This window comes from Pseudoalteromonas sp. NJ631, assembly GCF_000276645.1.
GTDB lineage: Bacteria > Pseudomonadota > Gammaproteobacteria > Enterobacterales > Alteromonadaceae > Pseudoalteromonas > Pseudoalteromonas piscicida.
On record NZ_AKXJ01000002.1, the window covers coordinates 1 to 230,686 of the forward strand.

Consider the following 230,686-nt stretch of genomic DNA (forward strand, 5'->3'; position numbering starts at 1 on the left):
GCTCCTACTACCATATACACTGCATCGTAGGGGGTGGTTCACCCGCCGATGGTTTGCAATGAAGTTTCAGTAACAAACATGTATTCCAAAACCCGTTTCAACAATACAACGGTTTTTTCTGTTTGGGATTTAAAACCTTGCAAGCCAATTAACACATCGCGAGGTGAACTCGCGTCCACCATATACACATCGCTAAGGTTTGAAAAAACTCCAGGCGATAAAACGGCTTGTCTTATTACCTTGTTCCATCTCGATCACTTTCACTTGCTCGGCAGCGACCTGTTTAAGTTGTTGTTTAAGTGGTTTTACGTTGTTTTTATTCGAGATAAGGGAAGTAAACCAATAAACTTGCTCTTTGAAAGTGACGCTCTCAGAGATCATATCCAATATAAAGCGCTTTTCTCCACCTTCACACCATAACTCTTGAGCTTGGCCGCCAAAGTTTAGCGAGGCTTGTGGTGCTCGGTTAAGATTTTTCCACTTTCTTTGCGTGCCCTTGTTTGCATCTGCTTCACTGGCATGGAAGGGCGGGTTACACATTGAAAAATGATAAAACTGGTTTGCTTTTATTATCGTTTTAAAAAAGTGATTAGGCTGCTTTTGTTGCATCACTTTTACCGGCAACCTATTTAGTTCTGCGATGGTTTTGGCACACTTCACAGCAAGAGGATTGATATCAGAGGCAACAAAGCGCCAGTTATACTCTCTTGATCCTAAGATGGGATAGATCAAATTGGCACCAGTGCCAATATCTACGCCTTGCACCTTATCGGGCAAGTTACTTTCATCTAAGAGATCTTTCAGCGCATGGATATAGTCTGCTCTGCCCGGAACTGGAGGGCATAAAAACTGTGCGGGGATATCCCAAACTTGTATATCGTAGTCTGACTTAAGCAGTGCTTTATTCAACAGTTTTACGGCATCTGGATTAGTGAAGTCGATACTTTTTATGCCATCAGCTCGGTTGTAAGTAAAATTCTTTAAAGCTGGTTCAATCGCCATGAGCTTGTCTAGATCATAGCCTGAATTATGCTTGTTTCTTGGGTGCACAGGATTCTTCGAATAAATAAAAAGGATTATAACACTTTTAATCGAACGCTTAAGTCTTGAATACTGGCTTTATCTTAAAAGCATATCAACCTTTTATTTGCCCAGTTTAAAAGTTTACTTATCAATCAGTCAACTGGTACGATGAGGCTAGTGTTCAAAGAATAAAAACAAAGAAATGATAGAACAAAAATCACTATTAGTAGATATAGAAGATGGACATAAACTCCACCTCAGATATATAGCGAAACCGGGTAGTAGCGGCCCTGTTGTGTTTTTTATGCATGGTGCGGTTGAAAATGGCAAAATTTTTTATACTGAAAGCAATAAAGGGCTAGCGCCTTTTTTAGCTGAACACGGCTATCGCTGTTTTGTTGGTGATCTTCGTGGGCGAGGAGAGAGCATACCTAAAATCGACGCTGAAGCGGATTATGGCCAAACTGAATCAATCTTGCACGAAATCCCCGAAATGCTGAATTTTATCGAACGATATACCGGATCTAGAGCACAATATTGGATTGGACATTCTTGGGGAGGTGTATTGATGAATAGTGTTTTTGCACGCTTTCCTGAAGAAATTCAGCATGTTAATGCATGTGTCTATTTTGGCTCTAAACGTAGTTTACATAACAATCACCCGAGCAAATTACTTAAAGCAAACCTGCTGTGGTTTAACGTTGCGCACTATTATTCGAAAAAGCATGGATACTTACCTGCGAAAAGACTTGGTTGGGGGAGTGATGATGAGTCTTTAAAATCACATGCTCAAAGCGCTGACTGGGCACAGAAGCACCCATGGGTGGACTCCGATGACGGTTTTAATTATGCCGCAGTATTACAAGACATGACGTTACCTCCAATCTTGCACATTGCGGGCGTTAAAGATAAAGCACTGGCACAACCTGTCGATATTCAAGCATTTATTCGTGAATCGGGAAAGGGGATACAAGAACTCAGAATTTATGGAAAAAAGCACGGCCATCGGCACAATTATGGGCACATAGACATGTTAACCCATAAACATGCACGTGATGATCAGTTTAAAGATTTGCTGGCGTGGTTTGATCGCTTTGCGGTTGAGCAATCATCTTCTCGATAAACGCTTCATAGCGCTGCCACTTTTCTAGTGGCAGCGTGCTGATTGGCTTTCTGACCTGCGCCTTACTTAGAGTATGTACCGGCTTTTTAGATTTGTGAAACTCCAAGCATTCTGGCTCGTATTTTTGATATAAAAAGCTTAAGCATTGTTTAATAGTCTTTTCAGGCTCTGCAATAAGTTGTTCGTAACTGAGCGTAAAAATATCTCTTTTCATAAATTGATTAAAATGTGACATCAAGTCGCTTTGCGCTTGCGCATACAAGGCAAATTCACTTAAGGAGCAAAAGTAGGGCTCGCTTTCGGCGAAATGATTACTATAGACAGACCAGGCTGTAGCATTGAGGTTACGAGTTAAATGAATAATTCGTGCCTCAGGGAAAAGTTTGTGGATTAACCCAAGATTTTGGAAATTAGCTGGAAGTTTATTGATCACCACTTCTTCCGGCACTCGATGCCGCTTTATCTCGTCGACATAGAGTATACGGCAATGGTCTAACATAGAGTTACTTAGTTGGTCTAAACAAGCTGGGAACTCTGCATTATTGCGTTTACTGAGGTAAGGGACAATTTTATCGCTGATCACGGTATTCTCGCCTAGTGTACCAACATGTGAATGTTGCACTAGCATTTGTTCTAGGAGAGTCGAACCAGTTCTTGGCAAACCAACAATAAAAACAGGCGTAAATGTTGTCTTAACCCTATCACTAGGTTTATCAAAAAACGCTTTGCCACAATGCAGCTTGATTGATTCAAAAAATGGCAGCATGTCTACAGTACGAAACTCGCTCATCAGCAGCTGTGTATCATTCGCTAAAGCATAGTTATCTTGAGCTGCATTAAAATTACCTAATTGTTCATGACACTTAGCAAGCGCATAGTGAACCACAGTTTTTAGTCTCGGTGATTCAAACTCATTTTCCAACTTTTCTAAAATCGCTAAGTATGCAGGTAATTCTTTGGCTGAGGACATCTGTACCAGTTCGTACAGCATAAATGCAGTCACTGTACTATGAGGACAATCTAACCCCGCTTTAAAGACATTTTTAGCTTGTTCAATAAAGCCATAGTCCAAATAGAATTGACCGAGTTGGTAATGGGCTTGGGCATTATGTTTTGCCACGCTTAAGGTGTATTCAAGTACGGTTTTTGCGTCAACCGGTGAACCTACGGCTAAAAACGCATCGGCCAATGCGAAGAGTGGCTCAAGCATTTTTGGTAAATGTTCGCATGCTCTTTTTAAATAGTAGATTGCGTTATCGTACTGCTCTAAACGCATGCAAATGCGGCCTAAACCAAATAGAGCAGGACCGTTGTTAGGTGACTGTTTAAGTACCGACTTGTACATAAACTCTGCTTCTCTAAGCTTGTTTTCGGCTAATAATTCGTTGGCTCGCTTTAATAACAACATGTTTGTATTCAAAATTAACTGCTTTGCTATATAGGATAAAAATAAAAAGGCGAAATAGCTAATGCTAGTTCGCCTTTGTTTCTGGGTTACAGTAAAAGTTAGAACGTATAGGTTGCTTTCACATAGTAGAAACCACCATTAATACCATATGGTGAAGTTTCATAGTATTTGCCACCCCAGTTGTTATTTGGGATACCTGTAGCGTCAAAGAAGTCTAGTTCTTCTGCATCTTGGTCAAAGATATTATTTGCACCAACAGACAGACTGATTGAATCTGTTGCAAAGTAGGTAAGCTCTGCATCAAATGTGATTGTCGCATCCGCTGTTTTTGCTGTTGCATCATAATCGACGTGAACGCCTTGGTATTCGCCAAAGTAGTTCATACGAACAAAGCCTGAGAAGTTATCCCATTGCTGAGCCCAAGTTAATGTGCCTCTGTGCTTCGGTAAGTCGTTTTCTAAACGAGATACCTTGAAGTCACCTGTGATAGCAGAGAAGCGGTCTACTTCAGTTTCATTCCAGTTGTATGCTGCACTGAATGTGGCATAGCCACCCAGCATATCCATAGAATAGTTACCAACTAAGTCGATACCTTGAGTCGTGGTATCGAAGTCGTTAGTGAAGAAGCTCACCTGCGCCAAGTTATCAACGTTAGGAACACCCGCCGCTTTAAGGGCTGCTTTGTCTGCATCACTTAAAACGATTTTTTCAGACTGGCTTAGACGGTCAGTTACTTCAATGTTGTAGTAATCTAACGTAATAAATAAGTCGCCAGAGCGATATACCGCACCTAGTGTATAACTTTCTGACTCTTCAGGAGTCAACTCAGTACCACCAAGCTGCTCTGAAACAGGGTTTGTTGGTGGTAATAGTGCTGAGTCTACAAGCACACCACTACTTAAGTTTGTCTGCACGTTAGACACGTTAGCTTGACCTACCGTTGGTGCTCGGAAACCGGTACTGATTGAGCCACGAACCGAGAAGTCTTCGGTAACATGATATTGACCTGTGATCTTAAAGTTTGTAGTCGAACCAAATGAATCGTAATCTTCGTAACGAAGTGCCCACCCCATCATAAAGTCTTCAGTAAATGGTGTTTCAATATCTACATAAGCGGCATAGTTACGACGAGTATATTCTCCTGCTGCAGAAGGTTTAAATCCAGGGAAACCATTTGAACCTATCCCAAAGCCTTGCTCAGTCAGCGGTCCTGCAATAAATGATGCTTCGTCACCTGAAAGTACTTCGAATGTTTCTTCATGCCACTCAAGACCTGCTGCAACGTTTACATCGTAAGCTAGGTCAAAATCGTAGCCTTTCGACACATCGAAATTAAAATTCTTTTCCAGTTGGATGTATTTACCAGGGCTGAAGTCCATTGGTGTATCAGCGCCAAGAGAGGCATTCACAGTATTAGTGATGAAATAACGTGATTCGTTACGGCCCACCGAGCCACTCAAATCCCAAAAACCGCCTTCAAGGAAACCATCTTTAAATTCCCCTTCAACACCAATAGTTAGAGAGGTATCAGTGATGTTACCACCAAAGTTTGGAGTAAAGCCGCCTGGTAAAATTTCATTAAAGGCAAAACAGTTTCTACCTAACTCTGTATCAGCCGCAATTAATTGATATGCCGGGATATTCGCTACATTTTTATCCGTTAGATTAACGACTGGACACTCAATGCCAACACCTACGCCATCTAGATCGCCTACGAGTAAGGTTTCGCCACCATCGTTAGAATAAACACCTGGACGGGTTTGAGGGTTTCGATAATAGAATCCGCCTTTAACGTCTCGCTCAGAGTAGTTACCAAACATATAGAATCGAGCATTGTCAGTGACGTCTACACCAATGTTACCAAAGATACTGATATCGTCTTTGATTTCTGGTGCACCCCAAATTTGTGCTGGGTCACCAACGCCTTCAACTCCGGCGCCAATGTATGCTGCTGCATCAGGACGTTGAACACTGCGGCTAGTCGCGTCCGCTTCTTTGTACTGAAAGCTTAAGTTAGCAAATCCATCATCCGTAAATGGCAGACCTACGTTACCTTCAATCACCGTCGTATCGCCGTCACCTTCGTAGTATTCGCCTTGACGAATAGAGAAAGAACCCCCTTCGCTTGCGTCTTTAAGTACAAAGTTCATTACACCTGCGATTGCATCTGAACCGTACTGTGCTGCTGCACCATCACGAAGTACTTCAACTTGTTTTAGTGCAATACTCGGGATCACTGAAATATCAGGGCCCTGTGCACCGTCGTTAATACCACCACCTAAAAAGGCAATCACCGATGAACGGTGGCGACGCTTACCGTTTAACAAAATCAGCGTACTATCCGCAGGCAATCCGCGTAAGTTAGCTGGCCTTACTAACGTTGCTGCATCACTGATTGGATTCGCGTGTACGTTCAAAGACGGTACCGATCCTTTCAGTAACTCGAGCATGTCAGAACCTGCCGCCTTTGACATATCTTCTGCACCGATGATGTCGATAGGTACCGGTGACTCGCCCACAGAGCGAGGCGCCGCTCGAGAACCTACAACGGCGATTTTTTCGACTTTTTCATCTGCTTTAGCTTTTGTTTGATTGGCTTCTTCAGCCATTACGGTAGTGGTAAGAAGTGAAGTAGTTGCTGCTGAAGCTAGCGCGAAGCGAATTGCACGGCGCAGCGTGTTACTTTTTAGTTTCATCCTGTTTCCCCAGTTGATTGTTGTTGTCATACCAATAAAAAAGGTCATTTATAATATTTTTACCTTTAATACACATATAATTTAATTTGCTATGTGTTGGCAAGCGCTTTTTTAAAATTAGCAGTGATTTCTGAAACTGCAACTTTCTTAATAACTTTTTGTTTAGGCTAAGAAGAATTACAAAATTTGCATGATAAGTTATTGTTGAAAATGAACTTTTGAGCACTTTAACTGCTTTTCTAGATAAACACCTAGCAGCTTAAAATTTGTTGTTACAAAATTTGGCTAGTTTACTGAAGTTTCATTATTCAGTTTTTGTAGATTAATTAAACAGTATTGGATGCTAGTCTTTGTGTGGGTGATTATTGTACAGTTTTGTGTGGTAATTAGGGTTGATTTTGTACTAGTCCATTGTTTTGCACACTTTACGTATAACTTTGCTCGCTAGAATAGGTAATTTGTACCAATGGCTAATAGCTAAAGTGCTAAAAATTTTGATAGACTCTGGACAACACTATCTTTGAGTTTATTAATGAAACTGATCAAAGTTGTCCATAAAGCACCGATGCGCGTTGCTCGGATCAGTAAACGCAGACAGCAAATAAGATTGCGCAGAGCAATGATTGCGCTCAAATGCGCACTAGAACAAGAGAAACAAGAAACGAAAGAAATGCTTGAGATATACAAGCGATATACTTTGGGGCGAGCGCATAAGGCTGAGCTAAAAACAGCAAACGCTCAACTAGTGGATATTCTCAAAGGTTTAGGACTGGGTGTGTTTGCAGTTTTACCTTTTGCCCCCATTACCATTCCGATAATCGTAAAGGTTGGTCAATTAGTGGGCGTGGATGTTTTGCCTAGCTCATTCAATTTGAAAAAAAAGCCAACAAAAACCAAGGAACAGTGAATTTTCTTTTTAGCCTTGGTAATCTAAGTACGAATATAATAAATTTGAGGCCTACATGAACAACCTACTCGTTCACTCTGCTATGGGTACACCCATTTCTATCTTCTCCGCTGCAGAATTAGCGTCATGGCAAGCGCAGCAGTCAAGTACGACGCAGCTTTTCGTAAAAACCGCACAACTTCAATCGCAAAAAAATATTCTTATTCCGAATGCTGATTCTGGAGAAGTTGAGCGAGTTATTGTTATTGCTGAAGACGATGATTTTTGGCTATTGGGCGATCTTGCAAAGCAATTACCAAAAGGCACTTATTTTATTGATATCGCTTCAGAGCAAGTTGAAAGCCACGCTATTGCGTTTTTACTGGGGGCGTATCAATTTTCTGCTTATAAAGAATTGCCAGCGATTGTCGCAAAGCTTGCTATCGAAGATGCAAAGGTATATGCCAAAGTAAAAGCGGCTGTCGAGTCTATTAATCTTGCAAGAGATCTTGTTAACACACCTGCTGCTGATATGATGCCTCAGCACATGGCTGAAGTAATGGAAGAACTCTCTGAGCAATATGGCGCATCATTTGAACAAATCATTGGTGATGAGTTGTTAGAGCAAAACTACCCAACGATCCACATGGTGGGCCGTGCGAGTGACAATGCTCCGCGTTTGCTTGATTTACGTTGGGGTGACGAAAACCACGCAAAACTTACTTTAGTTGGTAAAGGCGTATGTTTTGACTCTGGTGGTCTGGACTTAAAGCCAGCGTCTGGAATGCGTAATATGAAAAAAGACATGGGCGGAGCGGCTCATGTTATCGCGTTGGCTAATATGATTATGGCGGCTAAGCTGCCTGTTAGATTACGCGTACTTATCCCTGCGGTAGAAAATGCGGTGTCTCGCAATGCCTTTAGGCCAGGTGATGTGATCAAAACACGTAAAGGTATTACGGTTGAAATTGACAATACCGATGCCGAAGGACGCTTGGTTTTATGTGACGCATTGGCTGAAGCGCAAACAGAAGCGCCGGAGCTATTGATAGATTTTGCAACCTTGACTGGTGCGTGTCGCATTGCCCTTGGCACTGAACTTCCTGGTTTTTATTCTACAGATCAAGCGATTGCTTCTGAGCTAATGGAAATTGGTCTGGGTAATGCGGATCCTATCTGGCAACTACCTTTGTTTGATCAATATAAGGCGCTGTTCAAGAGCGATATCGCAGATATTGCTAACTGTGGTTCGACACCGTTTGGTGGCTCAATAACAGCGGCACTGTATCTAAAAGAATTTGTTGAGCCAGCTACGACACCTTGGCTACATTTTGATGTGATGGCTTGGAACGTAAGAGCATTACCGGGTAGACCTGTTGGTGGTGAAGCATTGGGTCTTAGAACTATGTTTAGTTATCTTGAGAAAAAGTTTAGCTAATCGCAGAGTTTGAAATCTACAAAAAGCCCAGCTATGTCAGCTGGGCTTTTTGTTTATCTAACAACATGATTTCACGGTAATTATACCAATTCACTTAGTTACGAGGTCTATTTTGAGGCAAGAAAATCTTGTCGATAGCCCGGAAAAAGTTTTGCTATTTAATTGTTTTAAAAGATAAATCTTTAACACAGCTAGCGTCAGATTTTATCTCTCAAATTGAGTAAGTATCAAGTCAAATTGGTATTAGTTTGGGATTAGTTTTACTGCTTTTCAGGAATGTTTTCTAAGATCCCTTTCATTTGCTGCCAATATAGGCCAACGCTTGAAATTTCTACTTTTTCCTCAGGAGAATGTGGAAATTTGATGGTTGGACCAAAAGAAATCATATCCATATTCGGGTAAGGTTCTTTGAACAAACCACATTCAAGACCAGCATGAATAACCATAATATGTGGCTTTTCACCGTAGATTGACTCATACATATCACGGAAAATAGCTAATACTTCTGAGCTTGGATCAGGTTTCCAGCCTGGATAAGCACCACTGAATTCAATGTCAGCTTTTGTCAGCTCAGCCAGTGAACACAACATACCCTCGACATCACTGCGACCAGAATCAATTAATGAACGGATCAAACATAGGACTTCTAAACTGTTATCTGTAGTAGAAATTACACCCATATTAAGTGAGGTTTCAACAACACCAGGTATATCGTCGCTCATGCGTACAACACCATTAGGGCAAGCATTGAGAAGCGCTAATACTTTACTTTTAGAAGCTTGGCTCATTGGCAATGTGGTGCTTGTTGAAGTGCTGAGTGCAAATGTGATCCCGGTTTCTATGGCACATAACTCTTGCTTAATGATGGTTTCATAAGTTTCAATCAGCGTTTGGAACTCGCTTATTTTCGCTTCATTAAAACTAATGACTGCGTATGCTTCGCGCGGAATTGCATTGCGCAGGGAGCCGCCTCTGATCTCGATAAGTCTTAGGTCAAAGTCTGCGATATGATGCTTTAAGAATCTTGCGAGCAATTTATTGGCGTTGGCGCGACCTGTGTGAATGTCGACACCAGAATGTCCGCCGCGTAAGCCTTTTAGAGACAGCTCAAAGATTTTATGGTGTTTAGGTAACGCTTCTCGCGAGAGTTGTAGAGTTAAGGATGCATCTACACCACCTGCGCAACCCATGTAGATCTCGCCTTCTTGCTCTGAATCGGTGTTAAGTAGGATTTCACCGTCTAACCAGCCGGATTGCAAACCAAACGCGCCGCTCATACCTGCTTCTTCATCAACGGTTAGTAATACTTCAAGTGGACCGTGCTTGATATCGTCAGCGTCTAAAACGGCTAAACATGAGGCCATGCCGATACCATTGTCTGCACCTAGCGTCGTGCCAGTTGCAGTTACCCAGCCATTATCAACATATGGCTTGATTGGATCAGTAACGAACTCGTGTGCTGTATCATCATTTTTTTGTGGCACCATATCAATGTGCGCTTGCAATACAACGGGCTTACGATTTTCCATGCCACTTGTCGCAGGTTTTTTGATGAACACATTACCAGTTTCATCACGACGTACGTCTAAATTTTTGCTTTTAGCCCAGTCAACAATAAAGCTTGCTAGTGCTTCTTCGTGTTTTGAAGGATGGGGAATGGCACAAATTTGGTCAAAAAACTTCCAAATTGCTTGTGGTTCTAATTGACTGATCTCGGTATGCGCTTTGAGCACAGTAAACTCCTTGGATGAGCGATAATAATATTGCAATATTACCACCCACCCAAGGGCAAAATCGAGCAATTAACCCTAAGTTTCAGTAACTAGAGAGAATAGGTTACTTATTGAGCTTGACTTGCGGCCACTGCTGGTGCAATCAATTCAAGGCCTGTTTTATCGCAATCAGGTAAACGTGCATCCGACACCGCAATTGGGGTCGTTCTTTCTCCCCATTTCAAATAGCTGGCAGCCCAGGTTAATCCTGCGCCAAATGCCGCCGACATAATATTAGCGTGTGGCTTAATAAGACCATTTTCGACAGCTTCACACAGTGCAATTGCAATTGTTGCAGCTGAGGTATTACCATACTTGTCGATATTAACCATGACTTTATCATCTGCAATTTCCAAGCGATTTTGGATAGCTTGAATGATACGAAGATTAGCTTGATGCGGGATAAGTACATCGATGTCTTCTAGTGATAGCTGTGCTTGGTTGAGTACATCATCACATGCTTCACTCATACCTTTTACAGCACGCTTAAAGATTTCACGTCCCTCAAAAGAGAGGTCAGAAGGTCCGGTGCTTGCACAGCGGTCCATATCAGTACCATAGTTTGGAATGTGTAATATACTTCTATCTGTGCTATCACAGCCAGTTTTGGTGCCTAATAACCCGGTTGGTTCGTCACTTGCTTCAAGCACGACAGCACCAGCACCGTCGCCAAATAATACTGCGCTGTCACGCTTTGCCCAGTTTACATACCAAGTCATACGCTCAGCTGCAACAACTACGGCTCTTTTAATCATACCGGCTTGGATCTGTGCGGTAGCATTTTGTAATGCATACAAAAAGCCTGAACAGGCTGCATTGGTATCACATGCTGCAGCACCAACAGCGCCAATATTTTTTTGTACTAAAGAAGCTGTATTTGCCACCATAGTTGACGGTGTACAGGTGGCAAGTAGCACAAGATCGATATCTTTACCTTCAAGCCCTGCACATGCCAAAGCGTGTTGACTGGCCACTGTTGCAAGCTCTGCAGTGCTAACATGGCTAACGCGTCTGGATTTGATACCTGTTCTCGTACTTATCCATTCATCATTTGTGTCAACGATAGTACTAATTTCATCATTACTGATGCTAGCTGGTGGAATACACTTTCCCCAGCCCGTAATTTTTGCATAAACCATAGTGTCTCTTAATCTAATCCGACCAGTTGGCCAATTTTTTATTTATACCAAATCCTTCACAGTATTGCCATAAAAGCGAAGCAGAGGTTCGTATTAACGCGATATAACTGACCTCGATCACACCTATTTTTGTTAGATTAGGTATAATTCTTTTATCTTAGCTTAGCTTCTTACATTTTCATGAAAATTGCGTTTTCTCCGAACTCTGCATTGGGCCAACTTTTGCTGTTGCGGTCAGTGGCAATCGTTATCCAAATTGTGATGCTAGCGATAGCGGCTGTCGTTTTTGGTAAACAATTTGATTTTGTTTCGGTAGTTGCAGTGGTAGCTGCGGAGTCGGTATTTCAGCTGTTAAGTATATACGCCTACCGTAACACAAAAGAAGCAGCGCCTATTGGCATGACAATGCAATTGTTGGCGGATATTTTGTTTCTTACTATTTTGTTGGACCTGACCGGCGGAGCAACCAATGCTTTCGTGTCCTTGTTGGTACTGCCAACGGTTATTGCAGCAGTAACGATCCCAACTATCAATATGTTGATGGTGTCGGCTGGGGCGATTGGCGCTTATCTTTATCTTTATATAAAAATGTCTCATGAACATGTCCACCACATGGACATGAGCACTCACTTGCTCGGGATGTTAGTAAACTTTACTTTCACTATCATAGTTGTTGTTACTGTGGTGAGCATATTGGTAAAGCAAAATCGAAAAAAAGAAAGGGCAATTGCTATGCTACGAGAGCAGCAACTTCAGCAAGAGCAATTAATTGCACTAGGTAGTGCGGCTGCACAAGCTACCCATCAACTCGCCACGCCAATCGCACATTTGGCGCTATTACACGAAGAGCTCGAGGAGTCGTATCCAAAAGAGGCATGTGTTCAAGAAATGTCAGAACCGCTTGGGAAATGTAAGGAGCAGCTTAATGTCTTTAGAGAATTTACTGAGTATTTAAAGTCAGCGTCTAAACAAATGATAACTGTAGAGCGTCTTGCAGAGCAGTTAAAAGAATTAACGAATTTACAATTTCCACAGCAGCATTTTAGATTCGATATCACGAATGTTCAGGGGGCACTGTGCGATGATCCTATGTTGATGCCTTCGATTTTAAATCTGATTAGTAACGGTGTGCGAGCAAATGAGCAAGCAAAACAGACTGACATCGATGTGACATTTACCTCAGAGTCGACTGAACATGTGATCACCATACTTGATAGAGGTGAGGGAATTGCAGAAGAAAGGCTAGCGCAGTTAGGGCACAATGTAGTGAATAGTGAATCAGGGCTTGGCATGGCGGTACTGCTGAGTCATGCGACAATTGAACGGCTTGGTGGACATCTGCTGATTGAAAGCGACCTTACTTATGGCACTAAATGTACAGTTAAACTACCAAAGGTGAGTGATGAAGTTACTGCTTGTTGAAGATGATCTGCCTTATGCGCAGACATTAATAAGGCGCTTGGAAAAACAAGGTTTTAGTGTTGAACATGTTACTTCCATTGAAGATATGCAGGTGGCGTGTAAACAAGAGGTTTTCGGCTACATATTATTGGATATGAAACTTGGCGAGGCCAACTCAATAAACTTCATAACACAAATCAAGCAGCTCAATGCAAATGCTCGCATTGTATTATTAACGGGTTATGCCAGCATTGCGACTGCGGTTGAGGCGATAAAATTGGGCGCTGACGACTACTTAACTAAACCTGCAAGTACCAGTTTGATAGTACAAACGCTATTGGGAGAGAAAGGCCAAGAAATTGTGGAAGAAGTCATGTCTCCAGAACGACTAGAGTGGGAACATATTCAGCAAGTTTTAAAGGCAAATGAAGGTAATATCTCTGAAACCGCGCGGCAACTTAACATGCACAGAAGAACGCTGCAGAGGAAATTACAAAAGAAACCTGTTTATAAGTAGGTTTTCACTTATACTCATTATTAAATAAAATGAAATATGCTGAGTTAGTCGATGATAATCTCATTTGAAGCATTAAACCTTTGGGCAATTATTCTCGCCGCTTTGTCTTCCTTTATGTTAGGCGGTATTTGGTATTCGCCTATGCTGTTTCAAAAAGCCTGGATGGAGGGATGTGGACTGACAGAGCTTGACCTACAAACGAGCGATCCCAAGATGACTTTTGGCGTCGCATTTTTGTTGTCTTTGTTATCCGCTGTGTTTATGGCGGTGATGCTTGATCTATCGCTCTCTTTGCTTGCAGCTACCGGAGTTGGGCTTGGTGTGGGAGTTTTTTTCGTCGCCTGTTCATTAGGAATAAGTTATATATTTGAGCAGCGTCCGATGAAACTGTTTTTAGTCAACGGTGGTTATCATGTGTTACAGTTTACGCTCATTGCATTTGTACTCAGGATTATGAGTTAATTCGGTATGGCAAAACCTAATAAAAAAGGCCCTGTTAGAACTGTTGATATTTATTGTGCAGGATGCCGCCAGCAGCTATTTAAGTATCGTAAGGGAGGCAAGGGCAGCCTAGTTAAATGTTTTAAAGAACGGATCACCCAAGACTTTACCACCAACCAAATAAACTGCCCTCATTGTGAGAAAGAGTTTGCCCGCGATACATTAGTGAGAGGTGCGCCAGCACTGAAAATAATTGGTGGCAAGGTCACCTTCAAGTAGTCATTACTTCAATTCTTATTGCTCACTTATTGTTGTTATCAGACAAATGTCCTGTCTTGAATTTTCCAATTTGTTACTATCTCGCCGTTTGGCTTTGCTGTTTCAACGAATGAAAATGACCCTTCCCATGGAACTGGGCCAGCCTATTGGGTCTTGCTAAATGGAAAAAACATGATCGATTTAATGTTCGATATCATCGGTATGACAGGCACTTTCTTGGTTGTTGGTGCATTCTTTATGCTACAGCTGGAAAAGGCATCTCCCGATAGTTTAACGTATAACTTAATGAATTTAAGTGGTGCGATCCTATTACTGATTAGTCTTTGTTATAACTTTAACCTTGCAAGTTTTGTGATTGAGCTATTTTGGATCGCAGCCTCTTTAATTGGATTATTTAAATATTTCAAAGCGAGAAAACTGGCATCTGCTTAGAGTCTAAAAGAAAAGGCTAATCAAAAACTTGCGTAGTAGCTAGGAGCAAGTATTATTAAGTTAATCATATGCTGCTACGTAGGTTAGAGTAATCTAACACTACGAGTGAAGTGTGGGAACATAGAGCTCGTATAATATGAAAAACTTAAGCGCTTTAATTAAAGTCACGCCATTATTAATTCCTTTTGCGGTAGTCGCTGAACCAGAAGCTACGGACTCCGACCTTTATCAGCTTTCATTTGAAGAGCTGTTGAATGTAAATGTCTCTATCGCAACCAAAACCGACGAAACGAGAGCATCGGTTCCCTCTAGTATTACTGTTTTTAATTCAGAACAAATAAATAGCCTAGGTGTCGACAATGTTTATGATTTAATGAACTTCGTACCTGGCTTTCAATCTACTCGAGGTGATTGGGTAGGCGCTGTGCCAAAAGAGCATACCCGCGGTGTGTACTTGGATACTGGGCACGTGTTAGTGATGATTGACGGTCAAAGGCTCAATGAGTCCTCATTTGGTAAAGCATCAGTCTACACACCCTACATTCCGATTGAAATTATCAATAAAGTTGAATTTATCCGAGGTCCCGGTTCCGCCCTCTATGGGAGTAACGCCTTTCTTGGCGTGATGAATATTATTACCAAAAAGCGTAATAATCAGTTTTCTGTTGGTTATGGTGAACACGGCAGTGCGCAAGCAGCGTTGAATCTTTCGAGGCAAGTGTCGGATGAAACACGGCTCTATGCCAATGTAGCATTTAATAAACGCTCAGGGGATAGCTATTTTGGAGGTGCTGTAAAAGACCCGTCAGAATCACTTTTTGTTGTATTTGGAGGTAGTCATCAAGCGTTAACATGGCAAGTAAGGTTTAACCGTACTCAACTTGATGAGTTTTTAAATCTTTCCCGTTACTCCCCTGAAAATGAGCATAAAAGTGAGAACTATGCAGCAACATTTGAATATCATTGGCAAGCTACTGAGCAACTGGAGTTAACGCATAAGTTAAGCTTTATTGAGCATAATATCGAAAGTGCAGGGCTTATCGTTACAGCAGCAGAAATTGGTATCACGCAAGGAGGAGACTTTTTAGTTGGCCCTGCTTGGCAATCCAGAGATTTAACTTATAACCTAGATGGTGGTTATAAACAAAACGACCGTTTACAGTGGAATTATGGCGCTGAGCTATCAAAAGAAGAACAAAGTAAAGCTGGCGTTAGAACCTCATATTACGATCAAAGTGCCGGTGATATCATCATCTACAACCACACTTATTTAGGTGGTATTCAAACCATATCTGATTACGCCCCTTTTTATCCGTTGCGACAAGACTTTGATTCATATGCTGGATACGTTCAAGCAAAGTATCGGTTTAGCGAGCAACTGAGTATGTTCGCGGGTGCACGATATGACGAAGTGAAAGACATAGATGATAAGTTATCGCCTAGGCTCGCGTTCGTTTACGGTTACGATGAGGCTAACACTTTTAAGTTGCAATATGGTGAGTCTTTTCGTACCCCTGTGAGCAACGAACTTAATTCAAACGATGATGTTACATCAGGTAATTCGGAGTTAACTTCAGAATATGTAAAAACCACAGAGCTTGTTTGGCACTATCAAGATGAGTCTAAACAGTTTGATGTAGTGTTATTTGATAATGAGCTGGAGGACTTCATTAATCTAGTACCAATAGATGATGAACAAGCAGAGTTTACATTTGATAACGTCTTTGAGACGAGCATGCAGGGTATTGAAGTTAATGCTAATTTTAATCTGAGCAGCACAACTTGGATACAAGGCGCATACACCCAGTTATTTGACGAGCCATTAAATGGCAGTTTTAAAAAGTTTGCTGCACTTGCCTTTACTCATAAAAGAGAGGCGGTAGAAGTAACTTTAAATGCAATTTGGCGAGACACAACATTTATACCTGCTCCCCCTGAGTCAATTGTCGATGATTTCGAGCAGTCAAGTTACTACCTCATCGGCGGCACCGTTTCTTTCAATTTGGATAATCACGCTAAAATTCAACTGAAAGCTGAAAATCTTTTTGATAAAAAATACACCGTATTTGATCCAAGATTGATTGACGGTCATGTGCCACAACAGGGCAGAAATATCATGATTCTGTTTGAATATCGCTTTGGACTTAAATGATAATTAAAACCACCATTTATGAACTAATGGTGGTTTTATTGCTTTCTTAGAAAGGATCAGGACATTTTCCTTTGCAAGGGTAGCCATTCCATCTGAGGATGATATTTCGCGATGTTGAGGATGAATAACCATCGTTATCACGAACTTTAGCCATTACATTGAAAGAGTCTCCATCTTGTCCAACAAGTTCAGTGGATGAACCACTCTGTTTTACGCCATTAACCCAAAGCTCCTGAGAACCAATCGAACCATCTTTATCTCTGGCAACGATATACACATGTCTATTAGCACTACCAGCTATTGCGCTATGCCAAATTTCGACCGACGGTTTATAGTCACACACAGTTTCATAAACGGCTTCCGAATGAGAAAAAGGAACATTATGTGCTGTACAAGATACTAAGTGAGTTTCTCGTAAGCGTGCGCCAGTAACTCCGGTAACCCACTGTTCTACTAATTCTTGTAGCTGAGCGCTATTTGAAGTTTGTAATGGTATATACTTGCGAATTGTAACAAAGTTATCATCCACGACATGACAACTTCCAATTCCAGAGGGACATGTGCTGTAGGCATATTCACCTACGCACGAAGCTTCACCTTCATAAAAGTTTTTAGTACCTGTTTGCTCGCTTCTGCAGTTAACCGGTTCATACTCTACGGCATTTGAGAGGCATGAAACACACATTAGAATTGAATAGATTATTACTTTCATACGTTTTCCTTGTTGTTTTTATATTGCATACAAAAGATACATTTTTGTTCATTAACTGTAAATGTTTGGTATTTTGATTTTTTTGGTTTTATAAAGAGGTGATCGAAATGGCTTTGGCTTATAAGTTAAAGAATAGGATAGACAAAATGTTTTCAACTGGAGACTTCTCATACCCTCTACTAGTAGGAGTTTCTGGCGTTCAGGGTTCTGGTAAATCAACACTCAGTTATTCTCTTTGTAAACAACTTAGGGAAGTTGGCATTGCCTGTAAGTGTGTGTCTTTTGATGATTTTTATTTAGACCCAGAAGAGCGGGCAGTGCTTGCTTCAAAGTTTCATCCGCTGTTTCAACAAAGAGGCTTGCCTGGTACTCATGATCTGCAACTATTACAAGGTGTTATAGACAGGTTTAAACGCGGCGAAGCATTAACTTTACCTGTATTTGATAAATCAATTGATAGGAAGTTGCCAAAATCAAAATGGCGAGAAGTTGAGGCGGGTTTACAGGTACTTATTATCGAGGGGTGGTGTATGGGAGTGGAGCCGCAGCCTAGCGATGAGTTAGCATCTCCCGTTAATCAATTTGAGCAAGAGTTTGATAAAGACGGTTCGTTTCGCTTACAAGTGAACCACATTTTATGTGAAGAGTATCAAGCTATTTTTTCACTATTAGATAGTCTCATTTATTTAAATGGAATGAGCTTCGACAGAGTATATCTGTGGCGCCTGCAACAAGAGCATATGCTCAAAGCATCGACTGGAAAGGGGATGAGTGATGAGCAAGTTAGACAATTCATTCAGCCATTTCAACGTCTTTCGGTATGGGGGATGCAAAGCTTACCAAACATCGCAGATATTGAAGTGTGTTTGGGTGAGGATAGAGAAGTTCTGCAAATAAACACTCAACTTGGTGAATAAACAAGCTGAGTGTAATTTTTGCTAAAGTTGATGATTTAGGCAGCTAGCTCTTCAACGCCAACGATTAACCAGGGTGCATCCCCCGTCGTTCTACGCTCTAAGTGCCATATTTCGTGGATAGGCTCTTCTTGCATGTCGCCCAGGTCACGATATTTACCAGTAAACTTAATGCTAACTTCCCAAACGTCAGGGTGTGTATCTGCACGGACTAACTCAGCGTCAACAAACATCACTTCAGTGTTAACGTCGCCTTGCTGCTCTCGTTCACGTTTGAACTCTTCAACCAACTCTGGGCTTAAGTATTCAGAAACTGTCGAAAAGTCATTGTTATTCCAAGCGGTTTGGATGGTTTGATAATGCTGTCTTGCGCCTTGTAAAAAGCCGTTGATATCAAAATCTCTAGGCAAATTCATAGGCACGCTACTTGCGCCAAAACCACCGCCAATTGGTCCTTGGCTTTGAAACTGCTGTGGTGGTGGCGTATTGTTGTAGCCACCCATGTGCGGCGCACCGGCATAACTTGGCTGCTGTTTTTTTGCAAGCATGCCTTTAACCAATTTGAAGATTAAAAAGGCAGCAGCAGCAAGCAAAATCATTTCAAGGAATTGAAATCCTTCAAAATCATCGCCAAGCATTGCGGCAATTAGACCACCGGCTAGTAATCCGCCAAGTACACCGGCCATAATGCCTTTTTTACTCGACTTAGGTGTCGTAGTCGATTTTGCATTTAATGCTTGTGTATCAGTTTGCTGCTTTTGTTGGGTTGTTTGTGTTTGCTGGGTTTTTCCTGAGCTCTTACTACCAAACTTCTTTCTCGCTTCAGCATTAAAACTAGCTGTAAATAAAAAAGAAACAAGGGAAAGTAACACAATGAAATGTTTCATAAAGTTCCTATATACCAAAATAACTGCCGCCATTGTAAAGAACTAACATGGCTATTTAAATAGGTATGTATCTCAATTAAATTTGTATTTTGAGAGGTTTAGTAAGGATATTGAGACACCGCCCCAAAGAGTGGGGCGGTGGCGTTATAACCAGCGTAGTGAGCTTGTCACTTCTGATTGGAAGGTTTCAATCGGCGTGCCTCGGTTTGCCACCAATATGGTGTTGGCTTTACCATCATGAGCAATCAAGCCCTCAAAGCGGCTATCACCAAAACTATCTTTGCCGTCAATCGTGCTTTGTTGACCAGCTGGCACGACAAAAACCGTGAGCGGACCAAACTCGGATTGCATAACCAAGTGAAGGCTTTTTTGGCCTTTAAAGTTACAAAATGTCGCGTAAACCACTTTACCCGGTAAGTTGTCGAACTTACCCCCAAACATCGCGAGCTTCTCGTTCACGGTTTGCAGTGACACTGTTTCTTGCTTTTGCAGTGCATTTTCTTCGTAATACACATGAGCAAGCGCATGTTCACCGGTATCGACAGGGTGTCCAAAACCACCAAAGTAAAAGACCACGGCGGCAAAAAATACACTGGCGGCAATCGCAAATGGTGCAGTAGCGCGTCTAAACCAAGACATTTTCACTACTTTGTGTTCTTCCGTTTCAAGCTCCTTTTGCTTTGCAATTATCTTATCAGCCAACCCCTCAGGCACATCAATATCGAGTGATTTTCCCAAGAAATCGTCGAAAGCTTGCATTTCTTCGACCAGTGCTTGCAACTCAGGTTGCTGTTCGGCCTGTTTCTTGACCTCTTCATCATGAGGATCAGCAACGAGGCGGCGTCGAAATTCGAGTTCATCCATCAGTTTGATGCCCCCTTTATTGGTTCATATTCAGTCGTTAAAGCGTCTTTTAGCTGGTTGCGAGCACGGTATAACCTTGTCATCACCGTGTTTTTATTCAGCTCAAGTATATCGGCGATTTCATCCCCAGAGCATCCCATCACCACTTGCAGTAGCAGTGGTTCACGATATTCTGGTGCTAAGTTGGCTATTTGTCGTTGCACAACGGTTTGCTCCATTGCATCATCCAAAGCCGAACTGGTATCGTCGACCAGCGTATCTTGTTCAACCTCCGCATAGTCAAATTGCTTGCGCTCAAAACGACGTGCATTCTCTCGTCTTAAAATAGTTAATAACCAAGGCTTTGCTGCATTTTCATCTTGTAATGAATCGAGTGCGCGCCAAGCCCGCAAAAAAGTTTCTTGTACTAAGTCTTCTGCTATTGTCGGATCGCCAGACAACCAATAAGCGAACTTATATAGCTCTTTATGGTACATCCGAACCAGTGACTCGTAGTGATGTTGTTTACTGGCCATATCTATGAGACCTATCTTTTTGCAGGTTTATTTCAACAAAAACGTATTTTATTTTAGTTGATTTTGGGAGTGTATCTCACACCAAGCATAATGGATCTGTTAATTATTTACTAACAAATCTAGTTCGTCTTGCAATAAAAAAGCGCCCTGAGGCGCTTATTGGTATAGATTGCCTAAATTTTGGCTTTTATTTGTGTGAACAGTGCTTTTTACACTGGTTTTAATTTCACCATATAGTTGAGCCAAGTCTACTTTTGCGCTATTGCCTCCATACAGCGAGCTTTGTAGCGTTTGTACTTGTGCTCGCAATGAGCTGGGCTGAAGTGCTAGCCATTGTGTCATGGTGATATTTTGTTGTTTGGTGTAGCGCAGTAGCGCTTGGTAAAAGCCCGCTGGGTTATCTTGCTTAACCGCTTCTTCAAACGAAATAAAAGGTGCTGGATTTTCATCAATGACCCTATTTACTACTGGGTTTGAGGCCGGTTTTGCTCTTAGACGCCATATTAGTAATGTTATTAGCCATAATGCGTATCCAAAAGCGGCGAGTCCCCACATCCACAGCGGGATAATTTGCTCTGTGATCACGTTGGTTTGTGTAGCAGTTGACGGACTTACGCTTGGACTTGAGAGCGGCTGCGGGATTGGAGCGGTCTGTGGTAAGGCTGGCTGATTTGGATCGTGAATTACGCTGACAGACTTACTTGGTAATGTCGCAAACTCTTCACGTTTAGTGATGGTGTTAAACCAAGGTAGTTTTACTTCGGGCAGAGTAAAATCACCGGCAAGTTGCGGTAGGTAAGCAAAAGAAATGGTTAACTGTGAGATGACTTTTCCATCTCGGGTAATTTGCTTACGTTCAGACGCGTCTGGATAAATTCTAAAGCCATTAACGTCTTCGAGCTGAATGTCAGGAAGCTGCTCTTTAGTAACACCTACTGCAGTGAGTGTTAGTGTTCGCGTGATGGGCGTCCCAACCATAAACTCGGTATCTTTGGGCTGCCATTCTTCAGAAAAATTCAAATATTCACTGGGTAGCCAGTTATCAGCAGCGTTAGCTGGGATTGGAGATACTGAAAAGTCAATGGTATTGCCAACCGCAGAAGTCGCCATTCTGCGATAGCCATCTCTGATCTGGCCGTTGAAGATCGGCGGCTCTATGCTGAAATCACCACTTTTTTGTGGTTGGATCATATATTCGCGAGTGAGCACCATGTAGCGTCGGCCGTCAATAACTTCGTATTCTTCATTGGCTTTGCCCAATTGTGTGAAATTAGCGCCATCTGAGATTGGGGCACTCAGTTGACCATCTAGTAGTTCTTTTCCTACATAGAGCTTAACAGTATAAAGCGCAGCCTGTTGAACATAGAGATTTTTTGTCTTGAGTTCGGTTTTTACGAATATATCTTCACTTTGCTGCTCATCATCACGAGCGACAACTTTTATTTCGATCGGCTGGGTCGTTTCACCATCTACTTCTAACGCAGGAATGGTGTAAGTACCCGGCGTGCGAGCAACGAGCTGCATTTGCCAGGTAGTGGAGCTTGAAACGCTACCATTAATGATACTGGTTCTTGAGCTGGTATTCACCGGGCTGGTGATAAAGTCGTTACTAAGCACGGAAACATCAGGAATGGTGCCTTTGACTTTGCCCTCAGCGATAATCGACAACGTGAAATATTCACCTGCGAGCACTGGGTTTTTGTCTACGCTGGCTGTGAGATTTTCCAATGCCAACGAGGCGTGGCTTAATATCAACAAAGACAGAAAAAATAGAATGCGTTTTACCATGATTTTTCAGCTCCTCTTGGTAGACGTCTTTGTTTGCGTTGTTGTGCTTCTAGTTGCATTTTATTTCTCAATAATATGGCCGGATCATCAGGTACTTTTCTAAGCAGTTGATTAAGCTGTTGCGCTTTCTCTATTTCTTCGGGGGTAAGTGGCCGACTATCTTGCATCATTGTAGCCTGTGCCTTTTCTTCATCCTGAGGTGATTGCTCTGGATCGGGCGTAGGTGCGGCTTGCGCTTGCTGTTGTTTTTGCTCTTGAGTTTGTTCGTCAGCTGCTTGCTGGTCTTGGCGGGCAGCATCTAGCTCTGGCTCGTTGTTGTTTTGTTTTGACCCACTTCCTGCTTGTGGATTCTGTTGCTCTTGCTGACCTTGTTGGTCTTGCTGACCTTGTTGGTCCTGCTGACCTTGTTGGTCTTGCTGACCTTGTTGGTCTTGCTGACCTTGTTGGTCTTGCTGACCTTGTTGGTCTTGCTGACCTTGTTGGTCTTGCTGACCTTGTTGGTCCTGCTGACCTTACCTTGTTGGTCTTGCTGACCTTGTTGGTCTTGCTGACCTTGTTGGTCTTGCTGACCTTGTTGGTCTTGCTGACCTTGTTGGTCTTGCTGCTCTTGCTGATCCTTTAACGCTTCGACTAACGCTTTATTATCCTTCGCTTGCGTAAACTCAGGATCTAAGGACAAGGCTTTTTCGTAGGCAGAAATTGCGTCGTCTAACTTACCAAGCCGTGCTAGCGCATTGCCTAAATTGTATTGGCCTTCTGCTGAGCTTGTTTGTTCGAGTGTTTCTACCGCTCCTTCGTAATCTCCAGCTTTATATAGGGCTGCACCTTTTAGTACCGGATTATCGGCAAGCGCTGCTTCATCGAACGCTTCATTTTGGTAGGCCTGTAGCGCGTTTTGGTCGCTATTTTTAAACCACTGTGTCCATTCATTCGCCAGCGCTTTTTGCTGCGGCAACATCGCAAAAACAACCAAAGCACTTAACATAACTGCGTGATTTCGAACCAATAGCAGTGCAAGTGGGATAAGTACAATCAGCAGATACATTCCCGCATCTACTCGCCACTTAGCACTTTCTAGGTCGCGTTTAAGCACCGATGTATTTGCACCCAAATTAGGCTTAAATGTCTCTATGTCACTGCTGTCAGCAGTATAGCTGGCAAATTTTCCACCTTTTACTCTAGCGAGTTTTTCAAGTCGAGTCGGGAATAACTTTGGCACGACTATCTGACCATATTGGTCTTTTAAAAAGCCGCCTTCAGGTAATTTGATTGGTGCGCCTTGCGCTGTACCTAAGGCATAGATACTTAAATTAAATGGGCTGTCAGAAAGAAGCTTTTGTACATCTTCTGCGTCTTCCTGTTCAAGTCCATCGGTTACCAAAATAATGTCACCATAGGTTGCACTTGCACCTGTTAACAGGCCAATGGCTTCTTCGATTCCTGCATACACGTTAGAGCCTTTTGAGGGCATGATCTCTGGACGAAGGCTCGGGATCAAGTTCTCAAGTGTGGTGACGTCCGTTGTGAGTGGCGATACAGTAAAAGCATCGCCTGCATAGGCAACTAAACCTGTTTCGCCTTCTTTAAATTGCTTTAGCATGTCTAAAGTTTTAAATCTCGCTTGCGTTAAGCGGTTTGGCGTGAGATCGGTTGAGTACATAGAATACGACATATCGAGCACTAACACTCTAGGTGCCTGAGTTTTAAAAACCGGTACTTCTTGTTTTTCGATACTTGGCCCTGCAACCGCAATAATGGCCAACAAAAAGAACACAATTCCAAGCCAAGAGTTACTTTGTTTTTGGTGTTTTTGACCATCGGCTCCCATCACCACCTTCATCAGGTGCGGTGCGATAAGTTGCGCTGATTTTTGATTAGACTTTTTAGACCATTGCAATGCACTGTATATCACCCAAGGAATGAGTAACCAAAGCAGGTGTGGGCGAATAAATTCAAATGCCATCATATATTTACCCTCTTAATTTTGTTCTTAATACGAGACTTAGCTGAGCTACAAAAAGCAAGCCGAGTATCGCGAGGAGAGGAATATAAAACAGTGAAATCTTAGGACGGAAAGTCTGTGTTTCATCACTTATCGGCTCTAGCTCATCGAGCATAGCGTAGATCTGTTGTAGGCCTTCCACGTCTTTTGCGCGAAAATATTGCCCACCAGTTTCTTTGGCGATATGTTGCAACGTTTTCTCGTCGATACTACTACCAGCCATAGAATTAAAACCAAATAAACCAAAACCGCGTCTACCATCAGAGCCAACACCAACGGTATAAATTTTTATGCCTTCTTCTCGGGCTAAGATCAGTGCTTCTTCTGGTTGAAGGTTGCCCGCGGTGTTTTGACCATCGGTCAGCAAAATCAAGATTTTGTTACTTTGTTCACGCTCACCAAAACGCTTTACCGACAAACCAATAGCATCACCAATCGCTGTGGCGCGTCCAACTAAACCAATTTGTGCCTCACTAAGCATTTGGCTAACCGTCGCTAAATCTCGGGTGAGTGGCGTTTGCAAAAACGCGGTGTCACCAAAAAGAATAAGTCCCAGACGATCTCCTTGGCGCGCTTCGATAAAGTCGCTAACAACAGCTTTGACGACAGACAATCTGTCTACTAAGCGACCTTGGTATTCCATATCTTGCTCTGTCATTGAAGCCGACAAGTCAACAGCAAGCATAATATCGCGTCCCTCGTTTGGCACAACGATTGGGTCGTCAAGCCAAGTCGGGTTTGCCGCTGCGGTTACCAGTAGTAGCCAGATGAGTGTTTCTACTAGGCTTACTTTTGCGCGTTTATTGAGTTGATTTGTGCTCGCGAGTTGTAACTTTGCGGCACTTGGCATACGAATATTGATGTTGGTCTGCGCGATACTCGGTTTAAACTTCGCAATTAGCCAAGGCAGAGGTAACAATAAAAAGGCAAGGGGCCAACTAAACTCAAACATCGAGGCGCTCCTTCACTTTGAAAGTATTAATCGCACGACATAGTTTATCGCTGAGTGCGGGGTCTTGAGTCGGCGCATATAACGAGTCGAGCTCTTGCTGAGTGAGTTCAACGCGTGTGAGTCTTGCTTGCAGCGATAACCATTCTTGGCCCGATCTACTCGCAGCGATATCACCGTAATAATGTTTTACTAAACGTTTGAGTATGGTGTGTAATTTTTGGGCATTATCCTGCGAATGACTCAGTTTTACGGCTTCCTTTTTTGCCTTTAAAAATTGCTGGCGACGATACAATAGCCAACACATAACCCCAAATATTGTGAGTAGAACACAAATGGCTCCCCACATTGGATAAGAAAGTGGCCACCAGCTCACGCTTTGAGGGATGACCACATCATTAAGCTGGTCGAGTGGATTGACTTGCATTTAACCCCTCATGATTTGTAATTCGATTGGTAATGACGCGTCGTACTTTTGTAACGACATACCAGAGCGCTTAAGTAGCGCTAATCTTCGATTGAAAAAGTCAGACGCATTTTGCGAGAATTTGTCTCTAAATTGCTTGTCCATCAAGGGCAATGTCCAGTTCTGTTCACCAGCTGAGACCTCAATCGCTTGACTGTATTCAGGTAGATGATGCTCAAAAGGATCGCTTACCATACAACCAATTACTTCGTTATGGCGAGTGGCACGCTCTAGCAATTTAAAGCTTTCATCATTCAACTCCGTAAAGTCCGAAATGAGATAAATCAGGCTGCCGGGTTTGGCTAGATGCACAAGTCGTTTTAAATTCTCATTGAAACGATCCCCCGAGGGTTGGGTCTCTTTTTGAATTAATGCTTGTTCGTGTAGGGCACAAAACTGATGAGCTAGCGCAAGCACTCCACGGTCGCGAGCAATCGGTTTTAGCTCGTGGTGATTGCTGTCATTAAATACCACACCACCAACACGATCGCCGCGTTGGCATGCAGCCCAAGACACCAAAATGCCTAAGTGTGCCGCAAGCACCGACTTAAGTAACAGCTTTGAACCAAATAGCATGCTTGAGGAAAAGTCACAAAATACAAAAACGGGACGTTCTTTCTCTTCTTGAAAGAGTTTCGTGTGTGCTTCACCGGTACGCGCGGTAACGCGCCAGTCAATCGCACGAATATCATCACCATATTGGTATTGTCTGACTTCAACGAACTCCATACCTCGACCTTTATGCGGTGCGAGGTATTGTCCTGATTGAGCACTTTTCACTTTTCCTCTCGGTTTGAGCGAAAGTAAATGCGCTTTGGACTTATAAAAAAGTAGCTCTTTCAGGCCGAGTTCGACACCATTACTGTGGCTTTCATTAAACCAGCTGGCTGAATTAAACTGCTTGATGTCGTTCATAGTATTATGGAACAGCAACCAATTCTAAAATCTTACTGATCACCTGATCTTTGGTGATCCCATCCGCCTGTGCTTCATAACTCAGCACGATACGGTGGCGTAGCACGTTATGCACCACAGCTTGAATATCTTCTGGTGTGACAAAGTCTCTGCCTTGTAGCCACGCATGAGCACGAGAACATTTATCAAGCGCAATTGTAGCTCGAGGGCTCGCACCATAATCAATCCAGCTTGCAAGCGTTGCATCAAAGCGTTGTGGCTGTCTGGTCGCAATAATCAATTGCACAAGATATTGCTCTAGTGGCTCAGCAAGATGCATGCTTAGTACGGTTTTACGGGCCTCAAATAGGGTTGCTTGACTAATCGGTGTGAAGGTTGCTTGGTACTCCTCCAACGCCTCGCCACGAGTGAGGCGCAAAATATCAACCTCGGTTTCTGCATCCGGATAATCGATATTTAGATGGAGTAAAAAGCGGTCAAGCTGCGCTTCAGGTAACGGATATGTACCTTCTTGCTCAAGCGGGTTTTGTGTTGCCATTACCATAAATAGCTCAGGTAACGGATACGTTGTTTTGCCAACGGTTATTTGGCGCTCAGCCATTGCTTCTAGTAGCGCTGATTGCACTTTGGCTGGGGCTCGGTTGATTTCGTCAGCCAAAATCAAATGATGAAAAAGCGGGCCTTTCTCAAATACAAATTCATTGGTTTGTTGGCGATAGATATCTGTACCAGTTACATCAGACGGCAATAAGTCTGGGGTAAATTGGACGCGTTGGAAGCTCCCTTCAATGCCTTTAGCCAGCGCATTTACTGCACGGGTCTTAGCAAGACCAGGGGGGCCTTCAACCAATAAATGACCATCTGCTAAAAGCGCGATAAGCAAGGATTCGGTCAGTGCACTTTGTCCTAAAATTTGGGTATCTAAATATTCTTTTAGTTGAGAAAACTCGTTTACTGCCATGAGACTGCCTTTTAAGCCGACAAAAATAAAAATAGTTATATGGACGCGGAATGAATAATCAAGTTGATTAGACCCATAATTTTAGAAAAGTTCATAAATTTTAAATAACAATTTCAAATACTTTGAGATTGCTTGAAAAAGCATCTAAAGTTGGTTTTCACGGTTTAAAAAGCAGCCATTTCGTGCTTTGCTATTGGCAACTTCGATTTGGTTGTTTAAAATCGGAGGAAATTAACAGGTCAGACCTGTCAGCGGGAGAGCAAAATTCATGTCTGAACAAAACATACTAAAAACATCAAAAGGCGACCGAATCGCTATCGTGAGCGGCCTGCGTACGCCATTCGCAAAGCAAGCTACCGCTTTTCACCACGTTCCAGCCCTAGATTTAGGCAAAATCGTCGTCAACGAAATGCTTGAGCGTTTGAACTTCGATCGTAAAGAAATCGACCAACTGGTATTCGGTCAAGTTGTACAAATGCCGGAAGCACCAAACATTGCGCGTGAAATCGTGCTTGGCACTGGCATGCCAGTTTCTGTTGACGCTTACTCTGTATCACGTGCATGCGCAACCAGTTTCCAAGCGATTGCTAACGTTGCAGAGAGCATTATTTCAGGCCAAGTGAGTGTGGGTGTTGCTGGTGGTGCGGATTCTTCATCAGTGCTACCGATTGGCGTGAGCAAAAAGCTTGCAGGTAGCCTTGTTGACTTGAACAAAGCACGTACACTTAAGCAGCGTTTACAGATTTTCTCAAAGCTAAGACTCAAAGACTTACTGCCAGTGCCACCGGCAGTTGCAGAATATTCTACTGGCTTATCAATGGGGCAAACCGCTGAGCAAATGGCTAAGACTCACGGGATCAGCCGTGCAGATCAAGATGCGATGGCGCACCGCTCACATACCTTAGCTGCAAAAGCATGGTCGGAAGGCTTATTAAATAATGAAGTGATGGCTGCCCATGTTGAGCCATACAAAAGCTTTATTGATAAAGATAATAACATCCGTGAAAACTCCTCATTGGAAAGCTACGCCAAGTTAAAGCCTGTATTTGACAGGCAGCACGGCTCAGTAACCGCAGCAAATGCAACGCCACTGACCGATGGTGCAGCGGCAGTATTAATGATGAGCGAAAGCAAAGCCAAAGCACTTGGCTACGACATCTTAGGTTATGTGCGTAGTTTCGCCTTCTCTGCAATCGGCGTACACGAAGATATGTTGATGGGTCCTGCACATTCAACGCCTGTAGCTCTTGACCGTGCGGGTGTTACCCTTGCTGATCTTGACCTGATAGAAATGCATGAAGCTTTCGCAGCACAAGCGCTGTCCAATATGAAAATGTTTGGCTCAGACAAATTCGCGCAAGAAAAACTTGGTCGCAGTAAAGCAATTGGCGAAATCGACATGGATAAGTTTAACGTGCTTGGTGGTTCACTTGCATATGGTCACCCATTCGCAGCAACCGGCGCACGCTTGATCACGCAAAGCCTACATGAGCTTAAGCGCCGCGGCGGTGGTCTTGCATTGACAACTGCCTGTGCTGCAGGTGGTCTTGGAGCAGCATTCGTATTGGAGAGCGCATAATGTCAGTATTTTCTTATGAATTAAACGACCATAAAGTCGCCATCGTCACCATCGACGTGCCGGGCGAAAAAATGAACACCTTACGTGATACATTTGCTGATGAATTATTAGAGATCATCGCAAAGAGTAAGCAAGACGATGTAACGGGTATGGTTTTTATCAGTGGTAAAGACGATAACTTTATCGCGGGTGCAGACATTAAAATGCTAGACAGCGCGAAAACCCGTGAAAATGCGTTAGCGATTTCGGAAATGTGTCATAAAACCTTCTTTAAATTGGCTGATTTACCATTCCCGACCGTTGCTGCGATCCACGGGGTAGCACTGGGTGGCGGCTTGGAGTTTGCGCTGGCGTGTGATTACCGTGTATGTACTGAAGACAGCAAGACTAAACTGGGCCTTCCAGAAGTACAGCTTGGTCTATTGCCTGGTGGTGGCGGTACACAGCGTCTACCGAAATTAGTTGGTATTCAAAAAGCACTTGAATGGATGCTAACTGGTAAACAAGTTCGACCTAAGCAAGCGAAAAAAGCGGGCCTGGTTGACGATTCTGTACCACACAGTATTTTACTCGACGTAGCGGTGAAGCTTGCAAGAAAAGGTAAGCCTAAGCCTCGCAAACCGAATTTAGACAAAATTAGCCAATTGCTAGAGTCTAACCCGTTCGGACGCAATATCATTTTCAAAAAAGCACAAGAAAATGTTGAGAAGAAAACGGGTGGTCACTATCCCGCGCCGCTCGCTATCATCAAAGCGGTACGTGCATCTGTAGAGCTGGACAAGCTTAAAGGTTATAAAACCGAAGCCGAGGGTTTTGCTGATTTAGTGATGTCTGAAGTATCACGCTCGCTACGTGGGATTTTCTTTGCGACAACGGAAATGAAAAAGGATTTCCAAGGTCAAGATCTTGCTCCTGTGAAGCGTGTTGCAGTGCTAGGTGGTGGCTTAATGGGCGCAGGTATTACCCATGTTAGTGCGGTTAAAGCAGGCACTCCGGTACGTATTAAAGATGTTGCGCATCAGGGCATTAGCAACGCATTAAATTACAGCTATAAGATCCTAACTCAACGCCAAAAGCGTCGTATTATTTCAAAGGCAGAGATGCAGTCAACTTTGAATATGATCACGGGGACAACAGATTACTCTGGTTTTAAACACACAGACATGGTGATCGAAGCCGTATTTGAAGACTTAGACCTTAAACAGTCGATGGTGGCGGATATTGAACGCGAATGTAGTGAGAGTACGATATTTGCAAGTAATACGTCATCATTACCAATCGGTCAAATCGCTGCAAAAGCGACGCGTCCTGAAAACGTAATTGGTTTGCATTATTTCTCGCCAGTAGAAAAAATGCCGCTGGTGGAGATCATTCCGCACGAAACTACTAGTGATGAGGTTATTGCGCGCACTGTGGCTTTTGCTCGTAAGCAGGGGAAAACCCCAATAGTAGTAAAAGATAAAGCTGGCTTTTACGTAAATCGTATTCTGGCACCTTATGTTAACGAAGCGGCAAATCTTTTGCTTGCTGGTGAACCGATAGAGAAAATCGATCAAGCTTTGGTTGAGTTTGGTTTCCCTGTTGGTCCCCTTGCGCTTCTTGATGAAGTAGGTGTAGACATTGGCTCTAAGATTGCGCCAATTTTAGAAAAAGAATTAGGTGCTCGCTTTAAGGCGCCGGATGCTTTTGCACGTATGATAGATAGCAAACGCCTAGGTCGCAAATCTGGTCGTGGTTTCTATACCTATGAAGGTAAAAAAGGCAAGCAAGTGGACGAGTCTGTTTATGAGTTACTCGGTGTCACGCCTTCTCCTAAATTGAATAAACAAGAAATTGCGAACCGCTGCGTTGCACAGATGCTCAATGAGGCTGCGCGCTGTCTTGATGAAGGTATTATCCGTAATGCAAGAGATGGTGATATCGGTGCTATTTTTGGCATTGGTTTCCCTCCATTCTTGGGCGGTCCATTTAGCTATATGGACAAAAAAGGCGCCAATAAGGTGTGTTCAGAGCTATCAACATACGCTGCTGACAACCCTGTATTTACACCTGCGGAGCCGCTACTTGCAATGGCCGAAGAAGGCAAAGCTTATTACGAGTAACGATACCAATTTATCTAATACTCGCTTAAAAATATCCTATCTGTAAGCCGCTGTAATGCGGCTTTTTTCGTTCTCTGGTCTAGACTTAATAGCTGTAATGGTATGTAACTTTTGTACCATCGACATGGATTCTACAGCACCTAGACGGTCTCTAATTTCTTCTTTCTACTGCGCTCTAGGATTTGCTGAATTTGGACAGCAGAGTATATGAATAAACGTATTTTTTTGCAGATCAGTGGCTTAGTTATTTTTACTATTTTGGTGAGTGGTGGCCTATTTTATTGGTCCACTTTGTTAAACCACTCCATTTCCTCATTTCATCAGTCATGGCAATCAGAAACTGAAGTTGCAATTAAGCGTGCTGAACTGCTAGCTGAGCTGGAGCGTAGCTTTGGTTATAACGGCTTTATTCATCACTTCAAAAATTATGTCCTACGCCAAGACGAGATTTATTACGAACAGGCTTTAGCTGATGTTGAAGCGACCAAAGCGACAATCTTAAAATTACAAAGTACGGCGCTAAGCAGCCAAGAGACAAAGGCATTAGCCGTTATTCAACACACCTTTGATGAATATACACAAATGCTTGCGCTTGCTAAGTCAAAATTCACATCGAGAAGATTGAGCTCTGAGGCTGTGGATCGTTTAGTGAAAGTAGATGACACGGACGCAGAAGCTGCATTTAATTATTTGCGTAAGTCAATTGGAGAGAAATTTGAGCTTGCAAAGCAAAACCAATCGGTAAAGCTTGCTCAAACCCAAGAATTGAGTAACACCGGTATATTGTTGCTGCTACCAATAGTCTTGTTGTTTGCTTGCTTGAACATCTTCACGCTCATTTTTGTGGTTAAACTTATCAACGAAAAGCGAAAGTTATTCAACTCTACTCCTGATGCTATTTTATATTGTGACAAAAATGGTCGGCTTAAAGAAGTCAATAAGGCCTGTACTGACTTATTTGGTTATCAGCCACAAGAATTATTAGGTATGCAGGTTGAAGACCTCATTCCAGAGCGGTATATAAGTAAACATGTCGCGGACAGAGAAAAGTTCCGAGGCACCTCTACGATGCGCAGAGTGACGTATGATGGCCTTAAAATTGTAGGACGGCACCGATCAGGTGCGGAGATCCCGGTGGATATCGCATTATCCACGGTGTCCGTCTCTAAAAATGATATTTTTATTGCGGTGATCCGAGATTTACGTCAAGAACAAGAATTGAAGAACCGGGCTGAACTGGATTTCTTAACCCAGGTTATGAATCGCAGAAAGATTGAAGCGCTGCTGAAAGAAGAAGTACAGCGGGCCATACGCTATCATCGAGCGCTATCGCTATTGGTAATCGACGTTGATCATTTTAAACAATTAAATGACACCGCAGGACATCAAGATGGTGATAATGCATTGAAGGAAGTTGGGCAATTCTTAAGAGAGCAGGCACGACCAAGCGACCATATTGGACGATGGGGTGGTGATGAATTTGTGATTATCTGCCCTGAAACTCGGCCTGATGCCGCGCTTAATTTCGCACAACGACTGGTACATGAATTTACCCGTTTCACCAGTTTTGGACTGACATTTAGCATTGGCGTGGCAGGATATGAGCTTATTGGTGAAAGCTTTAATCACAAACGATGTTTTGAAGAAGCTGACTTAGCCCTCTATGAGTCGAAAAAGTCAGGTCGAGATCGTGCTTCGCTTTATATCGCGCCACGCAGTTCTCTTGACAAAAAGGCATAGTCTAAAACGAGATCTTTTACTTTGGCCGTTAAAAACCTTACAATTTGCGCCCAGTTTAGACTTGTGGCGGATGTTGATGCATAAAATAGAAGACCTCATTGCTGTTTTTAATGGGTTATTCCTGCACACGCTTAACACGGAGCTGGTAGTGGGCGACGATGAACCTATCTATCTACCTGCAAATGAATCATACCCTCATCACCGCATTATTTTTGCTCATGGCTTCTATGCCAGTGCTTTGCATGAAGTTGCACATTGGCTCGTTGCGGGTGAGGCACGTCGGCAACTCGAAGATTACGGCTACTGGTATTGTCCCGATGGACGAGATAAAGCGCAGCAGCTCGAATTTGAAAAAGTGGAAGTGAAACCACAAGCGATTGAGTGGGCGTTAAGTGTCGCGGCTGGTTTTTCATTTAATGTTTCCGTTGATAACCTCAATGGTGAACAAACTTGCCGTTTCAGCTTTCAACAACGAGTACATCAGCAAGTGTTAGCTTTATTAGAAAATGGATTTAATACCAGAACGACTCAACTACTCAACGCATTAAGCAATTTTTATAATACACCTTGGCCGTTACGCCAGCAGCAATTTAACTGGGATATCCCGACAGAGCTAAGCATGGAGTTTGACGATGCAATTTAAGCTTGGACTTATCATCAATCCTTTAGCTGGGCTTGGTGGGAGCGTTGCACTAAAAGGTAGCGATGGTGCAGAAACAGCCCAACAAGCGTTGGCGTTAGGTGCTGAGCCTCGTGCTAATCAGCGAGCAAAAACGGCTTTAACACAACTGCTTCCACATCAACAAAACATCGAAATATTTACTGTTAACGGTGAGATGGGGGAGCGTACGGCAAAAGAGCTGGGTTTTAACACCCAAGTGATTTACCAAACTCAAAGCACGGCAACTCGTCCTGAAGATACCGAGACTGCTGCGCAAATGATGCAGCAGCTCGGTGTCGATTTGATTTTGTTTGCTGGTGGCGATGGCACTGCCCGTAACATTTGCCACGCAGTGGGTGATTCATGTCCTGTACTTGGGATCCCTGCTGGGTGCAAAATTCATAGCGGCGTATACGCGATAACGCCAAAAGCAGCAGGTAGAGTCGTTGAACTTTTGGTTACCGGAGAGCTCGTCTCTATTGGCGAAGCCGATGTGATGGACATTGATGAAGCTGCATTTCGTGAAGGGACTGTGCGCGCTAAGCGATTTGGTGAAATGCAAGTGCCGACCGAGCTGAGATATGTGCAAGCGGTGAAAAATGGTGGCAAAGAAAGCGATGAGCTGGTGTTGGCAGATATCGCCGCCTATGTGGTTGCTGAAATGGAAGAAGACGAAACCTACATTATGGGATCTGGTTCGACCGTTGCAGCAGTGATGGAAGAGATGGGACTTGATAATACACTTCTTGGTGTTGATGTGGTAAGGGACCAAGCGCTGATCGCGCAAGATCAAACCGCGCAGCAATTGTTGTCGCTTGCTGATGACAAAACAAAGCTAGTGATCACATTAATTGGTGGGCAAGGACACATTTTTGGCCGCGGTAATCAGCAGCTAAGCCCTAACCTCATCAAAAAAATCGGTAAAGATAATATTATCCTTATCGCCACAAAATCGAAATTAAAGGCCTTAAATGGTCGTCCTTTAATTGCTGATACCGGTGACGAACAACTTGATGAGTCCTTAGCTGGATTTATTAAAGTGATCACTGGATTCAATGACCATGTAATGTACGCCATAGGCCATCAAGAATAATTTAGGAATAAATATGTCTTTAGTAGAATATGTAGAGAAAGCGCAGCAGTTTTTTGATGAGCTTGTCGATAGAGCGAGCGATGATGAACTATTTGCTGGCGGCTATTTACGCGGCCACTTTGACTTAGCGGTAGGCTATGCGCAAGTAGAGGAAGCAGATCTTTCGATTGATGAGTTAAATGCCAAAGTTGAGAGCAGCTTGGTAAAAGCATACCGAAATGGAGAGCTAAATGACGATGATAAAGCGCACGTAGTTTCTATTTGGGAGCAGGTGCAAAATCTAAAATAAATGCACCTCGCTCGAGTGTAGCAGATGCTAGAAGTCTAATTTGCATCTGCTACTCAGCCTCTTTTAGCCTTACATCAAAAATCGCCAATATATGAATAACAGTGCAAAGCCCACTAAATAAGCCAGCCCCAGTCCCGTTAAAATCTTGGTGTACATGGGTTGACGGCGATAGATCTCACCTTTCACTAATCCTAAATTCATCCAAGCAAAGATGGGAGTAGTGACAAACGCTGAGCTCATGGCAAACATCAGCATGCTCTTTAAGTCGGCTTTAAAAAACAGCACTACGGCCATACCAAGCGCTGCTTGTAGCAATAGAATGAGCGTGTAACTCTTTTTCGTTGTGTTAGGGCGTAACAGCTGAAGCGATTCACTAAGCACTCGGGAGTAGCCGTCTAACACCGTGATCGTTGTGCCAAACATACATAAAAATGCGACGCCTGCAATTAGCCATCTGGCCCATTCGCCAATCGTATTGGCATACATATCAATGAGCTGCTGTGAGAAAGCAACACCTGCGAGTTCAACAGGCTTATCTTGACCATATTGCATGAGCATACCGAGCAAACAAAAAACGACCGCAAGACCCAGCGTAACAAAATATCCCACCTTGAAATCCAGTAGGATCTGGCTACTTGTTAGCGATTGTTTAGCCATCTTCGTTTTTAGCCAAGAGGAATTAATGGCAGAAATCTCGATTGGTGCAGGCATCCAACCCATTAAAGCAACTAAAAACCCCAGTAGTGCGATGTCGTAGGGGGAAACCGGATCAATGGGGGCTGGATGGGCAGGTCCATTATGAGCCGCAATGGCAAGCGCCATAACTGTGGAAATGGTCAAAATTATCATTACCCATTTGCTAGTCACATCAAGTATTTTGTAGTGTCCAACCAGTAAGATTGTCAAGCAGCTAGCCAAAAGTATAAAGCTTAACAATTCAATATTTATTGGAAATGGCAGCGAGTAGCTCAAGAGACTTGCGGTAAGTAATAGCACACCCGCGGTATTTACAATGGCTGCGAAAATATTGAGTAGCACAAAAACCTTAAATCCGAAGCGGTAATGTGCATGATAGCCTTCGACGACAGTGTGCTTAGAGTGACTTGTGTACTCTACTGCATATTTGAAAAAGGGATATTTGAGCAAATTAACAGCAACAATTAGCCAGATCAATTGACTACCAAATAGTGCCCCAGCCTGAGTTGACGAAACGAGATGTGAACCACCGATAGCAGCAGTTGCCATTAATATTCCAGGCCCAAAGATGGCAAACTTGCCTTTAAGAGATAGCAGCGCTGGCAATGTAAATTCCTTAAGTCATTGTTATTTTAATTTTGCTGCCAGTCTACGAAGTTTTAAGAATTGCCGCAATACTGTCGTTGAGTCGCATTTCAAAGATGGTGTTGAGTGTGAGGTAACTAGTTGCTTACTCCATCTTGCTCTAAAAAGTATTCATCTAGGTCTTCTTTGATGTCTTGGTAATCATCTTCATCTAAATTTAAAACCTTCAATACATCTGCTTTCATTAAGTGCCAATCAGGCGCGGCAACAAAACGTTTATTGATATGTACAAAATTTTCAGCCATTTTTAGAGCGGCGAAAGCTAATTTCTGCTCTTCGTCTTTACAGTTCCCCAAAAACTCAGGGTCATGATGGCATAAAATCATATGACAAATACTTTGTGGCAAATTCCAAGAAGCTGATAGGAAGTAGCCGATAATGGCGTGATTGGTCTCGTACTTTTCTTCTTCGTGCTCGACTAACAGCTTGTCATAATCTTTGTTAGCGGCAATGAGTGTTTCCATATAATCGGGGTAATTAACCGCCATGGCAGCAATTCCTGCGTCGTGAAATAATCCTAGCAAGTGCAAGTTTTCGATAGGAACACGCGATTTAAGTTTATTACCAATTACCATGATGCTATCTGCGATGTCTGAAGCGTTATCCCAAAACCGCTCCAAACTGATACAACATTTACGTTGGTCAAAGGTTTGTTTTAGCAAAAAGCCGGTTACAAGCTTACTGATAGAGTCTAGACCTAGAAAGACGACAGCCTGTTTTACATCAGTTACTGTTCTCGCTAAACCATATAATGGGGAGTTGATGACTTTTAACACAGCAGCAGAGGTACTGACATCATGAGCGATGATCGTAGCAACATCGTTCAGATCTGGATCTGCTGCAGCAAGTGCAGCTTGCAATTCGCTTATCAGCGCGGGCTTTGGTGGTAAATTAAAACCATGTTTGACGTCAGCTAACACTTTGTCGTCTAGATCTATCATCTAAAAATCCTTAATTTCAGACATATAAAAAGCATAGCGTAAATTCTTTATTGGACACCGACTTGAGACAAAAAAATGCCAAGTCGACTACTAATTCGGCAAAGTGTCTCGTCAATAGGCACGTTTTCTTGCTTAACATGTAAATATTAAGTTATGGTTAAGCAATTTTTTTCTTAGGGCAATGGTATGCACGAAACACAACAAGCGAACTCGCAAAATTCTGCGATCACCCGTTTTCTAAACGGGATAGAGCGGGTGGGGAATAAACTTCCTGATCCTGCAATCATTTTCTTATCAGCAATGTTGCTGATTTGGCTGCTATCTTGGTTATTTTCAGGCGTAGAATTTAGCGCTATTGATCCAAGAACCAATCAGGCGATTGTCGTTCACAATTTATTAGACCCAAATGCGCTTGCCGGATTTATGGCAACGATGGTAAAAACCTTCACGGGGTTTGCGCCATTAGGCGTGGTGCTAGTTGCTATGCTAGGTGTGGGTGTTGCTGAACATTCTGGCTATATTAATACTGGCCTTAAAATCATGCTTAAACGCACGCCTCAGGCACTACTAACTCCTTCTATTATTCTTATCGCAATTGTAAGTCACACGGCGACAGATGCTGGATACGTATTAGTTATTCCGCTTGCCGGTGTTATTTTCTATGCGATGGGAAGACATCCTCTTGCGGGTATTGCTGCGGCATTTGCTGGCGTAAGCGGCGGATTTAGCGCGAACTTTATTCCTTCAGGTATCGATCCGTTGCTACAAAGCTTTACCCAAAGTGCAGCGCAGATCATCGATCCAGAAATTGCGATTAACCCACTAAATAATTGGTTTTTCACTTCAGCATCGAGCTTATTCATTATTTTATTAGGTTGGTATATCACTGATAAAATTATAGAGCCAAGGCTAAAAGCGACAGAAATTGACGGCGATACAGAGAGCTTGCCTTCGTTTGATGAGATCACCAGTAAAGAAAAGAAAGGCTTTGTTGTAGCGTCCATGGTGATGTTAGCCGGTATCGCGTTATTGGTTTATGCATCAAGCGGTGAAGATTCAGCACTACGCAGCCCGTCGGGCGCTTTAACCGATTTTAGCGCGCCGTTAATGCAATCAATTGTGCCACTTATCTTCCTACTGTTTTGGATCCCAGGTGCGGTATACGGTTTCGTTGTCGGTACGTTTAAAACCTCAAAAGACATGATTGATGCCATGACTAAAGCTATGAATAGCATGTCTTACTATATTGTTATGGCGTTTTTCTGTGCACTTTTCATCAGTGCCTTCAGCCATTCAAATTTGGGTGCACTGCTTGCCATTGAAGGGGCTCAAGTATTAAAAGCATTGGCGCTGCCAAGCTATGTTACTGTGGTTGGTATTATCTTCTTGACCGCATTTGTAAACTTATTTGTGGGGTCAAGCTCTGCAAAGTGGGCGTTGCTGGGGCCGATTTTTGTTCCGATGTTAATGCAATTGGGCATTTCACCTGATTTAACACAAGCGGCTTATCGTGTTGGTGATTCTGGCTCAAATATAATCACTCCGCTTATGCCTTACTTCCCACTGGTTGTGGTTTACTGCCAGAAATACGTTAAGTCGACAGGAATAGGTACATTGATAGCGATGATGTTGCCTTACTCGATTGCCTTTTTGATTGGTTGGAGCATCTTCTTATTGATCTACTGGATGCTTGGTATTCCGCTAGGTCTACAAGCGAGTTATGCATATCCAGCTGGTATGTAATTTGAGGTTTAGTAAAAAAAAGCGCTGTTTGAAATGACAGCGCTTTTTATATTCTATTATTTTGTACAGCGCCTTACGTCGCTTTATTGATACCCAGCCAAGAAAATGAGCGATGTAAAAACGCCTCAGCGCCTGTTTCAATGCATTCACCATGGGCAATAACGATATATTGAGGTTGCCAAGCAGCCATCTTTGAAAAACAGGCTCGGGCCTGCTGCTTCCCAAACGCAAACGAAGTTCGCCAGTCTATGGGCGTTTTGCCGTTAGGGCTAATAATCCCGGTGATTTTCGCTAATACTTTTTTAAAACCGGAGAAGTGATTAGGGTGAAAGTTCTCGATAAGATCTGTCAAAATTAATGTACTGCTCTCTTTGTGGAAGAATACGACTTCTTCCATCACCGCGCTGCCTTTAAAAATGAGTTGCTCAATATCTCCTTGCCACTCGGGTTCTGCCATGTCGCCCAGTTGGCGCTGAAAAGTAAGATCTGGCCGTTTTTTGTCGACACCTGGAGAAGCAAACATTATCGCATGTGGGAACTTTTCCTGCCAATCTCCCATAAATAGGTGATGAAGTTTATTTGGAGAAATTAGATAGCTGACTTGCCCAAGTTGCGTCAATTCACTGAGCAGTTCATCCGTTAATTTTCCTGGAGAGTGCACCCATAATGCGCCAGAGGAAAGCTTTACTATGGTGCTTCTGGTAGTATATGGCATGCCAAAGAATGGGACCGCTGGGCCGTTGTGGATCCAAATGTTTTTACCAATTGCAATTAATTCGCTCATCTGATTTCCTTACTCTTGTTAGCGTGAATGACTATATCAGGGAATTTTTTTGTTTAAAATATAGCCTTATGCAAGTTTGTGTGAAATTTATTTAAATCCTTGTACTAGCTTACCTTATTATTAATCTTGGGCGCGTTGTTCAGTCCCATATCTCGCCATAAAAAGCGCAACGCTTTGCTCTACAATAAAGTCCGTATCCTCCGTATTTGTGAGTTCAAATCCATAAAGCCGTGGGTAAAAGATAAAAGACTTGAGTTGATATAAGAACTGTTGTGCTGCGAATGCCTGATGTTCGATATACAGTGCATTGTTAGCGACAGCATCGGCTAAAAACGTTTCTAAATAACGCATACAACCTACTTTACTGCTATTGAAATGCGCAGCCAATGTAGAGTCTTGCAACAACTCGATAAATGCCACGCGAGCCACTTTGATAAATGATTCAGAAGTGAGCAGGTTGACTTCTCGTAAAGCGATTTCTTGAAGTTGTTTTGCAATCGGGACATCGGGTCGATATTGATAAATATCACCTTGGTCAACTTGAAGCATCATGTGTTCAAGTACGTTATACAGTAGTAGCTCTTTGGTCTCAAAGTGATTATAGATCGTTCGTTTAGACACTTCAGCGTGCTTTGCGATGAGATCCATACTGGTATTTTGAGCACCGTGCTGAGCAAATAACTGTTGGGCAGCCTCTAGAATTTGCAGTCGCTTTCTTTCTGATTGTTTCATTTTCTCTATTACAGGCAAGGGAATATCTACAAATGGATACTCCGCATTTTAGCAAAACTAAAATAAATTACACTGCTTAGTTTACTTTCTATTTTCTATATGTAAACTACACTGTATAGTTTACTTTTGGTGGTTGTATGAAAAAGCGAACATGGTTTGGCTTGATTGTGGTCTTGCTGATAGGAGTAGGAGGAGTTATGGCTTCTAATTTAAATGCTACGGTAAATCAAAGTGGGTATTCATCAACTCAATATAGCGATGGTAAATTTCATAATACTCATGAAACGAATAAAACGAGCCTAGGTAAGACGCTGGAAATTTTTTGGCGCTTTTTTACCGAGCAAAAAGTCAATGCGGTGCCGAAGGTTGATATGCCAGTAAAAGTGCTCACTGAGGAGAATTTAAAGGCACTTTCTGATACGCACACTCACGTTATCAAACTGGGACATTCATCAGTACTTATTAAAGCGCAAGGGAAATATCTTCTGATTGACCCCGTTTTTGCTGAACGAGCATCACCATTTTCATTTATTGGTCCAAAGCGTTTTCATCAACCACCTATTACTATTGAATCATTGCCTCAAATTGATAAGGTGCTGATTTCACATAACCATTACGACCACCTAGACAAAGAAAGCGTAAAGCGATTAGCAGACAGAGTGGGGGTATTTTATGTACCTTTGGGTGTAGAAGGTGATTTGCAAAAGTGGGGAGTTCCCGCCGAGAAAATAAAGCAGTTTGACTGGTGGCAGTTTGAAGAAACCACTGAGTTAACACTCACCTTTACACCTACTCAGCATTTTTCTGGACGTGGACTTGGAGATGCAAATAAAACCCTTTGGGGAGCGTGGGCTATTCGCACAGCAGACAAAAATATCTTTTTTAGTGGAGACTCTGGTTATTTTGCTGGATTTAAGGAAATAGGTGAACGGCTTGGCCCGTTTGACCTAACCTTAGTAGAGACTGGCGCCTATGATAAAGATTGGTCTGATATTCACATGACGCCAGAGCAAAGCGTACAAGCTCATATAGATCTGCGAGGAACGCATATGATCCCCATTCATAATGCTACTTTTGACTTGGCTTTTCACTCTTGGTTTGATCCGCTCGTCAGAGTCAAAGTCGCAGCAGAGCAAAATCAAGTGGCACTGGTAACACCTGTTGTGGGTGAAGTTTTGACGCTATCAGAAACACTATCAACTAGCTGCTGGTGGGAAGCGTTGATGCCCTAATATCCATATCTTAGTAATTGAATAAGGGCTAACGTATGAGGCGGAAACCCTTATTTGGCTTGCTTGTGTTAAGCAATCAACAGCCTTAATGAGAAGGCCATAAGCAAAACAGCAAGTGCTTTTTCAACTAGGTTCATCTTGTTCAAGAACCAAGCGCGGGAAGATGGGGCTGAGAATAATAAGCTGACACAGATAAACCACAAGGCGTTAACACTGCACATCCAAGCGCCGTAAAAAAGTTGAATATGCAACGGAGTTCCTTGGCTGACGACATTGGTCACTACGGCTAAGAAAAACAGGGTTGCTTTTGGGTTAGTTGCATTAGTTAAAAAACCAAGACTAAAGGCTTTTTTGAGCGACTGTGAGCTTACATCAGCTTGGGCATTTTCTGCATTCAGTTGAATCGTTCCTGCACTTTTGAGTAATTGAATAGCGATGTATATAAGATACGCAGCGCCGATTAATTTAGCTACTTGTAAAACCCAAGGTGAGGCCTGCATCAGTGCGCCGACACCAAGTAAGGTATATAAGATATGAACACTAAGCCCAGTGCCAATCCCCAAGGCTGTCATTGCGCCATGTAGTCTGCCGTATTTTAAGCTTTGTCTGACCGTGATAACAAAGTCAGGGCCTGGCAAGATCACTGCAACAAAATGAATGATGGCTAATGATAAAAACTCTGGCCAATACTGCACCATAATAAGCTCCCAATATAATATTGAATAATTGAGAACATTGTATTTTCATTCTTCTGAGAAGATAATAATCTGAAAATAGAAATAACTTTTGCGTGGAGCGCACAAATGGGAGAGCTATGACGACCAGTAAACATATTGAACTCCTGCAAGAAATGTCGATTTTTGTTTCGGTAGTGAATACTGGAAGCTTCTCCAAAAGCGCTCGGCAATTAGGTGTCTCGCCGTCATCAGTGAGTCGTGCCATAAAACTACTTGAACAGCAATTGGGGGTGTGTTTACTTCAACGCACCACACGCAGCTTAAGATTGAGCGAAACAGGAAGGGCTGTGTATGAGCGCTGTACTCAGTTGGAACAAGCCGCCAAAGACGTTATCTCGCTTTGTGAAAGCTATCATCAAACGGCACAAGGAACAGTAAAAATCGCAGCGCCAAAAGCGGTCGCACATACACTAATTCACCCAAATGTGATGGCGTTTTTAGGCGAGTTTCCAAATATTGATGTTCATTTGATGCTAGACGACAACGCGTTGGATTTGATCCGTGATGAGATAGACATTCTATTTAAAATTACCAACGAGCCTCCACAAGGCTTAATAGGTAGAAGCGTAATGACGATAGAACATATAGTGGCGGCATCGCCAAAATATCTTGCGACCCACTCAATTCCTACTCACCCTAAAGAACTAGTACAGCACAGCTGTATTGCCTTGGGGGAAACGGATGCTGATGCTAAGTGGCGATTCAGAAAAGGCACACAAAAACTCACAACTCCAGTTAACGGGCGCTATAAAGCAAATCATACTCGAGTGAGGTTAGATGCTGCGCTGCAAGGGCTTGGGATCACAAGCTTACCTATGTTTGTAGCTAAAGATGCGTTAGCGTCAGGAGAGTTGATACAGGTATTACCTGAATGGCAATTTGAGACTCACTATTCAGGCGAGCTGTGGATGCTATACCCAGCAACTCGCCATATTCCTGCGAAGGTGAGTGTTTTTGCTGACTTTATTGTACAGCGACTTACCAGGGGTTGTTGAGTTTTACTGTATATTAAAACCCGCTCGGAATAATTACAGTGAAAAGCGATAACTTAATGTTGCGCTCGCTTGATATTGACTCATTACCTCATTGTCGAAGTGCCAGCTACAGGTATTTTGGGTTTCTGGGTCGACATCGCAAGTGACTTTAGAGTTGTTGTTGAGGATAGTTGCAATCCATCGTGCTTCAGCACCAAAATGAAAACCTGCGCCAAGGTTGTATTCAAAACCCGTGTATAACCCTGATGCAAAGAAAGTATCAGAGTCGATAAAATTAGGGTCAACAAAGGTCGCACCAAGCTGTAATCCGAGATAAACATCTAAGTTGTCTGTGAGAGGACGTACTACCGCGCTTTGAAATAGTAGGTATTCCATTTCCACTTTGTTTAGTGGGTAAGCAGTAAGCTGGGTCTCAGTTTTACCATAGTAAAATCCGTAACGGCCTTCTGATATATACTTGTCTAAGCTCACCCCAAAGTGCGAGTCGTCTTCTAATTCGTATGTTTGATGGCGAGAAGTTTCGATGTCACTGCTGTACGTTTTGCCACCATATATTGAAACACCAAAATCTCCGTAATCTGCGGCACTGACGTTGCTTGAAACAACTAACGCCAACATAGTCACCAATGAAGCTACTTTCATAAAGTTCATTTCCTTGAGTTGGAATAATTTTTTAGATTTGAGCCCTACTAGTATATCAATGATGAAAGAAAATAATAACGAGGTTGGTCTATTTACTTGCATTTCTTTGCTTAGATTTTTATTATTACTTCGCTTATTTGATTTGGAAAAGTACCTTGCAAGTATTCTTACGTTTACTTATCACATTGTTCGTGGTGGCTACACTTAGTGGTCAAAACGCGGCTGCCTCTATGGCAGCATGTGAAATGCATGGCGCTACCAGTCATCAAATGCTTCAAAGTGATTTGCAATCGGCTGACTCTCACCATCATGAAATGATGGTTGAGATGGATTGTTGTGACCCTCAAAACACAGCACAATGCAGCGATTGTACTTGCCCCACACATATGTGCTCCACAAATCTTGCAGCGTTTTCGCCAAGAGAGTGGGTAGCGCCTATTGTACTGAAAAACGATAAATTAAGTTTCACAAGTGGTCAGCTTAGCGACTACCCTCGCTCTCTTTATAAACCCCCAATACCAGCCTAACCTCAGGGCAGATCTGCCTTAATTTCAAAGATTTGTACGATTAATCGCCTTTTTGGCGTAGTTTTCAACGATTTTATTAATACCCGTTGTAGTAACGCAATAGGTATTACATGCGAGGTTAGCATGAAAAAGTTTTATTTAGTGGTGACGCTATGGCTAATGAGTGCCATGGCATACGGTAAATCCAATATAGAATTGGAAGTCTTTAAATCCCCAACCTGCGGCTGTTGTGAGCTGTGGTTAAATCATTTAACTGCACAAGGTATCGTGCACAAAGCCACCGATTTAAATTATCTTGGCTCACTTAAGAGTAAGTTTGGTATTAAGCAAAATTATCAATCTTGTCACACCGGGGTTTCTAAAAATGGCTTTATTTTTGAAGGGCATGTTCCTGCCAAGTTTATTAAACAGTTTTTGCAAAACGAAACGTTAACTCAAGACACACAAAATATCGGCTTAAGTGTGCCGGCTATGCCACTTGGATCGCCCGGTATGGAAGTTGGCGAGCGTTTTATGCCTTATCAAGTATTGCTACTTAAAAAAGATGGGAGCTATGAGGTTTTTGCTGAAATCGACAGCTATGAGGAGCAATTCTAATGACAATCAAAGTTTCCCTGTTTATCGCAACACTGATACTGCCACAGATAGCACAGGCCAATATTGCAACGTTAGAGCAAGCGATAGATGCCGCCATCAGCAACGATCCTTGGCTTAAATCTAGCCAATACAAGCGTTCTGCGATGCAATCTATGAGCCGCGAAGCGCTAAGCTACCCTGATCCTCAGGTGTCCATCGGTATGATGAATCTGCCTGTTGATAGTTGGGAGTTTAATCAAGAGGGGATGACTCAGCTTAAAGTTGGCGTGATGCAGATGTTACCGCGAGGAGATAGCCTCGAAATTAAGAGTCAGCAATTGGCACTTGACGCTAAAAAGCAACCGATTTTACAAGCGGATAGAAAAGCGCAAGTGCGCCGGGACGTTTCTCAGGTGTGGCTTGATATTGTACAAGCCAAAAAGACGTTGGAACTGATTGAACGCGATAGTGTGCTGTTCGACCAAATGGTAGAAATAGCCAATGCTAGCTACTCCAATGCGCTGGGTGCAACACGTCAGCAAGATGTGATCCGTGCTCAGCTTGAGGTGATGCAATTAGACGACAAGCGTTCCGCGGCTTATCAGCTGCTTAACACCGCTAAGGCAAAGCTTTCGCAATGGCTATTAAATGATGCATTCACTAATTCAAATGCACTGAGTGTCCTTGAACAAAACGAAGTGACACTGCCGTTGATCCGCTCAATTGCGCCAAAGTTGATGCAGCAACGTCCAGTTGATAGCCAAGCTGTAGTACAACATTTGACTCATCACCCGTTGGTTGTTGCCGCCGACGTTGATACATACCGTGCCAATCAAGGGGTAAAGTTAGCTGAGCAGGCATATAAACCACAGTTTTCCGTCAATGCGAGTTACGCATATCGGGATGATGCACCGGATCAGATGTCTCGCACTGACTTTTTCAGCGTTGGTGTGTCATTCGATGTTCCGTTATTCACAGATGGAAAACAAGACCAGCAAAAAGCGGCAGCGACTGCACAAGTTGAGGCGAGTAAAACCGACCGGTTGCTGGTGCTAAAGCAGCTGTTTTCAAACTTAAATGGAGAAATTCAAACTATCCAACGATTGCAAGAGAGGCAATCGCTATACGCAAAATCAATTGTGGCACAAAGCGCTGAACAGGCCGAAGCTGCGTTGACTGCTTATACCAATGATGATGGCGACTTTTCCGAGGTAGTGAGGGCGCGTATCGCGAAACTGAATGCGCAGTTATCAGCACTTTCCATTGATATTGCATTGTTAAAAGCGGTGGTACGCAGTAATTACTATTTGGCTCAAATTGAAGAGGGTGCAAGCCATGAATAACAACTTAAAAATGACGCTGGTTGCCGTCACTACATTAACGGTCGGCGTGCTAGTTGGGATGAACCTCTCTTCAAGTAACGAGCCTGCGGTAGCGCAAAACGCTGAGAAAGCGCCACTTTATTGGGTTGCGCCTATGGATCCGAACTATCGTCGTGATAAGCCAGGTAAGTCTCCGATGGGAATGGATCTTGTACCTGTGTACGAAGAAGAGTCTGCGAATGCAAAATTTGGTGAGGGGGTTGTGGAAATAGCGCCTCACGTTGAAAACAACCTGGGTGTTCGTACCGCGGTGGCCATGCGTCAAGCGATGTCTCACCAAATCCGTACCGTTGGGTATGTTCAGTACAACGAAGATAGCCTAGTTCACATTCACCCCCGAGTTGAGGGTTGGGTTGAAAAGCTCTATGTGAAAGCCGCAGGAGATCCAGTGAAGCAGGGTGAGCCTCTGTACACCTTATACTCGCCGCAATTGGTCAATGCGCAAGAAGAATATCTTATCGCTAGAAAGCGTAATAATCAGGCGCTGATAAACGCAGCGCACGAAAGGCTCAAGGCATTACACCTGAGTGATGATTTTATCGATACGCTTAAAAAAACGGGTGAAGTGCATCAAAGCATTACCTTTTATGCGCGTCAATCTGGGGTGTTGGATGGACTCCAGATCCGAGAAGGGTTTTACGTAAAACCAGGCACAACGCTCATGAGTATCGCCAAACTTGACGAAATTTGGGTCGAAGCTGACGTATTTGAACGTGATGCTATGTTGGTCGCTGAGGGACAAGCCGTTTCCATGAGGTTAGATTTTTTATCAGGTAGAACGTGGCGAGGGCAAGTCGATTACGTCTACCCTTCACTCAATGAAAAAACACGGACACTTAGAGTAAGGCTTAGATTTGACAACAGTGATGCGCTGTTAAAGCCGAATATGTTTGCGCAAGTGAACATTCATGCCGATTCTCGTGACGATGTATTGCAAGTGCCGAGTGAATCTGTGATCCGCACAGCCAAACAAAATCGTGTTGTCGTTGAAGTTGCACCCGGTAGCTTTAAATCGGTTGCCGTTGAACTGGGTCAAATTGGTGATGAAAACATTGAAATCCTCAATGGCCTTAACGAAGGAGACAAGATAGTTACGTCAGCCCAATTCTTGATTGATTCTCAATCGAGCATTACTTCTGACTTTATGCGTATGGCGCCAGTTGCAGAGGCTAAGTCAGTTTGGATTGAAGGAGACATTCAAAGCGTGAACTACCAAAGTCGAGTGGTGAATATCGCTCATCAACCCGTACCCGAGTGGGAATGGCCTGAAATGGTGATGGATTTTACAGTAGCTGACAGTGTCGATGTTGACGAATTAAACGCCGGACAGACTTTGCATTTTGAAGCCACGAAACAGGATGACGGTAGCGTATTACTGACTGGCATTCACATTATGTCTGAAGACAGTACGACCGAAAGTCCCTTACCCACAGCAACAGTGGGTGGCGTGATAAACGCTATCACCCCTGACATCCGAGTGCTTAATATTTCTCGCGACGCCATTGAAAAATGGGACCGTCCAGCTGCGACGATGGACTTTGTTGCAGCTGAGCACATTGATTTAAGCCAGCTTATGACAGGAATGAAGGTGACTTTCACCTTTGAAGTGGGTGACGAATTTGTGGTGACTGATATCAAACCTGTAGGTGAGATGTCGATGAATATGCACTCAGGCCACTAAGGAGCGTTTACAATGATCCAAGCAATAATTCGCTGGTCAGTATACAACCGTTTTTTTGTGGTACTGCTGACACTAATGCTAGTGGGGGCTGGGCTATTTACCCTTAAAAACACGCCTGTCGACGCTATTCCGGATTTGTCTGATGTACAAGTCATTGTTAAAACACCTTATCCAGGACAGGCACCACAAGTGGTGCAAGATCAGGTGACATTTCCACTGACCACGGCAATGCTCTCTGTGCCGGGCGCAAAAACCGTGCGAGGTTATTCCTTCTTTGGGGATTCCTATGTGTACGTTATTTTTGACGATAAAACGGATCTTTACTGGGCGCGCAGTCGGGTGCTCGAATATCTAAGTCAAGTCGCACCACAATTACCTGATGCGGCAAAACCGCAGTTGGGCCCTGATGCCACTGGGGTGGGTTGGGTGTATCTTTATGCATTAGTCGATAAAACCGGTAAACACGATATTAGCCAGCTACGCAGCCTACAAGATTGGTTTTTAAAGTTTGAGCTGCAATCGGTTGCCGGCGTGTCAGAAGTAGCGCCGATTGGCGGTATGGTGAAACAGTATCAAGTACAGGTTGATCCCAATAAACTGCGCGCGTACGGTATTCCACTTACGCATGTACAGCAGGCGTTGCAACGCGGTAACCAAGAATCGGGCGCATCTGTGATTGAGATGGCTGAAGCCGAATATATGGTGACAAGTACGGGATATATTCAAAGCGTTAAAGATATTGAGGCCATACCACTTGGGCAAGCTGTCAAAGGCACGCCATTAACGATAGCAGATGTTGCGTCTGTCAATATTGGACCGCAAATGCGGCGAGGCATTGCCGAGCTTAACGGCGAGGGAGAAGTTGTGGGCGGCGTTGTGGTCATGCGCTTTGGAGAAAACGCGCAAAAAACCATCGACGGCGTAAAGCAAAAACTTGCTGAGCTACAACAAGGCTTACCTGAAGGGGTGGAAGTGGTGACGGTTTATGATCGCTCCGAGCTTATCACCAAAGCCATTGATAATCTTTGGTCTAAACTGCTCGAAGAGCTGGTGGTGGTGGCCTTAGTGTGTGTGGTGTTCTTATTTCATATTCGCTCTTCCGTGGTTGCGGTGATCACTTTGCCACTTGGCATTTTGGTTGCTTTTATCGTGATGTACTTTCAAGGCGTGAATGCAAATATCATGTCCCTTGGTGGTATAGCCATAGCTATCGGGGCGATGACCGACGGTGCAATCGTAATGATTGAAAACATGCACAAACACATGGAAAAAACGCCATTCAATGATGAAAATCGCTGGGAAATCGTCGCGAAGTCGGCTTCTGAAGTAGGCCCTGCGCTGTTCTTTAGTTTGTTAATTATTACCGTAAGCTTCTTACCTGTGTTTATTCTTGAGGCGCAAGAAGGGCGTATGTTTGCTCCTCTGGCATACACTAAAACGTATGCGATGGCCGCATCTGCGGGGCTTGCCATTACGCTTATTCCTGTGCTGATGGGATACTTTATTCGCGGTAAAGTTGTGCCCGAACATAAAAACCCAATTAATCGTTTGTTGGTTGGCGCGTATACGCCGCTATTAAAGCAAGTATTACGCTTTCCCAAGTTGACGTTACTGGCCGCAGCAGCTACTACTGTCGTTGGCTTTTATCCAATGGATAAAATCGGCAGCGAGTTTATCCCGCCTTTGGATGAAGGGGATTTAATGTATATGCCGACTACATATCCAAGTATTTCGATTGGTAAAGCCAGAGAAATCTTACAGCAAACCGACAAGTTGATAGCGACGGTGCCTGAGGTAAAAAATGTCTTTGGTAAAATCGGTCGCGCGGAAACCGCAACCGATCCTGCCCCGTTGACGATGATTGAGACCTTTATTCAATTAAAACCTAAAGATCAGTGGCGTGAGGGAATGACCACTGAAAAGCTAAAAGCAGAACTCGATAAGCTAGTGCAGTTTCCGGGCCTAACCAATGCTTGGGTGATGCCCATCAAAACGCGTATTGATATGCTCGCGACGGGGATTAAAACGCCTGTCGGGATTAAAGTCGCAGGTCCAGATTTAGATACTATCCAAAAGATTGGTCAAGATCTTGAACGTATTCTGAGCAAGGTAGAGGGTACAGCGTCGGTCTATTCAGAGCGAGTAGCTGGGGGGCGTTATATTAAGGTCGATATTCAACGTGATAAAGCCGCGCGATTTGGGCTCAATATTGCTGATGTCCAGCAAGTGGTCGCAACTGCAATTGGTGGAATGGACGTCACGCAAACCATTGAAGGACAAGAGCGCTATCCGGTTAGTTTGCGCTATTCACAAGATTTACGAGATTCTCCCGAAGCGCTGCGGAAGCTTCCTATAGTCACCGCCGAGGGATTAAATATTGCCCTAGGTGATGTGGCAACTATCTATATTGAAAACGGGCCACCGGGCATTAAAAGCGAGAACGCTCGCATTAATGGTTGGACGTTTATCGATCTAGACGGTGTCGATGTTGGCAGCTATGTGGCAGCCGCTAAACAAGTACTGAGCGAACAGCTGGAGTTACCTGCAGGTTATTCCATCAGTTGGGCTGGTCAATACGAGTATATGGAGCGTGCTAAAGCTAAATTGACTTATGTGGTGCCGCTCACGCTTGGGATCATTATCGTTTTACTCTATTTGAACTTTAGAAGCTTTAGCGAAGTGGCAATCATCATGGCGACGTTACCTATGGCGATGATTGGTGGACTGTGGTTACTATACCTTGAGGGTTTTAACTTTTCGGTCGCGGTAGGCGTTGGTTTTATAGCGCTTGCAGGTGTTGCGGTTGAAATAGGCGTGATCATGCTCGTGTACCTCAACCAAGCCATTAGTGAGCTTAAAGATAAACCACACACATTGACAGTTGAGGCCATAAACAATGCCATTTTAGAAGGCGCGGGCAAGCGTATTCGTCCAGTCATGATGACGGTGGCAACGATTATTATCGGGTTATTGCCAATCCTTTATGGTTCGGGCACAGGTTCAGAGGTAATGAGCCGCATAGCCGCGCCTATGGTGGGCGGCATGGCAAGCGCACTATTACTCACCTTAGTGGTGTTACCCGTAGTATATATGTTGATGATCCGTTGGCGTGAGAAAGTTAATTAATCGATAGCGGAAAAAGTTTGCCTCAAGCGCAGTAATATTAAGCGCTTGAACGGCAAACTTTGGTTTGGTAGAACCCGATTACATCCAAAAATTGGTTAAAAGATTCTTAGGAGCCTAACTAATCCGAGAGCAGGTTAACAACGCTCCCTTGGCGCACTTATTGCTGTACTAGAATAGCCAATGCACCAAGGAGCGAGTATGTACATTCAAAATTCACCCTATTCACAAATGTATAGTTCGAATGATTTTTATAGTCGTAAGAACAATAATGTTGTGAGTGATCAAGATATTTCTAATTCGGCTGCAAAAAACTCGGAAACACCTTCGTTTATGGAAGCAGCAAAGGCCGTTCAAGAAAAAGCGCCGAACAACACAAAATCGACTTACCTTACCAAGCATTTTGAGCAAGCTGAAAAGCTAGCCCATGAATCTTTGGTAAGTTCAAGTCACAAAATAGGCAGCCGTGAATATAACATCGAGATGTATCGTGAAATGATGACGAACATTGTAGAGATGCCAATTGAAGTAGAAATTGCACCAGAAGAGATGAATCAAGCGCTGTTATTTAATCATCTGGGATTAGACTTTAAAGAGTATAAAACCGTTTCAGTGCGTTCAGAGTTGTTAACTATGCTTGAGCAAAAAGTTGAGCAGGACAGTACGCTAATTAGATCAGATAAAGCAAAACTAACCGCAATTATTACCGATACGCAAGATAGGCTAGAAGCTGCGCAAGCCGCGTTACTTGAAGGTGAAGACATTACCCAGCGACTGCAAGATAGCAAAAAGGCTATCTATCATTCTTATGAGCAGCTTAAACTTGGTAAGGTAAGTCAGCGAGACCTGATTTCGACTTTGTAGTTATTCTTGACCAAGGATGCTTTAACAAAGTGAAGAAAATGCATTTTGTAGTCTGAAATGATTGAGGCTTATGTTTTATTCTAAAAAGTACAATTTTTTGTTCTGCCACATTAGCCGCACTGGCGGTACGTCGTTATGTAGTGTTCTCAGGCAAACGGTGCCAGACCTAAGGATGATATGCAGCCAGCATGCATCGCTTCTAGAGGCTAGAGCGGCATTGCCGGAAGCGTTTGAGAGTACGTTTAAATTTGCTTTTGTACGTAACCCATGGGAAAGACTCGTTTCTTGGTATTCACTATTAGAGAAAGGTAAGAGTCTACACTCAGAAGTGGTATCTGAGAAACGTCATTATGATGAAAAAGAAAAGTTTGAACTATTTGTACAAGAAATGGTTACAGAGCAGCACAGCGGAATAGCGTGGAGTCAATGGTCCCAGTTATCCGACCATTTGGGAAATTCACTCGTCAATGAAATTTGCCGCTTTGAAAACTATCAAAAAGACAGTGAGCGAATTTTAAGGAAGTTGGGGAGCGAAGATTATTATTTGCCTTATTATAATCAAGCATCAAGTAGGCACTACCGTGATTACTACTCAGATTTAGCGTTAAAATTGGCCGAGGAGCTTTTCCTAGATGATATTTATCAATTTGGGTATAAATTTTGATAGTAGTCAGCCTTGTGAAAAACGGTAACTATCAAAACAAGAAGGAAGTTGGAATAAATATTTGTATAAATCACAACTTGTAACAATAATGTGTTAATTGTTACTTAAAAGAGCTTTTGAGTGTTTATATGGATATCACTGAGTTAGATAAAAAGGCATTTGTTGACGTATTTAACCTGCCAGAAAAAATCACCATAAAGACTGCCAGTACCGCAGATATAGAGGAAATGGCGTTTGTGACCAAAGTGAGTTGGCAAGCGGCTTTCAGTGGCTTTTTACCAGAGCAAGTGCTAGCAGGGGGAACTGTCGAATTTTTCGCAACCATTTGGTCTGATATCATTAAGCATTCTGCAACCCAAACGGCTTTGCTTGTGACTGATGGCAGGAAAATATTAGGCTGCGGTGCGGCGGGTAATTACCGTCGAATGTATAATCCGGTTAGCCAAAAAGTATCGAGAATAAATGCGGGTGAACTATATCGCGGTTATATTTTGCCAAGCCATCAGAACCGTGGATTAGGTCAAGCGCTGTTGAAGGCGCGTCTATTAAAGCTTTATGAGCAAGGTTGCCAAAGCGCGTATACCTGGATTTATGAGCAGAACAAACAAGCGAGACGCTTTTACGAAAAGCATGGAGCGGTAAACCTCGACCAAGCCCAAGGGATAACAATGAAGCGATTTAGGTTTGAAGAAGTGTGCTATGGCATTGAAGTAAATCGTGTTTTTGATTTTAGCTAAGGTGGAGTGAGAGAAAATTTCAAACACGGCATGGTCAGAGGTAATTGTCATCGATAAGCGGTGACAATTACTTCATGCAGACTAACGTAGGTCGGCGGGGGTAGGGTAGTCTGGATGCTCAACAATTTTCGGTGCCCAAGCTGCTGGGATCACGGCCTCTCGTTTCTGTTTGATACGCTCTACTAGCGTATTTAAATCATAATTGGGTTCACCATAAACAGCTAGCCACTTCTCAGGTACGTCTTCTGGGTCTGCAGCCTGAATAACGTGTGCCATCCATTGCTTTCTAAGCTCAGCCCATTCACTAGTTTGATTCTCATTGACACCCGCAAGCGGTCGAAGCTCTACATATATTGTCCTTCTCGGACCTTCACTGCGTTTGGGCTCAGAGCCATGTAAAACCATCATGTCTTGAACTAAAATATCTCCGGCTTTAGCTGGTTGTTGTACAACCCCAGGAATGTTCCAGCCATATTTGCTCGAGAGAGAATAAATATCCAAAAGTTGGTGTTGGGAATCTGGCAAATAGCGTAAGCACCCGTCATCTATATTCGCATCATCAAGATAGATACCGACATTTAAATAAGCAAAATTACGAGAATGAGGAGCATCTTGATGCCAGGCTATGTGAGGGTGGGGATGTGGATATTTGCAGACTAGGTCGCATTGCAATGGGACACAGCCTGCACCACAAAAGTGTTCACTGATCGCTAACATTGCTGGTGTTGCGAGTAGTTCGATAATTAACTCTGGCGCTTCAAAAAGCAAATCATTATAACGAAAGAGTTTTGGCTCACCTGATTCATTTGATAAATGGTATTGAATCGCGACTTTTCCGTCTTGCTGTGCTTGTTTTGCTTTACTCTCAAGCGCATTAGATAGCTGTTTCAGTTTTTCCAGCAGCGTGTCCGGTAAAGGTTGTTCAAATAAAACGAAGCCGTTGTTTTTGTATAAATCAAATTTGCTTTTGCTCACAATCGTCATGTGTGTACTTCCTAGTTATTTTGTTGCTTGTCAGACTTAAGTATTGTTGTTTGTCGAGTATATTCACTCGCCTGACAAATAGAGCCTGTCTCAGCTACAGCACTGACCATAGTGTCGTAAAATGCCAGTTAGAGCAATTACGGAGGGTTACATTGTGGATTTCGTTTATATTAACTCAACTTGAATAAACAGAAACTTCCATTGGCACCGCTTTGCATCCTCAAGTACAATTAGCGTTTTCGATTGCAACACACCGGAACCTTCCAATGGAAATCAAAGTAAATTACCTCGACAATCTCAGAATTGATGCCAAATTTGACGACTTTTCTGTCATTGCGGATCAGCCAATTCGCTATAAAGGCGATGGTTCAGCACCAAGTCCATTTGACTACTTTTTAGCTTCTTCAGCGCTTTGTGCTGCTTACTTTGTGAAGGTGTATTGTAATGCGCGTGACATTCCAACGGATGGAATTCGTGTGGCGCAAAACAACATCGTTGACCCTGAAAATCGTTATAACCAAATTTTTAAAATTCAGGTGGAGCTTCCAGAAAGCATTTCTGAAAAAGACCGCCAAGGTATCCTGCGCTCAATAGACCGCTGTACCGTTAAAAAAGTGATCCAAACAGGACCTGAATTCCAAGTGGAAGCGGTTGAAAGCCTTGAAGATGACTCTCAGGCGATGCTGATGGTTGATACCAGCGAAAGCGACAGCACTTTTATCCTAGGTAAAGATCTTCCGCTTGAACAGACGATTGCAAATATGACCAAAATCCTGTCGGATTTAGGCATGAAGATTGAAGTTGCGTCATGGCGTAATATCGTGCCACACGTTTGGTCTTTGCATATTCGTGATGCTGCTTCACCAATGTGTTTCACCAATGGTAAAGGGGCAACCAAAGAAAGCGCGCTTTGCTCGGCACTCGGTGAGTTTATTGAGCGTTTAAACTGTAACTTCTTTTATAATGATCAATTCTTTGGTGAAGAAATCGCAAATGCTGAATTTGTTCACTACCCGAACGAAAAGTGGTTTAAGCCTGAAGCTGATGATGCGCTTCCTACTGAGATTTTAGACGACTACACTCGTGAAATTTATGATCCAGAAGGTGAACTACGCGGTTCACATCTAATCGACACAAATTCAGGTAATGTAGCGCGCGGTATTTGTTCTATTCCGTATACTCGCCATTCTGATGGTGAAACTGTGTATTTTCCGTCAAATCTAATAGAAAACTTATTCCTAAGTAACGGTATGAGTGCCGGTAATAACCTGTTTGAAGCGAAGGTGCAGTGTTTATCTGAGATCTTTGAACGCGCGGTGAAGAAGCAAATCATCGAACAAGAAATCGTGCTCCCTGACGTGCCAGAGTCTGTACTTGCTAAATACCCAGGTATTGTTGAAGGGATCAAAGGGCTTGAAGAGCAGGGGTTCCCTGTGGTGGTCAAAGATGCGTCTCTTGGCGGTCAATTTCCTGTGATGTGTGTGACCTTGATGAACCCTAAAACAGGCGGCGTATTTGCCTCTTTTGGCGCGCATCCAAGTTTCGAAGTGGCACTTGAGCGCAGTTTAACCGAGTTGTTACAAGGTCGTAGTTTTGAAGGCTTAAACGACGTACCAAAACCTACGTTTAATAGCATGGCGGTATCTGAGCCGGAGAACTTTGTCGAGCATTTTATCGACTCAACGGGGGTGATCTCTTGGCGCTTCTTTAGTGCAAAGCATGACTACGATTTTGTTGAGTGGGATTTTACAGGCACTAATGAAGAAGAGTGCGATAAGTTATTTGGCATTTTGGAAGGGTTAGGTAAAGAAGCCTATATTGCGGAATTTACAGACTTAGGGATCGCTTGTCGTATTTTGGTTCCTGGCTTTTCTGAAGTGTACCCTGCTGAAGATCTGATTTGGGACAACACCAATAAAGCGTTGCAATACCGCGAAGATATTCTCAACATCCATTCTCTAGATGACGAAGCATTAGCTAACTTGGTTGAGCGCTTAGAGGACAGCCAGCTTGATAACTATATCGATATTATCACCCTAATTGGTGTTGAGTTTGACGAAAATACGGTGTGGGGTCAGCTTACAATTCTTGAGCTTAAGATTTTAATCTATCTAGCGCTTGGCGATATCGAAGCGGCCATTGAACTAGTTGAGACCTTCTTGCAGTTTAATGACAACACGGTTGAACGTGGCTTATTCTACCAAGCAATGCATGCCACACTTGAAATTGCATTGGATGACGAGCTAGAAATAGAAGATTACATCCACAACTTCACCCGTATGTTCTCGAAAGACGTGATGGATGCTGTTATTGGCTCAATTAATGGTGATGTGAAATTCTATGGTTTAACGCCAACTAACATGAAGTTGGAAGGTCTAGACAAGCACCTGCGTCTTATTGAAAGCTATAAGAAGCTTCATGCAGCAAGAGGGAAATTCGCTTTATAATTGAATGTTGTAAATTAGGGCGCAAAGCGCGCTCTAATTTACACATGATTGCAGGCCTAAGTAAGCTTTTGAGTAAACAGCTCTATTCGGCTCTTTAACCAGCTTAAAATCTACCCAAGTCCAAGCTAATTCAAATTTTGACGATGACCATTGTTGTATCAGTGACGACTTCTGTTGAGTAATTAGTCCCGATGATGCGAGCTTCTTACATAGTTTATTCGATAATTCGGCCTTGTTCTTTAGGAATGAAAACTTGTTGTTGAGCTCATCAAAATATACGGGGGAGCTGACCAATGCGAAATGGTCAAACAGTGTGTCTCCAATAGCTAAGTCAAAAAATAAGTAGGGGCTATCATTTATATCACGCCAAAACAGTAGCATCTTCTCGACTTCCTTTACATCTCCGGGAAAATGCACTTTTTCCAAGTATTTTATAACCTCATCCTGATGCATAGAAATATATAGTTTTGTTGTGGCGGGCTTACGTTGCTGCATAAATGAGATATGTATGATATGACCCGAAAGCGGTAAGTGTTTGAATAGTCTAGATAGCGTTAAACTCGCTTTTGAGTGATATTGTTGGCACAGACCCATAGAAAAAACATATGGTTTATAGTGGCTAAGCTGTGCATTTTTCTCTGCGAGTTGTTCCGGATAGCCAGATTCTAGACAGTAATGCACACCTGGAGCTGCGATGGTTTCTGGTTTGTTTCCCAGAATATTATCAAATTCAAGCCATAAAAATGGAGTAAATGCGTCAAGAGATTTCAATTTAGCGTAGGTGTTTCGTAAATTTTCTATTAAAGGAAGCCAGCGATTATCGAAAATGTTTGTACGTTTTTTAGGGGATTGGTGATCGATAGCGCAGAGTAAATCCAATCGACTAAATTCATGAGTAGCTAGATCTCTTATTTCTAAATAGTAGGATGAAAACAGCTGAGGAAAAAGGCTTGCAATTTCTTGCAAGCCTTCAGTTGTTTTTTTACCTAACAATTCGTGGAGAGATTCATCTAACACTCTGTTAAGTATAGTATTCACCGTATTACCAAATAATATTCGCGTTATCAGCTAAATTTTGCGAGATAATTTTAAGAGAGAATAATTCACGTACAAATTTCTCCTCATTACCTTTTATATCTCCAAACTGAGAGACCAACGAAAGTAGTTCATCTTTAACGTCTGCAGAGAGCTCTGCTTTGGTGTTGTTATACTCTACGCTGAAGTTTGATATATAGTCACTTGGAGATTGAATAAATTCACTGTGAGACGTTTCTTCATATGCTATCGAACGTAAGAAATTAAGTAACGCTACGACTTCAACTCCTTCGGTAATAGAAGCTTTACTGCTTGTTTTCTCACCCTCGAAGTGAGAAAGGTAGTCACTGATAAAATCTTCGTTGTTCAGTGCAGCAGAAAAGTTGCTTTTGATAAGTTGATTTTCTTCAGGTTGTTTGCAAAGTTTACTATTACCACCAATAGTTAAGCATTCTTCGGTGATATCTTTGTTGTCTACATAACCATTCAGTGATTTTATTGGGTTGTCCTGACTATTTAACCTGAAGTCTAAATCAATATTTAATCTGTTCAGATAGTCTATGAATGCATTGTTAGCCATTTTACTTTTCCTTAGGGTTTAATGTTATTTCTTTCATTGGTATACCAGGTATTCCACTGTTTATTAAAGTGAAATCTTTGAATCTTTCTGTCCATTTTATTTTATTCTTATTGTAATAATAATTTAGATTGTTATGGCAGCTCGCGCAATCAGACCCTTTATTTCTGATACTTTCAGAGACGGTCCACTGTGACGTGGGAATTTTACATTTGCTATTCACCTGAGCTAGAAAAGGCTCAAAAACCACACTTCTAACATTTTTGTCAAAGCGCTGGTATGACCCCGCGTTATCAATATGTGGATATTGTGAGCCAATCAGCTGGTAATGTTGTAATACAGAGTTTTGTTTTTTTAGTTTAGAGCGATACAGATCATTATATGTTGCAGCTAGAGTGGGGATCGGTTCATCTCGAATAAGAGGAGTCGGTCTATTGGCTGTATATATATTGGAACAGCTATATTCGTCCTGAGCAATGAAGCTATATTGAATCGTTTTTGGGGTTTCACTTTCAAGCGTATCAATCTGCTCAAATGTCAACCAAGTCCAGGTCGGTTTATCACCTACTAATAGGTTTGAACTGGTACCAACCCCGATATGCATGGCAATAAGACCGAGTGTTTGTTTTACTGCAAAACCATGTAACTTAATGTTTTCCATGGTGATGAATCTCAGTTTATCATCTTCATTTGTGAGTATGCGCCAACCCAGTTTTAACGCAATCTGAGGCTGTTTAGCGGATGTGTTACCTTGCCCACAACTGCCCCACCTAAATGCGAAACCCGCAAGGTCTTTGAGAGCAGGATTGTTATCAATTTCGTTTAGGTTTTCTTTGGTATCCCATAGTGCTTCCATCCATTTATCATTTACCCGCTTTTCAAAAAATACAGGGTTGTTATTTTTATCTCTCAGGCCCAGCATTTTGATTTCGTCGCCATCTAGCTTTAACGACATATCTAAGTCTAAACAACCAGAGTCACATTGCCAGCTATCTGCTGTGGTAATATTTTTTCGAGTATCTTTGCCTTCAACAGAAACGGGCGTGTTGAACTCCTTTAAATAGCCATTTGTGTAGTTGACTTCAGCAAGTGTTGCGGTATTAATCCAGTCAGCCCAAGCGGGTAGTGAAAGCTTACCGAATTGTTTTTGTTGGTTAATCGCAATAAAAGTTTGCCATGAGTATTCGTATAAATGCTCAGGTGTAAGCGTAAAATTGGCAATCGCATTGTTAGTGCTCAAATCACATGAAACGTCCGCAGGAAGCAAAGTTGTTGATGCACTTGCAACCCCTGAACAGCCCAATGCTACCAGTAAGCATGTTCTAGTTATCATTCTTAATTTCCTATTTTAAATACTTATTGATATATCCAAGTGCCCCTTGCAATTCAGCGACTTCTTTAGCACTTTTTAATTGTTCTTTACGAGCGGACTCTGTAGTACACAGCATACTTTTAAGTCGATAAGCTTCTGGTAAGTAAAACGTATCAAGTTTTTCATTTGCAATATTGATAGCAATATTTAACTGTTCTGAAGCCTCTTGAGTATCTTCTGCAAGCAGTAAGCATTCACCATACATTGTTCGTAGCCAAGCAACATGACCAATAGAGTCCGTTAACAGGTAAGCATCTAAACCAGAGCGAACGAGGGGAAGACCTTCAGATACATTATGATCAAGGCACATCAGCCAGCCTTTTATTACGTTACCAATGGATAACCAAAGCGCGAATCCATGCTTCTCAGAAAGTGAAAGGACCTTTTCAGCGTAATACTCGGCCAGATCGAGTCTTCTGGATATTACTCCAATGTAGGCATGACGGGCGTAAACGTGAACTTGATATGCGGGAATATCATCTAATTCGGTCAGTCTATCAGCTTTAATTCGCTGTTGGTCAGAAAGTTCGTAGTCACCCATAAGCCAAGAAACACCGGCATGAATTGGCAGTGAGGATATTGCACAGTCAAATGGAAATGGGTAGCTTTTGAAGTATTCGTGGTGCTCATCATAGTTATAAAGAGCTAATGCCTGAGTAAAGGTCTTGTCAGCCAATAGCAGATCCCCTTTAGCCCATTCGATCCCGCCTTTTAAATGAAGAGCTGCTATTTCCAAGGCTGCAGAATTTTGCTGCTTAGCCATTTCAAGTAGTTGCTGTATCGTGTTCAATCCTTCGATATGCTCGGCTTTAACGACTTGAATTAATGCAATACTCCAAAAAGCTGAATACAGCTCTGGGGGGTTGTTGAGCTCACTACACAGTGCTCGGGAACGGTCGATATGTGGTGTGATACTGCTGTTTGCATATCCCAAAGTGGTAGCCAAGTGTAGTGCTAGCGCATTTCTTATTAGAATTTCTGTGAGCTTGTTTTCGTAACTGCCTGTACATTGCGTGAGAGTATTAAGTGCGCAGTTGTAATGTTTTATTGCAGAATTTATATCTGCTAACTGTGTACTTTTTTCTGCAGCTTGTTTCCAAAGCAATGTTGCGTCAGTGTATTCAAGCGCTTTTTCGTGATGAGTTGCTCTTAATGTGTAATCTTCACTTTTGAATGAGTCTAGTGTTTGAGCAACCACTGAATGTAACAAACGTATACTGGTTTGATTAACACTTTCATAAGCCGCATCCCTCACCAGCGCATGCTTAAAGATATAGCTATCGTTATCAACACGACGTTGCTGCACAATAAGGTCGTTTGCTATCAGTTCATTTAAGTCGTTTTGGATCTGGTTCTCGCTTAAAGAAGATGCCGCAACGAGTAAATCATATTCAAACTCTCGGCCAATTGTGGCTGCTAGTTGCGCTGTTTCTTTGGCGTGACTAAGGCTATCTAGTTTTTGTTGTAATGACTCTCTTAAACTCGTAGGTACTTGGTCAAGTTTATCTGGTGCGAGGAAGTCAATCTCTCCGCCTTTATCTCCAACTAATGCCTTTTGTTTAAGCATGTTGACGAGTTCTTCAATAAATAGCGGGATCCCGTCTGTGCGACTGGTAAGCAACTTGAGAACTCGCTCTGACACTCGGCGGCCATCAAACAAGTTAATGATAAAATCTTCAGTGGCCTTCTCGGTTAGTTTTCTCAGGCAAACATCCACAAGGGTGAGGTCTTTCAACTGAGTTGGCACCGCTTGTCTTGAAGTGCTTAGTAAAACATCACCTGAAGCTAGCGCACCGACAAAGTGATGTAAAAACTCTAAGGTGGTGCTATCTGCCCAATGAATGTCTTCAATAATGTAAAGTTTAAACTTACTGAGCCCGTGACGGTTTGACAGTAACAATGCGCAAAGCCCTTTAAACAACACTTGCTTCTGCTCATCGGGAGAAAGTGTAGAAGGCGTAATTTCATCATCAAGTGAGATATTGAGCCAAACTAGCAACACAGGGATAGCCTGCGCTAAATCGAGTTCACCGTCCTTATTCGATAATACATAACTAAAAACGGTATTGGCTGAATGAGCGTCAAGCTGATCGGTGTTAAAGAGGTATTTGATCAACGTTAAAATTGGATACAAAGCATTATTTTGATGCTCTGGTAAACACTGGGCGACTAAATGCTGATATTGCGGTGCATTAGCACGAATTTCTTGCAGCAGCCGAGATTTACCTATGCCAGCTTCACCATGAATGTGCGCGATGCGGGTTGCACCTTCGACTTCATTATTAATGAGTGAAAGTGTCTGTTCAAGCTCAAGGTGACGACCAACAAGTTCATGATGGTTCTTTGTACCACGCATAAAGCCAAATGCTTCGATGCGACGTTCTCCTTGCAAGTTATAAACCGGCGTTAGTTCAAATAACGGGCCTATTTGAACTTGACCGTACAGATTGAATTCTGAAAAAGCATCAAGGAGTGAGCGTGACTCTGCACTACATAAGACTTGGCGCTCGCCGGCTTCACGGGAGAGTGCTGCTGCAATATTTGCGTGATGACCTTCAGGTACGGCATTGGCGTAGGTAATAAATACACCGGTATGAATACCAATGTGAGCATTAAGAGCGACTCTATGGGCTTCTTGCATTAGTGCGTTACGTTTGCCAAGTTCGCTTATCATTTCAAGTGCGGTACGGGCAGACAATCGCGCATCGTTATCGCTACTAACTGGGTAGCCAAAATAAAACAAGCTGGTATCGGCGAGGTTACCTACGTGATAAGCGCCGTAACGAGTCGCGATATCAATAAAGTGATTGCGTTGAGATTTATAAACCGTGTCTATGACATCGAAGTCTTTATCTTGATTGTCGAGTGCTTTAACACTTAATCTTACCGCAAGAACGGTGAGCTGCTTGCGCTCAGTAAGCGCCGTATATTCTTGAATGGCGCGATGATTAGGATCGTCATCACGGATCATTACTGTGGTTTCGTCGTAACCATGTTGAGCTTTAACATCATTTAGCACACCAACAAGGTTCGATACGTTCATTCGTGCAAGTTCAGAGAATGCCTCGGTTGCGGTGATCACGCGCTCCAACGCGCTTTTATTGAGTACGCGTCTGAGAAGCCCTGCAAGAGGGTGGCCAAGTAGGGCGCTTGGAATTGGAATATGTACATCGCTTAATTGTTTGTGATAAATCGAGGCGACACTTGTGCCAGTTACCGCAGGCACGCCGGTTAAACATTCTAAAAATACCAAACCCCAGACATAAAGGTCTGATTTAGCTGAGGCTGGCTCACCACGTAATTGTTCTGGTGCGCTGTAAGAAGGTGTGCCTAATGTTTCTTGTGTAAGCGTGATCGTTTCAAAGTCATGCTGGCGAGTTTCTTGTGCCAGCGTACCAATACCAAAATCAAGTATTTTGGCATAAGTTTTTGCACCAGACTGGCTAAGCATAATATTGGTTGGTTTTATGTCTCTGTGAATGATGCCTTGTTGATGGGCATGAATAAGTGCATCTAGCACCTGCAACATGATGTCGGTTGCATACACAGAATCAATCGCGCCATTTTGACTTAGATAGTCCCTTAATGTTTGTCCTTCCACATACTCGAAGACTCCAAACATTAAATTTTCATTTAATTGTCCTTTATCTAATAATCGTACGATATTTGGGTGGTTTAATTGACTACAAAGTAAGGTTTCACGATTGAAACGCTCGGCATATCTATGTTTTTTCGTCGCTTCTAGTTGTGGTTCTAACGCCAAAAATTTTAGTGCAACGATTTGCCCCGTGTTTATTTGGCGTGCTTTGAAAACTTTACCGAATCCACCTTCTCCAATTTTTTCAAGTAGTTGGTATTTGTCAGACTGGAAAACATCGACAATATGGCTATCCGAAAACTGTGTCAGAGACATATGATTACTAATTCTTATTTTTTGTTAATGGTATAGGGTAATTGGAATGTAAATACTTGTCTAGCATGAGAATTTTAATTGTTCTTAAAAACCAAACTGTTTAGGCTTACTTTTTATTCTCGAGATTTTCAAATTACTGATAATTAACGAATTTTATTTTTTTGGTACTCAGGTATAGTTGTGTGTAATGAGGTGTAATTGTCTACATCCTGGTAACCATATAGAATTTTCGAACTTGAATGCAGTAAATAACAATTTTTAAATAAGGAACTGCAACAATGGATAGAAGAGGATTTGTTAAAGTAGCCATGGCTGGTGTTTTTGGAATGGCGTTTGTGCCAGCTCTCACCTTTGCTGCTTATCGAGGAAGCATCACAGTTATCCCCAAATTGCCCTTAGAGCAATTTGATAGTTTAGGTATCTCTCGACCTAAGATTTCAATCCATAATCCACAGGGGGAGTTGGTAACTTTCGATGCCCAGCCTCTTATTATTCGACGTGGAGACAATCACTTATACATTTATTTTGAATTGTCCAGACAAATAGACATCTACACACTTGATGGTCATCGTGTAGATCACATCTCGTTACCAAATAATATCAATAGGGTTGTCGATTTTACTGTCGATGCCGAAAAACAATTAATTTATGTTGTGGGCAGGCAGTTATCAACCATAGATCAATTAAGCTTCGACGGCACGCATTTGATGACAATTGGTGAGCTCGCGTATGACGCTCCTAACAGAGTTAATGGGATTAAATCGTTGGAGTTGAATTCTAGTGGCAATATTGTTGTGCTCTGCGGTATGCGACAACAGCAGTTCGAATATACATCGAGTGGCGTGTTGATTAATGTTAGTCGTGTCGCTAACAATGTATTTTTATAAAAATAAGAGCTTACTGTAGGTGCCTATGTGAGTCTATCAGCCACAGATATAAAGAATAAAAGTTTGTAGGCTCGTAAAATATGTACTAAACCCTAGTAACGAAACAAACTTAGCTTTAAATGAAAAAGAGCCAAGTATCAGTAATACGAGGGGCTCTGTTAATGTTTTTATACTGTCCAAACGTCACCGGCTAGGAGCTTAATATGGAAAAATATACGTTTGAAAATTTAAAATCAATAGAAGGACAACCGCTAGAAATAAAGTCACCTGATTATCAGGCGAGTTTGCAAATTTCAGAAGTTACCTATTCCCCCACGAATAATGAACACTGGGAAGGGTATATAGTCTATTTAAAAAATACAGATACCAGCAACGTACCCGAACAGGGAAATTATATGGTAAGTCATCCTGAACTGGGCTCTGTGGAGTTATTTATGTGTCCCAATTCACCGAGTGAAATTGAAATTATTTTCTCACGTAAAAAAGTGCTTAACGAGCCGTAGAGTGGAGGTCTTATGACACCTTATTTTGGTATGATTCAACAATTTGCGTGTAATTTTGCTCCTGCGGATTACGCTTTCTGTAACGGCAGCTTGATGCAAATAAACCAGTTTCAAGCGTTGTATTCATTATTGGGAACTCAATTTGGTGGTGATGGTCGAACGAATTTTGCCCTCCCCAATCTATGTGGGAGAGTACCTATTCACCCGAACTACCAAGCTGGAGAACATCAGGGATCATTCGGTGGTTTGGAAAACGTTTTTATTACCAATGCGACAATGCCCGCTCATTCTCACAAAGTGAATGTTTCAAGTCTAAGCGGGACGCTGCGTAAACCAAATAATAACAAACAAGCAAAACCTGCTGTATTTGCTTCTGTAAATCCTGATGGTGCCGAAGCGTACACTAAAGCACATTCAAACCCATCTAGTTTGAAAGATACCAGCTTGCAAACATTGACAGCTAGCCCTGCATCGGGTGGGCAAGCCCATAATAATATGCAGCCTAGTTGCGTTATCAACTTTTGTATAGCGTTGGACGGGTTATACCCTCAGCGAAGCTAATAAGGAATAGTTTATGTCTAGTAGGTATTTATCAGAAATTATTATGTTTGCGGGCACGTTTGCTCCAATGCATTGGTCCTTTTGTGACGGCCAGCAGCTTGCAGTTTCGACAAATCAAGCTTTATATTCTTTATTGGGGACTACATTTGGCGGAGATGGGAGAGTTAGCTTTGCTCTACCAGAGATGAGGGGAAGAGCACCTGTAGGGCAAGGCTCTGGGCCTGGATTGACGCCTCGAGCTTTGGGTCAAAAATTTGGTACACAGTTCGAAACATTGACTGAATCCCAGATCCCATCCCATACCCACTCATTTAGGGCTAGTTCTGAACCTGCAAATTTAGGAGACCCATCTTTTGCTGTGCTTGGAGCAGCAGAGCAATTTGCGCCTGAAACGGAAAGTGGTTCGATAGTGCCCATGAGTGCTGCTGCTGTATCTTCAGTTGGTCAAAGTGATCGACATTTGAATGTCGCGCCAAGCTTAGCTGTCAATTTTGTTATTTGTATGGCCGGTGTATATCCCCCTAGAAGCTAAAAGGAAACGTTATGAGCGACTCGTTTTACGGTGAAATTTCAATGATGCCTTATACTTTCACGCCTGAACTTTGGGCTGCTTGTGAGGGGCAACTAATGCCAATTGGCCAAAATAGTGCGCTATTTTCACTTATTGGGAACATGTACGGGGGAGACGGCCGTGTCTCTTTCGCGATACCAAACTTGATAGGGCGCACGCCAATACATTCTGGACAAGGTCCAGGCTTAATGAATTGTCTGTTGTCTGAAGAGATAGGAATTAACGGTATCTCCTTAACACAAGACCAGATACCCTCGCATACTCATCAAATGATGGGGAGCACGAGTAATAATGTGGAGGCTACTATTCCGGATAATTTACCTGCTGCATTAATTAGCAATAACACCATATTTGATCATTTCGATTTAAACAGTGACGATAGCGAGCTAGATGATGAGAGTGTTGCAATTACCGGAGGTGGGCAAGCCCATGAAAATAGGCAACCTTGGCTTGCAATAAAGTTTTTCATTTGCCTTGATGGGATTTATCCGTCTCGTAGTTAACTCTTTTCCAAAGGTATCTACATAGGATACAATGTACTGTGTAGATACCTAAGGCTTTATTAAGAGTTAATTCCGTATTTTATTTTAGTTATTTAATGCTTTATGCGTTTTATATGGTTGTAATTGATGAGGTTATACTTATTTTTAATTTCTTTCCTTAATATTGCTTCTTCTTATGCGTTAAATTCTGTTGGGTGGCCAAAGAATCTAAATGTTAAATATGGTAATAGCTCAATTACTTTAGATTATCACTCTGATTTCAAAGAAGCTCCAGTGTACCATCATCCAAACTTAGATAATTTTGGCTTACTTATTGGTGAACGTATTTTAATAAAGCATAGTGTTGAAATAGATAAAATAAAAGAAATATCTTCCCTGTCTCACTTTAAGGTTTATAACTTTTTGGGTGAAGCTTGGAGCGTAGTATTTACAGATGGTGTAAATCATACGTTTGAGTTGTTGGAAAATTTAGCTCATGTAGACGGAATAATAGACTTTGAGCCAGACTTTTTGCAAGTTCGACTAGAACGAAAAAATAATGAGACTCCTGATATATGGAAAATTTACACTCATACACCAGTTCGAGAATCACTTTCAGTTAAGCGCTGGTTTGACAGAGCTGGAGAGGGGACTGTCGTTGCAATAATAGATAAAGCATTTACATTAGAAGACCCATTTCTGAGACGTACCCCTATTAAACTCCATTATAGTGTTGATGAGTTAAAGGCTCGATCCGATAATCCCCAGCAGCTAAAAAATCTAAAACAAGATGGCTTTCATGGTAATTCAGGTAGTGCTTTAATTTGGTCAACACATGAGCAATATCAAGGTTTAGCGCCTAAAGCGGATGCAGTATTAATCGCTAGAGAGTATAACTGGACATCCGATATTATCTTATCGTTTTTTTTGGCAAAAATGTCTGGATCGGATGTGATCTCTTGCCCTTGGACATTAATGTTTGTACCGGCCTCACTACAGCAGGTTTTGACTGATCTAGCAAAAAACGGTCGGCAAGGAAGAGGGACATTGGTGATTGTAGCAGCTGGTAACATACCTATGCAGTTAGATGGCGGTTTTATGTTAGCAAATCAAAGTCAAGTGATCGCCATTAATGCGATGCATGGCGAAAATTATGGGCCAGTAAAAGGGGAAAATATACTTATAGCATTGCCTGTTCCTTATACGGTTTATAATGAAAATCAGGCTGACTACAGCGCATTTTATACAGGGACATCTGCTGCTAGTGTTGCATTCACAGGAGTCTCCGCAGCGATTTTAAGTGCGTATCCTGAGTTAACAAGAGAGCAATTTATTAACTTTGTTAAGCGCAATAATAGTAAAAACCTAAATGTAAACGAGCTAATTAAGGTGATTATGGAGAGTCAAAAAAGTCGAATATTAAATGGATTCTAGCTTGATCTGACTTATTGATTACACCATGCATTATCTTGTTGTTTACTTCATATGCTATTTTTGGTGATAAATGGAAGCCTTTATCTTCCTCAATAAAAAGAACCTCTTTGTTTGTTATTATAGGGATATGAATTTTATGGGGGATATCAGCTGAAACATGTTGATCAATATGTAAATCTATATGGCTGTGTGGTAGTAGCTTTGCAAGCATAATTCGAGCAGTCCTGCCATTGTGATAATTGTAAACTTTAATTACATGATCAATTAATGGCTGTATAGTCATTTTCCAGTTTTCCCACTGATGGGTGTAATATGACTCTAGGTGATTGTCTAGATTTTTTGGGAATTGGAAAACAATGTGCTCTGTGCTATGAAAACATTGGAAATTGTTAGGTTTAGCGCTATTTATGCTGTCCCATTTTGTACTGCTTAGTTGTACTTTTTTATACAGTGGCTCAAAGATAGAGTCTGGAACAGTTGTTAATTGACGTATTTTTCCATCGAAATAACACATGGGCGTCCTGAATAAATAGTTAAAGTATCATAATTGAGAGAGAATGTGTTTTGAAAACTAATTTAGTATGCTCTTTCCCCAAATGCGGTAGAACCTGGGTCAGATTCATACTTGCTAATTATATTAATCAGTATGTAAAAGTACACAAGTCAATAGATTTTTTTAGCGTGTTCACCTTATGCCCCAATTATAACTTAGATCCCGAGAGAGGGCTCCCTGCATATGCTTTATCACAGCAAGACCCTTTCGTTACTTTTAGTCATGCAGTATCTCATAGCAAAGAAGCTGATAAGTTGCTTATTATCAAGCGCTGTCCATTAGACACTTTGGTTTCATATTACTTCCAGTTGTCTAGCCGTCACGGTAGAGATTTACCACCATTATCGGAGTTCACTGTAAACCAAAGTATTTTCACACTTATTGAGTTTTATAATGAACTTGCAGCAACACTCATCAATAACGACCCTAAACAGCTTAAGACGATAAACTATGAAAGTTTACATGGAAATACAATGGAAGTGATGAGCTCAGTGATTGAGTTTTTTGAACTTTCACTGGAAGTTGATAAGTTGACGCAAGCGATAGCCCACTCTGCGTTTGATTCGCTGAGGCGCTTAGAAATAGAAAAAGGATTTCCCAACCGACAAATTGTCATTGACCCTACTAATCCAAACTCCTTGCGAGCAAGGGAAGGTAAGGTTAATGGGCACACTCAACATTTTTCGAAACAACAAATTTATAAGATAAAAAATATACTAGAAAGTCGCCTAACATTGCCAGCAAAAATATTGTTAAGCGAATACTTTTAAGGGGAAGATTATGAATTTTAGCGAACTCGTATTACCAAAAGGGCTACATGTAAGAATGTCGAAGCCAAGCGATAGCGGATTTTTACAAAGAGTACACAATGAAAAGCGTGACGATTTACGCCTAGTAGAGGGCGAGCCAGACTTTATAGAGTCCTTAATTGAATTACAATTCAAAGCAATGAATCAAGGATATGGAGAGCAATTTCCGAATGCAATGTATTTTATCATTGAAAAGCAGAATGAACCGATTGGTCGGGCGGTAGTCGATTTTTCTGAGAATCAAGTGCATTTAGTAGACTTAGCTATTATTAAAAAGGCTAGAGGAAATGGGTTTGGGGAGGCTGTATTACGCTCATTTATGCACATAGCAGGTAAAATTGGTGCTTCAATGAGTTTGTGTGTGCTTTCTCATAATTTCGCAGCAAAACGTTTGTATCTTAGATTGGGGTTCAGAGTGACGAGCATAGAAGGCCCGTCGGAAAAGATGATGTGGTACCCGCAGGCAGCATCTAAAATCTATGTTTGACTATACTAAGAGGTCATAATCGAAATAAGCAAACAGTGCGGCATAAGGAGTGAACGCTTCGATAGCAAAAGCTAGCTGTGCTTCACTCAGGCTTTCCATTTGCTGATTGTTAAAGTTGACTAACGGAGATGTCCGACCCTTGACGTTATGTATTGTTGAGAAATCCACAGAATCAAGAGTTGGCTCAAACTCCGCCAACTGCTTCGAAATTATTGTAGGGTTATCACAAATAGCTTCATAGTGAATAAGCAAATATGGAGCAGCGCAAGACTCTATATTTTGTTTTTGTTGCATAAAACACCAAATAATGTGGTCGACAGCGAGTTGCTCAATATTGTAAAGGTCAGCTCGACCACGAATTATCGACTCAAAGGTTGCGATCGGGTTTCGAACTAAAAAAATGAACTTGGCGTTATCAAATTCTTCAATAAGCATATTCATGCGAGCGATATTGCATGGTGACTTTTCGATAAACAAGTTGGCACCATTTTGAGGCTGTGTAACACAATTACTCCACCCTTTTCTGATAGCTGGCCAGTTGTAACTTCGAGGATCAGTTAGGCGATTTAGTGTATTGAATTGGCTCCACACGTACATGCTAGCATCATGAGCAGGGTTTGGTCCGATAAACTCAGGCAGATATTGGCCCTCGGTTGGTAGGCTAAGTACATTTTTTCCTGCTGCTAATGTGTTAGACAATAGGGTCGAGCCTGAATTATTTGGACTTAAAATAAATAAGTGTGTAGTTGCCTGAGCAATGCGTTTTATCGGCCGAGCGTCAAAGATAAGGTGAATACGGTCTTCTTGTGAACTATTTAAAACTCCATGTAAAGCAAGATTATTAAGCTCATAAATAATGCCTGCTTTAAGGGAATACGTATTATCTTCTATGTAAAAGTCGACAAGGGAATTGGTTTTAAGTGGTACATGTACGCGGTGGTACCTGGCAAACATTGGATCTGAATCATAATGTTTTGAAATGCTGTTTCCCGCAGGTAAGCGCGCAAACATTATTTTCGATATATCCAACTTATGATAGCCATAGTACTGAGCAAATCTCGCAAAAATCGGTGCGAGCAGTGGCTGAAATACTTTAAGTAGTGGCTCATTTACCTCTGTATAAGAACCTGACTTAAAGAGTAAAACAATGCTATTTGTTTGCTTATGTACCTCATAAGAAGTTTGTCGATAAGTGTTTTCTTGCCAATGAGGCTCTGCCAAAGCATCGAGCACTGAACAAAGATTGCTGATATCTACATGCCCTACTGTGAGCAAGGGTTTTGTTAATCGCACATTGGCTCCTTAGACACTTGCCAAAACTTAACTTTTGATTCTTTAATGAGTTAAATACATTACCACCACAAAAATATGTTGCGAAAAGGAAGAAATCAGTAGCGGTAACTGTAACTATATTATACATTTTCATCTATCTTATTGATAAATATTAATGATCTAGATATGACGGCAGAGACTAAACTATCATTTGGCATCGAATATTGCGAACGTTTTCCTGCCTTATTACACGCAATGCGTTCTACTATTCTCGTATCAAGCCATAACTTAGATGGATTGCTGATTATCAGTTCGAACGATGGTTGTGAAATTCAGTTACAAGTGGTGAGAATGCCACGAGTGCTGGGCGTTGCTGTTAATGCTTCACAAACTAAAATGGCTTTTGCAGCCTATGCACAATTATTGCGATATGACAGAGTAATGAAGCCACATGAACACCCAGTTTTGCAGTCTTTAGAAACTAAGCATGACTCATTTTATTATCCAGTACAAACACACGTCACGGGCTTTTTAGATACTCATGATATTGCATTTGGAGGTTCCAATGATGGCGAATCCATATACCTAGTTAATACGCGTTTCAACTGTATCGCGACAATAGAAACTGGCAAACAGTTTAAGTCTGTTTGGCGACCCCCTTTTATTAGTAAATTAGTTGCGCAAGACCACTGCCACTTAAACGGAATGGCGATGAAAGGTGGCAAGCCTGAGTTTGTTTCATATTTTAGCGATTTAGATAGTAAGCTTAGTTGGCAGAGTGAAAGCAGTTTTACTGGGGGAATTATGCGTATTAGTGATGAGAAGGTAATTGCAAACGAGCTCAGTTTGCCACATAGCCCAAAATGGCATAATGATTCGTTGTATTTTTGTGAGTCAGGTACTGGAAGCGTTTGGTGTTGGGATGTACGCGGGCTCAAAAAAGTGATTGAAGTAAACGGATTTACAAGAGGGCTTACTTTGACTGGTAAGCTCGGTTTTGTTGGTCTCTCGAAAATACGCGGTGCACGAGACGGTAGTAAGCGTTTTAGTGATATGCCGTTACTGTCGAACACCGATGAGCTATCAAGCGGTATTGTGGCTTTTGATCTTAGAAGTGGAGAAGAAATCGCCACACTAAACTTTTCTGGAGTATTAGATCAAATTTACGATGTTACGATAATAAAAGGCGAACGGTTCCCTAAAATATTTGAGATGGACGAGAATGAAGTAAGTGAGATAATCGTCTATAGTTAAGTCAAAATTCAGTGCAACTCGTAAGGTTGCACCTTCTTCTTAATTTCGATACAAAATAAGAAATTCAGTGTAATTGCATGTAATTGAATAATTATATTGATCGGATTACAATTTTTAGTTGGTTATTTGAAAATATTTGGCATTTAGAAGCAAAACTGGAATGACGGCTTTGCTTTTCTTTCTGCGTGTTAGTTTATTTTTCAGTACTGCATTAATGCAGGGAGTTTTAGGGAACCAGTATGAATCGTTCGAGTTTTAATTTTTCGCAGATCACAACCGCGACTAGCCAAGTTTTACATTCTGATGATAGAAAAACTTGGAGAGAGAACAATCAACGCATCCTTCATTTAAATGGTTGTAAGGTACTTACATTTGCTTTAATGGGGTTTTCCGCGGGTTATAGTGTGACTAGCTCAGCGCAAACGTCTAGTTATCAACATCCTGAAAAAGCTTCCAGTGCGCAGATAGGTGAGCCTTTAGAGCCTTCGGTTGAGTTTGATCTCGATGATTTTTTGGCGGGCTCAAAAGCTAGAAACCGTCATAGCCCTGTATTAAAACAAGTGATGAAAGAGCTTGAGCTGTTTTCAAATAATCATAAGTCTTTTATCGGGGATAACGATACTAAAGGTAAAATCAATACCGCGGCTGACGGTGTATGTTATAGCGGTTTTTGCTATGGTGGTCCGAATGATAGACAGGCCTGCACAAGCGATACAGACTGTGCTTCAACACCACTCACGCCGGAGGTAAACGTAACAGGTAATGGTCAGACTATAGTCGACGGAGATGCGACACCCTCAACATCAGATCATACCGACTTCGGCACACATACCTCAGGTGATGCTAACTTAACCCGCACTTTCACTATTGGTAATTCAGGAACTGGGAGTTTGACGCTGAGCGGCTCACCTTTGGTCTCGATTTCTGGTTCTTCTGATTTTAGTGTGACTACGCAACCAGCTAGCAGCGTCTCATCAAGTGGTAGTACAACGTTTGTCGTAACATTAGATCCGTCGAGTGTCGGTGAACAGACCGCAACAGTTTCATTTAATAATAACGATTCAGACGAAAACCCTTATAACTTTCAAATTAAGGCGACGATAGAGGCGGCCAACACAGCGCCAGTGGTCGATTTAGATTCAACAAGTGGTAGTGATGACAGTAGCGCGTCTTTCTCAGAAGCGGGTGGGGCCGTTAGCATAGCTCCAAATGCGAGTGTGACTGAGTCTGATGGTGATACGATAAGCTCAGTACAGATTGAACTAACAAATACGCAGGGAGATACAGGAGAAGGACTATATGTTTCCGCTTCCGCTGTAGATACGTTAAAAGGTACATCAGGATCTTCAGCTTTTGAGGGAGCAAGTACGATTAGCATTTCGAGCCTTACAGCCTCAGCAGCAGAAGTGCAAACGTTCCTACAGGCGATCACTTACAACAACACCTCCAGTACGCCCAACGAAACCGCAAGAACTGTAACTGTTGTTATAAATGATGGCACAGATAATAGCACTTCTCGTACAGCTACTATTTCCGTAAGTAATGTTACTGCTGCGAGCAGTACCGCAGCCGGTTTTAATACAACAAACGGCACAAACTTATCTCCAGCAATCACCTTTACCAGTGACGATGAAACACTGACTATTGCTGACGCTAGCCATATAACGGGTTCAACTGCTGATGGGGGCGCAGGTACCGATACTTTACTTGTTGTGACAGGCTCTAATCTAGCTAACTTTACGTCACTAGCTAATTTCGAAACATTAACCCCAGACAATGACGGTTCTTTAACGCTGACCGAAACACAGCACGAAGCGTTTACCACTATCAATGGCTCAGGTACAAACCAATTTACCATATCTAGCGCTGATGGAGATCAAACCCTAACCGGTGATAGCGATATTGAAACCTATGTGTTAGGTGCTGCAATGAACTTTACCATGGGAGCAGCAGCACAAAATGTGACGGGTAGCAGCGGGGATGACACGGTTAATGTAACCGGGTTTACGCCGTCAGGTATGCTCGCAGCTGGCGCAGGCACAGATACTCTACAAGCAGATAATGGTGCAAACATCAGTGGCGCTACGCTCAGCGGTTTCGAATCACTGACCTTAAGTGATAATGCGTCAGTCACTATGACGGAAGCTCAGCATGACAGCTTCTCAACAATCACAGCAGCGGCAACCGAGACGATTACAATCAGTGATGTGAGTGATGGTTTAACGGGTAACAGTGCAATTGAAACTTATATACTTTCAGCGGCTAACACCTTTACGCTTGGCGCTGCTGGGCAAAGTGTAACAGGCAGTAGTGGTGACGACACCGTAAATGTTGGTACATTCACAGCTAATGGTACTCTAGCAGGAGGCAGTGGTACTGACACACTTTCAATTAGTGATGGGGGAAGTATATCTGGGGCGACAGTGAGTGGCTTTGAAAACCTTTCTGTAGCAACTGGTGGCTCTGCAACAGTTTCAGTATCTCAGTTGTCGTCATTTACTGGTACGGTTTCCGGCGGCGGCACTAATTCTCTAACTGTCTCTGGCAATGGTGATATTACAACGGTTTCTGCGCTTGAAAATTATACTTTATCCGATGATTCAACCAATTCAAGAACGGTGACCGTGAGCAGTGCGGGTCATTCTGTTACTGGTACTTCAACTTCAGATGCAATTACCTTCGATTTAGGTTCGCTTACCTATACTGGAACAATTACTGGCGAAAATACCACTGCCGATACTTTGTCGTTAAGTTCTGGTGCTGATATTACGGCAGCAAGTATAAACGCGGTCAGTAATTTAACGATAGCCTCCGGCGCGTCTGTTTCCATGACAGTAGCTCAACATGAAAGTTTTACTGGTAATATTTCAGCAGCTGGATCAGAAACTATCAATATCTCTGGTGATGGGGATATCACAACTTTCTCTTCGGTTGAAGTTTATAGTGTTGGTGACGATTCTAGCAATACTAGGACTATTACCATCAGTAACGGTACCACTGATGTTTCAGCAACTGCTAATGATGATGCTGTAACGTTTAATATAGGTGGTAGCTCCTACACTGGCGATTTAACTGGCGATCCAAATGTAGCAGACTCCGTTTTAGCCTCAGATGGTGCGGATGTGACTGGAGGTGGATTCTTCAATATAGGAAACCTCAGTCTATCTAGTGGAGCAACTGTTGCGATTGATACGGCCAATCTGAGTGATTTTGCAACAGCGATTTCAGGGGCGGGGGGCAGTGAGACATTAAAACTTATGGATGGTGGAGCATTTGACTTCTCAACCACCTCGGTTTCTGCTATTGAAGGCATTTCAATTGGCACAAATAGCGCGGCAACGATCACCCTTACAGACAACTTTAATGCTGACGGTCAATCGGTGTCGGTTGCAAATGGCAGCGGCAGTGCAATCACGTCTGACCTAGTCATAGACGCTTCTGCGTTTTCTAGTGATGTGTTAGAAATAACGGCAACAGATTTGGATGGTTCTGATACGATCACAGGTGGTAGTGGTGCAGACACTATACATCCCGGCGGCGGTACAGATACCATGACAGGTAACGATGGTAACGATAATTTTGTCGGTGAGCAAAGTGATTTAAATGGTGACACAATAGCCGATCTTAGCATCGGAGATAAGATAACAATTACAGGCGTCACAGGATTATCAACCAGCAATATTCGCTTTAATGGAACTAGTACGCTGGAGATAGATACTAATGCAACCGATTTTTCAGGCGTAGAAATATCACTATCGCTCACAAATTCACCTGGTAGTGATCTTGCATTCACGGTTGCTGATTCTGGCAGTGATACAGTGATCACCTTTGAAGCTGCGAATGATGAGCCTATCTTCAGTAGTTTAAATGGTGGTAATACCTTTACTGAAAATGGAACTTCGATTGCGATAGACAGTGATGTAACCATTGCAGATACTGAGCTTGACGCACTTAATGGCGGAAATGGTAACTATGATGGTGCGTCGCTAACGATCTCACGCTCAGGTGGCGCTAACAGTCAAGATATCTTTAGTAACACAGGATTGCTTGGTACGCTGACTCAGGGAGGCGCACTAAGTTACAATAGTACAGAAGTAGGTACAGTAACAACTAACTCTGCAGGCACACTGGTACTCACTTTCAACAGCAGTGCTACTTCTGCGCTAGTGGATAATGTGCTGCAATCAATTGGCTACGGTAACAGCTCTGAGGATCCAAGCTCATCTGTAACACTCAACTATACCTTTAATGATGGTACGGCAAACAGCACTGGTACAAATCAGGCCGCAGTTACTATTACTCCCGTAAATGATGCCCCTACCGATATTGCATTGACAGCAACAAGCATAGACCAATCGAGTACTGGAACTGCTGCGGACGTGGCGACAGCCAGCACCACAGATGTGGAAAGTGGTGACAGTCATACCTATAGCTTGGTTACGGCTGGCAGTAGTGATGGTGGTACATGTAGCGCAAATACGGGTAACGGCAGTTTCCAATTTTCAGGAGATACGTTACAAACGCAAGCATCAACATCTCCGGGTGACTATGTTATTTGTATTCAAACGAGTGATGGAACCGCAAGTTATCAAGAGTCATTCACGATAACAGTCAACGATGACGTGGCCCCAAATGCGCCATCGACACCAGACTTGGATGCGGCTTCAGACTCTGGGGCTTCAAGCTCAGACAACATTACCAATGACACCACTCCAACTTTCAGTGGTACTGCTGAGAGCGGGGCGACGGTTAAATTATATAGTAATCAAGTAGGTGGAGGCACCGCGGTCATTGGTACTGGCACAGCAACAGGTGGTAATTGGCAAATTACAACGGATCCGTTGACTGCAGGGTTATCACATTCGATTTTTGCGACTGCCACGGATACGAGCACGAACGTAAGTATTAGCTCTAGTTCTTTAAGCGTAACGATCGATAATACAGCCCCTACCGCGCCAAGCACGCCAGATCTGACCGCTGGGAGTGATACCGGCTCCTCAAATGCAGATAACATTACTAATGATACAACGCCCACATTCACAGGAAGTGCAACTACTGGCGATACAGTGACACTAATTTCTGATCTTGATGGCGTTGTTGGCTCAGCCACAGCTGCGGGAGGTGCATGGACTATTACTCCAAGTTCGGCGATGACTAGTGGTACGCACGCAATCACAGCGCGATCAGCGGACACCGCCGGTAATATTACCAATAGCAATAGCTTATCAATGGTCATTGATACGAGTGTTTCAGTGCCTAGCATTACGACTCCAATTGAGGGTGATGGTCAAATTAATGCGGCTGAAGACAATGATGTCTTGATTGCTGGCTCTGGTGCCGATGCTAACGTGACTGTTAGCGTGAGTATTACTGACGGTTCAGCAACGCTGAATCAAAATGTAACTTCCGATGGTAGCGGGAACTGGACTATCAGTGGCAGTGAGTTCAATGTTAGTGGATTTAGTAATGGCGAATTAACTGTATCGGCGACGCAAACAGATTCAGCTGGAAATATCTCTGGTGCAGCAAGTACGACTGTTACATTGGATAATACAGCACCTTCAGCACCGACAATTACGACACCAATTGAAGGTGATGGCCGAGTAAATGCGGCGGAAGATAATGATGTATTTATTGTAGGAACGGGCGCTGAAGCGGGTAATAGTGTAACCGTTACTATTCATGACGGTGCAAATAGTTTTAATCGAACGGTCACTGCGGACGGCTCAGGGGCCTGGACTATAAGTGGCTCGGAATTTGATGTCAGTACGTTTAACAATGGCACATTGACGGTCTCAGCTACTCAAAGTGACGCAGCAGGTAATACCTCAAGTGCAGCTAGCACCACAATCACATTGGATAACTCAGCACCTTCAGCACCTGCGATCACAACGCCTATAGAAGGCGATGATTTAATAAATGCATCAGAAGATAATGATGTTTTGATAGTAGGAACGGGAGCGGAAGCTGGAAATAGCGTAGTTGTCACTATCAATGATGGTGCGAATAGTTTGGATCGTACTGTCACTGCTGATAGTTCCGGCGGATGGACAATAAGTGGCTCAGAATTTGATGTTAGCACGTTTAACAATGGCACATTGACGGTAACGGCATCGCAAAGTGATGCTGCAGGCAATACCTCAAGCGCAGCGAGCACGACAGTCACGCTAGACAACTCCGCACCAAGTGGGATTTCAGCTGCGATTGACCAAGATTTAATCAATGCGGGTAATGAAACTGCATTTAGCTTCACATTAACGGGCTTGGAATCAGCGGGTAGTTTTACTTATGAAATCTCAGACGGTAGCAGTTCAGTAACTAGCTCAAGTGCAATATCTATAACGGGCACTACCCACCAAGAGACCGGAATTAATGTCACCTCATTAAACGAAGGAACATTGACGTTATCTGTTACTGTAACTGATAACGCTGGGAATGAATCGAGTGCGGTAACTGACACTGTCACTAAAAAGTATAACGTTGCACCAGTGCTTTCTGGCACACCAGCAACAAGTGTAAATGAAGACAGTGAATACGATTTTACGCCGACCTTGACTGATTCTGACACAAGCGATACACATACCTTTAGTATTACGAATAGGCCAAGTTGGGCAACGTTTGATCCTCAAACAGGTAAGCTCTCAGGTACTCCTGATGATTCTCACGTTGGCACCACTTCTAATATTGAAATTTCAGTAAGCGATGGTACGGATAGCGATACGCTTACCGCATTTAATATTGAAGTTGTTAATACCAATGATGCTCCAACGGGGCAAAATACTAGCTTCACTATAGATGAAGGCGCAACACTAACGCGGGACTTTAATAATGGCCTGCTGTCACTTGCGAGTGATGATGACCTTGATTCAAACGATAGCCTAACGATAGTGAAAGATACCGATCCGCAATACGGCACGTTAACGCTAAATACAGATGGCAGCTTTAGCTATGTTCATGGGGGCAGTGAGAATCATACCGATAGCTTTACCTATCATGTTGAAGACAGTGCGAATGCTAGTTCGCCTGTGTATACCGTGACAATCAACATGAATGCGGTTGAAGATGCACCAACGGCTGTGAACGATACGCTCACTACGCTTGAAGATGCTTCTAACTCGGTGAATGTGCTTACCAATGATAGTGACCCTGAAAACAACATGGTTGCTTCATCGGTTACGATTAAAACTCAGCCGACTAAGGGACAGCTAAGCGTTAATAATGGAGTAGTGACCTTTACACCAACAGCCAATGCGAATGGTTCGGATTCATTTACTTATACGGTTAAAGATTCGACTCAGGCTGAATCAAATGAGGCAACGGTTAGTATTACTATAACGCCGGTAAATGACTTACCAGTCGCGGCTAACTTTACACCGAATATCGATGAAGACACGCCAACATCAGCATTGGCGGTTAGGGCAAATGCAACGGATGTCGAAGATACCAACCCAACAGGGGCTATTGCGCTTGAGTCTCAGCCAAGTAAAGGCCAAGCAGCAATAGATCTTAATAATGGCACCATTACTTATACGCCAAATGCTAATGAGACGGGGAGTGATAGCTTTACTTACTCGATTCTTGACAGTGAAGGTGGTAAGTCAAATATTGCCACGATTTCCGTTAATATTGGTGCTGTAAACGACCGACCTGTGGCAGGAAATGACACGGTAACAACAAACGAAGATACTGCAACGACATTGGCAATTCTTGCAAATGACTCTGATATTGAAGATCAAGGTTTTGATGGTTCGGATATAGCACTTGAAGATAAAGGCGATGGTGCAGGAAACTACGACCTTGCTACCGTTACGGTTGGTTCGGATGGGGTGCTCGCGATCACACCAAAACAAGACCAAAATGGTACATTGACTTTCACTTACACTATCGAAGATAGTGAAGGGCTGCGCTCTGATCCTGCAACAGTTACAGTCAATATCACAGCCGTTAATGATGCGCCAGTTGCTGTTAACAACACCGCTCAATTACTTGAGGATGGCAACATTGAAATCAACGTATTGGGTAATGACACGGACGTAGATAGTCAGCTCAATGCCGCAAGTGTTGCAATTGTTAGTCAGCCTCAAGGCGGTTCACTGCAAATACTAACGACAGGTAGTATTGTTTATACGCCGAATGCTAATTTCTTCGGAAATGACAGCTTTACTTATACGGTACAAGATGCCGAAGGTTTAGTGTCGAATGCAGCAACAGTCAATATTACAGTGACATCAGTAAATGATGCGCCGTTTATTTCTGGAGTTCCAGCGACGTCTGTTAATGAAGATGTTGCATACAGCTTTACACCGACGGCATTGGATACTGATGGTGATAGTTTAATATTCAGTGTGGCGAACCTGCCAGTATGGGCAAGTTTCAACGATACAACAGGCGCGATTACTGGCACGCCAAGTGAAGGACAAGACGGTACTTATAGCGGCATCGTAATTACGGTGTCGGATGGTCAAGCTGACGCATCCTTGCCTGCGTTTAGCATAGTGGTGAATGCTGTAAATGACGCACCAATTATCTCGGGTACACCATCAACAAGTGTCAAACAAGACGAAGCATACAGCTTTACGCCGACAGCATCCGATGTGGATTCTCAAACATTGACGTTCTCTGTAACCAATTTACCAGCTTGGGCAAGCTTCGATACGTCCTCAGGTAATTTGGCGGGGACACCGACTAGAGATGACGTGGGCACTTACAGTAATATCATCGTGAGTGTCAGTGATGGTGCATTACAAGCAAGTTTACCGGCATTTGAAATTGACGTTGAGCCGGTTAACGCCGCGCCGGTAGCAAACAACATGCAAAGAACGGTGCTTGAAGATGGTACTACGAGCTTCTCGGCAGAGGTTAGTGATGCCGACGGTGATGCATTAACAATTGAGTTAGTGTCGCAGCCACAAAATGGTGTAGTTGAAATTCAAGGTACCGTGTTTAGCTATACACCATTGCCGAACTTTAATGGCTCTGATGTATTTACTTACACAGTGTCAGACGGTGAGTTTAAGTCAAATACGGCTTCAGTCGCGATGACAGTAACTTCCGTAAATGATGCACCTATTGCCGTTGATGACAGTTTCACCTTCGATGCTGTGGCTTCCAATCAGTATGTGCTTCCTGTGTTGAGCAATGACAGTGATCCTGATGGCGGACCGCTCAGAATTATTGGCGCTAAAGCCTCAATTGGTTCTGCGTTCATAGCCAATAACACCTTGACTTACCAAGCTGTGCAAAACTCACAAGTACCAATAGTCGTTACTTATTTGATTGAAGATGATAGTAAAGCGAGGGCAAAGGCAAATGCTAGTATCACGATTAATGGTACGGGCACGGGCAATGCGCCATCAATTACTGCACCGAGTGACTTAACCGTGAACGCAACAGGCCTATTCACCAAAGTGAATCTTGGAACTGCGGTTGCATCAGATAGCTCGGGGAACCCACTTCCGGTATCTTTAGTCAGAGGAATTCCTATCTTCGCGCCTGGTAAACACATTGTTTATTGGCAGGCAACGGATAATCAAGGGCAACAAGCCACTGCGAGCCAGAATCTTAACGTCAACCCTCTGGTGTCACTGCAAAAAGATAGTAGAGTTGCAGAAGATCGCAGTCACTCGATTAAGGTGTATCTAAATGGCCCTGCACCAAGTTACCCAGTAACCGTACCTTATACCGTTTCGGGTTCAGCGGATAGCAGTGATCATGACTTACAGTCGGGTGAAGTCGTAATAAACTCAGGCACGAGTGCTAGCATTAGCTTTAATATATTTGCTGATGGTATAAGCGAAGATAACGAAACCATTGTGATCTCCCTGAGTGACTCAGTAAACCGAGGCGCTAAATCTACTTCAACAGTAACCATTGTTGAGCAGAATGTGGCACCAAGTTTATCGGCCGTTGTGCAGCAAAGTGGTGAAGAGCGTAGCTTAATTACCGCCTCTAATGAAGTGGTTACCATAGAAGCTATAGTCGCTGATCCTAACCCGAATGATCTTGTGAGTGTCAGCTGGCAGCCGGATGCGGCGTTAGTCAATACATCGAATGATCCATTTATCTTTGAGTTTAACCCTGCCAATGTCGCTGCGGGTATTTATAAAGTAAGGATTACGGCTGAAGATAATGCGACGCCAAGTCTGTCAACATCTCGCAATGTCTTTGTAGAAATTGTAGATTCTTTAGCACCGTTGACCGGAGAGGATAGTGACGGTGACTTAATTCCGGATGATCAAGAAGGCTATGCCGATGAGGACGAAGACGGTATTCCTGATTTCATGGATGCGATCACTGATTGTAATGTGGTGCAAGAACAAGCGTTAGAATCTAGCCAGTTCTTAGTTGAAGGTGACCCAGGTGTATGTTTACGTAAAGGCGCTACCGTGCCACAAAATAATACGGGTGGTCTACAGCTGTTGGAATCAGAGCTGCCTTCAGATCCCAATGCCAATAATGCAGGTGGTTTGTTCGACTTTATTGCGACGGGGTTACCACAACCCGGTGATGTATATAGTATCGTGTTACCACAACGCAAACCTATCCCACTTAATGCGGTTTATCGCAAATTAATAGGTGGTGAGTGGCAAGACTTTGTGATTGGAGAAGGTAACGAGTTGCTCTCAACTCAAGGTGAGCCAGGTTTCTGTCCTCCTCCAGGAAGCAACGAATGGAGCGCAGGCCTTAGCGATGGTGATTGGTGTGTGCAACTACGTATTGTTGATGGGGGTCCAAATGATGATGATGGTATTGCCAATGGCAGTATTGTCGACCCAGGTGGAATTGCAGTACCAATCTCAAATAACGCACAACCTGTCGCTAACGCTGATAGTGTGACAATTGTCTCTGGTCAAACAGTTATAATTGATGTGCTCGAAAACGATACGGACAGTGACAATGATACACTTACCATAACGGGGGCGAGTGTCGATTTCGGTGTTGTTAGTATCGAAAATAATCAATTGAACTATACGCCTCCAGCTGCATTTATAGGCAATGCGACTATTCAATATAGTGTGACTGATGGACAGGGCGGGTCGAGCAATAGTACTGCGACAGTTTCTATTATCGCCAATCAACCACCGCAAGTGTCGAATGACACCGCAACCTCAAATGGTGCGCAAATCATTATCGATGTACTTGCAAATGATAGTGACCCTGAAGGCGGAATGTTAAGCATTGTTTCTGCAACGGCAAGCCAAGGTACAGTGGCCATTAACATAGATGGTACGCTGAGTTACACACCAAAAGTTGGGTTTGAAGGTGTTGATACAATTAACTATGTTGTTAAAGATGAGTTTGGAGCTATGGCTGAGGGCCAGGTAAGCGTCACGGTATCAGTTAAACAAGTTACATCTATAACCAATAAGTCCTCAGGGACTATGGGAGGCATGTTGTTACTATTAATCAGCGCGCTGGTACTGCGCCGTAAAAAATCACTTTTACCCGCTTTTGCATTGGTGAGTACGAGTTGTTTATTAAGCACACAAGCACAGGCGAGCAATTGGCAAGTAGAGGCAACACTCGGACAATCTACAGCAGATAGTGAAATTAACGCTTCAGACTTAAACATCGTCAACTTAGATGAAGACAGCAGTAGTTGGTCAATAGGGGCGTTTTATGAATTAGTCCCTAATTGGCAGGTAGGACTTCGCTATATTGACCTTGGTCAAGGAAGCGTGAAGTTTACCGGCTTAAGTGCGGATCCTGAGCAAAGCCAAATGGCTTTGGCGCGAGTTGCCCCGGTGTTGCCTGAAGGTCCTGCATTACAATTCAATTACTCAAAATCATTTGCAGATAAGTTTGTTGGTAAAATGTTCTTGGGTGCGTTTAATTGGGATTACAAGATTAACAGCGTTCGGGATGGTCGATTTTCCACTCGTTACGAAGACAACGGTACTAGCGGTTACATAGGAGGTGGTGTTCATTATCAACTCAGTGAAGCTTTGACATTAGGAGTTGATTTTAGCCACTACTTCATTTCTGCAAATGATGTAAACGACTTAGCACTGAATTTGAGCTATCGTTTTTAAGTTTAACTACAGTTTTAGCATTGCAAAGGCCTCAACTACATGTTGAGGCCTTTTTATATTGAACGCTACCCGTGCCAGTGTGTTTCATGATGGAGACATTTTGATGCGAGGCAAGCTTCGTCAATAACTTATTGGAAATCTTCATTTGCTTTGAATCGGAAAATACATATGAGGGATGGGATAAACATTAAAGAAAAAGCTCTCTTGCGAGAGCTTTGGGCTATGTTTACTCTTAATTAGTTTTTTAAAATAACTTTTAGAAGAGGGGGAAAGTTATTGAAATTAACTAGTTAAGAGTAATTTGGAACTTTTCAGATTGTTTTTCCTGAATGGCATTTATTCGACTGCCAGATTTAAATTTGGTATCGATAGCACCTTTTCGGGTACGGAACAATGTTACAGTCGTGTCGCATGGCTTTGTTTTATCCAGTGCGTCATCATCAAAGCCTGCAAATTCACTCAATAGAATTTTATATTGCCCACCAGACTCTAGTATTTCAGATTCGAAGCTTATAAAGCTTGAATCGCCAGTCGTCTTTGTACAAAACGATTTAAATTCGAGAAAAAGCTTGGTATTGATGTCTTTTTCCTCTCTCCACTCGACCAAAATGTCGTCATTATGGTTGAACCGTTCAGAAACTGGAGCGTAAAGTTTTATTGGTGCAGGAAGTTTCACTTTAGAGGTTAATTTTTCATTCTCTTTATCACGAATGAATTCAAGTGTTAGCTCAGAATTTTTTGCAGTTGCTGTAAAATAACCTTGATAATCGACATCGAATAGGTCGTTATCCTTTACCAATATCTTTCTTTCATTACCGAGTGTTGCTCTAACACTATCTCCATCAGAAAGAATGACGTTCGCACCAGAACTACTGTTTAAATTGAACTCAGTAACAACTCGGGAGCCTTCAGCATTTGAAGTAACACGAATATCCGCCCAAATCCCTTCTGTTTTTACTACATCTGATTGTGTTGATTCAGTTGAACAACCAATTATTGATACTAAAGCAATGCAGCTCGATAAAACGCTGGCTCGTTTCACGAATATTTCCTTTTCTTCAATATGTGCAAAAAGAGTGTAGCGCTATTTTAATGTTTCTAGAATAGGGTTTAACAAATTATAACAATTTGTGGTGATGTAAAGTAGAAAGGGAACCTCCATGTTCCTAGATAAAAACGCTGTCATATTATTGTGTAAATATGAAGAAACAATGGAGGTATCTGACTTAACTGGCGGTGTTTATTGAATATCAGATAGCTTAAGCATATTTGACATCACTTCTTTACCTTCCACATCTTTTAAGCCAATTGTGATTGTGGGATCTGGTTGAGACCAATCAATATCGATGAACCCATAGTTCACATCATGAGTAAACCCAGACACTCGGTGTTGATTTGGGCTGACTTGTTTCCACTCTTCTGTAAGCCCCGAGCTGGTGACTTCCCAAAAAGGGTAGTCCTGATGTACTACCTTCGAAATTTCACCCCAGTGTGTATCACCGCTAATCATGATAACGCCACCAAGTTTTTCGCGCGTGATGAAGTTCAGAAGGCGTGATCTATCAGTAGGGTAGTTGGCCCAAGCTTCCCACCCAGTAAATTCGGGTAATAATTGTAGACTAGAGGCGATAATTCGAATAGCGGCAGGTTTTTTTAACTCAGACTCAAGCCATTGCCACTGTTGCTCACCCAGCATACTCGTATTTGGAACCGGGCTATACGGTCCCCTATTTTTTGGCTTACGTTTGTTGTCGTAATCTGATTTTGATACTGACGTTAACGCCGGTCGGTTCCATCTCAAATCGGGCATAATGACGCGAATTAGCTGATTTCCTTGGCCGTATTCGTACGAGGTATAAATTCCGGAGTCTCTAGTGCGTCGCAAAGAGTTTGCAGGTTCATGCCAAAAGTCTAACATGATCTTTCGTGAGGCTTCTTTTTGAGAATATTCCAAACCTGCGTCATTTTCACCGTAGTCATGGTCGTCCCAAATGGCGATAACTTGAGATTGTTGCTGTAGTTCTTGTATACCTGCGTATGCGTTAAGCTTTTCATATTTCTTCTTAAGCACATCCATATCCGTGGTGTCACCATAGATGTTGTCTCCGAGAAAGATAAATAGCTCTGGTCTCTCTTTATTAATTGCCGCTAATATAGGCATAGGTTTATCTTGATGAGAACATGAGCCAAAGCGAATTGTTGACAAAGTGGCTTGCTCATTGGCATACACGTTCATTGCAACAAACGTTATTAAAGGAAATAGCATTAGGCGAGCGAAATGCTTGCGCTTAGCGAGTTTAGCTCGTTTTAGTTTGATCATTGCGCGATGCCTTCAAGCGGTGGTGCTATCTTGGGATTAAAGGTAGAAGGGTTTTGACCAAGTAATTGAAGCGCAGTCGCGGTAACTTGCGATAAGGTTTGCTCTTGCTTTGGGATCACTAATCCTTTGGCTTTTATCTTGGGTCCGATTGCTGCAAACCAAACTTGCTCAGAACCTACGATCCCCTCAGGCTGCTTCTCAAGCATGCTTGGGTAGTTCTTTTCAATCGCTGCTTTTGATGAGTGGTGTCTCCAATCCTCACGATCCATGCCTCGGCCGTGATCGGTAGTAATGAGTAGGTAGGTGTTGTTTTTGTATTGCGGAATTGCTTGTAAGGTTTGCCATAAGTCAGCCAATATTTTATCAGCACGGTGGATGCCTTTGATGTACTCGTCGTAGTTTCCAGCGTGCGCATAATCGTCTGGCTCGCCAAGTGCTAGCATCATCACTCTTGGTTTTTGGGTTTGCAGATAGGCTTTTGCATATTGATACGTAAAGGCATCTAGGCGCACTGAGGACCAAGGGCTCGGAACTTGCTCTTGTAATTCATTTAAAAATTGCAGCTTGGGATTAGTTGTGTGTTTTGCAATTTCAAATCCAGCGTTTATGTGCAATTTGCTCCTTTCACGATTAAAAATCGCAGGGAACACGTCCCAGCTACCAAACACGGCAAGATTTGGCTCGAAACTAGGCTGAGATTGCAGCCATTCTAGAAACGATATATTTGGGTTCGGGTTTTTGTCATTAGAGTCAATATTGGGATCGGCAATACCAGTAATTACTTCGTTGTAACCCGGGTATGAAAAATACCATGGATTGGAAACTCGCATTGTTGAGTTTTGTTTTCTATCGCCGAGAATGACGCCGTTTTCGACTACGTATTGCCATAAGAATGGCATTAGCTTTTCACGGCTTTGTTGAGCGTTGTGCCCTTGAAAAAGTGTATTTAGCGCTTTTGGATCGCTTGTTGATTCTTTATCGGTAACTAACTGATTATCCAATCCGTAGAACACTTCTTGCCATCTCACACCATCTATTGTAACCAGAATAAGGTTCGGATCACTTTGCTTTGCTTGAGTAAATACACTAAAAGTGAGTATGAATAACCACATTGCACGCTTCATTTTATCTCCCAATCCACATTAGGGCGTATCTGTGTAAAAAGGGCACTGAAGTGCCCTTATTTACTTGCTTTTATTATTAAAAAGTGAGCTTAAAGTTCACAGCAGCGGTGCGTGGAGCACCTATCCATGCAGATTGACCAGCAATACCACCCAAATAACTTTCATCAGTTAGGTTATTGATAGTTAATCTTAGTTCCATATTTTCAACACCAGATAGCGGTGAATCAATCGCAACACCGGCATAAAAATCTGAAGTCATATAGCTATCGACTCTTTGAGTATTCTTTGCATCCATGTAGCGTTCGCCCACCCATTTCGTTGAAAGACCCGCGAAATATGGTCCCTCAGCCCAATCAATAGAAATAACGGCTAAGTCTTCTGCGGAACCAAATACTGTGTTACCCGCCGGGAAGTCATTCAAACCACCCGTGTAGGTAGAGTCGTTATATGTATATGATGCATAAATACCCCAGCTGTTGGTTACATACCAAGTTGCAGAAGCTTCAAAACCGCTCGACTCGATACCGCCAACATTCACATAGGAACCATTAGTGCCAATCAGATAATCAATACCATCTGGTGAATCTGGAGCAATAAAACTAATTCGGTTATCAAACGTTACATCATAATAGGTCAGGCTGGCATTAAATTCGGTAGATGAATACCTAAAACCTAAATCAATGTTTTCAGCCGTTTCAGGTTCGATTTGTTCAAGTGCAGAGGCTTCGCGTTCTAATACGTTGTCTTTTATAGCTGCAAAGTTTTCGGCATAGCCTGCAAATAACTCTAGGCCTTCAATTGGCATAGGGGCGACGATCCCTGCGCTTAGTAATGCGTCAGAGTCTGAGTCTAGCGCCACTTTTTGACCGCTAAACTTGTCGAGACCTTCTAACTCGACCAAGAATTTCTTGGCGCCAACACGTAGTCGAGCCAGGCCAAAGTCTAATTCATCCTCAATGTAGAGCATGGTTGTATCGACATTAAACTCACGGCTATATTGGATCCAATATGGCGTATCATCAAAATTAGCTGAGACTCGAGCATCAATACGCTTGTGCCAATCTCGCCATTCTTCACGTTGGTAGTCTTCATACCAAAACCCTGCGCGAATGGTGCTATCCATATCGGCAATTTTGCCGTAAAAAGTAAAATCAGCATTGATCCCGAGACGGTCTTTACCGTAGTGCGTATGTCGATAAGAGCCTACCGGAATTGCGCCTGTACCATAACATGCCGGATCATACTCTTCGTCAGCACCACCGTAAGGGAAAGTCAGGCTTGAGGTACATTTTGCATTTGGTTTTAGTGCTTTACCTTCGCTATCAACGAAGTAAATGCGTCCGATAGGACTACCGCCAGTATAAGGCGCAGTACCTGTTACTTCTGAATGAGGCTGATTTAATCCGTCGTTGTTGATATCAACTAAATAGGGAGGAACCCAATCACCACGACCTTCATTGGTGTGATAATAGACATTACTCGTTAGTGCCCAATTAGTTTGTTCATAGGTTGCTTCTATGTAGCCGAAAATGTTTTCGCGGTGCGTACGCCAGCCATTGCGGTATACTTGGTCTATATGTGGAATACCGGTGATAGTATCCGTTAGTCTATCCCATGCTGGATCTGCTTCAAATTGTTCTTGGCTTACACGTTGGTAGTTTGCTTCAACCACATCGTCATAAGATGCATAAGCTTTTACCGTCAGCGGGCCTTTTTGGTGTTTTATTTTAGCGGCTAAATGGTCGCGTTCATTATTCGCGACTTGTTGGATCCAGTCTGAGTTACTTGAGCTAGAAACGCTGATCCAAGCATAGGTATTCTCAATTATTTCACCGGTTTCATAACGAGCGAAGTACTTTTGAGCTTCAAAGTCACCACTGGTGATAGAGAGCGTTAAGCCTTGTTTTTCAGTGGGGTCAATGGTTGTGAAGTTAAGTGTACCACCCAATGCCTCATTGGAGCGTGAGGCAATATCAGCGGTACCTTGAGATACTTGCACTGCACCCAAGTTTTCAGTATCAATGTAGCGGTTAGCTTTCGCACCACCACCATAGTTTGAGTTACCATTGGCAATGCCATCAACCGTAATACCGATTTGCTGCTCGTCTAAACTCAGCTGAAAGCCACGAATAGAAACAGTGGTTGACCAGTCGTCAGAACCAAAAGTATCCCCTTCGTTGATGAGTACACCAGGTAAATTATCAATAACAGCCAAAGCCGATGTCATAGCAGACTGTTGCTTGCTCATTTCGTCACTTGTTGCGTTATTTGCAAAGGAAACACTTTGTCCAACAACCATAACTTCTTCAATGACTTTATCGTCTTTAGTCTTGTCATCGTTAGCGTAGGCGTTAATTGCTAGGGTGGATAGTAGTGCGGTAGTGATCAGGTTTAGCTTGCGTTGCGTTTTCATAATTGTTCCAACTTCTAGGTTAATTGTGATCGCTGAAAGAGTCGGCGCAAGTATGGGGAGCTTTTATGACAATTCAGGCCATTTTTATTGAACGTTCAATTAATAAAAGTTTAAAGAATTAAGACACAGGGCATATTTGTATTTTATTCGTGGGACTTAAGATCTACATTTGAGAGTGACTCTGAATAGCAAGCAAAGGAAAATCGGAGTTATTCACAACGAATAACTCGAGGGTTGGTTGAGCACTAAATTAATTGGGCACTGGGAGCTGCCGAGTAAATCCAACAGGTTTTCCCCGAGCTTAGTGTTGCTGAAACACGTTGATAGTCATCCACTTCGTACCTATCTACATGAGCTAATTCAGCTTCAGTGATTAAAAATACAGTGCCCTCGACTTCATCCTCTACATTACCTGTCGCGATTAGAATGGGATGAATATCCTTTTGACTACTGATGATAACAGCAGGATCCGTTATTTTAACTTGGCCTACTTTAAATCCACAAAGTACCGCTTTCTCGCCTTCTAATCGTCTGCCGAATGTATCAAGTTGCACTTGCTCCTGTTGCAATGTGCCGTACGAAAATAATGCTTGTATCACTTAATTCTAACCCGTTGTTCTCCTGCGAGGTCTAAGTCTAAGCCGCGACATTTTCTCGGTCAATCAAGATCTTGCGGTCTACCCATATCGGACTGACTATAATCGCATACGCCCTTAGGATAAATTTGTTTAAGTGTGGTGAGTTGTGTTGAGATATCTACATCCCCGTAGACCCCTTGGGCACGCGCCTCTTCAATCGATATTTTATGACACTTAAAGATATCACCAGCCCAGTTTGCACCGGCTTGAATTCTGCTGGTAGAAAACATCGGATATCTCGCAGTACAGGTCCCTTGCGGCTGGTTATTCCAGATACCATTAAACACAGCTTTGCCGCTGGCGATGACTTTACCTTGTTCGTCGAAACACGTATCAGCAAGTGTCTTCGGTTTTGCGTCTGCAACGGATAAATTTGGCTGTGCTTTGAGGTTGAGTAACCATTCATCCATTTTTTCAAATGCGCGCTGAGTTGGATTAAACGCTTGATGTGCGACCCAAATCACTTGATTCTCTGGGTTTGAATCTGCGGCGGACATTCTCAATCGAGTATAAAATGAAGCAGACATATGATGCATATCTAGCTCATTCTCAAGATAATGTCTGGCGTCAATGATGGGAATATCAACTTTGCCAATAAATACCTGTCCAGAGCGATATGCTTTTTCCATCGCCGCGAGGCTACCGCTGTGCCTCGGTGCTATACCATTGTCATCTGGCGTGGTGATATTATGATTACCCCAAAGCGTTAGCCAAATAGGTACTTTATGGCCAAATGGCAATACAATTTCTTCTTGTTGCATCTGGTTTTGGGGCTTCCATCCACCTATTTTTTTGTTGATATCAATAAATTCAGCCATCGTGATCTGCTGAGCCTTTAATGCTTCAAGTCCGTATTGAACGCCTTCGTTATCCCAAGTGCTTAATCCTAAGCCTGATTGATCCGTGCCAAATACGTTGGCCATGTCCTGCCAGTAACTCCAGTTTGTTCTCTCAACTACCTCATCCTCAAAAAAGGCCCTTAAAAACCCTTGCCTTGGATTATTAATAAAAGTAGATAATCCAAAGTAGCCATTAATACATTCACTATTACCATCAGGAAAGGAGGGCACAAATCCTGACATTAATTGGTTGAGTGGTTGCAAAAAACCAGCCCTTTGCGGAAAGTCGTTAATTGCATTCATGCCTTCAATATGACGGCGGCGGGTCCAATCACGCCATGCTTTTCTGTCATTAGCTCTAAAAGTAAAGTAGTTATTTAGTAAATCACAATCTAACGCGTAAGTGGTTTGGGTGATCATATCAGGGTAACTATAAAGTGGGATAAGGCCATCTAAGATCCCTTGGCTATTTTGTGCAATCAAATATTGTGCGAGTCCACCGCCAGAGCCGCCAATTCCGACCGTATAGAGCGGCTCTCCGTACAAACTAGTAAATTGCTTTTTCACCCGTCTTGCCGTGTCTTCGGCTAATAACATGTTGTAGGTGTAGCTGGTTTTATTGCCACTTGAGCTTATAACTGCGTAGCCAAGCTTTAACTGCTCAAGCTGTCTATCTATCACACGCTCCGGTTTTTGCCTGCCTTGTCTAAAGCCAATCCCAGAACCACCATTAAATTGGTAGATAAGTCGGTTATTCCATTGAGACTTTGCCTGTCTATCACCCATTTCGTCAACTGTGATTGGCATTACTATGGTATAAATGAAGCGATTTATGGTGCCTTGCTCAACGCGTAACAGTAAGTTTGTGTCTATCGCTTTGCTTCCCTTGTCTAACTGCTTGATTTGATTGTCAGAAGTTATCGCAAAGTAGCGTAACCGCGTTTTTGCCATGCAATCTTTACTAAAACCAAGTACTTGGTTTGATTGCTCATCCATCACCGGCACTCCGAGTCCCGCGTGGTTATCTATCTCTGGCTGACCAAGGCCGGAGTCCTGAGTCATACAGTAAAAAGGATATTGGTTAGGGCCAGAGTATAGGTTGGTATTAGGACCAATATCTCCTATCGCAATCGGAAATACGAAGGTATCGACGGGCCTTGTAACTTTTGAAATATGCGGATAAAACTCAATGATAGGATTGCTTTCGCTGTTTGCTATTTTTTCTACACTGTATATTTCTTCTTGCTCACTCGTTAGCCAAAACCAATAACCACAAGCGCCAAGAACAATCAAAGATAATAATGCGGTGAGCCAAGAAAATAAGGACTTCATATGAGCTCCTTCGAGTGCGAGGCAAATGGATAAACGGATATTATAAGTGTAGAACTAGATCATCGCAGTGTGGTTATTTGTTTGTTATTTGAACATGAAATTATTGCGTTAGGAATTAAAAATCATCGCCTAAGTATTTAATCTCAATAGTTTTAATTGTTTTATCCGAAACCTTTTCTAAGAGCGATTCGATACGCTTCGCCATCGCTTGGTTAGCGATGTTGTATCCCATAAATTGCTGCTCAGCATGAAAAGGACGCGGTAGAAAAGTGACTTCGAGTTGATGGCGGCGGATCATCTCTAAAGCCCACACTTTATCGACTAAAATTGCATCAACTCTGTTGTTATTGAGTACGCTAAAAAACTTTTTGCCGTCGTCATGGTTTTGCTCATAAAACGAACGGCTGACAATGGCTGCGTTGATTTTTTTCAGCCCTTGTACAGCCGCTTCCGGGTAGCTGTAATCCTCTGAGATCATGACTCTTGGGGCGGCAAGTTGATAAAAGTCATCAGGGTTGCTGAAGCGACCTTGTTTTACCGCAAGAGAGAGCAGCCAAGTGGTGAATGACACATCAATGATTGGAAAGCCATCGGCCTCATCCACATGTAAAGTAAAATCAAAAGTACCATCGGCAACGCCTGCTAAACAGCGACGATAAGGAAGTTCATGAAATGTCACTCGATAGGGAGTGCCAATAAGTGCTGATTTAATTATATCAACCTCTATGCCCCGAACTTGTTTTTGCTCATTAACAAAGCTGTAAGGCCACCACCGCTCAAAGCAAATGTGTACCGCACGACTATCCGTTTTTGCCAGCGCGTTGGTACTAAGTAGGGCGAGTAGCAATAAGAGAACAATTTGCATCAGTGCGTTTATCCTAAATTACCTTCTCTAAGCGTAATGATAGATTGGAAAAAGGGCAACAAAAGAACATATTATGGGCGTTTCTAAGATAATTAGGCGCTTAATTTAGTGAGCTATTTTGAGGCGAAAAAATCTTGTCGATTACACCGCCACCACATCCTGCTCACGCCGAGGTATCGACGTCCATGTTGGTAAGGCGAAGATTTTTCTATTTATTTGTTATAAAAGAAATTTCTAATGCTGCTAGTGTCAGATTTGTACTTTCAAAAATTGAGCAGGTATTAAGACAAATTGTTATTAATACTTGTATATTTTTATGTAACCGTAACTCCGAAGTTCAGAAGCATCAATGATTGGCTTGCCAGATCATTGTCATTACCTAAGAAAACAATCCAAATAATCTTTCTAATAGAAATGATTATCATATGAGTTATTTTTTGTGTTGCTGAAATTTCAACGTTCGTTATAATCTTAACCAGCCCTTAATTTTATATTTTTATGTGAAACGGAGTTTTACTTTGCTAAGTGTGTCTTTTGTTGTTCTTTTAAGTGTTGCAATTATTCTGATTTATAGCACCAATAAAAATCAGCGCTTGCTGAAGCAACGTTTGCCAAATAGTGCCAGAATCGGCGGATATGTTTTATTAGCGAGCGGCGTGATTTTAGCATTGCAGCTTTTTTCAGGTGCGGCGGTCGTATTTAGTTGGCTTATCGGTGTCATGGTGCTTACTGCGCTTATTCCCTTCACCATCTTAATACTTTTTAGGAAATCACAATGAGCCGGTTGTCACAAGCTGAAAAGGTTCAACCCGATTGGTTAGGTAAAACGCTGGCAGGCATTATTTTAGGCTTAGCGTTGAGTTTTGGTCTAGTTGGCCTTTTCGCTTGGCTTGGTAGCGACGGCCTAACCCAAACGATAAGTGTCGAGAAGCACAGTTGGCGCACCCAGTTCAATATGTGGATGGTTTCACCTATTTGGCTGTTAATTTTAAGCTTTGTATTTATGTTTAAAAATTATAAACAAGCAGTACTTTGGTTGGGTGGGGCGAATATCGTTGTGTATGTATTATTGTATTTTGTAAGAGGGATGGCATGAAGATCCGCGCTGATATTTTAAGGATTTACCAGAGCGTTCATACTTGGACGGGGATCACCACAGGATTGCTGCTGTTTATCGGATTCTTTGCTGGTGCTATTACGATGTTTGCGAGCAGTATCGATAAATGGGCGACTCCCCCATCTCATCAATTGTCGCAAGTAGAAACTACCCAGTATGATGAGTTGCTCCGACGTGCTTTCGTACAATATCCAGAGTCACAAAACGGGATTAAAGTCAGTTTTGAGGAAGGACAATCTCCCATTACATGGTACCAACAAGGTAATGCGAGAGGGTTAAGCTTAGATAAGCAGCTATGGCATGGCACATTGAATGAGTCCGGTGAGCTTGAAGCCCATACCAGCTATATCAATGAGTTGTCGTCATTGGTTGATTACCTTCACCGCAGCGCAGGTATTGTAGGTGAAATCGGTCACGACCATGCTGGAGTTTATGTACTTGGAATAGCTGCAATCTTGTATTTTGTAGCACTGGTATCAGGGGTGATCTTCTTATTGCCAACCCTAGTGAAGAGCTTCTTTGCATTAAGAGACAAAAAAGGGGCTAGCCGTTTTTGGTTAGATACGCATAACTTAATTGGGATCACCAGCCTACCGTTTCATATTATTATCGCGATTACGGTGATTGTATTCGCATTTCATGATTTCTTATACGATGGTCTAGGCAAACTTTACGGTGATAAACCACTATTTGGGCGTGAAGCGCCGTCAGCGGTTGAGTTTAAAGTTGAGAACCTACCCAGCATTGAAGAAATCATGGAAAAGGCACATGCTTATGCACCTGAACATCAAATTAAAGAAATTACCCTCAGTCGCTTAAATAGCAAAGGACCTTCAGCTTCTATACAACTCGTAAGTGATGAGCACTTAATGCGCGGACCTAACACAGACTTTTTGTTTATGAATCCTTATACATTTGAGATTTCTACAAGCAGTGTCATGAACGGCGATCAAGGTATCTGGGGGGCGGTGGTTACCACGTTATTCGGTCTTCACTTTGGGAGTTACGGTGGTGAATTTGGACGCTGGGCTTATTTTATTATGGGGGTTTTAGGCGCAGTGCTGTTTTATACAGGTAACTTATTGTGGCTTGAGAAGCGCCGTAAGCAAAAACAGTCAAAGCAATCAAAATCAAGCCGAGTGATGGGTAAATTAACTATTGGCGTGGCAATGGGCTCATTATTGGGTGTAGCCGCGGCGTTTGCCGTAACAAAATGGACTGCGTTGACCACAATGAACATTAATGTTGTGTATATGTGGGTCTATTATCTGTGTTTTGGGTTTACCTTGATTGCGGCATTCGTTATCGGTATGAGTAAAACGGCAATTTGGTCACAAAGGGCGATTGCCATTTTGTGCTTCTCGTTGCCACTGACTTCAGTCATTGCTTTGGTAATCCCAAGTCTAGGTATTTGGCCTGCGACAGCTTGGTCCTCTATTGGTTTGGAGTTAACTGCTGTGCTCTTAGGTGTTATTTTTTGGCGAATGGCAGATAAGACAAAGCATAGAGCTTACTATGGCGAAGCCAATAGCATTTGGTTTATTGGTCAACATCAAAGCGAATGTGAATTACAAACGCAGTCAGCGTAGTAAAAATGTAAAAAGGGGCGAGTAGCTCCTTTTTACTTACAAAGTGTCATCTATTTTTTCAAATCTGTTATCCTATTCGCTTTGCAATTCTCTACGGAAAAATTATGGAGCTTACAGCCTGGTTAAGCCTTGCTGCTATTTGTGCTTTTGGTGCGATGTCACCAGGCCCAAGTTTAGCGGTTGTCTTGCGTTATAGCCTATTTCATAGTGCCAAACACGGTATTGTCGCAAGCCTTGCGCATGGTTTGGGAGTTGGAATTTATGCTAGCCTAGCAATCTTAGGGTTGTCAGGGCTTATTCATCAATTTCCGATTGTATACCAATTTTTGGTTTACGGTGGTGCCGCCTACTTGGCATGGATGGGGATAAAAATCCTAATGAGTAAGAGCCAAGGGTTGGCGGTGTCACAATCTCAAGCAGCAACGTCGTATGCCAAAGCAGCGCAGGATGGTTTTGCAATTGCATTTTTGAATCCGAAATTGGCTATTTTCTTCGTCGCACTCTTTTCGCAGTTTATCGACCCAGAAAAGATGAGTTTAACGGTAGGTTTTATCATGTGTATCACCGTGCTAACGATTGATGCGTTATGGTATTTTATTGTCTCAATTTTGAGTGCTTCAGCAAGAGACAAATTCGATTTAACGGCTAAGCGAGCTGTGATTGATAAAATACTGGGCTGTGCCTTTTTACTGCTCGCCATGCGAGTGATTTACCAATCCTTGTAGCCATTGTAAGCACTTCTTGGTCGGCGCTCTATCGTTGCGCCCATCAAGCTGAACTAATCTAACCCCTTGCGCTGAATGTAGTTATGAAGAATAAATGCTTTGAGTTTTTCGTTATCGGTTTTATTCATTGCAAAGGATACGGCGAGCTCAAGTGGGCTTGCCACTTTTATTGAGTGGACGTTTGCAAACAGTGGAATAGGGTCAGCAAGATATAATTTAGCGATCCGACTGATCACATTAATTTGGATTGCATTTGCTTGGTAGGGAAAAGTATTAATCAGTCCACCAGATTGGGATATGGAGACCATGTTAAACGGCATCATTTGAGGAGACAATCTAAATCTGACCGGCGTTGATGGGCAGGTACGCCAGCTACGTGGCGCACTAGAGTTAGCGGCTTCCACGATATTAGGTGCTTCTAAGTTGTTGTCTAAAATCTCCATCAATGCCGACAGGTCGCTAAGTGGAAACTCGACCTGCTCGTTGGCATTTTTGGCAACGAGACTAAACTGAGAACTATTTGAAATACTCGCAAGTAACTTTTTAATCTCACTGTGAGTTTGCTGTTTTTGATCCCTAGCTTCCGGCAATAGCGAGCCTGCAACGCGATTACCGGCTAGGGTTCGGTTAATGAATTGTAATTCTTCCTTCGTCAATTTCATGATTAAGCACATCCATTGGGTGGTTGATATTTATACAGCAAGGTTTATACCAAATTCCGCTTTCGTTGCTATTGCGGCGTTTCTTTTTTAAGTACGGGCTTTGCAATTTGTTCAGCAGTAGACTTGTTGCCATTTAGCCTTCAAATAGGGCAACCTAACGTACCTAAGCGGCAATGAATTGCCCATGAAGCTGTACGAGTTATTTAAGAAAATGAAATATTTCCGTGTTCAGTGGCTATTGATATCAATTCATCGGCTGATTGTTGAAAATATTTATTTGGAATAATGCTTGCAAAGGTCTAGCACCGAGATTGTTTTTTTTAGACTTGCCCAATGCCAACGTTTTTAACTGGACATCAAGTAGCGCTCATAGAGCCTACTGCACTGAACTTTTCACCTGTAGAGCGAGAGAAATTAGTAATCCCGAGCGCTCATAATCAGCTTACAGTAAATGACAATCACCATACTGCTGGTGGGGGACGTGCTCACACCTTTAAACAAAACTTTATGAATGCCATGAGCAATGGCTCGTCTAGCGAAACGTCGCAACATGACAAAAGTGAAGCGTTACTGCAGTTCCAATTTGCGGATCACGAAGTTCTATTCGATCTTACAAGCATCGCCTCTCATGATGAGGCTGCTTACGAAAAGCTCCGAGCGTTGCTGGCTGATATGATGACAGGGCCTGTAAAGGTTGATATCAGCAGTAAAGATCAAGCGCAGCAATTACTGTTTAAAAATTTAGAGCTAGATTTCTTAGCGTACAAGGAGCTCTCTGAGCGGCTGGAAATGTTGGCAAAGCTTGACCATGAAACTGAAAGTCAAAAAGCATTGGTGCAGCAAGATAGAGATCGCATTCGTGCGGTAATTGCAAGTTTACATGCACGTCTAGAAAAGGGCCAAGAGGCGTTACTTGGCGGAACAACATTAAAAGCGTTGGATGTAAATCGCAAAGATTTTGAGCTTGAATTAGATAGCCTATTTACCAGTGTTGGCTTTGATTCGGATATGCCAGTAACTGGCGCGACTTGATTGCCGTGATCATTATTGTTTGCTGGGATCTGCACTTTTTACTAGGTATAAAATGTAGTAGCCCATACCCGAATCTCACCGTTTAAAAAGAACGGGGCTAGACTTTACCTGACATGCGTTTTTAGCGAACAAAAGACGGTCGTCAACGTTACTTTTGTTCCACAAAGCGCACGTTCTATTAAGCTAACCCACTAAAAGCGAAGGCTAACACCGTGTGGGAGTCATTATGTCTATAACACAGAATCAACTCCTTGCTCAAAACGGTTAGTTGAACTATTATTTGTACGTTATTTTGTACCAATTGGAGTTCAATATGAGTCGTATTCATTTCGATCAAGATATTCAGCCGTTATCTGAATTTCGCTCAGGTGTGGCTTCTTACATCAAACAAATCAATGAGACTCGCCGTCCATTGGTCATTACACAACGTGGTAAAGGTGTAGCTGTTGTTCTCGATGTTGCAGAGTATGAAGCAATGCAAGAGAAAATCGAATTACTTGAAGAAATGCGCACAGCTGAAGCTCAATTAGCTTCAGGGCTTGGTGTTTCCAATGAAGATGCTCGTGCTCAAGCACTGGGGCGCATTAAGAAATGAAAGTAGTTTGGTCTCCATTAGCGCTTCAGAAGCTAGGCGATGCAACGGAATTTATTTCTTTGGATAATCCACCTGCGGCAGAAAAGTGGGTAAACGAAGTTTTTGACAAAACTGAACTACTTGGAAGTATGCCTGAAATGGGGCGTTTTGTTCCTGAAATGCCCAATACTAACTATCGTGAAATCATTTATGGTCACTATCGTATTATCTATAGCTTAAGCCATGAGATTCGCGTACTAACAGTTCGTAATTGTCGTCAAATGTTGTCAGAAGATGACGTGTAAAACTGTTTTATAATCGAGTAGCCGAGGGTATCTAGCCCCCACAACACCCTGCATACGGGTCCGCACAGGGCGTTTCATCTAACAGATTACCCAGTTGAGTAATGCACTTTTATCCATCCGTCTCTGAGTGAATATAGTCCCTCATTTTTCAGATAATTTAAGCTTAAAGCCTATTGAATACTGGGGGGGAACTGCGCCAAGACCCTTTACTTGTGAGGAAAATAAGGGAAAATAAGTGACATCCACCACTATTGATATTCAAGCTGGGGAAGTGAAGTAAAAAAGTATGTAAACACTCCAATAATTTTGGTCAAAAACGTTCATTAGATAGGCCAATTTTTAGCGCACAAGCGTATTTCTGCACTAAAACTGGGTCATCGAGCACGACAACGCGCTGTAAATACAGCAGTAAGAAAATTCTAGAATTGAGAATGTGAGTTTTACTAAGCCAGCAAGCGCTCGCAGTTTGTGAGGTTTGCCCGTCGTCGTTTTTGCAGTGTTTCGCAGTAAGCGGTTATTGTTCGCTCTCGGCCAACCGCGCCGTGAAATACCCGTGAAAATTGCGTGGTGAGTTTTATCCAATTCTCCGGTTCGATATTTAAACGAGTAAGAATGGGTTGAGACTCAAAGATATAGCCTCGCTTGTCGGCTCGAATGCACTGGCCTGTGAGTTCAACCAATTCGATATAGGATTTGAGCTCGAAAGGCAGTCCTTTCGGCATATGTTTTCTTGGGCTGCCAGCAAAGCGTAGTAGGCTTTTTGGCTGTTTACCTAATTTCGCATGGTCAATTCGCTTTTTGATGCTGGTGTAGTCTGAGGTTTCAGGCGTTGCGGCGATTTTGGCTCTAATAGGGTTTAGGTCTACATATGCTAAACACGCAACCAATGCTGCCTCATCCAGTAATGCTTGGGATTTGAATCGTCCTTCCCAAAATCTGCCTGTACAATTATCTTCTTTATTTGCTCGGCGGGCGATGTCTTCGTTAAGCACCCGCATAAACCAACTAATATCTGCGAGCCTTTCTCTGTACTCATCAACCAGCTCGTCGAATATCAATTGCTCCGATTCATTGAGAGCCTCACCTTCAATAAACTTTTGGCTTATCCAATTACCTTTAAACAGTTTGTGCCATCGTATGACAATCGCTTCATCCGACAGGCGCTCAGCCTTTCTATCATCAACATATAAAACAATGTGAGTGTGATTACTCATCACGGCATAAGCACAGATATCAATACAAAACACAGACCCCAACATCAGGAGCTTTTCTTCAACCCAATCACGGCGGTGTTCGTATGATTTGCCAGTAAATTTATCTTCACCACACAGAAAAGCACGCCTTACGCAACGGGAGATACAGTGGTAGTATTTGGTGTCGGTTAAACTGATTTGTCTTTTACGGGCAGTTGCCATAGTTTGGTTTCCTCAATCCTTTGAGTGCAGAATTAAAGCGTAGGCGGAATCTTAGGAAGGTGCAAATTAGTAGTGGGTGTCAGCGATTTATGCGTTATTAGTTAACCTGCTTAATTGCTCAGGCTAGCGGCCTTTGTACGCGTAAAAAATATAATTGCTTATTAAGGTAAATTTAGGTGTAATGAATACATAATGAGCGCTGAGCAATGCAGGGAAAGCTTACATAACACTAGCTAAACAGATTACACTAGCTAGGAAAGTGAGAGCCTCTAAAAAGCAAATTCCTATAGCATAAACAACACCAACTCTGTCACACCGAGCAGGTAGCAGCTCAGTCCAACAAGCGATTATGCAACACAAACTGCGTGTCGCATAAATACTAAAGTGTTAGGTGTTACAAGGTGAAGTCCGAGTTAGACGAAATCCCGTTTTATTATTTATTCTTAGATTCTGTTGAATCACATGATGGACAATTGACTATAACTTTAAGTCAAGCTGCGCTTTCGACTCAAAAAGAAGATTTAGAGATCGTTGAAGGAAGTAAAATCTCAAATTTACGAGCTATCGAAGTTCAAGATAAATCTCTCGGCTATTTTATCCAATTTGACGATGCACTTTATTATCAAGTCATAGGCGAAAGCGCTAATGATTTTAGCAAAGATGAAATCGCTGAAAACGGTAATATTATTACTTTTAAAAACTCTTCTTTACTTAATTACCTAAAAGAAAGTACATTTTTGTTTAACGTTACACCACAAGATGATCAAATCGTTCATTATTGTGTTCAAACTGCCGATGATTGGGTTCATGTACTTTCTAGAGAAAAACCAGCTATCATGCATCGTAACACCTAACAAGGCAATTATGCGTGGGACGTCTAAAGCTTGGCTAGCGCTCATTCTTCGCTAATTTTAGCTAAGCTTAATACGCCCCATATTGCGGCGTTAACTCTCTTAAAGGAGTAAGAATTGAAATTAATTTATTTGGATAACTATCGTGGGTTTAGCAATGAATTTATTCCGCTAAATTCAGTAAATTTCTTAGTTGGTGAGAACAGTACTGGAAAAACATCATTTTTATCTTCTTTAAAAGTGCTTGGCTCTCCTCGCTTTTGGTTTAGGCCTTCTTTTGATGACCCAGATCTTCACTTTTCATCGTTTTCTGAAATTGTTAGCAAGAAGTCTCTGAATAAAAAATATTTCACTGTTGGGTTTTATGATTCAAAGAGTGATAGTGAAGACGAAAAGGCAAATCTTAGGCTTATAACGTTTAAAAATGAAGAAGGTATCCCTGCAGTCTATAAATATAGTTTTTTAAGCCCAATCGGGCTTATATCAACGATTATTTCAGATAGCTCTCTGCGCTATAAAGTACAGGATATTGATGAGAATGACGTTGAATCATTGATTGATTATTGTATGGAAGAACATTTAGAAAGCCGACCAAAAGGATATAAGAAATTTTCAAAAGAAGGGTTTCCTAGACAGCTTTTCTTTGCAAATGCTTATCAATTTATAGTTGCCGATATGGCAGGAAAGGACTTACTGAAAGACAAGAAGAAGATCAGTTTCGAAATTGAAGTGAATGCACCTGAATGTCGTTGGATAGCTCCTATTAGAGCAAAGCCCGAGAAAATCTATACAAGCCAATCATCAGATTACTCTGCAGAAGGCAGTCATATCCCTGTAATTTTAAACAAAATACTAGGTAAAACTACCGAAAAGAATGACTCTAAAATGTTAAAAGCTATAAATGAGTTCGGTAAGAATAGCGGACTTTTTGATGCTGTTCGTGTGAAGCGATTTGGTAAAGAGGCGTCCTCACCATTCCAAGTGAATGTTGACTTGGGAGGTAGCGAGCTTCTAGTTTCTAATGTTGGTTATGGTGTTTCACAGGTATTGCCAATTGTTCTTGAGTCTCGCAGGAGAGCTGGGGCTAGCTACATTTCGATACAACAGCCGGAAGTTCACTTACATCCCAAAGCCCAAGCATCACTTGGAGATTTTATCTATGAATCGAAAAAGCTGACAGGCAACAATTTCGTTATTGAAACGCACAGTGATTACCTAATTGATCGATTTAGGTTGCGCACAAATAAAGAAGAATGCTTGGATGCTCAGGTACTGTTCTTCTCAAGAGGTGAGTCAGGCAATAAAGTATACAGTATTAAAATAAATCCAGATGGCAGCTACCCCGATGACCAGCCAAGTCAATTTAGAGAGTTTTTCCTAAATGAAGAGCTAGAGTTGATGAGGTTGTAAATATGTGTTTGGTTATTGATATGAATACTATTCCAACAGTATTTAACCCTGATTTGGATAATCATGAAAAATATAAGCCAGTTCTTGATTGGGTTATAAGTGGTAAAGGTAAAATGGTATGTGGTGGCTCTAAGTACTGGGAAGAATTCAAGCTAATAGGTAAATATATTCGTTTTTTTAATCAACTAAATAAAGCAGGAAAGGTTGTTAAGGTTGATGATGAAGCTGTTGATAAAAAAATGGAAGAATTAATGGGGCTTTGCAACGATGCTGACTTTGATGACCCCCATATAGTGGCACTTTTGATTGTCTCTGGCTGCAAAGTTATAAGTAGCGAAGATGCCCGCTCTTACCCTTACATAAAAAGAAAGGAGTGGTATCCAAAAGGACAGTATGTTCCTAAAATATATAAATCCTCATCCTTTAATAGTGCCTCATCGATTTTATGTGATGGGAATTTAGCTGATGTATGCTTGCCCTGTTTAAAGCTAAAAAAATCTGTTGCAGGTGACTTAATGCCGAGTTAACAAGTCAAAGCACTCGGACGCAGCAAAGCTGCGCTGGTGTTTGAAGCGTTAGGCCTTTTTATGGGGATATCTATGGAAAATGAATTTATTACTCTTGGTATTTGCCAAGAAAAATCTCGTCGCAAGTGTTTTAATCATTCCACGAAAAGCCTCGCAGAACTGAACAAGATTTTTGTCGAAGTATTCCATGTTGTGAGTGATACCTTGCATCCTATATGGAATAATTTCGAACTGATGACTACAACTGATTGGGATGGACCTGGCTATTTGATTTTAAATGGTTCTGGTAAACCTGGTGTTGATAATAGAGAAAAGTTTGAATCTATATTATCCATTTTTGCTCTAGGGCTGAGTCCTGTTAAAAAACTGATATTTGAAGGAGCGTATGTGCAATCATGTACTTTGTTGCGCTCAAATATAGAAATAATGGTTCAGCTTAAAAAAATTCTAGAAGATAAGTATGTAGAAAAGCAAACACCAAGGATTTCCAACTTAGATGAAAAGATGCGGAGAATTTACAGTGAATTGACGGGATTAGCTCATCTTTCGGATAGTAAATTTTTATCAAGCATCACTAAAGGGAGTTATTATTCTGGAGAGGCGTTGTTGACACCGCTACTAAGAGTCCTTACTCCCCAGTTCAATGAGGGATTAAGCAAGGCTTTATTTTCAATACATGTAGTGTGTTCTATAGAAATAATTTTATTGATTGACGAGTATTTAAATACCAATATTCCTGATAAGGCGATCAAAAGAAGTGTCGTAGAACGTTTGAAGGATCAAAGCGTAACAATATGGGATCAACATCTGAGTGACAAGGCCTAACAAAAGAATCAAGGTGATGCATTACACTCGGCAATTTTGGTGTGGAGTTCGGTGCGCTTGGTAAGCATACCGTTTGCACACCTTATTCTAGGTGTTAGCCGCCATTGCATTCAGCAGGTTTTAAATGAAAGTTGATTTAAGAAAGTCTCCGTTACAAATGTTTAGCCGCCAGTTAGTGAGGTTAAAGTACGTACAGCATATTCAAAATGATTTGAACATCGAAACAACACGCAAGTTTGACAGCAAAATTAGATATCTAAACCAAACTTACGTGTTTCATTTGGTTGCGTATTGGCAAGATTTTGTTGAGTCTCTCGTGCGTCGAAAATTTACGGACATCAAGTCCTATAGCGGGGCTTATCCTTTAGACGATTTACTTGCTCAGAATGTTGAAAATAAACTGAAAAGGTTTAACACTCCCAATACAAAAAATATTGACCAATTACTTAAAGATACTTTCGGATTAACGAAAGTTACGACTTGTTGGGATACTGAAGATTTTTCACGTGTTCAAGCAAAGGAAAGGCTTGATGGAATCTTATTATCTCGGCATCAAATTGCGCATAGAGGACTTACTTCAAGAGAATTAAGCTATGAATCGAACTTTGAAGACATGGAGTTCATTTTTGAGTTAGCTACTCTTCTTCAAAAAGCAGTTGATGATCATGCAGTTTAATAGTGTCGGCTAACAAATAGCTTGAAAGCGGATAAAATTGGAAACAATACAGACACCCAAAATTATCTATTCACCATAGTTACGGCAGCTTCGACTTAGAGTTACAAAAAAGTGTTCATCACTCATATCAAAAGTGTTTCTAAAATAAGCGAGTTATTAGCGTTTACGTATTTCTCGACGTCAAAATCAGCTTATCGCGCACGGCATGGGGGAGGCTACGGCTAGCGCAGCTTGAGGAGTTATTGCTAAAGCCTTTATTTGGTCCAGCCAGCAAACGTTCACAATTGCTAGGTTTGTGCGCCGTCGTTTTTTGAGTGTTTTACAATAAATGGTCAGTACTCGCTCTCGGCCATTCTTCAATGAATTTCTAAGTTATCCAGTTGCTTTTGAACAGCTTGTGCCAGCGTATCACAATGGCTTTATCAGATATGCGCTTAGCCTTTTTATCATCAACATGCAAAAACAAACTTGATAGATAAACAGGCTCTTGTGCTAAATAGCCTAAAGCTAAGTAAATTTTACGCAAATTATACGGCAACGGAATTTCGACAAGGATAGAATAAAGACATAGCGCAAGTTGGAGTCACTATGTTTTCCGAGAATGGATTTATTGCCAAGAACGAGTATCTCGTTAGTTTTCTGGTTTTGCTGTTAACCAGCGCCTTTGCTGTTGCCTTAGACTCGCTGTTGCATTCGGCGATCAGTGTATTGTTGGTATTGCAGTTGGGGGTTGTTGTTGTTTCGCTCATCGCAAAACGTTGGATGGCGCTGGGAGTGGCGATTGTTAGCAGTCTAGTGTTCAACTTTTTTATCACAGAGCCCAGATACACGCTTCATATGAATAACACCGAGGACGTGGTCAATTTAGTGGTATTTATCGTGGTGGCATTAGCTACCAGCTATTTATCGAGCTATATCAAAGAGCAAAAGCAGCAGCTTTTAGTTGCTAATGTACGCTCCAATATCTTGTTGTCGGTTTCTCATGATCTACGTACACCGCTCGCTGCGGTGATGGGCGCGCTCGAAACGCTAGAAACCTATCGTGATAAGTTAGACCAAGACGAGCAAAATGAGCTGTTGGGGTCGGCACGATCAGAAAGCCACCGTTTGTTTCGCTATATCGAAAATATTTTGCAAGCCACCAAGTTACAGCATCAAGGGGATGAGCTTTCGCTTTTGAAGCAACCTACGTCTATTGATGTCTTGATCGATAACGTGATTTTGCGGCTAGGCGCGCCATGCGTCTCGAGAATGCCACAGAATATGAGTCCAATTCTCACGATACAAGCTGCACTCATTGAACAAGCCCTGTTTAACTTAATTGAAAATGCAGTCACCTTTAGTCCCGATGGAGAGCGGGTTGAGATTTCCTTAGGAGAAACGCAGCAAGCGTTGTTGATATTTATTCAGGATAACGGCCCAGGGATCCCCGTTGCTCGGCAAAAGGAAGTCTTTACCGCCTTTAGCTCGTTTCGACAAAGCGCCAGCAAAGACGGTGGCAGTGGCTTAGGGCTGAGTGTGGCGAGAGGTATCATTCGTGCGCACGGCGGAGATATTCGCATTTTACCGACGACGCAAGGCTGCACAATGGAAGTTAGTTTGCCAAAAGAGGAGGCGCATTGATGACTCACACCATTTTATTGATTGACGATGAAGAAGAGATCCGTCGTTTTATCCGCTTAGCATTAAAAGCTGAAGGGCTGAATTATGTGGAAGCCAGCACCGGAAAGGAAGCCATGTCGGTGTTAAAAGGTGAGCTGCCAGACTTGGTAATCTTAGATCTTGGGCTACCAGATTTTGATGGATATAGCATTTTGAAGAAGATCCGAGAAACCAGCAAGCTACCTGTATTGATCTTAACTGCACGAGATCAAGAGGCTGAGAAGATTAAACTGCTGGAGGGCGGCGCAAACGACTACCTGACGAAGCCTTTTAGCATCAAAGAGCTGGTGGTCCGTGTCAAAGTGCTATTACGAGATTTAGTACCGAACAAACGCTTGCTCGCCATTGACTACGGCAAGTTGATGATAGATCTACAAAAGCATCAAGTCATTATGGATAACGCACCATTAGCACTATCGAAAAAGGAATTTGCACTACTTAGTATGCTTGCACAAAGAGCACAAGAATTAGTCAGTCAGCAAACCTTATTAAAGCAAATTTGGGGCGAAAGCCATGTGGAAGATAGTCACTATTTACGGATTGTGGTCAGCCAGTTACGTAAGAAACTCAGTGATGATGCTGCTACACCAAAAATCATAGAAACTGAGCCCGGGGTTGGTTATCGGTTTTTACTTTTACCGCTCAATAAGCATTTCTCATAACGGAGTATATAGAGGTTGTTATGGCACAATTTGTAGTAATTGGTTTAGGTCGATTTGGTTTTGCGGCTTGTTTGGAATTAAAGCGGCTTGGAAACAAAGTGATAGGAGTAGATAGTCGCGAACGTGTGGTGAACCAAGTTGTTGAGCATATTGATTATGCCACCTCTTTGGATGCGACCGATGAAACGGCATTACGTCAACTAGATATTACGAGAAGCAAAGCAGTGCTGGTCGCCATTGGTGAAAACCTAGAAGCGAGCATTTTATGTGTACTTTCGCTAAAGAACTTAGGCGTTGAGCAAATTTGGGTAAAGGCCAGCTCAGAAGCGCATCACACAATTTTATCTCGTTTAGGCGTAACACGTGTGATCCACCCAGAAGAAGAAATGGGGATCAAGGTTGCACAAACACTGAATTACCCTATGGTCAATCAATATATGCAGTTGGGGCACGGCTTTTACATGGTGGAAGTCATCGTGAATAAATTAAGCTGCGGGCAATCTTTGGCAACGCTATTAAAGCGTGCAAAGGGCGAAATCAAGGCTGTGTTAGTGCAGCGCGGCAAAGCGTGTTATAGCAATCCGGCAGAGTCATTTTTGATCAACGAAGATGATAAAGTGATCCTCAACGGTCAGTTAAAAGCGTTAAATTCTATCGCGCAAAAACTGGGGGCGTAATGAAAACATGGAGTCCCCACTATTACCCCTATCCAAATAGCAAGCCCAAAGCCCACAAAAAGCCGCTGAGGTTAAGCCCCCCAGCAGTTCTGTTTATAGGGTTTTGCGGGCTGATAGCTTTAGGTACTATGTTGCTGTTGCTACCGATAGCACACACCCAAGACATCAAAGTGATGCAAGCGTTATTTACTGCAACTTCCGCGGTAACGGTGACAGGACTTGCCGTATTGAGTACGCCAAATGATTTTACGACCTTTGGCCATCTCGTTATTGCCAGTCTTATTCAAATCGGTGGACTTGGTTTTATGACCATTACGGTTGTGGTGCTGCGGGGGATGGGGCAGCAAATGGACATTAGTAAACAACTAATCGTAAAAGAAAGCTTTGGTATTGCTCGATTTGATCAGTTGGTTGATACAGCCAAATGCGTGTTAGTTTATGCGCTGATCATCGAATCTATAGGGTTTACCATTTTGCTTGCCCATTGGTATCAAACGCTACCGCTTGGTGATGCGATAATGCAAAGCTTCTTCTACACTATTTCGGCTTTTAACAATGCCGGATTTGCATTGCATGATGACAGCCTAACCAGTTTTCGTGGTGATTGGGTCGTTAATCTTGTGATATCGGTGTTATTTGTGATTGGCGGACTTGGATTTGTGGTGTTGATGGATATAGTGAAAAGACGCCGTTGGAGCCGTTTTGGATCTGCCACTAAGTTAGTGTTGATTGCAACCGCGGTGTTAAATTTGCTGGCATTTAGCTTATTTTGGCTTTTTGAAGCACATAACCCAGAGACCCTTGGAAACTTGCCATTGTCCGAGCAAGTTATCACTGCCTGGATGCAAGCGGTGACGCCACGTACAGCGGGATTTAACAGTATCGACTTTGCGCTGGTGAATGACGAAAGTACCGTGCTGACCATTTGGTTAATGATAATAGGGGGCGGCTCTATGAGTACCGCCAGTGGTCTTAAAATAACCACAGTAGTGGTGCTATTAATGGCAACTTACGCTTATCTGAGACGCAGAGAGCAGGTCGCTATCGGACACAGACAGATCTCGCCTGAAACGGTGTTTAAGGCGCTTAGCCTCACCGTGGTGTACTTTTTTACCGTGATGCTCGCAACCCTTATTTTGACGATCACCGAGCAGGCAAATTTAACGGATATCACGTTTGAGGCGGTGTCGGCATTAGGCACGGTTGGCTTATCTCGAGGGATCACCGGCTCATTGTCTGAACCCGGTGAAGCGGTAATCATCTTTTTAATGCTGATTGGGCGCTTGGGGCCGTTAACCTTTCTATACTTGATCGCTCGCCCGAAACGGGAGAATTTAAAGTATGCAAAAGCGGAAATTCAGGTAGGATAAGCAAAAAAATAACGGAAATCATGATGAAGTATCCCAAACCGTTGAAAGCGGGCAGTAAAATTGCGGTCACGGCATTCTCAGCGGGCGTACCTGCTGCTATGCACGCGAGATTAGACAACGCTTTGGATTATCTCGCGCAACAAGGTTTTGAACTCGTGGTTGGTGAATGCCTGCGAGATAACCACAACTACGTTAGCGCAGATGTCAAAACCCGTGCTAATGAACTTATGGGATACTTACTCGATGACACAATAGACGCGATTATGCCGCCATGGGGCGGTGCAATTGCAATGGACTTGCTGACATTGCTTAATTGGGAAAAGTTGGCGCATGCGCAGCCAAAATGGCTCATCGGTTTCTCTGATGTCAGCACTTTACTGAGCGCAGTGACTTGCAAACTAGGCTGGGCAAGTGTGCATGCAACTAACCTTATGCAATTAAATGTCCATCAACAAGACGCGTTAACGGTTGGACTTTTTAACCATTTGAGGCGTGCGCCTAATGACTTTTTTACGCAATTTCCCTCCACTCATTTTGAAGCTGAGCCACTCAATTTTGTTGACTTTCCCGATGCTGGATTTAACTTATCCGCGAGCACTCAATGGCGTATTTTGGCCAATGGCAATCACCGGCAGCAGTTTGCTGGTCGATTATTAGGCGGCTGTTTGGATATTCACATGTTATTGGCTGGTACGGAATATTTTGATCTGGACGCTTTTTCACAGGCGCACCCTGATGAGTCGATTATCTTATATTTTGAAAATGGCGAAATGCCGCCAGCGGCATACTATCGTGCGCTGCAAAGTATTAAATTACGAGGTTGGTTTTCGAAAGTCGCTGGAGTTTTGATTGGTCGAAATCCAGAGCCGCTAGCAAAAGATAGCGACTGGACGCACGTAGATGCATTGCAAAACGTCTTTACTGGTTGCGATTTCCCTGTCCTATACGATGTGGATATAGGCCATCAAGCGCCGAATTTAACGCTGATTAACGGCGCTTATGCCGAAGTGACTGTTGGCGATACCTTTTCAATTACACAGACATTAATATGAATCTAGAATATAAAGTCGGCTCGATAGATGACCTCCTTGCGATAGAAAACCAAATTCCGGAGTTTGCCACGCCAAGAAAGGGTGAGGAAGTCGCAGACAAACTGCGAGATAAACAACATTTATTGCTGGTGGCGTACGCGCAAGGCAAACCCGTTGGGTATAAGCTAGGTCACGAACTGCCAAACAACGAGTTTTATAGCTGGTTAGGCGCGGTCATCCCCGAATATCGCGGCAAAGGTATTGCCAAGCAGTTGTTGGTGATGCAAGAAACTTGGTGTAAAGCGCAAGGCTATAGCGCCATTAGAGTAAAGTCGAGAAACCTATTCAAAAACATGCTATTGATGTTAATAAGCCGCGATTACCAGATTGTAAAATGTGAACAAATCCACGGCTCATCAGATTGCAAAATTCACTTTTATAAGCAATTACCAAAAGCCTAACATTTGATGTTAGGCTTTATTGTTATCAGATGAGCTGGTGGCGCTTCGTCGCCATATTCCCGCTAATATCGAGCCACTGACATTATGCCAAATAGAAAATAGGGTACCTGCTACGGCCGCCGCAGGAGTAAAAAACTTCATGGCAAGCGCAACAGCAAGCCCCGAGTTTTGCATGCCCACCTCAAAGGCCATGGTGCGACATACTTTTTCGTCAAAACCGAGCCGTTTTGGAATGAAATAGCCTAAAAGTAGCCCTGCGGTATTGTGCAGGATCACTGCAACCAGCATAACGAGCCCGATGCTTTCAAGTTTAGGTTGATTAAGAGCAACGATCACCGCAATGATAAAAACGATTGAAAGCATTGAAAGTAAAGGCAGTATCGGAGTTGTTTTGATAACAGAATGCGCCAGAGGCTTGGCAAGCAAGGTATTGAAAGCAACGCCCACAGCCACAGGAAATAGCACAATTTTTAGCAGGCTTATCAACATATCAGAAAACTGAATATCAACCACCTGGCCTATCATCAATGTGGTTAGTAGTGGCGTTAAGAACACGCCGAGTAAAGTACTAATCGCGGTCATAGAAATCGATAACGCGACATCTCCTTTGGCGAGATAACACAAAACGTTACTTGCTGTGCCGCCAGCAACCGTGCCCACTAAAATCATACCAATTAATAGGTCGTTTTCTAAGCTCATTGTGGTTGCAATCAAGTAGGCAACACTTGGCATCACTGTAAATTGAAGCAGCACGCTAATGCACATGGCTTTTTTGTTGTCGAGCACGCGTAAAAAGTCTTTTGTAGTGAGGGTTAAACCCATTGTCAGCATGATAAACATTAATAACGGAATAATACTGCCTTTAAACGCGCTAAATAGAGTCGGAAAAAGATAAGCGGTTACTGAGCAAATAATGGCCCAAAGAGGGAATAGTTGTACGATTCTTGTCATCATATTTTTTACTTTATTTTTCTCTAGATATTAACGAAATTTTCGTCAAACACCTAACTCCAGAGATCTGGCTCATGGGCGTTAATGGTTATCTTAAGCAAAACAGCTTGTTACATTTTACTAATTTTATAGTTGGGCCCGTTTGAGGGAATTAGGTATAGTCGTTACTACGAAAATGATAAGTAGAAAATAGGAATAAAAAATGAAGGAAGGTATGCTCAGTACCAAAATGGTTAAAGGTTGGAGGAGTTAATCTTATTCCATGGAAACAAAACTGCTAAAGATAAAATTAAACTTGAATGCTCGTCCTCAAGTGGATGAATTACTTGCTTATATGCAGGACAATATTGCGTTTCCGAGAGAAGAGATGCGACAGAAAGGCTACTTTTGGGATTCCGTATTTTTTACTGAAGAAGGCGGAAGTGAGTATCTCTATATCGTAGTAAAGTCTGAAGACTTTAGCTGTATTATGATGGATGAATCTGAGCTAATTTGTACACCTTTTCGTGAAGTGTATGAGCGCTTTAGAAAAACATGTTGGTCAACAGAGCCATATCAAGATATTGAAGCCTTGGCGTGTTTCAATTCACAAATGGAGTTTGACTCTGTCGAATCCGGTAAATAAGTCAAAGCGGCTATACTTTTACACCGCTTTTACTATAGAGCAATGCCGCAAAAATAATGACACTGCCAATACCAAGGCGAACGAGGTCAGCTTCTCGGTTCCAAATCAGCAAATTGACAATGATCCCAGCTGGGATCAGCACATTGTTCATTACCGCGAGCTCACCCACCGAGACGTGGGTCAGTCCTAAGTTCCAGACGTAATATCCTACACCTGAAGCAATCAAGCCTAAATAAATCAGTATTCCCCATTGTAGATTAGTACTTGGGAGTTGCTGGGGATTGCCGAATAACATAAACCCAATGGCGAGCACGAGGGACGCACCAATAAAGAAAAAACCGAAGCTTTGATGGTGTACCAACTGGTACTGGTTACTTAAGCGTTTGTAACTTACTTGACCTATGGCAAAGCAAAGGTTTGCGCCTTGTACCAGCAGTAAGCCAAAAAGGTAGTCGCTGGTAAGCTCAGTAAACCTGATAGTGATTGCACCAACAATAGCAATGAGTGCAGACAGCAAAAAGGTGGCATTAAATGAGCGGTTTAGTAAGTCATTGAGTGCAGTAATATAGATGGGTGTCATCACAGTGAATAGCAACACTTCAGGTACGCTTAGGTATAAAAAAGAATGATAGTAAAAGCCATACATCAGACCAATCTGCACTGCACCGATTGCCATCAGCTTGATTATCAACTCTTTATTTACCGAGTTCAATTTCAAAAATGGAATAAACACAATTGCTGCAAGCAAGGTTCTAGACAAAGCGCTAAACCAAGCATCGACTTGGCCTGCCAAATAGACTCCAATCAAAGAGAACGAGAACGCCCAAAGTAAAGTAACAATCCAAAGTAATGGCATAGACAATTTGTTGTAGTTTTTAATCTCGCGATTGTATCACGAGCGTAGCAGAAATAGACCATTCGAAAAAAGCGATGATAACAATCATTATAATGTGATTTTAATTTATGATTATTCACATAGAATGACCCGTGTATTCACACTTACATCCCTTCATTGTTTTACCCATGATGTGTTTGGCCGCCGCTGCGGCCTTTTTTATTTAGTCTATTATTTCGATAATTTCCATAGCTTGTCCCTTCACTGTTTATATCACTTCTCATGAACTTGACCGATTTAATGCATACTGAACTTTTTGTGAATTTTATGTTTTATATGAGTTAAAACAATTGAATTTTTTATTTTTATTGTGTAGTTTGATTTTTAACCAAGTTTTCTTGGTTGTTAACATAATAAATATAAGGAGAGCAAGATGAAACAAAAAATAGCTAAGATACTTGCAGCTATTGCATTAGTTGGTACCTGCGGTGCTGGCGCAACGGAGTTGAATTGCGACCTACAAGTGAAAAGAGGTGGTAACGTCATCGGTAACGGACAAACCTGCTTTGGTATGGACTTCTCATTTGGCAACTCGACAACAGGTAAGTTTTACTTAACGAATATCAGCAAACCAATTAATAAAGTGATTTGGAATGGTGATGCTAGCTGTTCTGGGGGGGTTGAATGTGGACTCACGGTTTATGCATATCAAACACATACAGCAACGGCGACTATTTTATACAAAGATGGCACATACGAAGAAACGAATGTATCACGTATCTCCTATGAAACTGGTCACTAAAAATTACTTAACTAATTATTAATTAAAGGAAATAATAATGAAATCAACATTAATTGCTTCAGTATTGGTTGTACTAGGTGGTCTGTCGTTTAGTTCTCAAGCTGCTGACTTAAGATGCTCTCTCAATGTTAAGTCGGGTGGTAATGTATCGGGTAATGGCACTAGCTATTGTTCAGGAATTGATTTTTCTTTCGGTAATTCAACTTCTGGTAAATTCTATATCGCAAATGCCACTAAAGCGATTAGCAAAGTAATTTGGAATGGTGATGCGAGTTGCAGCGGTGGTACAACGTGTAACATGACCATTCGTGCTTATCGTCAGTACAATGCGACTGCAACAATTCTTTATACTGATGGTACATACGAGACGACAAACTCTGCTCATATTGACTATGAAACAGGTTTCTAAGCCTCGATTTTTATAATAAAACAGCGGGAAAACCTTTTCCCGCTTTAGGTATTAACCCAACAAAGCCTCAGGGTTGAAGGAAGAAAACCGTTCAGACACATCTATAAGCGTTGGCATAAAGGGCATGACACCTTTGTGTTCACAGGTAAACGCACCGCATTTCACGGCAAAGCTAAGTGCCTTTTTTACGGTTGGGAAGTTTTGCGATAGTGTATCTTTTGAGATCCCATGTTGGCTGAGTTGAAATAGAAACCCTGCTATTAAGCTATCCCCAGCGCCGGTTGTATCAACCGCATCAATAGTAGGAGAGGCGACGGAATAAAAGTCGTTAGCTGTTAATACGCTGCAAGGGTTTGGCCCATCGCTTGAGATGACCGCTTGTACGCCGACACTAAGTAACCAATCTAAATAGCTAGCCTCCCTCATGTTCTTTTCTTCAGCGAGATATCTCAGCTCATCTTTACTCATTTTTAATATGTCGACATAGGGGTAGCAAGTCTCTATACGTTCGGATAAGCAAGATAAGTCCTGCCATAGATTCAAGCGCAGGTTAACATCAAATGAAATTAATTGATTATGAGCAGCAGCAGACTTTAATAACGCCATGGTGGTACTTGTAACTTCTGCATCGGTAAGCGTGTTTGAGCAAAAATGAAATATCCCGTGATCTGGCCATTGCAAATGCTCAAAATCTTTTGGGCGGATTGCGATATCTGCGGTATTGTCGCGGTAAAACGAAAAGCTCCGTTCTCCTTGAGCGTCTAAGTGGACGATGGCCAAGGCGGTTTGCGCTCCACTTATGGATACACAATATTCAGTTCCAACAGCATATAGTGCCAACGTTGATTTTAATTGCAGCGAAAAGGGATCTTCAGCGAAGCCTCCCACAAATCGAGCACTGCCACCAAGTTTAGCAAAGCCTACCGCCACATTCGCTGGAGCGCCGCCAGCAATAGGCTTAAGGCTACCGTCGCCCGTAGGTAACAAATCGATAAGCATCTCGCCAAAACATGTTAATTGCATAACTACTACCTCTAATTAGAAACGGTATTTTAAAGTGACAGACGTAGTTCTGCCGTTAATACTGCGAGCGCGAATAATATTGTTAGTTGGAATTACACCTTCCTCGGATTCTGTTAATCCAGAGGTATCAAAGAGGTTGTTTACGTTTAACGCGATATTGAAGCGTTCAGTCAGATCATAACTTGCAAACGCGTTGACCTGAGTGTAACCGTCAAATTTTAACTCGTTGTTGTCTTGTGCGTACGCGTCGGTGGTGCCGATGAGGCTTAAACCGATAGCACCTTGATCGAAGTTATATTTAGCCAATAGGGAATAAACAAAGTCAGCTTGCCGTCTTGGCGTGTTACCTTCGAGTTCGGGAGTGAGTGCATCTTTTGCGATTTCAGCATCGGTCCACGTCAAACTACCTCGTAAGTCGAAGGAGCCAATAAAATAGACACCTTCAAGTTCAATACCTTGTGCTTCGTATTGCCTGTCAAAGAACTTTTGGCTGGTTGCCTCAAAGTTTTGCTCTTCTGTTTCAGCGTAAAATAAAGTTGCAAATAGACGACCTTGTTCAAACTTTTGTTTGAGACCAAATTCGTATTGTGTCACTTCATCCACAGTATCTTCATCAGCTACACTGCCATCAATATTCACTTTACCGAACAATAGTCTATCTGCATTTGCACGACCGCCCTCACTGAATCTGCCGAATATGGCACTGTCTGAGGTCATCTGATAGTTTGCGCCGACAGAGTAACTTGTGTAGCTCCAATCGTAATTAACTACATTGGGGTTAGCGAGATCGATGGCTGCAGCTTGCTCCTCTGGCTTTGAAATAGTGCCATCACGGTTGATGTCTACACGAGAAGTTACAGCACCTGCAAATGTACCTGTCGCTTTACCTGAATCATGACGTACACTCGCATCAACTGAAATATCGCCGAGCTTTGTTGAAAAGGCGATATATGGGGCTCGAGTATCGTATTCAGTGTCGTAGTTGCGCTGACAGCAATTTCCCCAATAGGGCGTACCGTAGGCATATAATCCGTTTTCAGAGTATACAGTGCCGTCCGCAGCGGCAACGTTGACAAGCGCTGCGTTATCCCCTTTAACCTCGAGCAAGTATGAATTCCATAACCAAGACATATTGATATTTTGCGATGACATGAAGTAGCCGAAGGTGAGTGACGTGTCAGTACCAAATGATTTGGTGAGCTTTAGATCATTCATGATGTTGTCGAAATCATTCATTTCCACTTCAAAGGTATGAACGCGCATTAGTAGTGCTTGATTGAACGCTTGATCCGCTTTTGGTCCGTTGGCAAAGGTGAGTGTTGCACCTGTACCGGCTATGCTCTCTGCAATTGCTTGGCTATTAGCGACCTCAGCAGGGAAAGGCGACATAAATGTGCCTGAGATACTCGATTTTCTGGATCTGTTTTCGATTTGCCAGTCATTGCCTAGATCGAAATTTGCTTCAAAGCCGATACTATCAACAACAGGGTGCATTCCGTCTCGCATATCTCCTTGACGAATTTGATTATTACCACCTAAGCCTTGCGTGGCGGTGAAATAAACAGAGTGAGGGGTATCTGACAGTACATCAAAGCCGTCGATGGAGTCGCCATTAGAATACATTGGCATAGGAAGGTAGCCCGCTGTTTTATCATCAAGGTGTTTTACATATAAACGAACGTAGCCACTTTCAAATTCCTTGGTGATATTGGCTTTGAGTTGACCGCCTTTATTTGCGGTATAGCCGGTGTCACGCGGGCCTTCACCTTGTCGCACAAAGCCACCAATATGAAATTTTATGTCGTCACTTAGATAACTCCCGTACTCAAAGTCCGTTCTAAACTCGTCATAATCTAAACCAAACGTGGTGGCAACACTGCCTGACTCATTTTCACCCGTTTTTGAAATCAAGTTAATAATGCCTCCGGGAGCGTCGCTGGCGGCAGTCGAAGCCGAGCCACCTCTAATGGACTCGATTGACTCCACGGTATTATCAAGGCGCATAAAAATATCGGCGTTACCAAAAGCAATGTCACCAAATTGCAGAATCGGCAAGCCATCTTCTTGTAGCTGTAAAAATTTAGCGCCACCGGATGCAACAGGAAGACCACGTACAGCAATATTTGCATTACCTTCACCACCGGTTGATTCGGACCTTACACCTGGAATTAGTTTGAATGCTTCAGCGGTAGTTCTGGGGGTTGCAACAGAGATTTGCTCCAGCCCTATACTGCTAACAGAAACACTCGATTCCATAATGGTTGTTCGCTTTGGTACACCCGTTACGACTATTTTCTCGAAGCCATCGACAGGCTTTGTGTGTGCTTTTTCTTCAGCGGCCGCCGAGTGAGAGATTGCAAGCGTGAGTGCGCTGAGTGTAAATAGGGTGGTTTTGATTGTTGTCATCATTTGCCTCTTGTTATCGTTGTCAAACTCGTGCGGTCTATTAAAAATAAACTTAATCGATTAAGTTTATTTTTAGCACAATTTAATTTGGTTGCAATTAAAAATTAATCAATAATTCAAACAAAATTTTAATGCTTTGGTTTTTATGAATTTTAACCCGTGAAAAATTTGTGGTTGGAGGGGTTACACTCGCTGCAACTTAGCGTTTTTGCTCAATGGTAAGCGGGCAGGGTCCTTTAACCAGTTGTACAACATGGCCGCAAAGAGTAAAAATGCAAACCCAGTCGCAAGTACAAAGCCATAGCTAACATGGCCAAAGTAATCGCTCACCATGCCCATCAGAAGTGGTGCTAGCGCAGCAGAAAGCGCGGTGAAGAACAACATCACACCAGCAACAGAGCCATGCTGAGCTTTGTCAAAACAAGAGATCCCTTTTGAGTTTAATGTTGGGTAAATCATAGACATAAATAAACCACTTAGCGGGAGCGTATAGATAGCGGCATTAACACCATAAAGATAAGTTAAAAAATAGCATACAAATATAGCAAAGCTCAGCGTTAGCATTACGCTTTGCCAACGATACTTAGCGAGTAACCATACAGCCATAAAGCGACCTATTGCACGTAAAATAAAAAAGATGGTGAGCGCATAAGTTGCAAGCCAAGTTAAATCACCTTGGTAATCCTGTAATAAAGTGGGCATCCAGACATAAATTGCGACTTCAGTTGCAACGTAGAGTGCTATGGCGAGGGAAAAGCCAAGTGCATATTTGTTCTTGAGCATCGCTGCCGTGTGAGATAGGCCTGCATTGTTTTGTGCATGAGCGGTATTAAACTTGGGAAACTCAGTGTTTAAAGTCACGATACTGAGTATTAAGCATAGCCCACCAGCAAGCACATAAAGATAGGTCCAACTCACCCCCTGTATCAATAGATAACTGACAATTGCAGGGCCAATTATCGCGCCGATGGCAAAGAAGCCTTCGACTTTATTCATGGTTTGAGTATGTTCTTGTGCGCCGTCAGAAATGTCACCTAGAAGGGCGAGGGCACCTGTTTTAAATAGGCCAATGGCTAATCCAATAACACATAAAAGCATTAAAAACATGGTGAAAGTTTCACCCAGTGCGAACAGAAAACATGCGGATGAAAATAGTATAAGGCCGATTAACACCGTGAGCTTACGGCCTATTTTATCTGCCAAAAACCCTAAACATAAGCCGCTAAAGGCAATTAAAATCATTGGCGCATAGTGAAAGGCGCTGGCCTGGGTCATGCTAAGTTGATATTCGCTGATCAGTGTTGGAATGATCACGCCAACGGCGTCTGATGTCATCGCAAACATCAAAAACATCATATAAGTTAACCAGCGCAATGTGTTGAGCTGAGTGTGATTCGACTTGCTGCTCATTGTTCACCTCTTGAAGGGCTTTGTTATGTAGCTGGTCTACTTCTTTACATAAGACTGAGTGTAATACTAATCTGCATTAAGCGAATTATTTTTAGTAGAACGCTACGATAAAACTTGATTATTGTTTGTTCATGATTAAAGATATAACTTAATCGATTAAGTCTCAACTTTTTTAATGAGTAAATTATGAAAAACCAAGTTCAGTTGATCACGTATGCTGATCGCCTGTCTGGCGGCGGCCTTGCACAATTAAATACGTTACTAACGGGCCCGTTAGCTGGACTATTTGGTGGTGTCCACATTTTGCCTTTTTACTATCCAATTGATGGTAGTGACGCAGGTTTCGACCCGATTAATCATGCTAAAGTCGACGAACGATTGGGCGATTGGCAACATATTAAGTTGATTGCCAAGCACTGTGAGGTAATGGCGGATCTTATCGTTAACCATGTGTCAGGAGAGTCTGCGGAATTTGCAGATGTGTTGGCTCATGGCCAAAAGTCACCGTTTTGGTCGATGTTTTTAAAAGAGAAAGATGTCTTTCCTGATGGGATTACGCAAGCACAAGCGCAAGCAATTTATCGTCCGAGGCCAGGAAGTTGCTTTTCTAAAAAGGCGTTAGCGAGTGGCGAAGTTGTGGATTTTTGGACCACTTTTACTGATAACCAAATTGATATTAATGTTGAATCAGAAGCGGGGCGCGCTTATTTAGAAAAAGTCTTAACATTGTTTGCAGACAGTGGAGTGAAAATTATTCGACTAGATGCCGCAGGATATGCAATCAAACGCGCAAATACCAGCTGTTTTATGACTGATGAGGCCTTTGCTTTTATCAATCAATTATCTAAGCGCGCCAATGAGCTTGGCATGGAAACCATTGCCGAAATTCACAGTTATTACAAAACTCAAGTAGAGGTTGCCAGCAAAGTCGACCGTGTTTATGACTTTGCGCTCCCTCCGCTTATTTTACACAGTTTATTCAATAAAGATTTCTCGGCTTTAGCCAAGTGGTTGGATATTGCGCCGCGTAACTGTCTAACCGTGCTGGATACTCATGACGGAATTGGCATTATTGATGCCGGGCCTGAAGGGGATAAACCAGGGTTACTCGATGCTAATCAAATTGATGCTTTGGTTGAGCAAATCCATAGCAACAGTAAAGGCCAAAGTCGCAAGGCAACCGGCGCTGCAGCGAGCAATGTTGACTTGTATCAAGTCAATTGCAGTTATTATGAAGCCTTAGGGAAGCATGATTTTTATTATTTGGTAGCAAGAGCAATTCAGTTCTTTTGCCCTGGAGTACCACAAGTTTATTACGGTGGCCTATTGGCTATGGAAAATGACATGGTGCTCCTAGAAAAAAGTAATGTTGGACGCGATATCAACCGACCTTATTTGGATGTAGCGATGGTGGAAACCGCACTCGATAAACCTGTCGTGAAAGGTCTGCAAACACTAATTAAACTGCGTAATACTAGTTGTGCATTTGATGGCAATTTTGCATTAACATGCAAAGGCTCAGATCTGGTTATAACTTGGGAGGGCAATAATGCCCAAGCGGAGTTGCGAGTTGATCTCGCAAAAGATGAAGCCGTGATTAAGATTTCTGAAAACGCCATAGAACAGGACTATAACATTCAATCACTGCTTTCCTAACCATATCTAGGAACCAAAATTGCGCGTAGAAAGCTGGCTTTAAATACCTCAACATCGATTAAGTCAATTATTCTCGGTAGCGGCTCGCAATCTTAGGTGAGCTGCTATGTATAGATAAATATCAATAAAGCGTAATTGACATAGCGAATTAGCTATATAACAATAAAGTTATATAATTAATTTGTTATGCAATGATGAAGATACTTTTTCTTTGTTCTGGAAACTCAACGCGGTCAATTTTAGCGCAGGCGCTAGCTAACTTTCATGGTGGTTCGGATGTTCATGCTTATAGTGCAGGCACTAAGCCGAGCACTGTGAATGCGACTACGCTGTCAATGCTACGCCGTTTAGGGATTAATACGGACAATCTGTACAGTAAACACCTCAATGAGTATAAGGACGAACACTTTGATGTGGTGGTAACCTTATGCTCTGAAGTCCAATATGAATGCGAAGGTAAACTGCAAGGAGAACATGTCCTTGCGTGGGATATTGCGAGTCCAGCTGAGCGAAATCGCAATAATGCTTATGAGCAAACCTTGTTCGACATCAATGAACAAGTTATTTCCCTACTACGCGAAGGTAAGCCACAACATACGCTACTTACACCCTTGCAATTTTATAAATCCTTAGCGGATGAGATCCGCTTAAAAACGCTTGCCATGTTGATGGTGGAAGGTGAGCTATGTGTTTGCGAGCTAATGGCTGCGCTTGAACAAGATAGCCAACCCAAGGTGTCACGGCATTTGGCGCAGCTAAAGAAGGCTGGAATTCTATGTGATCGCAAGCAAAAACAATGGGTATTTTATTCTATAAATCCAACGCTACCGCCATGGATGAAGGCGGTGATAAACGCCACGGTTATGCATCAACCAGATTATATAAAAGCTGAGTTAGTGAGGCTAAATGCGATGGGCGAAAGGCCAACACGTATGGCAACTTGCTGTAACTAATAATTAGATTTTGGAGTTCTTATGACGATTAAAGTAGGGATCAATGGTTTTGGTCGAATGGGGCGTTTGGCGCTTCGCGCTAGCTTTGACTGGCCTGAAATCGAGTTTGTACAAATTAACGATCCTGCGGGCAATGCAGAAACCCTAGCACACTTGCTAGAGTTTGATTCTGTTCATGGTAAATGGCATCACAGTGTGTCTTTTCAAGGTGAACAGATCCAAATAGGTGAAACTGTGTTGTCGGTGACTCAAAACAAAGAAATTGCGCAAACCGACTGGTCTCAATGTGACGTCGTGATTGAAGCATCCGGCAAAATGAAAACCAAAGCTTTGCTGCAACAGTATTTAGATCAAGGCGTTAAGCGTGTTGTTGTTACGGCGCCGGTAAAAGAAGAAGGCGTATTGAATATTGTGATGGGAGTGAATGACCATCTATACGACGACATGCCCCACCAAATCGTTACAGCCGCTTCTTGTACCACAAACTGCTTAGCGCCAGTCGTAAAAGTATTGCAACAAAATATCGGCATAAAACATGGTTCGATGACAACTATTCATGACATCACCAATACGCAAACCATTTTGGATGCGCCACATAAGGATTTACGCCGCGCGCGGGCCTGTGGCATGAGTTTAATTCCGACAACAACGGGTTCAGCGACTGCTATTACCCATATCTTTCCAGAATTAAAAGGTAAGCTAAATGGTCACGCTGTTCGTGTTCCGTTAGCAAATGCTTCATTAACAGACTGCGTGTTCGAGGTCGAGCGGCCAACTACAGTGGAAGAGATTAACCACTGGATGGCGCAAGCTGCTGCTACTGAGCTTAAGGGTATTTTAGGTTATGAACCAAGACCATTAGTTTCTATTGACTATAAAACAGATCCTCGCTCTAGCATCGTCGATGCATTATCTACAATGGTAGTTAATGGTACTCAGGTTAAGTTGTACGTGTGGTACGACAATGAGTGGGGCTATGCAAATCGTACCGCGGAATTAGTACGTAAAGTCGGATTGTCGTTAGGCGAATAAAACACTATGCAGCTGCGCAATATACCCCAAGATATCAAGCAGTACCTCATTGTGACAGGCAACTATTGGGCGTTTACCTTAACGGATGGTGCGCTCAGAATGTTGGTGGTGCTTTATTTTCATCAATTGGGTTATAACCCGCTTGAAATTGCCATGCTATTTCTCTTTTATGAAATTTTTGGTGTTGTCACCAATTTAATTGGAGGATGGCTTGGCGCACGCATTGGCTTAAACCGCACCATGAATATTGGGTTAGGCATACAAATAGTGGCATTATTGATGTTGGTAGCACCAACGCACTGGCTCACCGTGCCTTATGTTATGGCAGCGCAGGCGCTCTCAGGTATTGCCAAAGATCTCAATAAAATGAGTGCCAAAAGTGCGATAAAGGCCATCGTAAAATCGGGTGAAGAAGGGACCTTGTTTAAGTGGGTAGCAATACTTACCGGCTCTAAAAATGCGCTAAAAGGCGTCGGATTTTTTCTTGGCGGGTTGTTGCTTACCTTACTTGGCTTTGCCGGCGCGATGTGGTTGATGGCAATCATGTTGCTATTAGTGTGGCTATTTAGCCTTATCAGCTTAAAAAGCGATTTAGGCAAGGCTAAAAGCAAACCCAAATTTAGCGATGTATTTTCAAAAAGCCGAGCAATTAATATGCTATCTGCCGCGCGATTGTTTTTATTTGCCGCACGGGATGTTTGGTTTGTGGTTGCGCTTCCTGTCTTTTTATCGCAGCAGTTCGGTTGGGATCATTGGTGGGTTGGTGGCTTTATGGCTACTTGGGTCATCGGTTATGGCATCGTGCAATCAACAACTCCTAGATTTATTAGTCGTGATACGTTTGCATCAACACCAAGTAAAGTCAGCGGATGGGCGTTGTATTTAGCGGCTATTCCGCTGTTGATTGCTATCTCACTTCAAGCGCAGCTCTGGACAAGCTTAGCCGTAGTAGGTGGACTTTTTCTCTTTGGTATTGTGTTTGCTATCAATTCATCTCTTCACAGCTATCTTATTGTGAGTTTGGCTGATAGTGATGGAGTGTCACTTGATGTGGGCTTCTATTATATGGCGAACGCTATCGGGCGATTACTCGGTACAGTACTGTCAGGTTGGATCTTTTTGGAGTATGGCTTAGCGGCTTGTTTAGTGGTATCAAGTGTGATGTTGTTGTTGGCAGGGAGCATTTCCTGCCGAATACCTAGGCGCGTCTAATTGATAGGGGGCAATTAACAGCTTTGCCCCATTTTTAAGGTATAGCCAAGCATTACTTTAGCATCGCTTTTATCCAAGAAGAGTTTGGCTGCTTCTCGGCCTTTTTCTTCACTATTTTGATGAATGGTAGTTAGGCTGGGGCTAAAGCGTAGCGCTTCATCAACGCCATCAAAACCAATGACTTTAAGCTCCTGCGGTATCTTTACACCAAGTTTTTTGGCTTCTCTTAACAGCGGTAGTGCAATTAAGTCACTCATACACAGTACGGTATTAGGCCTTGGTGAGAGGTTAAGTAGTTCTTTTGCGGCTATATTTGCAAACCTTTCGCTGCTTTCAGGAATATTCCACACTCTGTCTTCGCCAAGTGTTAACCCACGCTCTTCAATGGCTTTGAGATATCCGCTATAACGCTGATGCGCAATAGAGGTCTCTATGTCTGTTAGGTTCTGCTCGTATACGCGGCATAGCAAATCAGTGTCTAATAATCTCAAACCAAAAATAGCAACATCACTATTGTCGTTTAGTGCTTTACTCGCTACATCAAAGGCGGCTTGTTGGTTGTCGATATTAATACTGGCATGCGCGGGCAAATCAAAGTCAACTGTCACAACCTGTTTGCTAACATTCGCAAGATGCTCAATTAACTTGGGATTACGCGGGCGGCCATAACAAATTAAGCCGTCGACGAAATCGACAATGTCTCCGACATTATCTGCGGTGCCTGAGAACAGTAGTAGGTTAATATGCTGAGCTTCTAAAACGCTTGCAACTCCTCGCATAAAGCTACTTGCAACGGGATCTGATACCATATATTCAACGCTATCGGGTAGTACCAGCGCGACAATGTTAAACGAGCCCTTACGCAGCGATTGGGCTGCCTTGTTAGGTCCAAAATAACCCAATTCTTTACAGGCTTTTAAAATTTCTTCTCGTTTGGATTTAGAAAGTTGATCTGGTCTGTTAAAAGCATTCGATACAGTTGCATTTGACACGCCTAATTCCGCCGCAATGCTTTTGAGCGTCCATTTTTTTTTGTCGTTACTCATTGGCAGGACCCCTTAATACAGTCAGGCATATGGCAATGGTTTAGTTCATCTTAACTAGTAAACACCTTAAATAACAAGCAATAATAGATTATTGTCGCAATCTAGTTTAAAGAAAATAGTCAATGAGGTATGATGCGCCCATACTTTTATTGCAAATTGTTCTCATAATCAATGACATTAGATAAACTTTCCAAAAATAGCGCAGCGACCATCACTTCTCTTACCCATCCAGATACTGCGTTACTGAGTCGAATAATGGCACTTGGAATTATTCCTGGTGAGCAAATAGAAGTCATTAACGTCGCCCCACTTGGATGCCCGATGCAAGTGAAAATTGGCGACACCTTTGTGAGCGTGCGTAAGGCCGATGCACAGTTCGTTGAAATTGAAGTTTTATAAGTTATTAAGGGCTCACGTATGAAAATTGCGTTAGTGGGCAACCCGAACTGCGGGAAAACCACATTATTTAACCGCCTGACCGGCTCTAAACAAAAAGTAGGGAACTGGCCAGGGGTAACTGTCGAGAAAAAATTCGGCTATTTTGCTTTAGAAAACACAAACGTAGAATTGGTAGATTTGCCCGGGCTCTATAGCATGGAACAAATTGAGCCAAGTCAAGATGAACAAATCGCGTGTGACTTCCTAAAGCAAAATGAAGCTGATGTCATCATTAACATCGTGGATGCCGCTAACTTACAGCGAAATCTAGTATTAACTTCTCAGCTGAAAGAATTAGGCAAACCTATTCTCGTTGTTGCAAATATGGTTGATGTCGCAACACAGCGTGGGAGAAAGTTAGATTTAAAAAGACTCTCTGAACAGTTAGGGTTACCTGTAGTGCCATTCCACGGTGCTAAAGGTACAGGGCAAGAAGCGTTGTTGGAACAACTCGCACAGATCACTCGGTTTCCAAAAGCACCTGTGATGGAAAACACCGAAAGCACTAGCAGCGATCCACTCGAAAAAGCGGTTGCTCGTCACCGAGCAGTGAAAAAGTTGGCTGATGGCGTAAGTATCATTACGCCAAAACGTGCAGATACGACAGAAACGCTTGATAAAATTGTGCTCAACCGCTGGCTTGGCGTGCCTATTTTCTTAGCCATGATGTATTTAATGTTTACTATTGCGGTTAATGTTGGTGCTGTATTTATCGACTTTTTTGACATCGCCGTGGGTGCCTTACTCATCGATGGTGTCAAAATCTTGCTGGCAGATATTGGCGCACCTCAATGGCTGGGCGTGTTATTGGCTGATGGTTTTGGTGCGGGTATTCAATTAGTGGCGACCTTCATCCCTGTTATTGCGGTGCTGTATCTGTGCTTATCCATTTTGGAAGACAGTGGTTATCTTTCTCGGGCCGCGTTTGTTATTGACCGTTTGATGTCATCCATTGGTCTACCTGGCAATGCTTTTGTACCTTTGCTTGTTGGATTCGGCTGTAATGTACCTGCGGTTATGGCGTCAAGAACGATGGGTCGAGAGTCCGATAGATTACTGACGATTATTATGGCGCCATTTATGTCTTGCGGCGCACGTTTGACGGTATATGCGTTATTTGCTGCGGCTTTCTTTCCAACGAACGGAGCCAATGTTGTTTTTGGTCTGTATTTACTTGGCATAGTGGTTGCGGTAGGTTCTGGCTTTTTATTTAGAAAGCAAGTATTCAAAACGCAAAAATTACCCTCGTTTACCGAGATGCCAGCATATCATATGCCAATTTGGCGCAATATATTCATTACTACTTGGCAGCGCCTGAGCGGCTTTATCAAACGTGCTGGTAAAACAATTGTCATGGTGGTTATTTTACTCAGTGCATTAAACTCGATTGGTACCGACGGCTCGTTTGGCAATGAGAATACAGATAAGTCACTTTTGGCGAAGGCTGCACAAGTGGTCACGCCAATCTTCGAGCCAATTGGGTTAAAAGAGGAAAACTGGCCTGCTACGGTTGGTGTTGTGACTGGTATGTTTGCCAAAGAAGCTATTGTCGGTACTTTAGATGCGCTTTATACCGGTGTCGAAGAAGAAGGTGGAGAGTTTTCATTGTTGGTTTCGTTAAAAGAAGCGTTGATGACCATAGTAGACAATAGTAAAGATCTTATCGCAAACCTTGGTGATCCATTAGGACTTAACGAATTAGAGTCAGGCGCTGAAAGTGGCACTGCGCTACTTACTGCAATGGCCGCGAAATTTAATGGTCAAATCGGTGCATTTAGTTATCTTGTCTTTATCTTACTTTATACGCCTTGTGTAGCGGTATTAGGTGCAATTAAACGTGAATCTGGCGGTAAGTGGATGTGGCTTGTTATTGGCTGGACGACCTCAATTGCTTATATCATGGCGACTTTAGTTTACCAAGCTAGTCAGTTAAGCACCTCGCCAACGAGTGCCTCGCTTTGGATTATAGCGATGTTGTTGTTTGGATTTGCATGGTGGAAAGGGTTATCCAGACTGGGTAATAAACTTAACCAACCACCAACCTATCAGATAAATTTAGGTTAGTTATTCAAAAGCTTGGTTAATTACGGCGCTTAGAGCGCCGTTTTTTATGTTTTGGTATCAAGCAAAAAAAAGCAGTGTTAACTGAGTCAACACTGCCAACAACTCTAAATCAATCAAGGGGAGTCTTCGTTAAGGAGATTACGCCGCTTTATTGACGGAAGGGTGACGCAATAATGAAAGATTTATGACTGTGAAAATTTCACTTTGCTTCTAGCTTAAAATCACTTAATTTTTAGCTCTATTCTTGCTGTTAACCGGGACAATAATGATAACCACTGATACTCCTCTAATTTTACGCCATCTTGATACTATCCATGCGCTGATCTCTAATTCTTATTGGGCAAAACAAATGCCTAAAGTATTGCTAGAAAAAGCCATTCAAAATAGTCTGAGCTTCATGTATTTGGATGATAAAGGCGAGTTTCAGGGTTTTTGTCGCGTGATAACCGACTATGCCACCTTTGCCTATCTTGCCGACGTGATAGTTGAGGAAAGTGCCAGAGGTAAAGGGGTAGGCAAAGCGGTTGTTCAAGCCGTGGTTGACCATCCAGAGCTACAAGGCTTAAGGCGATTTATGCTGGCAACGTTTGATGCACATACTCTATATGAAAAATTCGGCTTTGCAGCGGTGCCAGATCCAAGTATTTTGATGCAGATCTGCCACCCCACTATATATTCGGATTTACAAGATTAATTGCGGGTTTTTAGTCACTTAGATTTTGTTTTTTAGAACGAAGACTGGATAAATGCACTTACCCTGAACATAATAAAGACGATAACAACAACAGGTATCTTTATTATGTTACTGCTCGCGACTATCTATTTGGCTGCTGCGATATTGGCGGTGCCAATCGCTAAACGGCTAGGGCTTGGCTCTGTGCTTGGATATTTATTAGCAGGGATTCTAATTGGTCCTCATCTTCTTCATCTTGTGGGGGAGCAAACTGACGTCATGCACTTTGCCGAGTTTGGCGTGGTGATGATGCTATTCTTAGTCGGGCTTGAGTTACAACCCAAAAGGCTCTGGACGATGCGCCGCTCTATAGTTGGTCTCGGTGGCTTACAAGTGGTTATAACAACGGCTGTACTCTATTTCGCGATTGATTTAGCGCTTGGCTTTTTGTGGCAGCAATCATTAGCCATCGCGTTAATGTTGGCACTGTCTTCTACCGCCATTGCACTGCAAACCTTAAATGAAAAAGGCTTGATTAAACAATCTGGCGGTCAAAATGCGTTTTCGGTGTTGTTATTTCAAGATATAGCCGTGATCCCCATTCTCGCGATTATGCCGTTGTTAGCATTTAGTGATTTGGCTGTGAGTGATGGCCACGGCAATTTGTTACACGCTTTTCCGACTTACCTCCAAGTGATTATCTCTGTTTTTGTGATTTTGGCTATCATCGCCGCTGGGCATTATGTCGCCGCGCCGTTATTTAGATATATTGCCAGCACTCGAATGCGCGAACTATTTACTGTAGTGGCGCTATTTATCGTTATCGCAACCGCGTTATTGATGCAAAGTATCGGTTTATCCCCTGCGCTTGGAACATTTCTCGCGGGTGTTGTTCTCGCGGAAAGTGAATTTCGCCATGAATTAGAAGCCGATATTGAACCGTTTAAAGGGTTACTACTCGGCCTCTTTTTCATGACAGTCGGCGCATCAATCGACTTTTCCTTATTGGCACAAAAATGGTCGTTTATTTTAGCGTCAGTGGTGCTATTAATGGGGTTAAAGGCGGCTATTTTATATTTGTTGGCAAAGGCGTTTTCATTACATAAGCGAGCGACATGGTTATTTACCGCAGCCCTGTGTCAAGGCGGGGAGTTTGCGTTTGTACTACTTTCTGTTACTGGCAGTTTAGCAATCTTAACTCCAGAGCAAGTCGCGTTAGTTACACTGGTTGTTGCGGTATCTATGCTCGGATCACCCCTCATTTTTATTCTTTATGACAAAATAGTTGAACGCCAAGCCAATACTACTCAAGAACAAGATAGCTTAGAGACGATGGAAGCGACACAAAACGTTATTGTGGTCGGCTACGGGCGTTTTGGCCAAGTGATAGGACGTTTGCTTCATGCGCAGGGTTATCATTTATCGATTTTGGATCACAGCCCAAGTCAAATTGAATTACTCCGTCGCTTTGGCAGTCAAGTGTTCTATGGCGATGGTGCACGATTAGATTTGCTCGAAGCCGCAGGGGCTCACGAAGCGCAAATGCTGGTCGTAGCGATTGATGAACCAGATAAAACCCTCGAAATCGTCAGGTTAGCGCAACAACACTTCCCTAATCTAAAACTTGTTGTCCGTGCGACCGACCGTCGTCATGCCTACCAACTAATAAAATTGGGTGTCACTGTCTTTGAGCGAGAAACTTTTGTCTCTGCTGTGAAGCTAGGTGAGCAGGCGCTTAAGTTATTGGGCCATAGTGAAGAAGATGTCGCACGAGCGGGTTACCTCTTTACCAAACACGATGTTGAATCTATGCACATGCTCGCCGATGTGTGGGGAGACGATGAAAGCTATGGTATTGCGATCCGTCAGCGTATGGCTGACCTCAAACAGGTACTTCAGGCGGACGAAAAAGCGCAAGAAGATCTTAATACCTGCCATGGTGAAAATTGTGAAGATAAACCACCAGCCATAGAACAATAACGTATAAATATTAGGTTAAATCAGTATGTTGAGAGTGACATTAGAACAGTGGCGGATGTTTAGAGCCGTTGTTGAATATGGTGGCTTTAATCAAGCTGCTAAAGAAGTACATAAAAGCCAGTCAAGTATCCACACTGCGGTCCATAAAATTGAGGAAGGCCTTGGTGTTAAGCTTTTTAGAGTCGAAGGGCGAAGAACCCTGTTAACCGAAGCGGGCGAAATGATGCTGCGCCGTGCCAATTATCTCTTGGAAGAAGCGGCAAAAGTGGAAGCGGTAGGGCAGACGCTGGGCGAGGGGGTCGAGAGTCAATTGCGTATAGCGGTCGATGAAATTTTCCCACAGCAGGTACTCTATAAGGTGCTAGAAAATACATCTGCACAATACCCTTTATTGCGTGTTGAGCTGGTTGAGTCAGTATTAACAGGCGCATCTGAACTTTTGCAAAATACTGACGTAGACATCGCTATCTCGCCGGTGACTTTACAAGACGGGTTCAGTGAAGAATTGTGCCAAATTGAGTTTGTTGCAGTGGCAAATCCCAATCACGCATTACATCAATTTGGTCGCGCGCTTACATTCGAAGACTTAAAATCCCATCGCCAAATCGTAGTGAGAGACTCTGCAATCTCGCGTAAAAAAGATGAAGGTTGGTTGGGGGCGCATCAACGTTGGACGGTGAGCCATATGACAACCTCGATAGATATGATAGCGCAAGGCTTAGGATTTGCTTGGTTACCTATTCCGGCTATCAAAACGCAACTAGATTCTGGCGTCTTGAAACCACTACCACTATCGCAACATAGTCAGCGTAAAGCACAGCTTCATCTTATTTTTAAAGATGGTGACAGGCTTGGGCCCGCAGCGCGCGCATTTATTGGTGAGTTAAGATATCGGTGCATGCAGCTGGAAGATTCTGTTGAGTAGAATGATTGATGTTAGATTATCAAATTTTATTCGTTTCAAACAGGTAATAGACTAAGGTCATCAACATGCGTTTGGAACGAAACATGCGATATATTCGAAAAGCACAGAATAGAGGTAAAGCAGATTTTGGTTGGTTGCAAAGCCAACATAGTTTCTCATTTGGTCGATATTATGATCCCGCCCACATGGGATTTGGTAATCTTAGGGTGATCAATGATGACACAGTGCTTGGTGGTCATGGCTTTGATACTCATGGTCACCGAGATATGGAAATTATTTCCTATGTCATTGACGGTGAATTAGCACATCAAGATAGTATGGGTAATCAGTTTACTTTGGCGGCAGGTGAAGTTCAGAGAATGAGCGCAGGCAGTGGCATTCTTCATTCAGAATATAATGCTTCAAAGACAGCGCCTGCACATTTTTTACAAATTTGGATAGAGCCAAAGTTTAAAGGCATAACGCCGAGTTATGAACAAATTCAAATTAAACAAAGTAGTGCACTTACGCCCATCGTTACGCCTACAGGCGCACAGGGTACTCTGAGTATCAATGCAGAAGCTGAAATACACCGCTTGCAGCTACATCAAGGTCAACAGATTGAGCTGAATGCGCACGCGCAAAAAGCCTATTTGCACATTGTTGGCGGCGAAGCGACGCTTGATGGTGAGGCATTTCAGCAAGGAGATGGTATCGGCCTGAATGCCGGTGACAACATGCAGGTTACGGCAGTAACAGATGTTGAAGCGCTGTGGTTTTTATTACTTAATTAATAAATTTAGCGCCTAAAATTAAAGGAATAGAAGAATGACAGAACCAATACAACTTGCAGTAATTGCCCTTGTCGTTCTGCTAAGTGGTATTTCAAAGTCTGGCTTTGCAGGCGCGTTAGGGGCGTTTTCTGTTCCAATTTTGATGATGGTGTTGAACCCAAGGGACGCCATTGCGTTGATGCTTCCGCTACTTATCGTCGCGGACGTTTTTAGCCTGAAGAGCTATTGGCGGTTATGGAATGTGCCAGAATTAAAGCGGTTATTGCCAGGTACACTAGTCGGGATAGCTTTAGCTACGCTTTTTCTTCAAGGCGTCAGTGAGTTTTGGCTGACGGTTGTGATTGCAGCGATGAGCATAATATTTGCGCTTAAAAGCTTACTGATTAAAAATACACCTGAAAGTGTTGGGCACTTAAGGTTACTGGCCGCGAGCACCTCTACCGCTGCTGGTATCTCCACGACCTTAATTCATGCTGGCGGCCCACCACTCATGGTGTATTTTAACGCTCGAAAATTGGAGCCAACGGCTTATATCGCGACGGTTGCGGTACTATTTGCGCTGATGAATGTGATTAAGTTGGCGACCTTCTCTGCAACTGGGTTGTTACAGTGGCAACATGTGCTGCTTGCTATTTGTTTTACACCTTTAGCGTTGCTAGGTAATAGACTCGGTGTGCACCTTGCAAAACGCTTACCTAAAAAGCAATTTTTGCTGGTGATGAACGGACTACTGCTCATGCTTGGACTGGTATTAATTGGTAAATTGTTGTGATGGTATCGGCTTACCAACATTCAGCAAAATAAATGCCCACAAGATGTTGTGGGCATAGAAAACTATAACTGCTCTTCCATCTCTTTTTGATACTCATCTGCAAGTTGCGACTTTTCACTTTTATCAAGTACCTTACCCGCACGCTGGAAAAACGCTTGCTCTTCGTCGGCCAAGTGATGCTCAACTTTGTCTTTGAGCTTTTTCAATTTAGTAAGCCAACTAGGGTCGGAAAACTCCGTATTATCCAGTGCCTCAATTAACTCATCAATTTCATGGTGCTCCGCGATACCGTGGCGAGAGTCTTCGATCGTCATATCGCTGTCCATGAGAGGGGCGTAAAAGTACCTTTCTTCTGCGATGGCATGCGCTTCTAGCGCGTCTTTCAACTCTTTATAGTATTTTTCGCGGACCTTTGAATCACCAGACGTGTCTGCCAACATATTCAATAGGGCGCGTTGATGATCGTGATCTTGCTTTATTGCATTAAAAATTTCCATGTAGGTTACCTCTTATTCTAGGGCCTGTTGACCTTTCAAGTTTGTTTTTGCAGCAGTTTGATTGGTATTTATACAAGGCAGAGCCTGCGTAGCATAGTTATTCTATGTAAGTTAGGCGATAACACAGTAGAAATTCCAATCAAGCGCTGCCCTTTGGGTTCCCCTGAGTGCGCTTTGTTCATTGTTGCTCAACTTTTGCCTAGATTACTAGGCGGCAAGTCGAGCGTCGCGATCAAAACACACTCAGGAGAACAAAAATCAAACAGCAAAGGTCAGCAGGCCCTAGTTTAAAACGTCTGCGTTGGTGCTGTTTTTAAAAAACGACATGAGTTTGCTGCGATGCGCCTCATTATTCGTTTTAATGATAAGCAGCCACTTGCCCTCTGCGATTTTATTCATCACCGCCTGATTAAACGCATCTTTGTCCGGACGCAAAGAAATAAGGCCTGAAGCAAATAGCCCTAAAAATAAGCCGGGGCTTAATAAAGCGATAAACGTTAAGTAAGGGTTAGCTTGTGTGAAAGCCGGTCCATAACTTACCAATAGCCCTGCGATGAGAAAGCCTAATATCACCCCCATGCTGCCAAGGTATAAATGCCAATTAAGCATGTTTCTGGCAAGACGGCTTTCGCTTTTAGGTTCAAGTCTTTTGTCGGCATCTTTGTCATACGGATTAACCAGTTGTAGATGCTCATGTTGAACAAGGTGGCTATTTAACAATTCATTTTGCAATTCTTCTGCGGCTGCTTTCCCTGTTAGAACGGCCCCAACTCTATGATCTGCGTAGGATAATATTTCAAAAGTATCCATTACTCCTCCTAATTTCGTTGCAGCTTGTAATTATTCAAACTGCAAGTGTTATACCGAGAGAGTAAGATTTCTAATGTATTGAATTTTATTAATAATTTTAAATTCTATATGTTGTTGGGTTGAACAAATGAAGCACAAACAAGAAAGAATTACCGAGTAGTTACTACATGTTTTGATACAACATAATGATTGTAAAGTTAGTTTAGGGAAGAAATTGGCATATTTACTCATATCGTATCAAAAAATTTACAAAGATGTGTTTTGTTACTTAATTCAAGATATTAAGCCTGGGTCTATTTTTTAAACAAATGCATGAAAGCATTGCATAAATATTTAAAGTAAATTAAATATTATTAAAATGTTAACTTTGGGGTTTATTTATTTGATTTGCTGCCTAGTCTAATAAGGCGTGGCAAAAGCTAATGGCTTGCCATGTCTTCTGCAGTTGAAGGAGAAAACAGTCACATTTCATCCAAGACTTCTTGTGAAGCAATGATGAAAAGGACAATAAAACAACAATACTAGGAGTGTAATTCGTGAAATTATCTACAGTAACTATGGCTACGGCGTGTGCGATTGCGTTTACTTCGCTCAGTGCTCAAGCTGCAACAAAACAATACCTAAACCAGCAAGCTGACATTAATACTATGCTTAAATCAGCCTCTCAAACTGTGTTGAGTACACAGCCAGAAGTGCTGATTGGCTTAGAAAATGCGAGCCAACTAAAGGAGCTTAAAAGCTTCAATAGTAAAAAAGGTGAAGTAACTAAGCGTTTTCAACAAATGTACCAAGGATTACCAGTGATTGGTGATTCGGTCATTTTAACGTTTGACGATGCCGGTGCGCTTAAAAAAGCTCACGGTGCGGCGGTTTATAACATCGCGGCTGACATCGGTTCGGTAAAACCCAAGCTAAATGCCAAAATGGCGTTGAGTCAGTTTGAAAAACAGTCGCTTAGTGCAGACAAAAAGCTTAAAAAACATAACGAAAAATCTCGCCTTGCGATCTGGCTTGATGGCAATTCAACGGCACGTTTAGTGTACGAAGTCACTTTTGTTACTTATGGTGATGAGCCTAAGCGTCCATATTTGATCATTGATGCAAACACAGGCGAAGTGTTAGAAAGCTTCAACAACTTGCAGCATGCAAATGCGACAGGCCCAGGTGGTAACCAAAAAACGGGTCGTTACCAGTATGGTACTGATTACGGTCATCTAGACGTAGCGCAGTCGGGTAATACTTGTACCATGACGAATGCGAACGTTAAGACAATTAACTTAAATCACGGTAGCAGCGGTTCGACTGCACATAGCTTTACGTGCCCAGAAAACACAGTTAAAGAAATTAACGGTGCATACTCACCGCTGAACGACGCACATTATTTTGGTAATGTTGTGTTTAACATGTACAACGATTGGCTAGGTACTGCGCCATTGTCGTTCCAGCTTAAAATGCGTGTGCATTATAGTAGTAATTATGAAAACGCGTTCTGGGATGGCAGCGCGATGACTTTTGGCGATGGTGCGAATACATTCTACCCGTTGGTAAGTCTTGATGTATCTGCTCACGAAGTGAGCCATGGTTTCACTGAGCAAAACTCAGGTCTGGTATACCGTTATAAGTCAGGTGGCTTGAACGAAGCGTTTTCTGATATGGCAGGTGAAGCCGCCGAATTCTTTATGAAAGGCAGCAATGACTGGTTAGTTGGCCAAGACATCTTCAAAGGCAGTGGCGCATTGCGTTATATGAATGACCCAACGCAAGACGGTCGCTCAATCGATCATCAGTCTAACTATACGTCTAGCATGGACGTTCACCACACTTCAGGGGTGTTCAATAAAGCCTTCTACAACCTAGCAACTACGGCAGGTTGGGATACGAAAAAAGCCTTTATCGTAATGGCAAAAGCTAACCAAATGTATTGGACCGCTAATACTGACTGGGACTTAGCTGGTAATGGCGTAATGGATGCGGCATGTGACCTAGGTTATGAACCAAGTGACGTACAAGCTGCGTTAGCAGCGGTTGGCGTTAACTCAAACTTAAGCACAGGTAGTAGCTGTGATACTAACCCACCACCTCCTCCTGGTGGCGATGAAGAGTTGACGAACGGTCAGCCTCGTACTGGGATCAGTGGCGCGGCAAAAGAGCAAATGTTTTTTACCCTTGATGTGCCAGCTGATGCGACTAGCCTAAACTTCACAACTTCTGGTGGTAGCGGTGATGCGGACCTTTATGTCAAGTATGGCTCTCGTCCGACACTAAACACTTATGACTGCAATAGCACAACGTCTACAAGCAACGAAAGCTGCGATATTAGTAACATTCAAGCTGGTAAGTACTACGTGATGGTCGAAGCGTGGAATCAGATTTCGGGCGTAACTTTGACTGGTACATACAGCTCAACGGGTGGAACTCAACCAATTGACCGCACTGAGTCAAATGTCAGTGTTGCATCTGGCAGCTGGACACGTTTCACGCAAGATCTAAACGCTAGCTACAGCAGCCTTGAAGTGAGCATCTCTGGTGGTTCAGGTGATGCGGATCTATACGTAAACTTTGGTTCTCAATCAACAACGTCGAGCTATCAGTGTCGCCCTTATAAAAACGGTAACAACGAGACTTGTACGATTGCAAACCCACAACAAGGTACTTGGTACATTGATTTACGTGGCTATAGCGCAGCTAGCGGTGTAACACTGAATATCAAAGCGAACTAAGTAACAGTTTAAAGGGAGCGCAAGCTCCCTTTCTTTATTAATAAATAAAATCATAAATTTACCTCATTTGAATAATCTTTTTATTTTGCTCAGCGCTTAAATCATGTTGTTATTCAAATGAGTTGAGGATACAACAATGAAATTAACTACACCTATGCTACTGAGCATTGCCTGTTTGAGTGGCTTTTCTGAAGCGTCTGAAGAGGTTTGGGTGACAATGGATGCGAAGTCTAGTCAGCATTTCCAAGTCCATAATTCTATTCGCGGTACTCATTTCGAGCAGCTTTCTTTACCAAACAGTGAAGTCAAAGCGTTAAAAGTACCTGCAAACTTACACTCACACCTGAGTGCATTTATGCACGACGAATATCACCGCTGTGGTGGTTTTGTCGCCCATGACTCCTTAGAGCAGGCGCAAAGCTATCTTGCACAATTAGAAAGCGTAAACCCAAGTGCGACACTAGTTAACTACAGCATTGATAACCCCACACGGGTTAACAGCTTAATTTCAAAAGTCAGTACAGTGAACTTGGACAGCAGCGTCAACTCGCTAACCAGTTTTTATAACCGCTATTATACCTCGCAAACAGGCATTGATGCTGCTGCATGGGTCAAGCAAACATGGAGTGATATTGCAGCAAGTCGATCAGATATTAGTGTTGAATATTTTAGCCATTCTTGGGCTCAATCTTCAGTGATTGTCACCATTCCAGGTAGTGAACTGAGTGATGAAATTGTTATTATCGGCGGACACCTTGATTCAATTAACCAATCTAACTCGAGTGGGCTTGCGCCGGGTGCGGATGATAATGCCTCTGGGATAGCTGTGCTTACCGAAGCGCTAAGCGCTATTGTTGAAGATGGTTATCAGCCTCAGAGGACAATCCAAATCATGGGCTTTGCGGCAGAAGAAGTTGGGCTTCGAGGTTCTAAAGCTATCGCGCAGTCGTACAGCTCTCAGGGAAAAAACGTAGTCGGTATGACACAATTTGATATGACTGGCCGCAATGGCAGTAGTGCGGATATTGTGATGATGACAGACTATACAAACAGCGCACAGAATCAGTTCTTAGGCCAATTAATAGAAACTTATTTGCCAAACCTAAGCTATGCTTATGACCAATGCGGTTATGGCTGCTCCGACCATGCATCTTGGTATCAGCAAGGGTTCCCAGCTTCTATGCCATTTGAATCAAGAATGTCTGAGATCAACAGAAAAATTCATACCACCAACGATACCGAATTTGATTCAACACATGCACAAAAATTTGCAAAACTCGCGCTGGCGTTTGTTGCTGAGCTTGGCAAAAATGCGGGTGATACACCTCCGCCACCGCCAAACAATGAGCTTGAAAATGGCGTGGCTAAAACGGGGATTTCTGGCGCTTCTAAAAGCCAACAGTTTTTCACCATGGAAGTACCACAAGGTGCAACTAATTTAAGTTTTACCACGTCAGGTGGTACTGGTGATGCCGATCTCTACGTTCGCTATGGCTCCAAACCTACTTTGAACACTCATGACTGCAAAAGCACTAACTCGTCTAGTAACGAGCAATGCAATATTTCCGCTGTGCAAACTGGCACGTATTACGTGATGGTAGAAGCATGGAACGCGATTTCGGGGGTCAGTTTGGTAGGGCAATACGATACCTCAAGTGGCAATACGCCTATTGACGAAACTATCAATAATATTTCTGTCGCCAGCGGACAGTGGCAGTATTTTAGTCAAGCACTAACCGCGGGATACCAAACCCTGACAATTACGACGTCGGGAGGCACGGGAGACGCGGATCTTTATGTTAATTTTGGCACGCAACCAAATACCAGCACCTACCAATGTCGTCCGTACAAAAATGGCAATAATGAGGTATGTACAATCTCCAACCCTCAGGCAGGCACTTGGCATATCGGCCTGCAAGGCTACCAAGCAGCGAGCAATGTAACGCTAAATATTAGCGCGAATTAATACGTCAACTAATACGCGTTTAAAATCAAGACCGGGGATATAATCTTGCTTATCTCCGGTCTTGGCGCTTAGTGATACATTGATTTAAAGAGATTTGATTTAATTGATATTCTGCTTCTGATAGACTCAATGAGTTCAATTAGGAGTTGCGTGTGTCACATAAGTTCTCAGTTAAGATATTAATTTATCTTTTATTATTATTTTGTGGGCTGTGGGCAAGCTATTTGTTCAATGTGGCACAGGATGAGGAAAATGTCCTTGGTCAGACTAAAACCAACCTAGAGAAGCTTAATAGTTATATCCAGACTGAATTTACTCGTTATCAAGCTATCCAAACACAATTGAGCTTAAGCAATTTGGTGCAATCAGGCTTACAGCAAGCAACCGCTATAAACTCCAATGAACTGGACAGATATCTACAGGACATTCAAATATCCAGTGGTGCGTCAGACGTTTACCTGCTAGACCTCAGTGGAACTGTGATTGCAAGTAGCAACTGGTATTTGCCGCATAGCTATAAAGGCAGTAACTTTGCCTTTCGCCCCTATTTTTACGAAACAATCGAGGGCAATGAGCATGTCTCTTTTGCGCTCGGTTTACGTTCCAAAACCCGTGGCTTCTATTTTGCTAAATCTGTCTACAAAGATGAATCGCTTGTAGGCGTGGTGGTGATGAAGGTTAACGCCAGTAAATTTGAATCAGATAAAGCCCAGCTTGATACGGGAACTGATAGCCATTTCTTAATTGTGGACGACAATCATATTGTGCTGGCATCTGATGTAGAGCAGTGGCGGTTAGCATCGTTAGGGGGATTGTCACCCGCCAAGCGAAAAGAAATTGAATCCTCAAGGCAGTTTGAAAGCGAACCCCTATTACCGATTGATTGGCGTGTACTTTCACCAACCAGAGTTAAAACTTCATCTCATGGCAGCGACGCGCTGATGCAAAAGAGGCCGCTTAATAAGCAATACACACTTTATTTGCTGCATGAAATTGCGCCGATAAAAGCGGCACAGTGGCCGCGGCTTGGGGTAACCGCATTGGTATTGATCATACTTTTTGTTGTTGTCGAGTACACGTTGAGTAAACTGACTGGGTACAGACAACTACTTTTCAGCCAACGGAGTCTAGAGGCTGAGGTTGAGAGCCGCAAGCAAGCGCTCGAACAGGCGCAAGATGCACTTATTCGCGCTGCCAAGTTGGCAACCATAGGGCAGCTCAGCGCCAGTATTAACCATGAAATCAATCAACCACTTAGTGCCATGAGTGCGTATGTTGCCAGTGCTAAACGGTTGGCTCAAAAGGGAGAAGTGAGCAAAGTAGTCGAAAACATGGTCCTGATCCAATCTTTGATCACTCGGGTGCATAAAATCGTGGCGCAGCTAAAGTCATTTAGTCAGCATCATGATAATAAGATGCTGGTGGCCAACCTTAAACACTCAGTAGATAACGCCTTAGTTATAGTTGGGCCTGAACTCAAACGCTACGGTGTAGCAATTCAAAGTGAGGGGCTTGCGTGCAATATCTGGGTTGACCCATTTAAGTTTGAGCAAGTTCTGGTAAATATTATTAGCAATGCGTGCCAAGCGATTGTTGAGCAAGATAATAAATGTATTTATATTCGCGCCGTGGAGCATGAAGGTAAGATCCAGCTGTCTATTATTGACTCGGGCGAAGGGATAAAGCAGCACGCTTTATCCAACATATTTGAACCGTTTTACACCACTAAATCAGGTAATGGTTTAGGCTTAGGGTTATCCATTTCAAAACAGATCATTGAATCGTTTCATGGCAAACTCAGTGCCCATAATCATCCGCAAGGTGGCGCCGAGTTTTTAATTAGCTTACACACAAAGAATCCACAACATGACTGAAGAGAAAACACTGTTAATCATCGATGATGAACAAAGTATACGAGATGCGCTAAAACAACTATTTGAAATAGAAGGGTACTCAGTGCAGTGTTTTTCCAGTGCAACGCCTGCATTAAAAAAGCTTTCTCGTCAGTTTAGCGGTGTTGTGCTTTGTGACATCAACATGCCCGAGATCAATGGCATTCAATTTTTAGAGCTGGTGATGCAGTTTGATTCTGAGTTACCTGTGGTATTTCTAACCGGCTTTGCGGATGTTGAAGTGGCGGTAAAAGCCATCCAAAAAGGGGCTTACGACTTTTTCGAAAAGCCCGTGTCAGAGCCGCTACTCGACTGTATAGAAAGAGCGCTTGATAAACGCCGGTTGGTGATGGAAAACCGAGAGCTAAAAGCGCAAGTCAAGAAAAAGTCTGCGCCGGGCGTACGGATCTTAGGTGAGACAAAACAAATGCAGCAAATGCTGTATTTGCTTGATGCTGTGATTGATACCCCTGCTGATGTACTAATTGAAGGTGAAACCGGTACGGGAAAAGAGTTGGTGGCACGATACTTACACGACCATAGCGAGCGCTCAAATCATAACTTCGTCGCTATCAATTGCGGTGCAATTCCAGAAGAACTGATTGAAAGTGAATTATTTGGTGCCAAAAGCGGTGCATTTACGGGAGCCAAAGAGTCTCGCGAGGGAAAATTTTCTTTTGCCCAAGGCGGTACGGTATTTTTGGATGAAATCGAAGCCATGTCTGCGGCTTTACAAGTGAAGCTGCTGCGCGTTTTAGAAGAAAGAAGTGTGACGCCTGTTGGCAGCAACACTGCAATAGCACTGGACATTAGGGTGGTTGCAGCGACCAAAGTGGATTTACAAACCTTAGTCGCGCAAGGTAAATTCCGCTCGGATTTATTTTATCGACTTAACCTCGTCAAAGTGATGATCCCATCACTTCGTTCCAGAAAAGCTGATATTCCGCTGCTATATAAACACTTTAGCTCCATTGCTGCTACTCGATTTCATAAACCTATGCAGCCAATTAGCCCTGAATTAGAGGCGCAGCTGTTGGCACAAGATTGGCCTGGGAACGTGCGAGAACTGAGAAACCACGCCGAGCGCCATATTTTGCTCGGTGGTGCGATGACTGCGAGTAACAACATCCAAAGCAATTTGTCTGATGAAACGTTGAGTTTGGCTGAGAAGGTGAGCTACTACGAGCAATCGCTAATTGAAGAAGCACTGGCCCAAAGCCAAGGCAGCATAAAAGATGCGATGAATTTGCTAAAAGTGCCGAGAAAAACCTTGTACGACAAGATGAGTAAGTATGGTTTAAATCGCACTATGTTCACCAATGATGATGGGTGAACATAGTGACACATTATAGATTTAAGTGTGTGGAAATCCGCACATTTTAGCTGCCATTAACCTTTGATTTTGATTTATCCATCTGATTTATATTAAAAAATAAACTCTGGTCTCAGAATTGCGTTGTCTTAATCGACAATAATCAAAAATGAGACAAGTTATGACAGCAAGTAAATCTTTAGTGGCGTTGGCAGTTGCCAGTGCAACGTTATCAGCCTCTGCGTTAGCCGCAGACTACAGCATTTATGGTAAAGCAGAAGTTCAAATTGCCAACACAGACAAAGGTGTAATGCGCTATACCAAAGAGGGCACACAAATTGACGCACCATTTTCGAGAATTGGTGTAAAAGGAGCCCACGGATTATCAAGCGATCTAAAACTCGTCTACAAATATGAAGTACAAGTTAAAGGTTTTGAACACGACGATACCACTGAGCCATTTTCAGCAAGGAACACCTATGTTGGCCTTGAAGGGAAATTTGGTACGGTTTTAGTGGGCAGAAACGACACACGTTTTAAGTTCAGTGAAGGTAAAATCGATCAATTTAACGAAACCCAAAGTGATATTGCCCAAGTGCTGGCAGGTCAAGATAGAGTTGGTGATTCAATTACCTATTCTTCACCTAAGTGGAATGACTTTTCTTTTTCTCTGACCTACACACCTAAAGACGACGCTAGCAACGATGAAGCCGGGTTTGCAGCAACCGCAATTTATGGTGACCGAGCATTAAAAAATAAAGATTACTATGTTGCCCTAAGTCATACCGACAGTATTGGTAATTTGGTTGCTACGCGCATCGCGTTGGCTTACAAGTGGCAAAAGTTACAACTTGGTGCCATCATCCAAGACAGTGAAAATCTAGCGAAAGACAAATCGGGTAATGGCTATGTGCTAAGCGCAAGTTACCAACTCGACGATAATTGGCGTCCGAAGCTACAGTTTGCCAAAGACTCAAGCGGATTACGCCACAGTGAAGATGCGACTCAGTGGACGCTAGGTACAGACTATATTTTCGATAAACAAACTAACTTGTATGTGATGGCAACGCAGCTCGACCTTGAAACACAAGACGATACTAGCATCGCTGTTGGCTTAAAATATAAGTTTTAAAGGTTCAAGATAATGACAGAAGAGAATAAAAAAACGATAAAAACGCAGCTGTTTCTGTGGCTTGGTCCCTTGGTAATGTTACTGATCTGTTTGGTTGAACCACCATCGGGTATGTCGGTTGAGGCTTGGAGAACCGCAGGCTTAGCGTTTTGGCTAGCTTCTTGGTGGATAACCGAAGCTGTGCCTATTCCGGCGGCTTCGTTATTACCCTTGGTTATTTCGCCTCTAGTCGGGATTGCATCTATTAAAGCGGTTGCTGCACCGTTTGCGCATCCTTTGATTTATCTATTTCTGGGTGGATTTTTGCTCTCAATCGCCATGGAAAGGTGGGGGCTGCATAAACGCATCGCGCTGAATACCATGTTGTTCGCAGGCACTAAACCGAGTATACAGATCTTAGCGATGATGGGCGTGACAGCATTTTTATCTATGTGGATGTCAAACACGGCAACGGCGGTCATGATGTTACCGATTGCACTTTCGGTTATTCACTTGGTAAAAGAGCAGGGTGGAGATAGCCATAGCTTTGCTAAAGCGCTATTACTTTCTATCGCTTATGGAGCCAGTATTGGAGGTATTGCAACTTTAATTGGTACGCCACCAAATGCGTTAATGGCTGCTTACTTATCCGACAGTTATCAAATTGAGATTGGTTTTGCCACTTGGATGATGATTGGTGTGCCTTTGTCTTTGGTAATGCTGGCATTTGCTTGGTTCTGGTTGACCAAAGTGACTTACAAGGTCGATAAAGAAGAAATTAATGTTGATACTAAGTCGTTATTTACTTCCCAATTAAAAGCACTCGGTGAAATGTCTCGTGCGGAGAAAGGAGTTTTTTCGGTATTTATTTTAGCGGCAGTATGCTGGATCTTTAGACCGCTAATTGGTGATGTTACGGGTCTTAAATTGTCAGATACTGGCATTGCAATTGCCGCAGCACTGTTACTATTTGTTCTTCCTGCCAAGTCGGGAAGTGACGAACGTATTTTAGATTGGGAAAGCGCAGCTAAGGTGCCTTGGGGTATTTTGCTATTATTTGGCGGTGGTTTATCACTAGCGGCACAGATCAAATCTTCAGGACTTGCCGATTACATTGCTAACTTACTTGCGGGCGCGGATGCCATGGGCTTAGTGCTTGGAGTACTAGTTGTTGCAGCACTTATTACGTTCTTAACGGAAATTACCAGCAATACCGCAACGGCTGCAGGCTTTTTACCTTTACTTGGTCCTGTCGCTGAATCAATCACGGGTTCTCCTTTAGCTTGGGTTATTCCTGCTGCAATCGCGGCCAGTTGCGCCTTTATGATGCCAGTTGCAACACCGCCAAATGCCATCGTATTTGGCTCGGGTGAGATCAAAATTAAAGACATGATCCGAGCAGGGTTTGTTTTGAACATAGTCGCGATAGGGTTAATTACAATTGTTACCTTGACTTTGGCAAGGAGCATACTAGGGTTTTAAAGTTGCCATTCTCCACAGGCTGTGTCCATCGAAAGGCAACTCGGTCATACGCAGCCTGCCTCCATAGTAATACCTAGTTTCTTGAAGATAGACCCGTTGTTTTTTCCTTGCTATATTCAAATTAGACATTAGCAGGACCTGATAATGATTGAAGATAATACCAGCACTTTAATAGCCACATTTACTCAGTTAAAAAGTCGCTTTAACCAAGATCCTTACCCCGCGCTTGAAAAGCGTTTACGTCTATTAACTGAAATAAAATCACGTATGTTGCAGCGGCAAGATCAATTAGTCGAGGCGGCAGATCGGGATTTTGGTACTCGGAGTCGATTCGATACCGTGATTGCAGACATCATGCCTTGCATCAATTCGATTGATTATATCGCGAAGCACCTGCGCAAATGGAGCAAAGTGCAGCATCGTTCACCCGGTGCGCAGTGGCTACCATCTAAGGCAAAAATTGAGATTGTGCCAAAAGGAGTCGTGGGCGTGATAGCCCCGTGGAATTATCCAATTCAGCTGGCGATTGTTCCCGTTATTACTGCCCTCGCTGCTGGAAACAAAGTTATGCTCAAGTTGAGCGAGTTCACTCCTAAGGTGAATGCGGTGATAAGAGCCATTTTTAAAGGGTTGAACAATGAAGTGTGCGTCATTGAAGGTGGACCTGATATTGCCTCGACTTTTACTGAGCAGCCATTCGATCACTTGCTATTTACAGGTTCAACAGCAGTTGGCAAAAAGGTGATGGCGGCTGCGGCTAAAAATCTCACGCCGGTCACCTTAGAGTTAGGGGGGAAATCACCGGTTATAGTGCTTGATGACGCTGATATCAGCGCCGCTGCGATGAGTGTGTTAATGGGGAAGCTCTCTAATTCAGGTCAAATCTGTGTTGCACCAGATTATGTGTTAGTGCACGAAGAAAAATACGATGCATTTATTGCTGAGCTGAAACAGCACTACGAAAAAACCTATAAAACAAAAGTTGGTGTAAAAAACCAAACTTCAATTATTAATGACAGGCAATTTCAGCGCTTAAACGACATTATTATTGATGCCAAAAATAAAGGCGCGAATGTGTGGCAAGCTGAGCCAGCACGCGACAATCGTCAGCTCCCTCTGCATATCATTACCCATGTCAACAAAAGCATGAGGGTGATGCAAGAGGAGTTATTTGGAACGATTTTGCCAATACTAAAAATTTCCAACTTAAATGATGCGATTAGCTATATTAGGGAGGACACCACACCGCTTGCAAGTTATTTGTTTACGCAATCTCAGGTTGCCATGAATAAAGTGTCAAAGGAGCTCGCAACGGGTACTTTAGCGATCAACGAAACCATAGTGCATGTGGTTGTTGAGTCTTTACCCTTTGGTGGCCTAGGTCACTCTGGCATGGGTCAATATCATGGCGAAGAAGGCTTTTATACCTTTAGCCACAAAAAGCCCATTCTCCAATCTAATAATACTAAATGGCGCAACAAGATGTTGCTTAGCCATTCAAAGCTACTTACAAAGCCGTTAGAGTGGCTCTTTATGAGGAAAAAATAACATCAAGCGTATCGGACAAGCATATTATAACTTGCTTGCGACGCAATCAGTCTATCAAGAATGAACGTGTGCCAGCGCATGCGTTGCTATTTATACACAAAAGTACAATCAAAGGATTGGAGACTATATGGATATTTTTACAGCGTTAAAAAACATGGAAGCATTAGCAAACGGTATTGATCCAACTTCAGGTGAAGTACTACCCGATACTTCTCCATACAATAGCCCTGAAGTTATAAGATCATTGTTTACAGTTATTGGGGCCTTAAAACAGCCAAAAAAAAGTAAAAAGTCAGTAGAGCAAAAACAGCAAGAGAACATTTCAAAAGGCCTTCCTAAGAATGCCGGGCTTCCTTGGACAGAGGAAGAGCGAGAAAGGTTAATCCATAGCTTTAATGCAAATATCTCTATAGGCGAGCTATCTAATATTCATGGTCGTACAAGCGGTGCTATCACCTCTGAGTTGAAAAAGCAGGGTTTAATTGAAGAAATTGAAGCTACCCGTATGTGATACCAATTTATCCTTATTTGCTCAGTTTGAAGGAGCGGAACTGATGCTAACTTTGCTAATAATTCTCATTTAGAACACTAAATAGAAACTTGTGCCTTGCCCACAGAATAAAGGTAACTCAGCATGAGCAGGACGTGGAAGCTGCGTCATTCCCAAAACTCTCAGGCCAGACAAGCAAGTAATTTAACGTCTTTTTGAAAATAATGAATTGACCCATTTCTTATCCAAATCACGGATTAAAAAAATAAACTTTATATTGACGGAAATCTAAGATGATAAAAACAACAGAACACAGTGATTTTTGGTTAGGTAGCTTTCCGTCAGAGAGGCGAGCTTGCGAGTATTTCGAAGAAATGTACAACGACGAAGATGAAGACCGAGAATACACGCCTCTATCCGAGTTCGCCAAAGATCAAGGGCAAAAGTGGTACGATCACGATTTCATTGAATACGGTTTTAACAATTCAGTGTCAAGTATCAAAGAATTAGTCGAAGGCTACTCTTATAGTGAGCAATATGCAGAGGAGCTTGAAAAGCGATGTGAAGAACGGAAGCTAGTTGGTGTAAATTTCTTTGTATTCATCACAGTTCGTGAGATAGCTAAACCTAAATCGGTTATAACAGATGAATTTAAATTACATTATGTTGGTAAAATTGAGTATCAAATTTGAGGTAACTTGCTCCCAGTAAGTTGATGAATAACGCAATTTACACGATGTTGCCTGCGCAATTCAGTGAGTACAGTATTAAAGCACAGGTTACTTTTTAGGAGCACACTTTGAGGTGGTTTACAGTGATTTTTTGAGTCGAAGGAGATAAATATTTGAGCAATTAAGACTCGTCGGTTGCGCTAAGTAGTTCATCTCCGTCTTGCTGTTGGGCTGCTATTTTCTCACGTTCTGCTTTTGAGATGTAGCGCGGTTTGTTGCTTTTGTGGAGTTTTGCATTAGCACGCTTGTCTTTTTTCTTTAAGGTTTCGTAAATCTTCTTTTTGCGGTTCATTTTCACAGCCCATTATGAATGAAGTGCTAGTTTACCTTAGTGTTAGCAGGTTCAACAATGATAAAAAGATAGGCTTTTTAATACTGATATCGAAGGAAATAAAAAATGGAATATACGTTAGTGAAAACCGCGACCTATAAAGGGTTAATCAAGGAGGTTAATGAACTAATAAAACAAGGCTGGATCCCTCAAGGAGGAGTCATGGAAGATCAAAATGGTAGGTGTTTACAGGCAATTATTAAAACCTGAACTTTCACGCCGAATTTTAGCTAATCCAAGGAGCAAACTGGCGCTAGTTGATTTAAAGATTTCTCAATGAGAACAATCAAATAGCAAAATTTTTTGTTAACTATCGACAAAATTGTTATAACTAAGGCCTCGGGTGAGGCCTTAGTTAATCAACACTTTTCTTAATCTAAGCTTAGATTATTTAGTACGTGTTTCTGCTACGTATTTACCGGCTTGAATTCGCTCATAAATACTATTAGCGAGTTCTTTTGCTTGTTCGATTTGTGAAGGAGAAAGCTGTTTCTCGTCGAGCACTCGGCTCTTTGTGGCTTCAGCATAACCATTAAACTCCGCTAACGTATTCCATACGTACGAGCGTTCAATATTTTTCTCGACTCCTAAGCCCTGAAAATACATGAGTGCTAAATTAAACATGGCTAAGGTGTAGTTGTTTGCGGCGGCTTTTTCATACCAGTTAAGTGCGTGGCGGTAACTTTGTGGTACACCGTCACCGTTTGCATACATCAGCGCTACGTTAAATTGAGCAGCTGGCATGTTTTTGTTTGCCGCTCTGGTCATTAGCTCAACATATTTAGAGCGGTCCTTTTTAACGCCGCGACCTTCGTCATACATGACGGCTAGCGCAAACATTGCGTCGGCTTCACCCAGTTTAACGGCTTGTTGAAATAACTCTGCCGCTTTACGTGGATTTTTGACGACACCGTAGCCGCCTTCATACATTACACCGAGTTGATAAATGCCCGGAGCGTAGTTCATTTCAGCTAAATAATTGAATTCTTGTAGTGCTTCTTCGAACCTGCCTGCATTGAGTGCATCTATGCCTTCTTCCAATCCAGCTGTTGCCAAAGGTGCTTGGCTTAATAGTGCAATGGCGATACATGCTTTTGAAATCCTGCCTAACATCATAGACCTCCTTAAGGTAGCTATGCTAACTATGTTGTTAGTTATTCTAATGCCAGAAACACAGATTTACAAAATACAAATCTAAAATGGCAGATACTGCGTTAATATAAGGTAATAAAAACAAAAATTGAGGCAATGGGATGAAGAAATTAATAGCACTGGCGCTATGTTTACTGTGTTTGGCTGGATGTAGTCAAAGATTGGCTTACAACAACCTAGGATGGTTAGCGAGTTATTATATTTCCGATTATGTTGAGCTGACGGATGAGCAAGAGGAAAAGTTGGAGGCTGATGTAGAATCTTTGGTTGCGTGGCATCGGCAGTCAGAACTACCAAAATACAAATCTCATATCCAATCACTGTTGAAGCACTGGCAAACCATGACAGAGAGTGACATGGTGCATATGGTGTATACTACAAGAAACTATTGGTATTCCGTCGTTGAAGCCGTATATCCCAAGTTAGAAACACACCTAAATTCGCTCAACCGTGAACAGCGAGAAATGCTGATAGCCAACATAGAAAAAGAAATGTTGGACGATGACTGGGAGGAAGGAGATCAATTTAACCGCTATGAGCGTTGGCTTGGTGATTTGAGTGACAAACAAAAGGAGCTTATTAACGAATATTATGAGCAAGGCGAGTTTGCGCGTCAGGTTTGGCGTGCACATGAACAAAGGCGATTTAGCCAGTTTAAACAAGCTATGTTACTGAGCGGCACTGAACAGGTTTCACCTGAGCTGTTGCAGCAAGCGATAGTTACTACACCCACAGCGCTGCCTGAGCGCATCCTAGATATTCAAGCAAGACGAATAAAAGAGTATGCAAGTCTCGCCGTTAAACTTAAAGACACCATGAGCGACAAACAAAGGAAACACTTTAAAGAAGAGCTCGAAGAGTTACTCGAGCTCTTGGAATCGTTGTAAAGATACCTAGCCAAGTAGCTTAATTCTGGTTGGCTTGTTTGGTTTTGCATACTCCAAACGATTAATACGTTTGGTACTGTGATAGCCGTCTAAACTGGAAATTGCAATACTATCTAGTGCCTCGATATCAATATAGCCGTCTTCGAGCAAAGCGCTTTCTTCAACGTGAAGCGTCTCAATTTCGCCTATTACCAGCTCGGTATCGTTGAGCTTGATGGTTTGGTGATCTTTGAGTGTAAGCCCGTATTTTAGTCTGCTTTCCTTGACGAAAGGAGCTGGAAAAGCATTTAAATACTCGGCGGTTAACCCCGTTTCCTCAAATTCAGATTGACTCTTTTCATATCTGGCTGAGGTTTGATGAGCTGCCATATAAATTTGAACATTGACTTGATTAATGGTGTATTTTTCAGTCGCTAAGATGTTTTCCAGTGTGTGCCTAGGTACGCTATGAGGCCTAAAAATCACACCTACGAGTGCCGGGTTGGCACCGAGGTGGAAAACGGAGCTGACGATAGACAAGTTTTCTTGACCTGTTTCGTCAACTGTTCCAATTAAGTTGGCGCTTTTGAAACCCGACAGCGAATTTATCATCAATGCGCGATAACGCTCGTCTAAGGTTTTAATATCGTCACTTGAGAAGTGTTTCATGATGTGTTCACCATTCAATTAATTTATTTTGCCAGTCAACATAGCTCACCGTACCATCGGGGTGGCTATTTGCGATGATCCCGCTAAGTTGATGTGCCACAAATTCCGGCGTAAAGAGTTTTTCGTCTGGGACATTGGCTTGAAAAGGTTTTGAAAGTGGCGTGTCGGTAGTGCCTGGATGGAACAAAATGAGCTTAATGTTTTTTGCTCGACGCGCAAGTTCGACCGCTGCCGTTTTAAACATCATATTAAGCGCAGACTTTGAACTGCGATAGCTGTACCAGCCGCCCATCTGGTTGTCACTGATACTTCCAACACGGGCAGAGAGTGCCGTGACTACGCATGGCTGCTTACCTTTTAAGGCTGGCAGTAAGGCTTGCAACCAAAGCATGGGGATCATGGTATTGATATTAAACAGCGCCATGCTGTATTCGAGATCAATGTCCTCAAGCTTTTTCTCTGGGAATTTATCAAACTCGTCATGGAGTAAGCCATTAAAAATAGTGACGCTCTTTACCGTTAAGCCCAACTCGAGAATACGGCTCGCAACTTGACGAATTTGTGCTTTAGAATAATCACACTGAAAATGCAGATTATTAGCTTGTTGAGCTGTTTTAGCTTGCCTAGACACCGAGATCACATTGACGTCGGGACTTTGTTCGGTTTGCGCTTTTACAAAGGCTTGGGCAATCTCTGAGCTCGCACCAATCACTATGATGGCGAGGTTAGTCACGATTGCAGTCTCCACTATTTTGCATACCGCATTGATTTGGGTACAGATGTTTAGAAATTTTCATTCTGTGCCTTGCAAAAAACAAGTAAACGCCGTCTGCAATTGTTCGGATGATGGGTAATCTCAATAATTTGATCCAGCGATGTTTGCCAACTTGACCCCAGGCCGCTGCGGTAACATCTAGTCCTACAATGAGCTTGCCTTGGCTATCATAACCGTGGAGTTTAGCCATAGCCGCTTCATGCTCTATCTCAGGAAACTCGGTAGAGAAGCGGTTATCGTGAATGTTCACTAAATCAATTTTATTGTGTTGATCGAAACGTTTAAGTTCATTCATTTCTCCTACACACAGCGGACAGTTACCATCGTAAAATACAATCATTCGCTCACTCGAATAATACTTATCTTTGTCATGTTATTACGTTAACGTCTTGAAAATAGATCGTTCGCAAATCAATTTATTCTCGGTATAGTGGAGTTCTAGTATCTTTTCATCAAGGAGATTGTATGACTGAGCAATACGCAAGCCTACGTAGTAATGTGAGCCTTTTGGGGCAGATGTTAGGGCAAATTATTCAACAAGCGCAGGGTCAAGAGACGCTAGACAAAGTTGAAGAAATTAGGCACCTTGCAAAATCCTCTAGAAGCGGTAATGATTCAGATAGGCAGGCGCTGATTGACACCTTACGTAGCCTAAGCGATGAAGCGCTACTTCCCGTTGCTCGCTCATTTAATCATTTCTTAAACCTGGCGAATGTCGCAGAACAATTCCACACCATTTCAAAGTCAGGCTCTCCAGACGGCGTGATGATCGAAGTAGATAAGGCGCTTGATGAATTGCAAAGTAAAGTCGATGCTGGCGCGCTGACACTCAATGAAGTAGCAGATGTAATAAGCAAACTAAAAATCGATTTGGTGCTAACTGCTCACCCAACGGAAGTAACACGCAGAACCATCATCAATAAACACGTCGAGCTGAGTGAGTGTTTAAAAGTGCTAGAGGTGACCTCAGGTGAGGACCCTGTCTACGATGAGGTCATTGACCGCATTGAGCAGTTGATCTCACAAGCGTGGCACACAAGCGATATTAGAGAAAAGCGACCTACGCCGCTGGATGAAGCAAAGTGGGGATTCGCGGTTATTGAAAATAGTCTTTGGGAAGCCGTGCCTAAGTTTGTTCGGTATTTCAACGCCCAAGTGAAAACGCGATTAAACTTACAACTACCAGCCAATTTTAGTCCTATCCAGCTCACTTCTTGGATGGGTGGCGATAGAGACGGCAACCCGTTTGTTACTTCTCATGTGACGCAATCTGTGCTTGATCACGGCCGCTGGATGGCGCTTGACTTATATCGTCGCGATCTAGAAATCTTGGGTGCAGAACTTTCTATGAGTAATGCATCTGAAAGCTTTATAGCGCGAGCGGACGGTAGCAATGAACCTTATCGCCATGTATTAAAGCAAGTACGCGCTGAGGTAGAAGAAACCATTGCAGCATTGGAATATAAAATCAAAGGCACGCCCTCGCATTATCAAGACAAGATTAAACAGGTATCACAGATAAGAGAGCCACTAGAGGCGTGTTATCGCTCGCTGGTTGATTGTCGCATGGCTAATATTGCCGACGGTTTGTTGTTGGATGTATTAAGGCGAATTGACTGTTTTGGTGTGTCTTTATGTAAGTTAGATATTCGCCAAGATTCCGCCAGACATACCGAAGTGTTTTCTGAATTAACGCGCTATTTGGGTCTTGGCGATTATGCCCAGTGGCAAGAAGCAGACAAGCAAGCTTTCTTGTTAACCGAGCTAAGCTCGAGACGACCGTTATTGCCGCGTCATTGGCAACCTTCTTCCAATGTTCAAGAGGTGCTAGAGACATTTGCAACTATTGCGGATCAAGACCAAAATGCACTTGGCATTTACATTATCTCAATGGCGCAAAGTGCCTCAGATATTCTCGCCGTACATTTATTACTCCAAGAAAGCGGATGTAAATTCAACTTACCGGTAGCCCCGCTATTTGAAACGCTGGATGATTTAAATAACGCACAATCAGTGATCAGCGGGTTATTTGAGAACACTTGGTATAAAGGCACGATTGGTGCCAAGCAATATGTCATGATCGGCTATTCCGACTCAGCAAAAGACGCAGGAATGATGGCGGCAGGATGGGCGCAGTATGATGCAATGGAAAAGCTGGTTAACCTTGCTGATGCGAAGGGCATCGAGCTGGTGCTTTTCCATGGCCGCGGAGGCACGATTGGTCGTGGAGGTGCGCCTGCAGCACAAGCGCTGAGATCTCAGCCTCCTGGGTCGCTAAAAAGTGGCTTGCGAGTAACCGAGCAAGGCGAAATGATCCGCTTTAAATTTGGTTTACCTAAAGTCGCGATGCAAAGTCTATCTATTTATACCAGTGCGATTTTACAAAGTAATTTGTTGCCGCCCCCTAGACCCGAACCTAAATGGGTAGAGGTAATGGAGACGATTAGTGAAGCTTCCTGTAAAAAGTATCGCAGTATTGTTCGAGAGAATCCTGAGTTTGTTCCTTACTTTAGAATGGCAACGCCAGAACAAGAGTTGTCTAAATTACCGCTAGGCTCGAGGCCTTCTAAACGTAATCCAAACGGCGGAGTAGAGAGTTTGAGGGCTATTCCTTGGATTTTCGCATGGAGTCAAAATCGCTTGATGTTGCCTGCTTGGCTGGGGGCAAAAGAAGGTCTTGAAGCTGCCGTAGAAACGTTTGGTAAAGACATGCTGCAAGAAATGAGCGCAAAGTGGCCATTTTTTAGAACCCGTTTAGAAATGCTCGAAATGGTATTCTGTAAAGCCGATCTCTGGCTCAGCGAGATGTATGATGCAAGTTTAGTTAGTGATGACTATATAGGCCTAGGGGATGAATTAAGAGACAACTTGCAGCAAGCCATCGAGCTTATTCGCGGCCTTGCGCCAGAGTCATCGTTGTTGTCACAGCAACCTTGGATCAAAGAATCAATCGGGCTGAGAAACCCGTATACCGATCCTCTAAACTTGTTACAAATAGAACTGTTAAAGCGTGTGCGCGAAGAAACCAATCACGATTTGGAACTGGCACTTATGATCACGATGACAGGGATTGCGGCGGGAATGCGCAATACGGGTTAGTGCAACAATTTGAATAATCTATTTTTGTAAAATTTTACATTTATAAGCATAACAGCCACAAAACCAATCCCAATGGATTGGTTTTTTTATTTTGGTTGGTTTTTTATTAGTATATTTATTGACAGTAATTCTCATTGATTTAAAATGCGCGGCTGGTTTAACCAGTCGTTTTATTTGTTTTATTCAAGAATTGTCGGTTGATGGGTCTACGATACATGCACAAAATTTCTACTAGCGTCACATTTGATGAGTGTAATGATCTGATTATGATGAAGGTCAGAGGCATTGCGAATGCAAACGATGTGGTCTCGGCATACGAGAAAGCCAATCTATATGCTAAAAAGCATAATAGTAGCAAAGTATTAGTGGATGTGAGTGAACTTGAACACCGCTTTGCTGCGATTGATATTGTGAACATAATGCCAAAAGTTGCGCACAATATCGGTAATTTACACATCGCGCGCGTCGTTGGTTTTGAAGGTTATATGCATGACCTTTTTCTACAAAAAATTAAGCGTTTTAATATCAGCGCTGAAAACTTTGAGTGTTTTAAATCTGCAAGAGAATGGTTGAGTCGGCTGTAACTCTTGCGTAAACTATCCTGCCATAGATAAACATGACAACAATATGGCAAAGATAGAACCATCAATAAAAAGTGCGTTAACGCAATACGCCATTGCCCATCGTGGAATATTTAATTATTCCCAGCTAGCACAATATCAAAACCGTTTTCAATTATCTCGATCTGAGCTTGAGGCTGCTTTACTTGACGTTGCGGCTGAGTTTGCTACGCCTCCTATTTCACAATTTTATGTTGGTGCCATTGCTTGGGATGATAAATCTCAACAAGCGTTTTTAGGCGCAAATTTAGAGTTCTCGCATCAGGCGCTTTCTTTGGTTGTTCATGCTGAGCAAGCGGCAATTAACAATGCGTGGTTAAATGGCGCAACTGAAATCTCTAAAATGACGATCAATGCCGCGCCTTGCGGATTTTGTCGCCAATTTATGAATGAACTAAGCACCGCAAAGGAGCTTGAAATTTTATTGCCGACAGGGAAAACCTCGTTGTGTGATTTGCTGCCGACTTCGTTTGGTCCGGACGATCTGGGCAACAGTGAAAAACTCTTTTCTCAAGCGCAACATCTTGCTGCTCATGAAACATCGCCTGCATCAATCAGTGCGGCGCTTTATCGGCATTATCTGCGCGCTTATTGCCCCTACACACACAATCAAAGTGCAGTGGAAATTAAACTAGACACTGGCGAGTGCTTTTATGGGCGCTATGCTGAAAATGCGGCTTATAATCCAAGCTTATCGCCATTACAAAGTGCACTAAGTCAATTAGCGATGTCGGGTAAAGTATTATCTGAGGTCAATGTCGTAGAGATCACTTTGCTAGAAAAACAGGGTTGTGCTAACCAGTTGCAAGTAAGCTTAGCAGTTTTAAAAGCATACAATGCTGAGCATTTGCTTACACATATAGAGATTGAGTAATCACTCAATCTCTACGCTTAGCGCTATTATTTCGAAAGTAATAGCTCAGCAGCTTTTAATACTGCAGTGACGGCTTTCTTTTCAACGGCTTGATGGTCGACATTGGGGATTTCTTGGCGTGTTCTGTTTACCAAGACGCCCGCAAGACAAGCTGCCTTCAATCCAAGTGCTGCACACATGGTAAATAATGTCGCAGATTCCATCTCATAGTTCATCACATTAAGCTTTTGCCATTCTGCACACGAACCTTGATACGCCTTTCTGACGTAGCCTGAGTATGTGTCGTAACGTTCTTGCCCAGGGTAGAAAGTATCGCTAGACGCAGTGATCCCAACGTGATGAGTAATGCCCAACGATTCACAGGCTTGTACCATCGCTGAAGTGGTGTGGAAATCAGAAACCGCAGGAAACTCGATAGGCGCAAAATGCTGGCTAGCGCCATCTAAACGCACTGATGCCGTGCTCACCAAAATATCACCTTCATTGATATGTGGTTGAATAGCGCCAGTCGTACCTATGCGTAAAAAGGTAGTGATACCAAGCTGTGCTAATTCTTCAACAGCGATTGACGTTGATGGGCCGCCTATACCTGTTGAACAAATTACCACAGGACTTTTATTTAAAAAGCCAAGGTAAATATGAAATTCGCGAGTTTGTGCTAAGCAGACTGGAGAGTCAAGATATTCGGAAATGCGTTTTGAGCGCTCGGGATCACCCGGAACAATTGCCAGTGAAGCGCCTTGTAGGTCGGCTTTCGTAAGACCTAAGTGAAATACCTTTTCCATAGTAAACCTTAGTTATAATTAAAGCGTAATGTTTATAGTTAATGCCTATCAAGTACAGGACAGATGTCCTATTTAAGCGTGGCATGTTTAAATTATACCAACCGTATTAAGTAAATGCGTTATTTTGAAGCAGGGAAATAGCATTAGTAGCCCCGCTCTTACATCCTGCTACCGCTAAGGTATCTAAATCCATTTAGGCAAGGCAAAAATTTTACTATTTAGTTGTTCTTAATGAAAAATTTCTAACGAAGCTTATATGATGTTTTTCCCTTCAAATTGGTTAGAGAATTAATGCAGCTGTTATTATAGCTCGGGATAGCTTGCAGGATTGTCGATGTTCCACTAAACCTTAACATGAGAGCAACAATGAGGAATGGTTATGCCTGCTACACATTCTATAAATAAAGATAACGAATTTGCGCGTTGCTTTGAGTGCAACAAAGTCCCAACCATGGCGCCGTTTCACTGGCTCGCATTAGCGTTTAAAGATATTGCAAATGCGCCATTACTTAGCCTAGTGTATGGACTTATTTTTACCCTTATACCTGCTTTTATCATGTGGTTAGTGTACCAATCAGGTACTCACTTGGTAATTCTGCCTGCCGCTGTCGCCTTTGCGCTTATCGGGCCTGCTTTTGCAGCTGGCTTGTATGATGTCGCGTGGGAGTTGGAAAAGGGCCATAAACCAACATTATCACACAGCCTTAAGTCAATGTTCCGTAATCCGGCTGGCGAGTGGGGGTTTGCGGTGTTACTGATGGTCATTATGATTGTTTGGATGCGCCTAGCTGCGCTTATCCATGCATTATATCCAAATGTTCCGAATCCAACGTTTGAACAACTTTCGGCATTTTTAGCACTCGGCTCGATAGTGGGGGGCATTTTATTGGTGTGTGTATTTGCGATCTCAGCGTTTACTCCACAAATAATGATGGAGCGTCGAGTGGATATTATGACTGCGGTAATAAGCTCAATGCATGCAGTGAAGGAAAATGTCGGCGCTATGGTGGTATGGTGTGGGATCTTAGTGCTTCTGGTGATGCTTGGGTTTGCAACTGGAACGGCTGGGTTTATCGTTATTATGCCGCTGCTAGCGTACGCAAGTTGGCATGGCTATATCGCTGTAATTAAAACAAAAGTGCCACGCCACTACGAATAACTAAACACCCTCTATGAATAAACAACCGCAGCATCAATGCGCATTGTCGGTACTGCGGTTGACTTCCTATTTGAACCTGTTATATGTGCTGCAACAACGACCTAATGAACAGTCAATGTCTTCCGAAAGCGAAGTTAGAGATTGAGAAAACCTTTTGATTTATAAGTTTTTTTATTTTTAATTTATCGCTTTTACTCATTATAAGCCAATCGTATTTTGAGTGTGACGCAAAATATAAAGCGCAATAGTGGAGATTTTTCTGGGTCGCATGATTATGCATATAAGAGGGGATAGCGATGTCTGAGAGCAAAAAACAATTCCATAAAAAACTTGAGCACTGTTTATGCCCACCGGGTGATGGTGTGTTTACAGTAAACACAGCGAAAGAAAGAAAAGACGCGCTAAGACAAAAGCTATATGGACAAACAGAGGGTGTCGATACGTTATGGAAAGCCTCACTGGAAAAATTGGGCGAAAGTGAACATAAAGCGGCAATTCTTGGGATCAGTTCAGATTGTGGCGGTGGTATTTTACGCGGCGCCAACTGGGGTCCACTATTTTTGCGTTCGACATTAATAGAGCAACAGCCGCAAACGAGCGCGTTTGACCTTGGCGATGTGCGTGTTATTCCACATTTACTACATGACAAATATTTAAACGAGAGCACGATCAGTAATTGTCAAAAGGCACTTTATGCTGACCCTGAGAGTGATTATTACGTCTCACCATTATCTATTACAGAAGATGTGTGTGATGGCTTTTACGAAAATTACCCAGATAAAGGTGTGTTTGGCATTGGTGGTGATCACTCAATCAGCTACCCGTTAACAAAAGCGTATCTTAAAGCAAAGCGTGCTCGTGGTGTAAAAACAGCGATTATCCATTTTGATGCTCACACGGATTTACTTGTTGAGCGCTTAGGTATCGATTTATGCTTTGGCTCTTGGTGTACGCATATCCTAGAGTTTTTACCTGCACCCCATCACTTAGTACAATTTGGGATCCGCTCGAGTGGCAAACCTAAGTCTCATTGGGAATCTACATTCGGCGTTAAGCAGCATTGGGCTCATGAGATCAGAGAGCGTGGTGCACAAGCGATTGTAGATGAAGTTATTGCACAGCTAAAGGCTGACGGTGTTGAAGAGCTTTATGTTAGCTTTGACATTGACGCACTTGATGAAGAGTTTGCTTCTGCAACGGGTACTCCAGAGGCAGGCGGTATGACTCCAGACGAAGCGATGTTAATTCTACAAGCGCTGCGTGGTGAGTTTAAAATCACAGGTGCAGACATGATGGAAATTGCCCCATTTACCGATAGCTCTCTTGTTGGACAAACGAGCTCAGAAACCACGCTTAAAGAAGGTGCTAAGCTGAGTGCATTTCTAATCGATGCTATCAACAATAGCTAAAGTAACTATTAACTCTGTGATAGGCGGGAGGATCCTTGTCTATCAATCATTCGCTTCGATAAATTAGCCATAACTCCCATCTACAAGAAGCCATTCTATCTCTTTAAAAATTGCTCAACCTTTAAGTTAAGACTATATTATTCAAGTAGCTATGGGGAGAGTTTCATGAAGGGTGCACGCTCTTTTGGTCTTTGTATTTTGCTGATGAGTTTCAGTGCGCTTGCCTATACGCTAAATATAGTCACTGAGAACTTTCCTGACTTCCAATACCTTAATGAAAAAGGAGAACTAATTGGGCGTTCAGCGGATAAAGTCAGGGCGGTGCTTGATGACTCTGGCATTGATTACACCATCAACGTACTTTCATGGCCTGCGGCCTATAATGCTGCATTAAGAAAAGAAGATACCTGTGTGTTTTCAACAGCCAGAAATACCATCCGCGAAAATGAGTTTACTTGGGTATTTCCAATTGATACGTTTTCCACCTCTTTTTATGCGCTACGTGAAAGCAAAATCAAGCTGAATAAATTAGAAGATGCGCAAGCTTATCGAACAGCGGTTATCCGAGACAATTTTAGCCACCAATTTTTAATGGAGCATGGTTTTCAAGAAGGAAAACAGCTGATCCTGATTAATTCTTTTGATAAGGTTTTTGAGCTACTCAAGACACGCAAAGACTTTGTTGATTTGGTGATATTAAGTGATGCCCAGTTTAGGTTTCGAAGTGCAAAAGAGCATACGGCTCAATTACTTGAGCCGGTATACACATTAGAGCAGTTTAATACATCACTTTATTTGGCTTGCAATAAAAATGTTCCCAAGCATATTCTTGAAAAGCTTAAGGACACCTACAACGCGCTTTATGCAGCCAAATAAGCTTAGAGAAAGCGGGTTATTTTTTTATATCTGGCCACTGAAAGCCGTGGAAGGTATCTAGATACAGTTGCTCCACTTTGGTTCTTGCCCAAGGTGTGCGACGCAAAAACTTGAGACTAGATTTAACGCTTGGGTTATCTTTGAAGCAGTTGATATCTACGGCGGCAGCCATTTCTTTCCAGCCTAGTTGTTGCTCAAGTTTTACAATGATCTCTTCTAACTTGATACCGTGAAGGGGGTTATTCGCTTGGGTTGTCATCTTTTACTTCTATATAACTTTAGATATTACGCCTAGTTTACCCTAATTTTATCCGAAATTTCAGGTCTAATTGGCGCACCAGACGCGTCAGCTTTTACCCACACAAGTTTGCCATTGTCTTCGTTGTACTTTTTCGTTGCACAGACAAACAGCATGTCAAACTGTAGCAATAGTGCGCCTTCGCTATATGACTTTCCTTCATACCAACAGACTTGCTTTGGTATTTCACCATATAACCTCAAATCAGTGGGCGTTGTAGCCAAAATAGGCAGTGAGATCAAATTAACAGCGATTAAACAAATTAAAAACTTCATCAAATTTGGTTTTTTGAACTAGAGTGTTAAATGACTATAGAAGAATAAGGAAAAATGACAATGGCATTAGACCAAAAATTGTTGGATGAGTTGACCTTACTAGCTAGATTTCCAAGACATAGTTTGCATCAGGGGATAAAAATTCATAGCAGTGCGCCTGAAGGTATACAAGGTGCAGCGATGCGACTATTTGAAAAAGGGGTCATTGACAGCCCAGATGGGGGTTATTTGACTGATCTTGGTCACGACCTTATTGGCCATTTTGATCATGTTTATAGCGCACTGAAATAACAAACGCTCGTTTGATTGAAAGAGTGATACGCTTAGCATATCACTCTTTTTAATTGGCTTATCGCTTACTTGCCTTATTGTGCGTCTAATTGATTGTCAGGCGCCGCATCAGAAAACGCATCAAGCGTATTACAATATTCGTACACTCGACTGATCTTAGGAAATGCAGTCATATCTACTTTAAAGCGCAGTGCATTAAATACTTGTGGTACTAAACAAACATCCGCGAGTGTGGGCTCCGTGCCAAAGCAAAATTGACCGTCGCCAATCATAGGCTCTAGCTTTTTAAAGCCTTCGATAACCCAGTGGCGATACCACTCATTTTTTTGTTCATCAGATGCGCCTAGCTCACTTGATAGATATTTAAGCACACGCAGGTTATCGATAGGGTGGATATCACAGGCTATGGCGTAGCAAAAGTTTCTTACCTGCGCTTTTTGCCAAGGATCTTGTGGTAGCAATGCTTGGCCAGTTTGGGTTTCTTCTAGCCACTCCAATATCGCTAAAGATTGTGCAAGAACGCCATGCTCAGTTTCCAGAGCCGGTAGTAACCCTTGACCGTTTTTACTTAAATATGCCTCGCCGCTTTGCTCCGATTTAAGCAAGTTTACTGGGACTAACTCGTGGTCTAATCCTTTAAGGTTTAAAGCAATACGCACACGATAGGCTGCAGATGAGCGAAAATAAGTATAGAGTTTCAACATAATCTTTATGCTCCTTTAAAGTACTTTTTAATGCCTTTCCAGCAATCAGCATAGTTAGGCTGACGCGCTTTGCCTTCTAAAGCATACTTAGTTGGAGAGATAATGTAACGTGACTCAAACATAAACGCGAGTGTGTTTTCATAGCGCTGTGGTGCAAGCTCTGCGTTGCTCGCCTTTTCAAATACATCAGCTTCTGGCCCATGAGGAGACATACAGTTGTGTAGACTCATACCACCTGGCACAAAACCATGTTCTTTGGCGTCGTATACCCCTTCGATTAAGCCCATAAACTCACTCATGATATTACGGTGATAATAAGGCGGACGGAATGTATTTTCTGCCACCATCCAGCGCGGTGGGAAGATCACAAAGTCTACGTTTGCAACACCAGGTGTGCCTGATGGAGAAGTAAGTACAGTAAAGATTGACGGATCTGGGTGGTCAAAGCTTACGGTGTTCATTACATTAAATCGCGCTAAATCATATTTGTATGGGGCGCTATTACCTGTCCATGCAACCACATCAAGCGGTGAGTGGCCAATCTCAGAGCGGAACAGATTACCATTAAACTTTGCAACGAGTTCAAAATCGCCTTCTTTGTCCTCAAAGGCGGCAACTGGGTATTGAAAGTCACGTTCGTTGGTATAGCCATTCGCACCAACAGGGCCTCGCTCAGGCAAAATATAAGGGTGTCCGTAGTTTTCACAAATATAACCACGCGCCGTATCGCTTAAAAGCTCTACACTGAATTTGATACCACGAGGGATAACGGCAATCTCACCTGGTTTAATTGCGAGTTTTCCGCACTCGGTGTGTAAAATGAGTTCACCTTGCTGTGGGACGAATAACAGCTCGCCATCCGCATTATAGAAATAACGACCTTCCATTGATGCGTTAGCAACATATACATGAATACCAATCCCGCTTTGGCCATTAGCACTGCCGTTAGCAGCCATCGTTACTAAGCCATCGATAAAATCTGTTTTTTCTTGTGGTATATCGATAGGGTTCCAGCGCAACATGGAAGGAGGGGTAACGGCTTCAGTTATTGGTGCTGTGCGCAATAGGCCATTATCCATAGCTTCATATTCACCTTGTAAAACAGAAGGGCGAATACGGTAGAACCAATTTCGACGATTATCAGCACGAGGCGCTGTAAAAGCGGTGGTGTTATATTGCTCTGCATAAAGATCGTATTTTACTTTTTGCGGTGAAAATTGACCAATCGGTAAAGCGCCCGGCAGTGCTTCACTTTCAAATTGATTACCAAATCCAGTTAAATATTGAAGTTCTTGGCTCATGTGTCTCGACTCCTTTGTGTTTTATAGTAAGATACTCTCATGTGAGAGTATTTTCAATATTTGTCATCTAGTCGCTCTGTAAAGTTATAGTGACAGTTGGGAGTGTAAAATAATGTCTAAAACTGATAAAAAACTGCTGAATATAAATGAATTTTTGCCGTATCAGCTCGTTTCACTGTCAACAAAAGTGAGCAATGACTTTGCACACGTCTATGAACAAAAGGGAGAGTTAACGCAGCCACAATGGCGGGTGTTATCACACGCAATACAGAAGGAGGGGATCACCGCTAAGCACATTTGCGAACTGGCAAGCATGGATAAATCAACCGTTTCAAGAGCAATTAAGCAGTTACAAGACCGAGAGTTGATTGAGATGTTAGTGAGTCCAAGTGATAAACGTGCAAAAACTATTGCAGTGACAGAACAAGGAAGAGTGCTTTATCAAATGTTAACGCCGCTTGCACTGGCATGGGAAACTGAGCTACTTAGTTGTTTTAGCGATGAGCAGAAAGAGAAGTTCGTACAACTACTGAAATTATTACAGTCTGCAGTAGATGAAAAAGAGCTTGCTCATTCGTTTAGAGCAAGCTCTATATAGTAAAGTACCGCTGAATGTTATCTCGTACGGTTTTGTGTACATGATATTATAGTCATATAGATCATGTAGAGCATGGATATTTCAAATGCGCTGCTTTTAAGTAAATGATTAGATAGAGAGATGATTAAATAATCAATACTTATACCCAGCATTGTGACTAGAAAGCCGATAAAAGCTTTACGTCTTAACATGATTTATCCCTTATCATATTGATAATCCATTCATTTTTACATTTAGTATGGTTTATTGATCAGAAACAATGACTTGTCCTGTTTCTATTATATTTAATATCAGGAATTTATAAAGGCTTAGTTGTGGTTAATAGGTGGAAAATAACCTTAAGCTGGATTAAATATAAAAAAGGCCAACTTTCGTTGGCCTTTGGGAGATTATCTAATTACGTGTTAGATATTAGAAGTTGTAACGTACGCCGATCTTGATACGGTAAGTTGAGTCTTCTGCTTCAAACTTACTCTTGTCAAATGTAGTTTCGCCGATGATGTATTTACCAGTTGCTGGGTCAATATCCATCTCTATTACATTGTTTGTACCAAAGTCTTGTCTATAAACCTTACCAGCTGAAGAATCAATCAGGTTAATAAGATTGTTAATTACGAAGTAAACCTCACCTTTATGATCTTTAGTAAATCCAGGCAATTCCTGAGAAATATACAGATCCATAGAGGTTGTCCAAGGTGACTTTCCAGCGCTACGGTCTACAAAACCACCCGCATAACCTGAGAGTCCAAGATCTTCGAAATGAGCTAATACTTCCGCTTCGGTTACACCTTCATAACGAAGTACATTAGGATCGTTGGCAGTTGGTACATAAGCTAGGTAGTTACCGCCGAACGTTGAACCAAAGCCTGAAGGTTGAATTAGGTCTTGATCAAAGTATTTACCGCCAGTAAGGTTCTGCCATTTAGTTAGGTGGCTATATGCTGAACCTGAACGACGCTCAAAGAATAGATTGAAATTCGTTTTATAGTTTTCAATAAATTCAGTTGAGTAGCCTAGATTAAATACAAAGCGGTGCTCAGTTTCATAGGTAGAAGTACCGACTTGTGTTTCTTGGTGGTCTAAGAAGTGACCGTATCGGTAGTTACTACGGGCAGTTGAGGAACCACCAGGGTTACCTTCAGTGATGTCTTGATGAGTATAAGACATATCAAACTTGAAGCCATTATCCCACGTTTTAGAAAGACCAGTACTTAGGATAATTGAACGACCGTTTTTATCTGCGTTCGTTAGCATAATCTCAAGTTCACGGGTATCGTAGAATGGTAATGCACCATCAGCAGTAGAACCTACTACATCGCCTTCTTGAAGAAGTGCTGCATTCACCCATTCAGCGGTATTTTCTTTATCTGTGAAGATAGCAGTCGTAGTCCACGCGAATCCGTCACCAAGGCCTGGGATGTCAAGTGTTACATCAGCATTTAGCATATATGTCCACTGCGATGGAATATCGAAGTTAGGATCGATAAAGTTAGAAACCGAACCGCGATTCGCATTGTTAATACCGTCGATAGCTTCTTGCGGAATAGTATTTAAGATACTAGCAGGTGCGGTAACTCCTCTAGCAGAGAAGTTTTGACGACTGAAACCATCGTTTGAGTAAGAGTTTGAGATCCAAACGTTAGGGTTACCACCAGCATAACGACCTACACTACCACGGATAGTTACGTCTTCGTTCATGTAGTATGTGAAGCCTGCACGAGGTAACCAAATGTCAGCGCCATCTAGATTATAAGTGTTATCAAAACCCGTTCTATCAAATACGTCTTGGTTGAACGCTGGTTTGTCGTCAGAACCTAGACGCTCGTAACGAAGACCAAAGCTAAATGCTAGTTCATCGCTGAAATCCCAACGGTCGTTCACGTATAGGGCAAGGTCTTTACGTTTAAATGCTGCTGCAACTGCATCTGGATTATTACCAATACCATTACTATATGAATATGTTGATAATTGACGTGTGGCAAAGTCCTCTAGGCTGTTAAATGTGATAACACCTTTAGAACCATCTAAATATAGGTTTTCAACGTCTAGAATGTCGTACTTAATACCGAACTCTAGTGTATGTTCGTCAAGTAGATAAGTACCGTCAAACTTGAATGTTGTGAGGTCGTTTTCTAGTGAATTTGAGTGGCGGCTAGCATCTGAACCGAAGTTAATTGTGCCTTTAGTACCATCTCCATCAACATCGATATTGTCAATTGTGATATCGCCTAGACCTAAAGCGCTGTCTAGTGAGATTTGACCGGTTTCAACAGACTTGCTCGTAATACTGATTTGCGTTGAGAAATCATCCGTCCAGTCAGAGTATAGTGTTGAGCTGAAGTTATTTAGTTTCTCTGACTTATTGTACCAATATGTGCTTAGGTGAAGCTCACTAGCCTTCTGAGTCATGTTGTTTGTGCGGTTACCTTCGTTAAACATATATACGAAGTTTGCACGGTGATAGTCGTTGATGTTCCAATCTAGTTTGATGATGTATTTTTCATCTTCTAGTTGTGGTTGTGCGTCTGCACTACCGATGTTGTCAACACCATATACTTCAGAAGCAATTTTGCGTACAGCTGCTAAATCGTTTTGTGTGATGTTAGTTTCGTTAGCGCCGATACCTGAACCTGCTGGACCCCACTCAATTGACTGAGGAGATTCATACTTTTCGTAAGCACCGAAGAAGAACAGTTTGTTTTCAATAAGAGGCGCACCGACTGAGAAGCCGTAGTTCTCTTCTTCAAACTCTAATGGAACTTCTTTACCTTCGTTTTTAGGCGTACCAGCCCAGCTGTCAGTCATTTTCTCATAGAAAACGCTACCAGTAATTTCGTTAGTACCAGACTTAAATACCGCGTCAACGTTACCACCAGTAAAGCCACTTGATTTAGCATTTGTTGGTGCTACTTGAACTGTTACTTGGTCAAGCGCGTCTAGAGGGAATGGGTTACGCTGTGTAGGGTAACCACCAGAGTTAAGGCCGAAGTCATCGTTTAGCGGAATACCATCAACAGTAATAGAGTTTGTACGCGGGTTTGAGCCTGCGATTGTCATAGCACTGTCGTTACCAGGTTGGATAACAACTAGCGGGTTATTTCTTACTACGTCTTTAATATCACGGTTGATACTAGGCGTGCTCTTGATTGCATCTGCACCGTAATAAGTGTCGTTTGCAGATGAGTTAAATAGTACTGGAGTACCAGTAACTACGATAGACTCCATTTGCAATTCGCTTAGCTGCTGGTCGATCTTTTGTGCTTCACCTAGTGATAGGTAAACGTTACGTAGCTCAGCGTCACGGAATTTGTTTGAGTCGATAGTGATGGTATATGGACCACCAACGCGAAGACCTGATGCGTTGTACGTACCAGTGTCATTCGTTGTAACAACGCGGCGTGTACCTGTCGGTTCGTGAACGATGATAATCTTAGTGTCTGCAGCTGGATTACCTTGAGGTCCTACAATCTGTCCTTTAATAGACGAAGATGTATCTGCCGCAACCGCCATGCCACTCATGCCTAAACTTGCAGCGATAGCAAGCGTAAGTGCATTTTTGCGAAGTTGGATTTTCATTATGTTGTTTCCCGTGTTAGTAGGTTATTTTAAACTAATGGTTAACTGTTATTTTATTTGCTGACTTCAATGATGAAACCAGCGGTTTAGAATTAGGATCATAAATTTGGTTTAATAGGCCAGCTAATCTAATGCCACCTTGTTGCAGCCTAAATTTAATTGTTGGCATATATTTATAAATGTAACCGTAACTTATTTCAGTTTCATTGCTGTTATAAACTTTTTCAGCAATATTATTTGACTCAAGCAACCAATCTGCTGGCGAGCTGTCTAAGTATTCAGCAATTATTTCATTATTTGTGGTTTGAATAAAACGTGTAAACTCGGTAAATGAAAGATTCTCATTTTCGATTAATTTGGTGTCCCAAGTGCTGTGTAAGTTTGAATCACTGCCAAAAAACTTTACTTTAATCATGTTACCGCCACGGTCTTTGCCGCGACCTGCGTGAAACGGTTGATGGCTGTCGCCTACAAGGTGAACTAGGAAACGAAATGCAAAACGCTTTTCATCAATTGATTTAGATTCTGATTTTAGCGTATTGATGGAATAGTAGATGCCATCTAGGATGTGTTTTACTTTCTCTTTGTCATTCAAATCAGCATGAACGTGCTCATGCATTGCTTTTGGGTTGTCGATGTTGATGTAATGCCACTTCGAAGATTGTTTACGCCAAAACGTGCTTGGATCCGAACGCATCTCATCAGCCCAAGTTGAAATTTCAGCCAGAGAGTCGCCCTCTAATAAAGGTTGAATCGCAACGCGAGTCTGCTCGGTTAAATGTGCCTCAGCCAATTCGCCAATGATCCTATGACCATTTTGACCCCAGGCGTGTGCACTTGACGTCGTGATAGTCATCCCTACAGCGAAAAGTAATGACAAGCTTTTACGTAACATTTGTATCTCTTGTAGAAAAGGGAACAATCTTCCCAACCGAAAAGTGAGGCCAATTGTCCGTATTTTTCAACAAAATAAAAGGACTCAATAAGATTCATAATTTCTTGTCAATAAAGTAATAAATTCATTTGGTTATGAGTTATTAGTAAAATTACCTATTGCAATGAGTAAAGAAAATTGATCTAATAGCGGTCAAGAAAGGATAGGTTATTCCAATTAGTGATACATAGTAACATTTTGACTAGTAAATCAACAATTGTATCTTTGTTGTTTGTAAGCGCATTATTGTGCTGGATTTTAGGGGCTCGATTAGTTTCGGTTAAGCCTCTCATTCTTGATCCTGTCGTCCAGTACTCAAATACCTGCAAAACGCGTTCAGTGTCCAATATCAACACGTTAAAAATACATGTTCCGATTAAAAGTCTCGCGTTAGACGTATTAGTTAGAGCGTGTGAAGATGAAGTGGTCACTAGGCAATATGGGCAGGTGAAAGTGTATTGGGGAGGAAGTCTCGCTGAGCAAATAGAGTTTCTTGCGAAGGGGATCGCCGATCTTATTTTAACGAAAGACAATATCATGTCGGCTTTGATGGCTGAATCAACGCATAGTTATAAGCCTGTTATCGGTTATCCAGCTTATTCCGCCTTTTTTATCTCAAACACAGAAAAACCTAAATTATCTAAATCGTATTTCTTAGATAAAAAAATAGGTTTGCTTGACTATCCAACAAGTCGCTCTGGCCACATATTACCAAAAAGTGCGTTTAAAGAGTTAGATATCGATATCAATGCGCTCGATATTACCTATTTAAGCTCGCATCAAGCGCTCCGCGATCGGTTAGCTGCTGGCGAGGTTGATATTATAGCTTCTTATTGGTCCGAAGAAGATGAGCCGCGGTTTTCGAAGAATTACATTACGCCAATTGCCAATAATGTTAGTGGCAGTAAATGGTATTTAAAAATGAACAACAATAACACTGATTTAGCTTGTGCAATGCAGGGAATTATTAACCAGGTGGCTCAATTAAGAACATCTAGTTACTTTGATAAGGTAGATAGACACTGGCAATGTGAAGCCTTACCTTATGGCTTTATCGGAGAAGAAGATGGAAATTAGTCAGCGCAATATATCCGTTTTTATTGCTTTGGCGTTATTGTTTAGCGGTATTTTCTACATTTCTCAAAGTATTGAAACTAAGCGGGTTTTGAAGCAACAAAAAGAAGCGGTTGCGCTTCGTGTTGCTATTGATATGAATCGTTTACCTGTCGCAGATCCTTTTTTACATTACGCAGGTAATGAAACTGAGTTAAGAGAATATATAAACTCACTCAATACTGTATTAGACGCTCAAGATGCCCGTTTAACTGTTCTTGATATTAATACGTCTGGAGCAGGACAGGGTGAAAAAAGTGAAGTGCTAACATTGTCTGCGCCGCACAGAAACTTCTATATTGCGGTCTCATTAGATGATACCAAACCAAAATCAGCCTATATTTTTCCACTGATTATGGCGTTTATCGGCGTTGCAGTGTTCAACTGGGTGAGAAGAAAAGGTATTGAGGCAAAGGTAAGTTCACACCAAGCGCTAGAAAAGTTACCGGAATTTAAGCTTGTTATTGATTTGTATTCAAAAACAGTAACGACAAATAGAAACAAACTAGTAAGTGTCCAGCTTGCCAACAAACCATTATGTTTCTATTTAGCGCTTGTTGAGTTTTGCGATGTAAATCCCGATACTGTTCTCAATCAAAACAAAGAGATGCCAAAGGAGTTGTTGGATCTCGCTGATAAATATTTTTACCGTTTAGTTGAGCTTGGGCATACCATTAGAAAACGACCCAACTTTACTAATAGTTTAGAAAAAACATTAAGTGAAATTAGAGCTGCACTGGATGAGGTATTAGACGCATTTCCTGAAAAAAAGGTGCTGTTTTATCCGCCGAAGGCACATGGAGAAGGGTCTCGTTCTAAACTACATAGTTACGGACTGAGTGGAGTGAAAAAGTCAGATATTGATATTATTGGTAAATAGAATGAATGCATATAAAGCGGTGCATCACACCGCTTTATATGAGGTGCCTTTTTTATAAATCCACGGCCTTTATAGGACTATTCTTTTGGAAGTAATCTTTGAGGACCTGTGCATCAGTTAGGTCGGTAGCGGTATATTCTGGAAGATGATTAATCTTTGGATAACCGTCACCACCAGATGCGTTATAACTATTCACACTCATGCGGTAGGTCTTACCGTCAGTCAATGACTCGCCTGCTATGCGAACATTGGTTACCTTATCGTTCTTGATATCAAACGTAATATGGTGGAACTGTAGGTAAGCACCAGAGTCTGGTGGGAACTTGGCGACAATGTTTAAGTAGTTAATTAGGTCGCTTGCTTTCCAGTCTATATAAGTAATGCGATTTTTAAATGGATGAACTTTCAGCACATCTTTGTAGCTGACATCACCTTGCTCTATGCTATCTCGGATCCCGCCGCCGCTGATAATGCCAAAGTCTGCTTCGACGGCTGCCATTTGCGCGTTAATGATAAGATCTGCGAGGTTGCTTTGCTTAAATCTAACTGTACTGCGACGGCCATCTAAGAAACTATCAACGTATCCCACTGCACCAGCTATTTGCGCTTGCCCTTTTTCTTGAAAAGGTGTTAAAAAAGCGAGCATTTGAGGATCTTCTTGAATAGTTTCACCAATCACAGAACCCGCTTTATTTTTTAAGTTCACTGGGATTAAGTTATAGCTAATCAAGGTTTTTGTATCACCATCAACCCTAAATACAGCTTTACCCACATACTTACCCCACTCATGTGCTTGCATAATCCAAACACCATTTTGATTATCAGGCTTACATGTTTTGCCAGGAGCAAAAGCGGTGTCCTCGTTACCATTTTCGTCTACACAGACAGGTTCTTGAGAATGTCCACCAACTATCAAATCAAGCATACCTTTGGGAAGTCGGCGCGCAAGCGTTACATCACCGGGTGCATTGATACCATGATTGGCACCGTGATAGTGACCCATATGTGTGACAGCAATCATTACATCTGGATGATATTTGGCTTTGATCTTAGGTACCCAGTTTTCTGTGGCTGCTAAAGGCTCAATAAAAGTAAGGCCATGAACATGTTTTGGATTGGCAATTTTAACGGTATCAATTGTCGTAAGTCCAAGGACTGCAATGGTCAATCCTGCACGTTCAATAATTGTATAAGGCTCGTATGCTGGCATTTGATTTGTATTATCAAGAATATTTGCTGACAGTACTGGGAAGCTTGCCCACTCAATTTGTTTCGCTAGTACATCTCGAGTGTTATCAAATTCATGGTTACCAATTGCCATGGCATCGTAACCGAGTTTACTCATTCCCTTAAAATCAGGTTCGGCAAACTGTAAATCAGATTCTGGTACACCCGTGTTTATATCGCCTCCAGAAAGCAATATAACGGCATGTCCAGCTTTCTCTGCATCACTCTTTAATTGGTCAATTAAGGTTTTTCTGGCTGCCATACCATATTCACCTTTTTCATTTTGCCAAAAACGACCATGATTATCGTTGGTGTGTAATACGGTTAGGTATTCTGCTTGTTGCGACTGCTTAGGAGAGGAAAAATGGCATGCTGATAATAGCAAAGCCGTTGAAAGAATAAGTAAGTTGCGCATAATTTAGAAGCTATTTGATAAATTATGCGCGTATTCTAGATCATTATAATTATTTTAATAGTGCTAACACTCAAAATTGCTATATTTTCTGGCGTTTTGTGCCACCGCAGATACTCTTCTGTCCAGTTCAAACTTTGCTAACTCGCATTTTGCATGGTCTGTTTCTATCATCCAGTTTAAAAAGCTAGCTGGCAGCGTGGAATATGGTTCTCCAGCATGAAGTCCAAAATCGCAGATATCATTATCCTGTTTCATCTATGTGCCCCTGTTGTTCTTTTTGCCATCGCCATGCTAACAAATTGGCTCAGAGATTAAAGAACAATTAGCTAAAACGGATGGCATTTTTATTATTTTTAGTTATATAAGTGTTAAAAGTAATGTGATCCACTGCAACACAATGAAGGCACACCCTGCAAGGTAGAGGCGAAAACGTGTTCGAATATGATTACTACCGATATGAACATAGGCATGTGCAATACGACTAATTACAAACAGTAGGGCGAAGATGCTGAACCACAACGTAACAAGTTTCATTGCGAGTGCGGCAAGAGAAACCACAAAAAACAACACGGGAATTTCGAACTGATTAGTAAAGTTTCTAGATGCCAGAATGACTTCCTCAGGCGCGTTGTCGAGCGCCATGGTTTTGAACTGATCAAACTGGATCTGTTTCTTTCGTGCAGCTTTAAATCGACGTTTCCCCATAATGACCATAATGAATAAGGTCAGTAGAGTTTGTAAAAATAGCGCGGCGAGCAGTAAATAAATGGATGTCGGCATAGGTTCCTCAGTTTACGAAGTGTTACAAAACAAAAAATTTCTATATTGCAAAAGCTTAGTCGAATGACGATGATAGTCTGGTTCCAAAAAGTAATTATCACAATAATGGATTGTTTTATGAAAAAGCTATTCGCAATTAGCACACTTACCTTAGCAGTTTTGACTGGATGTGGTACAACTTCTTCACTCAATCATTCAGACACGACTGAGAATCTTCTTTCAGAGCAACTGGTTGTAAGTCCTAATGATGATAGACAATATCAAACGTTAACTTTGGAAAATGGCATTGAAGTCATTTTGGTATCAGATCCTTCTGTATCGAAGTCAGCGGCAGCGCTGAGTGTTGGCGTTGGTCTACTACACGATCCTATGTCTCAGCAAGGGATGGCGCACTATCTTGAACATATGCTATTCCTTGGTACAGAAAAATATCCAGATAGCAAAGGTTATTCTGAGTTCATGACCAAAAACGGTGGGGCACACAATGCTTACACTTGGTTGGATATTACTAATTATATGTTCAAAGTGAACAACGATGCCTATGACGAGGCATTAGACAGATTTTCAGACTTCTTTAAATCTCCAAAGCTTTACCCTGAGTATACAGAAAAAGAAAAAAATGCAGTAAACGCAGAGTGGTCGATGCGTCGTGAAATGGACTTTTTTGGTCAATTTAAACTTGCACGAAACATGATGGGAGAGCATCCTGCTAACCGTTTTCTTATTGGTAACCTAGAAACGTTAGGTGATAAAGAAGGTAGCAAACTACATCAAGAGACCGTTGCTTTTTATGATAAGTACTACTCTGCGAACATCATGAAGTTAGCTATGATTTCTAACGAGCCGATTGAGCAGATGGTGGCAAAAGCGAAAAAGCATTTCACGACAATCAAGAATAAAAACATCGAGAAGCCAGAGGTTAAACAATCTCTTAACTTCGATAACGTTGGGAAAAAGCTGGTCCATTATAAACCAAATGAAGACGTTAAGACGCTACAGCTTGATTTCACTATCAAAAACAACGCAAGTGCGTTTGCGGTTAAACCGAACTATTTCATTACCTATCTTCTAAGTAATGAAATGGCGGGTAGCCCTGCTCAAGTACTAAAAGATAAAGGTTTAATCTCATCGTTAAGTGCATTTGCGACACCGAATAGTTATGGTAACTACGGCACATTACAGATTGATATTCAGTTAACCGATGAGGGCTTAAAGCAACGCGAGTTAATTACAGGTACGGTACTTGATTATATCGATATGATCCGTGATAAAGGAGTCGATAGCCGTTACTTCAAGGAAATCCAAACGTCGCTAAATAATCAATTTAGGTTTTTGGAAAAAGGCGATGAATTTGGTTACGTCAGTAACCTTGCGGATAGCATGCAGCATTACCCAATGAACCACGCTATCAATGCGAGCTACTACTATGCGCAGTTTGATGCTGATGCTGTTAATGCCGTCTTGAAGCAATTAACACCTGATCAAATGCGGGTATGGTATATCAGTAAAGATGAACCTACTGATGCAAAACTACACTTCTATGATGGTGAATATCAGATTGTAGACTTAAAGCGCAGCGATTTTGATAAATGGAAAGAAGAGGCAAATTTCGATTTAGCTCTTCCTAGTGTAAATACCTTGTTACCTGAAAACTTCGCACTGAAAACATCTGCGGATGATGCGAAAAAGGGTGTTCAGAAGGTTATTGATGCGGATGGCGTAACGGTTTGGCATGCTGCGAGTGAGCGTTTCTACCAACAGCCTAAAGGTAGTCTGAAAATTTACGTCAATAACCCAAGTGCATTAAAAGACATCAAAACTGAGGTTGCACTGTCGATTTGGGCTGATTTATACCGTTTGGATAAAGCAAAGTTAATGACGGAAGCGAGCATAGCGGGTATGCATCTTGGGCTGACTCCTGCAAATGGGATAATGCTAGATATTTCGGGTTTTACTGATAAGCAAGCTTTATTAATAAAGGATGCGCTCTCTGGTGTTCGTGTAGAAACGAATAAACGAGCATTTGATCAAGCCATTGATCGTTATGTACGTGGCATTAAAAACCAGGAGAAAGAATTCCCATTCAGACAAGCTTTCGGTGTTTATCAAAAACTTATCCGTTCAGGAAGTTATGATGATTCTGCATTGATATCAGCAGCTAAAGCTTTGACTCTGGCCGACTTAGATAAAGTGCAAAATCAAATTCTGACGAATAATCAAGTTCGTGTTTTTGCCTATGGCAACTACGATAAAGCCGATTTGCAAACAGTAAAAGAGACGCTCGACAATGCGCTGCCTAAACGCCAAAAAGTGACCAATTACGCACGTGCTAAATATTGGCAACCAGAGCAAAAGCAGACACTTGTATGGCAGCAAGACATTGATGTTGCTGATGTTGCTGTAATCGATTTTGCAGTGCACCCAATCAAAGGCTATGCGCAAAAAGCGGCGGCGATGGTGCTTCAAGGGCACTTAAGAACGGCGGCATTTGAACGTCTGAGAACCGAAGAGCAGCTAGCCTATGCGGTTGGTGCAACGAGTGTTGCTATTGACGAATATTCAGCGCTAGGTTTCTATATTCAAACACCAGTAAAAGATGCTAAAAGCATGCAAGCTCGTTTTGACGCGTATAAAGATGAATACGCTAAAGACTTAGCTGCGTTAGATGAGGCAACATTCGAGCAGTTAAAAAATGCAGTGTTAGTCTCATTAACCGAAGAGCCAAAAAACCTTTCTGAAGAACTACAACCGTTAATAGGCGATTGGTTCAAAGAAAATATGGCATTTGACTCCGAAGCTAAGTTAATCGCCGCAGTTAAAGCGGTCACATTAGAAGATATTAAAGCGTACTATCAGCAAACTGTAATGAACACCGATGCTGCTAGATTAAATATTCAATTACGTGGCGCTAAGTTCCAAGCTGAGCCGTTTGCAGATTTACCTAAGCAAACTAAGCTAGACTCAGTTGAGCAAATGTATAAAAACGTCAAGTTCCAACAGTAACCTGTCGGTATTTCAATAGTAATTAAAAGCTGGGCAAATTCGTTTCCCAGCTTTTTTATTCGCTTATGTAAATGCTAAAGTTCCTATGGAAGTTAATTATGATATTTTTGGAGGCAGAATGACGATTGCGACGGGAAAGCGGATCTTTTTAAGGAAAGCAACTCTAAATGATGCGGGCTTCTTACTCAGGCTTTTGAACCAGAAAAGCTTTATCGATAATATTCGGGATAAAGGCATAAAAACGCAACAACAAGCTGAGGAGCATATCGAGCAAGCTTACCTTATTCCCTATCAAATTGGTAAGCCAGCAGCTTACATTGTTGTAGAAGCAAGCAGCAATACTAGTATTGGGTTGTGTGGCTTATATCAAAGGCCTTTTTTTAATATTCCAGACTTAGGTTATGCGCTTTTAGATGAGTTTACCGGAAAAGGCTATGCGGCTGAGGCTGTTAGGTTACTTATGGAATATGCTAAATTAGAACAAAGCTACATCAAGTTAGGTGCTATTACATTAGAAAGTAACCGCAACAGCATTAACCTACTTAGCAAAGTGGGATTTAGTCGTATTGGTAAAATAATAATTGATAATGACTTAACACCTGTAGTGGTGTTTGAGTGCCAACTATAAATGCAGACTTATTTGTGCAGTTAGTTGGTTAAAGTTTTTTTGATGTGCAGATACAAGAGCACTAAAGCCATCCTGCTCAAGCGTTGCTTCAAATTGGAATGGTTGCACTTGAGTTAGTTGATAGCTCCCTTCTTTGTATTGGTAAAGATACCAAGTCCCACTCATCACAGCGCCTTTTTCAAAGTGCCCTGCAAACTCGTTAATTTCCACAACGAGGCGTTGATGTTCTTGCGTGTTGCGATAAAACTTATCGCTTTTAATTGCAGTGGTTTGGTTGGTTGCATTTAATGCGTTTACTAAGTTCCACGTCAGCATATCTGAAGGTGGCTGAGCCCAAAAATGAAAATTAGCGATATTTACTTTGTTCTCTGGTTGATATTGCACTAAAGCTTGCTGATCAAACAATTCAATTAACTGCACTTTATCAACCAAAAGAACGTGATTGAGCCCAACTTGCTTTTCGTCAGCGACACTCTTTGCTTCTAACTGATAATAACTAACCGGCTGAGATGGATTCGTTATACAGCCCGTTAAACAAAATAAAAGCAAAAATGTCGCTAAGCCAGTCTTCATTTATTTTTTCCTTGGGAGAGGATCTGTACCGCTCTCTTTATTAAAAATAAGCATATTAGGTTGCTCATTCAACCCTTTAGAAATAGGCTTTAAGCGATTTGACAAACTTTCAAGTTCTTCAAGGGTATTACTAAGTTGATCCATAACACCCGAACCTTTTTGGTACTGAGTCATGGTTTGCTCAAATTGCTTCAAGCTTGATGTGAGCTGGCTTAACGTATCTTTTAAGCTCGTTAAATTACCGCCAACCTTGTCTGTTATCTTGTTATTATTAATAGACTCTACGAGTTGATTCATTTCCATTGCTAGTAACCTGTGTTGCTGAAGGGCACCTTCTAGTTCCTTAACAGTTGTTTCAAGAGGTAACCCATTTAACTTGTTCAGTAAGCTTGTGACCTGTTCAGAAAGTGCTGTAATACCGCTCGGAACGCTGGGTAATACTGGATAAATAGTCGTTTTGTTTGAACTAACGACTTCTGCACTTGGATAAAAGTCTAACTCTATATATACCGCACCTGTTAACAAATTGCCACTTTTTAGTGACGCTCTAAGGCCACTACTAATCCATTTGTCTATATTTTCTGACCAATATGTTTGTGCAAGCTGCGCATCTTCGTAAATGCGGCCGTACTCAATTTTAACCAGTACAGGCACAGAAGTGTTATTTTGTTGAAAGTATAAAGGTCTATCGTCGCTAACACCAGTCGCAGGAACTTGTTCTATCGTGCCAATTCGCATACCTCGATATTCAATTGGTGCACCAGCTCGAAGTCCTCGAATTGATTGCTCAAACTCAATGAGATAGTAATCAAAGTGATCAAAACGTTGCTCTAAAGCCATTGCAAAGTTTTTGTGTAAGGCGTAGGTTTTGTTTTCGAGCGCTACTGTGCCGCTTGGCATAGTTGGTGGATAGTCAACAGAAATCCCACCCTTGATCATCTTTGCTAGCGATCCTGTTGACACTTCAACGCCTTCCGTTGATAGTTTAAAATCAATGCCTGAGCTAATCCAGAAAATAGCGTTGTCTGTGATAAGCGTATCGTATGGCGAATAGATAAAAATACCATATTCCATTTTTAAGCTTTCGACACTAAAGTGTGCAGACTCAACCTGACCCACTTTATAATTGCGGAAAAAAATACTGGAGCCAACGTCTAATACTTCAGCATCTGAAGCCACGAGTTGATAGCGCTTTCCTTGCACCTCTGAGCCAATTAATGCAGGTTCATCCATTAAGGTGAAGATGCTCGAACGTGTTTTTGCGTCACCAGGGGAGAGCTCTATATATACGCCAGAGAGTAGCGTATTCATGCCTGAGATGCCGGATTCATCAATTCTAGGTTTTACTACCCAAAACGTAGAATCTTCAGCCAATAAATCACGGTAGGGCTGTAAAATCCTAACTTTTGCAACCACTGCATTTTGTTCTAATTCAAGCTTTAATGACTCGACTAACCCGACCTTAACGCTTTTTACTCTTACTTCAGTTTTGCCGGCAATAATACCATCTGCGTCAGTCATTTTTATAAAAATAGTGTGGCCTTTATTTGCCTGATGTTGATATAACATCCAGCCTGTGATGAGCAACGCGATAATTGGAATAATCCATATCACTGAAAACGTTGGTTTGTCTTCTATATCAGCTTGAGTAGTCATTGATTATTTTTATCCCACAATAATCTTGGATCAAAACTATTAACGGCTGCGATTTGGCAAAGCACCATCAAAGTAAAAAACACGATACCAATTTCCGGTTCGACATTTAGCACCGTACCGAGCTGCACTAAAGACACTAAGATTATCACGACAAACACATCAATCATGGACCAGCGGCCAATAAATTCGAGCAAGCGGTACACTTTTGTTGCTGTAATAGGGTCTTTGGGTTTTTTAACTCGTACAAGTAAGTAACTCAATAGTAACGCTTTTGCGATAGGAATACATATACTTGCGAGAAAAATAAGTGTTGCTACGGGATAAGAACCGGCTTCCCAAAGCACTTGAACGCCTGAAAAAATCGTTGCAGGCGTATGGAGCCCGAGACTAATGGTATCCATGATGGGTAGAAAATTGGCAGGTATAAGTAGCACGACGCTGGTGAGCATCCAAGCTAAGCTTTTTTGCGTTGATTGGGACTTTCGGTATTTTAGTTTAGCGTAGCAGCGCTGACACTTTTCACCTTCACCCAAAAAGCCACAAACCTTGCAACGTTTTAGCGTAGAAGATAAATTCTTCGGTTCCACAAGGTGACGATTACATTGAGTCTGATTACGCCACATATACTCGTGATCGAAAAGTGAGAGCGCTTCAATAAAACACAAAACGAACAGAATATAGGCCCAAAACCCAAGGCCCATCTCTAATTCAGCGAAAGACATTAATTTAAAAGCGCTTACGAGCACGGCGACTAAAAATATATCCGTGAGATTAAGCGGTTTTAGTGCTGAAAGTAATTTGGCTAAATGCCGGGCATTGTGCGCGTTGATGATTTGCCAATACTCGGTGTGTGCAAGCAGTAGCAACGAGCATACTGCAACAGGCATAACTAAAATAGTGAAGGCAAATAATCCAGCAAGAAAATAGCTGTAATGTTCAGCTAACAATATGAGCGCTTGCCAGAGGCTCACAACTTGAGTGATACCGTGTTGCGTGTAGGAAATAAAGTCTGGAAATAAGCTTGCGAATAAAAATAGTAATGCAGAAAAGCTGAAGGCTTGTACTAATTGGTTTTGATGTCCTTGTACATGACACAACACGCATCGACAGTTTGGGCACACCGCACGCTTTTGGGACTCGATAGAGTCTATTTCAACAAGCGTATCGCATTCAGGGCAAGCTGTAATCACACAAAAATCCGTTGATTTCCTTTTATGCTAGTTTGCTTGATGCGCCCAAATTTATCAATGTTAATCAAATACTGCGACGGTCTGGCGGCTTAGGGCGAGCAGCTTGCCATCTTGTGACCAAATTTTAGCATCTTCAATACCATAACCATTTTGGCTATGGTGGGTCACGGCTTCAAAGCCCAGCCAAGAGTCTGAGTCGAGTGAAATATCACACAAAAATTCTATATACCAAGACATACTGCTGGCGGGGCTTGGCGCTTTACACATCTGGAGTAAGGTTGGCGGCCATGAATCAGCAAGAGCCAGTGTATGCAGTTCATTTACCGATGTAGTTTGTGCTTTAAATCGCATCCAACCACCTAGATTCGAAGATGGTGCACCTGAAAATGGTAAAGCTCCTTGCTGGGCATTGAGCGTGACATGCTGGAAAAATGCAGGCATCACACCTTCTTGGTATGGAAGAACTGCCTTTGGATTAACATCTGAAAGAGTAGGGCTATCGACATTTGTAACTTGGATAGCGGATGCTCTATCCTTGCCAAAGCACCCGATAGCAATAAGACAAACCTCGCCTGATTGGATCAGTTGAGTTTGCATTTGAGTTGCATTTTTGCCGCTACGCAAAATCGTTGTTGCAACGGTAAATGGTGCGCCTTCCAGCAGTGGTCCGACAAAATTTACGCTCACAGAGAGCAATCGACGAGGCTCTGTCAGTTGATGCTTCATGCTTTGCACTGCTATTGCTGCAGACAATCCGCCAAACGCAGTGCGGCCTTGACACCAACTTGCAGGAAACGTCATTTGTGTTTGCGCTTGCTGTAAATGCTCCGACTGAATAATTTCATCAAATGTCATGTTGTCATTTCTCATTATTTATTATGTTGCATTTAGCATAACTGGTCTAACCAGGTAATCAAGCGTCAATTACATCGTATTTTCTTCTTCACTTGTTTCAAAATAAGCAATTAAGGGTGTTTTTTTGACCGAAACGTTCGAAAAGCAAAAAAATTTCAATTTTTTTCATTTTTTTTTAGTTGTGACGCTTGAATTACAAATCGGTGACCTTATTTATCAAATCAACTAACTGAACAACGAATTTTGAAGTCGGAGATGATTCATGGGTAAAATTATTGGAATCGATTTAGGTACTACTAACTCTTGCGTAGCGGTACTTGATGGTGACAAGCCGCGCGTTATTGAAAATGCTGAGGGCGACCGCACAACTCCTTCTGTTATTGCATTTACAGATGATGGTGAAACACTAGTAGGTCAGCCAGCAAAACGCCAGGCAGTGACTAACCCTAAAAACACACTATACGCGATCAAGCGTCTAATTGGTCGTCGTTTTGAAGATGAAGAAGTACAGCGTGACCTTAGCATCATGCCTTTCAACATCGTAAAAGCGGACAACGGCGACGCTTGGGTTGAAGTGCGTGGTGAGAAAAGAGCTGCACCTCAGATCTCAGCTGAAGTTCTTAAGAAAATGAAGAAAACAGCTGAAGACTTTCTTGGTGAGCCAGTAACAGAAGCTGTTATCACAGTTCCTGCATATTTCAACGATTCACAGCGTCAAGCAACAAAAGATGCAGGTCGTATCGCAGGTCTTGAAGTTAAGCGTATTATCAATGAGCCAACAGCAGCAGCACTTGCTTACGGCATGGATAAGAAGCAAGGCGACAACGTTGTTGCAGTATACGACTTAGGTGGTGGTACATTCGATATCTCAATCATCGAGATTGATGAAGTTGAAGGCGAGCACACCTTTGAAGTACTAGCAACTAACGGTGACACTCACCTAGGTGGTGAAGACTTTGATAACCGCGTTATCAACTACCTAGTTGCAGAATTTAAGAAAGACCAAGGCATCGACCTAAAAACTGACCCGCTAGCGATGCAGCGCGTTAAGGAAGCGGCTGAGAAAGCGAAGATCGAACTGTCTTCAGCACAGCAAACTGAGGTAAATCTACCTTACGTTACTGCAGATGCAACAGGTCCAAAGCACATGAACGTTAAGCTAACTCGTGCAAAACTTGAGTCACTAGTTGAAGACTTAGTTGCGCAATCAATCGAGCCGCTAAAACGTGCACTTGCTGATGCAGACCTTTCTGTAAGCGACGTAAATGACATCATTCTAGTTGGTGGTCAAACACGTATGCCACTGGTACAAAAAACAGTAGCTGAATTCTTTGGCAAAGAGCCTCGTAAAGACGTAAACCCTGATGAAGCGGTAGCAGTTGGTGCTGCGGTTCAAGGTGGTGTACTTGCGGGTGACGTGAAAGACGTACTGCTACTTGACGTTTGTCCTCTGTCTCTAGGTATTGAGACTATGGGTCAAGTAATGACTGCGTTAATCGAGAAAAACACGACTATCCCTACTAAGAAGTCGCAAACTTTCTCAACAGCAGAAGACAATCAGTCTGCAGTAACAATTCACGTACTACAGGGTGAGCGTAAGCGTTCAAGCGATAACAAGTCTCTAGGTCAATTCAACCTAGAAGGTATTCGCCCAGCGCAGCGTGGTGTTCCACAAATCGAAGTTACTTTTGATGTGGATGCTGATGGTATCTTACACGTGTCTGCAAAAGACAAAGACACAGGTAAAGAGCAGAAGATCACAATCCAAGCTTCTTCAGGTCTAAGTGATGAAGAAGTAGAAGAAATGGTACGTGATGCAGAAGCAAATGCAGAAGAAGATAAAAAGTTTGAAGAGCTAGTTGGCGCTCGTAACCAAGCTGATGCACTTGTTCATGCTACACGCAAGCAAGTTGAAGAAGCAGGTGACGACCTTCCAGCTGACGACAAGACGGCAATTGAAGCTGCTCTTGGCGAGCTAGAAACAGCAATCAAGGGCGATAGCAAAGACGAAATCGATGCTAAGACACAAGCACTAGCAGAGAAATCGCAAAAGCTTATGGAAATCGCTCAAGCAAAAGCGCAAGCTCAACAAGCTGGCGGTGACGCAGGTGCCCAACAAGGTTCAGCGAAAAAAGACGACGATGTAGTTGACGCTGAATTTGAAGAAGTTAAAGACGACAAGTAATTGTAGGTCTTGAAGGAGGGCGCGCTGGCTGTATGGCTTGTCGCGCCCTACGTGTTTATAAATTAGACTGTTGTCTAGCATTAATTTGCAAGCGACAGGGCTCATCAGAGTCTGCAACGACATAAGTTGCCAAGAAAGAGTAGTGTGATAAAAATGTCTAAACCTGACTATTATGAAGTATTAGGTGTTGCAAGAGACGCCAGTGAACGTGACATTAAGAAGGCGTATAAACGTCTTGCAATGAAATATCACCCAGATCGTACTGCAGGTAACACCGAACTCGAAGCGAAATTCAAAGAAGTAAAAGAAGCTTACGAGATATTGACTGATAGTCAAAAACGCCAGATGTATGATCAATACGGCCATGCAGCTTTCGAACAAGGTGGTGGTGCTGGTCATGGTGGATTTGGCGGCGCTGGCGACTTCGGCGATATTTTTGGGGACGTATTCGGTGATATCTTTGGTGGCGGTGGTGGTCGTCGTCAATCAAGACAACAGCGTGGCGCGGATTTAAGATATAACTTAGAGTTAAGTCTTGAAGAAGCGGTACGTGGTAAGCAGGTTGATATCCAAGTACCAACTTGGGTGAGCTGTAAACCATGTGATGGTAGTGGTGCGAAAGCAGGTTCTAAGCCTAAAACTTGTACAACCTGTCATGGTGCAGGTCAAGTACAAATGCGCCAAGGCTTCTTTGCGGTACAGCAAACTTGTCCAACTTGTCAGGGCACAGGTCAGATCATTTCAGATCCGTGTAACAGCTGTCACGGACAAGGCCGTGTAGAGAAAACGAAGACACTTAACGTTAAGATCCCAGCAGGGGTTGATACGGGTGATAGAGTACGTTTGTCTGGCGAAGGTGAAGCGGGAGCGCATGGTGCTCCAGCTGGCGACCTGTACGTACAAGTGAGTGTAAAAGAGCACCCAATCTTCGTACGTGACGGCAACAACTTATACTGTGAAGTGCCAATTAGCTTCACAACGGCAGCACTCGGTGGTGAGATTGAAGTGCCGACCCTAGATGGCCGCGCAAAACTGAAGATTCCATCGGAAAGTCAAACGGGCAAAATGTTCCGTATGCGGGGTAAAGGCGTGAAGTCTGTGCGTAGCGGTGCGGTAGGCGACTTAATTTGTAAAGTTGTTCTTGAGACGCCAGTAAACTTAAACGAGCGTCAAAAAGAACTTCTGCAAGAGTTTGAAGAGTCTATGGGTGAAAACAACGGTAAGAACCGTCCTAAGGCACAAGGCTTTTTTGACGGCGTTAAGAAGTTCTTTGATGACTTAACTAAGTAACTTAAATTTATTTGAAAATGCCCGCTGCGATAGCGGGCATTTTTGTTTTGACGGATGATAGGTATTATCGCAAGGCGATAGCATAAGCGTTTGTTTCTTGGTATAACTGAAATCAACATCTGCTTAAAAGGAGTTTGTAATGACACCTGCAATTAACCTACTTAAAAAAGCTAAAGTGGCGTTCCAAGTGCTGCAATTTGAGCATGACCCTAACGATCACGACTTTGCCAATGAAGCGGCGAAAAAGCTAAATCTAGACCGAGAAAAAGTATTTAAAACCCTGCTGATTGACGTTGATGGTACATTGCATGTAGCCGTTTCTCCCGCCACGCAACAAGTGGATTTAAAAGCTTTTGCTAAAGCGTGTAAGGGGAAAAAAGCACAGCTTGCAGATCAACAGAACGCGCAAAAGGTAACCGGTTATTTAATTGGCGGTATAAGCCCGTTTGCGCAGAAAAAACAGTTGCCAACTTTACTTCACGAGAGTGCTTTAGCATATGAGCAAGTTTACGTTAGTGCAGGCAAACGGGGAGTTGAAGTCGTTGTTTCACCTGCTACGATAGAGCAGCTATGCAAAGCAAAAATCGCACTGTTTTAGTGGCAGTGCTTGTTTTAAAAACCAACTTGATTACAGATAAAATGTCAGTCTAGAACTGCTAAGGCTGTCAAACCTCCTCGCTCACTCCTATTTTCTCACTAAGAACAGTAATTTACTTTTTTCGACTTACAGCTGTAAGCCATTAATTTAGCAGTCATTTATATTAATCACTCGATAACTCGGTAAAAAAGCCGTTAAAAAATTAAGTAGAGTAATTGATCTAAACGATTTTTTATGCCGTAATGTAGGTATATCTATCTGGTCGGATGAGTTAATTATGAGCCTAAGAACGAATTTAAGAAAGATCCTCCCAAGCATTTCAATCACAGAACAAGAAGCATTAGATGCCGGTGATGTTTGGTTAGAAGGATCAATTTATCAAGGTAAGCCTGACTTTTCGGCGCTTCGTGCTGTACCCGAAGCTAAGCTAAGTGCAGAAGAGCAAGCCTTTTTAGAAGGTCCAGTTAAAGAATTAATGGGTATGATCGATGACTCGGAAATTCAAAATGGCAAACACCTGCCAGAGCATGTGCTTGAATTTTTGAAAAAAGAGAGATTTTTCTCCTTGATCATTCCAAAAGAATACGGCGGTCTAGAGTTTAGCCCTTACGCAAACTCAACGATTGTAGGTACTATTGCGACTAAATCCTCTGCGGTTGCGGTAACGGTGATGGTTCCTAATTCACTAGGCCCAGGTGAGTTATTGTTACATTATGGTACTAAAGAGCAGCAAGCGCACTACCTTCCTCGCTTAGCAAACGGTCGTGATATTCCGTGTTTCGCGTTAACAAGCCCTGAAGCCGGTTCAGACGCCGGTGGTATTCCGGACCAAGGTATTGTTAAAAAAGGCATGCATAACGGTGAAGAAGTACTTGGTCTTGAAGTAACATGGGACAAACGCTACATCACACTTGCGCCGATTGCGACAGTACTCGGTTTAGCCTTTAAAGTATTGGATCCTGAGGGATTACTAGGCGGTAAGAAAGAACTAGGGATCACCTGTGCGTTAATTCCACATGACCATCCGGGTGTGCAACTTGGAAACCGTCATGACCCTATGGGGATACGCTTTTATAATGGTACGACACGTGGTGAAAAAGTCTTTATCCCAATGGACTTTATCATCGGTGGTCAGAAGAATATTGGTCGCGGTTGGCAGATGTTGGTAAGCTGCTTAGGTGCTGGACGTGGTATTTCTTTACCAGCACTAGGTGTATCAACTAGTCAAGTCGCACTGAAATCGGCATCTGAATATGCAGCGGTACGTGAGCAGTTTGGTCTCTCGATCGGTCAGTTTGAAGGTATTCAAGAAAAGCTTGCTGATATTGCAGGTAAAGCTTACATGCAAGAGGCGATGCGGGTATTAACAACAGAAGGTTTAGGTATGGGCCTTAAGCCATCTGTAGTAACAGCAATTGCAAAATACCATATGACTGAAACAGGCCGTGACGTATTGGACTCTGCAATGGATATCCTTGCAGGTAAGGCTATTCAGAATGGTCCTCAGAATACCCTCGCAAGCGGTTATGTTGCACAGCCAATAGCGATTACCGTAGAAGGTGCAAACATTCTAACGCGTAACCTGATGATCTTTGGTCAAGGTGTAATGCGCTGTCACCCATATTTGCAGTCGATGGTTGAATCTATTCACAGCGAAGAGAAAGACGCCGACAGTAAATTCCGTGGTATTTTGACGAAAACAGTTAGCTATAGTGTTGCCAACAGCTTACGTGCTTTCAAATATGGTCTTATGCCATTCACTGCTGATGCAAAATCACCATTACCTGAAGTGCGTGCGTATGAAAAAGCCGCGCATAGATTAGCAGCTAAGCTTGCGGTATACGCAGACTTTTCATTGCTCGTACTAGGTGGAAAACTGAAACAAGCTGAGATGCTGTCAGCACGCCTTGGTGATGTAATGAGTCACTTGTATGCAGCGATGGCTTCAATCAAATACTACGAGCAAAAGGTAGCGGTAGCAGAGCGTGAGCAGGCAGCACCTTATTTCCATTATGCGACAAGGCATGCACTTGTTAGTGCAGAAGAAGCGCTACATAAGTTCTTAGACAACTTCCCGGCAAGTGGTACTCGTAAATTTATGCGTGTGATCACGATGCAGTTTAGTGGCAAACAAATGCCTAAAATTAATGATGATATGATCAGAGAATTAGCGGCCGCGGCGCAAATGGATACGCCAATCAAAGCGCAGCTTACTCATCTTGTGAAGCCTACCGCAGGTGATGGTCATGATATCAATGAACAAGCATATAAGGCTAAGATGGGTTGCCTTGACCTGCTTGCCAAAGTTAAGAAGGCAGTTCGCAAGCGCGAGATCCAACCAGGTGTTCGTTTCGAGCAAACTTTAGATAATGCGCTCGTTGGTAACCTTATCAACGAAGAAGAGTACGCAAAGCTGGTTGATTACAACCGCAAGCGTGAAAAAGCAATCCGAGTAGATGAGTTCGACTTCGATTTAAACTTGTTAGATGAACAAAGCGCGAAAGAAACAGTCAAGCAAGCCGTGAATGAGTAAGTTAAACAAATAACTTTTTTGTAAAAGTAAAAGCCCTTAACCAATTGGTTAAGGGCTTTTTCATGTTGGGTAAAGATAATAACACCAGCTATAATTATCGAGCACTGTAAAACGGTTTGCTTATTATACCAATTTGTTTTAATACTTGCTCAATTTGAAGGTGCATATCTGACGCTAACAGCGTTAAAAATTTCATATTTAGAACAACTAAATAGAAAAATTTTTGCCTGTTATTGACAAGACTTTCTCGCCTCAAAATAGGTCACTTAATTAAGCAAATTGGTATTCGTAATAGTAAGTAAAGGGTTGTACTGTGTTTCAGTAACCTGAGTTATACAATAAAAAGCTTGGCTGTTTATTGAACAATTCTCAGGTTGAATAACAAAAAGGTGTAACACAGTGAAAATAAGTATTCCGAACGATGTAATTTCTGCGCCTATGTCAACACAGCAAGAGCAACAATTATGGAGCGGTTGTGGTGATATGTTATTTATCAATCATGATGCTGGGAAGCTTGCAATTAAGCGCACTAAAGTGCCTAATGACATTGCACATCGGCGAATTGAACAATCTTCTGTAGCGCTTGCGCGTAAAGCTAAGTCTTATCAAGTAGAACGTCACTTTTACAAACATCATGCATGCGAGTTACTTTCACCTTGCAATACACCTAGCTATTTAGGAGAAGGGGTAAGTGAAGGGATGGACTACATCGTCTTTAGAGACTTTTCAACTCAAGGCTTTTCGCAAACTGCTAACCCGTCCGAGTCACAAATATTAGCGGTGATAGGGTGGTTAGCTAAATTCCATGCTCACTTTTTACAAAGCCCAGCAGAACATGTTTGGGAGCAAGGAAACTATTGGCATCTGGATACACGGCCAGATGAGCTTGAGCGAATGCAGCACAGTAGCATTAAACAAGCGGCACCACGATTACGAGATCGTATCAAAAATAGCCATTGGCATACTTGGATCCATGGCGACGCTAAGCTTGCTAACTTTGCCTTTAATGGCAACCAAGCTCTGGGATTCGATTTTCAGTATGTCGGAAAGGGTATTGGTGTGTCAGACTTAATGCTGTTTATTACGTCGGTACTAGACGAAAAGGAACAGCTCCTGCATGCCGATGAGTATCTCAAGTTGTATTTAGATATGTTGAGAATAGAATTATTGGGCAAAGCAGCCTCTATTGATATCGCTCAGATCCTTTCTGAGTGGGAGTCGTTGTGGCCTGTAGTGTGGGCTGACTTCTATCGCTTTCTATTGGGTTGGAAACCGGACCATGTAAAAATTAATGATTACATGAAATTTCAAACGGAAATCGCATTACAACAGGGATAATAAATGGTCATAGCCTTATTCAGTGCGTTAAATTGGGCTGTATTTGATTTTTTACGAAAAAGACTAGCGAGCCATTATTCAGCCGCGCAAATGTCGGTGATATTTAGTTTGCTAGTCTTACCTGCATACATAGGCTATTGGTTGGTTGTTGACAAACAGCTTCCAAGTTCTGCTTATCTAGCACCTGCGATAGCTAGCGGAATTTTGGCTGCAATTGGTAGCGTAAACTTTATTCAGGCCCTTGCGCTTGGGCGAATGGCGGTTATCCTGCCTCTTTTATCCATCACTCCAGCACTTGCAGGTGTGTTTGCTTGGTTGCTACTTGGGGAACCTTTAACCACACTGCAGTCAATACTAATCGCTGCGATTGTCTTAGCTTCGTTTTTATTGCAAGGAGGCAGGTTCTCTTTTCAAGAGCCTGGTGCAAAACAAGTTGCAATCACCTCTTTTTGCTGGGGGCTTTGTATCGTGTTCGATAAACAGGCTTTGCAACACAGCTCGCTCTCTTTTCATGCTGGGTTTCTAACCTTTATGGTATTTTTTGTTAATCTAATCTTGTTACGACCACAATTTAAAAATCAAAATTTCCGCGCACATTGGTTGCTCTGGGCTATTTCTGCAGTGGTATTCGCTGTCGCTGTTATCTTTCAAATGCTGGCGTTAACCGAAATTCAGCCGGGGCTTGTTGAAGGATTGAAAAGAGCCATTGGCATAGTCAGCGCGAGTATGCTTGGGATGTGGTTCTTTAAAGAGGCAATTTCAATAAAAGAATGGCTGATGATCTCTGTTATTTTGTGTTGTAGTGCAATGTTGGCATTAAATAGTGGCGCTTAAGCGCCACTTAAAATGACTAATTTGTATTACTTACATTGCGCGACTTTAGTCCAAACGTTTGAGTAGATCTCTGGGCTTGCGCCTTGTGACCAGTACGTAGCACGGTATTCAAAGCCTTTGAATGAAACCCGGTCGCCCGTATTGTAGAACTTAGTTGCACTCCATTCTTGGATACCATTACATCCAGCTGGTGCATCACTAACTGTAACTGCTAGTGTCTTAGAAGCAGTTCTGTTATTTGAAGCTGTCACAGTGAGTGTCACTTGATATGTGCCAGCACTCGCGTAGGTGTGTGCTGGATTGGTTTGTGAACTTGTTGCACCATCACCAAATTCCCACTGATAACTACCTGCTGTTGATTGGTTGTTAAATGTCGCAGTGAGACCGGATACGGTGAAGTTAAAGTTTGCATTGACTGCACCTGAAGTATCACAGCCATTATTTGTTAGATAATCAACCGCCGCTTTTGCTTGCACAATACCATAGCCGTAAGAAGTATCACGACCTGCTTGGCCTTTGTCTTTTGCTGTTGTATTCAATACTTGGCGAATTTGCTGAGCAGTACATTGCGGGAAGTGGCTCCACACTAAAGCTGCAACACCAGAAACATGCGGGGTTGCCATTGAAGTACCACTAATACTGCGATACGCGCCATTATTCCATGTTGAGTTTACACCAACCCCTGGACCTGCAATTTCTACTTGGCTGTTGTATTGAGAGAAAGAGGCTTTTGACTCAGAGCTATCGACCGCTGCCACAGATACCACTGCATTATACGATGCTGGGTAGCTCAACGAGCTATTACCCGCGTTGCCAGCGGCTGCGATATGTAGCATGCCACGCTGATAACTTTGTTCAAACGCATTACGCTCTGCTGTAGAGCTGCCGCTACCACCTAAACTCATGCTGGTTACATTGGCGCCTGCCTGCTCACACTGTTCAATTGCTTTAATGAGGTCGGAACCGTATGCCCAGCGGCCTTGGTCATTAAACACTTTAACAATATGAAGACCTAGTTGCCCTGATGGATTTACCCCGACCACACCTGTGCCGTTACCACCTAAAGCGGCTATTGTGCCGGCAACGTGTGTTCCGTGGCCGTTACCATCGTTACTCCACACACCTGTGTCGTAGTTACCATAGCCGTCATTACCAGTAACGCCTGTGCTAGGTAAGTCTTGGTGACCTAGCGTATAACCTGTATCCATAATACAGACTTTACGGTTGCCGCTGTAGCCGTCAGATACTTGGTTAGCTTGCACCATATTAATACCGTAAGGTGTGGTTTCAGCAAGTAAATCAATTGCCGAAGTTTCTACGCTTGGCAAATAACGTTTAGGGTCAATTTCTACTTGCGCAACATTGCCGCTTGCTTGTAGTTGTTGCATTTGCGCAGAAGAAACTTCGGCGACATATGCATTAATGCTTGGCAATGTGTTGACAGCCGCTGTACCTAAGGTGGAGTAGGCAGCTTCAGACAAAGCCTGCGCTTTAAACTGCGCCGCTTCTGCTTGATTTAAGCGCACTGGCAGCACATTTGGTGTTGCGCTGTCTTTTAACGTGACAATAACGCGCTGTGTATCTGCGTGAGCAACTGAAAGGCTTGCACAAACGCAGGCACTAAGGGTCGAAAGCTTAAGAAGTTTTACTACTGTATTACTGTTTTTCATATTTCACCTGTTTTACATGTTGTTTACGTTTGTTACTAAAACAGGTGTTGACATCGCTGTCAATGCGTAAAGATTAGACAGGTTTAAATTGCATTATCTTTCTGGGTTTTGTTTAATGCATTAATTAATCGTTCTTAAATTCTCAATTTTTTATATTATTATTGTGGTTATTTTTATTAAGTGAGTGAGTTAGTTCTGTAATGGTAAATTGCGCTGGATCGTTAATGTAACGTAAAAAGTCCAGGTGTTCAGGAAAGTTTCCATGTATGGCATGATACAAAGGTAAGTGAGCGTCATCCAGCGGTTCGAAAATAGATAAGGTCACGCTGTCTATCGGTGTGAAGTCTCTATGATATTGTGCTAATCGAGCTAAGGTATAGGCCCCAAGCAACACATGCCCTCCAATCGAAACATCTAACTTAGGCGCAATACCTTCATCCCAATTAATCCCACCTATGACGATCTTACGGTTTAACTCTTTAGCCGCGAGTAATGCGCCATAAGCAATAGGATCATTGGCAGCCCAAACAGTTGTGATTGCGGGATCTCGCTGTAACCACGCTTTAGTGAGGCGATAAGCTTCATTCTGAGACCATTGACAATTTGCCTCTGCAATTAATTCTAGCTCTGTATGGTGCTCAAGATAAGCGCGCATGCCTTTTTGTCGGTCTAATGCCGCAGTCGTCGCCACATCACCGAGCAAAGCTAATACATGCTGTGATGGATTAGAAGATCTAAGCGCTTTTCGCGCAAGTTGATGCATTAATTTAAAACCAGCTTGGAAATTGTCTGGCTCAATGGTGCCAATGAGTTGGTGTCCTGCCTTTAACAAAGCCACTTCCTCTGTTTTAGACGGTCCATTGAGCAAGAAAATAATCTTAATGTTGGTGGCTTTGGTGTTTAACAAATAGGGAACGACACTCGACTTTTCATTAACCAGCACAAGGTAATCAGCATCACTTTTCAAGGCTTGCTCTACGAGCGATTTCATCAAAATATGGTTGCGCTGCGCATAACTTATTTTAAGGGAAATATTCATGTTACTAGCGGCCGCAGTCATCACGTTGCTGACGTTATACCAAAAATCCCCTGTAGGATTTTTTGTTGCAAAGCCGGGGTTTACAAACTGAATGTTGAATCGTTGTGCAGATAGCACGGCCATCGGTGATAAAAATAAAAAGATGAACAACAATTTTCGGATCATAAGTCTCTACATTTTTGATATTCAAAAAGTGTGCTGCTAAATACGCTACAAGTATAGCTTACGCTAGAATCGTTGCGCTATCTGCCTGTTTTTTTGAATGTTATTCGGAATCAGCATATTTTTCATAGCATTGAATTTAGCTCATGCGTTAATTGCTTTATACTAGCGCGCAAAGAGTAAGGGGACTTTGATGAGAAAAATCGTATTTATATTCGTATTGTTGTTTTCGATGTCAGGGGGGGCGCATGAGTCAAGCGAACTGAATAAAACCATGAAGGAAATGGGTCATATTTATAAGCAGGCTATGAAAGCGCAATCTGCTCAAGAAATGCAGGCGCACTTAACCGAGCTGACTATACTCGTTAATGAAAGTAAGCAATTTCAGTTTAAGCAAGAGGTGTCTGCCGAGTCAGTTGAGGGCTTGAATAAAGTACTCGAAACCATTACTGAGGCGAGCCAAGAAGTAGACTCGGGAAGAGTTGAAAAAGCCCGTGAAATGCTATTAAAAATTGATGAGCTGAGAAAGCAATACCACAAACTACACGAGCCACCGGGCTTTTGGGAGTTACTATTTGGTAGCTAAGCTGAGATTCGAATAGTTAACTTATCCTATCGCTGTGGTTATTCCTTGTGCTATCACAGCGGCTTAGCTTATCGGTCTTGGCTTTAGTTGAACATGGCAAAAAGACTAGCGAGTCGTGGCTTGATCTTTCTGGCTCACTCGCTAGTTTTCCATCAGCTTCAAAAGCGGTGAAATAGCGATATCCTTTTTTGCACTTATTAGAAATTACATAAAAACCTGCTCAAAATAAGTTGCATTATTAATTGGAACGATCCAGTATGTTTGTTTTTAATCTGGGAAATTTCAATGAAAACCTCCTCATTAGCCAGTCTAATTTTACTTCCATTTTGTGGCTCCTCATTAGCGAATGCCAATGCGCTCTACGACATCACCGAGCGCGATGCATTCTCTGTAACGAGTGACGTAAAGGAGCAAATCCAAGGTGAGGGAATAGAGCAATTAGTTGATAGATCGTTAAAAAGCAAATTCTTATCTAAGCAATCTAGCGCTGAGATTGTATTTGATCTGAAAGACGTCAAAGCGCTTGGACAATATAGTCTCACCTCAGCCCAAGATGCACCCGCCCGAGACCCAAAGCATTGGACTGTTGCCGTATCTGTAGATGGTAAGGCATGGCAAGAGGCCGATAAACGCAACAATATCGTATTTTCAAGGCGGGGTGAAACACTCACTTTCGACCTAGCCAAAACAACGGATGCGAGGTACGTGCGCTTTACGATAGCACAAGAAGGTAAAACGCAGTGGGGCGACCGCTTTTTGCAAATCGCTGATTTGGCGCTCTACGCACAAACAAACTTACCACTGGCGAACTTTACTGCAGATAAAACCGTTGCCAAGCTTAATGAGCCAATTTCTCTGCAGTCGATATCTGCAAACTCACCTACAGCACTGAACTGGAAGGTTGAGGGCAAAGCGGCGCTGCCAACAACAAACAGTGTTGAAGTAGTTTATGACAAGCCAGGTAACTACAATGTTACTCTAATGACTAAAAATGCGCATGGCTCCGACCTTAAAACCCGTGCAAACTATCTAAAAATATACGATCCAACTCAACCATGGAAAGGCTTTGAGCCGCCAAAGGTCAAAGTGGTTATCGAAGATACTGAGTCGGCAGGGTCGAAACGCCTGCAAGCACTATTTCCTGATATAGCCAGTACGGTAGATGACGTAACTCGCCAACTGGCCCCTAGGTTGTACAAGCACTTTGCAGAGCTGCCAGAGTTTGAGCAAGTCACATTTAGGCTGAAGTGGATGGACACAATAGCGTATCGCTCTGGAGACGAAACGAATATGGAAATTGTGTTTAGCTCAAAGTACATCACCGAAAAACTCGCTGCACAACCAGATGAACAAGTGGAATACGAACTCCTTGGTGTGCTCTGGCACGAACTTACCCATGGATATCAGCTATTTCCAAAAGAAAGAAGTTATGCTGAACCCGATGTCCATGCATTTATTGAAGGAATGGCTGATCTCATTCGCATTCAAGCTGGGTTCCATAAAACCCGTTCACCTAAGCCGTCAGATTCTTGGGTTGGTGGATACACAAATACTGGGTTCTTTCTCGCATGGCTCGCTGAGTCTCATCCTGATTTTGCCTATCGTTTTAATCAAACTGCGGTAAAACTAGAAGATTGGTCATTCGAAGATGCAATAAAATCAGTTACTGGAGAGTCCCTTGATAAGCTTTGGTCTCGTTACCAAAGTGAGCTAAATACCAAGAAATTGCAATGAACTAGCAAGAACTAGGTTATTACAATTTGTCATCACTGTACTGTAAATGTACATAATTTGTTGACAGGTTTATTTTATTGCTCATAATTGGAACGTTCCTTTTTGTATTTCTGCCTAATGCTTTGTTGGTTTTGTTAAGGGAGAAATAGAATTTTAATAAGAAATTGGAACGTTCCTTTAAATTATGGGGGTCTTATGACAACAATAATGTATAAACATAGCCTGATCGCCGCTGCTGTTCTTGCAGCGGTAACAACTAACTCAGTAACAGCCGCAACAGATGAACAAGCAGAAGAAATAGAACGTGTTGAGGTAACAGGGTCTCGTATTAAGCGTATCGCCATTGAAGGTGTTACCAATGTTCAAAGTCTCTCTTCCGCTGATATGGTAAGAAGTGGCTTTAACACAGTGTATGACGCACTGAGTAGCATTTCAGCCGCCAGTGGTGCCGTACTCGGTGAAGTAGAAACTGGCTCCTATACACCTGGCGCCAAAGAGTTAAACCTATTAGGCGTTGGACCTGAATACACACTTATTCTCGTTAATGGCAAGCGCTTGGCCTATTACCCAATGCCTTATGGTGGCCAAACCAATTTTGTTAATCTCGATATGTTGCCAACGGCGATGGTTGAGCGCATCGATATTCAATCTGGCGGCGGCTCTGCAATCTATGGTTCAGACGCAATGGCTGGGGTAGTCAATATTATCACCAAAAAAGGTATGGACGAGCATGTCGTTGAAGCATTCTACGGCCAAGATACCTATGGTACAGGTGATAAAAAAGGCTTGTCGTTTGTTGGTGGTTTTGAACAAGACAACTTTACGTTTGACTACTCGCTAGAATACAAGACGGAAGAAGCGCTAACAGGTGCCGACAGACCTTTTCATGACAGCGTTTGGGATAATCCAGACCCAACAAACAAGCGAGAGCTTAATCGTTCAATTACCGTATGGGCTGAGAACACCGAGTTCAAAAATCAATATTCAGCGCAGTACTGTAATACAGATGATAATCCACACCCGACTGCGGTTCAGCACTTTATTAGCCGCAATGATTACGGCCTAAGCTGTGGGTGGGATGAAACCGGCAACAATTTGCTACGAAACCAAGTTGAAACCATGAGTTTGTATATCAACTCGGTGTACAGCATTAACGACGAACACAGCTTCTTTGTTAACGGATTTTATATCGATCAAGAAAAGAAAGGGGCACGAAATCCTTTCTTCTTTGCTCATGCAGAGTCAATTCACGGTTCCATGTTTTGGGATCCTGATATCAAAAATAAAGCTGGTGGCTACGGCGCTCCAGTTAAGTATATGTGGCGGATAGTGAATGATTCTGAATATACAAATGATGGCTTAGGTCGGGTATACGATGATAAATCTTATTCATTTAGTTTTGGTCTTGAAGGGGAAATAGCGGATTACTATTACTCCGTAGGCTTCAGCCGTTCACAATACGATTTCTCTGATAGGTACTTGCATCACACGGTTGAAGGAAATAACTGGCTAAAAGGCCCTAAGTTGGGAGAGGTTGATGGCATGCCAATCTACCGTCCAAATTACCAAGCTTTTTTTGCGCCTCTGACCCAAGACAATATGTATAACATGGCTGATTGGGCAACCTACGATGGCTTATCGTTCAATGAAACCCTAACTGCGGATCTGTCCGGGGATTTATTTGAATTGCCAGCTGGATTTGTGTCTTTTGCAGCATATATTGAGCTGATGAAAGAAGGGACGAGGGCGACACCTGATAGCAGAATACTAAATAAAGAATTTGTCGGTCTGACTGGTGTTATCACCGATGGGGAACGTAACCGTTATGCAGCGGCGACAGAATTTATGATCCCTATTACTGAACAGATCTCTAGTGAAATTGCGCTGCGTTATGACCACTATGATGATATTTCTGATGTTGGGGGGGCATTCACTTATCAAGTCGGTTTTAAATACTCTCCTACTGACGCGCTGATGCTAAGAAGTGCGTATGGAACAACGTTCCGAGGTCCTAGCATGAGCTCCGTATATCAAGGGTTTGCTGGTAACTTTGGACGAGGCTCGGACAGAGTGATTGCTGATGCTTGCCTACGCTTTCAAACCACAGGGGACCCCGCTCAATATAATGCTGATGCATTAACTATCAGCTGCGCAGACTTAGACACAACGAATATCAACGAGCCAAAGCTAGATGCTGATTTTGAGACAATCTCGGCAGGCGATCCAACCTTAAAAGAAGAATCTGGTCATTCATTAACCTTTGGTCTGGTGTATGAGTATTCCCCTGAGCTGTCATTCAATGTTGATGTTTATGACATTGTCCTTAAAGACAAAATTACTCGACTTGGGTCTGGCGAAATTCTTGATAATGTCTGGAAGTGTGAAAACGGCTTAATTGATTCGTCTTCTGCTAAATGCGCCAATATGCAAGACAGAGTACAGCGTTTTGACCAAGATGGTCTGGCAACCGACTGGTTAGGGAACACGAAAAAAGGATTACCGTACACCGCAGCAATTATCAGAGAAGGTTATATAAACGCCGCGGAAAGACAACATGGCGGCGTCAATTTTGGTGTGAAAGGTACGTTTGAGTCAGAACTTGGCGAGTTTATTTATAAGCTTGATTACAGCCATGTTTTAAAGAAAAAAGAAAAGCTTCGTCCCGAAGATCCGCTTGAAGATGTGTTAGACAGTCAAGATAACTATAACTTCAAAGATATGGCATCGTTTAACCTGACTTGGCAGTTGGAAAAGACCGCAATTTCATGGCAGGTAAATTATAAAGGAAAAAATTGGAACGGTGCGGATTTTGGTCAAAGAGAAAAGTTACCTGCATGGATAAAGCATAATCTAACCATTGGTCATTACATTAATGACAACACGCGAGTGATGTTTACGGTACAAAACTTATTAAATGCAATGCCGCCTCAGGACGACTCGTTTAGAAGTTACCCATTCTATAAAGCGGGTAATTATGACACGAACGGTCGCGAATTCTTACTAAAAGTTAACTACCAGTTTTAATAATAAAGGGTAACGAAATGAGAAAATTAATGCTATCAGCGGTGGCAATGGCCGTCGCTGCGACACTAATAGGCTGTAATGATGGTTCTGAATTTGTTGAACGTGATAAGCCCGAACAAACTCAATCATCCGGGCAGCCCGACACTGGCGCATTGCGTAATATCACTTCAGATACTGGGGTTGAGATTGAGGCTATTTTAGCGGATGGTGTACAGGCCTCGCCTGCAGGTGAAAGTGTCGACAAACTTATCGACGCTAACACGAGCACAAAATTCCTCGCTTTTGCGCCAAACGTCACTGTAGTGTTTAAAGCCGCGACAGAGGTTGAACTTAGAGAATATAGCTTTACGTCAGCAAACGATGAAGCGAACCGAGATCCAAAACAGTGGGTCGTATATGGCTCAAATGATAAAGCAGAGTGGGTTGAGCTAGACTCAAGAGCGGGAGAAGTATTCTCTGCTCGAGGACTGACTCGCAATTTTGAATTGGCCGAAAGCGGCGAGAAATATCGGTATTTCAAATTTGATTTAGTACATGGTGGTACAGATAGCTATGGTGCTGATATTACGCAACTAGCGGAACTCGAAATCAAAACGGTATCGGATATACCTATCGTCGCATTTAATGCGACAAACACGACTCCAGAAGTCTCTGAGTATATTGTTTTTAGAGATGAGTCGTTAGTTAACCCGACTCACTGGCAGTGGACGTTTGAAAGTGGTATTCCTGCAACAAGTACAGAGCAAAACCCATTAGTTAAGTTTGAAGCATTAGGGCCAAAAACCATTACACTGGTTGCGAGTAACGACAAAGGGGAAGCGACATTAGTTCAGCAAGACTTTATCCGTGTGTGGGATCCAGTCTCGCCATGGGCAGGGTTTCCAGAGCCTGTAATCGAAGTGAAAAAGGAACTACCAGAGCACCCTGGACAGCTAGCGCTTGAACGTGCGGTACCAGACCTAAATGCCCTTATTCAAGAGATCTCTTTGAAGATTGCCAAGCGCTTATTTAATAATGTAACCGAAATCAACGTTTTTGAGCACGTTACCTTTATCACTGGAGACTTTGATGCGCCGGCTTCAAAGGCCGGTGAAGGCAAATTTATGGAGCTTAGGTTCGATGTTAAGCACATCGCCAACCTAGAGGGTCTTGGAGATGAAGCTATCCGTAACGAAGTCATTGGCGTGCTGTGGCATGAGCTGACCCATGGTTACAATAATGTTCCGGCTGAAGGTGAATATCGTCCGGGCACGGATTATCATACCTATCTTGAAGCGCTGGCTAACTTTATTCGAATAGATGCTGGCTACTTAGAGCATAGACGCGGTGGAGTTCGCTGGATGGAACACTACAATGTTGATGCCTACGATCAAACAGCATTCTTCTTTGAGTGGGTAGAAAACAGTCATCGTAACACCGATTTTATCCGCAAGTTTAATGCGGCAGCAAAAACGCTTGATGCGTGGAGTTTAGACACCGCTTTTAAATCTATATTTGGTGAACAACGGGGGATTGATACGGTATTTGAAGAGTATCAAGTCTACCTTGCAAGCGCCGGTAAGTTACCACCAGTACCACTTGGCTATCAGAACTTTGCACCTACTAGCACTCAGGTAACAACAAACGGTACTGCACTTGTGCCTTTTAATGAGGGAGCAGATAAGCTTAATGATAGAAATATTACCTCTAAGTTTAATGTGGTGTTGGAAGCGCCTGCTTGGCTTGCACAATATGCGCCTGACTTGTTGCCGATAAAACAGGTTGATAAGGCCCAGGTTAACTATGTGTTTGACAGCGCTAAAACAGCAAAATACTACTCATTAGCGACAGCGGGAGACAACCCTCATCGCTTTCCTAATGCATGGCAGCTACAGGGCTCAAATGACGGTACGAATTGGATTACGCTAGATACTCAACAGTTCAACGAACTACCTAATACGATGAAATACTATAGCTTTGCTATCGAGAGTCCAAATGCGTATACCCAGTATCGTTTGGAACTTGAGCATACCCGTGAAGGCGGTGGAATTGGCGGTGCTAGCGGAAGGCTAATTCAACTAGGCGAATTCTCATTGTGGGAAGCAAAAGACTAGCCTTTTAGTTAAAAGGTGGGCAATGCCCACCTTTTTAAAACGTACTTATTGTGACTTTTAACGTTTCTTCTTCTTTTTACCTTGAACCGCTTTAAATCTCGGATTAGATTTACAGATTACGTAAACCCGACCGCGTCTTTTTACCACTTGGCATCCCGGTCTATTTTTAGCGCTTTTTAGTGAGCTCAGTACTTTCATCTGGTTTATCCTTTTTTAGTCGCAAGGTTTTTAAAGCGACGGTTAAATTGCGCAACTCGACCATCACTTGCCACCAACTTCTGTTTACCTGTGTAGAAAGGGTGGGACGCACTAGAGACGTCAATTGGGAAGTAAGGGTAAGTCTTACCATCTAGTTCAACGGTTCTGTCTGATTTAATGGTTGAACCGACAATAAAGTACTTATCAACCGATGTATCATGGAAGGCAACAAGTTGATAATCAGGGTGGATATTGGGTTTCACGACAACGACTCCTAGATAATGTGTTGTTATATTGTATCAATATAAATCAAATAAAAACTATTCTCAACAACTAATTTGTCGTTGCCGCTATTTAGTGCGATACGGCTAATTTGTCGACGCATGCGGAACTAAACTGAATGCATCTTGAGCAGTTGATTAAAAGGGACTTACTTTCCTTAAAATTGCCTGATATAACTAGTTCTAGATAGTTTCTCAAGTAGTCATATTGGTGTTGACACCTAACCGGAATAGTAGCGAATAGACTTTTTTGGAATATAGCTATCGATGTAAGCCTGTTGGTTTGATAGATATGAGATAAAAGAGTGAGATCCAATTGAGGCTGGCTTAACGGTTAACAACCTTCACTAAATGAGAGAGGCCTTGCAAATAATTAAAACCTAGTACGTTCGCGAAGGTACTTTATTCGCCAACGCAATACAGATATAGAGCATTTATTATGGATAAACATGCTGAGTTAGATAACTCAATTTTAGCTAAGCTTCACAGCAGCGATGACAGCGCGTTACAGCAAGAATTAGACACACTTTCTTGCACACATAGTGACATAGTGACACTACTGGCCCAGTATCAAACGCTCAGTGAGCAAGATGATGAACTGTTCGATGCTTGGTACGACAGCTTATGTAAAGATCAGTTAAAGGTCTTAAAAGCATTTGAGATAATTCGTGCGCATATAGAGCAGCAAATATAAATACGCATAGATTGTCTGGCGAAACGGTTGTGCGCCAGACGGCAGATTATTTGATTGATAAGTCGTACTTACTAATCAATTGGTCAATGTATCGAGTGCGTAGCGACTCTGTTTGCTCAGCTTGAGTATTGGCTGCCAATGCTTTGTTTAGTAGCTTCATGGCGCTGTGTACTTGACTGCGCTGCTCTGGGGCAATGCTGCTGGCGGTTCTTGCTTCTGTAATGTCGTCGATAATCGCGCGGCCTAGATCGATATAAAGCGCTTCCTCTACGAGACCATTTTGGCTGATCACCCCATACTTGCCACACAAAAACTGTTGCCAAACTTGTTGTACGTGCTCTGTAAGGTCATCACTAAAGCTTGGATCTTCGGTGTAAAAGCCTTTTTCAATACATTTCGCAAGTGCTTCACAGTAACGCTGTTGAAATAACTCAAATGCACTACTTGATTGATCTACTTTATGTTTAAGTAACAGTTGCCCCCAATTTAGTAGGCCTCGGGCATAAAAATCAGTATATTCTTCACATTCGTACAGGCCAAAGTACGAACTACACTTAATTTGATTTTGAATACTATAACTCGGATTTGGGAATAGGCTCATTTGTTGCCATTCTAAGAGCTGTTCTTCAGGTATCTTTAAGCTGCTGCTCAGCTCTAAAGTGGTATAAAAGTGCGTATTTAGAAAATGTGTCAGTCCCATAAAATTAAACTGGATAAATATACAGTGTTCTGGATTTTGCTGGATCTTTACGCAAATAACAAGCACTAAAGTTAAATTTCGTTAGATTTAACCGATTTACTCAGGTTTATGGGTCGGATCTCAGTCAGATTTATGGTAAAAATGGCTGTCAACTGGAAGAGTAATAGAAAGACCATGCATCAGATCCAATCAATAAAAAAAGCAAGCTTAATTACCGCTATTAAAACCCCTTACACAATGGCGGGTGAAATTGACTTAGATACTTACGACAAGCTAGTCGAAGCGCAAATAGCAGGCGGTGTCGATGGTATTGTTGTCGGTGGCACCACAGGTGAAGGCCAACTGATGAATTGGGAAGAGCACTTAATGCTCATTGCCCATTCTGCGAATAAATTTGGTGATAAATTGCTCATTGTTGGTAACACTGGCAGCAATAACACCAGAGAAGCAAAAAAAGCGACTGAATATGGGTTTGCATCAGGTATGCACTGTGCATTACAAATAAACCCGTATTATGGTAAAACCTCAATTACCGGTGTGAAGGCACACTTGAAAGAAGTCTTGGAAATCGGTCCTGGCTTTATTTACAACGTGCCAGGCAGAACGGGACAAGATATTACGCCTGATATTATAGAGCCGCTGGCCAGCCACAAGCATTTTGTTGGTATGAAAGAATGTGCGGGTGATGAGCGTATCGCGCACTATGAAGCGAAAGGCATTGCGTGTTGGTCAGGTAACGATGATCAAGCCCACGATAGCCGTCATAACAGCCAATCGCATGGCGTTATTTCTGTTGCTTCAAACATCATTCCGGGTTTATTTAGACAATTAATGGATACACCGAGCCCAGAACTAAACCAGTCACTACAACCATTAATGAACTGGCTGTTCTGCGAACCAAATCCAATCGCTATCAATTCGGCTTTGATTATGACCGGTGCGGTCAAACCGGTATTTAGATTACCTTATGTGCCACTGTCGCAAGCACAGCAAAAAGAGGGAATTGAACTCCTCTCTCAGTTAAAAGAAAGTGACTTTGTCGGCTCGACACCAAAATTAATTGACGAAACCTTGCTTAAGTTTTGTTAAAAGTCGGTTTGTCATTTATAATCTGCGACCGTTTTTGACTCGGTCGTAGGTTATTATGGCAACGTTTTCTTCATTTAGTTTCGCACAGCCTCTTTTAGATGCGCTGCAAGACATCAATTTTCATACATTAACGCCAATTCAACAGGCGGCTATCCCAGCTGTCCGTCAAGGTAGTGATGTGCTCGCAACAGCGCAAACTGGAACAGGGAAAACCGCAGCTTTTGCATTACCTATCATCCAAAAATTGCTTGAGGCTGAAGCGCAGTCGACGCCAAGAGCGTTGATTTTGGCACCAACACGTGAGCTTGCCGAGCAGATCGCTAATAACTGTGCGACATTTGCGAAGTACACAGACTTAAAAGTGCAGGCACTGTTTGGTGGGGTTAACGCCAATGGCCAAGCTGAGCGCTTAAAGCAGGGCGTGGATATTTTAGTAGCGACCCCTGGACGCTTGTTAGATCATATCCGCTTAGGTAATGTCACGTTGAGTAACGTTAAACACTTAGTGTTAGACGAAGCCGACCGCATGTTAGACATGGGCTTTATCACCGACATGCAAAAAATCATTGAGCTGGTGGATAAGCAAAAGCAGCTATTGTTGTTTTCTGCAACTTTCCCGTCGGCAATGAAGCAGTTCGCGAAACAAGTGTTGGACCACCCTAAGTTAATCCAAGCGACGCCAGAAAATAGTACAGCCGACACGGTTCGCCACGTTGTTTATCCTGTTAAAGAAGAACGTAAGCGCGAGTTACTATCTGAACTGATCGGGACCAAAAATTGGCAACAAGTGCTGGTGTTCGTCAATATGAAAGAAACCGCAGACAAGCTAGTTGAAGAGCTAAAGCTTGATGGTATAGATGCAAATGTATGTCATGGCGACAAAACTCAAGGCGCTCGTCGTCGCGCTTTAAGAGAATTCACTGAAGGCAAAGTACGCGTTATGGTTGCAACCGAAGTCGCAGCTCGCGGATTGGATATCGTTGGCCTGCCACGCGTGGTTAACTACGATGTGCCTTATCTTGCCGAAGATTATGTTCACCGCATCGGAAGAACTGGTCGTGCAGGTCAGTTTGGTTATGCGATCACCTTTGTAAGCCGCGAAGAAGAATCTGATCTTATTCATATTGAGCAGTTAATCGAGCAGCAAATTTCACGCTATTATCTGCCGGGCTACGAAGTAGCAAACCGTGAAAGACTGGTTGAGACTATCCAGAAGAAACCCGCGCATCAACGTCGTAAGGCGCGGGTGAATAAGCCTTCGAATCAAGCAAGTGCAGAAGCAAGATTAAAAAACCGCTCTCGTATTGCAAATGTACGTAAGCAGCAAAAGAAGAAGTAAAATTGTTTATTTGCTTTATTCACAACGCCAGCTAGTACGCTGGCGTTGTTGTTTTTAGCCAATGTGGCGTACAATAGCGAAAAATAATTATAAAAATACGGCTTGTGCTTCAGTCATTTCACATTGTTCCAGTTAATCTAATCCAACTCGTCTCTGTTGGGGCTTATCTCCTCGCAATATTAATTTTTGCCAATCAACCACGCGCACGAATGCTCGTCATCTATTTGTTATTTCAATGTGTGCTGATGGCAACCAATTTTGCTGAAGAAGCGTTAGGGGTTAGAAGCTATTTACTTATCACGCCTGTATTTATCCTAGCTACTGGGCCTTTAGTCTATTTTCTGTTTAAAAATCTACTGCATGCTAATCGGGATAAGCAAAAGCGAAGGTTAATCCATTTCTTACCTGTTTTGCTGGCGTTTCCATTTACGGAGTACACCCAACTTTTGATTGCGCTTGGTACTGTCAGTCAGTTGATTTATTTTGCTTTTACGGTGCAACTTGTTGGCCTTTACCAGCGAGCATCCGCGGAGATCAGAGCGGACGTCAACACGTGCGATTTACAGTGGATAAGAACAACGGTTGTCTTGTTTGTGATCTTTGCCCTGGTGGATTTGGTTAGACTCAATATGCAAACATACAACGACATCAGCACCAAAGCACTCTGGTATTTTATTGACTTAGTTTGGTTACTTGCAATTAATCTTTACCTAGTTGTAAAAGTACATAACCAACCACACCTTGAAGACTCCATAACGCAAGCCCAAGAAATAACGTTCAATGAGGTGGATAAACAGGCAGAAGATCCAACCGAGATATTCAATGCAATTCATAACACGATTATGCGGCACTATTTATATCGCCAGCCACGCCTGACTATTCACGACGTTGCAGAGGTTATTGGACTTGGGGTAAAGGATATCTCTTGGGCCATCAATACTTGTGGTGGTTACAACTTTAATGAGTATATCAATAGCCTGCGGGTCGATGAGGTAAAGCAACAACTACAGTGCGAAAATCAAGCAACGCCCAACTTGTTAGCGCTCGCAATGAATGCTGGGTTTAACTCAAAATCCTCGTTTAACAGTGTTTTTAAAAAGCAAACGGGTTACACTCCAAGTCAATTTTCAAAATTAATATAAGTATACTAAACAATTGGTTAGTGTTTTTTCCTGAGTGTTTTTAAAGTCGTAGAAGTACAAAATCCTGATATTGCACGCCATATAAAGTCGTTATAGGTAATCTGGGGTTAAATCGATAACAAGGATAAAGATGATGTATTCAAGTTTTCTCATTCATGTGGCCACTTGCCTGACTTTTAGTAGTTTGTTTATCGCGCAGCCTGCGAAGGCTGAACCTATTCGGGTGCTGACATCCACGAGCGAACAAGCGCATGTTGCACAGCAACTAACTGTTAAATCCCCGGTAGATTACCTAAATACACGGATCAACGCACTCGCGTTGGTACGGAGCAAAAATTGGCAACAGGCGTTACCACAATTGCAAAAGCTCACTAAGTCGTATCAAGATGACGGAGACACTTGGTATCTATTGGGATTAACGCAAATACAATTAACGCATTATGAGCAAGCTATCATTGCGCTGAAAAAGGCATTGTCACTGGGTGTAAACCTAACTAATATTCCTACCGGTTCGCGCCCCTCGAATGACATTATGATAAAAATTGCAGGCGCGTATGCCGCACAGGGTAAAGTGAATGAAGCTAATGAGTGGCTGAGTAAGTCTTTGTCAGCGCGGTACGACGAACGCAGTAGCTTAGCAACTAGAAGTGTTTTCGACTCCATCAAAGATAATGAGAAATTTCAGCGTCTTACAGGTAACTATAAAGACACTTCGCTCAACCGAGAGCAGCAGTGGAATGCGGATTTAGATTTCTTACTCTCAGAAATTAAGCGGTTGCATGTTAACGAACAGGCAAGTAACAACCCTGATTTAATTGCGTTGGCAAATAATTTGCGCTCAGATATACCCAAGTTAACTGATCAGCAAATTGTCTTCGGTATGATGAAAATGATAGGCACGCTTGGTAACGGGCATAATTTTATCGTGCCGACTTTCGGAGAAAAAGGGAATTTCACTCGTTTGCCAGTGCAGTTTTATGCCTTTATCGATGGCCTTTACATTGTTGATGCCGAAGCTGAGTTTAGTGATTTAATCGGTCATAAAGTTACAGCTTTTGGACAAACACCAACCGCAGAAGCAATGGCGAAAGTTGCTGAGATTAACCCGCGAGATAATGAAATGCAGCAGCTGTGGCTTGCGCCTTATTATCTCGCCATGCCCGAAGTACTCGCTGGACTAGAGTTGAGCGATGCGTCAAATGAAGTGTCTATCACGGTAGAAAATGCGCAGAGCATGCAAAAGACCATTCGCCTTAGTGGTCGAACATTTGAATTTCGCGGTTTTCCGACTTTGCCGAATAATCATCAAAAAAGCCCACAGTATCTACAAAATGTGACCAAACCTTACTGGTACGAAGTGGATAAAAGCAACGGGGTTTTGTACGCACAGTTTAATGCCGTTGCACAGATGAAAACGCAGTCGCTAGCGCAATTTAGTGCGGAGTTGATAGAGACAATAAAAGACGGTGAAGTAAATCACTTGGTGTTGGATTTACGACACAATAGTGGTGGCAATGGCTCCATCTTACCACCATTACTAAAGGCACTTATTTATTTTGAAGCGGCAAAGCCTAAAGGTAAGCTATTTATAGTGATGGGACGTAATACCTTTTCAGCAGCGCAAAACCTCTTAACCAATATTGATAGCTTTACTAATGCCATATTGGTTGGAGAACCAAGTGGTTCTCGGCCAAACCATATTGGTGAAGCTGGAAGGTTCCGTTTACCGTTCAGTGGGGTGTTTGGACTCGTTTCGTCGCAGTTTCATCAAACTTCTCGCGCAGAAGACCACCGTATTTGGATAGCACCACATATGCCGGTATTGCCAGACTCTACGAGCTACTTCAATGGTGTCGATCCCGCTATGAAAGCCATTTATAGTGTCTTAGATAAAAACGTCGATGGTTTGGTTAAGTAACCATCGCGTTAGTTGAGCGCTTTTTAGGCCAAATCATAAAAGGAAGTGGCAGAAATGATAACTGCAGCAGCGTTATTGTTGTTTTCTTTGTGATTGCTGCTTTGCTGTATTTCTCTGTTTAAGTGTATGCGCTGACTATCTAAAAAGTAAGCTAGCAAAAAGAGGGACATAGGGTGCTATCAATTCCTGAATCAGTATGCTAGCTTTGTTAGTGAAATCAACTAAATGGAATAATAATAATGAGAATTGGTAAGGCAGTTCAGTGCTTGTTTGCTGTGACTTTAGCGGCGCTCTTTTCGGGATCAGCGATAGCAGAGTCCGAAGAAAAGCCAAAACAAGAATATGAGCAACAAACAAAAACCTTGATGTCAAAAGTGCTTGATGAAAAGAGAACTTTTACAATTCAACTACCCAAAAATTATCACACCAACCCCAATAAAAAATACCCTGTGATTTATCGCCTTGATGGTAAAGGCAACCTTCCGTTGATGACCGCTGTACTTGAGCGTTTGCAAGGAGCAAACGTTTCTGCGGCACCTGAAGTTATTATTGTTGCAATCGAAAATACAGACAGGTTAAGAGATCTTTATCCAACTAAGAATAAAGAGCCTGCAGGACCTATGGATATTGGCGGCGGGGCACCCAAGTTTTTAGAGTTTATCGAGACTGAGCTTATTCCTTATGTGAACCAGACCTACCGCACTCATGATTTTAAAGTCATTGCAGGTGCATCTGCAGCGGGTACTTTTGCGCTTTATGCTTTGCAGGCAAAGCCTGAGCTATTTCAAGCGCATATTGCTTATAGTCCAGCGATATGGTGGAACTTTGGCGCGACGGCAAAGAGTACTAAAGCGTTTATTTCCAAAACGAAACGGTTAGATAACTTTCTATATATTACAATTGGTGAGGAAGGCGGCGTGATGCGCGAAAGATATGACGATATGGCGCACTTTTTAGAAGAAAATCAACCACATGATTTGCGTTTTTTCAGTGAGGCCTACGACAATGTTCCTCATGGCCTTGTGTCTGCAGCTGGTATTTTTAGTGCGTATCAAAAGCTATTTTTGCCAACCCAAATGCCTGCGCGTGCTTATACTGGTGAATTGAGCTCTATTACTAAGTATTATCAACAACTATCAGCTCAATATGGCGAGGTTTTTGAGCCACAGGAAGCCGTGATCAGGGAACTTGGCTATTACTATGTAAGTATGGGTAACGTGGAAGAAGCAATTAAGTTGTTTAAGTTTGGCGTTTCACGCTATCCAAATAATGCAGATGCCTACAACGGCTTAGCATATGGCTATGAAACCGACAAACAATACCAAGCATCTTTAGAACAAGTAAACAAAGCGCTGGCATTGTCATCGAAGGGTGATGGTGGCTACGATGTCTTTGTTGCTCGTAAAGAGCGGTTAACTAAATTACTTGGTGAGTGATAATCAAAATTCGTAAATAGACCACTTAGGTAATCGATGTGGTCTATTTGTTGGATATTTAATGCCACTTAAAAATAGTGGCGAATACGCTTTATTTTTCCGCCGCTAAACTCAAACAGTGTCATAAGCTTTTGCTTATTCTCTTTTTCGTCCGTGTTACCTTGCTGATCAACGCAAGGATGCAAATACTCAACGGTCACCGCATTAAGGCCTTCAATGATATTTGTTATCTGGATATCGCATTTGCCATATTGGCCCAGATAGCTGAGTAGGCCTTTTTTGTATTCTTCTTTTGATAATACGGCATTAAAACGAGGATGCTCGAATGAGGCGTCTGGCGTTAAAAGCGTAAGTAGGTGGGTAACATCAGACTCTTTTGAATATTGGTGTTCAACGGCTTCTTGTGCGATGAAGTAAGCGTTGACCTTGTCGCTCAGTGCATTCTGCGGAGCAAAGACTTGAAACCAGTATGAGTGGCAGCAGTGCATATCGAACTTTCATTATGATTTTCCTTACTTTATTGTTTTTTACTCTGTATTGAATGCAACGTTTCGACCGGGAAATGCAAGTTTAGAAAATGGCCATGCCGTTTTTAACCAATGAGTAATTGTTTGATAGAGTAGGTTATCCAATGTGATATCTTCTGCTCCTATCCAAAGATAGACATCACAATCAAAATCTGAAGATTGCGGCGGATCGATATAGACACAACCGATATACTTTTCACTGTGTCTGGTGTAAACCGCATAAGCAAATGCCGATCGCGACATAAATTCTTCCTTGTGGGTGGCTAAACTCGCAATGTTTTCATCATAAGTCATAGAAGCTTTCGGCCAGTCTGAATTCGGACCAAATATGCCTTGCAAACGTGCTTGATTAGCCATCACCAGCTCATAATCTACTATCGCAATTTTCTCATTGAGCACGATAAAAGAAAAATGCGATGTGCTAACCCTTGTTGGTGGCATAAAAAAGTCAGGAATAAAGGGCTGAGCTTGTTTTTGTTGATTAGTCATTGTCACCAGTACCCTCTGACAAGGGAAACTTTTTCATAGAAACATCCATTTTATTATTATTTGCAGCAGGTTAGCACTCGGTTGTAATGTATACAATTATAAAAATTGTAAGCTCAGCAGGTGCTAAGAGACCAACTTTGCATTTCTGTCACTCGACTAATGCAGCGAGCGAATGCAAATGCTAGCTGCTCTCCTTGGTAAATTTGCTCAATCGGGGCATCTGCCAAAAAAACAACCAGTACTTTGGCTTCGTAACATTCATCGATAAGCGCTATAAGGCGTCTGGCCTCATCGTCGCCAATCCTAGGTTGCATTGAGTTATTTGGGCGGATATAGCCTTCTTCAGTCCCTTGTGCTACATCTTTATTCTCTGGAGTAACACCAAGTAGCGGTAACTCAGAGATAAAAATACAGCTAAATTGCTGTGCAAGCTCAATATAATCAATGGTAGCGCGAGGGCTTGAACAGATCTCCATAAAATCAAAACATGCTACACTTTCATTTACGCCAAGCACGTTAATTAGACGATGATTAATCTCCAGGACGCCTGGTTTGAATATGCCACCGGCATTAGTAAAGGCGTCCCAAAACGCTTGTTTATCATTGACAAAGTAGTGGTTTGCCTTTGCGCCTTTGCTAAATCGATGATCTGTCTCACCACACACTGATATCACATCGCAGTGACTTATAAGCAGTGCTATCGTTGGCTCAAAGCGGTCTCTATGTAATCCATCTTTGTATAATTCGGTTGGGTGACTATTAGAGGTTGCAACTAAGATCACGCCAGCTTCAAAAAGGGCTTCAAACAATCTCGCCATAATGATGGCATCGCCGATATCGGTGACAAAAAACTCGTCAAAGCACAGCACAGAAGTGTGCTCAGCCCAGTTTTGGGCGATCCGCTTTAAAGGATCTCTCACACCTTGAATTTGATTGAGCTCTGTATGCACCTGTTGCATAAAATGGTGAAAGTGTAGGCGAGTTTTGTCTGTGACGTCAGTGAATTCATAAAACCAATCCATCAGCATTGTCTTGCCACGCCCGACAGGGCCATAAAAATAGATGCCTTTATTCGAATGACTACTAGCGAGTGATTGAGAAAGGGCATCTAAGGCTGAAATTGCAGCTTGCTGCGCTGCATCAGGAGTAAGATTTCCACATTCAATTTGTGCTTGATAATGGCTAGAGATTGACATAGACACTGCAAATAGGAATAGTTAATCCGAATAATATCATAAAGCTAGAACTCATGGATGCACTAACAAGATTAAAACAAGCGGTAGACGCCTATTATCCACTTTCTCAAGAAACCTGGTCCGCTATTGCTGCGATCACCAGCATTAAACTACTCGCGAAAGATGAGTGGCTTTACAAAGAAGGAGAGTATCTGACTACTTTTGCATTTTTACATCAAGGGTTAGTTAGATTAGTAAATACCAATGCTGCTGGGCAGGAATACAATAAGCGTTTTTTTGTGACGGGGGAATTTCCTGGTGTAATGCGTGCGCTACATCGCCAAGAGCCTGCCAATCAAGGGATCCAAGCGCTTGAAGCTTCACAGGTAGTCCTAATCAAATTCAAGCAGTTTAGAGCACTGCTGATGGATAATCCGGAATTAATGCGATTTCAAATACTGTACCTCGAGAAGAACTGGTTGTTAGAAAAGGATAAGCGAGAGCTTTATATGGTGCAGTTAGACGCCACAGAGCGCTATCTCGCATTTTTAAAAGAGCAGCCAGAGCTTGCTGAGCGCGTACCGCAATACCATTTAGCGTCACACCTTGGGATCACTCCTACACAGTTAAGCCGAATAAGAAAATCGTTAAAAAATTCAGGTTCGTTTACATAGGTAAATGAGCCAAGCTCTTCACCTTGTTAAAGTTGCCTCAGACATAATGGAGAGCAACTTATGAACACATCACAACTAGAATCGTTATTGAATTGGCGCTACGCCGTCCGCAAATTTTCTGAGCAAACCATTGCTCAGGACAAAGTCGATAAGTTAATCGAACTGACGGGGTTGAGTGCTTCAGCATTTGGCTTACAGCCTTACAAGATTATTCAAATATCCAAGCAATCGATAAAAAAAGCATTACTACCGCATTCGTATGGACAACAAAAGGTGCTTGATAATAGTCATCTATTAGTTTTTGCTGCGGATATGTCACCTTTAGATAGCCAAGTAGAGCGCTACATTCAAGACTTTAAGGCGAATCGAAACCTTGATGAGCTTATCTATGCACAGATGGAATTGGGTATGAAAGACGCGCTACACACCATGGACTGTGCGTCTCAATATAGCTGGTGTTCTGAGCAGGCTCACTTGGCCCTCGGTACATTGCTGCTGGTAGCCGCCAGTATGGAAATTGATGTTTGCCCAATGACCGGTATCGATAAGGTTGCCTACGATGACGTGTTGGGTCTTTCATCCTTAAACTTACGCACGGTATTAATTGCGCCAATTGGCATTCGTGACAGTACGGATGTGAGCGCGAATACAAGCAAAGTAAGGAAATCGAGAGACTTGCTGCATATTGAGGTGTGACGATGATTTTTGCCATATTAGCCGTTTTTGCAGGTGGTGCAATTGCGGTGCAGGCAAGCATGAATGCACAGCTTGGCGGTTTATTAAAAAGTCCGATATTGGCTGCAGGAGTGGCGTTTACCGTCAGCGCATTCTATGCCTTTATTGCCTTTCGGGTATCTGATAACGTGCTGCCAGCAACCTCAGAGCTAAAAGCGGTGCCTTGGTACTTGTGGTGTTTAGGTGGGGTGCTAAGTGCAACTGGGGTGGGACTCTGTTATTTTTTAATTCCTAAAATGGGTATAGGTAACCTAATGGCTTATTACTTGTGTGGTCAAATGGTGGTAGCGATGGTGATCGGTCAGCTTGGTCTCTTTGGTGTACCTTATACGCCTATTAACCTGCAAAAAGTCGTGGGCGTGATTGCTGTGCTGACCGGTATTGTACTTATTAACGTTAATCGTTCAGGCTAAAACTCAGCCATTTCTAAGGCTTTGCTAATAGCTGGTGTTGCCGCAATTTGGCGATAATAGCGGCGTACATTTTTAAGCGAAGGCGTTTTTTCTAAAAATGTCTTCGCACGCTCACAAAGCATAAATAAATAGCTGTCGCATAGCGTAAATTGATTTGCAAACAGGTAATGATTGTCTGCAAGTAAGGTATCAATAATACCAAACCCTTCTTCTAGTCGGCCTTGCTGCGAGCGAATAAGGTCGTCATACATCAAAGCACTTTGGGTGTGTCGTTCTGGGTAGGTGTACATCAATAAGTCGCTGTGAATAGAAGCGCTCATAAAATGCATCCATTGCAGGCACTGTGATTTTGGTTTTAGCTCAGTTGGGATAAGCTGCTTGTCGATGTGCTTTTCAGCTAGGTACTGAGAAATTGCAGCGCTTTCGAATAAGGTAAAGTCGTCGTCAACGAGGGCTGGTACTTGTCCGGCAGGGCTTAGTGTTAAGTATTGTGCACTACGGTTGGCGTTTTTTTTGATATCCACCAGTTCAAGTTGATAAGGCTCACCAATGAGTTCTAATAAAATATGAGGCGCAAGGCTCGCACTTTGTGGATAGTAAAAGAGTGTGTACATAATTCACCTAATGTTAGGTCACGTGTATCACTCAGGAACAGGGCATAAAATAACAGTGATCACGTGAAGTTAGTTTAATACCAATGTAATAATTGCAACGTTATTGGTATCCAAAATCGGCTCCTTCTTCGCTGTCTCCTATTCAACCTTAGGTGAGGGTTGAGGTTTTCACAAATAAAAATGCCAGCAAATGCTGGCATTTAGATAATTTTAAAGTATTAGCTACGGATTGTAATAGATAGGAGAGTTAGGTCCAACTGGTAGACCAAAGCCAAACACCCACACGTAGAATAGTGCAACCCAGCCGATAAAGAAGAACATGCTGTACGGCAACATCGTGGCCACTAGAGTACCTATACCCATGTCTTTTTTGTATTTAGTCGCAACCGCTAATATCAAACCAAAGTAACTCATCATCGGAGTGATAAGGTTAGTAACTGAATCTCCAATTCGGTACGCTGCTTGAATGGTTTCTGGCGCATAGCCGATAAGCATCAGCATTGGAACAAATATCGGTGCCGTGACAGCCCATTGAGCTGATGATGAACCAAGGCTTAGGTTCACGAGTGCACACATGAATATAAACAGTACGAATACTTCAGGGCCAGTTAGGTTTAGCGCCTGTAATAGTGCTGCGCCATTTATCGCAAGGATAGTACCTAGGTTTGTCCACTTAAAGAATGCAACAAACTGAGCGGCAAAGAATACCAACACGATATACATGCCCATCGAGCTCATGCTTTTACTCATTGCATCAATAATATCGCGGTCATTTTTCATGGTGCCGACCACACGACCGTACACAAAACCCGGAATAGCAAAGGTTACAAAGATAAATACCACAATCCCTTTTAGAAATGGTGAACCCGCCACTTCGCCTGTTACTGGGTGACGTAAGATGCCATCTTCAGGCACTATGGTTAATGCAAGTAGAATGCTTACTACGAGTAGTGATACACCCGCCCATTTGAGGCCTGATTTTTCTTTTACTGAAAGCTTCTCGATATTGTTTTCACTTAAATCAACGCTGGCTTCTTTAGGGTCGTATTTCCCTAAACGTGGCTCTACGATTTTCTCGGTGACTAAGGTTCCCACGATGGCAATTAGGAATACTGAAATCATCATGAAGTACCAATTCGCTTCAGGTCCTACTTGGTAAGTTGGGTCAATCATCTGCGCAGCAGGCGTCGTAATACCAGCTAATAGCGGATCTATGGTGCCAAGCAATAAGTTTGCGCTGTAGCCACCGGATACGCCAGCAAATGCAGCGGCTAAGCCAGCAAGTGGGTGTCTACCAAGGCTATGGAAAATCATTGCGGCAAGCGGAATAAGTACAACGTAGCCAAGTTCTGATGCGGTATTAGACAAGATAGCGGCAAATACAACCATGAACGTAACAAGGCGTTTTGAAGCGCCCATTACCATGCCGCGCATTGCAGCAGATAGCATGCCTGAGTGTTCTGCAACACTAACCCCCAGTAATGCAACAAGTACAGTGCCAAGCGGTGCAAAGCCAGTAAAGTTAGTTACAAGACCTGTCACAATGCGTTGCAGACCCTCAGCACTCATCAAGCTTACGACTTCAATAACACCGTCGGGGTCGCGACCCGCGGAGCCTTCTGGGCGAGGATCGATGGCAGATAACCCCATCCAATCGGCAATACCACTGAATACCACGATGGCGATACAAAACATTGCAAACAAAGTAATAGGGTGGGGAAGCATATTCCCTAAGAACTCAACAGTTGCCAAGAAGCGATTAAATAATCCCCCTTTTTGCCCCTGTTGGTCCTGACTATCAGCTTGCGTCTCTACAGCATTTGACATAGCTAAATTCTCAGTTCCAAAAAATGGCGCAACCTTAGCATTTTTTTTACATGAGGTCATGCTTAAGCGGCTATTTGTCCTCTTTTTAGGGTGAAAGGCGGAACATTGTGCAAAAACGGAACAGTTAGAATAGCTTAAGCTGATTTTTATCAGAACTTACTTGTTTTTTGCGCCCACGACTTGAGCGGCGCCTTGAAGCGTGAGTGTGAAGCACTCTGCCTGTTTCATCTTTATCTAGATGTTGCTTATAAAATGCGGAGATTTTTTCACGGGCAATTTTTGCTGCGTCATCGGGTAATATAGCAGGCCGCTGATATTGGTCTTCTTTTAAGCCGTTATAAAACCAAGGTGTATGTAAGTAATGCGTTGGGACGTGATTAAGCTCAGGGATGTAGCGGCGAATGAATTTACCTTCTGGATCATATTTTTGCCCCTGCGTTATGGGGTTATAGATGCGAAACGGATTTATCCCAGTAGTGCCTGACTGCATTTGCACCTGAGGATAGTGGATCCCAGGTTCATAATCTATAAATAGAGTGGCAAGTCTTGCTGCTGGTTGTTGCCAATCAAGCCATAGGTGATAGCTTGAAAACGCCATCAACATGGCGCGCATGCGAAAGTTTATCCAGCCTGTGGTGATCAGCATTCGCATACAGGCATCAATAAAGGGGACGCCCGTGTTGCCGTGAGCCCAAAGTTCAAAGCGTTGCGGATTAAATTCACTAGCCCGCATATCGATTAAGGATGCATGCACAGCACGCTCTGCATAAAGCGGTTCTGATTCGAGCTTTTGCACAAAATGGCTATGCCAGTAAAGCCGTGATAAAAAACCGCTCTTATTGCGTTTTGAGTCAACATTTAATGCAAGAGTTTGATGTAACACGTCTTTGAGACTAAGCACGCCATAAGCCAAATACGGACTGAGTCTGGAGCTACTGTTTACAGCTTTTACCGGGCTTGAGATACCAAATAAATAGTTGTCTATCCTATGATCAAAAAAGCTATTCAAGGTTTGCTGCGCGGCTTTGAGTCCACCTAATTGTGGCTTTGGCGCTGAGTTGCTGTCATTCCCAGGGTAGTCATTTAAAAGCGCAATACCACTGTGCTGTTGCAGCAGAGGATTAATTTTTGAAGGAGTCGGTAGACAGTCGCTTTGCAGCCAGTCTTCAGCTCGCTGTTGCCACTTATCACGATTCACTTTTCCCCTGAATACGGCTTGTTGGCGATATTCTTCAAACGATACGTGTCTTTCTTTGCACCAGGCAATAACACGCAAATCGCGCTCAAATGTCCATGTATTCCCCGTTTCTTGATGGCAATAAAGGGTTGCGATCGCGATGTGCTGATGGATCTTTTCAAGTATTTCAATGATATCGCCCTGGCGAATCGTCAGCGTGCCACCTAAAAGCAGCAACTGCTCAGCAAGGCTTAGCAGCGACTCCTTTACAAATTGAAATTGTCTTTCGCTGGTATCGGGGAGTTGCCAATATTCGGGCTCAACAACATACAAGATCAGGGTTGGTCTGCCATTATTACACGCTTCGTAAAGTGGTCTATGGTCGAACACTCTTAAGTCACGTTTGAGCCAAACGAGATTAATCATCTAACACACCCTTAAATAATAAAGGGTAACGGCGTAGGCGTTTGCCTATGTAGTCGTCAGCGAGGATCTGCTGGCAAATTCGCTCTACGTGACCGTCCACTGCAAACACCCAATCAAAGCGTTCAATGGCGAGCAAAAAGCCACGTTTTAAAAAGCGTTGCTGGCGAAATTCATCGCAGTTATTTTTGATTATCTTGAGTTTATTTGGATTTTCCCTAAGCGCTTCGACTACCATGTTTACGTATGCGCGGGTTTGTTTGCTTTCAGGGCGGGGACGTCTAATGCGACGCCCTCGGTTGGTATTTGGATATAAGCTACTCATTCGCCTCTTTAAAAATGTAATCTAGCTTCTTAATAAAATCGTCTTTGTGCTTATCTTGTTCATAATCCAAGTGATAAGTATTATGAAACCCAGAGCGCAGTAACACGCCACTGCCTTGCAGGTATATGGTGTAACCATCTGGATCTGAATAGGCCACTATGCCCTCATAGCGTTTACCTTCTTCGTTTACTTCACCGTGCTTTTGAATATGCTCGAACACCGTTAACAAGAACTTGCTATCTAATTCATTTTTCATTGTTCACCTCGATACTTGGAATACGCTTTCACTGTGCTAGCCGATCACTTAACTAACGCTGAAATTGCCTTAAATTGCTCATTCTTGGCCGATTTTAGCCACTGAAATAAAATAGACTCTAAAGCCAAAAAGCGTGCGCCATCGGCCTGCATCTGCATTAGCGCCCAATCTGTGTGTTTTGGATTACGTGAGCAAATACCATCGGCAACAATCACCACGTTGAAATTGTCCGCAAGCAGGTCATTGACGGTTTGTTGTACACAGATATGACTTTCGAGACCAACCACGACGATGGTGTCGCGTTTATATTCTTGAATAGCTTGCTTGCAAGATTCAACGTGGTAGGCGCTAAATGCGGTTTTTTCGATAACCGGGAGATTAAATTCAAGTAAGCTCGGTGCTGTATGGCCAAGCCCTTTGGGATATTGCTCAAAAATCAGTGCAGGAACAGACAAATGTTCTGCAGCTTGTAGCAAGGTGGTTACTTGGCGCTCGATATCGCCAAATACCTCAATATGAGGACGAAATTTTTCTTGAATATCGATCACTAAGATCATGCTGTCCGAAGGTATCAAATTCATCATCTTCTCCTTAGAGATTACGTTGCAAGGCGAGCACGCGCGCTTCGCTATTACGTTATATATTCGTTACAATGGTATACCCACTTAAAAAGTAAACGGTTTTGGCGTGAAAGTACATTTTCTTGGCACTTCTTCAGGTAGCCCATCTAAGCAACGTAATATGTCGGCAGCGGCAGTAAGCTTTGAAAATACCAAAGCCTGGGTACTAATTGACTGCGCCGAAGCGACCCAGCATGCACTGCTACACAGTGAGTTAACCCTATATCATCTCGAAGCAATTTGTATTACTCACCTTCATGGGGATCATTGCTATGGATTACCCGGACTCATTTCATCCATGGCGTTAAACTCTCGCAAAGCGCCGCTAAAATTAATTGCGCCGAGGGCTGTTATTCAGTTTGTGCAAAGCTGTTTTACACTGACAGAGGTGAGGTTGAGTTTTGACTTAATCACCATCGCCTTTGAAGAAATAAACGATAAGTTACAACTTGAATGTTGCGATATCGAAACCATAGCGCTACAACACAGAGTGCCCAGTGTTGGCTATAAACTCACGGAAAAGTGCATTCCTCGCAAGTTAAAAATAGACAAACTTCAGCTAGATGGCATTGCGTCTGGCGGCCACTACAACCTGTTGCAAAAGGGCCAAGACGTAGAATATCAAGGACGACTTTTAACCTCGGATGACTACAGTTTTTATAGTTGGCAACCTCGAGTTGCAATAATTTGTGGTGATAACGAAAAGCCCGGCTTGCTATCGCAGATGATAAAAGAGGTCGATTTGCTTGTTCATGAAGCTACCTTTACCGCTGCAGATCTTCATAAAGTGGGATTTCATACAGGGCATAGCGATGCTAAGCGCATCGCTCAATTTGCACAATTACATCAAGTGCCCACGCTCGCGCTCACTCATTTTAGCGTGCGCTATCATGGTGAGGGCATGCTGCAGCCTCTTATTGAAGAGGCCAAGTTGCACTTTAGCAATGCACTCATCATCGCAGAGGATGGTCTGATTGTAGACATTCCAAAGCAAAAGCAAGTTGAGTGCGCTACTGCTTAGCTCTGGGATTGCTCGCAAAACCAACGCCAATCGGCTACGACTTGCTCGCTGTAATGACTGGCCGATTTGACCAATTGATCGATGAGACTAGGCAAAATGGCTACTGCATCTTCTTGAAATTGTAAGGAGCGTCTATCTGCTCGCATATGTGAAAGGGCAAGGGCTTCACCGCAAGCTTCTGCATATTGGCTAAAGCCCGACTTAGTCGCTGCACGCTTACCAATGGTGATGTCTTCTGGGTCTATACCAACGCGAGCATGATGGCGCGAGCGTACCAGCCAGTGACTGCCTTGCCACAGTGCATTATCTAAAATGAGATCGGTACGGCGCTGCATTTTTCTTTGACTGTTGACGGTTAAGTGTGCGGGATCTAAGCGATTCACTGGGCTTAAATTTGCAAAGTAAGCAAGAGGCGAAGCGAGTTGCTGTTGTTTTACCTCCACAATGTGGCATAGCGGCAGAATATCTTTAGTGGGCTTTTGTACGTTTGGGCCAACCAACAAATAATATCTGCTCAGATGCAGTGAGCCTGTGCCTTGGTCGATACGCTCAACACAATCTAAAATTTCGTCATCAACATAGGGCGCAAAGTGATGAATAAGGTTTTCTTTTAAATCGGGGTCAAGTTGCTTAAACTTCAGTTTGTCTTCGCGAAAACGTAGCGGTTTAATGCTGAGGTCGATTTCCTTAGCAAGTGTACTTTTAATCGTAAACGCGGCGCCCCCCGCCATTCTTTGCAACCCTTTTTGCCATCGTTTATGCAATATATGGTTATTATCAAACTCGGTTAAGCCTGTGTTGCTATCGACCTTATGTTCCAGCGACAACTGACAAGCTTTTAGGTAGCTGTGTAAAAAGTCCAATTGTGCTTGGGCAACTAGCTCTTTACTAACCAAAGGTTTACTTCTGTCTTTAATATCCTGTGCTTGTTCTTGAATACGGCCACCTTCTAGTTGGGTAAGCGGTAAACTCACTAAAAAGCGAAACAGGTCCCACGCAGCGTGTCCGACGCAGGCATCATCGAAGTCATTAGGTTCAAAAATTAGGGTATCGCCGTGGCTGCCTTCTTCACTATGAAAGCCAAAATTGCCCGTATGACAATCGCCCATTACGTAGGTGAGTGGCAGGCTGGTGGCCGCTTCAGGTAAGTGTAGTTGTTGCTCCAGTAAGTCCTTATACATAAGCGCGGCACTACCACGGAAGAACCGAAATGGACTGAGTCTCATTTTGTCGAATTTACTGCACTCATTGCTTACGTGAATGCCTTCACGCTCATTAAAGTAAGATGCAAGATAGTCGTGACGATTCATGGATTAGTCCTCCCTTTGAACAATACCCAATTGAGATTTTGCCAGTTTTACAACGGCTTTATCGATAGGTGGGGGACTAATATCAACCCCCCTGCTTAACGCTTCGACAATGGTTTTCATCACTTGTACGCGGGCATACCATTTATGTTCCGCGAGGATCAAATGCCATCCCGCTAAATTCGTATCGGTTTTAGCAAACATATCATCAATTGCTTGCTCATAATCTTGTCGCTTTTGGCGGTTGCGAATATCTTCTTCCGTTAGTTTCCAGCGCTTATATGGATTATTTAAACGCTCTGTAAAGCGTTTGAGTTGTTCGTCTTCGCTAATGTGTAAAAATAGCTTAACGATGCGGACATTATCATCCGTCAGCAGACGCTCAAATTCATTGATTTCTTGATAGGCGCGGCGCCACTCTTGCTCACTAGCAAATGCTTCAACCCGTTCTACCAACACTCGGCCGTAGTATGAACGGTCAAAAATAGTCATAGTGCCCCGAGGTGGTAGCTTAGTTTGAAAGCGGTATAAGTAATGCCGGCCTTGTTCCTCAGGCGTTGGTTTTGCGATTGGGTAAACCTTAACGCCGCGTGGATCGAGCTTTTCTGTCATGCGGCGAATAGCGCCTCCTTTACCAGCCGCATCCCAGCCTTCAAACACTAAAATAGCGCGCTTCCCTTGATGAAAATAGGCTTGTTGCACATGTAATAGTTGCGTTTGCCAGTACTTTAACTCGCTTTTGTAGTGTTTTTTTGAATCAATAGCGGGGTGTGTCATGGGAGGCTTTACACTTAGCCCGCGATTCAGCGCCTTTATTTCTGATACATAACTGGTCATGCTAACTCCTTTAATCGCCTTTGGTTAAGTTGGCCCTGTTGCTATCAAAGTGCTTTTCAACGCGAAAATATTACCGCACCAACTAACTTTTGAGCGTGTTAGAGTAACCTAGATTAAACTCTACAGGGACTTTTTGACAATGATATGTCATACCATTTTGTCTTACACTTCCTTAATTTGAGGGAGCTAATCAGGCGCTAACGGCGTTAAAAACTTCTCATCATTTAGAACAGGTAAATAGCAAAATTTTTCCTTGATTGAATAACTGAATCCATCAGTATAAAATCTACCCCGATTAATATCTCGCGCTCATTGATGAGTAGCAAATTGCATTGATTAGGAACAACCGGAATAAACAAGGAAGGATTGGCATGAAGCCTTTTGACAAGTGGCCTGCGCTTGTGCAAGACGCACAACAAGGTACATTCGATGATTCACTTTTTCAGTCAGATTCAGACGTAAAAAATTCGGCACAACCAACCAGATTGCCGATGGCTAAAGTGCCCACCATCATTCTTAAAGCACTTAACCCCCATCACACTGACTATATACGTATTGATCCAAAAGACGCTCGTTACTGGCATGGTGGACTTCATCATCATGACGATAGACAACTACTTGTTATTTCAAATAGCCAAGTACAACGTCTCAAAACGGTTTCTCAAGGCAATGTAAAGGAGATCTTTGCGTTTATTAAAAAGTCAGCGTTTGAAGCTAAAGAGGAAGGTCAGTTCGGTTCTGGTGGCAGTAAAGGCTTCTCGGGTGGGGCGGGAGAGTTAAGCCAAAACGGTGCACATTTAGGTGCTGCAGTTAAATATGCTGCTACAAGCGATGCCTCAAAAAATGATGGTGTGGGCTTCAATAGTAGCCAAGGAGTAGGTACAACGCGACCGTCAATGGGTAAGAGTAACGCTGGCATTAAAAAAACACCCACTAAGCTAGAAAGTACAGCACAACCCATAGATACTATTGCGCCATCTGTCATTATTGGTCAACCAAATCCAAAGCAAATCGTAAAACTAGAGCAAAACCAAGCCACTAAAAGACGTTTTGCAAATCATGTATTAGGGCCGGGAGAAACTGCTGCGAGTGTTGTCGAGCAGTATACTGGCACACCGAATGAAAGCCGTATATATGGCTTCAACCATCCTCAGTTTACTATAAAAAATCCTCCCAAAGCGGGTGATAAAGTCAGGGTGAATACCGGCTTTGATGTACTCGTTAAAGGGCAATTTTATAACAGCAATAGCGTTAACCTAATCTGGAAAGGGCCAACGTCGGGTTCAAAATCAGCCATATTGGAGCAAGTGAATGGCAAATATCTACCAGACAGAGGCTACGATTGGGAGTTGGCGCTACCGCTTGTGGCGGGGGAATACACATTAACCGCTGAAGCCGGAGGTGCGACGCACTCCGTGAGTTTTTCGGTTGAAGAATCTGAAGACCAACAGGAAATTATTGATTTTATATATATTCCAGAAGATAACAGCTTTATAGCAGTCACGCAGTCACTTGCCGATATTTTAGAGCAAGAAATGGAAGTACTTAACCCTCCCATGGAGCAGCTAAAGCAAGCGCTGGCTGGACAACAAGACCTCTCGAAGCAAGATGATAAAGTAATTGACGCAAAAAAGGCGTTAAACGAGACCCTAAAACCACTTGTCTCAGGCCCTACCGCTAATAAAATTACCGAAGTCATTGGCTTTAAAGGCCGAAAGTATACCTATGTGCGCAGTGATAAAATCGCCAATCATACTAGACGTTATAAAATTGATACGGACATTCGAAACGGTCGTCGTTTTAGCGATGCGAATGGCAACTTAGACCGTAGCAAACTGAACAAAGCGCTTAAAAATGATTTGAGCAAGCTAAAGGTCAATTTTAAGTATGATAAGAAGCTTGTCGACACGTATACAACCATATGGGGCGAATGGGCTAGGGAGCTTAATAAAGATCTAAATATAAAAAGGTTTGAAAAAAGCGACTATTTTGATGCCAGTGCAGAGGCGCGATTAATGCGCTACACCCATGGTGCAGGCATTGCTGCAAACTTTAGCCCAAAGGATGGTGTCTTTTCATTTCAAGCTGATGCCAAAGTCGATTTTGCTGTCGGTGAAGCAAAAGCTGCAATGAGTGGTTACTACCTTGGTTGCTCATTTAAAGGCAAGACTGATTGAGCACGCAGCGAAATCCAGTTGCCCTGTATGCCTTTTTTAGTTTCTCAGATTCTTGCCGTGTATATACATTACTGCCACGGGGAGACTCTAAAAACATCCCGCCACGCATGACCTTTTTTGTGCCTTCTTTTGGCCCTTTAGGATCCTGTTCTGGGGAGTGTTGATAGTAATCCTCAGCCCACCAGTCATTGACCCATTCAATCATATTGCCGCTTAAGTCATAAAACCCCAATGGGTTAGGTGGATAGGTGCCACTAATATGCGGTTCAGGCTCTTCGGCGAGAGAGTAATTTACACCGAGTTCAAGCCTACCAGTATTGGTGGCAAACAAAATGTTTTCACCACGGTTTCGTGCTGCAAATTCCCACTGTGCTTCGGTTGGTAAATCAATTGGGAGTTGTGTGAGTTTTGCCAGCCATAAGCAATAGTTCTTGGCATCATACCAACTCACCCCCGCAGGGAATTCAGGTGCGCGCCAAACTTCCCCTTCACCCCAATCCTCCCACATGGTTTTTGGTAGGTCATTTACTGCGGTATATAAATCAAAATCGCCATAGCTTACCTCATAAGCGCCCATCGAATAGCTGGTAAGGGTCACCTTATGAGCGGGTTTATTGTCGCGGGCTATGGTCCAAGGTAAGTTATTTGGACCACCACCATCGCCCATCATAAAGCTGCCGCCTTCAACAAACACCATTTGGGCTTTAGTGCGCTCAATCAGTGCTTGCACTTGTTTGTCTTGCTCGCCAGTAAGCGCGTCTATTTGTTGGCCTAGGTCGTCACACCCGCTTATGACCAAGCATAGTAATGTCGCTAAAGGGGGTAATATCTGATTATCAATCTTGTCCATAAGTGTGCTATCCATAAGGTCTTTGCATACACATTTATCATAACTTGTTTAGCTGTATTGAGACATAGCTAATGTGGCAGTAAGACCAATGTATAAATATTAAAATGACAATATAACGCTTGTAATTTATATTGCTTGGGCACTACAACCCTTGAAAGAATGAATGCTGTTCAAGGTGTTGGCGGCTTTTGAGTTTATAAGCAAGATTATGCCCAAAAAGAGTATGCTATGAAATCTGCAGTATTGGTAATTGATGTACAGAGCCTTTTATTCGACCCAGAGCCCAAACCGTATGCAAGTGAAGAGGTGTTAAGCCAAATTAACTTAGTGACAGATTGGGCTCGAAAGCAAGGCGTGCCAGTGATCTATATTCAACATGAGCAAAACGGTACTGCGATTGAGTATGGTAGTGAAGGTTGGCAATTACAATCGGTACTTCAAGTTGACGCCAATGATCTGTTCGTGCGTAAAACCACCCCTGATTCATTTTTAAACACAAATTTGTCTAACATACTTGAAGAACATGGAGCTCAACATATTTATGTTTGTGGTTATGCTACAGAGTTTTGTGTTGATACAACGAGTCGGCGAGCCGCGGGTTTGGGTTATGCAGTTACATTAGTGGCGGATGCCCATACCACACATTGCAAAAAGCACATGTCAGGTGAACAAATAAGAATACATCATAATGCTACACTGCCAATTATCTCCAGTTTTGGAGTGAAAATATCCGCAGTGTCTACTGCCAAAGTTATCGCTTTAGGTGACTGATACAATCTAGTTTTGTTGAGGGGTTACCATTTCCTGTCACTGTTTTCACTTACTCGTCCTAATAACCGGCTGTTAAGGGTTATACATGTTATTACACAAGCGTGAAGCAAACCGGAAACGGTCCTCCTATAAGTTTTAATCTAAGCCTTTGAACCGAAGGACTATTCTATCCAAATCCATGTAATTAAAGGCGGGGTAGTCGCGTTTTTAAATGTGATATTAATTACGATATCGTCTTGCGTGTTCTCGTATTTCGCTGCGAATATCAGCATTGGATCCTGACCTCTTCGAAGAGACGCTAACAAGGTTTTGGATTTTAAGCGGCCAAGCTGCGGCGCGATTTCACGGTATGCCCGTAAAAACCCCTCCTCAGAAACCTTTTTGGCTAAGTCGGCGGTTATTACAGATAAATATGCTTGATAGTTTCCTCTCTCATGCGCTTTCAAAGCTCTGTCGACAACAGGCATGAGAAGGCGAAGCGCCTCTTCTTCTGTTGAACCAAACGTTCCAAAATAATTCACAACTAGTATCCTTGTCTAATCCTACTGATTTTTCACCAACAGGCAATGAATATAAGCAATATTTTTAAGTATCTCAAACACTGTAAAAGTCTAAGTACCTATTTCAATTGTGGGGTTAATACTTTTATACTAGGGCCTGTTGTTCTTTGCTGCTGCAAAAACAAACTTGAAAGGTAAACAGGCCCTAACTTAAGAGTAAGCAACGTTATTTAATAAGGAGATAGTAATGAATGCTTATAATATCGAGATATTGAAACAATCCATTGACGATAAAACACGCTTTGATGGCTGGGTATTTGGTTTGCCCCCCGGAATTAAAGCCAATCAGTGGCCGCTTGATCCACATACCGGTTATCCGCTAAAGCACAGCTTTACACTAAAATTGCCAGAGGGCTATCGCACTGATGAGAATGCGTATGCGGTTAGTTTTTTTGCAATCGCGGTTGAGCATAATGATGGCGGGCCCGAATATATTGAAGGGTTAGAAGAGGCGTTATTTGCTGAGCAGTCGCCAGATGAACCGCTATTCAAACCCTTTTGGCAGGCGATGCAAACGGTTCATCCTAGCTGTAAGTTTGCAGCGGATACGCTAGATTGTTATTACGCAACGCTCCTGCTTAGTGAAGCTGAGTTTTACGGCGAGCTCTGTTCACCGCCAACTATTATTGAACGACATTTTGAAGATGATGTTTGCGTCCCTGAATGGCTAGTCGAGGGTGGGGCGAGTTGCTTTTGGAAAATGAACTATTCCCAGTACCTCAGTTTGCCAGCTGAAGAGTACCAAATATATCGCGAGCTTGGTGGAATTCCCCCAGAAGCAGTGAGTTTTAACCGTGCAATTGCGCTTATTGCCAACCCTAGTGATCCTAATGCGGGTAAGACGCCCAGCGAATATGAAGATACAGGTTATATTGATCCGTACGAAGGCGACCCTGAGTGGTTAGAGAGTGTTTTGCCAAACCATTTAGGCGGGACGAGTTTAAACGGTCAAGGGATCCCAGATTTTCTTACCTCTTACTACATCGAATTCGAAGAGATCTTAGGTGGGCATAACTTTGGCGGAGGGATAGGTATGCTTGATTTGGTAAACCGCGAGTTTGATTGGAGTTGTGGCTAATATTAACTAAAAAAGCAGCCATAAAGGCTGCTTTACAATTTGGGCAGAGTGCTTAGGCAAGCACTGATTTCAAACGCGATTATCTTGCGTTAGTACTTTCAAAGATTTTGTCAGCGGAAGCTGCAACAAAACCAGTATAGATCTCGCCGTCAGGCTTGGCATAACGCAGAGCAAACTCATAGAAGCAGCTTGGAATACTAAATTCACCGTCATTAAATTGCACATTTTGGTGATCAGCAAGCGTTGAAGATTGCTCCAGTAACACTTCTGGAGAGCCTTTGATTTCGCCACCTGATGTGTTTAGTTCAAAACCGTTGTCTTTGAGCGCTTGGTTTACAGCTTCAATTGTGGTGAAGTTCTTCAGGTAGTTGATGCTTACCGTGAAATGGTTTGCACGGTAGCCCCATGCAGACATCCATGCGGCATACTCGCTCTCAGCGAGTAGCTTTTTGTATGTCTCGTGAGAAACGCGCCAGTGGGTGCCAGAATACAGGAAGTTTTCAGCTGTTACTGCTGACTCGTCGATTTGCTCAACCATGTCTTTAACGATAGCTTGTAGTTCTTCTGAACATTTTTCAACGAGCAGCTCAGAGATAAACACCTTTGGTTTAGTTGGATCTTGGTGTTCATAGTGCTTGGCATATAGCTTTTTCGCTTCAAAGTGGTATTCGCCGCACTCTGTATAACCCACGGCTTTAAAATGTGCAGCGAGCTTTTCTAGGCCTACTTTTTCAATATTAAAGGTACGCAATGCAATGTGGTCATTGATCACGTCGTCTTTTTGCGTTGAGCCGAGAAGTTCATGAACTTTAACTGCAGAAGGTGTTACTTCTAAGTAGTTGTCCCACAGGTGTTCAAATAGTGTATCTACGTTGTTGTGCATAATGGTTTCCTAATTTTTTGTCTTGGTGACAGCTTGTTAAACGTTATACCAATTGGTATCAGCACGACATTGAAATCTATAGTTTAAATGCGTTTATCAGTTCACCTTGAGTGACATCAAGCGCATTAGCTACCTCTGCGGTCAGCTGAATTTTTTCTTCTGCTTCGCACAGATAAGCCTGATCGGTAAACGTGGCTTTAAACGCGTCTAATCGACCATTTGAAATAGCAAGGCTAGGGAGCTTGTCTGGTAGTGAAGCGACTATTTCAACCTCACCTTTAAACGACTCTCTAACCGTTCTAATGTTGTCTAGCTTGGCTTCTACCGTTGGACCTGCGTCGAACAAGTCAACATAGCCACGGTGTTCAAACCCTTCTTTTTGTAATAAACGCAAAGCAGGCTTGGTTTTCTCGTGCACTTTACCTATCACAGCTTGTGCTTCTGGACTTAGTAGGTTTGCATAGATGGGATACTTGGGCATAAGTTCACAAATAAACACTTTGTCCCCGAGACCGACCAAGTGATCTGCTTGCGGAAATTCAATGCTAAAAAAGTGTTCTTGCAGCCACTGCCAAAATGGTGAATGGCCATGTTCGTCACTTACACCACGCATTTCTGCAATAACGGTATCGCTAAAGCGCTCAGCATGTTCTGCCATAAATAAGAAACGACTTCTTGAGAGAAAGCGACCAGCTAACCCTTGGCGATGACCTTCACGTAAAAATAGCGTGCAGATCTCAGAGCTTCCGGTGTAGTCGTTACACATCGATAGAATATCAACAGTATTATAGACACCCAAAGTGCTTGAGTGATGTACTGTTTTGCCAAGATGATAGTGATATAAAGGCACAGACATACCGACCGCAGCTTCAATCGCAGTGGTGCCTATAATTTCGCCCGTTTGTGTGTCTTCAAGGACGAATAAATAGCCTTCGTCGTATGGTTTTGACACTGACTTTGCAAAGCTTTCAACTGAGCGGTTAATTTTATTAGACAACAATTCGTCATCTACTGGCAGTGAGGTAAACCCATGGCCAGATTCAACCGCAATGGTTTTTAGCGCGTCGAAGTCAGTTTTTTGTATTGGTCTTAATACTAACATGAGAAAGAGGAGACCGAGGTCCCCAGCTCCTTAGCCGTTTACTACTGCAGCAACTGCTTGTTCAAAGCGTGCTAGGCCTTCTTGGATCTCTTCATCAGTGATCACAAGAGAAGGCGTAAAACGAACTACGTTAGTGCCAGCAACTAATGACATTAAACCGTGCTCTGCACTTGCTACTAGGAAGTCGCGTGCACGGCCTTCAAATTTGTCATTGAGCACTGCACCAAGAAGAAGACCTTTACCGCGCACTTCAGAAAATACATTGTATTTGTCGTTAATAGCATTTAGGCCATCTCTGAATAGTTGTTCTTTGGCTTTTACGCCAGCTAACACCGATTCTGTATTTACTGTGTCAAATGCAGCTTCCGCTACCGCGCAGGCTAGTGGATTACCACCATAAGTTGAGCCATGGGTGCCTACTTTAAGGTGAGCTGCAATTTCAGTGGTAGTAAGCATCGCGCCAATTGGGAAACCGCCACCTAGTGCTTTTGCGCTAGTTAGGATATCAGGTGTTACACCCAGTCCTTGATAAGCATATAGATCACCAGTTCGGCCAACACCCGTTTGTACTTCATCAAAAATAAGTAGCGCGTTGTGTTTATCACATAGTTCGCGCACAGCTTGGACAAACTCAGCATTTGGAGAAATGATCCCGCCTTCACCTTGAAGCGGTTCCATCATGACTGCGCAAGTGTTGTCTGAGATTGTTTTTTCAAATGCAGCTAAATCGTTATAGTCGATATGAGTGATATCATCAGGTTTTGGACCAAAACCGTCAGAATAGGCTGCTTGACCACCAACCGTTACCGTGAAGAAAGTACGACCATGGAAGCCTTTATTGAATGCGATAATTTGCGTTTTTTCTGCGCCAAATTTATCCAGTGCCCAACGACGCGCAAGTTTAAGTGCCGCTTCGTTTGCTTCAGCGCCTGAGTTTGCAAAATAGACTTTTTCTGCGAACGTTGCATCAGTTAACTTTTTGGCAAGGCGAAGCGCCGGCTCGTTGGTCATCACATTTGATAAGTGCCAAATTTTTTCGCCTTGTTCTTTAAGTGCAGAGACGAGCGCAGGATGACAATGGCCTAGACAGTTTACGGCGATACCGCCTGCAAAATCGATGAACTCTTTACCTGTCTGATCCCATACGCGAGAGCCTTGGCCTTTAACTGGAATAACGGCTGACGGGTTGTAGTTTGGAACCATGACTTCATCGAATAATTCGCGATTTGCTTGCATGACGCTTTCTCCTAAATTGTTATCATTGTGCGGTATCACTGTCGGGCAGAAGCTGATTACTTGTTGTTCTGCTCACAGCCAACTTGCTATTTCTTCATTATTACGCGCTTTTGTAATAATTTGCAGTGCAATAATTCACATATTTGCTAT

The 230,686-nt window shown here is 42.6% G+C and carries 202 protein-coding genes and 1 pseudogene; 116 read left to right on the top strand and 87 right to left on the bottom strand.

Features of this window, described 5'->3' with window-relative positions:
• Nucleotides 1-192 precede the first annotated feature (192 nt).
• Nucleotides 193-1,050, bottom strand: a complete 858-nt coding sequence (gene rlmF, locus A587_RS0104540; protein ID WP_017216588.1) for a 23S rRNA (adenine(1618)-N(6))-methyltransferase RlmF — start codon at nt 1,048-1,050, stop codon at nt 193-195.
• Between the two features lie 175 nt (nt 1,051-1,225).
• On the opposite strand from rlmF, the gene A587_RS0104545 reads away from it, so the two are divergent.
• Nucleotides 1,226-2,146, top strand: coding sequence for an alpha/beta fold hydrolase (locus A587_RS0104545; RefSeq protein ID WP_017216589.1), 921 nt, complete (start codon nt 1,226-1,228; stop codon nt 2,144-2,146).
• Here A587_RS0104545 and A587_RS0104550 read toward each other — a convergent pair.
• Nucleotides 2,088-3,554, bottom strand: coding sequence for a tetratricopeptide repeat-containing sulfotransferase family protein (locus tag A587_RS0104550; RefSeq protein ID WP_017216590.1), 1,467 nt, complete (start codon nt 3,552-3,554; stop codon nt 2,088-2,090). The genes A587_RS0104545 and A587_RS0104550 overlap by 59 nt on opposite strands.
• Nucleotides 3,555-3,652: 98 nt before the next feature.
• Nucleotides 3,653-6,250: a TonB-dependent receptor plug domain-containing protein gene (locus A587_RS0104555; protein WP_017216591.1), complete on the bottom strand. Its 2,598-nt coding sequence runs from the start codon at nt 6,248-6,250 to the stop codon at nt 3,653-3,655.
• 532 nt (nt 6,251-6,782) lie between these two features.
• Here A587_RS0104555 and A587_RS0104565 point away from each other — a divergent pair.
• Nucleotides 6,783-7,157: a hypothetical protein gene (locus A587_RS0104565; RefSeq protein ID WP_010379229.1), complete on the top strand. Its 375-nt coding sequence runs from the start codon at nt 6,783-6,785 to the stop codon at nt 7,155-7,157.
• 55 nt (nt 7,158-7,212) lie between these two features.
• Complete coding sequence (locus tag A587_RS0104570; RefSeq protein WP_010379231.1) at nt 7,213-8,574, top strand: leucyl aminopeptidase family protein; 1,362 nt, start codon at nt 7,213-7,215, stop codon at nt 8,572-8,574.
• Nucleotides 8,575-8,834: 260 nt separating this feature from the next.
• Here A587_RS0104570 and A587_RS0104575 read toward each other — a convergent pair whose 3' ends face one another.
• Nucleotides 8,835-10,307, bottom strand: a complete 1,473-nt coding sequence (locus A587_RS0104575) for an aminoacyl-histidine dipeptidase (RefSeq protein WP_017216593.1) — start codon at nt 10,305-10,307, stop codon at nt 8,835-8,837.
• Between the two features lie 107 nt (nt 10,308-10,414).
• Nucleotides 10,415-11,485, bottom strand: coding sequence for a ketoacyl-ACP synthase III (locus tag A587_RS0104580; RefSeq protein WP_017216594.1), 1,071 nt, complete (start codon nt 11,483-11,485; stop codon nt 10,415-10,417).
• A gap of 237 nt (nt 11,486-11,722) precedes the next feature.
• On the opposite strand from A587_RS0104580, the gene A587_RS0104585 reads away from it, so the two are divergent.
• From A587_RS0104585 to A587_RS0104610, 6 genes are all read left to right on the top strand, one after another.
• On the top strand, nt 11,723-12,907 hold the full coding sequence (locus tag A587_RS0104585; protein WP_232288016.1) for a sensor histidine kinase: 1,185 nt from the start codon (nt 11,723-11,725) through the stop codon (nt 12,905-12,907).
• Nucleotides 12,888-13,403 carry a response regulator transcription factor gene (locus A587_RS0104590; RefSeq protein ID WP_017216596.1) on the top strand — a complete coding sequence of 172 codons (516 nt, stop codon included), beginning with the start codon at nt 12,888-12,890 and terminating at the stop codon, nt 13,401-13,403. Before A587_RS0104585 ends, A587_RS0104590 begins: the two co-directional genes overlap by 20 nt.
• A 51-nt stretch (nt 13,404-13,454) precedes the next feature.
• Nucleotides 13,455-13,865, top strand: coding sequence for a DUF1761 domain-containing protein (locus A587_RS0104595; RefSeq protein WP_017216597.1), 411 nt, complete (start codon nt 13,455-13,457; stop codon nt 13,863-13,865).
• A 6-nt stretch (nt 13,866-13,871) separates the two neighbouring features.
• Complete coding sequence (locus A587_RS0104600) at nt 13,872-14,123, top strand: hypothetical protein (RefSeq protein WP_017216598.1); 252 nt, start codon at nt 13,872-13,874, stop codon at nt 14,121-14,123.
• A 171-nt stretch (nt 14,124-14,294) separates the two neighbouring features.
• Nucleotides 14,295-14,555: a CBU_0592 family membrane protein gene (locus A587_RS0104605; RefSeq protein WP_010379248.1), complete on the top strand. Its 261-nt coding sequence runs from the start codon at nt 14,295-14,297 to the stop codon at nt 14,553-14,555.
• Between the two features lie 136 nt (nt 14,556-14,691).
• Entirely contained in the window at nt 14,692-16,707 is a 2,016-nt protein-coding gene (locus A587_RS0104610; protein WP_017216599.1) for a TonB-dependent receptor plug domain-containing protein, read from the top strand.
• A 46-nt stretch (nt 16,708-16,753) separates the two neighbouring features.
• Here the strand turns inward: A587_RS0104610 and A587_RS0104615 are convergent, their stop codons facing one another.
• Entirely contained in the window at nt 16,754-17,419 is a 666-nt protein-coding gene (locus tag A587_RS0104615) for a hypothetical protein (RefSeq protein WP_017216600.1), read from the bottom strand.
• Between the two features lie 146 nt (nt 17,420-17,565).
• On the opposite strand from A587_RS0104615, the gene A587_RS0104620 reads away from it, so the two are divergent.
• On the top strand, nt 17,566-18,336 hold the full coding sequence (locus tag A587_RS0104620; RefSeq protein ID WP_017216601.1) for a kinase: 771 nt from the start codon (nt 17,566-17,568) through the stop codon (nt 18,334-18,336).
• 35 nt (nt 18,337-18,371) lie between these two features.
• On the opposite strand, the gene A587_RS0104625 is transcribed toward A587_RS0104620, so the two are convergent.
• The 10 genes from A587_RS0104625 to A587_RS0104665 all read right to left on the bottom strand — a co-directional run bounded on the left by A587_RS0104625 (nt 18,372) and on the right by A587_RS0104665 (nt 27,680).
• On the bottom strand, nt 18,372-19,220 hold the full coding sequence (locus tag A587_RS0104625) for a Tim44 domain-containing protein (protein ID WP_017216602.1): 849 nt from the start codon (nt 19,218-19,220) through the stop codon (nt 18,372-18,374).
• Between the two features lie 144 nt (nt 19,221-19,364).
• On the bottom strand, nt 19,365-20,084 hold the full coding sequence (locus A587_RS0104630; RefSeq protein ID WP_010379259.1) for a DUF3379 family protein: 720 nt from the start codon (nt 20,082-20,084) through the stop codon (nt 19,365-19,367).
• Nucleotides 20,084-20,599 (bottom strand): sigma-70 family RNA polymerase sigma factor, encoded by a 516-nt coding sequence (locus A587_RS0104635; RefSeq protein ID WP_010605216.1) that lies wholly within the window; start codon nt 20,597-20,599, stop codon nt 20,084-20,086. Before A587_RS0104635 ends, A587_RS0104630 begins: the two co-directional genes overlap by 1 nt.
• A 156-nt stretch (nt 20,600-20,755) precedes the next feature.
• Nucleotides 20,756-22,387: a BatD family protein gene (locus A587_RS0104640; RefSeq protein ID WP_017216603.1), complete on the bottom strand. Its 1,632-nt coding sequence runs from the start codon at nt 22,385-22,387 to the stop codon at nt 20,756-20,758.
• On the bottom strand, nt 22,381-22,557 hold the full coding sequence (locus A587_RS25390; RefSeq protein WP_212749188.1) for a hypothetical protein: 177 nt from the start codon (nt 22,555-22,557) through the stop codon (nt 22,381-22,383). Before A587_RS25390 ends, A587_RS0104640 begins: the two co-directional genes overlap by 7 nt.
• A gap of 128 nt (nt 22,558-22,685) precedes the next feature.
• Nucleotides 22,686-24,353 (bottom strand): vWA domain-containing protein, encoded by a 1,668-nt coding sequence (locus A587_RS23800; protein ID WP_332306256.1) that lies wholly within the window; start codon nt 24,351-24,353, stop codon nt 22,686-22,688.
• Between the two features lie 4 nt (nt 24,354-24,357).
• Complete coding sequence (locus A587_RS0104650) at nt 24,358-25,341, bottom strand: vWA domain-containing protein (RefSeq protein ID WP_017216604.1); 984 nt, start codon at nt 25,339-25,341, stop codon at nt 24,358-24,360.
• Nucleotides 25,334-25,765, bottom strand: a complete 432-nt coding sequence (locus tag A587_RS0104655; RefSeq protein WP_017216605.1) for a DUF4381 domain-containing protein — start codon at nt 25,763-25,765, stop codon at nt 25,334-25,336. The genes A587_RS0104650 and A587_RS0104655 overlap by 8 nt, the downstream gene beginning before the upstream one ends.
• Nucleotides 25,766-26,719: a DUF58 domain-containing protein gene (locus A587_RS0104660; protein ID WP_017216606.1), complete on the bottom strand. Its 954-nt coding sequence runs from the start codon at nt 26,717-26,719 to the stop codon at nt 25,766-25,768.
• A gap of 4 nt (nt 26,720-26,723) precedes the next feature.
• The gene (locus tag A587_RS0104665) at nt 26,724-27,680 is read right to left on the bottom strand and encodes an AAA family ATPase (RefSeq protein WP_010377722.1); all 957 of its coding nucleotides are present in this window, start codon (nt 27,678-27,680) and stop codon (nt 26,724-26,726) included.
• A 268-nt stretch (nt 27,681-27,948) separates the two neighbouring features.
• On the opposite strand from A587_RS0104665, the gene fadI reads away from it, so the two are divergent.
• The 6 genes from fadI (at nt 27,949) to A587_RS0104695 (ending at nt 35,144) form a co-directional block, all read left to right on the top strand.
• Nucleotides 27,949-29,259: an acetyl-CoA C-acyltransferase FadI gene (fadI, locus tag A587_RS0104670; protein WP_017216607.1), complete on the top strand. Its 1,311-nt coding sequence runs from the start codon at nt 27,949-27,951 to the stop codon at nt 29,257-29,259.
• Nucleotides 29,259-31,361, top strand: coding sequence for a fatty acid oxidation complex subunit alpha FadJ (gene fadJ, locus A587_RS0104675; protein ID WP_017216608.1), 2,103 nt, complete (start codon nt 29,259-29,261; stop codon nt 31,359-31,361). The genes fadI and fadJ overlap by 1 nt, the downstream gene beginning before the upstream one ends.
• A 207-nt stretch (nt 31,362-31,568) precedes the next feature.
• Nucleotides 31,569-33,101, top strand: a complete 1,533-nt coding sequence (locus A587_RS0104680) for a sensor domain-containing diguanylate cyclase (protein WP_017216609.1) — start codon at nt 31,569-31,571, stop codon at nt 33,099-33,101.
• Nucleotides 33,102-33,177: 76 nt separating this feature from the next.
• Nucleotides 33,178-33,744: an elongation factor P hydroxylase gene (locus tag A587_RS0104685; protein WP_017216610.1), complete on the top strand. Its 567-nt coding sequence runs from the start codon at nt 33,178-33,180 to the stop codon at nt 33,742-33,744.
• Nucleotides 33,734-34,855, top strand: coding sequence for an ATP-NAD kinase family protein (locus tag A587_RS0104690; RefSeq protein ID WP_017216611.1), 1,122 nt, complete (start codon nt 33,734-33,736; stop codon nt 34,853-34,855). The genes A587_RS0104685 and A587_RS0104690 overlap by 11 nt, the downstream gene beginning before the upstream one ends.
• Nucleotides 34,856-34,868: 13 nt before the next feature.
• Nucleotides 34,869-35,144 carry a YfcL family protein gene (locus tag A587_RS0104695; RefSeq protein WP_010377735.1) on the top strand — a complete coding sequence of 92 codons (276 nt, stop codon included), beginning with the start codon at nt 34,869-34,871 and terminating at the stop codon, nt 35,142-35,144.
• Nucleotides 35,145-35,213: 69 nt separating this feature from the next.
• Here the strand turns inward: A587_RS0104695 and A587_RS0104700 are convergent, their stop codons facing one another.
• Nucleotides 35,214-36,446, bottom strand: a complete 1,233-nt coding sequence (locus tag A587_RS0104700; protein WP_017216612.1) for an NRAMP family divalent metal transporter — start codon at nt 36,444-36,446, stop codon at nt 35,214-35,216.
• 116 nt (nt 36,447-36,562) lie between these two features.
• A complete protein-coding gene (locus A587_RS0104705; protein WP_017216613.1) occupies nt 36,563-37,426 on the bottom strand; it encodes an HDOD domain-containing protein in 864 nt (287 codons plus the stop codon).
• A 186-nt stretch (nt 37,427-37,612) separates the two neighbouring features.
• Here A587_RS0104705 and A587_RS0104710 point away from each other — a divergent pair, with 186 nt between their 5' ends.
• A complete protein-coding gene (locus A587_RS0104710) occupies nt 37,613-39,169 on the top strand; it encodes an AbgT family transporter (protein ID WP_017216614.1) in 1,557 nt (518 codons plus the stop codon).
• 73 nt (nt 39,170-39,242) lie between these two features.
• Here the strand turns inward: A587_RS0104710 and A587_RS0104715 are convergent, their stop codons facing one another.
• Nucleotides 39,243-39,953, bottom strand: a complete 711-nt coding sequence (locus A587_RS0104715; RefSeq protein ID WP_017216615.1) for a DUF4336 domain-containing protein — start codon at nt 39,951-39,953, stop codon at nt 39,243-39,245.
• 120 nt (nt 39,954-40,073) lie between these two features.
• Nucleotides 40,074-40,685 carry a TetR/AcrR family transcriptional regulator gene (locus A587_RS0104720; RefSeq protein WP_017216616.1) on the bottom strand — a complete coding sequence of 204 codons (612 nt, stop codon included), beginning with the start codon at nt 40,683-40,685 and terminating at the stop codon, nt 40,074-40,076.
• Nucleotides 40,686-40,882: 197 nt separating this feature from the next.
• Here A587_RS0104720 and A587_RS0104725 point away from each other — a divergent pair, with 197 nt between their 5' ends.
• Complete coding sequence (locus A587_RS0104725; RefSeq protein ID WP_017216617.1) at nt 40,883-41,917, top strand: MBL fold metallo-hydrolase; 1,035 nt, start codon at nt 40,883-40,885, stop codon at nt 41,915-41,917.
• 68 nt (nt 41,918-41,985) lie between these two features.
• On the opposite strand, the gene A587_RS0104730 is transcribed toward A587_RS0104725, so the two are convergent.
• On the bottom strand, nt 41,986-42,615 hold the full coding sequence (locus A587_RS0104730; protein WP_017216618.1) for a LysE family translocator: 630 nt from the start codon (nt 42,613-42,615) through the stop codon (nt 41,986-41,988).
• 116 nt (nt 42,616-42,731) lie between these two features.
• Between A587_RS0104730 and A587_RS0104735 the strand changes: the two genes are divergently transcribed.
• The gene (locus A587_RS0104735; protein WP_017216619.1) at nt 42,732-43,649 is read left to right on the top strand and encodes a LysR family transcriptional regulator; all 918 of its coding nucleotides are present in this window, start codon (nt 42,732-42,734) and stop codon (nt 43,647-43,649) included.
• Nucleotides 43,650-43,682: 33 nt separating this feature from the next.
• On the opposite strand, the gene A587_RS0104740 is transcribed toward A587_RS0104735, so the two are convergent.
• The gene (locus A587_RS0104740) at nt 43,683-44,291 is read right to left on the bottom strand and encodes an outer membrane beta-barrel protein (RefSeq protein ID WP_026000879.1); all 609 of its coding nucleotides are present in this window, start codon (nt 44,289-44,291) and stop codon (nt 43,683-43,685) included.
• A 155-nt stretch (nt 44,292-44,446) separates the two neighbouring features.
• Between A587_RS0104740 and A587_RS0104745 the strand changes: the two genes are divergently transcribed.
• The 8 genes from A587_RS0104745 to A587_RS0104780 all read left to right on the top strand — a co-directional run bounded on the left by A587_RS0104745 (nt 44,447) and on the right by A587_RS0104780 (nt 53,845).
• Nucleotides 44,447-44,818, top strand: coding sequence for a hypothetical protein (locus tag A587_RS0104745; RefSeq protein ID WP_017216621.1), 372 nt, complete (start codon nt 44,447-44,449; stop codon nt 44,816-44,818).
• 123 nt (nt 44,819-44,941) lie between these two features.
• On the top strand, nt 44,942-45,415 hold the full coding sequence (locus A587_RS0104750) for a DUF411 domain-containing protein (protein ID WP_017216622.1): 474 nt from the start codon (nt 44,942-44,944) through the stop codon (nt 45,413-45,415).
• Complete coding sequence (locus tag A587_RS0104755; RefSeq protein WP_017216623.1) at nt 45,415-46,737, top strand: TolC family protein; 1,323 nt, start codon at nt 45,415-45,417, stop codon at nt 46,735-46,737. Before A587_RS0104750 ends, A587_RS0104755 begins: the two co-directional genes overlap by 1 nt.
• A complete protein-coding gene (locus tag A587_RS0104760) occupies nt 46,730-48,457 on the top strand; it encodes an efflux RND transporter periplasmic adaptor subunit (RefSeq protein ID WP_017216624.1) in 1,728 nt (575 codons plus the stop codon). Before A587_RS0104755 ends, A587_RS0104760 begins: the two co-directional genes overlap by 8 nt.
• Before the next feature lie 12 nt (nt 48,458-48,469).
• Complete coding sequence (locus tag A587_RS0104765; RefSeq protein ID WP_017216625.1) at nt 48,470-51,583, top strand: efflux RND transporter permease subunit; 3,114 nt, start codon at nt 48,470-48,472, stop codon at nt 51,581-51,583.
• A gap of 198 nt (nt 51,584-51,781) precedes the next feature.
• Entirely contained in the window at nt 51,782-52,444 is a 663-nt protein-coding gene (locus tag A587_RS0104770; RefSeq protein ID WP_017216626.1) for a hypothetical protein, read from the top strand.
• 70 nt (nt 52,445-52,514) lie between these two features.
• Complete coding sequence (locus A587_RS0104775) at nt 52,515-53,108, top strand: sulfotransferase family 2 domain-containing protein (protein WP_083838435.1); 594 nt, start codon at nt 52,515-52,517, stop codon at nt 53,106-53,108.
• A 128-nt stretch (nt 53,109-53,236) separates the two neighbouring features.
• On the top strand, nt 53,237-53,845 hold the full coding sequence (locus A587_RS0104780; protein ID WP_017216628.1) for a GNAT family N-acetyltransferase: 609 nt from the start codon (nt 53,237-53,239) through the stop codon (nt 53,843-53,845).
• 81 nt (nt 53,846-53,926) lie between these two features.
• On the opposite strand, the gene A587_RS0104785 is transcribed toward A587_RS0104780, so the two are convergent.
• Nucleotides 53,927-54,829: a phytanoyl-CoA dioxygenase family protein gene (locus A587_RS0104785; protein WP_017216629.1), complete on the bottom strand. Its 903-nt coding sequence runs from the start codon at nt 54,827-54,829 to the stop codon at nt 53,927-53,929.
• Nucleotides 54,830-55,095: 266 nt separating this feature from the next.
• On the opposite strand from A587_RS0104785, the gene A587_RS0104790 reads away from it, so the two are divergent.
• A complete protein-coding gene (locus A587_RS0104790; protein WP_017216630.1) occupies nt 55,096-57,276 on the top strand; it encodes an OsmC domain/YcaO domain-containing protein in 2,181 nt (726 codons plus the stop codon).
• A gap of 33 nt (nt 57,277-57,309) precedes the next feature.
• Here A587_RS0104790 and A587_RS0104795 read toward each other — a convergent pair whose 3' ends face one another.
• Genes A587_RS0104795 through A587_RS0104810 form a run of 4 tightly spaced genes read right to left on the bottom strand, consistent with a single transcriptional unit; the run spans nt 57,310 to nt 64,173 of the window.
• Nucleotides 57,310-58,314: a hypothetical protein gene (locus A587_RS0104795; protein WP_017216631.1), complete on the bottom strand. Its 1,005-nt coding sequence runs from the start codon at nt 58,312-58,314 to the stop codon at nt 57,310-57,312.
• 4 nt (nt 58,315-58,318) lie between these two features.
• Nucleotides 58,319-58,891: a hypothetical protein gene (locus A587_RS0104800; protein WP_010377775.1), complete on the bottom strand. Its 573-nt coding sequence runs from the start codon at nt 58,889-58,891 to the stop codon at nt 58,319-58,321.
• Nucleotide 58,892: 1 nt separating this feature from the next.
• A complete protein-coding gene (locus A587_RS0104805; RefSeq protein WP_017216632.1) occupies nt 58,893-60,221 on the bottom strand; it encodes a hypothetical protein in 1,329 nt (442 codons plus the stop codon).
• Nucleotides 60,222-60,231: 10 nt separating this feature from the next.
• Entirely contained in the window at nt 60,232-64,173 is a 3,942-nt protein-coding gene (locus tag A587_RS0104810; protein WP_017216633.1) for a TOMM system kinase/cyclase fusion protein, read from the bottom strand.
• A 278-nt stretch (nt 64,174-64,451) separates the two neighbouring features.
• On the opposite strand from A587_RS0104810, the gene A587_RS0104815 reads away from it, so the two are divergent.
• From A587_RS0104815 to A587_RS0104840, 6 genes are all read left to right on the top strand, one after another.
• On the top strand, nt 64,452-65,060 hold the full coding sequence (locus A587_RS0104815) for a hypothetical protein (RefSeq protein ID WP_017216634.1): 609 nt from the start codon (nt 64,452-64,454) through the stop codon (nt 65,058-65,060).
• Between the two features lie 203 nt (nt 65,061-65,263).
• Nucleotides 65,264-65,563 carry a DUF6916 family protein gene (locus A587_RS0104820; protein ID WP_017216635.1) on the top strand — a complete coding sequence of 100 codons (300 nt, stop codon included), beginning with the start codon at nt 65,264-65,266 and terminating at the stop codon, nt 65,561-65,563.
• Between the two features lie 12 nt (nt 65,564-65,575).
• Nucleotides 65,576-66,124, top strand: coding sequence for a phage tail protein (locus A587_RS0104825; RefSeq protein WP_017216636.1), 549 nt, complete (start codon nt 65,576-65,578; stop codon nt 66,122-66,124).
• 13 nt (nt 66,125-66,137) lie between these two features.
• Nucleotides 66,138-66,656 (top strand): phage tail protein, encoded by a 519-nt coding sequence (locus A587_RS0104830; RefSeq protein ID WP_017216637.1) that lies wholly within the window; start codon nt 66,138-66,140, stop codon nt 66,654-66,656.
• Nucleotides 66,657-66,667: 11 nt separating this feature from the next.
• Nucleotides 66,668-67,198 (top strand): phage tail protein, encoded by a 531-nt coding sequence (locus tag A587_RS0104835; RefSeq protein WP_017216638.1) that lies wholly within the window; start codon nt 66,668-66,670, stop codon nt 67,196-67,198.
• Between the two features lie 126 nt (nt 67,199-67,324).
• The gene (locus tag A587_RS0104840) at nt 67,325-68,611 is read left to right on the top strand and encodes a S8/S53 family peptidase (protein ID WP_017216639.1); all 1,287 of its coding nucleotides are present in this window, start codon (nt 67,325-67,327) and stop codon (nt 68,609-68,611) included.
• Here the strand turns inward: A587_RS0104840 and A587_RS24445 are convergent.
• Nucleotides 68,571-69,125 carry an aspartyl/asparaginyl beta-hydroxylase domain-containing protein gene (locus A587_RS24445; RefSeq protein ID WP_017216640.1) on the bottom strand — a complete coding sequence of 185 codons (555 nt, stop codon included), beginning with the start codon at nt 69,123-69,125 and terminating at the stop codon, nt 68,571-68,573. The genes A587_RS0104840 and A587_RS24445 overlap by 41 nt on opposite strands.
• A 50-nt stretch (nt 69,126-69,175) precedes the next feature.
• Between A587_RS24445 and A587_RS0104850 the strand changes: the two genes are divergently transcribed.
• Nucleotides 69,176-69,934, top strand: coding sequence for a sulfotransferase domain-containing protein (locus tag A587_RS0104850; protein ID WP_157234624.1), 759 nt, complete (start codon nt 69,176-69,178; stop codon nt 69,932-69,934).
• A 10-nt stretch (nt 69,935-69,944) separates the two neighbouring features.
• A complete protein-coding gene (locus A587_RS0104855; RefSeq protein WP_017216642.1) occupies nt 69,945-70,460 on the top strand; it encodes a GNAT family N-acetyltransferase in 516 nt (171 codons plus the stop codon).
• Here A587_RS0104855 and A587_RS24450 read toward each other — a convergent pair whose 3' ends face one another.
• Nucleotides 70,461-71,753 (bottom strand): sulfotransferase, encoded by a 1,293-nt coding sequence (locus tag A587_RS24450; protein ID WP_017216643.1) that lies wholly within the window; start codon nt 71,751-71,753, stop codon nt 70,461-70,463.
• A 165-nt stretch (nt 71,754-71,918) separates the two neighbouring features.
• On the opposite strand from A587_RS24450, the gene A587_RS0104865 reads away from it, so the two are divergent.
• Both A587_RS0104865 and A587_RS0104870 read left to right on the top strand, forming a co-directional pair.
• Complete coding sequence (locus A587_RS0104865) at nt 71,919-72,986, top strand: TIGR03032 family protein (protein WP_017216644.1); 1,068 nt, start codon at nt 71,919-71,921, stop codon at nt 72,984-72,986.
• 239 nt (nt 72,987-73,225) lie between these two features.
• Nucleotides 73,226-85,018, top strand: a complete 11,793-nt coding sequence (locus A587_RS0104870; protein ID WP_017216645.1) for a tandem-95 repeat protein — start codon at nt 73,226-73,228, stop codon at nt 85,016-85,018.
• A gap of 286 nt (nt 85,019-85,304) precedes the next feature.
• On the opposite strand, the gene A587_RS0104875 is transcribed toward A587_RS0104870, so the two are convergent.
• The 7 genes from A587_RS0104875 to A587_RS0104910 all read right to left on the bottom strand — a co-directional run bounded on the left by A587_RS0104875 (nt 85,305) and on the right by A587_RS0104910 (nt 94,549).
• Nucleotides 85,305-86,060 carry a hypothetical protein gene (locus tag A587_RS0104875; protein ID WP_017216646.1) on the bottom strand — a complete coding sequence of 252 codons (756 nt, stop codon included), beginning with the start codon at nt 86,058-86,060 and terminating at the stop codon, nt 85,305-85,307.
• Nucleotides 86,061-86,258: 198 nt separating this feature from the next.
• Nucleotides 86,259-87,338: an alkaline phosphatase D family protein gene (locus A587_RS0104885; RefSeq protein WP_017216647.1), complete on the bottom strand. Its 1,080-nt coding sequence runs from the start codon at nt 87,336-87,338 to the stop codon at nt 86,259-86,261.
• Nucleotides 87,335-88,462, bottom strand: a complete 1,128-nt coding sequence (locus tag A587_RS0104890) for an alkaline phosphatase family protein (protein ID WP_017216648.1) — start codon at nt 88,460-88,462, stop codon at nt 87,335-87,337. Before A587_RS0104890 ends, A587_RS0104885 begins: the two co-directional genes overlap by 4 nt.
• A gap of 76 nt (nt 88,463-88,538) precedes the next feature.
• Nucleotides 88,539-90,875 (bottom strand): TonB-dependent receptor, encoded by a 2,337-nt coding sequence (locus A587_RS0104895; RefSeq protein ID WP_017216649.1) that lies wholly within the window; start codon nt 90,873-90,875, stop codon nt 88,539-88,541.
• 245 nt (nt 90,876-91,120) lie between these two features.
• A complete protein-coding gene (locus A587_RS0104900) occupies nt 91,121-91,474 on the bottom strand; it encodes a gamma-glutamylcyclotransferase family protein (protein ID WP_017216650.1) in 354 nt (117 codons plus the stop codon).
• Between the two features lie 59 nt (nt 91,475-91,533).
• Nucleotides 91,534-93,684 (bottom strand): DUF6351 family protein, encoded by a 2,151-nt coding sequence (locus A587_RS0104905; RefSeq protein WP_017216651.1) that lies wholly within the window; start codon nt 93,682-93,684, stop codon nt 91,534-91,536.
• 115 nt (nt 93,685-93,799) lie between these two features.
• Nucleotides 93,800-94,549, bottom strand: coding sequence for a substrate-binding periplasmic protein (locus A587_RS0104910; RefSeq protein ID WP_017216652.1), 750 nt, complete (start codon nt 94,547-94,549; stop codon nt 93,800-93,802).
• Between the two features lie 527 nt (nt 94,550-95,076).
• On the opposite strand from A587_RS0104910, the gene A587_RS0104915 reads away from it, so the two are divergent.
• The 4 genes from A587_RS0104915 to A587_RS0104930 all read left to right on the top strand — a co-directional run bounded on the left by A587_RS0104915 (nt 95,077) and on the right by A587_RS0104930 (nt 97,980).
• Entirely contained in the window at nt 95,077-95,328 is a 252-nt protein-coding gene (locus A587_RS0104915; RefSeq protein ID WP_232288027.1) for a hypothetical protein, read from the top strand.
• Nucleotides 95,325-95,645: a hypothetical protein gene (locus A587_RS0104920; RefSeq protein WP_010377819.1), complete on the top strand. Its 321-nt coding sequence runs from the start codon at nt 95,325-95,327 to the stop codon at nt 95,643-95,645. Before A587_RS0104915 ends, A587_RS0104920 begins: the two co-directional genes overlap by 4 nt.
• Complete coding sequence (locus A587_RS0104925; protein ID WP_017216654.1) at nt 95,642-97,255, top strand: PepSY-associated TM helix domain-containing protein; 1,614 nt, start codon at nt 95,642-95,644, stop codon at nt 97,253-97,255. Before A587_RS0104920 ends, A587_RS0104925 begins: the two co-directional genes overlap by 4 nt.
• 104 nt (nt 97,256-97,359) lie before the next feature.
• On the top strand, nt 97,360-97,980 hold the full coding sequence (locus A587_RS0104930; RefSeq protein ID WP_017216655.1) for a LysE family translocator: 621 nt from the start codon (nt 97,360-97,362) through the stop codon (nt 97,978-97,980).
• Nucleotides 97,981-98,033: 53 nt separating this feature from the next.
• Here A587_RS0104930 and A587_RS0104935 read toward each other — a convergent pair whose 3' ends face one another.
• The gene (locus A587_RS0104935; protein WP_017216656.1) at nt 98,034-98,642 is read right to left on the bottom strand and encodes a hypothetical protein; all 609 of its coding nucleotides are present in this window, start codon (nt 98,640-98,642) and stop codon (nt 98,034-98,036) included.
• A gap of 333 nt (nt 98,643-98,975) precedes the next feature.
• On the opposite strand from A587_RS0104935, the gene A587_RS0104940 reads away from it, so the two are divergent.
• The 3 genes from A587_RS0104940 (at nt 98,976) to A587_RS0104950 (ending at nt 100,553) form a co-directional block, all read left to right on the top strand.
• Nucleotides 98,976-99,674: a hypothetical protein gene (locus A587_RS0104940; RefSeq protein WP_017216657.1), complete on the top strand. Its 699-nt coding sequence runs from the start codon at nt 98,976-98,978 to the stop codon at nt 99,672-99,674.
• Nucleotides 99,675-99,987: 313 nt separating this feature from the next.
• Nucleotides 99,988-100,269: a type II toxin-antitoxin system Phd/YefM family antitoxin gene (locus tag A587_RS0104945; RefSeq protein ID WP_017216658.1), complete on the top strand. Its 282-nt coding sequence runs from the start codon at nt 99,988-99,990 to the stop codon at nt 100,267-100,269.
• Nucleotides 100,266-100,553, top strand: coding sequence for a type II toxin-antitoxin system RelE/ParE family toxin (locus tag A587_RS0104950; protein ID WP_017216659.1), 288 nt, complete (start codon nt 100,266-100,268; stop codon nt 100,551-100,553). Before A587_RS0104945 ends, A587_RS0104950 begins: the two co-directional genes overlap by 4 nt.
• Nucleotides 100,554-100,996: 443 nt before the next feature.
• On the opposite strand, the gene A587_RS0104955 is transcribed toward A587_RS0104950, so the two are convergent.
• A complete protein-coding gene (locus A587_RS0104955; protein WP_017216660.1) occupies nt 100,997-101,968 on the bottom strand; it encodes a hypothetical protein in 972 nt (323 codons plus the stop codon).
• A gap of 401 nt (nt 101,969-102,369) precedes the next feature.
• Between A587_RS0104955 and A587_RS0104960 the strand changes: the two genes are divergently transcribed.
• From A587_RS0104960 to A587_RS0104980, 5 genes are all read left to right on the top strand, one after another.
• Entirely contained in the window at nt 102,370-102,822 is a 453-nt protein-coding gene (locus tag A587_RS0104960) for a hypothetical protein (protein ID WP_017216661.1), read from the top strand.
• A 114-nt stretch (nt 102,823-102,936) separates the two neighbouring features.
• Nucleotides 102,937-104,229 (top strand): AAA family ATPase, encoded by a 1,293-nt coding sequence (locus A587_RS0104965; protein ID WP_017216662.1) that lies wholly within the window; start codon nt 102,937-102,939, stop codon nt 104,227-104,229.
• 20 nt (nt 104,230-104,249) lie between these two features.
• Nucleotides 104,250-104,756: a hypothetical protein gene (locus tag A587_RS0104970; RefSeq protein ID WP_157234626.1), complete on the top strand. Its 507-nt coding sequence runs from the start codon at nt 104,250-104,252 to the stop codon at nt 104,754-104,756.
• Nucleotides 104,757-104,828: 72 nt separating this feature from the next.
• Entirely contained in the window at nt 104,829-105,581 is a 753-nt protein-coding gene (locus A587_RS0104975) for a hypothetical protein (protein ID WP_017216664.1), read from the top strand.
• A gap of 124 nt (nt 105,582-105,705) precedes the next feature.
• Entirely contained in the window at nt 105,706-106,257 is a 552-nt protein-coding gene (locus A587_RS0104980; protein WP_017216665.1) for a HEPN domain-containing protein, read from the top strand.
• A gap of 370 nt (nt 106,258-106,627) precedes the next feature.
• Here A587_RS0104980 and A587_RS25240 read toward each other — a convergent pair.
• A pseudogene (locus A587_RS25240) lies at nt 106,628-106,723 on the bottom strand (transposase); the annotation flags it as partial.
• 122 nt (nt 106,724-106,845) lie between these two features.
• Between A587_RS25240 and A587_RS0104990 the strand changes: the two are divergent.
• The 6 genes from A587_RS0104990 to A587_RS0105015 are packed head-to-tail and all read left to right on the top strand — an operon-like array spanning nt 106,846 to nt 112,120.
• A complete protein-coding gene (locus A587_RS0104990) occupies nt 106,846-107,880 on the top strand; it encodes a sensor histidine kinase (protein ID WP_017216667.1) in 1,035 nt (344 codons plus the stop codon).
• Nucleotides 107,880-108,581: a response regulator gene (locus A587_RS0104995; protein ID WP_010373790.1), complete on the top strand. Its 702-nt coding sequence runs from the start codon at nt 107,880-107,882 to the stop codon at nt 108,579-108,581. Before A587_RS0104990 ends, A587_RS0104995 begins: the two co-directional genes overlap by 1 nt.
• Before the next feature lie 20 nt (nt 108,582-108,601).
• The gene (locus A587_RS0105000) at nt 108,602-109,258 is read left to right on the top strand and encodes a potassium channel family protein (protein WP_017216668.1); all 657 of its coding nucleotides are present in this window, start codon (nt 108,602-108,604) and stop codon (nt 109,256-109,258) included.
• On the top strand, nt 109,258-110,628 hold the full coding sequence (locus tag A587_RS0105005) for a TrkH family potassium uptake protein (protein ID WP_026000881.1): 1,371 nt from the start codon (nt 109,258-109,260) through the stop codon (nt 110,626-110,628). Before A587_RS0105000 ends, A587_RS0105005 begins: the two co-directional genes overlap by 1 nt.
• A gap of 20 nt (nt 110,629-110,648) precedes the next feature.
• Entirely contained in the window at nt 110,649-111,680 is a 1,032-nt protein-coding gene (locus A587_RS0105010) for a S66 family peptidase (RefSeq protein WP_232288017.1), read from the top strand.
• Nucleotides 111,677-112,120 (top strand): GNAT family N-acetyltransferase, encoded by a 444-nt coding sequence (locus tag A587_RS0105015; RefSeq protein ID WP_017216671.1) that lies wholly within the window; start codon nt 111,677-111,679, stop codon nt 112,118-112,120. The genes A587_RS0105010 and A587_RS0105015 overlap by 4 nt, the downstream gene beginning before the upstream one ends.
• A gap of 9 nt (nt 112,121-112,129) precedes the next feature.
• On the opposite strand, the gene A587_RS0105020 is transcribed toward A587_RS0105015, so the two are convergent.
• A complete protein-coding gene (locus tag A587_RS0105020) occupies nt 112,130-113,074 on the bottom strand; it encodes a bile acid:sodium symporter family protein (protein ID WP_017216672.1) in 945 nt (314 codons plus the stop codon).
• 259 nt (nt 113,075-113,333) lie between these two features.
• Here A587_RS0105020 and A587_RS0105025 point away from each other — a divergent pair, with 259 nt between their 5' ends.
• Nucleotides 113,334-113,696 carry a DUF6176 family protein gene (locus tag A587_RS0105025; RefSeq protein ID WP_017216673.1) on the top strand — a complete coding sequence of 121 codons (363 nt, stop codon included), beginning with the start codon at nt 113,334-113,336 and terminating at the stop codon, nt 113,694-113,696.
• 10 nt (nt 113,697-113,706) lie between these two features.
• On the opposite strand, the gene A587_RS0105030 is transcribed toward A587_RS0105025, so the two are convergent.
• Nucleotides 113,707-114,552, bottom strand: a complete 846-nt coding sequence (locus A587_RS0105030; protein ID WP_017216674.1) for an EamA family transporter — start codon at nt 114,550-114,552, stop codon at nt 113,707-113,709.
• Between the two features lie 412 nt (nt 114,553-114,964).
• Here A587_RS0105030 and A587_RS0105035 point away from each other — a divergent pair, with 412 nt between their 5' ends.
• Together A587_RS0105035 and A587_RS0105040 are read left to right on the top strand one after the other, a co-directional pair.
• On the top strand, nt 114,965-115,333 hold the full coding sequence (locus A587_RS0105035; RefSeq protein WP_017216675.1) for a hypothetical protein: 369 nt from the start codon (nt 114,965-114,967) through the stop codon (nt 115,331-115,333).
• Nucleotides 115,334-115,370: 37 nt separating this feature from the next.
• Complete coding sequence (locus A587_RS0105040; RefSeq protein ID WP_017216676.1) at nt 115,371-115,742, top strand: hypothetical protein; 372 nt, start codon at nt 115,371-115,373, stop codon at nt 115,740-115,742.
• A 51-nt stretch (nt 115,743-115,793) separates the two neighbouring features.
• Here A587_RS0105040 and A587_RS0105045 read toward each other — a convergent pair whose 3' ends face one another.
• The 3 genes from A587_RS0105045 to A587_RS0105055 all read right to left on the bottom strand — a co-directional run bounded on the left by A587_RS0105045 (nt 115,794) and on the right by A587_RS0105055 (nt 120,581).
• Nucleotides 115,794-116,765, bottom strand: coding sequence for a carbohydrate kinase family protein (locus A587_RS0105045; RefSeq protein WP_017216677.1), 972 nt, complete (start codon nt 116,763-116,765; stop codon nt 115,794-115,796).
• Nucleotides 116,766-116,780: 15 nt separating this feature from the next.
• Nucleotides 116,781-119,171, bottom strand: a complete 2,391-nt coding sequence (locus tag A587_RS0105050) for a TonB-dependent receptor domain-containing protein (protein WP_017216678.1) — start codon at nt 119,169-119,171, stop codon at nt 116,781-116,783.
• A gap of 183 nt (nt 119,172-119,354) precedes the next feature.
• Nucleotides 119,355-120,581 (bottom strand): MFS transporter, encoded by a 1,227-nt coding sequence (locus A587_RS0105055; RefSeq protein WP_017216679.1) that lies wholly within the window; start codon nt 120,579-120,581, stop codon nt 119,355-119,357.
• A gap of 186 nt (nt 120,582-120,767) precedes the next feature.
• Between A587_RS0105055 and gtfA the strand changes: the two genes are divergently transcribed.
• From gtfA to arsJ, 4 genes are all read left to right on the top strand, one after another.
• Nucleotides 120,768-122,237 (top strand): sucrose phosphorylase, encoded by a 1,470-nt coding sequence (gene gtfA, locus A587_RS0105060; protein WP_017216680.1) that lies wholly within the window; start codon nt 120,768-120,770, stop codon nt 122,235-122,237.
• A 191-nt stretch (nt 122,238-122,428) separates the two neighbouring features.
• Complete coding sequence (locus A587_RS0105065) at nt 122,429-123,190, top strand: metalloregulator ArsR/SmtB family transcription factor (RefSeq protein WP_232288018.1); 762 nt, start codon at nt 122,429-122,431, stop codon at nt 123,188-123,190.
• Nucleotides 123,191-123,211: 21 nt separating this feature from the next.
• Nucleotides 123,212-124,222 carry an ArsJ-associated glyceraldehyde-3-phosphate dehydrogenase gene (locus A587_RS0105070; protein WP_017216682.1) on the top strand — a complete coding sequence of 337 codons (1,011 nt, stop codon included), beginning with the start codon at nt 123,212-123,214 and terminating at the stop codon, nt 124,220-124,222.
• Between the two features lie 6 nt (nt 124,223-124,228).
• The gene (gene arsJ / locus A587_RS0105075; protein ID WP_017216683.1) at nt 124,229-125,434 is read left to right on the top strand and encodes an organoarsenical effux MFS transporter ArsJ; all 1,206 of its coding nucleotides are present in this window, start codon (nt 124,229-124,231) and stop codon (nt 125,432-125,434) included.
• A gap of 14 nt (nt 125,435-125,448) precedes the next feature.
• Here arsJ and A587_RS0105080 read toward each other — a convergent pair whose 3' ends face one another.
• On the bottom strand, nt 125,449-126,480 hold the full coding sequence (locus A587_RS0105080; protein ID WP_017216684.1) for a LacI family DNA-binding transcriptional regulator: 1,032 nt from the start codon (nt 126,478-126,480) through the stop codon (nt 125,449-125,451).
• Between the two features lie 171 nt (nt 126,481-126,651).
• Between A587_RS0105080 and A587_RS0105085 the strand changes: the two genes are divergently transcribed.
• From A587_RS0105085 to A587_RS0105115, 7 genes are all read left to right on the top strand, one after another.
• Nucleotides 126,652-126,879 (top strand): FeoA family protein, encoded by a 228-nt coding sequence (locus A587_RS0105085; RefSeq protein ID WP_010605304.1) that lies wholly within the window; start codon nt 126,652-126,654, stop codon nt 126,877-126,879.
• Between the two features lie 18 nt (nt 126,880-126,897).
• On the top strand, nt 126,898-128,982 hold the full coding sequence (gene feoB / locus A587_RS0105090) for a ferrous iron transport protein B (protein ID WP_017216685.1): 2,085 nt from the start codon (nt 126,898-126,900) through the stop codon (nt 128,980-128,982).
• Nucleotides 128,983-129,247: 265 nt separating this feature from the next.
• Nucleotides 129,248-129,676, top strand: coding sequence for a GNAT family N-acetyltransferase (locus tag A587_RS0105095; protein ID WP_017216686.1), 429 nt, complete (start codon nt 129,248-129,250; stop codon nt 129,674-129,676).
• 105 nt (nt 129,677-129,781) lie between these two features.
• Nucleotides 129,782-131,635, top strand: a complete 1,854-nt coding sequence (locus A587_RS0105100) for a monovalent cation:proton antiporter-2 (CPA2) family protein (RefSeq protein ID WP_017216687.1) — start codon at nt 129,782-129,784, stop codon at nt 131,633-131,635.
• A gap of 25 nt (nt 131,636-131,660) precedes the next feature.
• Entirely contained in the window at nt 131,661-132,560 is a 900-nt protein-coding gene (locus tag A587_RS0105105; RefSeq protein ID WP_017216688.1) for a LysR family transcriptional regulator, read from the top strand.
• 83 nt (nt 132,561-132,643) lie between these two features.
• The gene (locus A587_RS0105110) at nt 132,644-133,333 is read left to right on the top strand and encodes a pirin family protein (RefSeq protein ID WP_017216689.1); all 690 of its coding nucleotides are present in this window, start codon (nt 132,644-132,646) and stop codon (nt 133,331-133,333) included.
• 34 nt (nt 133,334-133,367) lie between these two features.
• Complete coding sequence (locus tag A587_RS0105115) at nt 133,368-134,105, top strand: sulfite exporter TauE/SafE family protein (protein ID WP_017216690.1); 738 nt, start codon at nt 133,368-133,370, stop codon at nt 134,103-134,105.
• A gap of 62 nt (nt 134,106-134,167) precedes the next feature.
• Here A587_RS0105115 and A587_RS0105120 read toward each other — a convergent pair whose 3' ends face one another.
• Nucleotides 134,168-134,602, bottom strand: coding sequence for a hemerythrin domain-containing protein (locus A587_RS0105120; protein ID WP_010373198.1), 435 nt, complete (start codon nt 134,600-134,602; stop codon nt 134,168-134,170).
• A 282-nt stretch (nt 134,603-134,884) separates the two neighbouring features.
• Entirely contained in the window at nt 134,885-135,412 is a 528-nt protein-coding gene (locus A587_RS0105125) for a hypothetical protein (protein WP_017216691.1), read from the bottom strand.
• 536 nt (nt 135,413-135,948) lie between these two features.
• On the opposite strand from A587_RS0105125, the gene A587_RS0105130 reads away from it, so the two are divergent.
• The 9 genes from A587_RS0105130 to A587_RS0105170 all read left to right on the top strand — a co-directional run bounded on the left by A587_RS0105130 (nt 135,949) and on the right by A587_RS0105170 (nt 148,625).
• Entirely contained in the window at nt 135,949-138,132 is a 2,184-nt protein-coding gene (locus A587_RS0105130) for a M4 family metallopeptidase (RefSeq protein ID WP_026000883.1), read from the top strand.
• Between the two features lie 136 nt (nt 138,133-138,268).
• Nucleotides 138,269-140,098, top strand: coding sequence for a M28 family metallopeptidase (locus tag A587_RS0105135; protein WP_017216693.1), 1,830 nt, complete (start codon nt 138,269-138,271; stop codon nt 140,096-140,098).
• Nucleotides 140,099-140,250: 152 nt separating this feature from the next.
• On the top strand, nt 140,251-141,972 hold the full coding sequence (locus tag A587_RS0105140) for a sensor histidine kinase (protein WP_017216694.1): 1,722 nt from the start codon (nt 140,251-140,253) through the stop codon (nt 141,970-141,972).
• Nucleotides 141,965-143,323, top strand: a complete 1,359-nt coding sequence (locus A587_RS0105145; RefSeq protein ID WP_017216695.1) for a sigma-54-dependent transcriptional regulator — start codon at nt 141,965-141,967, stop codon at nt 143,321-143,323. Before A587_RS0105140 ends, A587_RS0105145 begins: the two co-directional genes overlap by 8 nt.
• Nucleotides 143,324-143,483: 160 nt before the next feature.
• Nucleotides 143,484-144,434, top strand: a complete 951-nt coding sequence (locus A587_RS0105150) for a porin (protein WP_017216696.1) — start codon at nt 143,484-143,486, stop codon at nt 144,432-144,434.
• 12 nt (nt 144,435-144,446) lie between these two features.
• The gene (locus A587_RS0105155) at nt 144,447-145,895 is read left to right on the top strand and encodes an SLC13 family permease (protein ID WP_017216697.1); all 1,449 of its coding nucleotides are present in this window, start codon (nt 144,447-144,449) and stop codon (nt 145,893-145,895) included.
• 144 nt (nt 145,896-146,039) lie between these two features.
• Nucleotides 146,040-147,443, top strand: a complete 1,404-nt coding sequence (locus A587_RS0105160) for a coniferyl aldehyde dehydrogenase (protein ID WP_017216698.1) — start codon at nt 146,040-146,042, stop codon at nt 147,441-147,443.
• A gap of 127 nt (nt 147,444-147,570) precedes the next feature.
• Entirely contained in the window at nt 147,571-147,954 is a 384-nt protein-coding gene (locus tag A587_RS0105165) for a hypothetical protein (RefSeq protein WP_017216699.1), read from the top strand.
• A 272-nt stretch (nt 147,955-148,226) separates the two neighbouring features.
• Nucleotides 148,227-148,625, top strand: coding sequence for an immunity 22 family protein (locus A587_RS0105170; RefSeq protein ID WP_017216700.1), 399 nt, complete (start codon nt 148,227-148,229; stop codon nt 148,623-148,625).
• A gap of 160 nt (nt 148,626-148,785) precedes the next feature.
• Here A587_RS0105170 and A587_RS24650 read toward each other — a convergent pair whose 3' ends face one another.
• Nucleotides 148,786-148,956: a DUF2986 domain-containing protein gene (locus A587_RS24650; protein ID WP_017216701.1), complete on the bottom strand. Its 171-nt coding sequence runs from the start codon at nt 148,954-148,956 to the stop codon at nt 148,786-148,788.
• A 105-nt stretch (nt 148,957-149,061) separates the two neighbouring features.
• Here A587_RS24650 and A587_RS24655 point away from each other — a divergent pair, with 105 nt between their 5' ends.
• Nucleotides 149,062-149,205, top strand: a complete 144-nt coding sequence (locus A587_RS24655; RefSeq protein WP_017216702.1) for a DUF1737 domain-containing protein — start codon at nt 149,062-149,064, stop codon at nt 149,203-149,205.
• 177 nt (nt 149,206-149,382) lie between these two features.
• Here the strand turns inward: A587_RS24655 and A587_RS0105185 are convergent, their stop codons facing one another.
• Entirely contained in the window at nt 149,383-150,108 is a 726-nt protein-coding gene (locus A587_RS0105185) for a tetratricopeptide repeat protein (protein WP_010373171.1), read from the bottom strand.
• Between the two features lie 140 nt (nt 150,109-150,248).
• Here A587_RS0105185 and A587_RS0105190 point away from each other — a divergent pair, with 140 nt between their 5' ends.
• Entirely contained in the window at nt 150,249-151,034 is a 786-nt protein-coding gene (locus A587_RS0105190) for a DUF6279 family lipoprotein (protein ID WP_017216703.1), read from the top strand.
• 6 nt (nt 151,035-151,040) lie between these two features.
• On the opposite strand, the gene A587_RS0105195 is transcribed toward A587_RS0105190, so the two are convergent.
• Genes A587_RS0105195 through A587_RS0105205 form a run of 3 tightly spaced genes read right to left on the bottom strand, consistent with a single transcriptional unit; the run spans nt 151,041 to nt 152,797 of the window.
• Nucleotides 151,041-151,682, bottom strand: a complete 642-nt coding sequence (locus A587_RS0105195; RefSeq protein WP_010373163.1) for a flavin reductase family protein — start codon at nt 151,680-151,682, stop codon at nt 151,041-151,043.
• 7 nt (nt 151,683-151,689) lie between these two features.
• A complete protein-coding gene (locus A587_RS0105200; RefSeq protein ID WP_017216704.1) occupies nt 151,690-152,415 on the bottom strand; it encodes an SDR family NAD(P)-dependent oxidoreductase in 726 nt (241 codons plus the stop codon).
• A complete protein-coding gene (locus A587_RS0105205; RefSeq protein ID WP_026000884.1) occupies nt 152,408-152,797 on the bottom strand; it encodes a thiol-disulfide oxidoreductase DCC family protein in 390 nt (129 codons plus the stop codon). The genes A587_RS0105200 and A587_RS0105205 overlap by 8 nt, the downstream gene beginning before the upstream one ends.
• A gap of 125 nt (nt 152,798-152,922) precedes the next feature.
• Here A587_RS0105205 and ppc point away from each other — a divergent pair, with 125 nt between their 5' ends.
• The 3 genes from ppc to cdd all read left to right on the top strand — a co-directional run bounded on the left by ppc (nt 152,923) and on the right by cdd (nt 157,050).
• Nucleotides 152,923-155,556, top strand: coding sequence for a phosphoenolpyruvate carboxylase (ppc, locus tag A587_RS0105210; protein ID WP_017216706.1), 2,634 nt, complete (start codon nt 152,923-152,925; stop codon nt 155,554-155,556).
• Between the two features lie 266 nt (nt 155,557-155,822).
• Nucleotides 155,823-156,140: a hypothetical protein gene (locus tag A587_RS0105215; RefSeq protein ID WP_232288019.1), complete on the top strand. Its 318-nt coding sequence runs from the start codon at nt 155,823-155,825 to the stop codon at nt 156,138-156,140.
• A gap of 43 nt (nt 156,141-156,183) precedes the next feature.
• Nucleotides 156,184-157,050 (top strand): cytidine deaminase, encoded by an 867-nt coding sequence (cdd, locus tag A587_RS0105220; protein ID WP_017216707.1) that lies wholly within the window; start codon nt 156,184-156,186, stop codon nt 157,048-157,050.
• A gap of 26 nt (nt 157,051-157,076) precedes the next feature.
• Here cdd and udp read toward each other — a convergent pair whose 3' ends face one another.
• Complete coding sequence (gene udp / locus A587_RS0105225; RefSeq protein ID WP_010373142.1) at nt 157,077-157,835, bottom strand: uridine phosphorylase; 759 nt, start codon at nt 157,833-157,835, stop codon at nt 157,077-157,079.
• A gap of 379 nt (nt 157,836-158,214) precedes the next feature.
• Here udp and A587_RS0105230 point away from each other — a divergent pair, with 379 nt between their 5' ends.
• From A587_RS0105230 to A587_RS0105240, 3 genes are all read left to right on the top strand, one after another.
• Complete coding sequence (locus A587_RS0105230) at nt 158,215-158,994, top strand: DUF2189 domain-containing protein (RefSeq protein WP_010373139.1); 780 nt, start codon at nt 158,215-158,217, stop codon at nt 158,992-158,994.
• Nucleotides 158,995-159,290: 296 nt separating this feature from the next.
• Nucleotides 159,291-160,403, top strand: coding sequence for an arginase family protein (locus A587_RS0105235; RefSeq protein ID WP_010373136.1), 1,113 nt, complete (start codon nt 159,291-159,293; stop codon nt 160,401-160,403).
• A 165-nt stretch (nt 160,404-160,568) separates the two neighbouring features.
• On the top strand, nt 160,569-161,279 hold the full coding sequence (locus tag A587_RS0105240) for a transporter substrate-binding domain-containing protein (RefSeq protein WP_017216708.1): 711 nt from the start codon (nt 160,569-160,571) through the stop codon (nt 161,277-161,279).
• 16 nt (nt 161,280-161,295) lie between these two features.
• On the opposite strand, the gene A587_RS23815 is transcribed toward A587_RS0105240, so the two are convergent.
• Both A587_RS23815 and A587_RS0105250 read right to left on the bottom strand, forming a co-directional pair.
• Nucleotides 161,296-161,538, bottom strand: a complete 243-nt coding sequence (locus A587_RS23815; protein ID WP_017216709.1) for a VF530 family DNA-binding protein — start codon at nt 161,536-161,538, stop codon at nt 161,296-161,298.
• A 32-nt stretch (nt 161,539-161,570) separates the two neighbouring features.
• On the bottom strand, nt 161,571-161,852 hold the full coding sequence (locus tag A587_RS0105250) for a DUF1496 domain-containing protein (protein ID WP_017216710.1): 282 nt from the start codon (nt 161,850-161,852) through the stop codon (nt 161,571-161,573).
• 60 nt (nt 161,853-161,912) lie between these two features.
• On the opposite strand from A587_RS0105250, the gene A587_RS0105255 reads away from it, so the two are divergent.
• The gene (locus A587_RS0105255) at nt 161,913-162,143 is read left to right on the top strand and encodes a TIGR02647 family protein (RefSeq protein WP_010373121.1); all 231 of its coding nucleotides are present in this window, start codon (nt 161,913-161,915) and stop codon (nt 162,141-162,143) included.
• 74 nt (nt 162,144-162,217) lie between these two features.
• On the opposite strand, the gene maiA is transcribed toward A587_RS0105255, so the two are convergent.
• The gene (maiA, locus tag A587_RS0105260; RefSeq protein WP_026000885.1) at nt 162,218-162,844 is read right to left on the bottom strand and encodes a maleylacetoacetate isomerase; all 627 of its coding nucleotides are present in this window, start codon (nt 162,842-162,844) and stop codon (nt 162,218-162,220) included.
• Nucleotides 162,845-162,852: 8 nt separating this feature from the next.
• Nucleotides 162,853-164,148 carry a homogentisate 1,2-dioxygenase gene (gene hmgA, locus A587_RS0105265; protein ID WP_017216711.1) on the bottom strand — a complete coding sequence of 432 codons (1,296 nt, stop codon included), beginning with the start codon at nt 164,146-164,148 and terminating at the stop codon, nt 162,853-162,855.
• 112 nt (nt 164,149-164,260) lie between these two features.
• Here hmgA and A587_RS0105270 point away from each other — a divergent pair, with 112 nt between their 5' ends.
• On the top strand, nt 164,261-164,746 hold the full coding sequence (locus A587_RS0105270) for a MarR family winged helix-turn-helix transcriptional regulator (RefSeq protein WP_017216712.1): 486 nt from the start codon (nt 164,261-164,263) through the stop codon (nt 164,744-164,746).
• 411 nt (nt 164,747-165,157) lie between these two features.
• On the opposite strand, the gene A587_RS0105275 is transcribed toward A587_RS0105270, so the two are convergent.
• Complete coding sequence (locus A587_RS0105275) at nt 165,158-168,322, bottom strand: TonB-dependent receptor (RefSeq protein WP_017216713.1); 3,165 nt, start codon at nt 168,320-168,322, stop codon at nt 165,158-165,160.
• A gap of 34 nt (nt 168,323-168,356) precedes the next feature.
• Entirely contained in the window at nt 168,357-169,217 is an 861-nt protein-coding gene (locus A587_RS0105280; protein WP_017216714.1) for a S1/P1 nuclease, read from the bottom strand.
• Nucleotides 169,218-169,454: 237 nt separating this feature from the next.
• On the opposite strand from A587_RS0105280, the gene A587_RS0105290 reads away from it, so the two are divergent.
• Entirely contained in the window at nt 169,455-170,333 is an 879-nt protein-coding gene (locus tag A587_RS0105290; RefSeq protein WP_232288020.1) for a phosphate/phosphite/phosphonate ABC transporter substrate-binding protein, read from the top strand.
• Nucleotides 170,323-171,249, top strand: a complete 927-nt coding sequence (locus A587_RS0105295; protein ID WP_017216717.1) for a hypothetical protein — start codon at nt 170,323-170,325, stop codon at nt 171,247-171,249. The genes A587_RS0105290 and A587_RS0105295 overlap by 11 nt, the downstream gene beginning before the upstream one ends.
• Before the next feature lie 52 nt (nt 171,250-171,301).
• Here A587_RS0105295 and ushA read toward each other — a convergent pair whose 3' ends face one another.
• The 3 genes from ushA to A587_RS0105310 form a co-directional block, all read right to left on the bottom strand.
• Nucleotides 171,302-172,891, bottom strand: a complete 1,590-nt coding sequence (ushA, locus tag A587_RS0105300) for a bifunctional UDP-sugar hydrolase/5'-nucleotidase UshA (RefSeq protein ID WP_017216718.1) — start codon at nt 172,889-172,891, stop codon at nt 171,302-171,304.
• A 63-nt stretch (nt 172,892-172,954) separates the two neighbouring features.
• Complete coding sequence (locus A587_RS0105305; RefSeq protein WP_010605345.1) at nt 172,955-173,146, bottom strand: hypothetical protein; 192 nt, start codon at nt 173,144-173,146, stop codon at nt 172,955-172,957.
• A gap of 102 nt (nt 173,147-173,248) precedes the next feature.
• Nucleotides 173,249-173,671 carry an MAPEG family protein gene (locus A587_RS0105310; RefSeq protein WP_017216719.1) on the bottom strand — a complete coding sequence of 141 codons (423 nt, stop codon included), beginning with the start codon at nt 173,669-173,671 and terminating at the stop codon, nt 173,249-173,251.
• A gap of 117 nt (nt 173,672-173,788) precedes the next feature.
• Between A587_RS0105310 and A587_RS0105315 the strand changes: the two genes are divergently transcribed.
• A complete protein-coding gene (locus A587_RS0105315) occupies nt 173,789-176,674 on the top strand; it encodes an insulinase family protein (RefSeq protein ID WP_017216720.1) in 2,886 nt (961 codons plus the stop codon).
• A 118-nt stretch (nt 176,675-176,792) separates the two neighbouring features.
• Nucleotides 176,793-177,302 (top strand): GNAT family N-acetyltransferase, encoded by a 510-nt coding sequence (locus tag A587_RS0105320; RefSeq protein WP_017216721.1) that lies wholly within the window; start codon nt 176,793-176,795, stop codon nt 177,300-177,302.
• Here A587_RS0105320 and A587_RS0105325 read toward each other — a convergent pair.
• From A587_RS0105325 to A587_RS0105340, 4 genes are read right to left on the bottom strand one after another with little or no spacing between them, the layout of a single operon-like run.
• On the bottom strand, nt 177,297-177,875 hold the full coding sequence (locus tag A587_RS0105325; protein ID WP_017216722.1) for a PqiC family protein: 579 nt from the start codon (nt 177,873-177,875) through the stop codon (nt 177,297-177,299). The genes A587_RS0105320 and A587_RS0105325 overlap by 6 nt on opposite strands.
• On the bottom strand, nt 177,876-179,531 hold the full coding sequence (pqiB, locus tag A587_RS0105330) for an intermembrane transport protein PqiB (RefSeq protein WP_017216723.1): 1,656 nt from the start codon (nt 179,529-179,531) through the stop codon (nt 177,876-177,878). It lies immediately after the preceding gene.
• Entirely contained in the window at nt 179,528-180,721 is a 1,194-nt protein-coding gene (locus A587_RS0105335) for a PqiA/YebS family transporter subunit (protein WP_017216724.1), read from the bottom strand. The genes pqiB and A587_RS0105335 overlap by 4 nt, the downstream gene beginning before the upstream one ends.
• Before the next feature lie 60 nt (nt 180,722-180,781).
• Complete coding sequence (locus tag A587_RS0105340) at nt 180,782-181,576, bottom strand: thioesterase family protein (protein ID WP_017216725.1); 795 nt, start codon at nt 181,574-181,576, stop codon at nt 180,782-180,784.
• Between the two features lie 262 nt (nt 181,577-181,838).
• On the opposite strand from A587_RS0105340, the gene dnaK reads away from it, so the two are divergent.
• The 6 genes from dnaK (at nt 181,839) to A587_RS0105375 (ending at nt 190,354) form a co-directional block, all read left to right on the top strand.
• Complete coding sequence (dnaK, locus tag A587_RS0105350) at nt 181,839-183,761, top strand: molecular chaperone DnaK (protein ID WP_017216727.1); 1,923 nt, start codon at nt 181,839-181,841, stop codon at nt 183,759-183,761.
• A gap of 153 nt (nt 183,762-183,914) precedes the next feature.
• On the top strand, nt 183,915-185,051 hold the full coding sequence (gene dnaJ, locus A587_RS0105355) for a molecular chaperone DnaJ (RefSeq protein ID WP_017216728.1): 1,137 nt from the start codon (nt 183,915-183,917) through the stop codon (nt 185,049-185,051).
• Nucleotides 185,052-185,190: 139 nt separating this feature from the next.
• Nucleotides 185,191-185,649, top strand: a complete 459-nt coding sequence (gene ybaK, locus A587_RS0105360) for a Cys-tRNA(Pro) deacylase (RefSeq protein ID WP_010373086.1) — start codon at nt 185,191-185,193, stop codon at nt 185,647-185,649.
• Nucleotides 185,650-185,926: 277 nt separating this feature from the next.
• Nucleotides 185,927-188,182: an acyl-CoA dehydrogenase gene (locus tag A587_RS0105365; protein ID WP_010373084.1), complete on the top strand. Its 2,256-nt coding sequence runs from the start codon at nt 185,927-185,929 to the stop codon at nt 188,180-188,182.
• 399 nt (nt 188,183-188,581) lie between these two features.
• Nucleotides 188,582-189,520, top strand: coding sequence for a phosphotransferase (locus A587_RS0105370; protein ID WP_010373082.1), 939 nt, complete (start codon nt 188,582-188,584; stop codon nt 189,518-189,520).
• A gap of 3 nt (nt 189,521-189,523) precedes the next feature.
• The gene (locus tag A587_RS0105375) at nt 189,524-190,354 is read left to right on the top strand and encodes an EamA family transporter (RefSeq protein ID WP_017216729.1); all 831 of its coding nucleotides are present in this window, start codon (nt 189,524-189,526) and stop codon (nt 190,352-190,354) included.
• Nucleotides 190,355-190,380: 26 nt separating this feature from the next.
• On the opposite strand, the gene A587_RS0105380 is transcribed toward A587_RS0105375, so the two are convergent.
• Nucleotides 190,381-192,024, bottom strand: a complete 1,644-nt coding sequence (locus A587_RS0105380) for a S8 family serine peptidase (protein ID WP_017216730.1) — start codon at nt 192,022-192,024, stop codon at nt 190,381-190,383.
• Nucleotides 192,025-192,166: 142 nt separating this feature from the next.
• Nucleotides 192,167-193,228, bottom strand: a complete 1,062-nt coding sequence (locus A587_RS0105385) for an ABC transporter substrate-binding protein (RefSeq protein WP_017216731.1) — start codon at nt 193,226-193,228, stop codon at nt 192,167-192,169.
• Between the two features lie 190 nt (nt 193,229-193,418).
• Between A587_RS0105385 and A587_RS0105390 the strand changes: the two genes are divergently transcribed.
• The 4 genes from A587_RS0105390 to A587_RS0105405 all read left to right on the top strand — a co-directional run bounded on the left by A587_RS0105390 (nt 193,419) and on the right by A587_RS0105405 (nt 200,662).
• Entirely contained in the window at nt 193,419-193,811 is a 393-nt protein-coding gene (locus A587_RS0105390; RefSeq protein ID WP_017216732.1) for a cytochrome b562, read from the top strand.
• 285 nt (nt 193,812-194,096) lie between these two features.
• Entirely contained in the window at nt 194,097-195,545 is a 1,449-nt protein-coding gene (locus tag A587_RS0105395) for a basic secretory protein-like protein (RefSeq protein ID WP_017216733.1), read from the top strand.
• 195 nt (nt 195,546-195,740) lie between these two features.
• Nucleotides 195,741-198,569: a TonB-dependent receptor domain-containing protein gene (locus A587_RS0105400; protein WP_017216734.1), complete on the top strand. Its 2,829-nt coding sequence runs from the start codon at nt 195,741-195,743 to the stop codon at nt 198,567-198,569.
• Between the two features lie 17 nt (nt 198,570-198,586).
• Nucleotides 198,587-200,662: a basic secretory protein-like protein gene (locus A587_RS0105405; RefSeq protein ID WP_017216735.1), complete on the top strand. Its 2,076-nt coding sequence runs from the start codon at nt 198,587-198,589 to the stop codon at nt 200,660-200,662.
• A gap of 57 nt (nt 200,663-200,719) precedes the next feature.
• On the opposite strand, the gene ykgO is transcribed toward A587_RS0105405, so the two are convergent.
• Complete coding sequence (gene ykgO / locus A587_RS24660) at nt 200,720-200,860, bottom strand: type B 50S ribosomal protein L36 (RefSeq protein WP_010373066.1); 141 nt, start codon at nt 200,858-200,860, stop codon at nt 200,720-200,722.
• A 5-nt stretch (nt 200,861-200,865) separates the two neighbouring features.
• Nucleotides 200,866-201,123 carry a type B 50S ribosomal protein L31 gene (locus tag A587_RS0105410; RefSeq protein ID WP_010373063.1) on the bottom strand — a complete coding sequence of 86 codons (258 nt, stop codon included), beginning with the start codon at nt 201,121-201,123 and terminating at the stop codon, nt 200,866-200,868.
• Between the two features lie 457 nt (nt 201,124-201,580).
• Here A587_RS0105410 and A587_RS0105415 point away from each other — a divergent pair, with 457 nt between their 5' ends.
• Nucleotides 201,581-201,835 carry a hypothetical protein gene (locus A587_RS0105415; RefSeq protein ID WP_010373062.1) on the top strand — a complete coding sequence of 85 codons (255 nt, stop codon included), beginning with the start codon at nt 201,581-201,583 and terminating at the stop codon, nt 201,833-201,835.
• A 46-nt stretch (nt 201,836-201,881) separates the two neighbouring features.
• On the opposite strand, the gene A587_RS0105420 is transcribed toward A587_RS0105415, so the two are convergent.
• A complete protein-coding gene (locus tag A587_RS0105420) occupies nt 201,882-202,535 on the bottom strand; it encodes a DUF6058 family natural product biosynthesis protein (RefSeq protein WP_017216736.1) in 654 nt (217 codons plus the stop codon).
• A 174-nt stretch (nt 202,536-202,709) separates the two neighbouring features.
• Here A587_RS0105420 and A587_RS0105425 point away from each other — a divergent pair, with 174 nt between their 5' ends.
• The 5 genes from A587_RS0105425 (at nt 202,710) to A587_RS0105450 (ending at nt 209,459) form a co-directional block, all read left to right on the top strand.
• Nucleotides 202,710-203,624: a dihydrodipicolinate synthase family protein gene (locus tag A587_RS0105425; RefSeq protein WP_017216737.1), complete on the top strand. Its 915-nt coding sequence runs from the start codon at nt 202,710-202,712 to the stop codon at nt 203,622-203,624.
• Between the two features lie 55 nt (nt 203,625-203,679).
• On the top strand, nt 203,680-204,963 hold the full coding sequence (locus A587_RS0105430) for a DEAD/DEAH box helicase (protein ID WP_017216738.1): 1,284 nt from the start codon (nt 203,680-203,682) through the stop codon (nt 204,961-204,963).
• A gap of 245 nt (nt 204,964-205,208) precedes the next feature.
• The gene (locus tag A587_RS0105435) at nt 205,209-206,105 is read left to right on the top strand and encodes a helix-turn-helix domain-containing protein (protein WP_017216739.1); all 897 of its coding nucleotides are present in this window, start codon (nt 205,209-205,211) and stop codon (nt 206,103-206,105) included.
• Nucleotides 206,106-206,235: 130 nt separating this feature from the next.
• On the top strand, nt 206,236-208,023 hold the full coding sequence (locus A587_RS0105440) for a TPR end-of-group domain-containing protein (protein ID WP_232288021.1): 1,788 nt from the start codon (nt 206,236-206,238) through the stop codon (nt 208,021-208,023).
• A 239-nt stretch (nt 208,024-208,262) separates the two neighbouring features.
• Nucleotides 208,263-209,459 carry an alpha/beta hydrolase-fold protein gene (locus A587_RS0105450; RefSeq protein WP_017216742.1) on the top strand — a complete coding sequence of 399 codons (1,197 nt, stop codon included), beginning with the start codon at nt 208,263-208,265 and terminating at the stop codon, nt 209,457-209,459.
• Nucleotides 209,460-209,527: 68 nt separating this feature from the next.
• On the opposite strand, the gene A587_RS24455 is transcribed toward A587_RS0105450, so the two are convergent.
• The 3 genes from A587_RS24455 to zapE form a co-directional block, all read right to left on the bottom strand.
• Entirely contained in the window at nt 209,528-209,947 is a 420-nt protein-coding gene (locus tag A587_RS24455; protein ID WP_017216743.1) for a nuclear transport factor 2 family protein, read from the bottom strand.
• Between the two features lie 39 nt (nt 209,948-209,986).
• Nucleotides 209,987-210,475, bottom strand: coding sequence for a hypothetical protein (locus tag A587_RS0105460; RefSeq protein WP_017216744.1), 489 nt, complete (start codon nt 210,473-210,475; stop codon nt 209,987-209,989).
• Between the two features lie 113 nt (nt 210,476-210,588).
• The gene (gene zapE / locus A587_RS0105465) at nt 210,589-211,671 is read right to left on the bottom strand and encodes a cell division protein ZapE (protein WP_017216745.1); all 1,083 of its coding nucleotides are present in this window, start codon (nt 211,669-211,671) and stop codon (nt 210,589-210,591) included.
• 53 nt (nt 211,672-211,724) lie between these two features.
• Between zapE and A587_RS0105470 the strand changes: the two genes are divergently transcribed.
• Genes A587_RS0105470 through A587_RS0105480 form a run of 3 tightly spaced genes read left to right on the top strand, consistent with a single transcriptional unit; the run spans nt 211,725 to nt 213,472 of the window.
• A complete protein-coding gene (locus A587_RS0105470) occupies nt 211,725-212,324 on the top strand; it encodes a Crp/Fnr family transcriptional regulator (RefSeq protein ID WP_017216746.1) in 600 nt (199 codons plus the stop codon).
• Nucleotides 212,325-212,384: 60 nt separating this feature from the next.
• A complete protein-coding gene (locus A587_RS0105475) occupies nt 212,385-213,020 on the top strand; it encodes a nitroreductase family protein (protein ID WP_017216747.1) in 636 nt (211 codons plus the stop codon).
• A 2-nt stretch (nt 213,021-213,022) separates the two neighbouring features.
• The gene (locus A587_RS0105480) at nt 213,023-213,472 is read left to right on the top strand and encodes a DMT family transporter (protein WP_017216748.1); all 450 of its coding nucleotides are present in this window, start codon (nt 213,023-213,025) and stop codon (nt 213,470-213,472) included.
• On the opposite strand, the gene A587_RS0105485 is transcribed toward A587_RS0105480, so the two are convergent.
• The 6 genes from A587_RS0105485 to A587_RS0105510 all read right to left on the bottom strand — a co-directional run bounded on the left by A587_RS0105485 (nt 213,469) and on the right by A587_RS0105510 (nt 218,678).
• On the bottom strand, nt 213,469-214,086 hold the full coding sequence (locus A587_RS0105485) for a glutathione S-transferase family protein (protein ID WP_010373036.1): 618 nt from the start codon (nt 214,084-214,086) through the stop codon (nt 213,469-213,471). The two genes, A587_RS0105480 and A587_RS0105485, sit on opposite strands and share 4 nt — an antisense overlap.
• Before the next feature lie 222 nt (nt 214,087-214,308).
• On the bottom strand, nt 214,309-215,913 hold the full coding sequence (locus A587_RS0105490) for an AbgT family transporter (RefSeq protein WP_026000886.1): 1,605 nt from the start codon (nt 215,911-215,913) through the stop codon (nt 214,309-214,311).
• Between the two features lie 124 nt (nt 215,914-216,037).
• Nucleotides 216,038-217,516 carry an FAD-binding domain-containing protein gene (locus A587_RS0105495; protein ID WP_017216750.1) on the bottom strand — a complete coding sequence of 493 codons (1,479 nt, stop codon included), beginning with the start codon at nt 217,514-217,516 and terminating at the stop codon, nt 216,038-216,040.
• Nucleotides 217,509-217,838, bottom strand: coding sequence for a hypothetical protein (locus tag A587_RS0105500; protein WP_017216751.1), 330 nt, complete (start codon nt 217,836-217,838; stop codon nt 217,509-217,511). The genes A587_RS0105495 and A587_RS0105500 overlap by 8 nt, the downstream gene beginning before the upstream one ends.
• Nucleotides 217,831-218,094: a DUF3081 family protein gene (locus tag A587_RS0105505; RefSeq protein WP_017216752.1), complete on the bottom strand. Its 264-nt coding sequence runs from the start codon at nt 218,092-218,094 to the stop codon at nt 217,831-217,833. Before A587_RS0105505 ends, A587_RS0105500 begins: the two co-directional genes overlap by 8 nt.
• Before the next feature lie 44 nt (nt 218,095-218,138).
• Complete coding sequence (locus A587_RS0105510) at nt 218,139-218,678, bottom strand: isochorismatase family protein (RefSeq protein ID WP_223193527.1); 540 nt, start codon at nt 218,676-218,678, stop codon at nt 218,139-218,141.
• A gap of 103 nt (nt 218,679-218,781) precedes the next feature.
• Between A587_RS0105510 and A587_RS0105515 the strand changes: the two genes are divergently transcribed.
• Nucleotides 218,782-219,735, top strand: a complete 954-nt coding sequence (locus A587_RS0105515) for a ribonuclease Z (protein WP_026000887.1) — start codon at nt 218,782-218,784, stop codon at nt 219,733-219,735.
• Here the strand turns inward: A587_RS0105515 and A587_RS0105520 are convergent.
• Together A587_RS0105520 and A587_RS0105525 are read right to left on the bottom strand one after the other, a co-directional pair.
• Complete coding sequence (locus tag A587_RS0105520; protein ID WP_017216754.1) at nt 219,732-221,045, bottom strand: DUF2252 family protein; 1,314 nt, start codon at nt 221,043-221,045, stop codon at nt 219,732-219,734. The genes A587_RS0105515 and A587_RS0105520 overlap by 4 nt on opposite strands.
• A 3-nt stretch (nt 221,046-221,048) precedes the next feature.
• Complete coding sequence (locus A587_RS0105525; protein ID WP_017216755.1) at nt 221,049-221,879, bottom strand: polyphosphate kinase 2 family protein; 831 nt, start codon at nt 221,877-221,879, stop codon at nt 221,049-221,051.
• 371 nt (nt 221,880-222,250) lie between these two features.
• Here A587_RS0105525 and A587_RS23825 point away from each other — a divergent pair, with 371 nt between their 5' ends.
• Entirely contained in the window at nt 222,251-224,056 is a 1,806-nt protein-coding gene (locus A587_RS23825; RefSeq protein WP_017216756.1) for a hypothetical protein, read from the top strand.
• On the opposite strand, the gene A587_RS23830 is transcribed toward A587_RS23825, so the two are convergent.
• Nucleotides 224,037-224,921 carry a formylglycine-generating enzyme family protein gene (locus A587_RS23830; protein WP_017216757.1) on the bottom strand — a complete coding sequence of 295 codons (885 nt, stop codon included), beginning with the start codon at nt 224,919-224,921 and terminating at the stop codon, nt 224,037-224,039. The genes A587_RS23825 and A587_RS23830 overlap by 20 nt on opposite strands.
• Nucleotides 224,922-225,134: 213 nt before the next feature.
• Between A587_RS23830 and A587_RS0105540 the strand changes: the two genes are divergently transcribed.
• A complete protein-coding gene (locus A587_RS0105540; RefSeq protein ID WP_017216758.1) occupies nt 225,135-225,677 on the top strand; it encodes a cysteine hydrolase family protein in 543 nt (180 codons plus the stop codon).
• A 161-nt stretch (nt 225,678-225,838) separates the two neighbouring features.
• On the opposite strand, the gene A587_RS0105545 is transcribed toward A587_RS0105540, so the two are convergent.
• Nucleotides 225,839-226,198 (bottom strand): hypothetical protein, encoded by a 360-nt coding sequence (locus tag A587_RS0105545; RefSeq protein ID WP_017216759.1) that lies wholly within the window; start codon nt 226,196-226,198, stop codon nt 225,839-225,841.
• 226 nt (nt 226,199-226,424) lie between these two features.
• On the opposite strand from A587_RS0105545, the gene A587_RS0105550 reads away from it, so the two are divergent.
• Nucleotides 226,425-227,315, top strand: a complete 891-nt coding sequence (locus tag A587_RS0105550; RefSeq protein WP_017216760.1) for a hypothetical protein — start codon at nt 226,425-226,427, stop codon at nt 227,313-227,315.
• 79 nt (nt 227,316-227,394) lie between these two features.
• Here the strand turns inward: A587_RS0105550 and A587_RS0105555 are convergent, their stop codons facing one another.
• The 3 genes from A587_RS0105555 to A587_RS0105565 form a co-directional block, all read right to left on the bottom strand.
• Nucleotides 227,395-228,198, bottom strand: coding sequence for a DUF1338 domain-containing protein (locus tag A587_RS0105555; RefSeq protein ID WP_010373001.1), 804 nt, complete (start codon nt 228,196-228,198; stop codon nt 227,395-227,397).
• A gap of 76 nt (nt 228,199-228,274) precedes the next feature.
• Entirely contained in the window at nt 228,275-229,300 is a 1,026-nt protein-coding gene (astA, locus tag A587_RS0105560; RefSeq protein ID WP_017216761.1) for an arginine N-succinyltransferase, read from the bottom strand.
• Nucleotides 229,301-229,330: 30 nt separating this feature from the next.
• A complete protein-coding gene (locus A587_RS0105565) occupies nt 229,331-230,536 on the bottom strand; it encodes an aspartate aminotransferase family protein (protein ID WP_017216762.1) in 1,206 nt (401 codons plus the stop codon).
• Nucleotides 230,537-230,686 lie beyond the last annotated feature (150 nt).

What these genes read in the sequence shown, in the direction of transcription:
- A587_RS0105165 (WP_017216699.1), top strand. Translation starts at nt 147,571, where the DNA reads ATGGATATTTTTACAGCGTTAAAAAACATGGAAGCATTAGCAAACGGT.
- A587_RS0105115 (WP_017216690.1), top strand. Translation starts at nt 133,368, where the DNA reads ATGACAGAACCAATACAACTTGCAGTAATTGCCCTTGTCGTTCTGCTA.
- A587_RS0104975 (WP_017216664.1), top strand. Translation starts at nt 104,829, where the DNA reads ATGGAAAATGAATTTATTACTCTTGGTATTTGCCAAGAAAAATCTCGT.
- A587_RS0105190 (WP_017216703.1), top strand. Translation starts at nt 150,249, where the DNA reads ATGAAGAAATTAATAGCACTGGCGCTATGTTTACTGTGTTTGGCTGGA.
- A587_RS0105195 (WP_010373163.1), bottom strand. Translation starts at nt 151,682, where the DNA reads ATGAAACACTTCTCAAGTGACGATATTAAAACCTTAGACGAGCGTTAT.
- A587_RS0104990 (WP_017216667.1), top strand. Translation starts at nt 106,846, where the DNA reads ATGTTTTCCGAGAATGGATTTATTGCCAAGAACGAGTATCTCGTTAGT.
- A587_RS0104905 (WP_017216651.1), bottom strand. Translation starts at nt 93,684, where the DNA reads ATGAAGTCCTTATTTTCTTGGCTCACCGCATTATTATCTTTGATTGTT.
- A587_RS0105295 (WP_017216717.1), top strand. Translation starts at nt 170,323, where the DNA reads ATGGAAATTAGTCAGCGCAATATATCCGTTTTTATTGCTTTGGCGTTA.
- A587_RS0104830 (WP_017216637.1), top strand. Translation starts at nt 66,138, where the DNA reads ATGTCTAGTAGGTATTTATCAGAAATTATTATGTTTGCGGGCACGTTT.
- A587_RS0105405 (WP_017216735.1), top strand. Translation starts at nt 198,587, where the DNA reads ATGAGAAAATTAATGCTATCAGCGGTGGCAATGGCCGTCGCTGCGACA.
- A587_RS0105050 (WP_017216678.1), bottom strand. Translation starts at nt 119,171, where the DNA reads ATGACAACAATCAAAACCACCCTATTTACACTCAGCGCACTCACGCTT.
- A587_RS0104705 (WP_017216613.1), bottom strand. Translation starts at nt 37,426, where the DNA reads ATGATAGATCTAGACGACAAAGTGTTAGCTGACGTCAAACATGGTTTT.
- A587_RS0105380 (WP_017216730.1), bottom strand. Translation starts at nt 192,024, where the DNA reads ATGAAAAACAGTAATACAGTAGTAAAACTTCTTAAGCTTTCGACCCTT.
- pqiB (WP_017216723.1), bottom strand. Translation starts at nt 179,531, where the DNA reads ATGACTACTCAAGCTGATATAGAAGACAAACCAACGTTTTCAGTGATA.
- A587_RS0105460 (WP_017216744.1), bottom strand. Translation starts at nt 210,475, where the DNA reads ATGACTAATCAACAAAAACAAGCTCAGCCCTTTATTCCTGACTTTTTT.
- A587_RS0105425 (WP_017216737.1), top strand. Translation starts at nt 202,710, where the DNA reads ATGCATCAGATCCAATCAATAAAAAAAGCAAGCTTAATTACCGCTATT.
- A587_RS0105275 (WP_017216713.1), bottom strand. Translation starts at nt 168,322, where the DNA reads ATGAAAATCCAACTTCGCAAAAATGCACTTACGCTTGCTATCGCTGCA.
- A587_RS0105100 (WP_017216687.1), top strand. Translation starts at nt 129,782, where the DNA reads ATGTTACTGCTCGCGACTATCTATTTGGCTGCTGCGATATTGGCGGTG.
- A587_RS0105420 (WP_017216736.1), bottom strand. Translation starts at nt 202,535, where the DNA reads ATGGGACTGACACATTTTCTAAATACGCACTTTTATACCACTTTAGAG.
- A587_RS0105390 (WP_017216732.1), top strand. Translation starts at nt 193,419, where the DNA reads ATGAGAAAAATCGTATTTATATTCGTATTGTTGTTTTCGATGTCAGGG.
- A587_RS0105480 (WP_017216748.1), top strand. Translation starts at nt 213,023, where the DNA reads ATGATTTTTGCCATATTAGCCGTTTTTGCAGGTGGTGCAATTGCGGTG.
- A587_RS0104570 (WP_010379231.1), top strand. Translation starts at nt 7,213, where the DNA reads ATGAACAACCTACTCGTTCACTCTGCTATGGGTACACCCATTTCTATC.
- A587_RS0104950 (WP_017216659.1), top strand. Translation starts at nt 100,266, where the DNA reads ATGAAAGTAGTTTGGTCTCCATTAGCGCTTCAGAAGCTAGGCGATGCA.
- A587_RS0105450 (WP_017216742.1), top strand. Translation starts at nt 208,263, where the DNA reads ATGAGAATTGGTAAGGCAGTTCAGTGCTTGTTTGCTGTGACTTTAGCG.
- ushA (WP_017216718.1), bottom strand. Translation starts at nt 172,891, where the DNA reads ATGCGCAACTTACTTATTCTTTCAACGGCTTTGCTATTATCAGCATGC.
- A587_RS0104660 (WP_017216606.1), bottom strand. Translation starts at nt 26,719, where the DNA reads ATGAACGACATCAAGCAGTTTAATTCAGCCAGCTGGTTTAATGAAAGC.
- A587_RS0104685 (WP_017216610.1), top strand. Translation starts at nt 33,178, where the DNA reads ATGCATAAAATAGAAGACCTCATTGCTGTTTTTAATGGGTTATTCCTG.
- A587_RS0104810 (WP_017216633.1), bottom strand. Translation starts at nt 64,173, where the DNA reads ATGTCTCTGACACAGTTTTCGGATAGCCATATTGTCGATGTTTTCCAG.
- A587_RS0105015 (WP_017216671.1), top strand. Translation starts at nt 111,677, where the DNA reads ATGAATCTAGAATATAAAGTCGGCTCGATAGATGACCTCCTTGCGATA.
- dnaK (WP_017216727.1), top strand. Translation starts at nt 181,839, where the DNA reads ATGGGTAAAATTATTGGAATCGATTTAGGTACTACTAACTCTTGCGTA.
- A587_RS0105025 (WP_017216673.1), top strand. Translation starts at nt 113,334, where the DNA reads ATGGAAACAAAACTGCTAAAGATAAAATTAAACTTGAATGCTCGTCCT.
- A587_RS0104615 (WP_017216600.1), bottom strand. Translation starts at nt 17,419, where the DNA reads ATGAAAGTAATAATCTATTCAATTCTAATGTGTGTTTCATGCCTCTCA.
- A587_RS0104750 (WP_017216622.1), top strand. Translation starts at nt 44,942, where the DNA reads ATGAAAAAGTTTTATTTAGTGGTGACGCTATGGCTAATGAGTGCCATG.
- A587_RS0105085 (WP_010605304.1), top strand. Translation starts at nt 126,652, where the DNA reads ATGACATTAGATAAACTTTCCAAAAATAGCGCAGCGACCATCACTTCT.
- ykgO (WP_010373066.1), bottom strand. Translation starts at nt 200,860, where the DNA reads ATGAAAGTACTGAGCTCACTAAAAAGCGCTAAAAATAGACCGGGATGC.
- A587_RS0105120 (WP_010373198.1), bottom strand. Translation starts at nt 134,602, where the DNA reads ATGGAAATTTTTAATGCAATAAAGCAAGATCACGATCATCAACGCGCC.
- A587_RS0105430 (WP_017216738.1), top strand. Translation starts at nt 203,680, where the DNA reads ATGGCAACGTTTTCTTCATTTAGTTTCGCACAGCCTCTTTTAGATGCG.
- A587_RS23825 (WP_017216756.1), top strand. Translation starts at nt 222,251, where the DNA reads ATGAAGCCTTTTGACAAGTGGCCTGCGCTTGTGCAAGACGCACAACAA.
- A587_RS0104635 (WP_010605216.1), bottom strand. Translation starts at nt 20,599, where the DNA reads ATGGCCAGTAAACAACATCACTACGAGTCACTGGTTCGGATGTACCAT.
- A587_RS0104650 (WP_017216604.1), bottom strand. Translation starts at nt 25,341, where the DNA reads ATGTTTGAGTTTAGTTGGCCCCTTGCCTTTTTATTGTTACCTCTGCCT.
- A587_RS0105135 (WP_017216693.1), top strand. Translation starts at nt 138,269, where the DNA reads ATGAAATTAACTACACCTATGCTACTGAGCATTGCCTGTTTGAGTGGC.
- A587_RS0105035 (WP_017216675.1), top strand. Translation starts at nt 114,965, where the DNA reads ATGAAACAAAAAATAGCTAAGATACTTGCAGCTATTGCATTAGTTGGT.
- A587_RS0105395 (WP_017216733.1), top strand. Translation starts at nt 194,097, where the DNA reads ATGAAAACCTCCTCATTAGCCAGTCTAATTTTACTTCCATTTTGTGGC.
- A587_RS0105415 (WP_010373062.1), top strand. Translation starts at nt 201,581, where the DNA reads ATGGATAAACATGCTGAGTTAGATAACTCAATTTTAGCTAAGCTTCAC.
- A587_RS0104625 (WP_017216602.1), bottom strand. Translation starts at nt 19,220, where the DNA reads ATGAAACATTTCATTGTGTTACTTTCCCTTGTTTCTTTTTTATTTACA.
- A587_RS0105215 (WP_232288019.1), top strand. Translation starts at nt 155,823, where the DNA reads ATGATGAAGGTCAGAGGCATTGCGAATGCAAACGATGTGGTCTCGGCA.
- A587_RS0105400 (WP_017216734.1), top strand. Translation starts at nt 195,741, where the DNA reads ATGACAACAATAATGTATAAACATAGCCTGATCGCCGCTGCTGTTCTT.
- A587_RS0105255 (WP_010373121.1), top strand. Translation starts at nt 161,913, where the DNA reads ATGGCATTAGACCAAAAATTGTTGGATGAGTTGACCTTACTAGCTAGA.
- A587_RS0104640 (WP_017216603.1), bottom strand. Translation starts at nt 22,387, where the DNA reads ATGGTAAAACGCATTCTATTTTTTCTGTCTTTGTTGATATTAAGCCAC.
- cdd (WP_017216707.1), top strand. Translation starts at nt 156,184, where the DNA reads ATGGCAAAGATAGAACCATCAATAAAAAGTGCGTTAACGCAATACGCC.
- A587_RS0105150 (WP_017216696.1), top strand. Translation starts at nt 143,484, where the DNA reads ATGACAGCAAGTAAATCTTTAGTGGCGTTGGCAGTTGCCAGTGCAACG.
- A587_RS0104545 (WP_017216589.1), top strand. Translation starts at nt 1,226, where the DNA reads ATGATAGAACAAAAATCACTATTAGTAGATATAGAAGATGGACATAAA.
- A587_RS0104800 (WP_010377775.1), bottom strand. Translation starts at nt 58,891, where the DNA reads ATGGCTAACAATGCATTCATAGACTATCTGAACAGATTAAATATTGAT.
- A587_RS0104890 (WP_017216648.1), bottom strand. Translation starts at nt 88,462, where the DNA reads ATGAAGCGTGCAATGTGGTTATTCATACTCACTTTTAGTGTATTTACT.
- A587_RS0105310 (WP_017216719.1), bottom strand. Translation starts at nt 173,671, where the DNA reads ATGCCGACATCCATTTATTTACTGCTCGCCGCGCTATTTTTACAAACT.
- A587_RS0105110 (WP_017216689.1), top strand. Translation starts at nt 132,644, where the DNA reads ATGCGATATATTCGAAAAGCACAGAATAGAGGTAAAGCAGATTTTGGT.
- A587_RS0104760 (WP_017216624.1), top strand. Translation starts at nt 46,730, where the DNA reads ATGAATAACAACTTAAAAATGACGCTGGTTGCCGTCACTACATTAACG.
- A587_RS0105040 (WP_017216676.1), top strand. Translation starts at nt 115,371, where the DNA reads ATGAAATCAACATTAATTGCTTCAGTATTGGTTGTACTAGGTGGTCTG.
- A587_RS0104955 (WP_017216660.1), bottom strand. Translation starts at nt 101,968, where the DNA reads ATGGCAACTGCCCGTAAAAGACAAATCAGTTTAACCGACACCAAATAC.
- A587_RS0104765 (WP_017216625.1), top strand. Translation starts at nt 48,470, where the DNA reads ATGATCCAAGCAATAATTCGCTGGTCAGTATACAACCGTTTTTTTGTG.
- A587_RS0105385 (WP_017216731.1), bottom strand. Translation starts at nt 193,228, where the DNA reads ATGATCCGAAAATTGTTGTTCATCTTTTTATTTTTATCACCGATGGCC.
- A587_RS0105105 (WP_017216688.1), top strand. Translation starts at nt 131,661, where the DNA reads ATGTTGAGAGTGACATTAGAACAGTGGCGGATGTTTAGAGCCGTTGTT.
- A587_RS0105340 (WP_017216725.1), bottom strand. Translation starts at nt 181,576, where the DNA reads ATGACATTTGATGAAATTATTCAGTCGGAGCATTTACAGCAAGCGCAA.
- A587_RS0105020 (WP_017216672.1), bottom strand. Translation starts at nt 113,074, where the DNA reads ATGATGACAAGAATCGTACAACTATTCCCTCTTTGGGCCATTATTTGC.
- A587_RS0104695 (WP_010377735.1), top strand. Translation starts at nt 34,869, where the DNA reads ATGTCTTTAGTAGAATATGTAGAGAAAGCGCAGCAGTTTTTTGATGAG.
- A587_RS0105170 (WP_017216700.1), top strand. Translation starts at nt 148,227, where the DNA reads ATGATAAAAACAACAGAACACAGTGATTTTTGGTTAGGTAGCTTTCCG.
- A587_RS0104770 (WP_017216626.1), top strand. Translation starts at nt 51,782, where the DNA reads ATGTACATTCAAAATTCACCCTATTCACAAATGTATAGTTCGAATGAT.
- A587_RS24445 (WP_017216640.1), bottom strand. Translation starts at nt 69,125, where the DNA reads ATGTGTTATTTCGATGGAAAAATACGTCAATTAACAACTGTTCCAGAC.
- A587_RS0104565 (WP_010379229.1), top strand. Translation starts at nt 6,783, where the DNA reads ATGAAACTGATCAAAGTTGTCCATAAAGCACCGATGCGCGTTGCTCGG.
- A587_RS0104605 (WP_010379248.1), top strand. Translation starts at nt 14,295, where the DNA reads ATGATCGATTTAATGTTCGATATCATCGGTATGACAGGCACTTTCTTG.
- A587_RS0105440 (WP_232288021.1), top strand. Translation starts at nt 206,236, where the DNA reads ATGATGTATTCAAGTTTTCTCATTCATGTGGCCACTTGCCTGACTTTT.
- A587_RS0104855 (WP_017216642.1), top strand. Translation starts at nt 69,945, where the DNA reads ATGAATTTTAGCGAACTCGTATTACCAAAAGGGCTACATGTAAGAATG.
- A587_RS0105205 (WP_026000884.1), bottom strand. Translation starts at nt 152,797, where the DNA reads ATGATTGTATTTTACGATGGTAACTGTCCGCTGTGTGTAGGAGAAATG.
- A587_RS0104790 (WP_017216630.1), top strand. Translation starts at nt 55,096, where the DNA reads ATGGAAATCAAAGTAAATTACCTCGACAATCTCAGAATTGATGCCAAA.
- A587_RS24455 (WP_017216743.1), bottom strand. Translation starts at nt 209,947, where the DNA reads ATGCACTGCTGCCACTCATACTGGTTTCAAGTCTTTGCTCCGCAGAAT.
- A587_RS0104680 (WP_017216609.1), top strand. Translation starts at nt 31,569, where the DNA reads ATGAATAAACGTATTTTTTTGCAGATCAGTGGCTTAGTTATTTTTACT.
- astA (WP_017216761.1), bottom strand. Translation starts at nt 229,300, where the DNA reads ATGTTAGTATTAAGACCAATACAAAAAACTGACTTCGACGCGCTAAAA.
- A587_RS0105055 (WP_017216679.1), bottom strand. Translation starts at nt 120,581, where the DNA reads ATGAGCAGCAAGTCGAATCACACTCAGCTCAACACATTGCGCTGGTTA.
- A587_RS0105065 (WP_232288018.1), top strand. Translation starts at nt 122,429, where the DNA reads ATGATGAAGATACTTTTTCTTTGTTCTGGAAACTCAACGCGGTCAATT.
- A587_RS24650 (WP_017216701.1), bottom strand. Translation starts at nt 148,956, where the DNA reads ATGAACCGCAAAAAGAAGATTTACGAAACCTTAAAGAAAAAAGACAAG.
- fadJ (WP_017216608.1), top strand. Translation starts at nt 29,259, where the DNA reads ATGTCAGTATTTTCTTATGAATTAAACGACCATAAAGTCGCCATCGTC.
- A587_RS0105505 (WP_017216752.1), bottom strand. Translation starts at nt 218,094, where the DNA reads ATGAAAAATGAATTAGATAGCAAGTTCTTGTTAACGGTGTTCGAGCAT.
- A587_RS0105495 (WP_017216750.1), bottom strand. Translation starts at nt 217,516, where the DNA reads ATGATTAATCTCGTTTGGCTCAAACGTGACTTAAGAGTGTTCGACCAT.
- A587_RS0104785 (WP_017216629.1), bottom strand. Translation starts at nt 54,829, where the DNA reads ATGACGATTGTGAGCAAAAGCAAATTTGATTTATACAAAAACAACGGC.
- A587_RS0104945 (WP_017216658.1), top strand. Translation starts at nt 99,988, where the DNA reads ATGAGTCGTATTCATTTCGATCAAGATATTCAGCCGTTATCTGAATTT.
- A587_RS0104580 (WP_017216594.1), bottom strand. Translation starts at nt 11,485, where the DNA reads ATGGTTTATGCAAAAATTACGGGCTGGGGAAAGTGTATTCCACCAGCT.
- A587_RS0104600 (WP_017216598.1), top strand. Translation starts at nt 13,872, where the DNA reads ATGGCAAAACCTAATAAAAAAGGCCCTGTTAGAACTGTTGATATTTAT.
- A587_RS0104865 (WP_017216644.1), top strand. Translation starts at nt 71,919, where the DNA reads ATGACGGCAGAGACTAAACTATCATTTGGCATCGAATATTGCGAACGT.
- A587_RS0105280 (WP_017216714.1), bottom strand. Translation starts at nt 169,217, where the DNA reads ATGTTACGTAAAAGCTTGTCATTACTTTTCGCTGTAGGGATGACTATC.
- A587_RS0104825 (WP_017216636.1), top strand. Translation starts at nt 65,576, where the DNA reads ATGACACCTTATTTTGGTATGATTCAACAATTTGCGTGTAATTTTGCT.
- A587_RS0104630 (WP_010379259.1), bottom strand. Translation starts at nt 20,084, where the DNA reads ATGGATGAACTCGAATTTCGACGCCGCCTCGTTGCTGATCCTCATGAT.
- A587_RS0105235 (WP_010373136.1), top strand. Translation starts at nt 159,291, where the DNA reads ATGTCTGAGAGCAAAAAACAATTCCATAAAAAACTTGAGCACTGTTTA.
- A587_RS0104925 (WP_017216654.1), top strand. Translation starts at nt 95,642, where the DNA reads ATGAAGATCCGCGCTGATATTTTAAGGATTTACCAGAGCGTTCATACT.
- A587_RS0104780 (WP_017216628.1), top strand. Translation starts at nt 53,237, where the DNA reads ATGGATATCACTGAGTTAGATAAAAAGGCATTTGTTGACGTATTTAAC.
- A587_RS0105320 (WP_017216721.1), top strand. Translation starts at nt 176,793, where the DNA reads ATGACGATTGCGACGGGAAAGCGGATCTTTTTAAGGAAAGCAACTCTA.
- A587_RS0104620 (WP_017216601.1), top strand. Translation starts at nt 17,566, where the DNA reads ATGTTTTCAACTGGAGACTTCTCATACCCTCTACTAGTAGGAGTTTCT.
- A587_RS0104935 (WP_017216656.1), bottom strand. Translation starts at nt 98,642, where the DNA reads ATGAAATTGACGAAGGAAGAATTACAATTCATTAACCGAACCCTAGCC.
- A587_RS0105555 (WP_010373001.1), bottom strand. Translation starts at nt 228,198, where the DNA reads ATGCACAACAACGTAGATACACTATTTGAACACCTGTGGGACAACTAC.
- A587_RS0104870 (WP_017216645.1), top strand. Translation starts at nt 73,226, where the DNA reads ATGAATCGTTCGAGTTTTAATTTTTCGCAGATCACAACCGCGACTAGC.
- A587_RS0105315 (WP_017216720.1), top strand. Translation starts at nt 173,789, where the DNA reads ATGAAAAAGCTATTCGCAATTAGCACACTTACCTTAGCAGTTTTGACT.
- A587_RS0105160 (WP_017216698.1), top strand. Translation starts at nt 146,040, where the DNA reads ATGATTGAAGATAATACCAGCACTTTAATAGCCACATTTACTCAGTTA.
- A587_RS0104840 (WP_017216639.1), top strand. Translation starts at nt 67,325, where the DNA reads ATGAGGTTATACTTATTTTTAATTTCTTTCCTTAATATTGCTTCTTCT.
- feoB (WP_017216685.1), top strand. Translation starts at nt 126,898, where the DNA reads ATGAAAATTGCGTTAGTGGGCAACCCGAACTGCGGGAAAACCACATTA.
- hmgA (WP_017216711.1), bottom strand. Translation starts at nt 164,148, where the DNA reads ATGAGCCAAGAACTTCAATATTTAACTGGATTTGGTAATCAATTTGAA.
- A587_RS0105435 (WP_017216739.1), top strand. Translation starts at nt 205,209, where the DNA reads ATGGCAACCAATTTTGCTGAAGAAGCGTTAGGGGTTAGAAGCTATTTA.
- A587_RS0105525 (WP_017216755.1), bottom strand. Translation starts at nt 221,879, where the DNA reads ATGACCAGTTATGTATCAGAAATAAAGGCGCTGAATCGCGGGCTAAGT.
- A587_RS0104710 (WP_017216614.1), top strand. Translation starts at nt 37,613, where the DNA reads ATGCACGAAACACAACAAGCGAACTCGCAAAATTCTGCGATCACCCGT.
- A587_RS0105375 (WP_017216729.1), top strand. Translation starts at nt 189,524, where the DNA reads ATGGTCATAGCCTTATTCAGTGCGTTAAATTGGGCTGTATTTGATTTT.
- A587_RS0105125 (WP_017216691.1), bottom strand. Translation starts at nt 135,412, where the DNA reads ATGGATACTTTTGAAATATTATCCTACGCAGATCATAGAGTTGGGGCC.
- A587_RS0104995 (WP_010373790.1), top strand. Translation starts at nt 107,880, where the DNA reads ATGACTCACACCATTTTATTGATTGACGATGAAGAAGAGATCCGTCGT.
- A587_RS0104910 (WP_017216652.1), bottom strand. Translation starts at nt 94,549, where the DNA reads ATGCAAATTGTTCTCTTATTGCTACTCGCCCTACTTAGTACCAACGCG.
- A587_RS0105475 (WP_017216747.1), top strand. Translation starts at nt 212,385, where the DNA reads ATGAACACATCACAACTAGAATCGTTATTGAATTGGCGCTACGCCGTC.
- A587_RS0104980 (WP_017216665.1), top strand. Translation starts at nt 105,706, where the DNA reads ATGAAAGTTGATTTAAGAAAGTCTCCGTTACAAATGTTTAGCCGCCAG.
- A587_RS0105550 (WP_017216760.1), top strand. Translation starts at nt 226,425, where the DNA reads ATGAATGCTTATAATATCGAGATATTGAAACAATCCATTGACGATAAA.
- A587_RS0105305 (WP_010605345.1), bottom strand. Translation starts at nt 173,146, where the DNA reads ATGAAACAGGATAATGATATCTGCGATTTTGGACTTCATGCTGGAGAA.
- A587_RS0104740 (WP_026000879.1), bottom strand. Translation starts at nt 44,291, where the DNA reads ATGAAAGTAGCTTCATTGGTGACTATGTTGGCGTTAGTTGTTTCAAGC.
- A587_RS0105470 (WP_017216746.1), top strand. Translation starts at nt 211,725, where the DNA reads ATGGATGCACTAACAAGATTAAAACAAGCGGTAGACGCCTATTATCCA.
- A587_RS0105070 (WP_017216682.1), top strand. Translation starts at nt 123,212, where the DNA reads ATGACGATTAAAGTAGGGATCAATGGTTTTGGTCGAATGGGGCGTTTG.
- A587_RS0105000 (WP_017216668.1), top strand. Translation starts at nt 108,602, where the DNA reads ATGGCACAATTTGTAGTAATTGGTTTAGGTCGATTTGGTTTTGCGGCT.
- A587_RS0105490 (WP_026000886.1), bottom strand. Translation starts at nt 215,913, where the DNA reads ATGTCAAATGCTGTAGAGACGCAAGCTGATAGTCAGGACCAACAGGGG.
- A587_RS0104775 (WP_083838435.1), top strand. Translation starts at nt 52,515, where the DNA reads ATGTTTTATTCTAAAAAGTACAATTTTTTGTTCTGCCACATTAGCCGC.
- A587_RS0104725 (WP_017216617.1), top strand. Translation starts at nt 40,883, where the DNA reads ATGGCTTCTAATTTAAATGCTACGGTAAATCAAAGTGGGTATTCATCA.
- A587_RS0105095 (WP_017216686.1), top strand. Translation starts at nt 129,248, where the DNA reads ATGATAACCACTGATACTCCTCTAATTTTACGCCATCTTGATACTATC.
- A587_RS0104590 (WP_017216596.1), top strand. Translation starts at nt 12,888, where the DNA reads ATGAAGTTACTGCTTGTTGAAGATGATCTGCCTTATGCGCAGACATTA.
- A587_RS0105510 (WP_223193527.1), bottom strand. Translation starts at nt 218,678, where the DNA reads ATGATGAATTTGATACCTTCGGACAGCATGATCTTAGTGATCGATATT.
- A587_RS25390 (WP_212749188.1), bottom strand. Translation starts at nt 22,557, where the DNA reads ATGATGCAAGATAGTCGGCCACTTACCCCCGAAGAAATAGAGAAAGCG.
- A587_RS0104730 (WP_017216618.1), bottom strand. Translation starts at nt 42,615, where the DNA reads ATGGTGCAGTATTGGCCAGAGTTTTTATCATTAGCCATCATTCATTTT.
- A587_RS0105145 (WP_017216695.1), top strand. Translation starts at nt 141,965, where the DNA reads ATGACTGAAGAGAAAACACTGTTAATCATCGATGATGAACAAAGTATA.
- A587_RS0104835 (WP_017216638.1), top strand. Translation starts at nt 66,668, where the DNA reads ATGAGCGACTCGTTTTACGGTGAAATTTCAATGATGCCTTATACTTTC.
- A587_RS0104820 (WP_017216635.1), top strand. Translation starts at nt 65,264, where the DNA reads ATGGAAAAATATACGTTTGAAAATTTAAAATCAATAGAAGGACAACCG.
- A587_RS0105250 (WP_017216710.1), bottom strand. Translation starts at nt 161,852, where the DNA reads ATGAAGTTTTTAATTTGTTTAATCGCTGTTAATTTGATCTCACTGCCT.
- A587_RS0104720 (WP_017216616.1), bottom strand. Translation starts at nt 40,685, where the DNA reads ATGAAACAATCAGAAAGAAAGCGACTGCAAATTCTAGAGGCTGCCCAA.
- A587_RS0104550 (WP_017216590.1), bottom strand. Translation starts at nt 3,554, where the DNA reads ATGTTGTTATTAAAGCGAGCCAACGAATTATTAGCCGAAAACAAGCTT.
- A587_RS0104555 (WP_017216591.1), bottom strand. Translation starts at nt 6,250, where the DNA reads ATGAAACTAAAAAGTAACACGCTGCGCCGTGCAATTCGCTTCGCGCTA.
- A587_RS0104815 (WP_017216634.1), top strand. Translation starts at nt 64,452, where the DNA reads ATGGATAGAAGAGGATTTGTTAAAGTAGCCATGGCTGGTGTTTTTGGA.
- A587_RS0105010 (WP_232288017.1), top strand. Translation starts at nt 110,649, where the DNA reads ATGATGAAGTATCCCAAACCGTTGAAAGCGGGCAGTAAAATTGCGGTC.
- A587_RS0104920 (WP_010377819.1), top strand. Translation starts at nt 95,325, where the DNA reads ATGAGCCGGTTGTCACAAGCTGAAAAGGTTCAACCCGATTGGTTAGGT.
- A587_RS24655 (WP_017216702.1), top strand. Translation starts at nt 149,062, where the DNA reads ATGGAATATACGTTAGTGAAAACCGCGACCTATAAAGGGTTAATCAAG.
- A587_RS0104735 (WP_017216619.1), top strand. Translation starts at nt 42,732, where the DNA reads ATGACGACCAGTAAACATATTGAACTCCTGCAAGAAATGTCGATTTTT.
- A587_RS0104655 (WP_017216605.1), bottom strand. Translation starts at nt 25,765, where the DNA reads ATGCAAGTCAATCCACTCGACCAGCTTAATGATGTGGTCATCCCTCAA.
- A587_RS0104715 (WP_017216615.1), bottom strand. Translation starts at nt 39,953, where the DNA reads ATGAGCGAATTAATTGCAATTGGTAAAAACATTTGGATCCACAACGGC.
- ybaK (WP_010373086.1), top strand. Translation starts at nt 185,191, where the DNA reads ATGACACCTGCAATTAACCTACTTAAAAAAGCTAAAGTGGCGTTCCAA.
- A587_RS0104930 (WP_017216655.1), top strand. Translation starts at nt 97,360, where the DNA reads ATGGAGCTTACAGCCTGGTTAAGCCTTGCTGCTATTTGTGCTTTTGGT.
- A587_RS0105230 (WP_010373139.1), top strand. Translation starts at nt 158,215, where the DNA reads ATGCCTGCTACACATTCTATAAATAAAGATAACGAATTTGCGCGTTGC.
- gtfA (WP_017216680.1), top strand. Translation starts at nt 120,768, where the DNA reads ATGAAAAACCAAGTTCAGTTGATCACGTATGCTGATCGCCTGTCTGGC.
- A587_RS0104805 (WP_017216632.1), bottom strand. Translation starts at nt 60,221, where the DNA reads ATGATAACTAGAACATGCTTACTGGTAGCATTGGGCTGTTCAGGGGTT.
- A587_RS0105045 (WP_017216677.1), bottom strand. Translation starts at nt 116,765, where the DNA reads ATGCAATTAACATGTTTTGGCGAGATGCTTATCGATTTGTTACCTACG.
- ppc (WP_017216706.1), top strand. Translation starts at nt 152,923, where the DNA reads ATGACTGAGCAATACGCAAGCCTACGTAGTAATGTGAGCCTTTTGGGG.
- dnaJ (WP_017216728.1), top strand. Translation starts at nt 183,915, where the DNA reads ATGTCTAAACCTGACTATTATGAAGTATTAGGTGTTGCAAGAGACGCC.
- A587_RS0105155 (WP_017216697.1), top strand. Translation starts at nt 144,447, where the DNA reads ATGACAGAAGAGAATAAAAAAACGATAAAAACGCAGCTGTTTCTGTGG.
- A587_RS0105500 (WP_017216751.1), bottom strand. Translation starts at nt 217,838, where the DNA reads ATGAGTAGCTTATATCCAAATACCAACCGAGGGCGTCGCATTAGACGT.
- fadI (WP_017216607.1), top strand. Translation starts at nt 27,949, where the DNA reads ATGTCTGAACAAAACATACTAAAAACATCAAAAGGCGACCGAATCGCT.
- zapE (WP_017216745.1), bottom strand. Translation starts at nt 211,671, where the DNA reads ATGTCAATCTCTAGCCATTATCAAGCACAAATTGAATGTGGAAATCTT.
- A587_RS0105005 (WP_026000881.1), top strand. Translation starts at nt 109,258, where the DNA reads ATGAAAACATGGAGTCCCCACTATTACCCCTATCCAAATAGCAAGCCC.
- A587_RS0105365 (WP_010373084.1), top strand. Translation starts at nt 185,927, where the DNA reads ATGAGCCTAAGAACGAATTTAAGAAAGATCCTCCCAAGCATTTCAATC.
- A587_RS23830 (WP_017216757.1), bottom strand. Translation starts at nt 224,921, where the DNA reads ATGGATAGCACACTTATGGACAAGATTGATAATCAGATATTACCCCCT.
- A587_RS0104610 (WP_017216599.1), top strand. Translation starts at nt 14,692, where the DNA reads ATGAAAAACTTAAGCGCTTTAATTAAAGTCACGCCATTATTAATTCCT.
- A587_RS0105185 (WP_010373171.1), bottom strand. Translation starts at nt 150,108, where the DNA reads ATGTTAGGCAGGATTTCAAAAGCATGTATCGCCATTGCACTATTAAGC.
- A587_RS23815 (WP_017216709.1), bottom strand. Translation starts at nt 161,538, where the DNA reads ATGACAACCCAAGCGAATAACCCCCTTCACGGTATCAAGTTAGAAGAG.
- A587_RS0105325 (WP_017216722.1), bottom strand. Translation starts at nt 177,875, where the DNA reads ATGAAGACTGGCTTAGCGACATTTTTGCTTTTATTTTGTTTAACGGGC.
- udp (WP_010373142.1), bottom strand. Translation starts at nt 157,835, where the DNA reads ATGGAAAAGGTATTTCACTTAGGTCTTACGAAAGCCGACCTACAAGGC.
- A587_RS0104690 (WP_017216611.1), top strand. Translation starts at nt 33,734, where the DNA reads ATGCAATTTAAGCTTGGACTTATCATCAATCCTTTAGCTGGGCTTGGT.
- A587_RS0105520 (WP_017216754.1), bottom strand. Translation starts at nt 221,045, where the DNA reads ATGAATCGTCACGACTATCTTGCATCTTACTTTAATGAGCGTGAAGGC.
- A587_RS0105270 (WP_017216712.1), top strand. Translation starts at nt 164,261, where the DNA reads ATGTCTAAAACTGATAAAAAACTGCTGAATATAAATGAATTTTTGCCG.
- A587_RS0105080 (WP_017216684.1), bottom strand. Translation starts at nt 126,480, where the DNA reads ATGAGTAACGACAAAAAAAAATGGACGCTCAAAAGCATTGCGGCGGAA.
- A587_RS0105240 (WP_017216708.1), top strand. Translation starts at nt 160,569, where the DNA reads ATGAAGGGTGCACGCTCTTTTGGTCTTTGTATTTTGCTGATGAGTTTC.
- A587_RS0104940 (WP_017216657.1), top strand. Translation starts at nt 98,976, where the DNA reads ATGCCAACGTTTTTAACTGGACATCAAGTAGCGCTCATAGAGCCTACT.
- A587_RS0105565 (WP_017216762.1), bottom strand. Translation starts at nt 230,536, where the DNA reads ATGCAAGCAAATCGCGAATTATTCGATGAAGTCATGGTTCCAAACTAC.
- A587_RS0104885 (WP_017216647.1), bottom strand. Translation starts at nt 87,338, where the DNA reads ATGATCAAACTAAAACGAGCTAAACTCGCTAAGCGCAAGCATTTCGCT.
- A587_RS0104595 (WP_017216597.1), top strand. Translation starts at nt 13,455, where the DNA reads ATGATAATCTCATTTGAAGCATTAAACCTTTGGGCAATTATTCTCGCC.
- A587_RS0104755 (WP_017216623.1), top strand. Translation starts at nt 45,415, where the DNA reads ATGACAATCAAAGTTTCCCTGTTTATCGCAACACTGATACTGCCACAG.
- A587_RS0104665 (WP_010377722.1), bottom strand. Translation starts at nt 27,680, where the DNA reads ATGGCAGTAAACGAGTTTTCTCAACTAAAAGAATATTTAGATACCCAA.
- A587_RS0105540 (WP_017216758.1), top strand. Translation starts at nt 225,135, where the DNA reads ATGAAATCTGCAGTATTGGTAATTGATGTACAGAGCCTTTTATTCGAC.
- A587_RS0104970 (WP_157234626.1), top strand. Translation starts at nt 104,250, where the DNA reads ATGAATACTATTCCAACAGTATTTAACCCTGATTTGGATAATCATGAA.
- A587_RS0104895 (WP_017216649.1), bottom strand. Translation starts at nt 90,875, where the DNA reads ATGAAAACGCAACGCAAGCTAAACCTGATCACTACCGCACTACTATCC.
- A587_RS0105485 (WP_010373036.1), bottom strand. Translation starts at nt 214,086, where the DNA reads ATGTACACACTCTTTTACTATCCACAAAGTGCGAGCCTTGCGCCTCAT.
- arsJ (WP_017216683.1), top strand. Translation starts at nt 124,229, where the DNA reads ATGCAGCTGCGCAATATACCCCAAGATATCAAGCAGTACCTCATTGTG.
- A587_RS23800 (WP_332306256.1), bottom strand. Translation starts at nt 24,353, where the DNA reads ATGATGGCATTTGAATTTATTCGCCCACACCTGCTTTGGTTACTCATT.
- A587_RS0105030 (WP_017216674.1), bottom strand. Translation starts at nt 114,552, where the DNA reads ATGCCATTACTTTGGATTGTTACTTTACTTTGGGCGTTCTCGTTCTCT.